This window comes from Photobacterium sp. Hal280 (assembly GCF_037162255.1).
Lineage (GTDB): Bacteria > Pseudomonadota > Gammaproteobacteria > Enterobacterales > Vibrionaceae > Photobacterium.
Genome location: NZ_JARLUO010000005.1, coordinates 1,420,981 through 1,651,666, shown reverse-complemented (window position 1 = coordinate 1,651,666; position 230,686 = coordinate 1,420,981). Strand labels below are relative to the sequence as shown.

Annotated in this window: 172 protein-coding genes and 12 pseudogenes (1 of these 184 cut by a window edge); 85 read left to right on the top strand and 99 right to left on the bottom strand. The window is 49.6% G+C overall.

Annotation, left to right across the window (positions count from 1 at the left end; genetic code table 11):
* Positions 1-368 carry the start of an oligosaccharide flippase family protein gene (locus P4S53_RS16950; protein WP_337113591.1) on the bottom strand. Its footprint begins 940 nt before the window's first position, so only the first 368 of its 1,308 coding nucleotides appear in the window; its start codon is at positions 366-368; the stop codon falls past the left edge of the window.
* 596 nt (positions 369-964) lie between these two features.
* Here P4S53_RS16950 and P4S53_RS16945 point away from each other — a divergent pair.
* The 4 genes and pseudogenes from P4S53_RS16945 to P4S53_RS16930 all read left to right on the top strand — a co-directional run bounded on the left by P4S53_RS16945 (position 965) and on the right by P4S53_RS16930 (position 5,283).
* Positions 965-2,014 carry an amino acid ABC transporter substrate-binding protein gene (locus tag P4S53_RS16945; RefSeq protein WP_337113590.1) on the top strand — a complete coding sequence of 350 codons (1,050 nt, stop codon included), beginning with the start codon at positions 965-967 and terminating at the stop codon, positions 2,012-2,014.
* 231 nt (positions 2,015-2,245) lie between these two features.
* Positions 2,246-3,386: pseudogene (locus P4S53_RS16940) on the top strand (amino acid ABC transporter permease).
* 14 nt (positions 3,387-3,400) lie between these two features.
* Entirely contained in the window at positions 3,401-4,492 is a 1,092-nt protein-coding gene (locus P4S53_RS16935; protein WP_337113589.1) for an amino acid ABC transporter permease, read from the top strand.
* Positions 4,493-4,518: 26 nt separating this feature from the next.
* Positions 4,519-5,283 carry an amino acid ABC transporter ATP-binding protein gene (locus P4S53_RS16930; protein ID WP_337114517.1) on the top strand — a complete coding sequence of 255 codons (765 nt, stop codon included), beginning with the start codon at positions 4,519-4,521 and terminating at the stop codon, positions 5,281-5,283.
* Between the two features lie 102 nt (positions 5,284-5,385).
* On the opposite strand, the gene phnR is transcribed toward P4S53_RS16930, so the two are convergent.
* The 4 genes from phnR to P4S53_RS16910 all read right to left on the bottom strand — a co-directional run bounded on the left by phnR (position 5,386) and on the right by P4S53_RS16910 (position 10,154).
* Positions 5,386-6,084 carry a phosphonate utilization transcriptional regulator PhnR gene (gene phnR, locus P4S53_RS16925; protein ID WP_337113588.1) on the bottom strand — a complete coding sequence of 233 codons (699 nt, stop codon included), beginning with the start codon at positions 6,082-6,084 and terminating at the stop codon, positions 5,386-5,388.
* A gap of 69 nt (positions 6,085-6,153) precedes the next feature.
* Positions 6,154-7,884 (bottom strand): putative 2-aminoethylphosphonate ABC transporter permease subunit, encoded by a 1,731-nt coding sequence (locus P4S53_RS16920; RefSeq protein ID WP_337113587.1) that lies wholly within the window; start codon positions 7,882-7,884, stop codon positions 6,154-6,156.
* A gap of 13 nt (positions 7,885-7,897) precedes the next feature.
* A complete protein-coding gene (locus tag P4S53_RS16915; RefSeq protein WP_337113586.1) occupies positions 7,898-8,974 on the bottom strand; it encodes a putative 2-aminoethylphosphonate ABC transporter ATP-binding protein in 1,077 nt (358 codons plus the stop codon).
* A 166-nt stretch (positions 8,975-9,140) separates the two neighbouring features.
* Positions 9,141-10,154 carry a putative 2-aminoethylphosphonate ABC transporter substrate-binding protein gene (locus P4S53_RS16910; RefSeq protein ID WP_337113585.1) on the bottom strand — a complete coding sequence of 338 codons (1,014 nt, stop codon included), beginning with the start codon at positions 10,152-10,154 and terminating at the stop codon, positions 9,141-9,143.
* Positions 10,155-10,421: 267 nt separating this feature from the next.
* Here P4S53_RS16910 and phnW point away from each other — a divergent pair, with 267 nt between their 5' ends.
* The 4 genes from phnW (at position 10,422) to P4S53_RS16890 (ending at position 14,865) form a co-directional block, all read left to right on the top strand.
* Positions 10,422-11,558, top strand: a complete 1,137-nt coding sequence (gene phnW / locus P4S53_RS16905; RefSeq protein ID WP_337113584.1) for a 2-aminoethylphosphonate--pyruvate transaminase — start codon at positions 10,422-10,424, stop codon at positions 11,556-11,558.
* Complete coding sequence (locus P4S53_RS16900; RefSeq protein WP_337113583.1) at positions 11,555-12,961, top strand: aspartate aminotransferase family protein; 1,407 nt, start codon at positions 11,555-11,557, stop codon at positions 12,959-12,961. Before phnW ends, P4S53_RS16900 begins: the two co-directional genes overlap by 4 nt.
* Positions 12,962-12,990: 29 nt before the next feature.
* Entirely contained in the window at positions 12,991-13,803 is an 813-nt protein-coding gene (gene phnX, locus P4S53_RS16895; protein ID WP_337113582.1) for a phosphonoacetaldehyde hydrolase, read from the top strand.
* Between the two features lie 657 nt (positions 13,804-14,460).
* Positions 14,461-14,865 carry a hypothetical protein gene (locus P4S53_RS16890; protein ID WP_337113581.1) on the top strand — a complete coding sequence of 135 codons (405 nt, stop codon included), beginning with the start codon at positions 14,461-14,463 and terminating at the stop codon, positions 14,863-14,865.
* Between the two features lie 139 nt (positions 14,866-15,004).
* On the opposite strand, the gene P4S53_RS16885 is transcribed toward P4S53_RS16890, so the two are convergent.
* On the bottom strand, positions 15,005-15,475 hold the full coding sequence (locus P4S53_RS16885) for a SulA-like leucine-rich domain-containing protein (protein WP_337113580.1): 471 nt from the start codon (positions 15,473-15,475) through the stop codon (positions 15,005-15,007).
* A gap of 334 nt (positions 15,476-15,809) precedes the next feature.
* On the opposite strand from P4S53_RS16885, the gene P4S53_RS16880 reads away from it, so the two are divergent.
* The 5 genes from P4S53_RS16880 to P4S53_RS16860 all read left to right on the top strand — a co-directional run bounded on the left by P4S53_RS16880 (position 15,810) and on the right by P4S53_RS16860 (position 20,934).
* Positions 15,810-16,196 carry a spore gernimation protein gene (locus tag P4S53_RS16880; RefSeq protein WP_337113579.1) on the top strand — a complete coding sequence of 129 codons (387 nt, stop codon included), beginning with the start codon at positions 15,810-15,812 and terminating at the stop codon, positions 16,194-16,196.
* Positions 16,197-16,401: 205 nt separating this feature from the next.
* Positions 16,402-16,695: a hypothetical protein gene (locus tag P4S53_RS16875; protein WP_027252174.1), complete on the top strand. Its 294-nt coding sequence runs from the start codon at positions 16,402-16,404 to the stop codon at positions 16,693-16,695.
* Between the two features lie 210 nt (positions 16,696-16,905).
* Positions 16,906-17,553, top strand: a complete 648-nt coding sequence (locus P4S53_RS16870) for a thiopurine S-methyltransferase (RefSeq protein ID WP_337113578.1) — start codon at positions 16,906-16,908, stop codon at positions 17,551-17,553.
* Between the two features lie 115 nt (positions 17,554-17,668).
* Complete coding sequence (gene acnA / locus P4S53_RS16865; protein WP_337113577.1) at positions 17,669-20,356, top strand: aconitate hydratase AcnA; 2,688 nt, start codon at positions 17,669-17,671, stop codon at positions 20,354-20,356.
* A 176-nt stretch (positions 20,357-20,532) separates the two neighbouring features.
* Positions 20,533-20,934 carry a hypothetical protein gene (locus P4S53_RS16860; RefSeq protein WP_337113576.1) on the top strand — a complete coding sequence of 134 codons (402 nt, stop codon included), beginning with the start codon at positions 20,533-20,535 and terminating at the stop codon, positions 20,932-20,934.
* 57 nt (positions 20,935-20,991) lie between these two features.
* Here P4S53_RS16860 and P4S53_RS16855 read toward each other — a convergent pair whose 3' ends face one another.
* From P4S53_RS16855 to cspE (P4S53_RS16810), 10 genes are all read right to left on the bottom strand, one after another.
* Positions 20,992-21,900 (bottom strand): DMT family transporter, encoded by a 909-nt coding sequence (locus P4S53_RS16855; protein ID WP_337113575.1) that lies wholly within the window; start codon positions 21,898-21,900, stop codon positions 20,992-20,994.
* A gap of 126 nt (positions 21,901-22,026) precedes the next feature.
* Positions 22,027-22,914, bottom strand: coding sequence for a cytidine deaminase (gene cdd, locus P4S53_RS16850; protein ID WP_337113574.1), 888 nt, complete (start codon positions 22,912-22,914; stop codon positions 22,027-22,029).
* 236 nt (positions 22,915-23,150) lie between these two features.
* Positions 23,151-23,828 carry a CidB/LrgB family autolysis modulator gene (locus tag P4S53_RS16845; protein WP_337113573.1) on the bottom strand — a complete coding sequence of 226 codons (678 nt, stop codon included), beginning with the start codon at positions 23,826-23,828 and terminating at the stop codon, positions 23,151-23,153.
* Positions 23,828-24,169, bottom strand: a complete 342-nt coding sequence (locus P4S53_RS16840; protein ID WP_337113572.1) for a CidA/LrgA family protein — start codon at positions 24,167-24,169, stop codon at positions 23,828-23,830. The genes P4S53_RS16845 and P4S53_RS16840 overlap by 1 nt, the downstream gene beginning before the upstream one ends.
* A 177-nt stretch (positions 24,170-24,346) precedes the next feature.
* Positions 24,347-24,808, bottom strand: a complete 462-nt coding sequence (locus P4S53_RS16835) for a hypothetical protein (RefSeq protein WP_337113571.1) — start codon at positions 24,806-24,808, stop codon at positions 24,347-24,349.
* Positions 24,809-25,094: 286 nt separating this feature from the next.
* A complete protein-coding gene (sbcB, locus tag P4S53_RS16830) occupies positions 25,095-26,519 on the bottom strand; it encodes an exodeoxyribonuclease I (protein ID WP_337113570.1) in 1,425 nt (474 codons plus the stop codon).
* Positions 26,520-26,707: 188 nt separating this feature from the next.
* Complete coding sequence (locus P4S53_RS16825; protein ID WP_337113569.1) at positions 26,708-27,022, bottom strand: hypothetical protein; 315 nt, start codon at positions 27,020-27,022, stop codon at positions 26,708-26,710.
* A 59-nt stretch (positions 27,023-27,081) separates the two neighbouring features.
* Entirely contained in the window at positions 27,082-28,497 is a 1,416-nt protein-coding gene (locus tag P4S53_RS16820) for a tyrosinase family protein (protein WP_337113568.1), read from the bottom strand.
* A 294-nt stretch (positions 28,498-28,791) separates the two neighbouring features.
* Positions 28,792-29,001 (bottom strand): transcription antiterminator/RNA stability regulator CspE, encoded by a 210-nt coding sequence (gene cspE / locus P4S53_RS16815; RefSeq protein WP_027252186.1) that lies wholly within the window; start codon positions 28,999-29,001, stop codon positions 28,792-28,794.
* 380 nt (positions 29,002-29,381) lie between these two features.
* The gene (gene cspE / locus P4S53_RS16810; protein ID WP_027252187.1) at positions 29,382-29,591 is read right to left on the bottom strand and encodes a transcription antiterminator/RNA stability regulator CspE; all 210 of its coding nucleotides are present in this window, start codon (positions 29,589-29,591) and stop codon (positions 29,382-29,384) included.
* 464 nt (positions 29,592-30,055) lie between these two features.
* On the opposite strand from cspE (P4S53_RS16810), the gene P4S53_RS16805 reads away from it, so the two are divergent.
* Complete coding sequence (locus tag P4S53_RS16805; protein WP_192017070.1) at positions 30,056-30,370, top strand: DUF496 family protein; 315 nt, start codon at positions 30,056-30,058, stop codon at positions 30,368-30,370.
* Between the two features lie 92 nt (positions 30,371-30,462).
* Here the strand turns inward: P4S53_RS16805 and P4S53_RS16800 are convergent, their stop codons facing one another.
* The 5 genes and pseudogenes from P4S53_RS16800 to P4S53_RS16780 all read right to left on the bottom strand — a co-directional run bounded on the left by P4S53_RS16800 (position 30,463) and on the right by P4S53_RS16780 (position 38,698).
* Positions 30,463-31,056: an FMN-dependent NADH-azoreductase gene (locus P4S53_RS16800; protein ID WP_337113567.1), complete on the bottom strand. Its 594-nt coding sequence runs from the start codon at positions 31,054-31,056 to the stop codon at positions 30,463-30,465.
* Between the two features lie 364 nt (positions 31,057-31,420).
* Positions 31,421-32,857 carry a 16S rRNA (cytosine(1407)-C(5))-methyltransferase RsmF gene (gene rsmF / locus P4S53_RS16795; RefSeq protein WP_337113566.1) on the bottom strand — a complete coding sequence of 479 codons (1,437 nt, stop codon included), beginning with the start codon at positions 32,855-32,857 and terminating at the stop codon, positions 31,421-31,423.
* A 118-nt stretch (positions 32,858-32,975) separates the two neighbouring features.
* Positions 32,976-35,638, bottom strand: a pseudogene (locus tag P4S53_RS16790) (MlaD family protein).
* Positions 35,625-36,815, bottom strand: coding sequence for a paraquat-inducible protein A (locus tag P4S53_RS16785; protein ID WP_337113565.1), 1,191 nt, complete (start codon positions 36,813-36,815; stop codon positions 35,625-35,627). Before P4S53_RS16785 ends, P4S53_RS16790 begins: the two are co-directional and overlap by 14 nt.
* A gap of 51 nt (positions 36,816-36,866) precedes the next feature.
* A pseudogene (locus P4S53_RS16780) lies at positions 36,867-38,698 on the bottom strand (ABC transporter ATP-binding protein).
* An 84-nt stretch (positions 38,699-38,782) separates the two neighbouring features.
* Between P4S53_RS16780 and P4S53_RS16775 the strand changes: the two are divergent.
* The 4 genes from P4S53_RS16775 to P4S53_RS16760 all read left to right on the top strand — a co-directional run bounded on the left by P4S53_RS16775 (position 38,783) and on the right by P4S53_RS16760 (position 42,905).
* The gene (locus P4S53_RS16775) at positions 38,783-39,241 is read left to right on the top strand and encodes a GAF domain-containing protein (RefSeq protein ID WP_337113564.1); all 459 of its coding nucleotides are present in this window, start codon (positions 38,783-38,785) and stop codon (positions 39,239-39,241) included.
* A gap of 110 nt (positions 39,242-39,351) precedes the next feature.
* Complete coding sequence (gene proQ, locus P4S53_RS16770) at positions 39,352-39,990, top strand: RNA chaperone ProQ (RefSeq protein ID WP_192017077.1); 639 nt, start codon at positions 39,352-39,354, stop codon at positions 39,988-39,990.
* A 17-nt stretch (positions 39,991-40,007) separates the two neighbouring features.
* Positions 40,008-42,011 carry a carboxy terminal-processing peptidase gene (prc, locus tag P4S53_RS16765; RefSeq protein ID WP_337113563.1) on the top strand — a complete coding sequence of 668 codons (2,004 nt, stop codon included), beginning with the start codon at positions 40,008-40,010 and terminating at the stop codon, positions 42,009-42,011.
* Between the two features lie 228 nt (positions 42,012-42,239).
* Entirely contained in the window at positions 42,240-42,905 is a 666-nt protein-coding gene (locus tag P4S53_RS16760) for a lipocalin family protein (protein ID WP_337113562.1), read from the top strand.
* Between the two features lie 100 nt (positions 42,906-43,005).
* Here the strand turns inward: P4S53_RS16760 and pncB are convergent, their stop codons facing one another.
* Complete coding sequence (gene pncB, locus P4S53_RS16755; RefSeq protein WP_337113561.1) at positions 43,006-44,202, bottom strand: nicotinate phosphoribosyltransferase; 1,197 nt, start codon at positions 44,200-44,202, stop codon at positions 43,006-43,008.
* Positions 44,203-44,623: 421 nt separating this feature from the next.
* Here pncB and pepN point away from each other — a divergent pair, with 421 nt between their 5' ends.
* The 5 genes and pseudogenes from pepN (at position 44,624) to P4S53_RS16730 (ending at position 54,663) form a co-directional block, all read left to right on the top strand.
* Positions 44,624-47,248 carry an aminopeptidase N gene (pepN, locus tag P4S53_RS16750; protein ID WP_337113560.1) on the top strand — a complete coding sequence of 875 codons (2,625 nt, stop codon included), beginning with the start codon at positions 44,624-44,626 and terminating at the stop codon, positions 47,246-47,248.
* An 87-nt stretch (positions 47,249-47,335) separates the two neighbouring features.
* Positions 47,336-47,557, top strand: coding sequence for a DUF2835 domain-containing protein (locus P4S53_RS16745; protein WP_337113559.1), 222 nt, complete (start codon positions 47,336-47,338; stop codon positions 47,555-47,557).
* A 420-nt stretch (positions 47,558-47,977) separates the two neighbouring features.
* Positions 47,978-52,810 (top strand): NAD-glutamate dehydrogenase, encoded by a 4,833-nt coding sequence (locus P4S53_RS16740; protein WP_337113558.1) that lies wholly within the window; start codon positions 47,978-47,980, stop codon positions 52,808-52,810.
* Between the two features lie 45 nt (positions 52,811-52,855).
* Positions 52,856-53,875 carry a quinone-dependent dihydroorotate dehydrogenase gene (gene pyrD, locus P4S53_RS16735; RefSeq protein WP_337113557.1) on the top strand — a complete coding sequence of 340 codons (1,020 nt, stop codon included), beginning with the start codon at positions 52,856-52,858 and terminating at the stop codon, positions 53,873-53,875.
* 246 nt (positions 53,876-54,121) lie between these two features.
* Positions 54,122-54,663: pseudogene (locus P4S53_RS16730) on the top strand (cell division protein ZapC).
* 229 nt (positions 54,664-54,892) lie between these two features.
* Here the strand turns inward: P4S53_RS16730 and P4S53_RS16725 are convergent.
* Positions 54,893-55,066 (bottom strand): hypothetical protein, encoded by a 174-nt coding sequence (locus P4S53_RS16725; RefSeq protein ID WP_337113556.1) that lies wholly within the window; start codon positions 55,064-55,066, stop codon positions 54,893-54,895.
* 745 nt (positions 55,067-55,811) lie between these two features.
* Between P4S53_RS16725 and rlmKL the strand changes: the two are divergent.
* The 5 genes and pseudogenes from rlmKL to rmf all read left to right on the top strand — a co-directional run bounded on the left by rlmKL (position 55,812) and on the right by rmf (position 62,504).
* Positions 55,812-57,954 (top strand): annotated as a pseudogene (gene rlmKL, locus P4S53_RS16720) (bifunctional 23S rRNA (guanine(2069)-N(7))-methyltransferase RlmK/23S rRNA (guanine(2445)-N(2))-methyltransferase RlmL).
* 32 nt (positions 57,955-57,986) lie between these two features.
* The gene (locus P4S53_RS16715; RefSeq protein ID WP_027252204.1) at positions 57,987-58,235 is read left to right on the top strand and encodes a glutaredoxin family protein; all 249 of its coding nucleotides are present in this window, start codon (positions 57,987-57,989) and stop codon (positions 58,233-58,235) included.
* Positions 58,222-60,150 (top strand): ABC transporter ATP-binding protein, encoded by a 1,929-nt coding sequence (locus P4S53_RS16710; protein WP_337113555.1) that lies wholly within the window; start codon positions 58,222-58,224, stop codon positions 60,148-60,150. Before P4S53_RS16715 ends, P4S53_RS16710 begins: the two co-directional genes overlap by 14 nt.
* Positions 60,150-62,165, top strand: coding sequence for a DUF3466 family protein (locus tag P4S53_RS16705; protein WP_337113554.1), 2,016 nt, complete (start codon positions 60,150-60,152; stop codon positions 62,163-62,165). The genes P4S53_RS16710 and P4S53_RS16705 overlap by 1 nt, the downstream gene beginning before the upstream one ends.
* Before the next feature lie 165 nt (positions 62,166-62,330).
* Positions 62,331-62,504 (top strand): ribosome modulation factor, encoded by a 174-nt coding sequence (rmf, locus tag P4S53_RS16700; RefSeq protein ID WP_027252207.1) that lies wholly within the window; start codon positions 62,331-62,333, stop codon positions 62,502-62,504.
* A 127-nt stretch (positions 62,505-62,631) separates the two neighbouring features.
* On the opposite strand, the pseudogene fabA reads toward rmf, so the two are convergent.
* Together fabA and P4S53_RS16690 are read right to left on the bottom strand one after the other, a co-directional pair.
* Positions 62,632-63,146, bottom strand: a pseudogene (fabA, locus tag P4S53_RS16695) (bifunctional 3-hydroxydecanoyl-ACP dehydratase/trans-2-decenoyl-ACP isomerase).
* A 68-nt stretch (positions 63,147-63,214) separates the two neighbouring features.
* Positions 63,215-64,926 (bottom strand): annotated as a pseudogene (locus P4S53_RS16690) (AAA family ATPase).
* 236 nt (positions 64,927-65,162) lie between these two features.
* On the opposite strand from P4S53_RS16690, the gene matP reads away from it, so the two are divergent.
* Together matP and P4S53_RS16680 are read left to right on the top strand one after the other, a co-directional pair.
* On the top strand, positions 65,163-65,615 hold the full coding sequence (matP, locus tag P4S53_RS16685; protein ID WP_337113553.1) for a macrodomain Ter protein MatP: 453 nt from the start codon (positions 65,163-65,165) through the stop codon (positions 65,613-65,615).
* Positions 65,616-65,661: 46 nt separating this feature from the next.
* Complete coding sequence (locus tag P4S53_RS16680) at positions 65,662-65,970, top strand: DUF3634 family protein (RefSeq protein ID WP_027252211.1); 309 nt, start codon at positions 65,662-65,664, stop codon at positions 65,968-65,970.
* Between the two features lie 94 nt (positions 65,971-66,064).
* On the opposite strand, the gene P4S53_RS16675 is transcribed toward P4S53_RS16680, so the two are convergent.
* From P4S53_RS16675 to P4S53_RS16665, 3 genes are all read right to left on the bottom strand, one after another.
* Positions 66,065-66,466 (bottom strand): response regulator, encoded by a 402-nt coding sequence (locus P4S53_RS16675; RefSeq protein WP_337113551.1) that lies wholly within the window; start codon positions 66,464-66,466, stop codon positions 66,065-66,067.
* 343 nt (positions 66,467-66,809) lie between these two features.
* Positions 66,810-67,106, bottom strand: coding sequence for a hypothetical protein (locus P4S53_RS16670; protein WP_337113550.1), 297 nt, complete (start codon positions 67,104-67,106; stop codon positions 66,810-66,812).
* 370 nt (positions 67,107-67,476) lie between these two features.
* Complete coding sequence (locus tag P4S53_RS16665; protein ID WP_337113549.1) at positions 67,477-67,671, bottom strand: helix-turn-helix domain-containing protein; 195 nt, start codon at positions 67,669-67,671, stop codon at positions 67,477-67,479.
* Between the two features lie 279 nt (positions 67,672-67,950).
* Between P4S53_RS16665 and P4S53_RS16660 the strand changes: the two genes are divergently transcribed.
* The gene (locus tag P4S53_RS16660) at positions 67,951-68,496 is read left to right on the top strand and encodes a hypothetical protein (RefSeq protein WP_337113548.1); all 546 of its coding nucleotides are present in this window, start codon (positions 67,951-67,953) and stop codon (positions 68,494-68,496) included.
* A gap of 524 nt (positions 68,497-69,020) precedes the next feature.
* Here P4S53_RS16660 and P4S53_RS16655 read toward each other — a convergent pair.
* The 4 genes from P4S53_RS16655 to P4S53_RS16640 all read right to left on the bottom strand — a co-directional run bounded on the left by P4S53_RS16655 (position 69,021) and on the right by P4S53_RS16640 (position 72,281).
* Positions 69,021-69,761, bottom strand: coding sequence for a response regulator (locus P4S53_RS16655; RefSeq protein ID WP_337113547.1), 741 nt, complete (start codon positions 69,759-69,761; stop codon positions 69,021-69,023).
* 65 nt (positions 69,762-69,826) lie between these two features.
* Positions 69,827-71,104: a histidine kinase dimerization/phospho-acceptor domain-containing protein gene (locus P4S53_RS16650; RefSeq protein WP_337113546.1), complete on the bottom strand. Its 1,278-nt coding sequence runs from the start codon at positions 71,102-71,104 to the stop codon at positions 69,827-69,829.
* A 5-nt stretch (positions 71,105-71,109) separates the two neighbouring features.
* Complete coding sequence (locus P4S53_RS16645; RefSeq protein ID WP_337113545.1) at positions 71,110-71,862, bottom strand: FIST signal transduction protein; 753 nt, start codon at positions 71,860-71,862, stop codon at positions 71,110-71,112.
* Entirely contained in the window at positions 71,859-72,281 is a 423-nt protein-coding gene (locus tag P4S53_RS16640) for an FIST N-terminal domain-containing protein (RefSeq protein ID WP_337113544.1), read from the bottom strand. Before P4S53_RS16640 ends, P4S53_RS16645 begins: the two co-directional genes overlap by 4 nt.
* Positions 72,282-72,433: 152 nt before the next feature.
* Here P4S53_RS16640 and P4S53_RS16635 point away from each other — a divergent pair, with 152 nt between their 5' ends.
* From P4S53_RS16635 to P4S53_RS16575, 13 genes and pseudogenes are all read left to right on the top strand, one after another.
* Complete coding sequence (locus P4S53_RS16635; protein WP_337113543.1) at positions 72,434-73,123, top strand: SDR family oxidoreductase; 690 nt, start codon at positions 72,434-72,436, stop codon at positions 73,121-73,123.
* A gap of 779 nt (positions 73,124-73,902) precedes the next feature.
* Complete coding sequence (ccoN, locus tag P4S53_RS16630; protein WP_046221916.1) at positions 73,903-75,330, top strand: cytochrome-c oxidase, cbb3-type subunit I; 1,428 nt, start codon at positions 73,903-73,905, stop codon at positions 75,328-75,330.
* A 12-nt stretch (positions 75,331-75,342) separates the two neighbouring features.
* Positions 75,343-75,951 (top strand): cytochrome-c oxidase, cbb3-type subunit II, encoded by a 609-nt coding sequence (ccoO, locus tag P4S53_RS16625; protein ID WP_337113542.1) that lies wholly within the window; start codon positions 75,343-75,345, stop codon positions 75,949-75,951.
* 9 nt (positions 75,952-75,960) lie between these two features.
* Positions 75,961-76,137 (top strand): cbb3-type cytochrome oxidase subunit 3, encoded by a 177-nt coding sequence (locus P4S53_RS16620; protein ID WP_027252218.1) that lies wholly within the window; start codon positions 75,961-75,963, stop codon positions 76,135-76,137.
* Between the two features lie 2 nt (positions 76,138-76,139).
* Positions 76,140-77,117, top strand: coding sequence for a cytochrome-c oxidase, cbb3-type subunit III (gene ccoP, locus P4S53_RS16615; protein WP_337113541.1), 978 nt, complete (start codon positions 76,140-76,142; stop codon positions 77,115-77,117).
* Between the two features lie 120 nt (positions 77,118-77,237).
* The gene (locus tag P4S53_RS16610) at positions 77,238-77,729 is read left to right on the top strand and encodes a FixH family protein (protein ID WP_337113540.1); all 492 of its coding nucleotides are present in this window, start codon (positions 77,238-77,240) and stop codon (positions 77,727-77,729) included.
* Positions 77,726-80,104, top strand: a complete 2,379-nt coding sequence (locus P4S53_RS16605; protein ID WP_337113539.1) for a heavy metal translocating P-type ATPase — start codon at positions 77,726-77,728, stop codon at positions 80,102-80,104. Before P4S53_RS16610 ends, P4S53_RS16605 begins: the two co-directional genes overlap by 4 nt.
* Positions 80,097-80,294 carry a cbb3-type cytochrome oxidase assembly protein CcoS gene (gene ccoS, locus P4S53_RS16600; RefSeq protein ID WP_337113538.1) on the top strand — a complete coding sequence of 66 codons (198 nt, stop codon included), beginning with the start codon at positions 80,097-80,099 and terminating at the stop codon, positions 80,292-80,294. Before P4S53_RS16605 ends, ccoS begins: the two co-directional genes overlap by 8 nt.
* Positions 80,291-80,967: pseudogene (locus P4S53_RS16595) on the top strand (sulfite exporter TauE/SafE family protein). The gene ccoS and the pseudogene P4S53_RS16595 overlap by 4 nt, the downstream one beginning before the upstream one ends.
* 75 nt (positions 80,968-81,042) lie before the next feature.
* Positions 81,043-81,792 carry an FNR family transcription factor gene (locus tag P4S53_RS16590; protein WP_337113537.1) on the top strand — a complete coding sequence of 250 codons (750 nt, stop codon included), beginning with the start codon at positions 81,043-81,045 and terminating at the stop codon, positions 81,790-81,792.
* 164 nt (positions 81,793-81,956) lie between these two features.
* A complete protein-coding gene (gene uspE, locus P4S53_RS16585; protein WP_337113535.1) occupies positions 81,957-82,895 on the top strand; it encodes a universal stress protein UspE in 939 nt (312 codons plus the stop codon).
* Between the two features lie 287 nt (positions 82,896-83,182).
* Positions 83,183-84,112, top strand: coding sequence for a tRNA 2-thiocytidine(32) synthetase TtcA (gene ttcA, locus P4S53_RS16580; protein ID WP_337113534.1), 930 nt, complete (start codon positions 83,183-83,185; stop codon positions 84,110-84,112).
* Positions 84,113-84,593: 481 nt separating this feature from the next.
* The gene (locus tag P4S53_RS16575) at positions 84,594-86,081 is read left to right on the top strand and encodes a carboxypeptidase M32 (protein WP_337113533.1); all 1,488 of its coding nucleotides are present in this window, start codon (positions 84,594-84,596) and stop codon (positions 86,079-86,081) included.
* A gap of 55 nt (positions 86,082-86,136) precedes the next feature.
* Here the strand turns inward: P4S53_RS16575 and P4S53_RS16570 are convergent, their stop codons facing one another.
* The 5 genes from P4S53_RS16570 to P4S53_RS16550 all read right to left on the bottom strand — a co-directional run bounded on the left by P4S53_RS16570 (position 86,137) and on the right by P4S53_RS16550 (position 89,624).
* Positions 86,137-86,823: an RES family NAD+ phosphorylase gene (locus P4S53_RS16570; RefSeq protein ID WP_337113532.1), complete on the bottom strand. Its 687-nt coding sequence runs from the start codon at positions 86,821-86,823 to the stop codon at positions 86,137-86,139.
* A gap of 1 nt (position 86,824) precedes the next feature.
* On the bottom strand, positions 86,825-87,229 hold the full coding sequence (locus P4S53_RS16565; RefSeq protein WP_337113531.1) for an MbcA/ParS/Xre antitoxin family protein: 405 nt from the start codon (positions 87,227-87,229) through the stop codon (positions 86,825-86,827).
* Positions 87,230-87,381: 152 nt separating this feature from the next.
* Positions 87,382-88,047, bottom strand: a complete 666-nt coding sequence (locus P4S53_RS16560) for a DUF2987 domain-containing protein (RefSeq protein WP_337113530.1) — start codon at positions 88,045-88,047, stop codon at positions 87,382-87,384.
* A 6-nt stretch (positions 88,048-88,053) separates the two neighbouring features.
* Positions 88,054-88,740, bottom strand: a complete 687-nt coding sequence (locus P4S53_RS16555; RefSeq protein ID WP_337113529.1) for a glucosaminidase domain-containing protein — start codon at positions 88,738-88,740, stop codon at positions 88,054-88,056.
* Between the two features lie 77 nt (positions 88,741-88,817).
* On the bottom strand, positions 88,818-89,624 hold the full coding sequence (locus P4S53_RS16550) for a hypothetical protein (protein ID WP_337113528.1): 807 nt from the start codon (positions 89,622-89,624) through the stop codon (positions 88,818-88,820).
* 385 nt (positions 89,625-90,009) lie between these two features.
* Between P4S53_RS16550 and potA the strand changes: the two genes are divergently transcribed.
* From potA to P4S53_RS16525, 5 genes are all read left to right on the top strand, one after another.
* On the top strand, positions 90,010-91,128 hold the full coding sequence (gene potA, locus P4S53_RS16545; RefSeq protein WP_120511871.1) for a spermidine/putrescine ABC transporter ATP-binding protein PotA: 1,119 nt from the start codon (positions 90,010-90,012) through the stop codon (positions 91,126-91,128).
* Positions 91,112-91,969, top strand: a complete 858-nt coding sequence (potB, locus tag P4S53_RS16540; protein WP_337113527.1) for a spermidine/putrescine ABC transporter permease PotB — start codon at positions 91,112-91,114, stop codon at positions 91,967-91,969. The genes potA and potB overlap by 17 nt, the downstream gene beginning before the upstream one ends.
* A gap of 2 nt (positions 91,970-91,971) precedes the next feature.
* A complete protein-coding gene (gene potC / locus P4S53_RS16535) occupies positions 91,972-92,742 on the top strand; it encodes a spermidine/putrescine ABC transporter permease PotC (RefSeq protein WP_027252235.1) in 771 nt (256 codons plus the stop codon).
* A gap of 136 nt (positions 92,743-92,878) precedes the next feature.
* Positions 92,879-93,910, top strand: coding sequence for an extracellular solute-binding protein (locus P4S53_RS16530; protein WP_337113526.1), 1,032 nt, complete (start codon positions 92,879-92,881; stop codon positions 93,908-93,910).
* Between the two features lie 245 nt (positions 93,911-94,155).
* The gene (locus P4S53_RS16525) at positions 94,156-95,178 is read left to right on the top strand and encodes an extracellular solute-binding protein (RefSeq protein WP_337114516.1); all 1,023 of its coding nucleotides are present in this window, start codon (positions 94,156-94,158) and stop codon (positions 95,176-95,178) included.
* A 77-nt stretch (positions 95,179-95,255) separates the two neighbouring features.
* Here the strand turns inward: P4S53_RS16525 and cobB are convergent, their stop codons facing one another.
* Positions 95,256-95,975 carry a Sir2 family NAD+-dependent deacetylase gene (gene cobB / locus P4S53_RS16520; RefSeq protein ID WP_337113525.1) on the bottom strand — a complete coding sequence of 240 codons (720 nt, stop codon included), beginning with the start codon at positions 95,973-95,975 and terminating at the stop codon, positions 95,256-95,258.
* 382 nt (positions 95,976-96,357) lie between these two features.
* On the opposite strand from cobB, the gene P4S53_RS16515 reads away from it, so the two are divergent.
* Entirely contained in the window at positions 96,358-96,894 is a 537-nt protein-coding gene (locus P4S53_RS16515; protein ID WP_337113524.1) for an outer membrane beta-barrel protein, read from the top strand.
* Between the two features lie 326 nt (positions 96,895-97,220).
* Positions 97,221-98,360, top strand: a complete 1,140-nt coding sequence (locus P4S53_RS16510) for a transglycosylase SLT domain-containing protein (RefSeq protein WP_337113523.1) — start codon at positions 97,221-97,223, stop codon at positions 98,358-98,360.
* A 3-nt stretch (positions 98,361-98,363) separates the two neighbouring features.
* On the opposite strand, the gene P4S53_RS16505 is transcribed toward P4S53_RS16510, so the two are convergent.
* Positions 98,364-98,681: a hypothetical protein gene (locus P4S53_RS16505; protein WP_337113522.1), complete on the bottom strand. Its 318-nt coding sequence runs from the start codon at positions 98,679-98,681 to the stop codon at positions 98,364-98,366.
* A gap of 738 nt (positions 98,682-99,419) precedes the next feature.
* On the opposite strand from P4S53_RS16505, the gene P4S53_RS16500 reads away from it, so the two are divergent.
* Together P4S53_RS16500 and rsgA are read left to right on the top strand one after the other, a co-directional pair.
* Positions 99,420-100,130: a DUF3581 domain-containing protein gene (locus P4S53_RS16500; protein WP_337113521.1), complete on the top strand. Its 711-nt coding sequence runs from the start codon at positions 99,420-99,422 to the stop codon at positions 100,128-100,130.
* Between the two features lie 297 nt (positions 100,131-100,427).
* Positions 100,428-101,486, top strand: coding sequence for a ribosome small subunit-dependent GTPase A (rsgA, locus tag P4S53_RS16495; RefSeq protein WP_337113520.1), 1,059 nt, complete (start codon positions 100,428-100,430; stop codon positions 101,484-101,486).
* Between the two features lie 59 nt (positions 101,487-101,545).
* Here rsgA and P4S53_RS16490 read toward each other — a convergent pair whose 3' ends face one another.
* From P4S53_RS16490 to P4S53_RS16475, 4 genes are all read right to left on the bottom strand, one after another.
* On the bottom strand, positions 101,546-103,096 hold the full coding sequence (locus tag P4S53_RS16490; protein ID WP_337113519.1) for a BCCT family transporter: 1,551 nt from the start codon (positions 103,094-103,096) through the stop codon (positions 101,546-101,548).
* Positions 103,097-103,329: 233 nt separating this feature from the next.
* Positions 103,330-104,250: a Gfo/Idh/MocA family protein gene (locus P4S53_RS16485; RefSeq protein WP_337113518.1), complete on the bottom strand. Its 921-nt coding sequence runs from the start codon at positions 104,248-104,250 to the stop codon at positions 103,330-103,332.
* Between the two features lie 96 nt (positions 104,251-104,346).
* On the bottom strand, positions 104,347-104,703 hold the full coding sequence (locus P4S53_RS16480; protein ID WP_027252244.1) for a helix-turn-helix domain-containing protein: 357 nt from the start codon (positions 104,701-104,703) through the stop codon (positions 104,347-104,349).
* A 269-nt stretch (positions 104,704-104,972) separates the two neighbouring features.
* Positions 104,973-105,146, bottom strand: coding sequence for a hypothetical protein (locus P4S53_RS16475; protein ID WP_337113517.1), 174 nt, complete (start codon positions 105,144-105,146; stop codon positions 104,973-104,975).
* 330 nt (positions 105,147-105,476) lie between these two features.
* Here P4S53_RS16475 and P4S53_RS16470 point away from each other — a divergent pair, with 330 nt between their 5' ends.
* Complete coding sequence (locus P4S53_RS16470; protein WP_337113516.1) at positions 105,477-105,938, top strand: DUF411 domain-containing protein; 462 nt, start codon at positions 105,477-105,479, stop codon at positions 105,936-105,938.
* Positions 105,939-106,003: 65 nt separating this feature from the next.
* Here P4S53_RS16470 and P4S53_RS16465 read toward each other — a convergent pair whose 3' ends face one another.
* Positions 106,004-106,966, bottom strand: a complete 963-nt coding sequence (locus P4S53_RS16465) for a hypothetical protein (protein WP_337113515.1) — start codon at positions 106,964-106,966, stop codon at positions 106,004-106,006.
* A 177-nt stretch (positions 106,967-107,143) separates the two neighbouring features.
* Here P4S53_RS16465 and P4S53_RS16460 point away from each other — a divergent pair, with 177 nt between their 5' ends.
* A complete protein-coding gene (locus tag P4S53_RS16460; RefSeq protein WP_337113514.1) occupies positions 107,144-107,842 on the top strand; it encodes a DUF2786 domain-containing protein in 699 nt (232 codons plus the stop codon).
* A 106-nt stretch (positions 107,843-107,948) separates the two neighbouring features.
* On the opposite strand, the gene P4S53_RS16455 is transcribed toward P4S53_RS16460, so the two are convergent.
* The 3 genes from P4S53_RS16455 to hrpA form a co-directional block, all read right to left on the bottom strand.
* Entirely contained in the window at positions 107,949-115,007 is a 7,059-nt protein-coding gene (locus P4S53_RS16455) for an amino acid adenylation domain-containing protein (RefSeq protein ID WP_337113513.1), read from the bottom strand.
* Positions 115,008-115,036: 29 nt separating this feature from the next.
* Entirely contained in the window at positions 115,037-125,824 is a 10,788-nt protein-coding gene (locus tag P4S53_RS16450; RefSeq protein ID WP_337113512.1) for an amino acid adenylation domain-containing protein, read from the bottom strand.
* A 493-nt stretch (positions 125,825-126,317) separates the two neighbouring features.
* Entirely contained in the window at positions 126,318-130,241 is a 3,924-nt protein-coding gene (gene hrpA, locus P4S53_RS16445) for an ATP-dependent RNA helicase HrpA (RefSeq protein WP_442958669.1), read from the bottom strand.
* A gap of 196 nt (positions 130,242-130,437) precedes the next feature.
* On the opposite strand from hrpA, the gene P4S53_RS16440 reads away from it, so the two are divergent.
* The 3 genes from P4S53_RS16440 (at position 130,438) to P4S53_RS16430 (ending at position 133,819) form a co-directional block, all read left to right on the top strand.
* Positions 130,438-130,899, top strand: a complete 462-nt coding sequence (locus P4S53_RS16440) for a tellurite resistance TerB family protein (RefSeq protein ID WP_337113510.1) — start codon at positions 130,438-130,440, stop codon at positions 130,897-130,899.
* 333 nt (positions 130,900-131,232) lie between these two features.
* Complete coding sequence (locus P4S53_RS16435; RefSeq protein WP_337113509.1) at positions 131,233-132,921, top strand: NAD-dependent malic enzyme; 1,689 nt, start codon at positions 131,233-131,235, stop codon at positions 132,919-132,921.
* A gap of 169 nt (positions 132,922-133,090) precedes the next feature.
* A complete protein-coding gene (locus tag P4S53_RS16430; RefSeq protein ID WP_442958668.1) occupies positions 133,091-133,819 on the top strand; it encodes a SanA/YdcF family protein in 729 nt (242 codons plus the stop codon).
* 57 nt (positions 133,820-133,876) lie between these two features.
* Here P4S53_RS16430 and P4S53_RS16425 read toward each other — a convergent pair whose 3' ends face one another.
* From P4S53_RS16425 to P4S53_RS16415, 3 genes and pseudogenes are all read right to left on the bottom strand, one after another.
* A complete protein-coding gene (locus tag P4S53_RS16425; protein WP_337113507.1) occupies positions 133,877-134,524 on the bottom strand; it encodes a glutathione S-transferase family protein in 648 nt (215 codons plus the stop codon).
* Positions 134,525-134,538: 14 nt separating this feature from the next.
* Positions 134,539-135,740: pseudogene (locus P4S53_RS16420) on the bottom strand (YbfB/YjiJ family MFS transporter).
* Between the two features lie 350 nt (positions 135,741-136,090).
* Complete coding sequence (locus tag P4S53_RS16415; RefSeq protein WP_337113506.1) at positions 136,091-136,216, bottom strand: hypothetical protein; 126 nt, start codon at positions 136,214-136,216, stop codon at positions 136,091-136,093.
* Positions 136,217-136,646: 430 nt separating this feature from the next.
* On the opposite strand from P4S53_RS16415, the gene P4S53_RS16410 reads away from it, so the two are divergent.
* Complete coding sequence (locus P4S53_RS16410; protein ID WP_337113505.1) at positions 136,647-138,017, top strand: SLC13 family permease; 1,371 nt, start codon at positions 136,647-136,649, stop codon at positions 138,015-138,017.
* Between the two features lie 94 nt (positions 138,018-138,111).
* Here P4S53_RS16410 and P4S53_RS16405 read toward each other — a convergent pair whose 3' ends face one another.
* The gene (locus P4S53_RS16405; protein ID WP_337113504.1) at positions 138,112-139,089 is read right to left on the bottom strand and encodes a Gfo/Idh/MocA family protein; all 978 of its coding nucleotides are present in this window, start codon (positions 139,087-139,089) and stop codon (positions 138,112-138,114) included.
* A 255-nt stretch (positions 139,090-139,344) separates the two neighbouring features.
* On the opposite strand from P4S53_RS16405, the gene P4S53_RS16400 reads away from it, so the two are divergent.
* Together P4S53_RS16400 and P4S53_RS16395 are read left to right on the top strand one after the other, a co-directional pair.
* Positions 139,345-140,421 (top strand): ketoacyl-ACP synthase III, encoded by a 1,077-nt coding sequence (locus tag P4S53_RS16400; RefSeq protein WP_337113503.1) that lies wholly within the window; start codon positions 139,345-139,347, stop codon positions 140,419-140,421.
* Between the two features lie 98 nt (positions 140,422-140,519).
* Positions 140,520-141,754 (top strand): IS3 family transposase gene (locus P4S53_RS16395; RefSeq protein ID WP_337111999.1). Its coding sequence is split into 2 segments (ribosomal slippage): positions 140,520-140,865 and positions 140,865-141,754, totalling 1,236 coding nucleotides; the frame shifts between segments, so codons are not numbered across the junction.
* A gap of 72 nt (positions 141,755-141,826) precedes the next feature.
* Here P4S53_RS16395 and P4S53_RS16390 read toward each other — a convergent pair.
* The 5 genes from P4S53_RS16390 to P4S53_RS16370 form a co-directional block, all read right to left on the bottom strand.
* Positions 141,827-143,089: a DEAD/DEAH box helicase gene (locus tag P4S53_RS16390; RefSeq protein WP_337113502.1), complete on the bottom strand. Its 1,263-nt coding sequence runs from the start codon at positions 143,087-143,089 to the stop codon at positions 141,827-141,829.
* Between the two features lie 105 nt (positions 143,090-143,194).
* Positions 143,195-144,109 (bottom strand): N-acetylglucosamine kinase, encoded by a 915-nt coding sequence (gene nagK / locus P4S53_RS16385; RefSeq protein WP_337113501.1) that lies wholly within the window; start codon positions 144,107-144,109, stop codon positions 143,195-143,197.
* A gap of 142 nt (positions 144,110-144,251) precedes the next feature.
* Positions 144,252-144,980 carry a tRNA-uridine aminocarboxypropyltransferase gene (locus P4S53_RS16380; RefSeq protein ID WP_337113500.1) on the bottom strand — a complete coding sequence of 243 codons (729 nt, stop codon included), beginning with the start codon at positions 144,978-144,980 and terminating at the stop codon, positions 144,252-144,254.
* 80 nt (positions 144,981-145,060) lie between these two features.
* Positions 145,061-147,109 carry a methyl-accepting chemotaxis protein gene (locus P4S53_RS16375; RefSeq protein WP_337113499.1) on the bottom strand — a complete coding sequence of 683 codons (2,049 nt, stop codon included), beginning with the start codon at positions 147,107-147,109 and terminating at the stop codon, positions 145,061-145,063.
* A 245-nt stretch (positions 147,110-147,354) separates the two neighbouring features.
* A complete protein-coding gene (locus P4S53_RS16370) occupies positions 147,355-147,708 on the bottom strand; it encodes a DUF3802 family protein (RefSeq protein WP_337113498.1) in 354 nt (117 codons plus the stop codon).
* A gap of 291 nt (positions 147,709-147,999) precedes the next feature.
* Between P4S53_RS16370 and P4S53_RS16365 the strand changes: the two genes are divergently transcribed.
* Both P4S53_RS16365 and P4S53_RS16360 read left to right on the top strand, forming a co-directional pair.
* Complete coding sequence (locus P4S53_RS16365; protein WP_337113497.1) at positions 148,000-148,359, top strand: glutaredoxin family protein; 360 nt, start codon at positions 148,000-148,002, stop codon at positions 148,357-148,359.
* A gap of 169 nt (positions 148,360-148,528) precedes the next feature.
* A complete protein-coding gene (locus tag P4S53_RS16360) occupies positions 148,529-149,668 on the top strand; it encodes a ParB/Srx family N-terminal domain-containing protein (protein WP_337113496.1) in 1,140 nt (379 codons plus the stop codon).
* Positions 149,669-149,710: 42 nt separating this feature from the next.
* Here the strand turns inward: P4S53_RS16360 and P4S53_RS16355 are convergent, their stop codons facing one another.
* From P4S53_RS16355 to P4S53_RS16325, 7 genes are all read right to left on the bottom strand, one after another.
* Positions 149,711-150,088, bottom strand: coding sequence for a TonB-dependent receptor (locus P4S53_RS16355; RefSeq protein WP_337113495.1), 378 nt, complete (start codon positions 150,086-150,088; stop codon positions 149,711-149,713).
* A 261-nt stretch (positions 150,089-150,349) separates the two neighbouring features.
* Entirely contained in the window at positions 150,350-151,042 is a 693-nt protein-coding gene (locus tag P4S53_RS16350; protein ID WP_337113494.1) for an N-acetyltransferase, read from the bottom strand.
* A 55-nt stretch (positions 151,043-151,097) separates the two neighbouring features.
* Positions 151,098-151,721 carry an HAD family hydrolase gene (locus P4S53_RS16345; protein WP_337114514.1) on the bottom strand — a complete coding sequence of 208 codons (624 nt, stop codon included), beginning with the start codon at positions 151,719-151,721 and terminating at the stop codon, positions 151,098-151,100.
* 56 nt (positions 151,722-151,777) lie between these two features.
* Positions 151,778-152,158 (bottom strand): STAS/SEC14 domain-containing protein, encoded by a 381-nt coding sequence (locus P4S53_RS16340; protein ID WP_337113493.1) that lies wholly within the window; start codon positions 152,156-152,158, stop codon positions 151,778-151,780.
* A 100-nt stretch (positions 152,159-152,258) separates the two neighbouring features.
* Positions 152,259-152,804, bottom strand: coding sequence for a GNAT family N-acetyltransferase (locus P4S53_RS16335; RefSeq protein WP_337113492.1), 546 nt, complete (start codon positions 152,802-152,804; stop codon positions 152,259-152,261).
* 288 nt (positions 152,805-153,092) lie between these two features.
* Positions 153,093-153,542, bottom strand: coding sequence for a YaiI/YqxD family protein (locus P4S53_RS16330; RefSeq protein WP_120510775.1), 450 nt, complete (start codon positions 153,540-153,542; stop codon positions 153,093-153,095).
* Between the two features lie 102 nt (positions 153,543-153,644).
* On the bottom strand, positions 153,645-155,240 hold the full coding sequence (locus P4S53_RS16325; protein ID WP_161458692.1) for an ABC-F family ATPase: 1,596 nt from the start codon (positions 155,238-155,240) through the stop codon (positions 153,645-153,647).
* A gap of 27 nt (positions 155,241-155,267) precedes the next feature.
* On the opposite strand from P4S53_RS16325, the gene P4S53_RS16320 reads away from it, so the two are divergent.
* Both P4S53_RS16320 and P4S53_RS16315 read left to right on the top strand, forming a co-directional pair.
* A complete protein-coding gene (locus P4S53_RS16320; RefSeq protein ID WP_337113490.1) occupies positions 155,268-155,639 on the top strand; it encodes a hypothetical protein in 372 nt (123 codons plus the stop codon).
* Between the two features lie 212 nt (positions 155,640-155,851).
* On the top strand, positions 155,852-157,291 hold the full coding sequence (locus tag P4S53_RS16315; RefSeq protein ID WP_337113489.1) for a glyceraldehyde-3-phosphate dehydrogenase: 1,440 nt from the start codon (positions 155,852-155,854) through the stop codon (positions 157,289-157,291).
* A 111-nt stretch (positions 157,292-157,402) separates the two neighbouring features.
* Here P4S53_RS16315 and P4S53_RS16310 read toward each other — a convergent pair whose 3' ends face one another.
* From P4S53_RS16310 to P4S53_RS16270, 9 genes are all read right to left on the bottom strand, one after another.
* A complete protein-coding gene (locus P4S53_RS16310; protein WP_337113488.1) occupies positions 157,403-158,197 on the bottom strand; it encodes a hypothetical protein in 795 nt (264 codons plus the stop codon).
* A 249-nt stretch (positions 158,198-158,446) separates the two neighbouring features.
* Positions 158,447-160,636 (bottom strand): TonB-dependent receptor, encoded by a 2,190-nt coding sequence (locus P4S53_RS16305; RefSeq protein WP_337113487.1) that lies wholly within the window; start codon positions 160,634-160,636, stop codon positions 158,447-158,449.
* 160 nt (positions 160,637-160,796) lie between these two features.
* Complete coding sequence (locus tag P4S53_RS16300) at positions 160,797-162,113, bottom strand: lysine N(6)-hydroxylase/L-ornithine N(5)-oxygenase family protein (RefSeq protein ID WP_337113486.1); 1,317 nt, start codon at positions 162,111-162,113, stop codon at positions 160,797-160,799.
* A 16-nt stretch (positions 162,114-162,129) separates the two neighbouring features.
* Positions 162,130-163,878 carry an IucA/IucC family protein gene (locus P4S53_RS16295; RefSeq protein WP_046220760.1) on the bottom strand — a complete coding sequence of 583 codons (1,749 nt, stop codon included), beginning with the start codon at positions 163,876-163,878 and terminating at the stop codon, positions 162,130-162,132.
* Positions 163,878-164,801, bottom strand: a complete 924-nt coding sequence (locus P4S53_RS16290) for a GNAT family N-acetyltransferase (protein ID WP_337113485.1) — start codon at positions 164,799-164,801, stop codon at positions 163,878-163,880. Before P4S53_RS16290 ends, P4S53_RS16295 begins: the two co-directional genes overlap by 1 nt.
* On the bottom strand, positions 164,794-166,572 hold the full coding sequence (locus P4S53_RS16285; RefSeq protein WP_337113484.1) for an IucA/IucC family protein: 1,779 nt from the start codon (positions 166,570-166,572) through the stop codon (positions 164,794-164,796). The genes P4S53_RS16290 and P4S53_RS16285 overlap by 8 nt, the downstream gene beginning before the upstream one ends.
* 228 nt (positions 166,573-166,800) lie before the next feature.
* Complete coding sequence (fhuB, locus tag P4S53_RS16280; protein WP_337113483.1) at positions 166,801-168,783, bottom strand: Fe(3+)-hydroxamate ABC transporter permease FhuB; 1,983 nt, start codon at positions 168,781-168,783, stop codon at positions 166,801-166,803.
* 20 nt (positions 168,784-168,803) lie between these two features.
* Positions 168,804-169,697: an iron-siderophore ABC transporter substrate-binding protein gene (locus P4S53_RS16275; RefSeq protein ID WP_337113482.1), complete on the bottom strand. Its 894-nt coding sequence runs from the start codon at positions 169,695-169,697 to the stop codon at positions 168,804-168,806.
* Between the two features lie 21 nt (positions 169,698-169,718).
* Positions 169,719-170,486, bottom strand: coding sequence for an ABC transporter ATP-binding protein (locus tag P4S53_RS16270; protein WP_337114513.1), 768 nt, complete (start codon positions 170,484-170,486; stop codon positions 169,719-169,721).
* A 188-nt stretch (positions 170,487-170,674) separates the two neighbouring features.
* Here P4S53_RS16270 and P4S53_RS16265 point away from each other — a divergent pair, with 188 nt between their 5' ends.
* The gene (locus P4S53_RS16265; protein ID WP_337113481.1) at positions 170,675-171,898 is read left to right on the top strand and encodes an MFS transporter; all 1,224 of its coding nucleotides are present in this window, start codon (positions 170,675-170,677) and stop codon (positions 171,896-171,898) included.
* 240 nt (positions 171,899-172,138) lie between these two features.
* On the opposite strand, the gene ppsA (P4S53_RS16260) is transcribed toward P4S53_RS16265, so the two are convergent.
* A complete protein-coding gene (ppsA, locus tag P4S53_RS16260) occupies positions 172,139-174,502 on the bottom strand; it encodes a phosphoenolpyruvate synthase (RefSeq protein WP_337113480.1) in 2,364 nt (787 codons plus the stop codon).
* Positions 174,503-174,720: 218 nt separating this feature from the next.
* On the opposite strand from ppsA (P4S53_RS16260), the gene ppsR reads away from it, so the two are divergent.
* Positions 174,721-175,554 (top strand): posphoenolpyruvate synthetase regulatory kinase/phosphorylase PpsR, encoded by an 834-nt coding sequence (gene ppsR, locus P4S53_RS16255; RefSeq protein WP_337113479.1) that lies wholly within the window; start codon positions 174,721-174,723, stop codon positions 175,552-175,554.
* Between the two features lie 293 nt (positions 175,555-175,847).
* Positions 175,848-176,603: a hypothetical protein gene (locus P4S53_RS16250; protein WP_337113478.1), complete on the top strand. Its 756-nt coding sequence runs from the start codon at positions 175,848-175,850 to the stop codon at positions 176,601-176,603.
* A gap of 274 nt (positions 176,604-176,877) precedes the next feature.
* Here the strand turns inward: P4S53_RS16250 and fruA are convergent, their stop codons facing one another.
* From fruA to fruB, 3 genes are read right to left on the bottom strand one after another with little or no spacing between them, the layout of a single operon-like run.
* A complete protein-coding gene (gene fruA, locus P4S53_RS16245; protein ID WP_337113477.1) occupies positions 176,878-178,611 on the bottom strand; it encodes a PTS fructose transporter subunit IIBC in 1,734 nt (577 codons plus the stop codon).
* A 44-nt stretch (positions 178,612-178,655) separates the two neighbouring features.
* A complete protein-coding gene (gene pfkB / locus P4S53_RS16240; protein WP_337113476.1) occupies positions 178,656-179,618 on the bottom strand; it encodes a 1-phosphofructokinase in 963 nt (320 codons plus the stop codon).
* Positions 179,619-180,749, bottom strand: coding sequence for a fused PTS fructose transporter subunit IIA/HPr protein (gene fruB, locus P4S53_RS16235; protein ID WP_337113475.1), 1,131 nt, complete (start codon positions 180,747-180,749; stop codon positions 179,619-179,621). It abuts the gene before it with no gap.
* Positions 180,750-181,051: 302 nt separating this feature from the next.
* Between fruB and cra the strand changes: the two genes are divergently transcribed.
* Positions 181,052-182,035 carry a catabolite repressor/activator gene (cra, locus tag P4S53_RS16230; RefSeq protein WP_337113474.1) on the top strand — a complete coding sequence of 328 codons (984 nt, stop codon included), beginning with the start codon at positions 181,052-181,054 and terminating at the stop codon, positions 182,033-182,035.
* A gap of 128 nt (positions 182,036-182,163) precedes the next feature.
* Here cra and P4S53_RS16225 read toward each other — a convergent pair whose 3' ends face one another.
* The 6 genes and pseudogenes from P4S53_RS16225 to P4S53_RS16200 all read right to left on the bottom strand — a co-directional run bounded on the left by P4S53_RS16225 (position 182,164) and on the right by P4S53_RS16200 (position 189,019).
* The gene (locus P4S53_RS16225; protein ID WP_161459512.1) at positions 182,164-182,409 is read right to left on the bottom strand and encodes a DUF7683 domain-containing protein; all 246 of its coding nucleotides are present in this window, start codon (positions 182,407-182,409) and stop codon (positions 182,164-182,166) included.
* Positions 182,409-184,613 (bottom strand): colicin E3/pyocin S6 family cytotoxin, encoded by a 2,205-nt coding sequence (locus P4S53_RS16220; protein ID WP_337113473.1) that lies wholly within the window; start codon positions 184,611-184,613, stop codon positions 182,409-182,411. Before P4S53_RS16220 ends, P4S53_RS16225 begins: the two co-directional genes overlap by 1 nt.
* Positions 184,614-184,791: 178 nt before the next feature.
* The gene (locus P4S53_RS16215; RefSeq protein WP_337113472.1) at positions 184,792-185,955 is read right to left on the bottom strand and encodes a lipocalin-like domain-containing protein; all 1,164 of its coding nucleotides are present in this window, start codon (positions 185,953-185,955) and stop codon (positions 184,792-184,794) included.
* Positions 185,904-187,778: an ABC transporter permease gene (locus tag P4S53_RS16210; protein ID WP_337113471.1), complete on the bottom strand. Its 1,875-nt coding sequence runs from the start codon at positions 187,776-187,778 to the stop codon at positions 185,904-185,906. Before P4S53_RS16210 ends, P4S53_RS16215 begins: the two co-directional genes overlap by 52 nt.
* Positions 187,760-188,368, bottom strand: coding sequence for a hypothetical protein (locus P4S53_RS16205; RefSeq protein ID WP_337113470.1), 609 nt, complete (start codon positions 188,366-188,368; stop codon positions 187,760-187,762). Before P4S53_RS16205 ends, P4S53_RS16210 begins: the two co-directional genes overlap by 19 nt.
* A pseudogene (locus P4S53_RS16200) lies at positions 188,349-189,019 on the bottom strand (ABC transporter ATP-binding protein). Before P4S53_RS16200 ends, P4S53_RS16205 begins: the two are co-directional and overlap by 20 nt.
* A 263-nt stretch (positions 189,020-189,282) precedes the next feature.
* On the opposite strand from P4S53_RS16200, the gene acsA reads away from it, so the two are divergent.
* From acsA to P4S53_RS16170, 6 genes and pseudogenes are all read left to right on the top strand, one after another.
* On the top strand, positions 189,283-191,040 hold the full coding sequence (acsA, locus tag P4S53_RS16195; RefSeq protein ID WP_337113469.1) for an acetate--CoA ligase: 1,758 nt from the start codon (positions 189,283-189,285) through the stop codon (positions 191,038-191,040).
* Positions 191,037-191,393: pseudogene (locus P4S53_RS16190) on the top strand (thiamine pyrophosphate-dependent enzyme); the annotation flags it as partial. The gene acsA and the pseudogene P4S53_RS16190, both read left to right, overlap by 4 nt.
* Before the next feature lie 74 nt (positions 191,394-191,467).
* Positions 191,468-192,025 (top strand): thiamine pyrophosphate-dependent enzyme, encoded by a 558-nt coding sequence (locus tag P4S53_RS16185; protein ID WP_337114512.1) that lies wholly within the window; start codon positions 191,468-191,470, stop codon positions 192,023-192,025.
* Between the two features lie 22 nt (positions 192,026-192,047).
* A complete protein-coding gene (locus P4S53_RS16180) occupies positions 192,048-193,031 on the top strand; it encodes an alpha-ketoacid dehydrogenase subunit beta (protein WP_337113467.1) in 984 nt (327 codons plus the stop codon).
* Positions 193,028-194,281 carry a dihydrolipoamide acetyltransferase family protein gene (locus P4S53_RS16175; RefSeq protein ID WP_337113466.1) on the top strand — a complete coding sequence of 418 codons (1,254 nt, stop codon included), beginning with the start codon at positions 193,028-193,030 and terminating at the stop codon, positions 194,279-194,281. Before P4S53_RS16180 ends, P4S53_RS16175 begins: the two co-directional genes overlap by 4 nt.
* Entirely contained in the window at positions 194,278-194,523 is a 246-nt protein-coding gene (locus P4S53_RS16170) for an acyl carrier protein (protein ID WP_337113465.1), read from the top strand. The genes P4S53_RS16175 and P4S53_RS16170 overlap by 4 nt, the downstream gene beginning before the upstream one ends.
* Positions 194,524-194,556: 33 nt before the next feature.
* Here the strand turns inward: P4S53_RS16170 and P4S53_RS16165 are convergent, their stop codons facing one another.
* Positions 194,557-197,232 carry a cation-transporting P-type ATPase gene (locus tag P4S53_RS16165; RefSeq protein ID WP_337113464.1) on the bottom strand — a complete coding sequence of 892 codons (2,676 nt, stop codon included), beginning with the start codon at positions 197,230-197,232 and terminating at the stop codon, positions 194,557-194,559.
* A 264-nt stretch (positions 197,233-197,496) separates the two neighbouring features.
* On the opposite strand from P4S53_RS16165, the gene ppsA (P4S53_RS16160) reads away from it, so the two are divergent.
* Complete coding sequence (ppsA, locus tag P4S53_RS16160) at positions 197,497-199,929, top strand: phosphoenolpyruvate synthase (protein ID WP_337113463.1); 2,433 nt, start codon at positions 197,497-197,499, stop codon at positions 199,927-199,929.
* Positions 199,930-199,965: 36 nt separating this feature from the next.
* On the opposite strand, the gene P4S53_RS16155 is transcribed toward ppsA (P4S53_RS16160), so the two are convergent.
* From P4S53_RS16155 to rsuA, 9 genes are all read right to left on the bottom strand, one after another.
* The gene (locus P4S53_RS16155) at positions 199,966-200,814 is read right to left on the bottom strand and encodes an iron-sulfur cluster-binding protein (protein ID WP_337113462.1); all 849 of its coding nucleotides are present in this window, start codon (positions 200,812-200,814) and stop codon (positions 199,966-199,968) included.
* The gene (locus tag P4S53_RS16150) at positions 200,807-201,736 is read right to left on the bottom strand and encodes a 4Fe-4S dicluster domain-containing protein (RefSeq protein ID WP_337113461.1); all 930 of its coding nucleotides are present in this window, start codon (positions 201,734-201,736) and stop codon (positions 200,807-200,809) included. The genes P4S53_RS16155 and P4S53_RS16150 overlap by 8 nt, the downstream gene beginning before the upstream one ends.
* A 99-nt stretch (positions 201,737-201,835) precedes the next feature.
* Positions 201,836-203,926, bottom strand: coding sequence for a formate dehydrogenase subunit alpha (gene fdhF, locus P4S53_RS16145; protein ID WP_337113460.1), 2,091 nt, complete (start codon positions 203,924-203,926; stop codon positions 201,836-201,838).
* A 97-nt stretch (positions 203,927-204,023) separates the two neighbouring features.
* A complete protein-coding gene (locus P4S53_RS16140) occupies positions 204,024-204,860 on the bottom strand; it encodes a formate/nitrite transporter family protein (protein WP_337113459.1) in 837 nt (278 codons plus the stop codon).
* Between the two features lie 300 nt (positions 204,861-205,160).
* Positions 205,161-206,909 (bottom strand): GMC oxidoreductase, encoded by a 1,749-nt coding sequence (locus P4S53_RS16135; RefSeq protein WP_337113458.1) that lies wholly within the window; start codon positions 206,907-206,909, stop codon positions 205,161-205,163.
* A gap of 330 nt (positions 206,910-207,239) precedes the next feature.
* A complete protein-coding gene (locus P4S53_RS16130) occupies positions 207,240-208,610 on the bottom strand; it encodes an MATE family efflux transporter (RefSeq protein WP_337113457.1) in 1,371 nt (456 codons plus the stop codon).
* Positions 208,611-208,808: 198 nt separating this feature from the next.
* Positions 208,809-209,465, bottom strand: coding sequence for a DUF2913 family protein (locus P4S53_RS16125; RefSeq protein ID WP_337113456.1), 657 nt, complete (start codon positions 209,463-209,465; stop codon positions 208,809-208,811).
* Between the two features lie 39 nt (positions 209,466-209,504).
* The gene (locus P4S53_RS16120; RefSeq protein ID WP_337113455.1) at positions 209,505-210,695 is read right to left on the bottom strand and encodes a Bcr/CflA family multidrug efflux MFS transporter; all 1,191 of its coding nucleotides are present in this window, start codon (positions 210,693-210,695) and stop codon (positions 209,505-209,507) included.
* 341 nt (positions 210,696-211,036) lie between these two features.
* On the bottom strand, positions 211,037-211,726 hold the full coding sequence (gene rsuA, locus P4S53_RS16115; RefSeq protein ID WP_337113454.1) for a 16S rRNA pseudouridine(516) synthase RsuA: 690 nt from the start codon (positions 211,724-211,726) through the stop codon (positions 211,037-211,039).
* A gap of 280 nt (positions 211,727-212,006) precedes the next feature.
* On the opposite strand from rsuA, the gene P4S53_RS16110 reads away from it, so the two are divergent.
* Together P4S53_RS16110 and P4S53_RS16105 are read left to right on the top strand one after the other, a co-directional pair.
* On the top strand, positions 212,007-212,501 hold the full coding sequence (locus P4S53_RS16110; protein WP_337113453.1) for a GNAT family N-acetyltransferase: 495 nt from the start codon (positions 212,007-212,009) through the stop codon (positions 212,499-212,501).
* A gap of 122 nt (positions 212,502-212,623) precedes the next feature.
* Positions 212,624-214,366 carry a DEAD/DEAH box helicase gene (locus tag P4S53_RS16105; RefSeq protein ID WP_337113452.1) on the top strand — a complete coding sequence of 581 codons (1,743 nt, stop codon included), beginning with the start codon at positions 212,624-212,626 and terminating at the stop codon, positions 214,364-214,366.
* Positions 214,367-214,438: 72 nt separating this feature from the next.
* Here the strand turns inward: P4S53_RS16105 and P4S53_RS16100 are convergent, their stop codons facing one another.
* Positions 214,439-216,535, bottom strand: coding sequence for a TonB-dependent hemoglobin/transferrin/lactoferrin family receptor (locus P4S53_RS16100; protein ID WP_337114511.1), 2,097 nt, complete (start codon positions 216,533-216,535; stop codon positions 214,439-214,441).
* A gap of 405 nt (positions 216,536-216,940) precedes the next feature.
* Here P4S53_RS16100 and rplY point away from each other — a divergent pair, with 405 nt between their 5' ends.
* On the top strand, positions 216,941-217,219 hold the full coding sequence (gene rplY, locus P4S53_RS16095) for a 50S ribosomal protein L25 (protein WP_027252308.1): 279 nt from the start codon (positions 216,941-216,943) through the stop codon (positions 217,217-217,219).
* Positions 217,220-217,302: 83 nt separating this feature from the next.
* On the opposite strand, the gene P4S53_RS16090 is transcribed toward rplY, so the two are convergent.
* Positions 217,303-217,554, bottom strand: coding sequence for a DUF1289 domain-containing protein (locus P4S53_RS16090; protein WP_337113451.1), 252 nt, complete (start codon positions 217,552-217,554; stop codon positions 217,303-217,305).
* 449 nt (positions 217,555-218,003) lie between these two features.
* Between P4S53_RS16090 and P4S53_RS16085 the strand changes: the two genes are divergently transcribed.
* From P4S53_RS16085 to P4S53_RS16065, 5 genes are all read left to right on the top strand, one after another.
* Positions 218,004-219,095 carry a TRAP transporter substrate-binding protein gene (locus tag P4S53_RS16085; protein ID WP_337113450.1) on the top strand — a complete coding sequence of 364 codons (1,092 nt, stop codon included), beginning with the start codon at positions 218,004-218,006 and terminating at the stop codon, positions 219,093-219,095.
* 76 nt (positions 219,096-219,171) lie between these two features.
* Positions 219,172-219,696 (top strand): TRAP transporter small permease subunit, encoded by a 525-nt coding sequence (locus P4S53_RS16080; protein ID WP_337113449.1) that lies wholly within the window; start codon positions 219,172-219,174, stop codon positions 219,694-219,696.
* Positions 219,697-219,706: 10 nt separating this feature from the next.
* Entirely contained in the window at positions 219,707-220,990 is a 1,284-nt protein-coding gene (locus tag P4S53_RS16075) for a TRAP transporter large permease (protein ID WP_337113448.1), read from the top strand.
* Between the two features lie 139 nt (positions 220,991-221,129).
* The gene (locus P4S53_RS16070) at positions 221,130-222,524 is read left to right on the top strand and encodes a cache domain-containing protein (RefSeq protein WP_337114510.1); all 1,395 of its coding nucleotides are present in this window, start codon (positions 221,130-221,132) and stop codon (positions 222,522-222,524) included.
* Positions 222,493-223,134 carry a response regulator transcription factor gene (locus P4S53_RS16065; RefSeq protein ID WP_337113447.1) on the top strand — a complete coding sequence of 214 codons (642 nt, stop codon included), beginning with the start codon at positions 222,493-222,495 and terminating at the stop codon, positions 223,132-223,134. The genes P4S53_RS16070 and P4S53_RS16065 overlap by 32 nt, the downstream gene beginning before the upstream one ends.
* Here the strand turns inward: P4S53_RS16065 and P4S53_RS16060 are convergent.
* Entirely contained in the window at positions 223,131-225,509 is a 2,379-nt protein-coding gene (locus P4S53_RS16060) for a DNA polymerase II (protein WP_337114509.1), read from the bottom strand. The genes P4S53_RS16065 and P4S53_RS16060 overlap by 4 nt on opposite strands.
* A 40-nt stretch (positions 225,510-225,549) precedes the next feature.
* Entirely contained in the window at positions 225,550-226,323 is a 774-nt protein-coding gene (locus tag P4S53_RS16055; RefSeq protein WP_337113446.1) for a nucleotidyltransferase domain-containing protein, read from the bottom strand.
* 208 nt (positions 226,324-226,531) lie between these two features.
* Here P4S53_RS16055 and P4S53_RS16050 point away from each other — a divergent pair, with 208 nt between their 5' ends.
* Positions 226,532-226,858, top strand: a complete 327-nt coding sequence (locus P4S53_RS16050; RefSeq protein WP_027252317.1) for an HI1450 family dsDNA-mimic protein — start codon at positions 226,532-226,534, stop codon at positions 226,856-226,858.
* A gap of 60 nt (positions 226,859-226,918) precedes the next feature.
* On the opposite strand, the gene emrD is transcribed toward P4S53_RS16050, so the two are convergent.
* The 3 genes and pseudogenes from emrD to P4S53_RS16035 form a co-directional block, all read right to left on the bottom strand.
* Positions 226,919-228,127, bottom strand: a complete 1,209-nt coding sequence (emrD, locus tag P4S53_RS16045) for a multidrug efflux MFS transporter EmrD (RefSeq protein WP_337113445.1) — start codon at positions 228,125-228,127, stop codon at positions 226,919-226,921.
* A gap of 297 nt (positions 228,128-228,424) precedes the next feature.
* Positions 228,425-229,024 (bottom strand): GTP cyclohydrolase II, encoded by a 600-nt coding sequence (locus tag P4S53_RS16040; protein WP_337113444.1) that lies wholly within the window; start codon positions 229,022-229,024, stop codon positions 228,425-228,427.
* A 272-nt stretch (positions 229,025-229,296) separates the two neighbouring features.
* Positions 229,297-230,591: pseudogene (locus tag P4S53_RS16035) on the bottom strand (alpha/beta fold hydrolase).
* Positions 230,592-230,686 lie beyond the last annotated feature (95 nt).

Sequence of the window (230,686 nt, the reverse complement as noted above, 5' to 3'; positions counted from 1 at the left end):
ACGTCCGTTTTCCCCAAATGCAGTACCCCGCCTAAATAAGTGACCAGTATGACCAAGGCTGCAAGCAGCATGGCAATGCCGCCATAGAAAAGAAGAAAAGAGACGATATAGTGTCGGTCTTTATTCTCAATGGCACCGGACAGCACCCGTGGGGCAACCCGATCACCGCCTAATAAGATGATCACACTGGTTAAAGTCGCAAAGGCATAAGCGACTTTGTAATCGCCGTATTCATGGCTGGAAAGCGCCTGACTGAGTGTCAGGTTAAACAGATAGTCTGCGATGAAGCCAAGACCCAGGCTAAAGAGTAAAATTAAGCTGCCTGACTTTAAATAATCTGAGTGAGCATGAACCGGCGATGAACGCATTGATCAGGTATCCGTCAAAATAAATACACAATGAATTATGCCTGTGTTTGACGATGCAAAGAACCCGACCAGTTCAGTTTCACCTGTGACATTACGCTGAATGATTGCTGTAATGAAAATTTGAAAAAGGGAATGATGTGAATGCATGAACATATTTGGTGAAATATCAGTAGAGGATGCCCCGTTATTGTGCAAGTCAAAATCCTTGTTTATACGCAAAATGTGCAGTCTATGCACAATTAAAGTGCACTTTGAAAATATCAAATTTATTAATATTTTTATCATCTTTTCTTTTGTTACTTTTGCGGTTTTTTATCCTGCCTTTTAAATAAATGTTCAGATAATAACCCCAAATGAAGTTGAATGAGATCTTGTCGGTGTTTTGGCATGTCAAATGCTATAAGAATGTTAAATAAGGATGCGATGGATTACCTATCGCATGAAAATGCTGAGTTAGTGCGGTTATTTATGCATAACACAGCATAAAGAATGGGAACGCCATCATATGCAACTGCAACACATGAAGGCGATTTACAAATATTAAAACAGCACAAATAACCATTCAGGTTAGTCAACACAACAGACAGGAAGTCTTTATGAAAAACAAAAGAAACCTTTTTTCAGCTTCTTTAATTGCTTCATCTCTGATGCTGGCAGGTATTTCTGCAAGCGCTCATGCCGACATGGCTTCAGGCTCTGAAACATTAGATAAAGTCAAACAAGCCGGTGTGCTGAAGTGCGGTGTCAGCACTGGGCTGCCAGGTTTTTCAAATACCGACGCCAAAGGGAACTGGGAAGGTATTGATGTTGAATTCTGTCGTGCTGTGGCATCGGCAGTTTTGAAAGATGCCAGCAAAGTGCAATATATTCCGCTGACGGCTAAAGAGCGCTTTACTGCGCTGCAATCAGGCGAAGTGGATGTGCTGTCCCGGAATACGACCTGGACACTGCAACGAGACACGGCTCTGGGTCTGAATTTTGTCGGCGTGAACTATTACGACGGCCAGGGCTTTATGGTCAGTAAAGATTTAGGCGTGAAGTCTGCGAAAGAGCTGGATGGCGCGTCAGTCTGCATCCAGTCTGGTACCACAACAGAGCTGAACCTGGCCGATTACTTCCGCACCAACGACATGAGCTTTAAGCCCGTTGTTTTTGATACGTCAGATCAGACGGTAAAAGGATTCGAAGCCGGGCGCTGTGATGTGCTGACTTCAGATCAGTCTCAGCTGTATTCACTGCGGATTAAACTGGCCAACCCATCGTCAGCGGTTGTGTTGCCTGAAGTGATTTCAAAAGAACCTTTGGGTCCGGTTGTACGTCAGGGTGATGACAAGTGGTTCAACATCGTGAAGTGGACACTGAGCGTGATGGTGAACGCCGAAGAGTACGGGATTAATCAGAGCAATGTTGATGCCAAACTGAAATCGACCGATCCAAATGTACGCCGCATTTTAGGTCTGGATGGCCCGAAAGGTGCCGGTCTGAGCCTTGCTGACGATTGGTCTTATCAGGTGATCAAGCAAGTGGGTAACTATGGCGACAGCTTTGAGCGAAATGTAGGTGCAGGCTCGCCACTGAAAATTGCCCGTGGACTGAATGCCCTCTGGAAAGACGGCGGGATCATGTACGCGCCACCTGTGCGTTAATTACCGGTTAACATTCAATACGTGGCGGGGATATTTCCCCGCCTGATTGGAACAGCTTTTCATTGAAATGAATCATGAAAAGATGAGAATCCATTGGCTTAACAGGGTAGTTGTATGGCACTGAGTGAAGTTGAATTCGATGCTGTCACCGAAAAAGACAAAAAGAATGGAACGACGGGCGAAAAAAGCGCCGCCGTTTCTGAAACACCTTCCTTGAACCTCCGTTCTTTCATTTATCATCCGGGCGCTCGCGCCGTTTTTTTCCAGTCGCTGCTGATTCTGGCCGTCGGGTTATTTTTATATACCGTTGTCAGCAATGCACTGGATAATTTAGCGCAAAGGGGAATCGCAACCGGTTTTGATTTTTGGATCAAACCGCTGGCTTCGGCATTGGCATGTCGCTCATTGACTATGATGAGACCTATAGCTATGGCCGGACTTTTATTGTTGGATTATTGAATACGGCTTTGGTCGGTATGCTTGGCATCCTGCTGGCAACAACGCTGGGTTTTGTGATTGGCATCGCTCGCTTATCAAAAAACTGGTTGTTAAGCCGCCTGGCTGCTGTGTATATCGAAGTATTCCGAAATGTGCCGCTATTGCTGCAAATTCTTTTCTGGTATTTCGTTGTTTTGCGCGCTTTACCTTCGCCAAGACAATCATTGTCATTGGGTGAAGCCGTGTTCCTGAATGTGCGTGGCCTGTATGTGCCTGCACCCGTTTATGAGCAAGGCGCCTGGATGGTACTTGCTGCTGTTGTAATCAGTGTGATCGCTGGGGTGGCAGTGCATGTCCGGGCCAGCCGGCATCAACAGGCCACGGGGAGCAGCGTCCGACCTGGCGCTATTCGCTTGGCATGCTGCTGATCTTGCCTGTGCTGACGTATTTTGTGTCGGGTCAGCCGGTGTCACTGGCATATCCCGAGCTGAAAGGATTCAACTTTCGTGGCGGTATTTCCGTCATGCCTGAGCTGTTTGCTTTACTGGTGGCACTGAGCATTTATACCGCTTCTTTTATCGCTGAAATTGTTCGTTCAGGGATCATGGCTGTCAGTCATGGTCAGACGGAAGCCGCGCACTCTCTGGGGCTGAAAAATTCGCACACGCTCAGATTGATTGTGATTCCGCAGGCATTGCGTGTCATCGTGCCGCCGCTGACCAGTCAGTACCTGAATCTGGTCAAAAACTCTTCGCTGGCCATGGCGATCGGCTATCCGGATCTGGTGTCTGTGTTTGCCGGCACGACGCTAAACCAGACAGGGCAGGCCATTGAGATTATTGCGATGACAATGGCAGTGTATCTGGCGCTGAGTTTGCTGACGTCACTGATGATGAATATGTATAACCGCAAAATTGCGCTGGTGGAAAGGTAGTCAGAGGTAGCATGATGAAAACATTTGATTTTACGCCCTCAGAAGCACCGCCGGCCAAGTTAACGGGTGTGAGCGGCTGGTTACGCAAAAACCTGTTTGCCGGTCCGGTCAATACATTGGTCACACTGGTGTTGCTCTGGCTGGTGGTAACCTGGGCTGAACAGATTCTCCAGTGGGCCGTACTGGATGCGGATTTCATTGGCTCAACCCGCGATGCCTGTACCCGGGAAGGCGCGTGCTGGGTCTTTATTCAGGCACGGTTCGAACAGTTTATGTTTGGCTTTTACCCGGAATCGGAGATCTGGCGTCCCATGGTGTTTTTTGCAGCCACAGCAGGGTTAATCCTGTGGTTGCTGGTGGATCGTATTCCCTATAAAAAATGGGCGTTGCTGATCACCCTGATCCCATTTCCAGTGTTGTCAGCCATGTTGCTGCACGGCGGTACAGTTGGTTTGGAAACGGTGGAAACACACCAGTGGGGCGGGCTGATGGTCACTTTGATCATCGCGCTGACAGGCATCCTCGCTTCTCTGCCTTTCGGTGTTCTGCTGGCGCTCGGGCGTCGCTCAAACATGCCGGTTATCCGCAGCATCAGTACTGTGTATATCGAGTTCTGGCGCGGTGTTCCCTTAATTACTGTGCTTTTCATGGCATCTGTCATGCTGCCTCTGTTTCTCTCTGGCGGAACGGAAATCGACAAATTACTGCGTGCCCTGATTGGTGTGGTGCTCTTTAACTCGGCCTACATGGCAGAAGCGATCAGGGGCGGTTTACAGTCGATATCGAAAGGGCAGTACGAAGCGGCAGAGGCGCTGGGTTTGGGCTACTGGAAAATGATGCGTTTAGTCATTTTACCTCAGGCGCTGAAAGTCAGTATTCCGTCTATCGTTAATACCTTTATTGCCTTGCTCAAAGATACCAGCCTGGTGCTGATTATCGGTATGTTCGATGTGCTGGGGATTGCTCAGTCGGCCAACAGTGATCCGGCCTGGCTCGGATTCTCAACAGAAAGTTATTTATTTGCAGCCTTCATTTTCTGGGTGATGTGCTTTGGCATGTCGCGCTACAGCCTTTATCTGGAAAACAAACTCCATACCGGGCATTGATCAATTACAAGGAAGTTAGGATGTCTATGATTGAAAAAGTGAACCAGTGTTCAGACAAAGAACCTGTCATCCGTCTGAAAGATGTCAACAAATGGTATGGCGAATTCCATGTGTTGAAAAACATTAACCTGGAAGTGAAAAAGGGCGAAAAAATTGTGATCTGCGGGCCTTCCGGCTCGGGTAAATCAACCATGATTCGCTGTATTAACCATTTGGAAGAACATCAGCGTGGTGACATTGTTGTCGCAGGGACAGAGCTGAAAGACGATCTGAAAAATATCGAACTGGTGCGCCGCGAAGTGGGGATGTGCTTCCAGCACTTCAATTTGTTTCCCCATCTGAGCGTACTGGAAAACTGCACCCTGGCGCAGATGTGGGTGAAGAAAAAATCGCAGAAAGAAGCCGAAGCCCTGGCCATGAAGTACCTGGAGCGGGTACGGATTGCAGAACAGGCCCATAAGTTTCCGGGCCAGTTGTCCGGTGGTCAGCAGCAGCGTGTCGCGATTGCCCGTTCCCTGTGTATGGAGCCGCAAATCATGTTGTTCGATGAGCCGACCTCTGCGCTTGATCCGGAAATGGTGCGCGAGGTATTGGATGTCATGGTTGAGTTAGCACAAGATGGTATGACCATGCTGTGCGTGACGCATGAGATGGGCTTTGCCCGCGAAGTGGCGGACAGGGTGATCTTTATGGATGCCGGTGAAATTATTGAGCAGAATGAACCGGAGGCGTTTTTCAGCAATCCGCAGTTTGACCGGACACAAAATTTCCTGCAGCAGATCATTCACTGATTTATTGTTCTCGCGATTGTCTGCAAAATCAAAACGGCGCCTTTGCAGGCGCCGTTTTTTCAGTGAAGAACTCTGCGCTGTAGCGGGCAGCCGGGCAGGGTGTTAAATCGTCGCCGTTGATTCAATTAAAATCGCATCGTGGCGCCAGTATTCTAAATCGCAGTCAATCAGGTTGCCGCTCTGGTCGTAGTTTACCCGTTCGACAAACATGGCGGGTGTGCCGGACGTTGCTCTGAGGTGATGGGCGGTTTCTGCCATCAGTGAGGTTGAGCGAACCCGGAACCGGGTTTTGGAATATAACACGCCGTATTGCTCACGGTATGTCGTCGTGAGCGAGTCGATAATATTGTGATCGAACAAATCAGGGAAATGCGCAGGCGAGATAAAATTCGTGACCACCACGACCGGACGATTGTCGAGAAATCGCAGCCGGTCGATACGGTACACTTCGGTCAGGGGTTTGACTTTCAGCAAAGAAGCGGCCCGACGGCCGGCAGGAACCCGCTTGGCCGACAGCAGTTCAGAGCGTGCTTCGCGGCCCTGCGCTTTGGCCATGGCCGGAAAGTCCGTGGTGTAGGTCGGATCGTACAAGAGGGGGACCGGTGAAACAAACCAGCCGCGGCGATCTTCCCGATACAGCTTACCTTCGGCTTCGAGCAAGGCCAGCGACTCACGCAGCGTGACCCGCGTGGTGTTGAAAGACTCCGCCAGCTTACGTTCCGCAGGCAGTTTATGTCCGCCCGCCAGAAGCCCGGCATCAATCTGTTCATTGATGGCTTCCATGATTCTTAAATATTGCACGTTTATCCTTCCCGTTGCCGACCAGGGTTCAATTGGTTAGCTATTATAAAGTCTGTTTTCACAGAGTCATCAGCGGTTACGCCAGGCTTGGGTGTATTGATCACTCAAACGGTTGGCACCCAGATGCATGAGTTTCACTGCAGCTGCTGTCAGCAGGATCATGACCGCCATTGCGGCAGCAGGTCCGGTCTGACCGGCATCATCCATATTCAGGACAGACACGGAAGCTGGCATGGTGTCTGAGGCATACAGAAAAACGATCGCCGAAGTGGTGGTCATCGCATTCACAAACAAGTAGGTCGCAATGTCTAAAATGGCTGGGGTGCACACAGGGACAGTGACTTTAAAGAATGTCTTGAACTGAGGAATGTTGAGCGAGGCAGAGATCGCTTCGATTTCGCCCGGCAACTGCTTCAGCGCGGTCACTGCCGTCATATGGCCGACTGTGTAGTAGTGAGTCACCGTATTGACCACCAGTATGGTCAGTGTGCCGTACATCCAGGACAGCGGATTGTCGCTGTGGTTGAAGAAAAAGATATACCCCAGCCCTAATACCATGCCCGGCACCGCCATCGGCAAAATCGCCAGCATTTGCAGCAGGTGACGCAAAGGGGCGAAACTTTGTCCTTTTTCAATGCAGTAGGCGCAGGTAAAAATCACCAGGGTTCCTGCCAGTGCGACCATGGCAGCCAGTTTGAGAGAACTGAAATACGGAGCCCAGCCATAGGTGCTGACTTCGGCAAAGTTGTAGTTGTTCAGGCTCAATGCGGTGTTCCAGGGCCAGAATGTGACTAAAGAGCCGTATATCGCCATGACAATAACACTCAGAATCGCCAGTGAGATCAGTGAGCAGAACAGCAAACACACACCGTCGCGAAGGCGGTTGGGCTCTGGCTGGTAAGCGACAGAGCGTGCATCGAACAGGTTCTGCTGTTTTTTCTGCACCCAGCGGTCGCCGGCAAAAGCCAGCAGAGCCGGCAGTAACAGCATGACGGACGTGACTGCACCCATGGCGAAGTTTTGCTGCCCGACCACTTGTTTGAAAATGTCCGTCGCTAAGACATTGTATTGGCCGCCAATGACTTTAGGGACACCAAAGTCGCAGACAACCAGGGTAAAGACCACAATCAAGGCGCTGATCAAACCGTATTTGGCTCCCGGCAAAGTGACCAGAAAGAAAGTGCGCATACTGGATGTATTGAGCGCTTTGGCGGCTTCGTAGAGCCTGGCATCGGATGTTTTCAGTGATGTGCTGATGATCATCAAAGCGTGAGGAAAAGTCCACAACACCAGGCCAATCGCAATGCCAATGGGGCCGTAGATACTGTGGCCGAACAGCATCTCTTTGGCGATGCCCTGATTGCCAAACAGGTAGATCAGACTGATGGCAGGGAGCAGCGATGGCGCCAGAATGGGGGCAGAGCCGATGACGGTAAAAAATCCTTTGAATGGCATACAGCTGCGAGTTAAAGCAAAGGCAAAACCAAATGCCAGCAGGCCGACAATGACAGTGACCACCACACCGATGACCACGGTATTTTGTAATGACTGCCACAGGGCTGGCGATGCAAAGTAGGTGGCGAAATTGGCCAGACCCACAAAGTCGCCTTCCGAGTTGTGCACGCTTTTTTGCAGCATGGCAAGCAGCGGCGCGACGATAAAAGCTGCCATCAGTGCGCTAAAGACCACTAAGAGTGCTGCCAGGGTGACGTTGTCACGGCCAAAGTGATGGCGCAGACGAGCGATGGATTGTAAGAGACCAGGCTTTGACGTAGGAAGCGGTCGGGTCAGTTGGGTCATGGTGACGTCCTGTTTATCGGCTTTGGCGGTAGATATGGGTATGCTTATCGGCAATGTGCAGTTGCAGATAATGGCCGCGGCTCAGGCCAAGGTTGCGTGTCTCCCGGATAGGGACATCCACCTTGATCGTCGGCAACTGATGTGCGCCCTGGAGCTGGCAGTCGGCCCGCATGAAAGTGCCCTGAAATTCCAGATCGTCGATGCGCACCAGCACGCTGCTGTCACTTTTTTCACCGGCGGGCAGGAAATGCAGATCTTCCGGTCTGAGTCCCAGCTCGACCTGCTCGCCGCGCTTGAATTGCGCGGCCGGAAGCGGCAGCAGGCTTTCACCGATTCGCATTTGCTGCTCACTGACGATTGAGGCCGGTAAGAAATTCATCTGACCGACAAACTCAGCGACAAAACGAGAGCTCGGGTTCTGATAGATTTCCTGTGGCGTGCCGACCTGTTCGATACAGCCGTGATTCATGACTACGATACGGTCGGCCATCGCAAGCGCTTCTTCCTGATCGTGGGTCACCATAATGGTGGTGATACCCAGCTTGCGTTGTAAGCGGCGGATCTCTTCGCGCAGGTGAGATCGCACTTTGGCATCCAGGGCCGAAAGTGGTTCATCAAGCAGTAACAATCCTGGTGATAATGATAAAGCACGGGCCAGCGCCACCCGCTGTTGCTGTCCGCCGGATAACTGGCTTGGGTACTTGTTGCCAGCTGTCGGCAGGGCAATGGTGTCCAGCCACTGGCTGACGATACTGTCGGTGTCTGCAACGGATTTTCCCTGATTGCGCAAGCCAAGGCTCAGGTTTTCATACACAGTCAGGTTGGGAAACAGGGCGTAGGACTGGAAAACAATTCCAAAATCCCGTTTTTCAGGTGGCAGGCAGGTGATGTCACGTCCTGCCTGTTCAATCGTGCCTGAGCTGGCCAGATCCAGCCCAGCGATGGCGCGCAGCAAGGTGGTTTTTCCACACCCTGAAGGGCCAAGAAAACAGATAAATTCGCCTTTGTTGATATCCAGCGAGATGTTGTTCAGCGCAGTAAACTGACCAAACTGTTTACCGACGTGTGAGATTTTCAGGTAAGTTTCCATAGCAAAGTCATTTCTCTATTTGGTATATACCAAATGTAGGCCTCATCAGTGACACTTCGATGACAGAAGCTTGACGATAAGAAGACAGCCGGTTCTGCCCGATCAATGAAAAAGGCAACCTGAGCGGTTGCCTTGAGATTGGCTTGGAAATATCTGTGGGATGCGGTTAAGAACGCGGTTCAGATTTCGCGTCGAATTTATCCGACCAGGTTTTCAGTACATCTTCACGGCTGACCGCCATTTTCGAGAAGTCCATTTTCACCATGGCCTGCTGAACATTCGGGTAGTTCTTCACAGGTTTGTTCACGTCTTTATGACCCACAACCGGGTAGAACTCGTTATACAGCTGGTTGGCATCTTTCGACAGTGACCAGTCAACCAGACGCTTTGCGGCATCGGACCGGGTGTTGACCAGACCAACGGCTTCCGTTTCCCAGCCCACGCCGCCTTCAGGCAGGATAATGTCAATCGGGGCACCCTGAGATTTCAGCTTGGCACCACGAATGGCCATCGAGATACCAATGGCAACTTCACCCATACCGGCCTGAACGCAAGGCTTGGAACCTGAGTGCGTGTAATGGGCAATGTTCTGATCCAGTTTGGTCATATAATCCCAGCCTTTTTGCTCACCCATAGATTGCAGCCAGGCAGAGACCTGCATATAACCTGTGCCGGAAGAGGCGGGGTTGGGCATGGCAATATGGCCTTTGTATTCTGGTTTGAGCAGGTCATTCCAGGTAGCCGGCTTGCTCAGACCCAGTTGCTCGGCCACTTTTTCATTGAAACAGACCGCATTAAAGAAGGCATCGTTGCCAAACCAGGCCGGGTTGGCTTGCGGGTCGATCAGATTGCTGTGGATTTTGCCCAGTTCTTTTGGCTGATAAGGTTTCAGCACACCTTCTTCTTTCAGCAGTGCCATCGAAGAGCCGGCCAGACCCCAGACCACATCCGCTCGTGGGTTGCTTTTTTCGGCCAGCAGTTTGGCGGTCATGATACCGGTAGAATCCCGGACCCATTTGATCTTGATGTCCGGGTTGGCTTTTTCAAATCCGGTTTTGAATTTCGCCAGCATGTCCGTTTCGAACGCTGTGTAGACCGTCAATTCCTGCGAGGCGAAAGCCTGAGTGCTGCTCAGTGCCATGAATGCCGTCAGTGGTGCAACAAGCCATGTCTTTTTCATATGTCCTTCCTAAAAAAGTAAATGTGGTATGTACCAGATTGGTTCGACACGGAAGATGCTAGGTGCCATTTATGACAGTTCGATGATTGCCAGATGTCAGTTTCATGAGGACTGTGTGATCGTGATTCAGCGCAAACTTGTGCTGAAAATCGGCGAATGATGCCATTATTAAACTTTTATGAAGACTGCTTCAGTCGCATTTACAGCATTGGTTCGCCATCGCTATAGTGATTTCGAAATCTGGTATAGTCCAAAAGAGATCAACAAATGGCAAACTCCGACAATCAATATCTGCTTCTTACGCCAGGTCCGCTGACGACAACCCAAAGCGTGCGGGAAGCCATGCTGAAAGACTGGTGCACCTGGGATGATGACTACAATGTGGGCGTGGTGCAGCACATTCGCCAGCAGCTGGTTGCTCTGGCCACCACCCACGACGGCTACACCAGCGTGCTGATGCAGGGCAGCGGGACTGCTTCTGTGGAAGCCACCTTAGGCTCTGTGATTCCGGCAGAGGGTAAGTTACTGGTGATTAACAATGGTGCTTACGGTGCCCGCATTGCGCAAATTGCCCGTTGCCTGAATATCCCGCACCTGAACTGGTCTTTAGGGGAAATGACCCAGCCTGACGTGAACGAACTGGCCCGTTTGCTGGACGAAGATCCCAGCATCACCCATGTGGCTATGGTGCACTGTGAAACAACCACAGGCATGCTGAATCCGCTGCAAGTCGTGTGTGAAACAGTAAAAGCGGCCGGCAAAGTGATGATCCTGGATGCCATGTCGAGTTTCGGCGGCATGCCGATGGATATGGGAGCGTTGGGCATCGATTTTCTGATCAGCTCAGCGAACAAGTGCATTCAGGGCGTGCCAGGATTTGGTTTTGTAATTGCGCGCCGTTCCTTGTTAGAAGCCTGCCACGGACGTGCGCGTTCAGTGTCGCTGGACCTCTGCGATCAATGGCAATGCATGGAAAACAACCATGGCAAATGGCGCTTTACATCACCAACGCACACCGTACGGGCATTTGCCCAGGCCTTGACAGAACTGGAACAGGAAGGCGGTATTGAAGCGCGTTTTCAGCGCTACCGTACGAATCAACAAACCCTGGTCGCAGGCATGGAAAAACTGGGCTTTCAATGCCTGCTGAGCAAGACATTCCATTCGCCCATTATTACCTCTTTCTATTCACCCGCTTCACCGGCATACGAATTCAAGGCTTTTTATGACAGTCTGAAAACGAAAGGTTTTGTGATCTATCCGGGCAAAGTATCCGATGCGGATTGTTTCCGGATTGGCAATATCGGTGATATTTATCCGGGTGACATTCAGCGCCTGCTGGAGGCCATTCAGGCGTCTATGTTCTGGGCCAGTGAAACGGAAACGGCCGGAGAGCAGGCATGACGTCCCGCCACACTGACCTCGGCCAGCGTGCGCTGGCATGTGAGGGAGATATCAATACATCTTCTGCGCGTGCCCGGTGGGTAAACAGCATTTCTGACCGGCAAACCCAGGTACTGCTGGAGGCTGACAGTCAGTACTTTTTACATCAGGCCATGTCGACCCCTTGTCTGGATGCCCTGGAAAGTGCTGAGGGGATCTATCTGACCGATGTGGCCGGTAAATGCTACATGGATTTTCATGGCAACAATGTCCATCAGCTGGGTTACGGCCACCCGGAGATACTGGCGGCGATTCAGGCACAGTTAGCCAAATTACCGTTTTCACCCCGCAGGTTTACCCATCAAACGGCTGTCGATTGTGCCCGCGAGCTGACCCGCATTGCCGGCGGTGAGCTGAGCCGGGTGTTGTTCGCACCGGGAGGCACATCCGTGGTGGGCATGGCACTCAAGCTGGCTCGCTATATCACGGGTAATTCCAAAGTGGTTTCACTCTGGGATGCGTTTCACGGTGCATCGCTGGATGCGATTTCTGTCGGTGGGGAAGCCTGCTTTCGCGAAGGCATGGGGCCGCTGATGGCCGGGGTTGAACGTATCCCACCGCCGGTTCGCTATCGGGGCGCTTTCCCGCGTGACGACGACTCAGATGTGCATTATGCCGATTACCTGGAATATGTGATTGAAAAAGAGGGCGGGATCGGGGCATTCATTGCAGAAGGGGTGCGAAATACCGATGTTCAGGTGCCCAGCCAAGCCTATTGGCAGCGCGTCCGGGACATTTGTGATCGCCATAATGTATTGCTGATTATCGATGACATTCCCAATGGGATGGGCCGCAGCGGTCACTGGTTCACCCATCAGGCATTCGGGATTGAACCGGACATCCTGTGTATCGGCAAAGGGCTGGGCGGTGGTGTGGTGCCAATGGCAGCCATGTTGACTCAAGACAAGTACAACACGGCGTCTCAGATTTCGCTGGGCCATTATACCCACGAGAAGAGCCCGATAGGCTGCGCGGCCGCGTTAGCGACCATCCGGGTCATCGAACAGCAGCAATTGCTGCAGAAGGTTCGCCATGATGCGGTGTATATGGCTGAGCGGCTGGCGGTCATGAAGGCACGGTTGCCCATCATTGGTGATATTCGCGGGATTGGCCTGCTGTGGGGCATTGAGCTGGTTGAAGACAGGGACACAAAAGCACGTGCCTTCGACGCGGCAGAGCAGGTGATGTACCGCTGCCTGGCGCGCGGGCTGAGCTTTAAAGTTTCTCAGGGAAATGTATTACAACTCAGCCCGCCTTTGATTATTGCCAGAGAAGAGCTGGCACTGGCCATGGACTGGTTGGAAGAAGCGATTGAATCTGTGTGCAGGCATGTTGATTCACCATTGAGACAGCGCCTGAAGTGACGGGCAACACAACAAACGAGAAACGGACGATGAATACACAAGTAGAAGCGGTAATTTTTGACTGGGCGGGTACGGTTGTTGACTTCGGATCCTTCGCGCCTACCACCATTTTTGTTGAAGCGTTCAAACGTGAATACGATTTTGATATCTCACTGGCAGAAGCCCGCGTACCCATGGGGTTAGGGAAGTGGGATCATATTAAGGCGGTGGGTGAACTGCCCGATGTTGCCGCCCGCTGGGAGAGCCGGTTTGGCCGGGCGATGACCAGAGAAGACATTGACACGATTTACCAGACGTTTATGCCGTTACAGGTAGCAAAAGTTGCGGAGCATGCCGATTTAATTCCAGGCACCACAGAGGTCGTTGCACAGCTCCGTGAGCAGGGCATCAAGCTGGGCTCATGCTCGGGTTATCCACGGGTTGTGATGAACGAGCTGTTACCCGCGGCGGCTGAAAAAGGGTTTGCGCCTGATTATGTGGTCGCCACCGATGATCTTGCCGCAGGTGGTCGTCCTGGTCCGTTTATGGCACTGCAAAATGTGATCGCACTGGGGATTGGGAGCGTGGCTGCTTGCGTCAAAATAGATGACTCAGTACCGGGCATCGAAGAAGGCCACAATGCAGGTATGTGGACTGTCGCGTTATTACTGTCGGGGAATGAAGCGGGACTGACCGAAAAAGAATACTTGTCCGCGTCAGAACATGAACTGGCTGTTGCGAGAGAAAAAGCACGTCAAGCCTTTGATGGTTGTCATGCACACTATCAGATAGATACGGTTGCTGACTTGCCTGATGTCATTGCTGATATTAATCGAAGACTGGCGGCAGGTGAGCGTCCTTAAATCTGTTTCTTATCGTTAATTCGCTAAAAAGCCAGGTTCTTTTGCCATTATTTTGATAATACTGAGCAGAACACCCTGGCTTTATTCGTGTCGTTGCACTTAATTCGTTTATTGAATTTATGCCTGAATATGAGGCGGATTGGTGCAAGTGCCCGATTTTAATACACATCTCAACTTTCCTCTTATCACCGCCCATCAGTACACTATTTCCGGTTTTGTTTTAACTTGTTGTATTTATTGAATTATCACCTATTGGTATTATGGGTTGATTCACAGATCAACTGTGTTGGCTTAGTAATTGCTTTATTTGAATCATGAGCTAATTTGGATTAAGCGAGGGGTTAATCTGGCAGAAGGTTTAAATAAAGTGTTTAATTTGTTGCTTTTGAGTTAAAAAATGCACTGAATTAGCAAAAACCGAAAAATTACAAAGCATGAAGAGTTGTTTAAAATGCGTTCAAATGATGTTAATTAAGTGTTTTTCCGATATTTTTTAATTGATGCGAAGCAAGAAAAAACACGATCATGCGCAAAAAAATGAAGAGATAAAAAAGTAAGTGATTGGCGAAGCCTTTATAGTGTCTCGCTAAATATAGCATTCGTCCAATTTACTTTAGCTTGCACATTAATGCTGTTGAATTCTTGTGAAGGAAAGTTATGAAATCTTCAGTTGAAGCCCAACAAGCGAAAGAGATTGTGTTTGATTACACCTCATTTCTGTCTGTGTTGTGTCATCACAGACCAACCTTGTGGGATGCGTTTAAAGTGGTGCTGCCAGCATTGGAATTTTCCTGGGGCAGGTCGTCTGGTTCTGGTGCCAGCAAGACGGAGCGCTTACGTAACCAGGCGCTGAAAGTCTTGTCTACCCATACCAGCGATGTGAATAACCTGGTGAGATTGTTGCGTCTGGCTCGTATGGAACAGATTTTTGAGCTGGACATCCGCCTGCCATATTCGTTGGATCAGGATCAACTGGATCTGATTACAGAAAAAGCAGACTGTGAGATCCAGGAAATTGGCAACAATGGCGAACAATTGCACATTCGTTTAATGGTGCCCTGAACCTAAGCTGCCCTTGTGTCTGTCTGCGCCAGGATAACGACATAGGTCATGGAAAAACAAGTATAGAAAAATGCCAGTTGAATGTATTCGATTCCTGGCATTTTTCATTTCAGTCGCAAGCAATCGTTTCCGTGGCTTTTCAATGCAACAGTGTATTGGCTTGCTGAGTCCGATTGATAATAAACGCCATTGAATTGCCATGAATCGCCGCATCATGAATGGTTTGGTTGCAATACTCCTTCACATTCCCGCTGGCGATGACTGCACTACAATTTCCCATGTGTAACGCTTTTGCCATCAGCACCTGGGTGGATTGCCTGTTCTTCTCTTTTAACACCAGCACTTTATTGATATCGACTCCGGCATTGCTGAGCAGCTGGCGATCCAGCAGCGCATCGGCACCGATAAACATAATCCAGCGGTTCTGCTCACTGGCCTGTTTGAGCAGTCTCAGCAGATAAGCAAGCTGGGCTTGTTCATGATCGCAGAAACTGACTTCGATTGGATACTGAACCGGGTTGGAACTCAGGGAAGAAGAATGAGACAGAAAAGTGGATTTGTACACCTGAGAAGCGGTCACTGATTGGATGCTGTCTAATTGTGCTGTCATGAGAGTTCCATCCTCTGCTAGAGTCGATAGTATTGTTTATTTGTACATGCTGTATTTCTATACAGTAGTTTTGAACATAAAGGGATGCAAGTGTTTTTTGGGGCTGATTCACAAGAATCTGAGCTGTCTGGCTTTTTCTTACATTGCTGTATCTTTTTAAACAATTGATTTTGTTTTATTTTTTCTGTTTTTGTAATGGCGTTGCTTTGCGTGGGTTTTAAACAGATTTTTGATGTTCGTCTTGTGGGGTGTGTATTTATACAGTATGTATGGATAGTCTCTTATACAGTAATCTTTCCATGATAGAGATCAGTAAACCTCGTTGGAGTGAACCATGGGAAAAAGAATCTGCCTGAGTGGCTGGGCAAAATGTTTGATTCTACTGTTGCCGGGCTGGCTGGTTTTGTCGGGCTGTAGTGAGGCGCTGTCTGTCTCAGCGACACCAGCAAAGGGCGTGGACCGTATTCAGCGACAAGATACATCGCTGGATGTGTACTGCTCGTCGGGAATATGCAGCTTTGAGCTCGAAAGCAACCAGAAAGTGATGCTGTCGGTCAGTATGTTTTATGGCGAGGAGCAACCCTTTACGAAAATTGAAGGAGTGAGTGTGACGGGAGAGTCCGGCGCAACGTTAAATATGGCGGGGCAGTACCAGTTTACGCTTGAAATCGCCCCTCAAAATACACCTGTTACTGTGCAGGTGGTGGACTACTATCGATAGCACTGACAGGTAAATGAAAACACATAAAAGTAAAGCAATGGTTATAGAAACTTAGGCATTTAATCGCTTCTATTAACTGAAATTCTGTGAACTTGCTCAGATGGCATGGATTTGTGTTAGCAATCGCCAAAATCATGGCCTCATGGCTTGATTTAAACACTATTCATCAGTAGTATCCGCACCTCTTTTTTATGTGGTGGTGTATATGAGCAGATTTGATTGCCTTGAGAGAATTGTCGAAGAATACCGCAAGAAGGTTCGTGACGCAGAATTCAATAAACACAACGACAGTGAAGTTGCGAAAGTCCTGGTTTTACTTGTAGGAAACTCAATGTTCAACCTGGCAGATGAATTTGCAGATTGGGTAAACCGTGGTGGTGATCGTAGCTACGGCGGTAAGTTTTTTGTGTCTAAGCAACTGATGACGTTACTGGAACCTGTGACTTTCCGTGGGGTTACCGTGCGTCGTGATTCAATCAAGTTATTCCGCATTGGTTGATACTGGTGCGTTACCTTGTCACTAAGCTCGCATAAAGAAATTGAGAATTGACCGCAGGCCTTTGTTTTGTCGAAGGTAAGAAAAAGGATGCTCAGGCATCCTTTTTTCGTTTCTGCAAGTGCTGAAGCGCAGGCAGGGCTGGCTGGATCTCAATACAGAAATGTGGTCTGATACCGCCCTGAAGTCAGTCAAGTACAGAGAGAGCAGTCGATGGATGCAGAATTTTGGCATAGCCGCTGGGCAGAAAACCGAATCGGATTTCATTTAAACGACACAAACCCGGTATTACCTTACTATTGGCCAAAATTAGGGCTGCAACGCGAAGATACTGTGTTTGTGCCTATGTGTGGTAAATCTCTGGATTTGACCTGGCTGGCAGAAAAGCACCATCAGGTGACGGGTGTTGAGTTAAGTGAAATCGCTGTCCGTGCTTATTTTGCCGAGCATTTGTACTTACCGACTGTGACGTCATTAGGTAACGGGCATACGCTGTATGAGTTTGATGAGGTCCGTATTTATTGCGGTGATTATTTTACTGCGCCGGTTCAGCCCGTAGATGCTGTGTACGACCGCGCGGCGTTGATTGCGATGCCGGAGCACATGCGGCAAAGCTATGTGCAGCGCTTGTTATCTTTAGTGAAGCCCGGTGGAAAGATCATGCTGGTGACACTTGATTATATTCAGGAAGAAATGGCAGGACCGCCGTTCAGCGTCAGAGCTGATGAAGTGCAATCACTTTTTAAAGGCTGTGAAGTCACTCATATCGCGCGGCAGGACGCCGATGAATCACACCCGCGACGTCAGCAGGGCTTAAGTCGTTTTGCTGAAGAAGTCTGGTTTATTCAAACGCCAGCCTGACACTCCTTTTTCGTGTGACTGTGCTTTCAGTCACACTTGTTTGTCCTGATGATTATCCATTTTTATCATTAGCTTGATCCCGTCTATAGTCAAAATGACCAGACGGAGGTGAGCAATGAATGCACGAATTTCGAAGGACAGTTTTCACAGTAAAAAAACCTTGGAGACTGGCGGTCAGCGCTTTGATTATTTTGACCTGACCGCACTGCGTCATTTGGGGGAGGTTGACCGCCTGCCTTTTTCCCTGAAAGTGCTTTTGGAAAACCTGCTCAGGTTTGAGGATGGTGACACTGTCACTGATTCCGATATCCAATCCGTGATTGACTGGCTTGATACCCGCCGTTCAGACAAAGAAATTCAATACCGTCCAGCCCGTGTCCTGATGCAGGATTTTACCGGTGTGCCGGCTGTCGTCGATCTGGCTGCGATGCGGGATGCTATGACCCGGGCCGGTAAAAACCCCGACAGCATCAACCCTCAGTCGGCCGTTGATCTGGTGATTGATCATTCCGTGATGGTGGACGTTTACGCCTCTGAACAGGCTTTTGCCCGAAACGTTGAACTTGAAATGCAGCGTAATATCGAACGCTATCAGTTTTTGCGCTGGGGGCAGCAAGCCTTTACCAATTTTCGTGTCGTCCCGCCGGGAACAGGAATATGCCACCAGGTGAATCTCGAATACCTGGGGCAATCAGTATGGCAGGACAGTGGTGTTCTGTATCCGGATACTCTGGTTGGAACCGACTCGCATACCACGATGATCAATGCCTTGGGTGTACTTGGCTGGGGGGTTGGCGGCATTGAGGCTGAAGCCGCGATGCTTGGTCAGCCCATCTCTATGTTAATCCCGGAAGTGATTGGTTTTCACCTCAGTGGCAAATTACATCCGGGCGTGACGGCAACTGATCTTGTCTTAACTGTCACTGAGATGCTGCGAAAAAAAGGGGTCGTCGGTAAATTCGTGGAATTTTACGGCCCCGGTTTAGATGCCTTGCCTTTGGCTGATCGGGCGACAATTGCCAATATGGCACCAGAATACGGTGCAACCTGCGGCTTCTTTCCGATTGATCAGGAAACGTTGCGCTATATGCGTCTTTCAGGGCGCAGTGAGTCTCTGATTGCCCGTGTTGAAGCCTATGCCAAGGCCAATGCCATGTGGCGGGATTCCAGCCAGCCTGAGCCATTTTATACAGAGACACTGGCATTGGCACTGGACGAGGTTGTCCCGAGCCTGGCCGGCCCTAAGCGCCCGCAGGACAGAGTTCCGTTGCCTGACATTAAAACTGCGACGGAAGATTTGCTGGCATTGAGCGGTCTGGAACCCGAGCAGAAAATCCAGGTTGATTTGGGCGAGTCTGGCAAGGATACCGAAGGTAAGACGTTTTCACTGACTCACGGTGATGTTGTGATTGCCGCCATCACATCCTGCACCAACACTTCTAATCCCAGCGTGATGTTAGCCGCGGGTTTACTGGCCAAAAATGCGGTGGAAAAAGGCCTGCAGACGAAGCCCTGGGTGAAAAGCTCTCTGGCGCCAGGCTCGAAAGTGGTGACCCGGTATTTTGAGGCATCTGGCCTGCAGGTGTATCTCAACAAGCTGGGATTCAACTTAGTGGGGTACGGCTGTACGACCTGTATCGGGAATTCCGGACCCTTACTTGCGCCAATCGAAAAAGCCATCAATGACGCCAACCTGACTGTTTCCTCGGTGCTGTCAGGTAACCGGAACTTTGAAGGTCGTGTACATCCGCTGGTGAAAGCCAACTGGCTGGCCTCTCCGCCGCTGGTGGTTGCCTTTGCTTTGGCTGGCACAACACGTATTGATCTGACCCAAGCGCCGCTGGGCCATGACAGCGATGGCCAGCCGGTGTACCTGAACGATGTCTGGCCTTCTCAGGAAGACATTGCGCAAGCGATGAGGGAAGTGAAGAACAGCCTGTTCGAGCAGGAATATGCGGACATTTTTGCCGGCGATGATATCTGGCAGCAGATCACCATCAATAAAGGGAATACGTACCAGTGGCGGCCAGATTCTACTTATGTTCGCCTTCCGCCCTATTTTGACGAGATAACGCAGCCGCTAAAACCACTGAAAGATATTGAAAATGCAGCCATTCTGGCAATATTTGGTGACTCAATAACGACCGACCATATCTCACCTGCAGGTAACATCAAGGCAGACAGCCCGGCAGGACACTACTTGCAGGAGCAGGGGATTGAACCGGCAGATTTTAATTCCTACGGTTCACGGCGCGGCAATCACGAAGTCATGATGCGCGGCACTTTTGCCAATATTCGCATTAAGAACCTGATGCTCAAGGGTAAAGAGGGTGGGTACACCATTTACCAGCCGACAGGTGAAGAAGTATCAATATATGATGCTGCGATGAGGTATCAGGACCAGAACATACCTCTGGTGATTTTTGCCGGGAAAGAATACGGCACAGGATCCAGCCGGGACTGGGCCGCGAAAGGGACTAACTTACTGGGTGTGAAAGCGGTACTGGCTGAAAGTTTCGAGCGAATTCACCGTTCAAACCTGGTGGGTATGGGGGTGATTCCTGTTGAGCTCCCTGAAGGTTTACTGGCTTCATTGTCGTTAACCGGCAAGGAAAAAATACAACTGAAAGGCATTGATACCTTGTCGCCGGGGGGAATGCTGACGCTGAAAATCACCAACGAACAGGGACAAGAGTCACAATATAGCGTAAAAGCCCGGGTCGATACCCGAACTGAAATGGCGTATCTCAAGGCGGGCGGAATTTTACATTATGTTTTAAGAACAATGATTTCTACCGAATGACCATGCGTTTATCTGTATTTATTTGACAGGTGGAATGTCAAATAATTGTCATTTGTATGGTTATCAGTTCGTATTGCCGCGATATTGCAGTTACAGTAGAGTGACAAGCTTAAAATGAGCTCTATCAGTATAATCTAAGGTTTTTAGAGCGCAATTCAGGGAAAACGGACAGTAACATGAAGAAGTCGTTGATTGGTATTTTGTTGTGCGGTTTGTCTACGTCTGCTTTGGCGTCGCAATCGGCAGGTATTTTTCTTGGTTCGCCAATGAGTGGTGTGCAGTACAAACACAATGACCTGCGCTTTTCGCTGGGTTTAGATGAATTTGGTTTTGCCGTGGATAAAACATTTAACCTGGGCACGTTGACCCGGGACCCGCAGCTTAACATGGGCTATACCTTTGTTGGCGCTCAGTACGTTGATAACCGTTATGACAAATTGGGTATCCGCTCAGGTATTGGCCTGGAAGTGCCTGTGAATCAGTTTGAGCTGTATGGTGAAGTTGGGCCGACACTGTATATGGTGGAAGATGTTGATGTCGAACTGGAAGCGGCTATGGGTGTAAGAGTGCGCTTCTGATTCAGAGTGAATCGAAAAAGCTGGCGAATTGCCAGCTTTTTTGTATCTGTCGTCAGGTCAGGCAGCTTCATTGATTGTTGCCGCCTGCAGCATCGGTTTTCTTCGCTCCCACTGCGTAATGAAAGCGACCGAGGCAATAATAATGGCAGCCCCCAGCCAGAGCCGTCCAGGTGGTACCCATCCGAAGACGATAAATCCGGCCAGTACGTTCAATGGCAGTTTGGCATGGTCGAAAGGTTGCACGAAAGAGGCGTCAGCAATGGCGTAGGCTTTCGCAATGGCCCAGTTAGCCAGTGCGGTGAACAACCCGGCACCGACCAGAAGAATCCAGGTGTGCTGGCCAACAGGTAAGGTGAAATCAGGCGCAGCAAGAAAAAGGTTAAAAGGCGTGATCAGCACCAGCAGGTAGACAACCATAGTCGTCGGGGAGTCGTGGTGCGACATCTTTTTCACCATCAAAGAATAACTCGCCCAGAAGAAAGCGGCGCCAATGGGCAGCAATGAGGCCAGATTGAAATTGTCGGCCCATGGCTCAAGGATAATCATCGCACCAGCGAAGCCGGCCAGGGTTGCCATCCAGCGTACAAAGCCGACTTTTTCTTTCAGCAGCAAACCTGATCCTACGGTGGCAAACAACGGCGATGTCATCAGCAGTGCGATGCCTTGCCAGATTGGCACAGGGTACGCCAGGGCCCAAAGCCATAACTGAATACCGATCACGGACAGAAACACGCGGAAGCAATGCATACCAAAGTGTTGTGTTTTCAGAGCCTGGCGAAGGCCAATACTGCGCAGCCAGGGAAGCATGACAAGGAGAGCAATAAAATATTGAATCAAACCGACCGTGGTAGATGGCAAATGGAAGGTCACACTCAGGTATTGCGCCATGCTGTTAACCACGGCAAACGCCATTCCGGCTGTCAGCATCCAGCAAGCGCCCTGAATCGGGTTGTGTTGATGAGCCATAAGATATCTTTCAGAAAAATAATCTGGAATCATACTCTGATGGATGCATAGAAGAAATTGTTAATTGATAAAAAAAGCCGACAAAACAGGATGCTTTGTCGGCTGCAAGGAATTTTTAGTTTGTTCTCAGATGGCGGCGTAAGAGAGTGGCAGATCAGGATTGAAGGTTTCCAGCGTATTCTGTGTATCAGCCAGCAAACTGATCGCTGAATCTTTCTGCTCAACCAAAGCGGCTTCAACGATATCTGACAGTGGATAGCCCGTCATATTCATGTGAATCAGTGCCACTTGCAGTGGCGGCAGGCTCGGGTTAAATGCTGCGTTCTCGGCATACATACCTGAGAAAATCCGGCCATCTTTCGCTTTCAGCGCAACTCCCGCATAGTTTTTACTATAGGGCGCGTGGGATTTATCTGCCGCTTTACAGGCTTCTTGCAGCAGCACGTCATCGGTTTCGAGCTTCAGCTTATGTGAGCTGTCTGATAATAAGAGCTCGGTGATGCCCAGATCAGACGGACCAAAGGACTCTGGCAGGTATTCCTGCAGTGCTTTGGGTGAGCGCTCTGGCAGTTGCACCATGATGCTTTGTGCTGTTGTCAGTTCATTCATGAACTGCCGGCAATGTCCGCAGGGCGAGTAGTTGACGGTAATGTCGCCAATACCCGTTTCGCCTTTCAACCAGGCATGGCTGATTGCAGACTGCTCTGCGTGAACCGTTTGAGACATAGAGGTGGCACTGAATTCCATGTTCGCACCGAAATACAGGCGACCTGAGTTTCCGCGGGCAATGGCACCCACATGGAAGTTGGAGAGAGAGGCAATCGAGTATGCCGCAGCCACTTTCAGTAACTGAATACGCAGATCTGCATCGGTCAGTTGGCTGTCTTTCATTAATTGTTCGAATTCTTCTTTGCTCAGTGTGGCATCAAAACCCGGTGCGGTAATGATAGGCTTAAGCGCCTGTGACAATGTGTGTGGCAGGTGCTCTAAAGCGTCCATTACTTCGGTGCGCATACTGATTCTCCTTAATGTATTCACTTACGCATTGTAGTGCGTCAATGAATAGATATAGTGATCATTGTCACTATTTAAGGTTGTTCATTTCATTCTATTTGCAAAATAGTGAGTGGTTTCACATGACTGATGAGATAAGTGTATGTATTTAAATACTCAGTAAAGCGATCTGGCTGTCCTGGTGTTGCAAGGGCGTTGCACAGCCAGACCGCTAAAGAAGCAATGGATAGCAGTTGTCAGTGGAAGACAGACAACAGCAGCGGATAGATTATCGGGGCGAGTATGGCGGTAATGACACCACAAAGAACTAACGCCAGTGAGCTGAACGCACCATCTTTGTAATTCTCCTCAGCCGCTTTGGCTGTGCCTAACGCATGTGCCACAGTCCCCATACTTAAGCCTTTGGCCATCGGATGGGTGATGTTGACGAGCTTAAACAACGGATAACCCAATACGGCGCCAAAGACGCCAGCGATCAGAACCATGACGGCGGCCAGTGACGGCACACCGCCAATTTGTTCAGCAACCGCCATAGCGATGGGGGTGGTCACGGATTTAGGCAGAATGCTTGCTGTCAGCTGTAAATCAGCGCCAAGCGCAAGGGCAATGGCTGTGCCGGTAATCATTGAGAGTATGCTGCCAAACAAACTGGCTGTGACGATGACCTTCCAGCGGCTGCGAATTTGCGGCAATTGCTCATAAAGAGGAAAAGCAAGGGCAACGACGGCGGGCTCCAGCAGGTAATGGATCCATTTGTTATCATCGAAATACACTTCATAAGGTACATTAAGCACCAAAAGCAGCGGAATGATCACCACCAGACAGAGAAGTAACGGATTAAGAATGGGGTGCTGGAAGCGCTTGGACAATTTACGGGCAAGGATAAAAACAATCAGCGTAACGGCTAACCACATCAGTCAGACTCCTTGCGCTGTACATACCAGCCAACAAATAACAGAACCACTAAACTGCTGCCTATGGTGCTGACCAGAACAGGCAAAGCATTGACTCTGAGCAGATCCAGATAATTGACCAGCCCGACACCCACAGGCACAAACAAAATAGCCATATGGCGAATCAACAGATGACAGCCGGGTTTAGCCCAGTTAGGTGGCAGCAGGCCTGCAGACAGAGCCGTGAAGAGAAATAACATGCCGAGAATGCTGCCGGGGATGGGGATCTGAGTAAGAGACTGAAATCCTTTCCCGACCATCAGAAAAATGGCAATGATTGCAAATGAACGCAGATAGCTCATATACGTCAGGATGATGATGAATGGTGTCGCAATGATACAAAATGGATGAGATCTACACCACATTTCTTTGTGGCTGTATTGATCCTGGTCAGCTTGTTCACAGGTTTGAAACGATGACGATTGCAATGCCGGCGGCAGCAAGCAACAAGACAGACAGTTTATGCATCAGACTGTGTTTTACGATGTGTTCTGTTGCGGAACTATGCGGCCGGCCGGTTTTAACCGTTGTGACTGCCGGCTGTGGCGATGGTTTGGACGGCAGCGTCTCGGGTTGTCTGAAGCGATGGATATGGCGGCAGGTCTCTTTCGGCAGAGGGACGCGAAAGCCAAAATGGGGAGCACCTCGATTGGAATAGCCATCACACCGTTAACAGTCAGCTTGCGGCGAAGTGAGTTGAATATCGAAGCCAGGTCGATTTTTTGTATGTGCGACATGGAATCCTGCGGCAGAAATGTTTTATCAGACAATGATTTATGACTAATCACCTCACCGGCAAAGTAGCACAGCGCTTCAAGCAGACGTGACTCATGCAGCGTCAGGGCAGTCTCTGATTTATCAGGCCAGACGAGCAGCCGCAGATCGGGTTCAAAATCCACCCTGGCAAATCGATAACACCGGGTGAGAGACTCAGTTGCCATAATAATCACTTTTCCAATTTACTGTCGGCATGCTGTCCCTGTGGCATCTGGCAGTAAAACATCATTGGCTTGATGGTGGCTTATGTCGCCAAGCGCCTCCATGACGCATGACACAAAGCGGATACTTATTAATTGTTATTGGCCTTGCGTTGAAGTTCAAACTACCGGGGCAGGAAAAGTGTCTGAAAAAAGAAACCCTGACCGTTCTGAAGGTCAGGGTTGCAAAATTACTGAGCAAGATCAGCGCTCTGTAACGATTTATCTTTCTGGCATCCTGGCTGTGTAATTACACCAGCTTGCCTACGTAATCGTACACGGCCTTCAGGATTTTCATTTTTCTCTCATCGCTTTGGTGTTCCATCGCGATAGATTCGAGATTTTGCATGTAAGCCGGCAGTTTGGTTTCGAAGTAATCCTGACAATGATACTTCCACTGCTGCTGTTCCTGATGGCTTAGCGTGAACGGGAAATTACGGGCGCGGTAACGAAACAGCAATGGCTTGATGCGTTTGTCATCCACATTCAGCTCGAGTTTGCCCAGCTCTTCAGGCGCGGATCCGCGAATGATGTCCATCGCCGATTTGTCTGCAGCAGAAAAAAAGCCGTTATACAGTTGTGTATCAACATCATCGCTTGGCTCAAACTCTCTGTCCTGACCAAATACAGCCAGCAGTTTTTCACGGATCTGCGGTTTTTCTTTCAGTGCGCTCAGATTGGCCAGACATTGAGCCCGGTCGATCCCTAGTCGCTCCGCATCTTCGGCCGTCAGTGTTTTCGCCGGTGCCAGCACTGGGCACTTATTAATATGAACCAGCTTGAGCGGGACAGGCAGCTCACCGGGATTGAGATCAGCCCGCTTGGTGTACAGCCGCTCACGCAGACTGTCAGCATCCAGCTCGAACAGCGGGGCAGGATCCATCGCCAGATTGACGCAAATGACCGCATTTTTGTTATCCGGATGCCAGGCCATGGGAACGATCCAACTGGTATTGCCGCACTCAGAACCAAACATACCTGAAACATGCACCAGGGGCGTCATTTCAGCGATGTCGATCAACGCCTGCAATTTACTTTTATGACGTAAGTTAAACAGGTAGTTAAAGAGTTTGGGTTGGCTGGCTTTGACTTTTCTGGCCAGCTCAATGGTGGCGTATACATCGGCCATTGCATCGTGTGCGTTGCTGTGTTCGATCCCGTTTTCAACCGATAAATGCTCAAGCTTAAAGCTCGGAAATCCGTCTTCGTTTGTTGGCCAGTTCAGTCCATCTGGGCGTAACGCATAGCAAGTACGCATGATATCAAGCATATCCCAGCGTGAATTGCCGCTTTGCCAGCTCCAGGCATAAGGATCGTAAAAATTGCGGTACAGGGTATATCGGGTGACTTCGTCATCAAAGCGCACGTTGTTATAGCCGATGACGCAGGTATTGGGTTTGGAGAGCTCCGCATGAATGCGCGCAATAAATTCATGTTCCGGCAGGCCTTTTTCCATCGCTTCTTGCGGTGTAATCCCTGTGATCAGGCAGGCTTCGGGTGACGGCAGGTAATCGCTGGGCGGCTGGCAGTAAATCACCAATGGCTCACCAATCACATTGAAATCCATGTCGGTTCTCACCCCGGCAAACTGGCAAGGTCGATCAACCGAAGGGTTTGCACCAAATGTCTCATAGTCCAGCCAAAACAGGGTTGGCTGGTTATCGTTATTACTCATTCTTACCTTTGCTGGCATAAACGTGTTTTCTGAGGTCATTCTACCAAAGAATTGCACTGGCTGCGGGGGATTTTGGTATGGATGACGTGCTGTACCTTTGAAAGAACGGATTATTTTAAGATGACGAACAAGTGCATACTGGCAGCGCTTAGGCATAAGGACTGTTTTTCTGAATGGATCTTGGGTTGTTATGTAACTTCAATGACATCGAGTTGAACGTCTTCGTAGGCGTCAGCCGCTGTCTTGCGCCTTTTAAGGACAAGCACTTCGCCAGACTGAAAGGGCTTGCCACCCGGGCCGATAGGGAATTGCAGCATGACCTTTTCAGAGGCGGATGAGCCTTCGCCGCGGCCGTAGATATGGGCCTGGCTGATAGGGTGATCATCAGTGGCATTCGGGCCGGTTCGAAAGGCATAAATGATCCGGCTGTCGACAGGGATCCGTTGAAGCCAGACACGGAGAATGCCGTTTCTTGCGGCGGTAGGGGGAACGGTAATTTTCATGGCAATTTGATTATAGCTAAACCCTGTGGCTGTAAGAGGCACATACCACAGGGCAATCGCTATTTCTTCGCAAAAGTGCGAAGGGAACAACCGTCATATTTGAGGGTTTCCGGTGGAACGGCTTTGCCTTTCGCATCAATCACAAGCAGGTAGATTTTCAAATCATCGACGGATTTCTTCCGGCCGATAAAGCGACGCAATCCGCGAGTGAGATCAATCGAATAACGTGTGTGCTCGTAGCGCAATGGATGCTTTGTACGGATATCGTAATCGTCACGTACGGCCAAGGTCGGATTACAATGCCCTGATGCGCCGTGACAAGTACCATGACCAAACAGGACGAGACGTCCAGAGTAGCTTTCATCGTCATAACCGGTTGAAGCGTTACAGGCGGGATTATTGATATAAGCGCGAATCTCGTAACTCGATTTGGGGGGATGTAAACGAAGGAAATCAAGCTGCGCCCGGACAAAGCCGCCTTCGACCAGTCCCATTGAGAGCTCTTTAGCCAGGCTCGCTGCGGCAGAGAGTGTTTTGGCCGGCAGGGTATTGGTGGTACCTGTGGCTGCGATGGCGGATTCCACTGAATTGTCAGAATAGATGTATTTTAGCGAATTCTCTGCGTCAATCAGATCACGGCCGATACGCCCGTCATAGACAACTTTCTGTTGAACAAATGTCGGAATATTTGCATCAGGGTGCAGTGTTTGCCAGTCAAACCAGACTTTATCGACCATGGAATGGTGAAGCCAGAAAAGGGGATCATAGGCTGCAGAAATGACTGAGCTCATGTCACCTGACCCTTGTGGTAAAGGGGAGTTACCTGCACCACCGACATATACATGCACAGCACCATGGGCGCCAAAATCGAAATCTTCCTGGAAACGCATAAAGTTGGGGTTGTCCATATAACGCTCAATATCGTTTTTTAGCTGACTGATGATGCTTTTAAAAGCGCTGGGGAAGCGTTGTGTATACTGCTCATCACCTTCCAGGCCCTGCGACGTGATGCGATACAGGCTTTTTGCTCGGTTGAGGGGATTATCCAGCTGGACGCCTTCTGCATTTTTATACCGAGGGTCATTGAGCACTTTGGGCAGGCCGTTTGCTGCATGAGTCGATTGACTGAACTGTGTCCAGTCCCAATAAGGCAATGTGAGTTCGAGTTCTTTATCTTTACGTTTCCACTGTAAGGCCGTATTCAGGGCCTTTTCAAATGAGTAGATATATGAGCGGTGCCAGGTCAGAAATACCCGGTTATCATCATGACAAAGATCCTGGTCATAACCGTGCCCTCTGGCCAGCGAAAAATAGCCGCGGCGATCGCCAACCGCAATGTCTGAAATTTCATACATTGCGGCATAGGCGTCTCGTAAATCGTTCATGTCTTGAGGATTCAGACGTAACAGGTTGAAACGGATCAGGGGTAAGCCCGCCAGTTTTCTGCGGTAATTGAGTTTCGCTATGGTTGTCATCTCTCGCTCCTCATTCCTGACTTCTGTCATTTAAAAAGCGGAAGGCAATAAGGAGACGGCTGAACTCGGGGATGTATTGCCTGCTTTTCTATACATTGATGTGTTCACTATAGTGCGTTTAGGTGCTTATGGTGGCTAAAATTGAAAAGTGTGAACCAAGGTGTATGCATGAGCCAAGGAGGCAGGTTGTGTACCTGATGTGGGGTTAACTGAGTGGATTGCAGTGGATGATCAGAGGAAATAAAAAGAGCGCCCTCAGGCGCTCTTTTTCGTGTTCATGTGCTTGAAGAGGGCTTATGCGCGCTCAACGTTAGCAGCTTGAGGACCTTTTTGGCCTTGCTCGATATCGAACTTCACTTTCTGACCTTCAGCCAGAGATTTGAAGCCTTCACCAGTGATAGCACGGAAGTGTACGAATACGTCTGCACCGCCGTTGTCTTGAGTGATGAAACCGAAGCCTTTCTCGTCGTTAAACCACTTCACAGTACCAGTTGCTTTAGACATAGGATGTCTCCTGAAAATATAGGAATAAATACGCCCTTGGGCGTGCTTCATGCCAACATAATGGATTACTTATGGACAAGGATGTAGCTCTTCAGGACAACGGCGCTTAGGTGAAGCGGGTGTATCGAAGTATACTTTTCACTTTGTTGCATAAATAGCGTTGCATTATAGGCAGAGTTATTAGGCCACAATGCAAGGCAGACGGCAAGCAAATAGTGAGTCATACCCAAAAAATCCTGAAAAATTGTGAAGATAACTGCAAATGTGAGGAATTGTGAAATGGATTCAGAGCTTTACCTGAAAGGAGGAATAGGAACTGGTCGGATTTCAGCGACAAAAAAAGGGCTTCGCAGCCCCTTTTACGCTAATGTGATGTTAGCTTATAGTCTTTCTACGTTGGCCGCTTGCAAGCCTTTTTGACCTTGCTCAACCTCGTACTGTACTTTTTGACCTTCTTGCAGCGTCTTGAATCCATCACCGGCGATTGCGCGGAAGTGAACAAATACGTCGGCACCACCGTTATCCTGAGTGATAAAACCGAAACCCTTTTCCTCGTTAAACCACTTAACGGTACCTGTTGCTTTGGACATGTTGTCTCCTGAATCTCTTACTCTTTACGTAGCTAACCAATAAGGCTTAACGAAACACCAAAGAATTGCTAACTCTACATCAACAGTCATCCGAAAGAGTCCTGACGAGAAGTGTCGCACGCTATCGCATTCAGCTAAATCAATACTGGTATTAAGAAAGAGTAGGCTCTTGTATTCCAAAAGCAAATAATTCCGCAGTATATTGTGAGTCACATAACAAGAAACAGTGTGCATATTTGTTTTTCATTGCTTGTCGCATGAATGAAAAGCATTTGTCATCGGAATAATGAAAATCAACAGTATAATGAATCGGTTAAAAATCGATCTTGATTTAGGATGCGCTGAGCAAGATCAATGAAATGCAGGGTGTCGTGAATTAAGAGTGATCTTACTTGTGAAGAAAGACAAGTTTCTGTTATAACCCAAGTAATGCAGGTTTTCTAGTTTCAAAGTAAGGACAAAACATGAGCAATATCCTGGAATTGGTGCGTCTTGCAAGACGCAAAAATAAACTTAAGCGTGAAATTCTTGATAATGACCGCAAGATCAGAGACAACCGCAAACGCGTCGAGTTGCTGGAAAACCTGATTGATTACATTCAGCCGAATATGACACATGAAGAGATTGTCAGCATTATTGAAAACATGAAGGCGGATTATGAAGACCGTGTTGATGACCATATCATCATCACGGCTGAGCTATCAAAAGAGCGCCGTGAAGCCAGTAAGCAATTGAAAGAACATAAGCGTACTGAGCTGGCGAACCGCCCGGCGAAATAAACGGATAAGCAACAATAACCGCTTGTCTCTGATAATAAAAAAGCCGCGTAAGCGGCTTTTTCGTCACAAATGTCTGCAGCGATGAGGCGCTGTTAGATTGCCAGCTCTTCAATCTGTGCTTTCGCTTCTACGCGGCCTTTATCGGCCATCTCATCACCCATGTTTAATGCTTCTGCGTACACAAACTCAACTTCAGTCATGCCGACAAAGCCAAGGATAGTGGTCAGGTAAGGCACCATAGTGTCAGTGGCGTTCCCTTTATGCATACCGCCACGAGAAGAAACAACAATCACTTTTTTACCTGTCAGCAGACCAACAGGTCCATTTTCAGTGTAAGAGAAAGTCACACCTGCACGGGCAATCAGGTCAAACCAGTTTTTCAGTTGAGTCGGAATACTGAAGTTATACATAGGTGCGCCAATGATAATCGTGTCACTGGTTTTGATTTCGTTGATCAGCTGATCGGACAGCGCAATTGTTTCTTTCTGACGCTGAGTCAGATTGTCACCGCCACGTAAACCACCGGCCAGTTCACCGTCTAATACAGGGAGCGGATGAGCAACCAGGTCACGCTCAATAATGGTGGAGATGCTATCTGCTTTCACGTTGACAAGATGATCAATCAGGGCGTTTGATTGAGAGTAATCGCCAAGAATGCTGGATTTCAGAACAAGAACTTTAGACATAATGCTGTCCCTTCTATAGTGATTCTTTAATGAACTTGGGCTAACTATAAATGCCGGACTACAACACTAAAAGCTGAAAAACTTGTGTAAGTTGTTCGAGTATTTTGAATGAAGCAAGATTTGGTTCGGAAAAATCCGAGCAGTCTGAGGGCGGAAGGGATTGAAAAAAGGATAAAAAATAGCCCGAAACGACTCCTGTTTCGGGCTTAGGGGAATGGCTCGTGAGAGCCTTGCGCTAACTGGTTTATAAATGGAGATCAATTACAATATCAAGCTTAGTTCAAGCAGCATTTTTTGCCAGTTTTAGCCCTGAGACAGTCAAGGCTACTGCAATCATCAGCACCAATAACCATCTACTCCAAATTCAAAGTGTTTTTCCAGATAAACCTGTATCTCTCACTAATTCCCTTGGCAGGCCATTTTTGATGCGATTGCCAACCCATTTTCCTATTCCCAGAGGAAAATCCTGATAGGTAACAATCACTTCACCTTTCCCAGTCAGGTTGTGCGGACGTATGTCTCTGCCCATGACCCACTCATTGGCTTCATCAGTAGTTAGAGAAACACAACTTGGCTCTTTGCCTGTAGCCAGTGTCATGACTGCTTCATGTTGCCAGCGATACCCTTTTTTATGCTTTTCTGCCAGTTTAATGCCAATACGCTGGAAACGGATGTTTTCTAGCAGCGGACGAAGTCGGGCAGGGAACAACCAGACTTCCTGATCCCGAAGCCAAACCTCCCGCTCTGGCGGTAGTGTCAGGCTGAGATCTGTGTACAGCTGCTGGTGGATTTGCTCACTGTCTTTGCGCGAGGCCAAAGAGAAGGGAAAACTGGCTTTTCGCTTTCTAGCCGGCTCACTTTCAACGGCCGCAAGCTTGCGAATGCGGGCGACAAAAAAACCTTCACTATCATAGACCTGTGGGAATACGTGTAGAAAGCCTTCCTCGGTGCAGGTTTTTTCTGCACCGTCAAATAAGTCAGCCAGAGTTTCAAATTGCACTGCATCGCCAAAGGTTTCTTTGAGAAAGAAACACACCGCTTGATTTTCAGTATGATTCAGCGTGCAGGTGGAATACACCATTACACCGCCGGGTTTCAGCGCCTGAAAAGCACTGACAATCAGCCCGCGTTGAATGTCTGCAATGTCTTGGACGTGCTTGAGGCTCCAGTTTGCCATGGCGTCTTCGTCTTTACGGATTGCCCCCTCGCCTGAACAGGGAGCATCGAGAAGAATGCTGTCAAACGCCTCAGGGGTCCAGCTACCGAAAATTTGACCATCAAAATGTGTAATTGCGGCATTAGACACGCCGCATCGCTGCAGGTTGGCGTGTAATACCTTGATGCGGCTGGCTGACAGTTCGTTCGCAACCAGTGCACCTTGATGTTGCATTGAGGCCGCGATTTGCGTTGTTTTTGAACCGGGGGCGGCTGCCATATCCAGCACACAACCGATTTGCTCGTTGTTTGTGAGTAAAGCGGTGACTGGCAGCATGGAGCTGGCCTCCTGTATATAAAACAGTCCTGCCAGGTGTTCTGCGGTATTGCCTAAAGATTCAGTGACTGACTCATCGTACTCTATCCAGAATCCTTCTTCACACCAGGGAACCGGTGTGAGTGTCCAGTCTTTGTCACTGACTTTTGCCAAAAAATCGGCGACGGAAATTTTCAGTGTATTGACCCGGATGCTGCGGCGTAGCGGGGTACGGCAACTGGCGAGGAAACTGTCCATATCCAGAGTGTCTGGCAGAATTTGGCGAATGAGGTTAATGAAATCGTCTGGAATGTAGATGGACTGATGCACTTGCTTTATCTCGGTTGGAATGCAGTCGGCAAGTCTATAACAAACTGGCGTCAGGATAAAATAACAAGGCAAGCCTGATAGCTTGCCTTGATGATGCCGACCTGGTTGATGCCGGGTGCTATTCCGCCGGAATAGCGGTCCGCCATTGTTTCCATTCAGGACTGGCCTTTTCGTGAAGCAGAAAGTGCGTTCCGCTTTGAGCCGGCGCGGAAAGAGGCTGGCCTTCAGGTGTCGCGAGTGCAATGCCGCCACGAATCAGGCTGTCTACCGTGCCAGCCTGAATGCTGGCTCCTGTCAGACCGACACTGACATCCAGCCCCGATGTGTTCCAGAATACGGTATCTGAACGAACCAGATGCCGGAACCCTGGCTCAATGTGCGCCTCTATCATCACTCTGTCAGCCAGCTCACCCAGTGTGACCTTGCTGACCTGACCCACTTGCATGTCTCTGAACAGCAGGGGCGTACCTGAACGTATTGAAGCGCGGGTGACACTTTCCAGAATAACGGTCAGGCCATCGAACCTTGCTTTTGCCTGCTCAGATAGCGCGAATGTTTGCCGATAATTTCCTTCACCCGGTTCTACTTCTATGTAGCTGCTAAAAAGACTGTCGAGATTTTTGACACCAGTGAGATCGACTTTCGGTGTGACCAGCCAGAAGTGCGTTTTATCTTTTGTCAGAGCCTCAGCAAACCGGGGAAAAAGGCGCGCATCAATCTGAACCAGACCGGTTTTAAAATCCGGTATCAGCGACAGCACTTTACCTACGGTTACCCCTTGATACTTGATATCAGTACCCACAGAAATGCCTTTGGCATGCTCTGCCGTCAGGCTGATTAGCGTGCCAAATTCCTTCGCGCTTTTCAGGCTGCTGAACAGCTTGAATTGTTTGCCGACACGGTTGGGAATACCGTTCATGTTATCGAAAGCTATACCGCCTTTGAGTAATGAAGTGACAGGGCTGGCTTTTATATTGACCCCAGACAGGCCAGCTTCGATTTCAACACCGGATTGATCCCAGAAAACGCTGTCGGCTGTTACCAGATAGCGGTACTTGTTCTGAATTGATAATTTTATTGTGACACCGTCACGCGTTAGGGCATAACCACTGACTTTGCCGACGGGAAGGTTACGGTACAGCACCGGGCTGCCTTCGCTCACCGAGGGAAGGGTCTCGGCAAAAAGTTGTACCGTGGTACTGCCGGATTGCTGGCTGCTGGCCAGTTTAGCGAGTGCCCGACTTTCAAACAGCGGATATTGGCGACGCATTTTCCCTGTGCCTTCAGAGGTAAAAGCAATGCTGCTACTGATTAACTGCTCTGCTGGCGGTACTGAGACATTGATACCGTCTGCACTGATGTCGGCCTGAATTCCGCCATCAATAAAGAAGCGGCTTTGGCTTCGTACCAGAGCAGTGAATTCGGGTTTGATAATGATATCAAAACGAACTTTTTCTTTCTCCAGGCTGACTTTTTTGACGCTTCCCACAGCCATACCACGGTGCGTCACCTGAGTATTTCTGCTGATACCAATATTCTTATCGGCGTACAGATGAATGACGGCAGCGCCGGGACGTTTCTCTTCAAGCTGTTCCTGGGTGAATGCCTGGAAGTGCCGGGCAGGCTCACCTTCGCCAGGAATCAACGTCAGATAATTACCTTTGATCAGATTACCGAGATTACTCACCCCTTGTAAGGAGAGGTTGGCTTCTTCCAGCAACAGGCTGGTGCCGGATGTCAGTAAATCACTCATGCTGGGTTCAATGGCTGCATGGGCGATTACACGCTTGCGTTGATGATCTAAACGCAAATCAGAGATCTGACCAATCTGCAGACCGCGATACACGATCGGAGCGCCGCCAGCACTGATGTGATTGTCATCAGGTAATTCAACGGTAATGGCGATGCCGCGTCCTGCTGTATTCAGATCGGGATACAGGCGGAATAAATGGTTCGGCTGGATAGGAAGACCTTCGTCCGGAGAGTCGAAAGCAATCGCCCCGGCAATCAATGCAGAGAGGCTTTCAAACTGAACATCAACACCATTAAATCCGATATTGGCACTGACACCACTCACGTTCCAGAAGCGGCTTTTATTGGTCACCAGGTTGGCGTACTGAGGCTGGATCAGAACGTCGATCAACACGCGTTTTTTATTGTTGCTGAGGGTGTAGTTATAGACTTCACCAACAGGGATTTTTTTATAGTAAACCTGCGCCCCGATAGAGACAGAACCCAGATCGGGCGCCTGAAGCTGAATGGTTAGCCCTTCGCCAGCGGGGTTTCTGAGGGTTGACTGGCTAAAGCGTCAAACTCCTGGGCCGGTTCGCCCTCGCCAGGGAGCAGTGCTATGTAGTTACCGGATACCAGTGCATCGAGGCCGCTGATGCCGGTAATCGAGGCTTTGGGTTTAACAAGCCAGAACCGCGTGCCTTTGCGTAAAACCTGTACCGCTTCGGGGTAGATATCAGCGGTCACATAGATACTTTGCAGGTCATCTGAAAGTTTTACGTCCCGGACGACGCCGACTTCCAGGCCCTGATAACGAATCATAGTTCTGCCGGCAACCAGGCCGGCCGCATCGTCAAAATGGATAGTGATTCGCTGGCCAGCTTCGCTGACAGCCTGAACCACCAGCCATGCCGCCAGTCCCAAAGCAAGAACAGGTAAAATCCACAGCGGCGATATCTGTCTGTCCCTTTTGACATTGACCGGTTGAGGTTGTTGTGGCCCGACAGGAGGGCCAAAAGGGGGCTGTGGCGGGTACTTATTGTTTGTCATAATTATCCCAAATCAGGCGAGAGTCCAGGCTTTCTGCTGCCAGCATGGTGAGCACGACAACGATCGCAAAGGCAATGGCTCCCGGGCCAGGGGTAAAATCCAGAATCTGGCCGCGATCAATGAGCGTGACCATTAAAGCAATGACGAACAAGTCCATCATTGACCATTTTCCGATCCACTGAATGATACGGTAAAGCCTCATTCTGTGTAAGTGATTGATCTTTCTTTTACCGTGGATGCACAGAAGAATAAATGCAAGTCCGAGTATTTTGGCAACGGGTACAACGATACTGGCAAAGAAAATCAGAATGGCGATGCCTTCCATACCTGTATTGATGAGAGACGCGACACCAGAGAGAATCGTGTCTTCAATCCGCTTACCGTTGTTCAGAAATATAGATATCGGGTAGGTGTTAGCCGGGATGATGAAAATAGTCGCTGTGATCAGGTAAGCCCAGGTTTTCTGTATTGAAAACGGTTTACGGTAGTGGGTCGGGCTATGGCAACGGTGGCATATGTCAGTCTCTTCCTGGCTCAGATGGCAATTGCCACAGTGTAACTTCAATGCCGGGCCTTTATGATCGGTTTCAGGTTGCCAGGCTTCCCAGTACCGTTTGACATTGAATCGCGTGAGCATGATGACCATGAGTATTTCCATCATGACCAGGCAAAACAGACCGGGGCCGACATAGATATCGGCATAGTCTTTTACTTTGAAGCAGGCAATGCCTAAGCTGACCAGAAAAACATCAAACATCGCCCAATTCTTCAGGTGGTCTATGCACCACATCGAGTACTTAAAGAGGCTGAGATGGCGTTTCGCCAAACCCAGTTGAGCGCTGGCTACCGACAGAAAAACCAGTAAAGGTGCGACTGTGCTGCAGAACAGGATTAACAGCGCGACCGCGGGATAATCGGCTGACAATGTCAGTGCGCCAGAGGGTATGGTCGCCGGTATCATGACGCCGAACAGGCGAATGGTAATTAACGGGTAGAGATGCGCCGGTATGATTAATATCAAACCGGCGACAGCAAGGGCCAGATCGCCACGTATCGATGGCATGCCGCCACGGTACATGCGTGATTCACAGCGGGGACAAAAAGCGCTTTGTCCCCTGGCGGTTACTTTAGGTGTCAAAAGTAAATCACAACTAGGGCAGAGTCTTACCGTTGACATTGTTGTCCATCCTATTTGGAACCGTTAACCAGTTGAACTGGCATCACTATATTATTTTGAATTGAACCTGGCTACTGTCAGATTCTGATCATTAATGTGATGTTCAGCATCGCTGGATTGTGCAGTACCGTACAGGGTCTGATACAGGCCGGTTGTGTTCACCAGCTCAGAGTGTGTGCCCGTCTGGCTTACCTGACCGTCTTCCAGCACATAAATGATATCAGCCTGTTTTACCGCAGAGAGCCTGTGAGCCACAATAAGGGTCGTGCGGTCTGCCAGAAAGTGGTTCAACGCAGTATGCAGAGCGGCTTCAGTGGCAGTATCCAGTGCAGATGTTGCCTCATCCAGAATGACGAAATCCGGGTTAGTCAGAATCATTCTGGCGATAGCGAGCCGCTGACGCTGCCCCCTGAAAGGCGAATTCCCTGACGGCCAATTTGAGTATCCAGTCCGTCACTCAGTCGCTGTGTTACATCTGAAAGTTGTGCGATTTCAATCGCTTGCCAGAGCTGTTCGTCGCTATACTCAGCGCCCAATGACAGATTATGGCGAAGGGTGTCATTGAACAGTACCGGTTGTTGCAACACAACGGCCATTTTTTCACGAAGTGCCTCATAGCTAACGTCTTCAACAGGATGGCCATTGATCAGGATATCGCCACTGTCTTTTTGATAGATGCCAAGAAGTAATTGGATCAATGTGGATTTTCCGCCGCCTGACGCGCCCACTAATGCGACGCGTTTTCCTGCCGGCAATGAAAGATTCAATCCGTTCAGGACTTTCTTGTCTTCGTCATAGGAAAAGTCCAGATGATTGATATCAATGGCAATCTGTTTATGGCCGGAGAAGGGATCTACTTTGGCCTGAGGACGAACCTCTTCTTCCAGTGCAATCAGCTGGTTCAGACGCTGCATAGCGGCCGAAGCACCGTACCAGGCAAATTGAATACCCAACAGTTCCTGAACCGGGCCCAGCATAAACCACAGATAGCCAAATACCGCGAACATCTGGCCAATGGTCAAATCGCTGAACAGCACCATGAGCATGGCCCCCGCGCGGAAGAGCTCGAATCCAATCAAAAACAGCAGGAAGGATATCCGACCGGCGGCTTCTGACTGCCAGGCGTACTTATCGGCATTATCACGGATACCATCAGCATGCTCTTTCAGGTTTTTCAGGAAGTCGCGTTCACGGTTTGCCGCTCTGAGCTGATAAATACCATCCAGCGTTTCAACCAGTCGCTGCTGAAATTTCTCGAAGGCTTGGTTTTCTTTCCGCTTTAAGTGCTTAACTCTGTTTCCCATTTTTCGTGATGCATAAATCACGACGGGATTGACCAGAAGAATGAACAGTCCCAGCTCCCAGTTCAGCCACAGCAGCACCACGGCTGTCCCGAGTACAGTTAGTGTACCAATCAGAAAGCGGCTTAACGTGTCACCGACAAATTTATCGATGGTTTCAACATCCGTAACCAGGTGGGAGGTGATCCCGCCGCTGCCGCGCTCTTCATACTGACGCATGCTGATCCGGCCCAGTTTATCAATCAGGTGCTTGCGCATCTGATAGGTGATGTTTTTGGCGACTAAGGTGAACTGGCGGCTTTGCAGAATATTCAAAGCTTGGCTGGCAGCACGCATAACGACGACCATCAGGAGCACCAGAATGATATAGGCAGCCGGTTGTTGCCAGGCTAACGGCAGGAAATGGTTTAATAAGGCAATTCCTTTTCCCGGCTGGTCAAGCAGAATTTCGTCTACCATCAGCGGCATCAGCAGTGGGATAGGGACGCTGATAAGCGTGGCAATCAGGGCGATGATATTGGCAGCAATCAGCCTCTTTTTGTGATGTTTTGCTTGCTTTATCAACCATGACCAGTTAATCATTTGATTCGTTGAGCCTTTCACAGTGATAACGATTCCTATTACGATGCAAAGGTGCCATTTTAACGGCTATATATGGAGTAAGCCATGGAAAATAAATCTGCATTCTACCGTCGTTTAACCCAACAGGCTGTGGCAATCGTTGACGGTGAACCTGATGTAATTGCTAATATTTCTAATATTAGTGCGTTACTGAACATGGAGTTAGAAGATATTAACTGGGTCGGTTTTTATCTGCTGAAAGATGACCAGTTGGTGTTGGGTCCATTTCAGGGTAAACCTGCCTGTGTCCGCATACCTGTAGGCCGCGGTGTTTGTGGCACGGCAATCTCAGAAAACAAAGTTCAGCGAGTTGGTGACGTCCATCAATTTGAGGGGCACATTGCCTGTGATGCGGCCAGCAATTCTGAGATCGTGATTCCATTTTCTGTTAAAGGTGAATTGTACGGCGTATTGGATATTGATAGCCCAAGCCTGTCAAGATTTGACCAGGAAGATGAAGACGGACTGGTTGCATTCATTGAGGAACTACAAATTAAGCTCTAATTGTATGCTTTCGGTGGTTTTTCAACATCAGGTAATTATAATAGCCCGCACTTATTGGTTTTATTTAAAAGCACTAACAGCGAGGTACTCTCGCTTTGTCAGGAAAGTCCATGGAAAACTCTGAAAAGTTAACGAACAGTAAAGAAGTGATTGCCTATATTGCAGAGCAATTCCCGAATTGTTTTACTGTTGAAGGTGAAGCTAAACCATTAAAAATTGGTATCTTCCAAGACCTCGCTGAACGACTGAGTGATGATCCTAAAGTCAGTAAAACTCAGCTGCGAGCAGCACTTCGTCAGTACACTTCTTCTTGGCGTTATCTTCATGGTGTTAAAGCAGGCGCTAGCCGTATTGACCTTGATGGCAATGAGTGTGGTGTGTTAGAACAGGAACATGTCGATCACGCGCAAAAGGCGTTGGAAGAAAGTAAAGCGAAAGTTCGCGCCCGTCGTAAAGAGCAGGCAGCGGCTAAAGCGGCGGCTGAAGGTGATGCTAAGCCAAAGAAAGTTAGGGAAAAATCACCTAGACCTAGAAACGTTAAGCAAAAAACGTCTAAGCTAGATAAGAAGCCGGTAGAAACAACACGTGCTTTGTCTTCCGATGAAGTGACAGTGGGTAAGGATGTCAGTGTCAATATGGGCAATGGCAACATGCCGGCAACCATTGTAGAAATTAATAAGGACGATGTGCGTGTCCGTCTGACTAATGGCCTGACCATGGTTGTGAAAGCGGAGCACCTGCGTTCATAAAGGAGAATGCTCGACGTATGAAATGTCGATTCCGTTTCTCACTGATTGCTGCCGGTATTGTGCTGGCAGCATCAGCTCAGGCCTTGGAAGCCACACATACACAAAGTGAATTGCCTGTTTTGTCTCCAGAAAAACAGCATGCGACCGCCAGTAAGCGTGTAGCCTCACGGTTTACCCGATCTCACTATCGCCAGTTCTCACTTGATGATCAATTTTCTGCCAACATTTTCGATCGTTATCTGGAAATGCTGGACTTCAACAAAAGCTTCCTCACTCAATCTGATATCAGACAGTTCGAACAGTGGAAATATCAGCTTGATGACCAGTTAAAAAGAGGCGAAACAACAGCAGCTTACGATATCTTTAATACGGTATTGAAGCGTCGGTTTGATCGTTACCAATATGCGCTGACTCTGCTGGACAAACCTATGTCTTTCAATGTCAACGAAGACATAGTGGTTGATCGTTCAGAAATGCCATGGCCAAAGGACAGGGCAGAGCTGAATGAAATCTGGCGCGAACGTGTTAAATCGGATGAGCTGAATCTTAAGCTGGCAGGCAAAGAGTGGAAAGACATCCAGGAAACCTTGGGTAAACGTTACAACAATGCGTTGAAGCGCCTTACTCAAAGTCACAGCGAAGATGTGTTTCAGCTCTATATGAATGCGTTCGCGCGTGAAGTTGACCCTCATACCAGTTATCTCTCTCCTCGCAGCGCTGAGCAGTTCCAGTCAGAGATGAACCTGTCTCTGGAAGGGATTGGTGCTGTGCTTCAGGTGGATGATGAATTCACTGTAATTCGTTCTTTAGTTGCTGGTGGCCCGGCATCCAATTCTAAAAAACTGTCTGCAGGAGACCGTATTATCGGTGTCGCTCAGGACGGTAAAGAAATGGTCGATGTGGTGGGCTGGCGACTGGATGATGTGGTACAGCTGATCAAAGGGCCGAAGGGCAGCAAGGTTCGCCTGGAGATTCTTCCGGAGGGAGTCAATGCCAAAAGCTACAGTGTCACCATCGTCCGGGACAAGATCCGTCTTGAAGACAGGGCTGCCAAGTCATCGGTAGAAACTTATAAAGGGCGAAAAATTGGTGTCCTTGAGATCCCAAGTTTCTATGTCGGTCTGTCGGAAGATACCAAGAAAGAGCTGGCGAAATTAAACCAGCAACAGGTTGACGGTATTGTCATTGATTTACGTAATAACGGCGGCGGTGCGTTAACCGAAGCGACTGCATTAACCGGTCTGTTCATTAACAGTGGCCCGGTGGTTCAGGTGCGTGATAGTTACGGACGTGTGAAAGTGAATGGTGATTCTGATGATCGCGTTTACTTTGATAGCCCCTTAACTGTGCTGATCAACCGTTACAGTGCGTCTGCGTCTGAGATTTTTGCCGCGGCAATGCAAGATTACGGTCGTGCCGTTATTATCGGTGAACAGTCATTTGGTAAGGGCACAGTCCAGCAACACCGTTCTCTGAATCATATCTATGATCTGTTCGATAAACCGTTAGGTCACGTTCAGTACACGATTCAGAAGTTCTACCGCATTAATGGCGGCAGTACGCAGAATCTGGGGGTTGTACCGGATATCAGTTTCCCTACCGCCATTGACCCTGCGGATACGGGTGAAAGTGTAGAAGATAATGCTTTGCCGTGGGACAGTATCAAACCTGCGGGTTACCAGAAGCTGTATGACTTCTCTCCATTGTTGCCTTCGTTACGTGCCCAACATGAGCAACGTATTAAGAGCGACATGGAGTTTGGCTTTATTTTTGATGACATAGCCAAGTACAACGCAGAGAAAGATAAAAATGCCTTGTCTCTGAATGAGAGCAAGCGTCGGTCTGAGCAGGATCTGGATGAGAAAGAGCGTTTGGAGCGCTTGAATGCACGTCAGAAAGCTTTAGGGAAGAAGCCTTTCATTGCATTGAAAGATGTCCCTAAAGATTATGAGGCGCCTGATGCTTATCTGGATGAGGCTGTCGCAATCACGGCTGATTTAGTTCGGGAAGAACAAAGCTGAAGTGATTAAGATTTAATGACGATACGAAAAAACGGCGCATTCTGCGCCGTTTTTCTTTTATAACAGTGCCTTAGCTATATTCTGAACTAGGCTGATGTCCATGTCTGGTCATGTCTCATAGTTGAAACAAGCGGTTGAATACTTATGACAAGTATCACATTCGCGCGCGGGACCTTCCAATGAGGGCTAATTTGATAGAAGGGGCTGATACTTCTTAGGGGTACTATCATGCTGCGAGCCGTTCTTTTGTCATTTGTTCTCAGTGTTTTTACATGGAGCAATACTGCAGCAGCCGATGAGCTGACTGAATTTGATTATCCGCTGTTGCTTGGAGACTGGTACTGGTTCAGTACTACCGAGGAAGGGGTGGAGAGTGAGGGAATCAATTACCGTGCGATGAATATTAAGTTCAATTCGTCTTATCATTTTAAAGTGCGTCTGCTTCGTACCGACGGACTGATCGACGAGTGGGGCGGTAACTATGATATTGATGAAACGACGCTTACCATGAACTCCATCAATCAGCCTTCCCAGCAGCATGAATATGTGTTGAGTTATAACCAGTTTCTTTTAGACGGTGCCCGTTTTACTAAGCTGGCGCCTGAAAATTTACCGGGTCAATGGCGTTCTTCCGCGATAGGCGGTAAGGATGTAGATAACAGTGTAACTGAGCTGAAGCTATCGTTGCGTCCGGATTTCTTATTCTCCGCACAGGTCATTGGAAAAGACGGAAAGCGTAAAGAGCATAAGGGCATCTACTACCTGGAAGATGACAGGATTGTGCTGATTTACGAAGATGGCCAGCACGACAGTCATTTTAAGCTGGGCGGAGACAATACCTTAACCCTGACAAATAAACAGTTTGGTATGGAAGCTGTGATGCAGCGTCAATAACACCTTATCTATCTTTTAAATGTTACCTTGTAACGCAACGTTGTACCAAAAAGAGAGGCGAAAGCCTCTCTTTTTGTCTGTAGATTACTGTACATTGAACTCAGTCATTGGCCAGCTTGAAGGCTTCACGGAGTTGACCCAGGTACGCTTCATCCTGACAGATACTTTTCCCGGGTTCATCGGAAATTTTGGCAACTGGCCGGCCTTCACATTCGGTCAGTTTCAGCACAATGTTCAGGGTATCAACATCTGGCAAGTCGCATGTCATATTCGTCCCTATACCAAAACTGATTTGGACGCGCTGACAGAAGTGCTGATAGATCTCCAGTGCGCGCTCTAACGTCAGGCTGTCGGAAAACACCAGTGTTTTGCTTTTCGGATTAATACCCAGCGACTGATAATGCGCAATGGCTTTTTCGCCCCATGCAATCGGGTCACCGCTGTCATGACGAAGGCCACTGAAGCGTTTCGAAAGACGCAGATCGAAATCCCGCAAAAATGCATCCATGTTAATACAGTCGGTTAAGGCGATGCCTAATGAGTCCGGGTATTCCTGAAGCCAGCGGTTCAATGCTAACTGCTGAGAGTCAGCCAGTTCACCGGCCAGTTGTTGGTGAGCCTGGAACCATTCGTGTGCCTGAGTACCAAAAGGGGTGAGTTGGCGAGTTCGGGCCAGATGGTAGTTGGATGTACCGCCAAACTGAGGGAAATGTGCTGTCAGATAGTCGACAACGGCGTAGTGTACGTCTTTAGAAAAACGACGCCGGGTACCGAAATCGACCAGGGAAAATTCGCTGATGTCCGTATCTGCAGCCAGCGCATGAAAATGGGATAGTTTGTGTTTGAGTTGATCAATCGCATCTTCAGGTGAGGCGTCAGCATAGCGATGACGACAGCGAGTTTCGCAGATAATGGCAAGCAGGGGAACTTCCCACAAGATGATATCCAGCCATTTACCTTCGATACGAATCGTGAGCTGTTCATCGTTTTCATCGATGATGACCTGAGCGGGATCGAGGTGAAACTGGCTTAAATAGTCCAGATAGTCTTGCTGAAAAAATGGCAGTGTGGATAAGTAGTCAATTTCTTCTGTGGTAAAGCGAAGCTCGCCCAGGTGGGCGACTTGTCTTTTGATTTCAGCCAGGTAAGGCCTGAGATCTTCGCCACTGCGACAGCGAAACTCGGCGGCAGCACTCACATCCGGGTAGAGGTGAAAAATCGCTTGCTGCATGTGGAGTTTGTACGCATCGGTATCAAGCAGTGAATCAATGATCCAAGGTTGCATCGTGTGGTTCATATTGCAGAGTCATTCCTGTTAAAGAGGCTAAAATCAATGTATTCGGGTAAAGGAGGTTGTACGACCGTGTCATTGTTACGCGACGCGACACAGGTAACAATAGATAAAGATAAGATTTTCACCTCAAGTGCTATCTGCTAACATTTTGTCTTAACACAGTGTAAAGATTATTGGCGACCAATTATACGTATTCACATAAAGTATAGTTGATGCGATTTCAAGAATTCTTGTCTTACCTATAGCTGCGTGTATATGGCACATGCTGCTTGCTGACTTTACCTGCTCCATACCCGCTATCATAACCTGAAGTTGGGTATGCAAATTTTTCAGTTCCGCAAACAATGTTTCATCGATTGAAAAGATCGAATCTTGTTCGTTGTATTGTGGCAACTGCCCATATGGATGATGAAGGAAGGACTTTATGGCCGATCAACCGAATGCCGCTCAACCGACTGCGAAGTACCGTGCTGATTATACCGCACCCGATTTTACGATTACCGATATTGATCTGGTGTTTGATCTGCAGGATACGGCGACCCGCGTTGTTGCTGTCAGTCAAGTGAAGCAACAAACCGAAGGTGTGACGTCACTGGAATTAGATGGCGATGATTTGGTTCTGCGTCGGCTGGAAATCAATGGTGAAACCTGGCAGCACTATGAACAGACTGCAGATGGCCTGCTAATTCGTCAATTGCCTGAATCGTTTGAACTGACCATTGAAACCGAGATTAATCCGGAAGCAAACACCGCGCTTGAAGGCCTGTATAAATCTGGCGGTGGCTTTTGTACCCAGTGCGAGGCGGAAGGTTTTCGGCGCATTACGTTTTATCAGGATCGCCCGGATGTGCTTGCCCGCTTCACCACCAAAGTGATCGCAGATAAAGCCAACTTCCCGTATTTGCTGAGTAATGGTAACAAAGTGGCAAGCGGTGAGCTGGACAATGGCCGTCATTGGGTTCAGTGGCAGGATCCGTATCCAAAGCCTTGCTACCTGTTTGCCTTGGTTGCCGGTGACTTTGATGTGTTGCGTGACAATTATAAAACAGTCAGCGGCCGTGACGTTGCACTGGAGATCTTTGTCGATAAGGGCAATCTGGATCGCGCGGAACACGCCATGCAATCGCTCATTAATTCCATGAAGTGGGATGAAGAGCGCTTCGGCCTGGAATACGACCTGGATATTTATATGGTCGTTGCGGTTGATTTCTTCAACATGGGGGCGATGGAAAACAAAGGCCTGAATATCTTTAACTCCAAATATGTGCTGGCGAATCCGGCCACTGCCACGGACACGGATTATCTGGGGATTGAAGCGGTGATTGGTCATGAGTACTTCCACAATTGGACCGGTAACCGCATTACATGCCGGGACTGGTTCCAGCTCAGTCTGAAAGAAGGGTTGACGGTATTTCGGGATCAGGAGTTTTCATCGGATCTGGGCTCTCGTCCGGTTAACCGGATCAACAACGTCCGTGTGATGCGTGGGCCACAGTTTGCTGAAGACCGCGGTCCGATGTCGCATCCGATTCGCCCTGAAAAAGTCATTGAGATGAATAACTTCTACACCCTGACTGTTTATGAGAAGGGCAGTGAAGTGATCCGGATGATGCATACACTGCTGGGCGAAGCCGGTTTTCAGGCCGGCATGAAACTGTATGTTGAACGTCATGACGGAACAGCAGCGACATGCGACGATTTTGTGCTGGCAATGGAAGAGGCTTCTGGCGTTGACCTGAGCCAGTTCCGTTTATGGTACAGCCAGTCGGGTACACCGCTGGTAAAAGTCAGCACTGCATACGATGCAGATGCTAAACGTTACCTTGTCACGGTAAAACAACATACGGCACCCACAGCAGGACAAACAGAGAAACAGCCCCTGCATATTCCGTTTGATATTGAACTCTATGACAGCAAAGGTCAGGTGATTGAGTTACAGCGTAACGGTGAAAGGATTCATCATGTCCTGAATGTCACTGAGTCTGAGCAGACCTTTGAATTTGATCAGGTGAATGAGCAGCCTGTGATTTCCATGTTACGTGAATTCTCAGCACCGGTTGTCCTGGAGTACGATTACAGTGACCAGGAACTGGTCTTCCTGATGACCCATGCACGCAATGAGTTTGCGCGTTGGGATGCCGGTCAGATGCTGCTGGCGAAATACATTCGCAGTAATGTGGCCGCAGTACAAACAGGGGAAGAGGTGGTTTTCCCTGACAACGTGGTAGATGCATTCCGCGGGGCATTACTGGACGAGAAACTCGATCCTGCCTTTATTGCTGAAATGCTGACTCTGCCCAGCGAGAACGAAGTGGCTGGCTGGTATGACGTTGTTGATGTTGATGCCATCCATGCTGTGTTAGGGCAGCTTGAAAAGCTTCTGGCGACCGAGCTGGAAGATGAACTGACTGCCATTTATCACTCACTGAAACAAGCCAGTTATCGTATTGAGCATGACGCAATCGCCAAACGTGCATTGCGTAATCGCTGCCTTGCTTATCTGGCATTGACAGCGCAGGGTGAAAAACTGGTGTCGGCCCAGTATGAAACGGCTGACAATATGACAGACACTATGGCTGCTATGTCAGCGGCGAATGAAGCACAGCTGGCCTGCCGTGAATTGCAGATGGCAGATTTCAGCGACAAATGGACTCATGACGGACTGGTCATGGACAAATGGTTTATTCTTCAGGGCAAGAATCCGGCGGCAAACGCACTGGATAATGTGCGTGACACGATGCAACATCCAGCGTTTAGTCTGAAGAACCCGAATCGTACGCGTAGCCTGGTCGCAAGTTTTTGTGCCAATAACCCGGTTCGATTCCATGCGAAAGACGGCAGCGGCTATCGTTTCCTGACTGAGATACTGACCGCCCTGAATACGTCGAACCCGCAGCTGGCTTCACGCCTGATTGAGCCTTTCCTCAAGTACCGTCTGTATGATGAGGCACGTCAGGCATTGATGCGTGCCGAACTGGAGAAATTGGCCGGTTTGGACAATCTGGCGAGAGATTTGTTTGAGAAAGTGGAAAAAGCACTTGAACAATAAAGCAAGTCTGTTTTAATCAGAAGGCTCCTCCGGGAGCCTTTCTTTTTTTATTCGACCCATTTTATTCGATCAAGCAGGCTTGTTTGCATGAAGAGATACACCTTTTCAGTCAACATTCCCTATCACACCTACCTGAAGCATTACTCAGGTGCTGCCAGCTCAGTGCTGGTTCACACCGATGAGGGCCTCCGGCTGCAGCTCCCCGCCGTCAGACTTCGTCCTTTCCTCAGTCAGTTAGGTATAAAAGGGCGTTTTCGGGTTGTAGTCAGCGCGGAAAACCGCTTTGAAAAGTTGGAGAAAATCGCTTAAAACCTGTCTTTAGTCGGATATTAACAAATATCCTACATAATTATGCGAAACTGGTTTTTTTATCTGTTGCGAATAAAGTATTCCATATTCACTTACCTGGGATTTTGATTAGTTTCACGGCTAGAAAAAAGTTTATATTTTTAGATGGTTAGACCAAAAAGTGCGTGTAACAGCAAGTTATCGCATTGGAATTTTTGTCTGCTGGCAGGCCACCAGTCAAAACATCTACCTTAGTCACATATTCGATTTTTTCTTCAAAAACCAGAGTAATTAACGTAACCATTTAGCAACAAAACCCCCTACAATAGCTTTCGAGTCAACAATACCTCGCCAGAGAGAAGTTTTTTAGCGCTGAACTCGGGGCGTCGTTATAAAACCCTATACTAGATTGATAAAAGTAATAACGATGGAGCATCTGCTATGACCGCACCTGACACAATAGTGCCGGTACTGCTTGAAAAAGTGTATGGCTTAATCCAGGACAAGATAGAATCCCCTCAGCAGTCATTAGTCGAAGTGTTTGCTCAACGATTGTTAGGACAACTGGCAGATGATGATCTGCTTCAACGGAATGAATCTGATTTGTATGGTGCCGTACTTAGCCTCTGGCACCATCTGGTGCAAAACAAACCTGACCAAATTTCTGTTCGTGTTTATAACCCGACATTGAGTCGATATGGCTGGCAGTCAACCCACACGGTAGTGGAGATTGTGATGCCGGATCATCCTTTTCTGGTCGACTCAGTCCGCATGACATTAACCCGTCTGGGCATCACCAGTCATTTGATGTTCAATGGCCCGTATTTCTTCAAGCGTGATGATCAAGGGGTGATCATTGAAGCATGTGGAGAATCCGGAGATCTGCAAACCTTATTCCACATTGAAGTCGATCGGTTATCCAGCAAAGAAGAAATGGATGCTTTGAAAACCGAGCTTGAGCAAGTATTGCAAGATATCGAGCTGGTCGTGAATGACTGGCAGGCAATGCAGAGCAAAATGCTGGAGATTGCAGAAGAACTTAAATCATCAGTAAAATTGCCGGTAGATAAAAGCCACCGTGAAGAAGCGATTGAGTTTCTGGAGTGGGTCACCCGCCATAATTTTACCTTTATGGGTTACCATCAGTACGATCTGGTGCCTGTTGAAGGTGATTTTGAACTGCGTCCCTGTGACGAAAAAGGCCTGGGCCTCTTGAGCAAGCCGGGTAAAGCCCGTTCACTCATGCTGTCTGACCTGCCTGAATCAGCGCGAGTTGAAGCGAGAAAGCCAAATCTGCTGATTTTGACCAAGAGCAACGGTAAGTCGAAAATTCACCGTCCTGCCTATATTGATTACATCGGTATTAAACGTCTGGATAAAGACGGCAATGTCATCGGCGAGCACCGTTTTACCGGCCTGTATGCTGCAACGGCTTACCATCAGACAGCGATGAATATTCCGTTGATCCGCAATAAAGTGATTCGCATTCTTCAAAGCAGTGGTTATTCAGAAGATTCACACTCGTGGAAGGCGATGAATAACATTCTGGAAACGTATCCGCGCGATGAGCTGATTCAGGCCAGTGAAAAAGAAATGCAGGATGTGGCCAGCGGTGTTGTAAGAATGCAGGATCGTGATCTTCTGCGTCTGTTTGTTCGCCGTGATCCTTTCGGTCGCTTCTTCTCTTGCATGGTTTATGTCACCCGCGAGCGTTATAACACCGAACTGCGTATTAAGACTCAGAAAATTTTCCAAGAGTATTTTGGCTCTAAACAAAACGTGGATTTCACCACTTTCTTCTCAGAGAGCCCACTAGCGAGAACTCATTATATTGTGCGTGTAGATAACAACAACTTTGATGTAGATGTAAAAGCGATCGAACGTAATCTGGTTGAGGCTGCTGCTTCCTGGGAAGATCGTTTAATTGATTCACTGATCTCAAATTTCGGTGAAAATCAGGGAACGCCTCTGGCGAAAAACTATGCGCGCGCCTTCCCGCGCTCTTATAAAGAACAAATGCTGCCAGGTTCTGCGGTTGCAGATATTGAGCTGCTGGAAAGCCTGAGCGAAGACAAAAAGCTGGGCATGCTATTCTACCGTCCGCAGGAAGTGGCAACAGATTCACGTTTTGTGAAGCTGAAACTGTACCATCGTGATGAGCCAATCCATCTGTCAGATGTAATGCCAATGCTGGAAAACCTTGGCTTGCGCGTGATCGGAGAGTCGCCATACGAGATCGTTACGGCGAACGGCACTGTATTTTGGATCCTCGACTTTGCGATGCTGGTCAATGGTTGCAATGAGATTGATCTGAGCGATGCACGAGATCGTTTCCAGGAAGCGTTTGCTGCTATCTGGCACAGTGAACTGGAAAGTGACGGCTTTAACCGTCTTCTGTTTTGTGCAGAGCTGACTGGCCGGGAAATCACGATTGTCCGCAGCTATGCCCGTTATATGCGCCAGGTTGGTTTTCCATTCAGCCAGCAATACATCGAAGATACGCTGGCCAACCATGCTGATTTGGCGCGTGATCTGGTTGATCTGTTTGCCTTGCGTTTTGATCCGGCAACTAAGTTCAGTGCAAAAGCTGAAGAAGCACTGATCACTAAGATGAATGAAAAGCTGGAAGAAGTCGAAAGTCTGGATGACGACCGTATTATCCGTCGTTATATGGAAATGATTCTGGCGACCCAGCGTACTAACTACTACCAGACTGATGAACAAGGCCAGCCTAAGCCATGGCTGTCGCTGAAACTGCGTCCGTCTGAAATTTCGGAAATTCCGGCACCTGTACCTTTCTTTGAGATCTTCGTTTACGCGCCAGATATTGAAGGTGTTCACCTGCGTGGTGGCAAGGTTGCCCGTGGTGGCTTGCGTTGGTCAGACCGTCAGGAAGATTTCCGTACCGAAATCCTGGGTCTGGTTAAAGCACAACAGGTTAAGAACACCGTTATCGTACCTGTGGGTGCAAAAGGCGGATTCGTTTGTAAGCGTCAGCCGCAAATGACAACCCGTGAGGAAATCCTGGCTGAAGGTCAGCGTTGTTACAAGCGCTTCATTCGCGCACTGCTGGATGTGACTGATAACATCATTGAAGGCGAGGTTGTTTATCCAAGCAATGTTGTTCGTCATGATGAGGACGACCCATATCTGGTTGTTGCTGCCGATAAAGGCACCGCGACATTCTCTGATCTGGCTAACTCGGTATCAGCGGATTATAACTTCTGGCTGGGGGACGCATTTGCTTCTGGTGGCTCTAACGGTTATGACCACAAGCAAATGGGTATCACTGCCAAAGGTGGCTGGGAATCTGTTAAGCGTCATTTTCGTGAGCTGGGTATTGACTGCCAGACAACAGATTTCACCTGTGCTGGTGTCGGTGACATGGCCGGCGACGTATTCGGTAATGGTATGTTGCTGTCTAAGCATACGCGCTTGGTTGCTGCCTTTAACCACATGCATATCTTCCTGGATCCCAATCCGGATTCAGCCTCAAGCTGGGAAGAGCGTAACCGTCTGTTCAATCTCCCTCGCTCAAGCTGGGAAGATTATGATGCCAGCCTGATCTCTGAAGGGGGCGGTGTATTCTCGCGTCGCAGTAAGTCGATTAAGCTGTCGCCACAAATTCAGAAACTGCTAGGCACGCGCAAGCAAAGCCTGACGCCAAACGAAGTGATCAAACTGATCCTGACGATGGAAGTGGATCTGTTGTGGAACGGCGGTATCGGTACTTATGTGAAGGCTGCCAGTGAAACTCATGCCGATGTTGGTGACCGTGCTAACGATGGCCTGCGTGTCAATGGCGGTGAGTTGCGCGCCAAGATCGTTGGTGAAGGTGGTAACCTGGGTATGACTCAGCTGGGTCGTGTCGAGTTTGCGATCAATGGCGGACGCGTAAATACCGACTTTATTGACAACGTGGGCGGTGTAGACTGCTCTGATAACGAAGTGAACATTAAGATCCTGCTCAATGGTTTGGTGGCTGCAGGTGATCTGACATACAAGCAACGCAACCTTCTGCTTGAGCAGATGGAAGATGAAGTGGGCGATATCGTACTGGACGATGCGTACACCCAAAGTGAGTCTATTTCTGTGACTCAGCATCAAAGCGTACAGTTGCTGAAAGAGCAGATCCGCTTCATCCATCATCTGGAAAAAGAAGGCAAGCTGGATCGCGGTCTGGAATATCTTCCTGATGACGATACACTGGCAGAGCGCGAGAAAGACGGTATTGGTCTGACGCGTCCGGAGCTGGCTGTATTGGTTGCTTACGGCAAGATGGTCCTGAAAGAAGAGCTGGTTACTGAAGAGATCACTGAAGATCCTTATCATAACCGCCTGCTGCCGGCATACTTCCCGAAAGCACTGCAGGAAAAGTATCGTGCTCAGATGGAAAATCACCCTCTGAAAGGAGAGTTGATTGCCACATCGCTGGCCAACCAGATGTCTAACGAGATGGGTTGTAACTTTGTCACCCGTTTGCAGGAAGAGACGGGTTCGACAGTGGCGGAAATTTCGTCTGCATACTCTGTTGGCCGTGATGTGTTTGGCTTTGAGCAGTTCTTCGAGCAAATCCGCGAACTGGATAATAAAGTGCCTGCGCATATCCAGTACGAGATGATGTATCGTTGCCGTCGTATGCTGCGTCGCATCACTCGTTGGTTCCTGCGTAACCGCGACCGTAAGATGGGTATTGAAGAGCAAATTGCATTCTACCAGCCAACGCTGAACAATCTGCGTGATAACCTGGAGCAGTATCTGGTGGCTGAAGAAGTGCAGGAGCATGATGATCAGGCAAACAGCATGATCAATGAAGGCGTCCCGGCACAGCTTGCGCACAATATTGCCCGCCTCAGCAGCCTGTACTCTGCGATGGATATTGCGCAGAGTGCGAAAGAGCTGAACAAAGATGTTGGCTTTATCGCTCGTGTTTACTTTGTCCTTGGCGCACAGTTGTCACTGCACTGGTTCCTGCAACAGGTTCATAATCAGCCGGTTGAAAACCATTGGCAGGCACTGGCTCGTGCTTCTTTCCGTGAAGATCTGGATTGGCAGCAACGTCAGCTCACATCTGCAGTTATCGGAGCAGGCAAGGGCAGTGAAAAACCTGAAACGCTGATTGAGATGTGGATTGAGCATCATCACTCCGCCATTCAACGCTGGGAAAGCGTACTTGCTGAATTCAAGGTGGGTACAGCCCATGAATTTGCAAAATTCTCCGTTGCAATGCGTGAATTGGTGCTATTAAATTTGAATTGCAAACCAAATCAGTGAATAATCTAGCCCCGTTTATACGGGGCTTTTTTTTAAGGAGGTATAATGATTTACCGCCTCGCGCGTTCGGCCATGTTTCAGCTTGATCCTGAAAAAGCGCATGATTTGGCTATCAAGAACTTTTCTCGCTTCACCGGTACACCTCTCGATATTTTTTACCGTCAAAACCTCCCTGATCGTCCTGTTGAAGTCATGGGACTCAAGTTTAAAAACCCTGTTGGTCTGGCCGCTGGCCTGGATAAAAATGGCGAATGTATTGACGCCTTTGGTGCGATGGGCTTCGGATTCGTTGAAGTCGGCACTGTGACGCCTAAACCTCAGCCGGGAAATGACAAACCCAGACTTTTCCGGGTAAAACCTGCAGAAGGGATTATCAACCGGTTCGGTTTCAACAATAAAGGCGTTGATCAACTGGTAGAAAATGTAAAGAAAGCCACGTTTGACGGAATTATCGGTATCAACATCGGTAAAAACAAAGATACACCGTTGGAGAAAGGGGTAGACGACTATCTGATTTGTATGGATAAAGTCTACGAGCATGCTGGTTATATCGTTGTGAATATCTCATCACCGAATACACCAGGGCTACGTAATCTTCAGTACGGTGAGGCACTGGATGATTTGCTGACGCAATTGAAGAGCAGGCAAACATCGTTGGCTGAGAAGTTTGGCCGATATGTGCCGCTTACGCTGAAGATCGCGCCTGATCTTGAAGATCACGAGCTGATCCAGATTGCCGACTCATTGATCCGAAATGAGATAGACGGTGTGATAGGGACGAATACGACCCTGGATCGTACCCTGGTACAGGGAATGCCGCATTGTGATGAGGCCGGCGGCTTGAGTGGACGTCCGCTGCAGCACAGAAGCACGGAAGTCATCCGTATGCTTAATCATGAGCTAAAAGGGCAAATCCCTATCATTGGGGTAGGTGGCATTGATTCAGCCATTGCTGCAAGAGAGAAGCTGCTAGCCGGTGCCAGTTTGGTCCAGGTATATTCAGGCTTTATCTATCATGGCCCTAAACTGGTTAAAGATATCGTGCTCAATAGTGATTTACGATAATGAGTGACGCTGTCACTAAATGATCGCGCTTGTAAATCTGCCGTCCTACGAAAAACGCCCACTTTGATGTGGGCGTTTTTTTGTCCCAACATCGGTGATGAGCGGTATTTTGTCAAAATTACAAAGCTTAACACTATGATCTTACGAATTTTTTCCCCTTTTATTTTATCACTTACTTAGTACAATTCTTTTTACGTACTTAATTTGCTTGCTTTGATCACAGTTAAGACACTGACATTGGAGCCTATCGTGTTAAAACCAAATAATTCATGGACGTGGTATTACGACCAGAAGAATGACTCTTTAATGCTCGACCTGGGCGAAGAGATGGTTTTCCGCGTTTCAATTCCGAGCAAACATCTGATTGCTTGCGCCTTTAATCGATGTGAATTCACGGTTGACGATGCAAGTACCTATCAAACATACCTCGAAAGTATTTCTGTGCTGGATTTGTCTGCTCCGCGTAAGGTCGAACTGGCCTTAAATGCGGTCGCTGCCAGTCGTTTTCATAAACCCATGATGCCTAAAAGTTGGTTTTTTTCCCAACAAGAGGGGGTTATACGCCTCATAATGGCGAAATCATCGGGCTGGATACCGAATTCGGCGCTGCCCGTTACTTGGTGATTGAAAACAGCGGTTGTGCGAGTCTTTGCATGCTGGCAGATGTGGAACCTCATGTTCTGACTTCTGGGAAAGACATGGAATTCTGCGGCATTATCAAAGTAATGAACGACAGAATGCAGGCCGTTCATTTAGACACTGAACTGGGTTTAGCACTGGTCGGCTAATCCTTGCCATTTAAAGCTATATTTAACAATGGTTTAGCCTATTCGGCTTATAAATGTCATTTCTACAGAATCTCCAATAAGCTATTTTCCCAATGAGCGATCAGCCTCATAGATAAAATGCCTGATTAACCCGCTGCTATACATGTTCAGGTACAGGCGCTCTGCTCCCTGTTCGTGTCTCAGTGCAAGTTTCCATTCGATCTTCTTAGCTCAACACGCATGTGTTTCCTCATATCATTTCCCGCATCTTTAAACAGGCCTCTGGTTTATCAGGGGTTTCTTCCATCCCATAAAGAAACCATAAAGAAAGCCATTGATATGTGCCGAGACAGGCTTTCGCGATCGCAGCTTTTGTCTTTTGAGCGGCTTCAGAGACATCCATAGCCGTGGGGATAATCGTCATCAGCCCGACATTTGATGGATATCTATACGGGCATTGAGCGACTTAACGTCAACTTGATGCAAAAAATCAGTAAAAAGAAGGACTTTTTTATTGTCACTTGTCTTTTTTTGGACAAAAAAACACCACTATTTTCCGTTAAATAATCGTTTATCTGGGTAGATATTTCCCTGTTTTCCCCATTTGTGAAAGCCCATTACAAACTCGAATAAACACATTGAATCAAGTTTCCTGGTGGGAAAGAGTTGCGCCTGGAGTGATTGATGCGGTGAGAGGTTATTGTATATACATAGCCATGGGGATAGCGAATGCTTACATACATTGCTTGTGTTTGGCAGTGGTATCTTCAGAAATTTCGCTGTCGACATGATTGTTGCTTGTTTTTAAGTTATTGATTCTAATGTGTTTTAGTTGGTCGTTTCCTTGGGGAAACAGTTAATGGGCGTAGAGGTAAGCGCTTGTTTCATCCGTCTTATGGATTGTATTCAAGCAGTTAGCTCAGGTGCGTTTCCTGTGGGAAACGATCTATCTGGGGGAGATGTTCTGAAAAGTATGCGTTTATCTGTTTTGCTGGAATGGTGGGGTGTGGATTGCAAAGTAAAACCGTCTGTGAAGTGGCAAACTGCGATTGTTCGCTTGATTTATACTCGAACAGTGCAGAAAAAATGACTGCCCGGCATCGCTGATACAGGCGCATATCTGTGAATTCAGGTATAATCGCGGGCAACATTTGTTTGAAAAGAAACCCATGAATCAATATCTCGCTATTACTTCCCGTGGTCTGGAAAATCTTCTGGCCGATGAACTGACTCAACTCGGTGCTGCGCAAGTCAAAGTTGTGCATGCCGGCGTTCGCTTTTCCGCTGATCAGAATACGGCTTATCGTTGCTGTTTATGGACTCGTGTTGCATCACGTATCGTCCAGGTATTAAGCGAATTCAACGTCAGGAACGACCTGGATCTGTATCTCGGCGCGACAGCAATCAGCTGGGAGCAGTATTTCAGTTCCCGTACCCGTATTGTGGTCGACTTCAACGGTACTAACCGTGAAATCCGTAACAGCCAGTATGGCGCGATGAAAGTGAAGGATGCCATTGTTGACCGTTTTACCAAGGGAAATCAGCCTCGTCCGACAATTGACCGTGAACGGCCTGATTTACGTATTCACGTGCGTTTGTCGAACGATAAAGCCATTGTGGGTTTGGATATGGCGGGGAGTGGCCTTCACCAGCGCGGGTATCGTACTGAAGCGGGTAAAGCACCATTGCGCGAGACACACGCTGCAGCTTTGGTGATGAAAAGTGGCTGGACGCCAGAGAAACCATTGTTAGATCCAATGTGTGGCTCAGGCACATTATTGATTGAAGCGGCCATGATAGCAGCGGAAATTGCGCCGGGATTAAAGCGTAAGCGTTGGGGATTTGAAGCCTTAAATGATTTTGACCAGGATGCCTGGCAAGAGATTCATGCCGAAGCCTCTGTGAAAGCCCGTCGGGGTGTGGCTAACGTCACAACACCTTTCTTTGGCCGCGAAATGGACAGGCGTATCTTGACTGTGGCCAGAGATAACGCAGGCCGCGCCGGTGTGAGCGAGTTGATTGATTTCGAATACGGTGATGCCACCCAATTGGTTCGTCCTAACGGATTCGAGACCGGTGTGATTTTGTGTAACCCCCTTATGGTGAGCGCCTGGGCACCACCCCTGAGCTGATTGCGCTTTACACCGAGTTAGGAAATCGTCTCAAGCTGGCCTTTGCCGGTTCAGTGGCGTCGATCTTCTCATCGTCGAATGAATTGCTGAGCTGTATGCGTATGCGGGCCGATAAGCAGTTTAAGCTGCGCAACGGCGCATTAGATTGTGTTCTCAAGACCTATCAGATCACTGCCGGCGGTGTTAAGCAGGTAGAAGGTGAGAAAGAAGGGCAACTTGAAGAAACGCTGGTTGCACCGGATTTTGCGAATCGTCTGAAGAAAAACCTGTCGAAACTGGATAAATGGGCAAAGAAAGAAGCGTTGGATTGCTATCGTGTCTACGATGCCGATTTACCTGACTACAATGCCGCGATCGACAAGTATGCCGACTATGTGGTGATTCAGGAGTACGCAGCACCTAAATCCGTGCCTGAGGAAACGGCCCGCCGTCGATTGATGGATATTATGCGTGCCACCATTCAGGTAACTGGTGTCGACAGCGATAAAGTGGTGTTGAAGGTACGAGAGCGCCAGAAAGGCAAAAGCCAGTATCAGAAGCTGTCTAATGCATCGCGTTATATGACGGTCAACGAATACGGTGTAAAGCTGCAGGTGAACCTGTTTGATTATCTCGACACCGGGTTGTTTCTGGATCATAAAATTACCCGTCGTCGTCTTGGCGAAATGTCAAAAGGCAAAGATTTCCTCAACCTGTTTGCTTACACTGGTTCGGCAACAGTGCATGCTGCTTGTGGTGGCGCGAAATCCACAACCACGGTTGATATGTCAAATACCTACCTGCGCTGGGCACAGGAAAATATGACCTTGAACGGTCAGGTCGGCCGTCAGCATGAATATGTGCAGGCGGACTGCCTGCAATGGCTGCAGGAAGTGGATGACACCTTTGATTTGATCTTCATTGATCCGCCAACTTTCTCTAACTCTAAGCGCATGAAACAGAGTTTTGATGTACAGCGTGACCACATCATGCTGATGGAGAACCTGAAGCGAATGCTGCGCAAGGGGGAGAAATTGTGTTTTCAAACAATAAACGCCACTTCAAGATGGATGAAGCGGCATTAGCAGATTTGGGGCTGGTGGCGAAGAACATTTCTTCTGAAACACTGCCGATGGATTTTGCCCGTAATAAGCAAATTCATAACTGCTGGATTATTACCCATAAGGAAGGCGATGTGTGAGTCGCTGAAGTCGATAAACTAAGGATTGTTACTTGTCTATCATCCTCTACAGTACGGAGGGATGCCACCTCTGTGAGCAGGCGTATGCACTGCTGACGGAGGCCGGCGTTTCAGAGCAGGTAGATGTCGTTGATATTGCGTTTGACGACAACCTGTTTTCCCGTTACGGCGTCACAATACCGGTCGTATCTTTTTACGATAATGAATCTGTTTCTGAGCTTGGCTGGCCTTTTGATGCCGCTGAGCTGGCACTTTGGTTAAAGAGTCATGGCATTAATTAAAATCAGTAACGCGCAGCTTGCTTATGGTGATCATCCATTATTGGATCATGCCGAATTTCTGCTGCAACCGAATGAGCGTGTTTGTTTGGTCGGCCGTAATGGTGCAGGCAAATCCACGTTAATGAAAGTCATCGCCGGTGAGGTCCTGCTGGATGATGGCAGTATCCAGCGTATGAGTGAATTAAAGGTTTCACGGTTGGAACAAGATCCACCTCGCAATGCCGAAGGCACTGTCTTTGATTTTGTTGCAGAAGGTTTATCTGAGGTGGGTGGATTGCTTCGCGAATATCATCACTTACTCGATAAAATCACCACGGATGCCAGTGAAATACACTTTGCGCAATTAGCAAAGGTACAGGAAAAACTGGATCATGCGAATGCCTGGCAGTTTGACAACAAAATCAGCTCTGTATTAGAACACCTCGAATTAGATGCCGGCACTTTGCTGGCGGACCTGTCTGGCGGCTGGCAGCGCAAAGCTGCGCTGGCTCGTGCTCTGGTAAGTGAGCCGGATATTCTCCTGCTCGATGAACCGACCAACCACCTGGATGTCGCCACAATTGAATGGCTGGAAGGTTTCTTAAAAGATTTCCGTGGCTCTATCATCTTCATTTCTCACGACCGGGCTTTTATTCGTTCAATGTCGACCCGAATTGTCGATTTGGATCGAGGCAGGCTGAACTCATTCCCTGGCGATTACGATAAGTATCTCGACGCGAAGGAAGAGTTATTGCGTATCGAAAGCGAGCAGAACGCTGAATTTGATAAAAAACTTGCGCAGGAAGAAACCTGGATACGTCAGGGCATCAAAGCGAGACGTACCCGTAATGAAGGGCGAGTAAGAGCGCTGAAGCAGCTTCGTGCCGAGCGCAGCGAGCGCCGGGAAGTGATGGGTAAAGCGGATATGCAGCTCCAGGATGCCCGTCGTTCAGGTAAGGTGGTCTTTGAAGCCGAGAATATCAGCTACCGTTACGACGACAAACCTATCATTAATGATTTCAGCTTTAACGTCATGCGCGGTGACCGTATCGCCCTGATTGGGCCAAACGGCTGCGGTAAGAGTACGCTGCTCAAGCTCATGCTGGGCCAGCTGCAGGCGACAGAAGGGCATTTTCATTGTGGTACCAAGCTGGAAGTGGCTTATTTTGATCAGTACCGTGAAATCCTTGATCCCGAAAAAACCGTGCTGGATAACCTCGCAGAAGGTAAACAGGAAGTCACAGTCAACGGCCGCAGCCGCCATGCGTTAGGTTATCTGCAGGACTTCTTGTTCCACCCGAAAAGAGCGCGCACGCCGGTGAAGGCGCTGTCTGGCGGTGAGAAAAACCGCTTGTTGCTGGCCAAGTTATTTCTGAAACCCAATAATTTATTGGTTCTTGATGAACCAACGAACGATTTGGATATCGAAACTCTGGAACTTTTGGAAGATATTCTTGCCAATTATCAGGGCACTTTGCTCTTAGTGAGCCACGATCGTCAGTTTGTTGATAATACTGTGACCACAAGCTGGATTTTTGAAGGTCAGGGTGTCGTCAATGAATACGTGGGTGGCTACCATGATGCGCAAGCCCAGCGAGCCAACTCAGCTGCACAACGTGCCAAAGCACAGGCAGAAGAGCAAGCCGCCGAGAATAAAAAAGATGAAAGCCAACAGCGGCAGCAAGTGAACCGGGATAAGCCGGGTAAGAAGTTGTCTTATAAGCTTCAGAAAGAACTTGAAGAATTGCCGTCTCGTTTGGAAGATTTGGAAAATGAGATTGCCCAGTTGCAGGAAAAAATCAATGATCCTGCATTTTTCCAAAGCTCAACTGATGACACTCAGGTGACCCTGTCACGCCTGACAGAGGCAGAGCAGGCACTGGAAGTCGCCTTTGAACGTTGGGAAGAACTAGAAGCAATGCAGAAGGAATCCTAATGCGACATAAGATGTTCAAGTTTTCAACGCTGGCAATTGTTGTTGCCAGCGTCACGCAGGCACAAGCGGCGGTTTATGACGTTGTTGAAGTGAGCGGTGATGCCAGTGGTGTAGATGCACTGCAATATTACGATAAAAACAACAGTGATTTGGCCAGCCAGGTGCAGTTTTACGGCCAGGGGATCAGCCAGTCGACAGGCACTGAAAACTGCTTTGAAACCAGCTGTTCATCAACCAGTTATAAAGTCTTCGGTGAAAGCCGCTTTGGCAGTGACGGTATTGATATCCGCGATGAGATTCCATATCAGCTGGATAACTTCCAGCAGATCAATGATGAGTGGTCACTGGAAAGACACTGCAATTCTGCATACGGATTCAACACTTGCGATACCTGGGCTGAGACTCGGTTTTTTGGTGTCGGCTATAACTCAGACAATCCGGAAGATGGTTCGGGCTATGGCGGCCTGCGCAGAGAGCAATTTGCCTGGCAGGACAACTATTATGCGAACACACTGCCACTGCTAGATAACGGCGCTGACGCTTTTGAGCGTGTCACTACATTTGCCAATGATGCGGCCGGGTATGATTCAAGCGTGACACCGTCACTCGGTACGCTGGTGGATGGCGGCGATCATGTCTCCGCCAATGGTGCGGTCAGTGCAGTAGGTACCTCGACGATAGGTGACTATACGTTGGGTGTGACCAGCTCGGCTTACTTCGCCAATAACAACCATTATGCCCGCCAGTTCAATAAGCGCGGCTTTGTGAACCTTGATGCGACTAAGGTTTCATTACTGCCGATCGCCGGGAATGACCTGGTTAAAAACATGGGGCAGACATTAGCCTGGGATGCTGTTGAATACCCAGCTGGCAATTTGCTGGTGGTTGGCAGTGCGGCGTTTGCCCCTTCAAACCTCAATGACAACATCAAACTGCCTGATGACGTGCCGATCAACCGTGGTGACCTGAATAACTGTGTCACAAATGGCGCGACGCCAGGCACGATATTTAATTCATGGGCATGCCAGTTTACTGTCTTCGCCAATGAGGCGGCATTCTGGAATGTTGATGGTTCAGCCACTTCAGAAGCTCAGTTAATTGCCGCCCGTGCATCGAATCGCCCTGCATTGGACCCAGATGACAACAATCGTTCTTTCCAGGCATCAGCCCGGGCGGTTTCTCTGGTCGACGGTAAACCTGTGATGGTGGGATACACCACCGATTCAGTGGATAACGATTATTATGCGGTGCGCGCAGCTATCTTTAAGCTGAAAGATGGTGTGACTGGCACTCCAACCGCAGAGAGCTGGACGGTTTCTTACATTCCGAACCTGAATATCGAACAGGGGAACGACCGTATTTACCGCTATACCATGGCGACAGATATCAATGACCAGAACAAAGTGATTGGTGTTGCTAAGCGAGCCAAGTCGACAGAGCGTTCGTACGCAGAAATGATGTACTTGTACGATGCGACGTCGAATTCGTTCAAATGGCTGGACTCATCTGTCAGCAGCATTTTCTTTGCCGGCGCAAATGGTTACCCAAGCGCGATCAACAATAGTGATCAGATTGTCGGTTGGGTGGATGCAGAAACTGTGAATCAGGTAAATGGTCGTCAGCGTCGTCAACGCGCTTTCACTTATCTGGCGGGTAGTGACGCTGTCACAGATGCATTGCCGGCGAAGTCGACCTGGATGCTGGATGACCTCACCAATGACGATAATGTGAACGGAAATGCGAACCGGTTCCGTATCGCTCAGGCAACAGGTATTAATGATGCGGGTGTGATCTCTGCGACAGCACTGAAGTGCGATGCGGGGTATAAGTCGACCAGCAAGAATGCAGAGTGCGATGGCGATGAACGTTTAGTGGCTGTTAAGCTGATTCCTCGCGTCGATGCTCAAGTGCAGCCAAGAAGCGATGATGAAAGTAGTATCAGCCGGAAAGGTGGCTCCATTGGTATAGTGACGCTGTCACTTATGGTGCTGCTGGGCTTACGCCGCAGAAAGTAATTTGTCAAAATTGTTTAATTTTTAATCAGGCTCACAAGTTGTGAGCCTGATTTTTTATGAAGGTTGATCTCTTCAGCTAAATATCCAATCCTTAAGGTGGAGTCACAAAAACTCCATCATTATGTAACGGTAATGATTAATATGAATAAGGATGAGGATCGAACTATGAAGAGACAAAAGCGGGATCGTATGGAACGCGCACAATCTCGAGGCTATCAAGCTGGCATTAATGGTCGTTCCAGTGACGCATGTCCATATCAAACTGTGGACGCCCGTATGAACTGGCTAGGTGGCTGGCGAGACGCGAGAGAAGAATTGCAATCTGGCCGCGCAAAATAAAACCTTCACCCTCATATCCCTAACCATACAGAGCCCCTTTGGAGAGGGGCTTTACTTTATCTGCCGCAGACACGCAAAAAAGGCCGCGTGTGCGACCTTTCTGTCATTACTATAGCGCTAACCTGAATTAGAAATTCGACGTGTCTTGAAACAAGCCAACTTTCAGATCTTTAGCAACATAAATTTCCTTGCCGTCAACCAGCACTCGGCCGTCAGCAACACCCATAATCAGCTTGCGGTTAATCACGCGCTTCATTTGGATCTCGTAAGTGACTTTTTGGCCGTAGGCAGGATTTGCCCCGTGAATTTCACTTCACCCACGCCCAGAGCGCGGCCTTTACCTTCACCGCCAATCCAACCAAGGAAGAAGCCAACAAGCTGCCACATTGCATCCAGACCCAGGCAGCCAGGCATGACGGGATCACCAGGGAAGTGGCAGTCAAAAAACCAAAGATCAGGTTTGATATCCAGTTCAGCAATGATGAAGCCTTTATTAAACTCACCGCCTTCATCAGTGATTTCAGCAATACGATCCATCATCAGCATATTAGGTGCTGGTAATTGAGGACGGCCAGGACCAAACAATTGGCCTTGGCTGGAAGCGAGGAGATCGTCACGGTTGTAAGAATTGCATTTCTTCATTGGATGCTATTTTCTCTTTGAAATTATTGGGGCAATTTAGCTTACACCTGTACGCCTAACAACTCGGATCAGTGGTGGACCAACCAGTTTTTCATTTTAGTCAACCAACCTGAGCCTTCATCATTATGACCGCTATGGAAGTGCGCTATGCGTATCGCGATGACATCTAAGAGTGTATCTTCATCGCTTTCTTGATTACTTTCGTCTCGACGGAAAGATTTACCTGTCAGTAAAGGTAGCGCATCATCCACACTATTTACGGCCCAGATATGAAATTTACCGTCTTTAACAGCATTCAGGACTTCATCACAAAGACACAGGTTACTCAAGTTTGTTTTCGGCAAGATGACACCTTGGTGGCCGGTTAGCCCTCGATAGGCACAAACTTTGTAGAATCCCTCGATTTTTTCGTTAATGCCACCGACAGCCTGCACACGGCCAAATTGATCGACAGCCCCTGTCACGGCGATTTGCTGATTGATGGGCTGTTGAGAAAGGGCGGACACCAAAGCACATAATTCTGCTAAAGACGCGCTGTCGCCATCCACTTCGCTGTAAGACTGCTCAAAAACGATAGATGCCGAATACGGGAGCGGTTGGTCAAGGTCAAGGGCGGTACTGACAAAGGCCTGCATGATCATCATGCCTTTCGCATGAATATTGCCTGCCAGTTCAGCCTTGCGTTCGACATCTGAAATATCGCCATCACCAAAGTGAACCACGCAGGATATTCGTGCAGGTTCGCCGTAAGCGACAGGGTGGCCAGGCATTTCAACAACAGTTAAACCATTCACCTGACCGATTTCATTGCCCTGGCAGTTAATAATAACCTGGCCGTGATGGATATCTTCGATGGCTCTCTCTGGCAAGTATGAACTGCGGTATTCTCTGGCTTTCAGTGACTGTTGCAAGTGTTCGGCTGTTATCGGTTTACCCTGGGACTCTATTGCTGCTTCACATAGCAGACTTAAATGCCAGATAGGGCAAAGCGGTAAACGGTTTTGATCTTCTTCATGGCGAGCACCGGTACGCATCAACAGTTTCAATGCATCGTTGTCTGCCATGTCGGGTATCCCGGCTTTTTCAATCAGAGACTTCAGATAGGCTAAATAGTTTGGCAGACTGTCTTGGGTGAGGCGCATATCCTGTTCAAACTCACCATACATGCTAAAACCAGAAGCGATGTCGGGCTCAGCATTTTCCAGTTCTGCCATTAAGAATCTGTCACCAACCACGACTAATTTTACATTCAGTGCTTCTGCCGGTGGCAAGGGGTAAAATTTCTTCTGAGTAACGGGTTGCCACTCCAGTTCGCCATTCATCAGTACCGCTTTGAGCCTTGGCCATAAGCTTGGATTGGCAAGAATACTGGCAACAGACAAGACTAAGTAACCATTGTTGGCTTGGTGAAGCAGGCCATGCTTAACCTGAGGTTTTGTTAATTTGCCATCCTCTAAAGGCGGATACACAGCCCCAAACAGATTGATGTCTGTGACATTGTCACCAGCTATTACAATCGGAGACTCATCAGACGGGCTTTTACCTGCTGAATCCCAATGCGTCAGCAGATCAATGATATAGTCGCGATAAACTTTGTTGTCTGGTGCAGTAATTCTTAATAATCTGGGCTGGATATCAACTGCTGTGAATCGGCGTACGGCATCGCTCAGGCGATCTTGTAAAATGCCTGTCGGTGCAGGGGGAGTTGTGCATACTGGTCCAGAATTGGCTCATACTGAGTGTAATCTGGGAGCATGGTACGCCAGGATTCTTCTTGCATAGGCTTGATATAATTTCCGTTACTGTGAAAAAGACAGCAGTATAAAGGAATCGTTGTCCGCATAATAGAACAGGCATGGATTATCCTGCGATTCGGATGAGAATCAGCCAAAAGGCGTTCCTTTAAAGAGGGGGACATGCTTCTAAATCAATGTGCTATTGTGCTTCAATGTCGATCTAGTTACACTGTCACTCTCTATTCATTGTAGACTTTACATACCCAAATAAGCGTCGATTATGAAATATCAGCAATTAGAAAACCTTGAGGCTGGCTGGAAGTGGGGCTACCTGGTAAAGAAGTACAAGGAAGGGGAAGCCGTTACGCGTCATATTGATACCAGTGAGGCCGAGGCCGCCGTGGCATCATTATTTGAGATAGAGCACGAACCAACCAAAGTACTGGATTGGATCGGCCAGCACATGTCTCCCGGGCTCGAAAATAAAATGAAGCAGGCGATACGTGCGAAGCGAAAACGCCACTTCAATGCTGAGCAGATCCACACACGCAAAAAATCTATTGATCTGGATTATCGAGTCTGGGAGAAGCTGGCAGAGAAGTCGAAAGAGCTGGACTGTACCTTATCTGACACTATCGAGTATTTGTTGAGTGAAAGCACCAAGTCCCTGGAAGCCAATAAAAAGGTACAGGACATAAAACAAGACTTAAGTAAATTGCTTCAACTCGACTGATTCGCTATACCTAATATCATGCGCTGTTTGTTTGAGGAATAAGACAATGGAATATGTTCTTTTGCTGGCAGTTGCTGTACTGATCCTGGTTTTTAAGGACCGTCCAGTAATGATGTTAAAATTTGAGCACGGTGAGCTGAAACAGACGAAGGGAAATGTCCCCAGTGGGTTCTTACATGGGTGTAAAGACATAGCCCATCGAGAGCCATTCAGTGGGCAAATCAAAGTCTATAAGAATCGATTTACGACAAAGCTGGTTTTCTCGAAAGATGTTCCGGCAAAAGTGAAGCAAAAGATTCACAACGTGTTTCCGTTTTCTTCCAACAATAAGAAATCAGGCCGGCGACAAGCCTAGGTTCAGGTCTGCTAATGCGAGGAGAGGAGATACTGGTGCCTTCTTAGTGCACCATAACTTACTGAGAGGCGATTAAAACAAAAATCGCTCATATTTACTTTTCAACATTAAGCTGAAAATTTGAGACCTTGGCTAAACATTGATTGAGCTTTTGCATCGAAAGGGGTTTCACAATGTAGCCATCAGGCTTATGCGAGATAACTTTTTTCACCGTTTCCATTTCATTTTCTGCAGTCACAACGATAACAGGTAAGTCTGGCTGCTCCTGTTTTATTTGGCTGAGCAACGACAGGCCATCCAAAGGCAGGCTGAGGTTTAAGTCTAAGAAGACACAATCCAATGCATGGCCTACGAGTCTGGATTTCATGAATATGGCCTCAGCCTGGCTAATGGAGCTGGCATGAAGCAATGTTTTGGGTTGTATGCTGTTTCTTAGCAGTTGCGCTAAAATTTGTGCCATCACTTTGTTGTCTTCAATGATCAGAATACTTTTCATGTTCCGGCATCCATCTAATTATTATGTGTTTTTGTCCTCATTGATATTAGATAAGAATTTACTGACATACCAGCAAAAGAGTTCAAGAACATATGCTATAACGCACTATAACTTATTTATTGATTTCAAATTTCAAACTAGCTTGTGAAATTAAAACAATTTAAGGGACAACTTAATCAAGCTAATCAGATTGAATGTCGGGATTTGGATTGGGTGACGTTGTCACTTCGTTCATTAGCTATTATTTCGTTTTATTTGCAGAGGTCAGTGTCTGCGCATTTCATGCCAGGTAAAGTTACCATTTGGAGCAGTTTTTGGGGTAAAGGGTGCTGACCCAGTTAAATTAAGCGAGCGGCTCCAAAACACGGTATGACAGCTTGCACAATTCCTGCCTGGTAAAGATATCATTCAGTTCGTCGGTGGATTGCCGCAGCGGTCGGTGCATGTCTTTCGGAAACCGTGCTAACTTGGCGAAGCGGCGGTTAAAATTGGTGATGAAGCCGGGGAGCCAGACATTGACTGCTCGATAGTCTTCTTTATTGCCTTGCAGCCGCATTTCTTTGATTAAGTGATCCTGTAACGTTTTGTTCGCGCGCTCAACGCGGCCTTTAGCTTGCGAACAGCTCGATTTTGAGATCATTCAGTACACGACCAAATTGGATTAAATGTGCAGTCTAGATATCGTGTTTACTGACATGAAACACGGCATGGCGGTCGCTATAGAACGCGATCGGTTTGCCGTGTTGTTCAAGGTAACCACGGGTAGGCGCCATATCATCGAATCACCCGGGCAATCACGACGATGTCGTGGTTGATAAACCCGTGGTTTACGCTTGGCATGGGGAACCCAGAAGCCATCGGCAATCATCCATTGGCGCAGGGTCTCAACTGAAACATGGATGTTATGAAGATCGGAGAGTTTTTCATGGGCCAATGTCGGGCCGAAATCTTCGTAGTGCTGATGGAGCAAAGCCAATGTCTGTAATTTTGATTTATCATCATGCCGGTGATTACCAAGCTGGCCACGCTTTAAATAAACCAATTAAAGAAACCAAGCCGGCAGCGCCTAATTCGGCAAAGCGTTTAATCAGTCGGTAAACTTGCCGGGGACTCAGTTTGAGTAAGCGGGCAACTTCGACGCCGGTGATCCGTTTGTCAGAGATATCTTGGATAAGTTTGATTCTCAGTAATTCAGTCAATAGCATCCACAGGCTCCAAACAACCTAGAACAACCTGACATTTCGAAATAGATCTTACACCTTAAGTACGCATTATGTGGTGCGTCATTATGTTGAGTGGTTTGTCGTCAGTAGCATTGCGTTAGAACTGGCTACCTCGAAGCAGCAAAAGGTGGGCGAGTAGATGTGAAATCCGGTCTTCGGGCCGTGATGACATCGTGTGAGAATCGTTTTGCAATGAGAGCCCGTAACATAATGTCGTATAATATGTACTCAAAGGCATAATCATTCTTGGAGAGAAACATTTTGTCTGATAAGAAATCAAATAAGTACCTGAAATTAATAGGGTTAGCTATCTTTTTGTCGGCGATTGTGGCCCACTATATTAATAAATCCAGCTCATCCAGAAGTTTTGGAAATGTAAGCGAAGTCTGTAACTTTCTCAGTTCACAAGGAATTGATACTCATATGAGTAAAAATCCTGATGTGACTAGATCGATCTGTTTTTCGAATTACGTTGAGCTCGATTCATCGGATAGTGACGCATTAGCTAATAACATTGCTTATTATGTTATGGGAAAGGGAAGTCAGATTGAGAAGCTAAAAGTTGTCGTAAATTTTAATCAACCCCCATCGTCTTATACTGAAGATACTGCATTAAAAGCATTTCAGACACTTATCTCCAAATCTCTTGGCGTAGATTCACTTCCACAACTTGAGGATGCAATAAAAAACCGTAAGTCAATGAACTGGTCAGCAACCACACCTGATCAGAAAAAAGTTGCTGATATCAAGCTTGTATATGATAAATGGCCCACTACAGGCTATGAGTTCAGATTTATCATCGAATGAATGGCTGTTGAAAGGAAGGGGCCCGCAGCGCGGGAAGGTACCTTTTAACAGCCATGGATCTACCGAGAAAATGTTGGTGTGCCTGTAACACCCCAACTAAGTGCGGAATTCCGCACACACACCGAACTGAATCAGATCACCGATTCAGTGATTGCTCAGTCGCAATCACTTCAAGCTCTACAAGCGCAGCGCGTCAGCCAGTCAGCATGTCAAAGTTGCAGCGCTGCAACTCACTGAAAGTCCCCGGGAATCCGGAACCCTTAAGTACGCATTATGTACATTATGTTAAATGATGGGTATGGGAGGTATAAGAACCGATGCATTAAAGTTCTTCTGCTCCCTTCTCTCTGCCTATCTGGCTGGCTAAGACGCGTCATTTAACCATAACGCTGATTTACCATAAAATAGGTAATTCACACTTATATTTAAGTCCTGCTGCAAATGTTCAGTTTGCCTGGTCCTTCAATGTCAGGTGAAATTACCTAAGGTCGACGAACGCCAATGCGTTCGTCGGTAAATGTGAATTATGCCAGCGAGACTAACTCGGCGTATTCACTCAGCAGTTTATCCAATTCAGTGACACGTATCGGCTTTGCTAAAAAGCCGTTCATGCCCGCTTTTTGATATTCAAGCTGATCTGAATGCATGGCATTTGCCGTCAGCGCTACTATGGGTAAATCAACATGTTCTTCCCGGAGCTTTCTGGTTGCTTCCATACCGTCCATAACCGGCATCGAGATGTCCATTAATACCAAATCAAATTGTTCGGGTGACGCTTTGATCATATCCAGTGCCATTTGCCCATTGTCGGCCACTTGAACATGATGTCCTCGTTTTTCCAGCATGAGTTTTGCGACCATCTGGTTTGTCTTGCTGTCTTCAGCCAACAAAATAGATAATGCTCGGCGCGGAACTTTTCTTTGCGGCAGCTTTTCTTCTTCAATTTCAGCGGCAGCTTCAACAATCGGTAAAAACACAGAAAAACAGCTACCTTGGCCTAACTGGCTGACCAGTGATATACGGCCTTGCATTTTTCCGACAAGATGGCGACTGATGGCCAGGCCTAATCCGGTACCGCCATATTTTCTTGTAATACTGCCGTCTGCCTGCACAAACGGATTAAAGAGGTTTTTCTGTGCTTCATCTGAGATGCCGATTCCGGTATCAATCACTTTAATCACAATCTCATTATCTGCTGTCGTCACAACAACATTCACAGAGCCACTATTGGTAAATTTGATAGCATTGCCAATCAAATTAAACATGACCTGAGTGACCCGGTTCTTGTCACCTTGCGTTCTTGCAGGAACCACTTCATCAACCCGGATATTCAAATCGATATTTTTTTCTGAGCCTGATCTCTCAACTGCTCAACGACCAGCGTGGCGCAATCTGCGACAGACATAGGTTCCATGTATAAATCAAACTTGCCTGATTCTATACGGGAGAGATCCAAAATATCGTTAATGATTGTCAGAAGCAGTTGAGCAGACTGCTCCATTTGATTGACCCACTTAAGCTGTTCAATATTCAGTCCTGAATCCGCTAAAGTATCCATCAAACCAAGAACGGCGTTCAAAGGCGTGCGAATTTCATGGCTCATCATGGCCAGAAACTGAGATTTAGCAGCATTTGCAGATTCCGCTTGTTGTCGCGCTTGCTGTAATTCGACTAAACGCTGTTTCTTGCTGGTGATATCTTTCGCTGTTCCCCGATATCCCCGGAGTTCTCCGTGTTTGCTAAAGTACGGGCTACCGCTGAAGCTAATCCATGCCCCACCCTCATTACCGGGCAACTGCCACTCCAGGTCTTCAAAATCTTCATTACTGAGCAGTTTATTACGCAGCTTGGTTTGGAAATCGGCATCATCATCAAAGAGATCTAACAAACTTTTCTTATCAATCACGTGATTAGATAAGTCTGGCGCAGAGATATACGTGAACCTGTATTCGGTATCTATCTCCCAAAACCAGTCACCAACGGTATTTGCAAAGTCTTTAAATCGTTGCTGGTTGTGTAATAACTCTTGCGTTCTCACCGTCACCAGAGTTTGTAATCTTTCCCTGTAGTCAATATCGATGATTGCGCGCTCAAGTAACGGGCGAAATCGTGCCAGTACTCTTTTACATGAAGCACCAAACTGGCCGGGTTGAGAATGCAAAAATAGCAATAACGCGTCACCTGAGCTGACTTTCACTCCCGTCATCAACACTGATCGACAAAGTCCTGTCTGATCCTTGGGTAAATAGCGAAATTCGGCAACTTGCAGCGGGTCAAACAGTGCAATACTTTCACCATTGATAGCACGTATAAAGGTTTGATTGACTTCCCAGGAGCAAGATTCAAAATTTGTACAGGTGGTGACAAGCTCTTCTAGATGTGACGTTTCATCTTCACGAGTCAGCACCAGAGCGTGTTCGAAACCAATATATTTGCGCAGAACAGCGAGCAAGCTATTGAATACTTGCCGCTTGCTATTGGCGCCAGCCATCGCTGACATGCCCGCTAGAATAGCAGAGTACTCATCTCTGAGCTGTTTTTCCCTTTCCTGGCTTCTGAGTAAGGCAAGCAAGGTTTCCTGTAGGGTTTCTGTTTCTCTGCTTGGCATGCTCATCATTCCCGGTAAAACAAAACGTTAGAAATCATTAAATTACCATGCTCATTTTCACCACCAAGAAACTGACCTTGTTCTCCAAATGTGAACGGACAAATAAACGGCGCGTTGAGCATAGATTGCTGCATTTTCTCTGCAACTATGTTCATCCTTGATTTCACCTGGAGCATACAGCCGGCACAATAAATACTTATCCCGCCAATAGCCTCGATCTGCTGATGGCTGCCATGAAGCAATCCATCCACTGTGCGGCTGGTCCGGTTGACCAGATTATCTTCTGTCCCCGTCATCAGGTAGAGCTTCTCTCCTTCCTTTATAGAAGCAAATAATGTGATTCCACCACGCGCAGTAACAGAATTGGGATGAGCGAGCTTAAAATAGGGTAAGTCATGTAAGGTGCCCGCAATACGGCCAATTGGATGTAAAGCAGAGAGAGACATGATACTTTGACCATACTCTAACGGTTGTTTAATCCACTCTTCATAGACCTCTTTTGCCGGCCGGTGATCGAGTTCTATGAGCTCCCTTCCCTCAACCTTAGTCGCCACTGCGTACTGATCAGTTTTTGCGTAACCAGAGTGAAAAGAGAAGCTTAAGTCGCATGATGGATAAAAGACACTCACAGCAACACCTTCAGAAGCTGAATGATCTTGGGTGAAAAGCTGCCATTCCCCCAAAACCCCTGCATCCGCGGCGCTCCCACCAATAATGGGCACTGGTGTGCCAAACTCTTGAGATATCGCCTGTATCACCTCTTCTTCTGCGCCAGGACTAGCGTGCAGCAAAACGAGTGAAGGCAATTCCCCGAGCGTCCGGTATTTTGAATGGCCTTCAGTAATGCTTGTTTTGCCATTTGTTGAGGAAGCTGATGGGTAGACACCAAAGCAGAGCCATACGCGCCATTAAAATCAAAAACAGCCCATAAACCGATTACCCGATCAGGGAAATAGCCATCTTCTGTCAGGATACCCTGGCACGATGAACAGCCTAAAATTTGGGTATCGGGGAATTCAGCGACAAGTTGCTCTCGGATAACTTGCGCATTGTCATGCCCTGAAAAATACACCAACAGCAAGCTGGGCCGTACTAATCTGGCTTTGAGTTGACTGACAGCTTCATCTATTGCTGCCGCTGTGGTTTCTATCGTTGAGTAACTGGTAACAATTTCCATGCGGTGTTCACGGCTGAGTGTGTATCTTCCCCATAATAGACAGTTTCAATTTGAGGATCAGCAGAGTATTGAATTTTTATAAAAAAAACTCTTAAGTCTGTGTGCGATTTACCGTTATTAGTATTTAACTATTCGACAAAGCAGATTTGGGTATGACAAAGCAACCAGTAATCATTGTCACAGAAGGAACGACAGAGTTAGGCAAGCGTATCTGTAAAGAGCTTGCTGCGACTCAGTCTATTGTCATGTCACTGAGCAATGACGAAAATGCGGGCTACGATTTGGTTGCAGAGGACCCACGAGTCAGGTTTCGCAATACAGACTGCAGTAAAGAATCAGACATTGCCACAGCCGTCCGGGAGATTGAATCTCAATTCGGTCGGCTTGATGCACTTGTTATTAACCCACCGGTCTCACTTCCCGATGTGGGTATCCCCTTCACTGAAATGGATTTATTTGATTGGAACCAGGCACTTCACCACCAGTTAACAGCAACCTTGTTCACCGCCAGGCAATGCCTGCCTCTTCTGAAAGCAACAAAAGGAACCATTGTTCATGTTGTCCCTACCCCGCATGAATCTGCCATTCACAGTGAATTACTCGCCGTATGCAGCCAGGGCCTGGTTGGATTGACTGAAGCATTGGCCAATAGCTTATCACCGGATGTTACTGTCCATGCTGCCCGATACATTCTTAACCGGACAAATGCGATAAAAAATGATGTAAATCAATTCAAAGACGTGGCAGCTATGGTACGTTTTTTAGTGAGTAACGAAGCTTCGCACATCAACGGACAGGTTTTCAACGTTTCGAACCGAGTTTTGGATAAAAAATCGTCATAATGGCACGGAAAAAGATTCAAACTGGTGAATGGATGAGATTTTAACTTTATATTATTGTTTTTAATCAACTTTAATTAATTTCAAATGAAAAATAATGTTCTGATTTCTGAACGAGTACTTGCATGTTTGCCTTATCAGAGCAACATTGCGTTAAATCACTAAAATGTTAAATATTTCAATGAGTTGAGTGCTAAAACAGACTTCTTGATACTGATTCATCAAATCGTCCCCTTGCTCTGCCACACTTGGCGCCTTTAAATACAAAGGGATCGACTACTGGTACCCGTTTCTTACCTTATTCCAGCCTGGCAAACCTCAGTGTTTTCAGCTTCTATTTCGCTTCATTCTCAGTACATTTCTCTACCGAATTCTCACAAGGCCTTGGGGCTTCTTCTGCCTTATTGTCAGATGTATATGTAATTGTTCTCCATACGAATGCCGTAATCAGAACAGCAAGTAGGAGCAGAATTTGGATCAACCGAGCTTTCGTTAGTTTCTGTGCGGCCATGATTGTATACATTTCCCATGTTACATAGTTCAAACTTTTTGCATAAAAATAGTGAGCCGCGACATGAGCCCACCCTTCACACTGTCAATCATTTCTTATCTCAAGTATTATGCGTGCTGAAAATGCCACTTTTACAACAAAATAGCAATTTCCGTGTCGAATTGTTTATAAAAACAACACAGGATTTGTCTAAGCTTTGGGTGGCATTGCGAAATGGTTGTTCGCAAAGAAACAAGAGTGTAGTTGAAATTTTTTAGTGGAAGCATGCAACATGAGCCAAGAAAAGCAGCTTGATCAAAACTACAACTATACGGTCGTTCGGCAATTCACCCTAGCTACCATACTGTGGGGTATTGTTGGAATGAGCGTTGGTGTATTTATTGCCGCTCAGCTGGTTTGGCCGGCACTTAACTTTGACACCCCTTGGTTGACATACAGCCGTCTGCGTCCGCTGCATACTAATGCAGTGATCTTCGCTTTCGGTACCAGTGCACTGTTCGCGACATCTTATTATGTCGTTCAGCGTACCTGTCAAACCACGTTGTTTGGTGGCAAGTTAGCGTCGTTCACCTTCTGGGGCTGGCAAGCCGTGATCCTATCAGCAGTCATTACGCTGCCTATGGGATATACAACCAGCAAAGAATACGCTGAACTGGAATGGCCAATCGATATACTGATTGCCGTGGTCTGGGTCTCCTATGCTGTCGTGTTCTTCGGAACGATGATTAAACGAAAGACCTCCCACATTTATGTGGCAAACTGGTTCTTCGGTGCATTCATCCTGACGGTAGCCGTTCTTCACATTGTTAACAGTATGGCGATTCCGGTCTCAATGACGAAGTCGTATTCTGTCTACTCTGGTGCAGTCGATGCCATGGTTCAGTGGTGGTACGGACACAACGCCGTAGGTTTCCTTCTTACTGCTGGCTTCCTGGGTATGATGTACTACTTCGTCCCGAAACAAGCCGGTCGTCCTGTTTATTCCTACCGTTTGTCTATCGTGCACTTCTGGGCACTGATTTCTCTGTACATCTGGGCTGGCCCGCACCACCTGCACTACACCGCATTGCCTGACTGGACTCAGTCACTGGGCATGGTGATGTCTCTGGTACTGTTTGCGCCATCCTGGGGTGGCATGATCAACGGTATCATGACGCTGTCTGGTGCCTGGCATAAACTGCGTTATGACCCGATTCTGCGCTTCCTGGTAGTGTCACTGTCGTTCTACGGCATGTCTACTTTCGAAGGTCCGATGATGGCGATTAAGACAGTCAATGCTCTGTCCCACTATACCGACTGGACAATCGGCCACGTTCACTCAGGTGCGTTAGGCTGGGTTGCCATGGTTTCTATCGGTTCGGTCTATCACCTGATTCCAAAACTGTTCGGTCAAGAGCGTATGTACTCCATCAAACTGGTGAACGTGCATTTCTGGCTGGCCACTATTGGTACGGTTCTGTACATCGTCGCTATGTGGATTTCTGGTGTGATGCAAGGTCTGATGTGGCGCGCGGTGAATACCGACGGTACCCTGACCTACAGCTTTGTTGAAGCACTGCAAGCGTCTTATCCGTTCTACTTCGTGCGTTTCTGTGGCGGTCTGATCTTCGTAACCGGCATGTTCCTGATGGCTTACAACGCTTACAGAACTATTGCCGCACCGAAAGACAGCTTAAAAGCCATAGAGCAACCAGCATAAGGAGTAAAACTGATGAGCTTTCGTCACGAACTTGTTGAAAAAAATGTTGGTTTGCTGGCCATCCTGATTGTGATTGCAATCAGTTTGGGGGCGCTGGTAGAAATCACGCCGTTGATTTATCAGGATCAAACAACTGAGCCAGTAGAAAACCTCCGCCCTTACACTGCCCTGGAAATGGAAGGCCGTGACATTTATATCCGTGAAGGATGTAACGTTTGTCACAGCCAGATGATTCGCCCATTCCGTTCAGAGACTGAACGTTACGGCCATTATTCTGTTGCCGGTGAAAGTGTTTGGGAGCATCCATTCCTGTGGGGCTCTAAGCGTACAGGTCCGGACCTTGCTCGTGTAGGCGGTCGTTATTCCGATGAATGGCACCGTGTACACTTGCGCAACCCTCGCGATGTCGTACCAGAATCTAACATGCCCGGTTTCCCTTGGCTGGAAGAGAATGTACTGGATGGCGAAATAACCTCTAAAAAGCTTGCCTTATTCCGCGATAAGTTCGGTGTACCTTACACTGATGAACAAATTGCGAAAGCAGGTGGTGATGTGAAAGGCAAGACTGAAATGGACGCACTTATTGCTTACCTTCAGTCTCTAGGTCACGCGATGAAATAAGGAGGCACCATGGATATCGGAACCATTCATAGTATCTGGACTGTAATTCTGTTCGGTAGCTTTATTGGTATTGTCCTTTGGGCCTACAGTAAACGCCGTAAATCCCAATTCGACGAAGCTGCTAATTTGATTTTTGCAGACGAGGAGAAGGATGTGGCCACGCGTGAAAAAGACAGGAGCAAATAAGAATGTCGACGTTTTGGAGTGTATGGATCATCGTCATCACGCTTGGCACCCTGGCTGCAGTTGCTGCCGTCCTTACTTGGTGTAGCAAGGACAAAATGGGTGTTGAAGAAGGTGAGGACATGGGCCACGAATACGATGGTATTCGCGAGATCAATAACCCACTGCCGAAGTGGTGGTCTTACATGTTCTGGGGAACCATCGTTTTTTCTTTGGTATACCTGGCGCTATACCCTGGCCTGGGCAATTTTAAGGGTCTTTTGGGTTGGCAGAGTTCAGATCAGACTGTTCGTACAGTGGCTGAGTCAAAAGCCTCTATTGCTAACTCCCAGCAAACGAAAGAGCTTGATCAGTATGCCAAAGAGTTAGGTGATGCAGAACAAGCTTATGGCGAGCTGTTTAAAGCCCTTGCCTATGACGAGTCTGGTAACAACCTTCGTCCAATCGAAGAAATTGCAGCCGATCAAGATGCTCGCCGTGTCGGCCAACGCTTGTTCCTGCAAAACTGTGCTCAGTGCCACGGCTCTGATGCACGTGGTCAGCAGGGCTTCCCTAACCTGACCGATAACGATTGGTTGTATGGCGGTGAACCTGAAACCATCAAAACCACCCTGATGCATGGCCGTAAAGGCGCGATGCCAGCATGGATTGACACCCTGGGCGAAGACGGTGTACAAGAAGTCACAAGCTACGCTCTGAGCCTGTCTGGCCGTAAAGTGAATGCCAAAGAGGCCGCAGCGGGTAAACAACGCTTTGTGGTATGTGCCGCCTGTCATGGTACGGATGGTAAAGGTAACCCTGCATTTGGTGCGCCTGACCTGACGGATAATATCTGGTTATATGGTGGCTCACGTCGTGCGGTCGTTGATACGATTACTCACGGTCGTCAGGGCGTCATGCCCGCTTGGGATAACATTCTGGGCGAAGAAAAAATTCAGCTGATCTCTGCTTATGTATGGGGCCTGAGCAACAACGGGCAGTAATCCTGATTTCTGTTACGAATCAGTTAATTGTTGACGTTTGCTGACAATTTCACTGAAGCTAAGTCATAGGGCCCCTGCTAAAATCAGGGGCTCTTTTTATAGATACTAAAAGGATTCACAATGCAAAAGCCATGGTATAAGCAGTTTTGGCCCTGGTTCATAATTGCGATTCCAGCCTTATCCATTACATACAGCATGACTGCGCTGTATATATTCTCTCAGAACAAAGTGGATCTGGTTGCTGAAGACTATTACAAGAAAGGGAAAGGCATCAATCAGGACTTTTCGCGACTGCGTGTCGCCGACGCTCTGAAAATCAAGGCCGATATCCAGGTGAACCAGCAAGATATCACTCTGTCTCTGGATAAAGGTGAATTAGCTGATTTTCCGACCCTGCGAGTGCTCTTTACTCACCGCACCTTAGCGGAAAAAGACTTTACCCAAATGATCAGCCCGGACCAAAAAGGCCGCTACCGATTTACAGCCCCAGAGTCGATTGATGGCCCATGGTTTGTCGAAGTCGAGCCGTTTCAGGGCGAATGGAAGCTGAATGGCCGTTTGAACCTGCCCTCATCCGATCCGATCAAGCTGTATGGACAAAACAAAGGATGACAACCTCTTGCTACCACTGTGGTGATCCTGTCCCACACGATACCCATTTAACGGTCGACATCCTGGGAACAGCACGCAGTATGTGCTGCCCGGGCTGCCACGCTGTGGCAAGTACCATAGTCGACAGTGGTTTGACATCCTATTACGAGTACCGGACCGCAACAGCAGATAAAGCCGATCTGGTCCCTCAGCAATTACAGTCCCTTGCCCTTTATGACAACGAAGAGATTCAGCAGGACTTTGTCAGGACTCGCGATAACACACATGAAGTGACATTGTCACTCGAAGGCGTGTCGTGTGCCGCCTGCGCATGGTTAATTGAGCGACAACTCAAACGCGAAACAGGCTTAGTTAACATTCGCGTCAATACCACCACGCACCGCGCTCTGCTCAGCTGGAACCCCGAGCAGACTAAACTCAGCACTCTTTTGTCCGCCATTCACCGTTTAGGCTACAAAGCGGCCCCTTTTGAGGCGGATAACCAAGAGCAGCATTACCACAATACGATGAAGAGTTACCTGTACCGTTTAGGTATCGCCGGCTTAGCCAGCATGCAGGTGATGATGCTGGCGGTTGCACTGTACTTCGAGGTATTTGGTGATCTGGATGAGAGCTTCCGAAACTATTTCCGCTGGGTCAGCCTTCTGTTCGCCACCCCTGTGCTTCTCTACTCGGCATTACCATTCTACTTAAATGCCTGGCGGAACCTCAAAGCACGCACATTAGGTATGGATGTCCCTGTTTCTATTGCACTAATCTTTGCTTACGTGGCCAGCTTTTATGCCACTGTCACAGCAAAGGGCGAAGTGTTCTTCGAATCCATTTCGATGTTTACCTTCTTTTTATTGATCGGCCGCTATCTTGAGATGCGGGCGCGCCGTAAAGCAGCTGCAGCCAGTGCCAATCTGCTTAAATTGATTCCGGCTATGGCAAATTTGGTGGATGGTCGCCAGATTGCAGCCAAAAGCCTGAAGGCAGGTGACGTTGTCACAGTTTTACCCGGAGAAAGCTTGCCAGCCGATGGGATGATTGTGTCTGGGAACAGTGTGGTCGACGAGTCAATGCTGACGGGGGAACCGTTGCCCGTGAGAAGAGGCAAGGATGATACTGTGTATGCTGGCACCATTAACGGTGACGGTAACCTGACCGTGAAAGTCACTCAGGACCGCCAGCACTCTCTTATTTCGAACATCATTCGTCTTCAGGATGAAGCGCAGGCAACGAAGCCAAAAATTGCCGAAATTGCCGACGTGGTCGCGCGCTATTTTGTCGCTGTGATTCTTATCATTGCAGCGGGGACCTGGCTTTACTGGCATCAGGCAAAACCCGATGATGCACTATGGATTACATTAGCAGTACTGGTCGCTACCTGCCCTTGTGCCCTGTCGCTGGCGACACCAACTGCGCTGACTTGCGCGACATCGCGGCTGGGTCGTTTAGGCATTCTGCTCCGGCGCGGACACGTTCTGGAAACACTCTGCAATGTAAACCAACTGGTGATTGATAAAACCGGTACCTTAACCGAAGGCAATGTCAGAGTTATCCAAACAGTATGCTTCGACAATTACGATGAAACAGAGGTCCTGAGCATCGCTGCCGAACTGGAACGTTTTGCAAACCATCCTATCGCCCGCGCTTTTTCAGGTTATCGTAATAACACGTTCTCTTTCGATGAGGTTGAGAACGAGATCGGCTTTGGCCTCAAAGGCATGAGAGAAGGAAAAGAATGGCGAATCGGAAAGCAGAGTTTTGCGTTCAACGGCGAAAACGCACCTTCTCCAGACCAGGACTTCCAGGTTTGGCTGACCTGTAATGGCAAAGCCATCGCCGCTTTCCTGCTGGATGATCCTATCCGGCACGACAGTCAATCGCTGGTCAGCGCCTTTCAGGCTGAAGGGATTCAGGTCACCATGCTCACAGGTGATAACTCCGACAACGCTGCTCGCGTGGCGAATACGCTTGCTGTCGACAAACTGATCAGCGGCGCGACCCCACAAGGCAAACTCGACTACCTCAACAGTCTTGCTAAAGATCAGATAGCCCTGATGATTGGGGACGGTGTGAATGATGCCCCCGTACTGGCTGGCGCTCATCTGTCACTCGCGATGGGCGGTGGTACGGATGTTGCTAAATCGTCAGCAGATATGGTTTTACTTGGCGATCATTTAAGCCGAGTACTGGAAGCACGACGTCTGGCGATGAGAACCAAGAAGATCATTCGGGAAAATCTGTCGTGGGCATTAGGGTATAACCTTGTTATTCTGCCTCTGGCTGTTGCCGGACTGGTTGCCCCTTATATTGCCGTATTAGGCATGTCTGCCAGCTCCATCATTGTTGTCTCTAATTCACTGAGGTTATTGAAAGAAGATGGCTAGCCTGTATTTACTCATCCCGATTGCAATCATCTTCGTCTGCATTGCCGTTGCCATTTTTATCTGGGCCGTCAAATCAGAACAGTTTGAAGACCTCGAAAGACAAGGATATGACATCCTGTTTGATGAGAATGAAGAGAAGCAACCCACGCAACAAACGGATGATGAGCAGACAGGCAAGGAAAAACAGTGACCACAGATTTCTTCGCTGCTTTTATGATTGGCCTGCTGGGTGCCGGCCATTGTCTGGGGATGTGTGGCGGTATCGCTGCCGCCATTACTTTAGGTATGCCAGGCCAACAGCAAAGCCGCCGTTTTCCATACTTGCTCTGCTATAACGCCGGACGCCTGATCTCTTACGCAGCAGCCGGGGCTGTAATTGGTGGCACAGTGGCAGGTATGGCAACGTTGAGCGGATTAAGCTCTGCGCTCCTTTTCCTGCGAATTTTCGCCGCAGCGATGATGATTCTTCTCGCCCTGTATATTGGCCAGTGGTGGCAAGGGGTCACCAAAATTGAAGCGCTCGGCCAATCACTTTGGCGTTTAATCTCACCTTTAGCCAAGTCGATGTTACCGCTCAAGTCTCCCCTGGCGGCCTTTCCGTTTGGACTGGTATGGGGCTGGTTACCCTGCGGGTTAGTCTACTCGATGTTAAGTTGGGCCGCTGTGGCTGGCAATGCAGGCTCCGGTGCCGGTGTCATGCTGGCCTTTGGTCTGGGAACGCTGCCTGCCATGCTGTTAGTCGGCAGCTTTGCAGAAACGCTTAAACAATGGCTTTCCAATCAGATAGTAAAAAAACCAGTGCATTACTGTTATTGGCATACGGCATCCACACAGGTTATGTCGCAATCACACAATTTTCCTAATGTTTTATACTCGTCATTATGAATAAGAATGTGATAGAGTGACCCGAGTATCCGAACTTGGTCAGGCCACAGTTTATGAATTCAGATAAAATCGCCACAAAACGCATTCAATCCGGTGGATGTGCCATCCATTGTCAGGATTGCAGTATCAGTCAGTTATGTATCCCTTTTACGCTCAATGACGCAGAGTTAGATCAGCTGGACAGCATTATTGAGCGTAAAAAACCTATCCATAAGGGCCAGGAGTTATTTAAAGCCGGGGACGAGCTGAAAGCGCTGTACGCGATTCGTTCAGGCACAGTGAAAACCTATACCATCACCGAGCAAGGCGACGAACAAATTACCGCTTTTCATCTAGCTGGCGACTTGGTGGGTTTCGACGCGATTAACGACCATAAACACCAAAGTTTTGCCCAGTCGCTCGAAACCTCTATGGTATGCGAGATTCCGTTTGAAACATTGGACGATCTTGCCGGTAAGATGCCTAAGCTCAGACAGCAAATTATGCGTCTGATGAGCAGTGAAATTAAAAGCGATCAGAATATGATCCTGCTGCTTTCTAAGAAAAATGCCGAAGAGCGTCTGGCTGCGTTTCTCTATGATTTGTCATGCCGTTTCTCAGAGCGTGGTTTTTCAGCCCGTGAATTCCGGCTGACCATGACCCGTGGCGATATTGGTAATTACCTGGGGCTGACAGTTGAAACAATCAGTCGTCTTTTAGGGCGTTTTCAAAAATCTGAAATCATCGGCGTCAAAGGCAAGTACATCACGGTTCTCGATCGTGAGCAGCTCGCTCAGCTTGCAGGTGCGACTAACTGTAAATAGATTTATTAAAATTGATGGGCTTGATGCCCATCAATTTTTACTGTAATTCCTCTTCAAAGTTCTCCATTTCCTCGCAGCAATCCGTTACAGTGAATATACTAATCTGAATACAAACAGTTTTTCAGATCTGGTCGATTGCGAATCCGTTGAGACAGGGGGCAGTAATGAACTCATACAAAAACATCCTCGTAGTGGCCGATCCACTGCAAGACAACCAACCGGCTTTGTCACGCGCAGTACATCTCGCTGAAAAAAGTGAGAATGTTCACATCACTGTATTCCTTGCCATTTACGATTTTTCTTACGAAATGACATCCATGCTTTCGTCGGATGAGCGCCAGGCCATGCGGCGCGGCGTAATCCAACAGCGCGAAGAATGGTTAAAAGACATTATCCGCCCTCATGTCAGTGCCGGTGTTGATATCGACATCCTTGTTGTGTGGCACAATCGGCCCTATGAAGCCGTTATCGCCGAGGTGTACAGCCATCATCATGACCTACTGATAAAAGCCACTCATAAACACGACAAAATCGGCTCTGTTATTTTTACCCCTACCGACTGGCATTTATTGCGCAAATGTCCATGTCCTGTGCTTTTAGTTAAAGAGCACAGCTGGCCCGAAAACGGTAAGGTACTGGCTTGTGTCAACTTAGCAGCCGAAAGTGATACGCACGAAACACTGAACGATAAAATCATCAGCGAAGCGAAGAACATGGCAGAAGTACTGGTTGCCGAAGTCAATCTGGTCAACGCCTACCCTGCCACCCCGGTTAACATTACGATTGAATTACCTGAATTTGACCCTGCAACCTACACAGATGCGGTTCGAGGCCACCATCTGACCTCAATGAAGGCACTGAGGCAAAAACACGGTATTGATGCAGAAAAAACCCATGTCGTCGAAGGATTGCCTGAAGACGTCATTCCAAAAGTGGCAGAAGAGTTAGATGCAGAACTCGTTATACTGGGCACCACAGGCCGGACCGGGCTTTCTGCAGTCTTTATTGGTAATACTGCTGAGCACACCATTGACAGCCTTAACTGCGACTTACTGGCCCTCAAGCCAGATGGCTACATCAGTCCTCTGGATCCAAACCAATAAACATGCTCTGAAAGGCGCGCCTGCAACCTTCAGGCGTGCTTTTCACCTGCAACAATCGTTTAAACTGCCATTCACCCGCTTAATTATCAATTAAGATCAAAATCACGCTGGAATCCGACGCTGGAATCCGTATCATACCCGCCATGAAATTTGCCAGTGAGAACAAGTCGCGAACCTTGCTCACGGTAACCTTTACCGATGATATTTCATGACTGCATCTATCATCGTGCTCAATGCATTTACCGTTGGTTGACAGCGTGATTCAATCGACGCGAAAGAGAGAAGCAATGACTCAGAATCAAGAGCTTACAAAGGCACAGAAATACAACTTCGATAAACTGCAAAAGAAACTGCGCCGGAATACGGGTCAGGCGATTGCTGATTTTAATATGATCGAAGATGGTGATCGCATTATGGTTTGCCTGTCTGGTGGTAAAGACAGCTATACCATGCTGGAAATGTTGAGCAGCCTGCAGCGCAGTGCCCCTGTCAGCTTTGAACTGATTGCAGTGAACCTTGATCAGAAACAGCCTGGTTTCCCTGAACATATCTTGCCCGAATATCTTGAATCGCTTGGTGTTCCGTACAAGATTGTGAATGAAGATACGTATTCAATCGTCAAAGAGAAAGTGCCGGAAGGTAAAACGACCTGCTCTCTCTGCTCCCGTCTGCGTCGGGGTATTTTGTACCGCACGGCAAAAGAGCTGGGCGCGACCAAGATTGCGCTGGGGCACCACCGTGATGACATGCTGGAAACGCTTTTCCTGAACATGTTCTACGGCGGCAAAATGAAAGGTATGCCGCCTAAGCTGGTCTCAGATAACGGTGAGCACGTGGTAATTCGCCCGCTTGCCTATTGCCGCGAAAAAGATATTGAACGCTATACCGAAATGAAAGCGTTCCCGATTATCCCATGCAACCTGTGTGGCTCGCAGCCAAACCTTCAGCGTCAGGTGATCAAAGAAATGTTGCGAGACTGGGATAAACGCTATCCGGGCCGGATTGAGACAATGTTTACTGCAATGCAAAACGTCGTCCCCTCACACCTGGCAGACTTTGACCTGTTTGACTTCAAGTCAATCGACAGGGAATCAGGTGCAATTAACGGTGGTGATATCGCTTTCGATAAAGAAGACTTACCAAGCTCACCTGTCGCTGCCGAAAGTACCGGTGAATTTGATCCGGGCGAAAAATTGGATATCTTGCAGGTTAATTAACTTATCCGCCTATGAAAGCCGCAAACATTGCGGCTTTTTTAATGTGTTCATTATTTTTATCGGCAGAAATACCTGCCAGACATATTGCATATCGAATACGGCATTCAGAACATATGCAGCCAAAAACACTAAAAACCAGCCCAAAAACATCACAACATATAAAGATTTGTTAACAAAAAACCAAAAAAATTGCTAAGAACAGTCTGGTATATGGCAGTTTTATCCGTATCATACTATAGATACCTATACGTTCAGGTACTCGCAGAGATACGCAACGTTATTCTGCTCAGTAATACGTTGCACAATATGATTCTCGCTCATAGCCAGCTATTCCTACGAATGATTTCTATCGGTTACCGAGCAGTTTCATGTTGAGTGACATCTCCACGCTCTGACTTTACAAGCGAGCCTGAAACTGAGTGAGGTCCAATCAAGTCTGTAGCCGTCCTGCACGCTACTAAGTCAATATAAAGGATTAAAAATGACTTACTATCAGAAACTGGAACAACACGCTAAAAAGCTTTCCAAGATTTCTCATTTATCCGCTATCTGCAGCTGGGATCAGGCTGCGAAAATGCCAGAAGGCGGAAATGCCGCGCGCTCCGAAGCAATGGCTGAACTGGCACTTATCCATCATGAACTCGCAACAGCCCCTTCTCTGACTGAATGGTTCGCCAAAGCCGAAACCGAATCTTTATCTAAAGAGCAAAAGATCAGTCTGCAAGAGATGAAGCGTTCCTGGCAAATGGACAATATTCTGCCGGCTGATCTGGTGGAGAAAAAATCGCTCGCCGGTTCAAAGTGCGAGCATGCCTGGCGAACGCAACGCAAAGAAAATAATTGGCATGAGTTCAGCCAGAACCTTGAAGCCGTTGTTCAACTGGCAAGAGAAGAAGCGCAGATTCGAGCTGAAGCAACGGGGTTAAGCCGTTACGACGCGATGATGGATCTGTATGAACCTGGCATGACGTGCGAGAAAATCGATTCTATATTTGGTCAGGTGAAGACATGGCTGCCCGCATTGATTCAACAAGTCAGAGCAAAACAAGCCAGTGATCAAGTGATTACCCCTAAAGGTCCCTTCCCGATAGCTCAACAGAAAGCATTGAGTCTGGATATCATGGGCAAATTGGGATTTGATTTCAGACACGGCCGGTTGGACGTGAGTACGCACCCGTTTTGTGGCGGCGTGCCGACTGATGTCCGCATTACGACCCGGTATGATGAAGCTGACTTTACCAGCGCACTCATGGGGGTTATCCACGAAACTGGCCATGCCCGTTACGAGCAAGGACTTCCTGAGCAGTGGCATGGTTTACCTGTGGGTCAGGCGCGCTCAATGGGCGTTCATGAGTCACAAAGCCTGTTTTTTGAAATGCAGCTTTCGCGCAGTAAGCCTTTTATTGAAATCCTCGCCCCGTTAGCTCGCGAAGCATTTGACCGCAATAACGACAAAGCGCTGAGCACCGAAAATTTATCCTTGTTCAGTACCCGGGTCGAACCTGGCTATATCCGAGTCGATGCCGATGAAGTGACCTACCCTGCACACATCATTTTACGTTACGAAATTGAACGCGATTTGATTGAAGGCAACATCGAAGTGGCGGATATCCCCGAGCTGTGGGACAAGAAGATGACCGAGTATCTGGGGTTATCGACCAAAGGTAATTTTACTGACGGCTGTATGCAGGATATCCACTGGACAGACGGCAGCTTTGGCTATTTCCCGTCTTACACTCTGGGTGCGATGTATGCGGCTCAGTTCATGGCGGCCATCCGTCGTGAAATGAATGTGGAAAACCTCATTCGTGAGCGCAACCTTCAGCCCATCTTCAACTGGTTAGACAGACATGTCTGGAAGAAAGCCAGCTTCCTTTCAACAGATCACCTGCTGAAAGAAGCGACCGGCGAGACGCTGAATCCGGAGCACTTCAAAGCACACCTTGAAAGTCGCTACCTCGAGAACTAACGACCTGAAAGATAAGGGCAAAGTTGTCAACGAAAAAGGGCCTGACGGCCCTTTTTTACACCATGCTGATCTCCAGTACAGTATTGATAGCACTGCCATTCCATTTGTAAACATAATGATTAGACTGACAGACCTTGCTGACCAGGTTGGGCTTGTACAAGGCAAAACAATCATGGCCCTGATGCCGTACTGAGTGATACAAGACGCCGTCTTGTTTCTCTTCCTTCATCGCGATCGCCTCAGCCTGAGAGTGCGCATAATTTGTGGGGTGGTAAAGCGCAGAATCCAGATACGACTGCTCTGTAAAATCCACCAAAGCGCCAGAAAACCAAGCCTGTATACTTCTCATCTGGATATCTTGCGACGGCTCCTGGGTATAGCCCAGTATCCGCTCCATGTGATAACTCGTTTCCTTGATCGCAGTATTAATGTCTCTTGTAGCATAATACGCGCCAAAGTCTGCCGTATTAAAACGGCCCCCATCCGGGTTAACATGGGTAAATGCGGCCATTACGTAGCTACAGTGAGGGATACCGACCAGCCTTTCCTCAACCGGTATACGAGCAAACTGCCCTGTTTCTTCAGCCAGACGAGGATTGGTCAGGGCTTCAACGGCAAAGACAGCTTCCAGTTGATCGGGCTCTGCGACATCTTCATACAGGTTGATTGGCGGATATTTTGAGGGAATTAACCGGTAGCAAGACTGCTCCCTGAAGTGCTTGTGCGGATAAGTCTTTGACATCTCAGGATCGTCCCCCGCGCCAGGCGTTCAGACGCGTAGCCACTTCGTACAAATCGGCAACCTTCCCCTGACCCATCACTTCCATCGCACTTCGCCCGGCAAAAAACGGGTGTGAATTAGGCTTCTGCACCCACTGATAAACACTGTCTTCACGGGTAAATAAAATGCGCAGGCATTTATGGATATTCAGTATGTAGCTCATTCGCTCCAGCAAGTCTTTGGACACTTTGGCCGACTCCGGGCTGGTGCGGTATTTGTTCAGTGTTGAGCGACTTGATAAACCAAGCAGCGCCATCTGCTGATTCTGACTGCAATGCCATTTATCCAGAATATTGAAAACGACTGGCAGTACCTGATTGCCTGCATGCTCAATGGGCTGATTCGCCGCCACGGTATGCGTGTTCATGATCATCGTCTCATCTTGTTCATTTATGGACTTAGTTTAGCATCAAGTCTATAAATGAACAAAAGTGACAAGCCGAAGATCGTAAACACGTCTTCAACGGAAGAGAAGGCAGGACTGAACAACGTAGTGATCAGTCCTGAATATCGGAGCCGTTAATCTGAGGAGGGTTCAAGCCAGGGCGTAATACGAATCGCGGGAGATGGTAAGGTCAACACAGCATTTTCAGGGAGTTGATTGACTTTCACAATCGCTTTGCCTGCTGCGATGGGAATGACGGTGTCGTTAGAAACGGTGATAACACCCGTCTGCTCGGCAGCAAAATGCATCACAACACCGCTGACCTCTGGCATAAACCAAGATGAGAACATTCCACCCAGATCATTTAGGAGTATGTCCATTTGTGGCAGCAGATGATCCAACTCTTGTTTGTTGATAGATTGCCCTAAATGCTTGCTGACGATCACCTGCATAGACACATCGCAGGTGATCCCGTCATCTATCACAAAAGTGACATCCGGATTCGCCTGCCTTAAGTTATTGTCGATTGGTACCACCAGAGCATTATCCGCTGGAATAACGAGCTCTTCGTAATGCTCCTCTTTTTGCATCCAGCCCTTACGGACTGCACATGTTTCACCGGTTTGCTGATTGATCAGATACAAGGCAATACTCACATCAGGGTGAGACTCAGCGACGTTGTGCTTGAGTTTGCCGAAAAGATTGCTGTAACGCATCTCAATATTCTGTGCCCAAACATGACCGGAAATCGTCAGCAAGCCGGAAGTAAGAAGAAGGGTTTTGATCAAAGAAGTGCTCATCAACGGTTAGCCCTGTTGCCAAAATTGTTTGTTATGACGGATCATACCCTGAATTTCATCCACGTAGTCTTGTCCACGTTCAGAGTATCGGTGCAATCCTTCCGCAAGCTTTAACCCGGTAACGGGCTGACCTGTCGCACGCTCATTAGCCCTGATATCCCGGAGCTCCGCATAAGCGCGATTGCGGTTCACATTCATAAAATAAGCGTGAACCGACTGAGCCGCATCAGAGAAAACGGCAACTTCATGTTTCGCACCTTCTCCTCTGGCACTGGGAACCAGGCCACAGCCTTGGGTGTAGCACCACTGTCCAAAATAATTATGTCCTTCGACGGCAAACCGTGACGTCCCCCATCCCGACTCATTGGCCGCCTGGCTCAATACCAGCTCTTCAGGGATCAGATCCACACGAATCAGCATGTTATTCAACCAGGATTCAGTGACAGCGTCATCTGTAAGTTCCAGATTATAAGCATCACCAAGCTGGCGGGCTTCATCGAGGTCATTGGTACTGAGAGCTTGTCCGACTTTCAACTGGGTTTGAATAGCCAGTAAAAAAGAACGCTCCTCGCTGATCCTGGCATTCTCTTGCTGCACGAACGGACGTAAGAACGTGAAAAATGATTGCTTCTTAAGGTTCACGTCTTCCATAACGTTAAAATCTGGCCGGGTGGCTTCATCTTGGGTATTCACTGCTTGCTTTTCAGGCTCAGCGCAACCTACAAAGAACAATGTGCATCCGGCAAGCGCAAAATGTCTGACATGTTTTATCACGCGTTAAATACCTTGCTTTCTTCTTCTGTTTTATTGCCTTGATCGTCCCCGTCACCGCCTTTACCGGCGGTTGTGACCTGCAGGGTAATACCGAACAAATTACGATAGACAATTGCTTTCACATTAAAGAAGAAAGGAATTGTCCAAATCAGCCCGATGCCAGCGGTCGCAAAAGAGATAAAGAACAAAACCAGTACCGCCAGGAAAATAGCAGATAGCGGTAATATTTTACGGAACGTGGCCACGACAGAGTACTGAATCGCTTTTAACGGGCTAACACGCTTTTCACAAACCAGTGTGATCGTCATGCTGAAAGCCATGGTTAAAAACAACCCAATTAATGGGAACAACGCATTCCCTATGCCCTGCAGCGAGGATGTCAGCAGCATAGTGACTACAGACACGACGGCAAAGGGAAAGCCCTTAACCAAATAACGCGGTTTGGTTGGCAGGCCAACCGCATGGTTCAGCGCCATCAGGCTGACACCGGCATACAAAGGGGCGCTTAATACATCCGACCAGAAATTGGCCATAAAACCCGCTTCAACGATCTCGGGAGTGATCCCTTCACCACTGACAATGGCATCAAAGAATATAGCTGGATTACCCAGCTGAACTTGCAACGCTAGCAACAAGAGGGCAAGCTGCGCTAAAAACAGCCCTGCAATTGCTGGAAAAAAGGTCAGAAAATGCTTTGCTGTCACCTTCCAGGCTTCTTGAAGTACCGCGACAGACTGTAAGTCTGCTTTGCCTGACAGCGCCTTTTCGATTGAGCCGCCAACCTGAAGACTTTTATTACTCATGCAGATAGTTGATTCACATTCAATTAGAACAATGGGCCCGATTGTACGCTACCGCTTGCGCTAAACAAATCGCGTCATGGTTAAAAAATGCTTCAATGCCTCAAAATGGTGGAAATTTATCGTTCAATTTAGGGTTTTGTTCAGATTTCATCTAAGCTCAGTAGTCAATTTGCAATCTAAATACTGCATTATTAGCCTTGAAAATCCTCAGATAATGCAATGAACTCCGTTGAAATCATTTGCAAAACGGATAAGCGAAAAAGTCGCCTGTACAACATAAAAAATACTTTGAATTATACCTATGGGGGTCTATCATCCGGCTCCTGAAATTGACCAAGAAAATGCAGGCAGATATTTGCAGGCACGATGTGGAGACCAGGTAGAGTTGAACACAAACATCACATCCAAAGAACCGGTTATTCAGCTCAAAGGGCTGAGCAAGAGCTTTGACGGTAAACAGATTATCGCCGGGTTAGATCTCAACGTGAATGACGGTGAGTTTTTAACCATTTTAGGCCCCTCCGGCTGTGGTAAAACCACTGTCCTTCGCCTTATCGCTGGTTTTGAAGATGCTGACCAGGGGCAGATTATTATTGCCGGTCAGGACGTGACTGCCGTTCATGCAGAACAGCGGCATGTGAATACTGTATTCCAGAGTTATGCCTTATTCCCGCACATGACGGTGTTTGAAAATGTTGCCTTTGGTCTGCGCATGCAAAAAGTGCCAGAGCAAGAGATCAAGCCACGTGTGATGGAAGCTTTGCAGATGGTTCAGCTGGAGCAGTTTGCTCCTCGTCAGCCACATCAGTTATCCGGTGGTCAGCAGCAACGTGTTGCCATAGCGCGAGCTGTGGTGAACAAGCCGAAAGTACTGCTGTTGGATGAATCGCTTTCTGCGCTGGATTACAAGCTCCGTAAGCAGATGCAGCTGGAGCTGAAACAGCTGCAGCGTCGTCTGGGCATTACTTTCATCTTCGTCACACATGATCAGGAAGAAGCGCTGTCAATGTCAGATCGTATTATCGTTATGCGTGATGGACGTATTGAACAAGACGGCACACCGCGTGAAATTTATGAGGAGCCAAGCAACCTGTTTGTCGCCCGCTTCATCGGTGAAATTAATGTGTTCGATGCCACTGTGATTGAACGTATTGACGAAAAACGTATTAAAGCCATTGTCGAAGGCCGTGAGGCAGTGATCCATTGTGATCTTGATGTGCAGCAACACGCACCACTTAAAGTGCTGCTTCGCCCTGAAGATATCCGTCTGGAAGAAATCAACGAAAACGAAGAAAGCTGGGGCCTGATGGGCCATGTGCGTGAGCGTACCTATAAAGGGATGACGCTGGATTCAGTTGTTGAGATCGAAACGGGCAAATCTGTCATGGTGAGTGAATTCTTTAACGAAGATGATCCGGATGTAGACCACTCCCTGGATCAAAAAGTAGCTATCACCTGGGTTGAAAGTTGGGAAGTGGTACTGGCTGATGACGAAGAAGCTTAATCTGCAAAATATCATCATTTCGGTGATTGTAGGATGGTTACTGGTTTTTGTATTCATCCCGAACCTGATGATTATTGGCACAAGTTTTCTGACTCGTGATGATGCGAATCTGATTGATTTAACCTTCACGCTGGAAAACTACGCGCGCTTGTTTGACCCTTTGTATGGTCAGGTCATGCTGCATTCGTTCTACATGGCAGGCATGGCAACGATCTTATGCCTGCTGGTGGGCTATCCGTTTGCCTACAGTATTGCCAAAATGCCGGCAAAGTGGCGTCCGTTCATGCTGTTTCTGGTGATCGTACCGTTCTGGACCAATTCACTGATCCGGACTTACGGCCTGAAAATCATGCTGGGTACCCAGGGCGTATTCAACAGCAGCCTGATGGCCATCGGGGTTATTGATAAGCCCCTGCGCATTATGTACACAGAGTATGCGGTAATGATTGGCCTGGTTTATATCCTGTTGCCATTCATGGTGCTGCCCTTGTATTCCGCTATTGAAAAGCTGGATAACACTTATATTGAAGCTGCGCGGGATTTGGGCGCGAACAAGGTTCAGACGTTTATTCGTGTTATCGCACCCTTAACTATGCCAGGCGTGATTGCGGGCTGCCTGCTGGTGTTTTTGCCGGCAATGGGTATGTTCTACATTTCCGACCTGCTCGGCGGTGCCAAAAACCTGCTCATCGGTAACGTCATTAAGAGTCAGGTACTGAACGCCCGTGACTGGCCTTTTGGTGCTGCAACAAGCATCGCACTGACAATTTCAATGGCAATTCTGCTGTATGCCTATTACCGGGCTGGCAAGCTGCTCAACCGTAAAGTGGAGTTGGACTAACTGTGGGACGTTTTTTCAAAGTCAGTCTGATGTCGGTAGTGTACGCATTCCTGTACATTCCCATCATTATTCTTATTGTTAACTCATTCAACGCCAGTAAATTTGGCATGAAATGGGGCGGCTTTACCACCAAGTGGTATGAGCAACTGGTGAACAATGACAGCTTGATGCAAGCCGCCTGGCACTCACTGAACATTGCCGTTTACTCTGCAACAGCCGCTGCCATCATCGGCAGCCTGACTGCCGTTGCCCTGTTCCGTTACCAGTTCAAGGGAAAAAGCTTTGTTAACGGCATGCTGTTTGTGGTCATGATGTCACCAGATATCGTGATGGCTATTTCGCTGCTTGCGCTTTTCATTCTGATGGGAGCCAAACTGGGATTCCTGACCCTGCTGTTATCTCATATCACCTTCTGTCTCCCATTCGTTGTGGTGACCGTGTATAGCCGTTTAAAAGGCTTTGATGTGAAAATGCTGGAAGCTGCCCGTGATTTAGGCGCCAGCGAGTGGGTCATATTGAAACAGATCATTCTGCCCTTAGCGAAACCCGCGGTTTTTGCGGGTTGGTTGCTCAGTTTTACCTTGTCACTGGATGATGTGATTGTCAGTTCTTTCGTGACAGGACCGACGTATGAAATCCTGCCGCTGAAAATTTACTCTATGGTAAAAGTGGGTATTTCACCGGAAGTTAACGCGCTGGCAACTGTGATGTTAATCGTGTCACTGACGCTGGTTGTGTTGTCGCAAATCATTGTGCGAGACAAGACGAAATAAGTTGCGTTTAATTTTATCTGCATGATAATCGTACCGAAACACGGCCGGGTTTACACCCGGCCGTTTACGCAGGAGACAAAGGTTTGACTCCTGTTATATTAACCATCCCAGCAGGGATTTTGGAGTTATCACATCAATGAAAAAATGGTCCTCGTTTCTGGCCAGCGCCGCATGCGCCGCTACTCTGGTATCTGGTAGTGTCAATGCAGCCGATGAAGAATTAGTCTTTATGAACTGGGGCCCGTACATTTCTACGGAGCTACGTGAACAGTTCACTAAAGAAACGGGCATTAAAGTCATTTATTCGACTTACGAGTCGAACGAAACCATGTATGCCAAGCTGAAAGCACACCCGGAAGGTTACGATCTGGTTGTTCCTTCAACCTACTTCGTTGCCAAAATGCGCGATGAAGGCATGCTGCAGAAAATCGACAAGTCGAAACTGAGCAACTTCAAAAACCTTGATCCGAATTATCTGAATAAGCCGTTCGATCCGAACAACGAATACTCTATCCCTCACGTTTTGGGTATCACTGGCCTTGCCGTGAACACCGAAATGTATGATCCGGCTGACTTTGACAGCTGGGAAGATCTGTGGGATCCGAAATATCGTGGCCAGCTAATGCTGATGGATGATACTCGTGAAGTTCACCATATCGCCCTGAAGATTCTGGGTTACTCAGGTAACACCACAGATCCAAAACAAATCGCTGAAGCTTATGAAAAGCTGAAAGAGCTGATGCCGAATGTACTGGTTTTCAACTCGGATAATCCAGCGGCACCTTATATGGCTGGCGAAGTCGGCTTAGGTATGCTGTGGAATGGCTCAGCGGCTGCTGCACAGCGTGAAGGTCTGCCAATTGAACTGGTTTGGCCAAAAGAAGGCGGCATTTACTGGGTGGATAACCTGTCAATCACCAGCAATGCGAAAAATATTGAAGCCGCTCATAAGATGATCGACTTCCTGCTGCGCCCGGATGTTGCCGCGAAAATTTCAGAAGAAACCGGTTATCTGACAGGTGTTGAAGCATCAAATGCGAAGTATAAAGACAACCCGACTCTGTTCCCACCGAAAGAGGAATTGGAACGCGGTGAGTTCCAGAATGCTGTTGGTGACGCCAACATTCTGTATGAAGAAAACTTCCTCAAGCTGAAAGCTGGTCAATAAGCGCTTTCTTTAGGCAACCAAAATGATTTGGTTGCCTTTTTTCTTATCCCCTCTGCTATACTCTCCCACTGATTCTTTAATGAATTCCATACGTTAGTAATGGGTTAATATCTCATTCTGACATGTTTTGTCATCTGAAATGACACACCCTGTCCGCAAGAGAGGTGGGCATTGCTATAGCTACCAGAATGCTATGTAGGGCTTCTGAAGTTAGGAGTAACTCAATGAAAAAATGGTCTTCAATCATGGCCGGCGGCCTGTTTGCCTTGTCGCTGACATCACATTCAGCGCTGGCTGCAGACGAAGAGCTGTATTTCTACAACTGGTCTGAGTATATCCCAGCCAGTGTGCTGGAAGCGTTCACCAAAGAAACCGGTATCAAAGTCATCTATTCGACGTATGAGTCGAATGAGACGATGTACGCTAAATTGAAGACCTACGGTTCAGGTTACGATCTGGTCGTGCCTTCTACATATTACGTAGCTAAGATGCGTGACGAGAATATGCTGAAGAAAATCGATAAATCTAAGCTGTCGCATTTTAAAGACCTCGACCCTAACTTTTTAAATAAGCCTTTCGACCCAAGCAATGACTACTCGATTCCATACATTTGGGGCGCGACAGGCATTGGCGTGAATACAGATCTGGTTAATGCCAAAGAGATCACTGGCTGGAGTGACTTCTGGGACAGCAAATGGCAAGGCCAACTGATGATGATGGACGATGCGCGTGAGTTCTTCCACATCGCATTACGTAAGCTGGGTTACTCAGCTAACACTGAAAATCCTGACGAAATTAAAGCCGCTTATGAAGAACTGAAAAAGCTGATGCCTAACGTGCTGGTCTTTAACTCAGACTACCCTGCGAACCCTTACATGGCCGGAGAAACTTCCTTGGGCATGTTATGGAACGGTTCTGCCTACATGGCACGCCAGGAAGGTGCCTCTATTGATATTGTCTGGCCTAAAGAAGGTGCCATTTTCTGGATGGACAGCCTGGCAATTCCAGCCGGCGCTAAAAACGTTGAGGCCGCACATAAGATGATCGACTTTTTGCTCAAACCAGAGAACGCAGCAAAAGTTGCACTGGAAATTGGTTATCCAACCCCTGTTGCAACAGCCAAAGATAAACTGCCAAAAGCGTTTGTGGATGATCCGAGCATCTACCCGCCACAAGCCGTCATGGATGCGGGTGAATGGCAAAACAGTGTCGGTGATGCAGTATCACTGTATGAAGAGTATTACCAAAAGCTAAAAGCCGGCCAGTAAATACTTAAATAAGGCGTCCAACAGACGCCTTATGATTACCGACTTCAGCGACACTGAACTGAATAACAGACATTGTGCTAATCTGCAGGCGTTAACAACTCTTCAACCAGCTCAGGAACAATTTTTGACGCAGGCCCATAGCGTTTTTCGTCAAATTCGCTCTCTACGATACTGGGTTCTAAGTTGAGCTCTAAGGTGTGTGCTCCGTGCATTGCAGCCTCATGAACAAAGCCCGCCGCCGGATAAACTGAACCAGATGTACCGATAGCAATGAAAAGATCGGCTTCAACCAGCGCAGAATAAATCTTATCCATTGACTGTGGCATTTCTCCGAACCAGACAACATTTGGCCTTAGTGGCGCTGGAATCTGGCAGCAATGGCAACTGTCATCCAGTGAAATATCACCAGTCCACTCAATCGTCTGACCACTTTGACTGCACTGCGCTTTCAGTAACTCACCATGCATATGAATCACATGATGACTACCCGCTTTCTCATGTAAATTGTCTATGTTCTGTGTGATGACTGTCACCGTACCGTCGAGTTCATTTTCCAAACGTGACAACGCATAATGCGCAGCATTGGGGTGAACAGTCCCGCTTTCTAACTGCTGACGGCGCTGATTGTAGAAGGATTGCACCAGTTCAGGATCTCTTTTAAACCCTTCAGGTGTTGCTACATCCTCAATACGGTGGTTTTCCCACAGTCCATCCTGGTCACGAAAGGTTTTGATCCCCGACTCGGCTGATATCCCGGCCCCAGTGAGTATCACTATATTTCGATAGGGAAAATGCATCTTTCCTTGCCCTTGTTAACGTTTACCACAGTTATACCATCGACCGGACAGCAATATAACTCTTACCTTGTCAGACAATAGTCTTAAGTGGATTTCGTACGAGCATCCGGTGAAGTGCGATTGATATAAACTCTACCGCATAAAAAGTTATAGTGCATTAAGCAAGGCCATTAATCTCGCAAATAAGAATATGAAGGATGATTCTCCTTGTACGACATGTTGTTTTGTCTTTAAGCCATTTTCTGAATTTTATTATCAGAACCAATAATAAAATAGTTTATGTATCTTAGTGAAACACGATGAAAACTTTGAAGTATTTAGGCAACTTTGAATAGTCTCGTCTATGCTTCTCCTGTATCACAAAAACAATGGAGTGATGGAAATGAAGCAAAAAGCATTGGCATTATTAGTAACAACACTGTTGGCTAGCCCGGCTGCACTTGCCGTAACTCTGGAAGAAGGTACGCAAGAATTCGGCTTACAAGGTAGTATGGATTTTGACTATGTTGATGATTATTTATTCCTTTTGAATACCACCTACGGTTATTTTGTGAAAGATGACTGGGAAATCGGCGGTATTTTGGATGTAAACATGAGTGACAGTACCAAAACCTTCCAGCTTGGTATGTTTACAGAATACAACTTCACAAACGACAGTAACTGGGTGCCTTACCTTGGTGCTGCTGCTCAGCTGGCTAACCTGTCGGCAAATGAAGACGAAGACATTGATTTTGATATTGAAGATGTCACTGCTTTGAATATTAAAATCGCAGGTGGCGTGAAATACTTCATCAACCCACATGTTGCCATCAGTGCTGAAGTGAACTACAACATCGCAACCGACGATATCAGCGTCACAAAAGACGGTGTTGAGGACAGCTTTACCCGATTCATTTTTGGTACAAGATTCTACTTCTAACAGCTCAAACCCATACAACGCCGCAGCAATGTGGCGTTGTCGTTTCTATACGTTATACCCCTTTCGCATTATGACCCGCTTCAGCTTCACATCTCACCTTATTTGTTTTATACCGCAATCCAATATCTTCAAAAAATCACCACAAAATTTTTCAGGCGCTGTATCAAAAACCAGACAAGTTCAGCAAACCAGTCTTGCTATACCTTAAAAAAACACAATAAAAATGTATTGCTGGGTTCGATCAAACTAAGGTTAGCAGGCCGATTATGAGAAACGCTTACCCGTTGTTGGTTTTATCATTCCAGTTACTGACAGGCTGTGGATCCATGTCTGTTACCAATGACACGCACAATGAAGCCTTCCAAAAAACATTGCTGTTGGTTGCGAGTAAAAGCCAGCGATGCCCTATTCCGGAAGATGTCATTGATGGTCGCTATCTGGCAACAGGCTTACCTTCTGATTATTCACCTCCTCCCTTAACAGAGTTATCAATGATCAAAGAAGAGAGTCTCTGGCAAATTCTCGCAAAAGAAAGTGATCTTCCGGTACCAAACAACGCAAGAGTGCGGAACTATAAACAGTGGTATCTGAGCCGTCCATTGCATCTCAAGACAGTATCAAAGCGTGCTCAACCCTTTCTTTATTATATCTACCAAAACGCCCAATCTCGTGATCTGCCTATTGAACTTGTTTTATTGCCTTTCATCGAAAGTGCATTTGATCCCTATGCCTATTCACAGCAAGGTGCAGCCGGGCTTTGGCAAATCACGAAACCAACAGGTAAATCATTCGGACTGCAATTTCGGCCTGGGTATGACGGCAGGCTTGATATTATTGCATCGACTCAGGCTGCACTTGATTTACTGGAATATCTTCATCATAAATTCAATGGTAACTGGCTCCATGCGATTGCTGCTTATAATTCCGGTGAAAGCAGAGTTCGCAAAGCTATCAAAGCCAACAAAGCGCTGGGTAAACCAACTGACTTCTGGTCGTTGGCATTGCCGCGGGAAACAGAGCACTATGTCCCTAAACTGCTGGCATTAAGCCAGATAATCAAAGAAGAAAGCCATAGTACGCTTCCTTTGGTATACATACCCAACAGCCCAGTATTGACGTCAGTGACGATAACACAGCAAGTGCCCCTTGCTCAGATTGCCAATGATGCAGGACTGACTGGAAAAGCACTGTATCTGCTAAACCCGGGATACTCCTCCGGGCTAACATTAAGACAGGAACAGAGTCAGTTACTCATACCTAAAAAACAGCTCAACCACTTTTATCAGCAGCCTGAAACATTACACTATGTCAAAAATAAATACAGTGTCCGGTATATTGAGCCTGGCGATTCCCTATATAAGCTTGCCACATTAAACAACACATCGATCAGTGATATAAAACAAGCCAATCAGTTAGTGAATAATAAAATACATGCGGGTCAGCTTTTGCTTATTCCAGTCAAATAATATTTATTCCGGCCCCCTGCCATTGACAAACTGCCAGGCTTGATTAATTTCCCAATCAGGCTGGATGGCTAATTTCATCACTTCACCCATATTGATTAACAACTTTACATCTGACTGATTATGCGACAGTGCCAGGCCGACGATCACCCCGGCGAGTAAACATGCTGGAGCAATCAGAGAGCGGATCGCCATCAGGCTTGTCAGTGCCAGCACCATCAGGATAGTTGCTATATACAAATGCCCTGGTAATTGGGTAAAAAACGCAACATAAATTGCAACGGCCTGAATGATTGCACCCACAACTAAAAATACGATTGTCATTAATTCACCACAATAAATATTTTTATCTTATTTTTTATGAGTATAGACACATAATTCGTCATAGTATGAAATTCTGATCATCATTTTTTTATGTGAATTTTTTTTCGACTTATACTGCAATTCTCAGCCTAATTGTTAAAACGAACTATACTGAAAATAAAGAAAGTGCCTTTCGTGCAATAACGAAAGGACCATAACAATAGTGAGAAGTCACCTGGAGGGAGTATTCATGCATCATGACGAAATGATCGTACCAAGCGCCTTTGGCCTCATCGGTCGGACAGCAAGTGTGGCCGGTTTTATTTTAGCAGCAGGACTGATGTTGATGATCTTTTAAACTCTACTCACTGGCGCAACCAACTGAGCGTCGGCAGCCTGAGCACGAGGCTGGCGTTCGGGCTCGAATGCATTGATCGCTGAAGACTGCAACTGGCATCACCACACGAAATAAAATTTGGGTACTCAGCCAGCAATACTGACAGAGTACCCATTAGCATGCAGTTTCCCTACCGCTTATAATATCTGGCTCTTCTACACGCACAGATGGGTGATTCAGCAGAGCTGTTTACAGCTCAAAGGTCTCGGATAATACCCTAGTATGTGATTTGTTGCATCACTTTTGTTTTCACCTCTGAATCAAATCAGTGTTCTGCCACATTTTCAGCTGGCTAGACCATTTACTCTGTTGATATCAGGTAAACTATCAGGATTACGATGATCTAAGGTAGTTCCAACTCAATGTTTTTAGATTCTTACTTCGCCGAGCAAAATGGTGCTTATACATTTACCCGCGAACAAGCCAGCCATTTTGCCAAAAAAGTCGCTGGCGATTTCAATCCAATCCACGATGCCGATAGCAAACGCTTTTGCGTTCCGGGTGATCTCCTCTTTTCTGTCATGCTGGCAAAAACAGGATTGAGCCAGAAAATGCGTGTGGAATTTGCAGGTATGATCACCGATGGCGTAGCCCTGGCTATCAACACAAAATCATCCAACGATCTGTCACTCGTCGATGAAAAAGGCAAAGAGTACCTTCACGTCCTTCGCGAAGGTGAAATCACCCACAATGCCAGCCTTATCGAAACAGTGACCAAGAATTATGTGCAATTTTCCGGAAAGAATTTCCCGCACATCATGGTGCCTTTAATGGAATCCAAGCAGGTGATGATTAACCCTGCCCGCCCATTGGTTATCTATGAAAGCATGGAACTGGAGTTCAGCCGGCTGGACCTTGAAGCGCCAACCGTTGAGCTGACTGACTCGATTCTCGAATCCGACGGTAAGCGTGGCAGCGTAACACTGGCATTCAGCTTTACAGAGCACGGTGAAGTCGTGGGTGAAGGCCGCAAGCGTATGCTGATGAGTGGCCTCAAGCCCTATTGCCAGAACGACATTGACGACCTGGTCGCCCGTTTTAACGCCAGAAAAGAAGCGTATCAGGCTGCATAATCTGACAAATGTGTCTGGAAACCTTAAACCGCTTCTAGACACATCTTACTCCGCCTGCTACATTTCATGCACTTAACACCCATATATTACTTTGGAGGACACAAGATGATTGTATTAACGACTCACTGGGCACAGAAACAGGCAAAGAGCCAGTAAGCGAAAGAGATAACAGGACACCCTCCCCGCTTCTGCCCTTCCCTCTTCGATTGCCCGGTTCTGAATAACCGGGGACATATTGCCCCTGAATTTTACCGTTTCAGTTAATGACGCCTGTGCTGCGTCAGGGGTAAACACATCATGACAACAACGATTTCTACACCAACATATTCTTTGCAAGAACTTGGTTGGAAACCTTATTTTCAACAGCAGCTGTCTCTCGACGAATGGGATCAAGTGAAACCAGCCCGGGTATCTGCTTTGCACAGAAACCGACTGGACGTTTTCTCAGAGCACGGCCACTTGTCGCTCCCTGTACTACCGAATATGCCTGAACTCGCTGTCGGAGACTGGGTATTATTGTCTGACGAAGACCATTTTGTCCGTCTGCTGGAGCGCTTTTCCCGCTTCTGGCGAAAAGCCGCAGGTAGTAAAATTGAAGAACAGCTCATCGCCAGCAATGTCGATACCGTTTTTATCGTCTGCTCACTGAATCAGGATTTTAACCTCAGTCGTATCGAGCGATATCTGGCGCTTGCGCACCAGTCTGGTGTTGAGCCGGTTATTGTTCTGTCTAAGGCCGATTGTGTTGACGATCCCACCCTTTTCGTCGAACAGGTACGTCACATCGACAACATGTTGTTGGTTGAGTACGTCAATGGATTAGACAGTGACAGTGTCGCCAAACTGGCGCCTTGGTGCAGAACAGGAAAAACGGTTGCTTTCCTGGGCTCATCGGGTGCGGGAAAATCCACCCTGGTCAATACCCTGCTTGCCACAGAAGCACAGCAAACAGCCAGTATCAGAGAAGATGACAGTAAAGGCAGACATACCACGACCGCAAGATCTCTGCACCTGATGCAAGGCGGAGGTCTGCTGCTGGACACCCCAGGCATGCGTGAACTCCAGCTGGCCGACTGCAGTGAAGGACTGGCAACCACCTTCGCGGATATTGAAACGCTGGCAGAACAATGCCGGTTTGGCGACTGTGCTCATCAGTACGAGCCGGGCTGCGCCGTGCAGGCGGCCATTGAATCCGGCGCGCTTGAAGAGCGCAGATTGCGCAATTATCTCAAGCTGAACCGCGAAGTAACCTTCAATACTGCCAGCATTGCAGAGAAACGTGCCAAGTCGAAACAGCTGGGCCGCATGTATCGTACGATACAGAGCACTAACCGAAAGCATAAAAACCGGGAGTAACTCGCGACGAAAACAACAACGCCCTCCGAAATGAGGGCGTTGTATCAGGCTGAAACCGTTTACTGCTCTGAAATCAGCGAGCTTTCAGGTGAGGCAACATCTGTTTCCCGGCGCAGCCTGATGGCGGCCAGCGGACCGGTCAGTAGTGTGAAGACCATCAGCAATGAAACAGGTACAGCCGTAATCACAATGAATGACTGCAGGGCATTCAATCCCCCATCACCGGCCAGCAGTAATACTGCGGCCACGGCCCCCATTGCGATCGCCCAGAACAGGCGATGCCCTCTGGCCGGCTCATTCTTACCTGAGGTCACCATAGCAATAGCATAAGCCATAGAGTCCCCGGTTGTGACAACAAACGTTGTCGTCAGCACGAGAAATGCCGGAATAAGCCACTCACTGAAAGGCAACTGAGACAAGGTTGCCAACAACACCGCAGGCAAGCCCCCTTCACTTAAGGGTTCAGAAATAACACCAGGTTGAGTCAGTTCAAAGTAAATGCCTGATCCGCCCAGCACTGTAAACCAGAAGTGGGTCACCAGAGGCGCACCAATTGCCACTGTCATAACCAGCTCCCGAATACTACGGCCAACCGTGATCCGTGCGATAAAGATTGCCATCATCGGCGCGAAGCCGATGAACCAACCCCAGAAAAACCATGTCCACCATGCATTCCAATCCGGAGCGCTATTTGTCAGGCTCATCGCGGGAAAATGCTGAAGATACACAGTCATCGCTTCGGCAAACTTGTCAAAAATGAAACCCGTTGGTCCCAGCAATAGCATCACCACCAGCAGTAAAACGGCAACAATGACATTAAAGCGGCTCAGCCACTGCAGTCCTTTATCCATCCCTGTCGCAGCCGACAAGGAATAAATCGTGACCACGACCACCAGCAAGCCAATCTGAGTCAGTACCGAGTTATCGAGTCCGGCGACAACATGCAGGCTGTAACCCAGCTGTGAGGCTAAAAAGCCTATCGGACCAATTGTGCCCGCGGCGACGGCAAGGATTGAGCTTGCATCAATTACCGAACCCAGCCAGTGATTTTCCAGTCGGTCACCCACCAGCGGATATAACAAAGCTCGCGGTCTGAGCTTGATCCCTTTCTGATGATGCGCATACATCAGCACAATTGTTGCGAGTGTACCCAGCACCGCCCAGGCCAGAAATCCCCAGTGCAAAAAGCTTTGGCTCAGCGCAGGCGCAACCGTTTCTGGCTGACGCGCCGCCAGGCCATCAAAGGCTGGCGGCGTGGTCACGAAGTGGTAAATAGGCTCAGCGGCAGACCAGAATACGCCGCCACCAGCAAGCAGAGTACACATGATCATGGCGGTCCAGCGAAACTGACCGATTTCAGGCCGCTGTGTATTACCGAGCTTTAATTTGCCCAAAGGCGACAGCGCCAGACACAGCGCAAGGATAAAGTTCAGTACCATCAACCATTGCCAGAAATAACCGAAGTGAGCGGTTGAAAGCGCAAAAAGGGATTGGATGGAAGAGGATACCCATGACAGGTCTACCAGCGCAGCAATCAGGAACAGACTGAGGAAACCAATGGTTAGAGCTGAAACCATTTTATCAGCACTATTTCGTTCGGAGGTTTGCATAAAATTCTCACCAGTTGTGTGAGGGGACGCACATTACCAGCTTGGAAACAGTAAATCTAACGCAATTGCTCAAATTAACCACAAAAAACAGCCAAAGAGGCGCAAGTGGTGAATTAACGAACAGTCAAAAATCCCTGCATCGAATTTCCTTGCATTCTGAAAAAAGTTTGAACTCGAATTAATTTCCCATAACCAGACCGTCAGGTCTGGTTATCATCAAGGGGTCTCTGAGGTTAGGGTGTCACTTGTTGGCAAATGACTTCAGCGAGATAGTGAGTATTCAAGTTTCGCGTCACCAGAGAGGTTTCCATTTTTCCGCTCGCCACCACATCCAGCCAATGGCGAATCATGGCGGTAAACCCTTTACTATCGAGCATAGGGGTCCAGTCTGGCAGCGCCAGCGTCTGTTCACGACCCTCATTCCATTGCTTACCCGTTGCCAGAGAATCAAAATGACAGGTCAGGTTCTCATAATTGATCGTCACCTGTTCTGCAGTTACACCATTGAGCCGGTTCATTGATGCCTGAAAAATCGCTCCATCAAGCTGCCACTCAACGTCCAATCGCGCCAGTTTTCCCTGGTGAGACTGAGTCACAACATGCAGGTCATTGTCACGCACCTGCCCGGAGAGATTCACGCTGTCCAGCGCATGGATAAAATCATCAAATACAAAGGTTCGGATATCACCAGGCAGATTCAGTCGGTGTTTCTGCCATTTCAAACCCAGTAGTTTCTTACCCTCAGTCACTGATGCGTCACTCAGATAAGGCTTTATCAGCGGTAAATATCGGCGATTAAAACCAAGGAACAATGGACATTGTTTTTCTTCGGCCATTTCATAAAGCGTCTCACACTGCTGATAATTATCGGTCAGCGGCTTATCAACGAAAACGGCAATGCCTTGATTGAGAAAAAAGCGCGCAATCTCAAAATGCGAAGAGGTCGCACTGTGGAGCATGACACCATCTACGCCCAGCGCCACCAGCCCGCGATAATCCGTCACCGCCTCCTGAATTCTGTGTGTTCGGGCAAGTTGCTGCAATGTGTCTGCATTGCGGGTACAGAATACCAGCTCAAGATCCGGCCATTGAGTGAGTACGGGCAAATACGCTTTGCGCGCTATGTCCCCTAAGCCAATAACGCCAATCTTCATCATTTCTCCTTGTTAAAGCCCAAATAGCCGATACAAAAAAGCCCTCGTCTGTGACAAGGGCCTGATTTGTTGATTTGCAAACAACACGTGAACTGATCAGTGCGTTGTCACGCTGTGCTCATATTCAACAACGATTTGATTGCCACTATATCGCACATTTTTGATATTGCCATCAACTATATATGTATTTGTTAATGTGACTGTATTAGGCAGACTGCTGCCAATCTGCTCCCTCAGGGAAGGAATGGTAAGTACAGGATCAACACCCATATACTGACAGAACTGACTGACAAAACGATGTTCAAGCGGTAAGTTACCACGCAGAATATCAGAGAAAAACAGCTGGCTTACCCCAAGCTTCTTGGCCATTTCAATCTGAGTCACCCGCATTTTTGCCTTGTAGCTCATCCATGTTTCATAAAGTACTTTTCTGTCTTCTTCTGTGTATTGCATACCTGTTCCTAGCGCAAAAAAATGTCAATTCACCGCAATTAAAGCCTAAACCCTGTCAGGAAATGTCAGAAAAACGTTAGGCTTGTTCCAAATGCGACCCTCGCAAACCCGCATAGAATCTGGGTGCCAGGCAGTTCTCTATCTTTCAGCAAGTTAGAAAACTGACCGTTTCTTGATTTTGGTTATGAATCCGATTTGCACCGGGGTTATAATCTACAGCATTGATCATTCAGGAAGACATTCGCTGACAGCATGTTGACTCAGTTGCTTCACCAGCCGCATCGTTCAATGAACAGGATAATCATGGTTATCTTGTGCCTGCTGTTGCTGCCGATCAATAACGCCAGTGCAGCGTTGTTCCCGACAGACTTGTCAGACGGGTGTCCGCCGGTCATGACAAACACAGGCTGTTGTGCCGATACAATGTCCTCGCATGCAAACAAAGCAACCCACACTTCCTGCCAGGAAGATATTCAGCATTCGGGTTGTTTACTGCATTGCCAGTCTTCCTGCCATACCACATTGATCCTTCCCGCTACTTTAGCAGCTCCGGTTTTAATGGCCTCGAGCCAAAGTGACCATCCCTATTTATCAGGGTACTGGGACGAGCCGGTTTCAACGCTGTTACGGCCTCCTATTCATCTGTAACGCAAGACAATCTTATGTCCAGCCTGGGTAACGCTTTCGATGAGTGCTGCTTTTCGATTGACGCGGCTCAATAAAAACTGCTGAGCCTGTATGCCCAGCATCACAGATGAATAAAAGGTTCAATAATGAAAAAATCACAATATCTCCTGACTGCCGCACTGTTGCTGGCGGCTTGCCCCTCGATGGCTGCCGATACGATCAAGGGAAAAAATTACCAGTCTCCGTCCTGCGGTTGTTGCAAGGATTGGGTAAAACACATGAACAGTCATGGTTTTGAGATTGAAATGAACATGGCAAATAATCTCCATCCAATCAAACAAGCCAATGGGATACAACCTGAGTACGCATCCTGTCATACCGCTGTTATTCAGGGATACGTCTTTGAAGGCCATGTGCCTGCGCAAGATGTGCAACGGTTTCTGAAGGAAAAGCCCGCCAACCTGAAAGGTCTTGCCGTGGCAGGTATGCCGATGGGCTCACCGGGCATGGAGTATAACGACCAGAAAATGCCGTATGACGTCGTCGCGTTCGATGACGAAGGCAATACAGTCATCTGGGCCAGTCATAACCAGGCCCAGACTCAATAAAGGTACAAATTAAGGCCAGATAAACTGGCCTTTTTCTATTATCTATCTGAGGTTTTGATTAAGGCTTATTTCTTTAGCAACTTTGCGAACCATTGCCTGTTGGGATCCTGAGTGAGCGCCCAGTGGGTATCCTCTTCTCTCTTCTCCAGATAAACCTGCAAGCCTGTGAAATAACGAAAGGCGGTCAGTTCAGAATCCTGACTGAAATGCGCCAGAAAAGCATCTTCCAGTTCGGCCAGCTGCGCCAAGGTTGTCACTCCATTTTGCAAAGCCCATTGCACCGCATACGGGGAGACTTCGGTGCGAAAGAGTATCTGGGGTTCAATATACTTGATGCCAACCTCAATGCCCTGACTGAGCGAGACTGTCTGTTCAGATTCAGCCTCTTCCTGCAGTCTTTCTCGCAGACTGGCCAGACTAACAGCACGCTGAGTTTCTGAATAACCATGAGTGGTTTTACAAAAGCGGATGGCAAACCCTAACTGGTGACGTCCCACCAGCTCTAAGGTTTGTTCAAGGTATTCCTGCGGAATCACGTAACTTTTGGCCAGCTGCTCAACTGCCTGCGAAATATTGGGGTAAACAATACCGTTATATTCAACCTGAAAAGCATGGCTTAGCTGCCCCACCGGCTGACCATCAATCGCCAGCGGCCAGCCCGGATAATTGACTCTGTCCCGTGCAATTTCAAACATCATCCAGGCGCTGTGTTTAAAGCCTTCAAATGCCTTGCCTTCCAATTCAGAGTCTTTCAGCTCTTCCCTGGTCCATTGTGCGCCTATCTGTAAATGCTTCTGATACTGCTGGTGCAAGCGCCCTTTTACTCTGTCACGTAATATGTCCAGCCCACTGGCTTTGGTGCGGGAACAAAAGCCATAGCATTCTTCGCAGCAAGGTACTTTGACCGGCGGATCATTATCGTAGTTAGGCTCAGGGCGGAACACATGGCATTCATAGTAAGGCTCACCGCAAAACCAGCAGGTATGGCGAAATTCAAATGGCACATCGATAGACTGGACAATCGTCATGACTTAGCTCGGTTTGATTGGTAAAAAGTGCGGCTCATTATGCGGTTCAACCACCATCAGTACAAGGCAAGCGCTTCATTTCCCGCTTATGGCAAAAGAATACCAACAGAGAACTTTGCCTTCCTGATAGCGAACACGCTAAAATACGTGACCGTTTTTTGAATGTGAGTGGTGTGGATGTCTGAACAAAAGCGAAAGGCACTGAAAAAAATAGCGAAATGCCTTGAGTTAGGTAACTCGGCCAACGTCAATGAAGCAGCGCAAGCCATCAAAATGGCACACCGCCTGATGCTCAAGTACGGCCTGGAGCAAGATGACATTGAATTCATCCAAATGGGCAAAACAAAATCAGCCACCCTGTTACCGTCAGACATCAGTGCACACATATTAAAAATCATTCGTGGGATTAACCGCCGCTTTGGTGTCGAATGTGTGCTGACCAATTACAAAGGACTCAAACAGGCTGAGTTTATTGGCGTGGCCGAGCGTGCCATTTTCGCCGCTTTTGCCTTTGATGTCGTGTACCGAGAAATGAACCAGCAAACCGGCCAGTTCCGTAACAGCTTTGCCGGCACCGGTGCCAGTACAACCGAAGTCACCCGCCGTGTTTCCTCTTTCCTAGCCGGCTGGATAGAAGGCGCGCTGGAAAAACTGCCGATGCTGAACACCGACGATGACCATGACAAACGCATGAGTAATTTCATCGACCGTGAATTTGAAAACCTGGATCGTGAAACCTTCAAAAAACAGTTGCAGGAAGCCATGAAGGCGATGACAGATGATTATGAGAAAGGCATGAAAAAGGGCCGCTCAATCTCGGTGAACCGGCCGGTCGGCGGCACACGCAAAGAAGCCACCAAGCTGCTGGAGCAGTAACTGCACGGCGCGCAGCATAATTAAAAAACAGCATAAAAAAACAAAATAGTTAAAAAATCCGGTGCCTGCCAGAGCACCGGATTTTGAGTCTTTCTGAGTGATTCAGTTACCGCGGATGTTCTGTCTCCATCGAGCGGTTCACTAAAGTATCAGCCGATATTTCCAGCAACAACGCATCAATACACTCCCCTAACCGACGGCGGTTCTCGGCATCCGACATCATAGTGACATGGTCGCCATCCACTTTTTTCACAATCAGCGAATGTGCCGGCAAATGGTGTTCCCATCCAAGTGCCGAGTTATCCGTGCGGTTAAAGCCCTGAGGTTTGATAGTTTCCCAATACCGAATCAGATCGTCACTGCGCATGGGAGGCATGTCTTCTTTTGCTTTAAATAAATGCACTGTCAGTTCCGATGGCGAGAGAGTTGTTGCGCCAACCAAAGTCGCATAGTGATAACGCTGGTTCCACAACAACAACTCTGCCTGATGATCGTCCATCTGTGTACTGATCCCCCTTTCTTTCAACGTCCTGAGCACATCCTGAAGTGGCATCTCACGAAGTTGTGCCAGCAAGACCAGATCAAGCTCTGCATGTTCCACTTCGAGCCAGCTCAGGAAAAGGGCTGTTACGCTGCTCATCGCCTGTTGTGGCCGCATGGTATCAAACAGTCCCAACAGAGCCACTTCTTCCCCTTCCCTTTGCAATTGCAGTGCAATCTGGTAAGCAAGAATACCGCCAGACGAATATCCGAACAGATGGTACGGCCCACGCGGCTGTATTTTACGAATCAGCGCTATGCTGGCTGCTGCCATGCCGTCCATGGTGTCAGGCAACGGCTGAGCCCTATCCGGCCAGGGTACGGCATAAACAGGATGATCCGGATTAATGACTTTCGCTATCTCATACACGTAAGAATGATCGCCAAAGCCTGTCGGCAGAAAGAACAGGGGTGAACGTATGCCACTGCGGCGAGCCGGTAACGCGCTTCGCAGGCGTCGCTCACCGAACTGGTTATCGATCTGCTCAGCCAGGTCGGCCAGTACCGGATGATCGAATATGGCCTGTACCGGAAAACTCAGGCCAAGCGGCTGTGCCATGCTCACCTGACGCACCGCGAGCAGAGAGTGACCTCCCAATTCAAAGAAATGATCGTAACGGCCTACTCGATCCACTCCCAGCAATTCTTGCCACAGTTGAGCCAGCATCACTTCAGTGTCTCCCTGAGGCGACGCATAATCTGCGTCCGCAACACCCTGGCCTTGCGGTGCAGGTAACGCACATCTGTCCACCTTACCATTCGGTGTCAGCGGCAGGTGCTCGAGCCAGATGTAAGCCGCAGGCAGCATATAAGCCGGCAGAGACTCCGCCAGATACTTGCGCAGTGCCTGTGTGTCCGGGGCTGATGCACCGTCATTGAGTGTCAGCCAGGCAACCAGATACCTGTCTTCACCCTGAGGATATAGATCGACCACCACATCACGAACCGCATCATGTGCCCGAAGATATTGCTCGATTTCGCCCATTTCGATCCGGAAGCCGCGAATTTTCACCTGCCGGTCGTTACGTCCCTGATACTCCAGGCTACCATCCGGCAGATAACGCACCAGATCACCGGTCCGGTACATGTTAGCTCCCGCGTTGAACGGATCAGGCAGGAACCGCTCTGCACTCATTTCCGGGCGATTCAGATACCCCAGAGCCACGCCGACACCACCAATGTAAAGCTCACCCACAGCGCCACGAGGAACGACCCGCCCCCGCGTATCCAGTACATAAGCACGCGTGTTACCTATCGGCTTACCTATAGGTAAACGATCGCGGCCATGACAGTGCTCGATATGCGCCGTAGTCGCAAAAGTCGTTGTTTCGGTTGGCCCGTAGGCGTGGATCAGTTTCACCGGCCCCTGGTATTGCAACAGCGTCGCGAAAGCGGCCGGATCTTCCTTCTCGCCGCCGCAAATCAAATACCTGAGCTGAGACAAAGTACTGCCAAGGGTATGAACATATTGATTAAACAAAGCAGTTGTCAAAAATAAGGTCGTGATCTGCTGCCTTTGCAATACCTCCGCAAAGGCTTTGGCATCCAGGACAGTTTGCGGGGAGATGACCACCAACTGACCGCCATTGAGCAAGGCTGACCACACTTCCATCGTTGACGCATCAAAGGCCGGATTCGCTGCAAACGCGACAATGTCTGTCTCGTCGAAGCCCGCATAACCGTTGTTAATCACAAGCCGGCTGATCCCCTGATGCGGTGTCATCACACCTTTCGGCTGCCCGGTCGACCCTGAGGTATACATAATATATGCCGTTGCTGTACTTGACCGCGGCCGGTCAGGATTGTCAGTGTGCTGACTGCGCTCATCGGCTAAGACATAAGACAATGCATCATCACCCGGCTGTTCTGTAATCATGATACATGCACCGCAATCATAGATGATCCATGCCTGCCGGGATTCCGGTAGTTTGGGATCAATAGGCACGTATACCGCGCCGGCCTTGAGTACAGCCAACTGTGCCACAACCAAATCCAGACTGCGCCCCAGCCTGACCGCCACAAGTTCACCGGCTTGGAGACCCCGCTCAATCAGGACATGGGCCAGTTGGTTAGCCCGTATATTCAACTCGCCATAACTGACAGATCGCAGACCATCAGTAACGGCAATCGCATCAGGATTAGCGCGTACCTGCTGTTCAAACACAGTATGCACACAGCAGTCTGCCGGATAAGCCGTGGTCGTCTGATTCCAGGTTTCCAGCTGCAAGCGATACTCAGCATCGGTGACTATGTCCAGCGTATTGACAGGTAAATCAGGCGTTGTGTCCAGAGCATGGGACAGTGAAATCAGCGCCTGCAACATATAATCACACACCCTGACTGCCTCAGTTGGCTGACTGATCTGCGCCGTCAGACCGAGTGAGTCGCCGCCATCTTCGATTGACATGACGAAGGGATAATTGGTTCGTTCCTCAGCACTGAGCAGTTCAATGCCTGGCGGTAAGATTAACTCGTCACCCTGGTTATGGCGGTAGTTCAGTAACGCACTGAACAACGGCGATCCTGCCGGCAGACCACTGCAGCGCTGAGCCAGCGCCAGAGGCGCATGTTCATGCTCAAGCAAACCACTTAAATTCTGGTGTGCCTGCTGCACCGCACTCACTACATCCTTATCATGAATGTCCAGACGAAGCGGCAGAGTATTAATGAACAGCCCCATCGCTTGCTCTGCACCTTCACCGGCCTGCATCCGGCCAAGCAATACAGTGCCGAATACCACAGTATCCCGGCCCGTAACGCGAGAGAGCACCTGTGCCCAGGCCAGATGACAGAGACTGGCCAGACTGACCCCCAGCTTGCGAGCCTGCTCTCGCAAAGCACGATTAAGATCGCCGGGGACAGACAGCTGAGAGGTCACAACACGCTCGCCGTCTCCCCGTACATCGCTCAGCCCGAATGGCAGCACAGGTTCGTCGATATCAGCCAGCATCTGGCGGAAATACACCTCATGTTGTGCCTGACTCATCCCCAGCCGACTTTGTGCAATGACGTTTCGGTATGGTGGCGCGGTCGCCAGCTCACTGGCTCTGCCAGCCAGAATAGTGGCAATCTCACTTTCAATCAGTGCAGACGTTGAATGATCGCCAATCAGATGGTGCCATTGCTGCAGCATGAGCCAGCGACCTTCTTCGTCCTGACTTACCACCATATTGAGCAGTGGCGCCTTCGTCAGATCCAGACGGGAGCAACGGGAGTCATAGCGAGCCAGCAACTGCTCTGCCACTGGCCCGTCGGCCGGATTCAGCGCGATCTCACTAACAGGTAAGGTGGCTTGGCGCCAGACCACCTGCACAGATTCAGACAGGCCATGGCTGAGAAAAGCGGAACGCAAAATATCATGACGATCAACTACTTGCTGCATAGCCGACAACCAATTGTCGAGCCGCTGGCGACTGTCAAAGCGCAATAAAGCGGACAGCAGGTAGGTATCACCCTGTTCATTCAGTAAATGGTGGAAGTAAATCCCTTCCTGCAATGACGACAAGCCATAGATATCCTGCACATTACCCACACCGCCCGGCACCGTCGCGACTACCTGATCTATCTCCTGCTGATTCAGATGTGCCAGTGGGACTAACTCAGGTGTAATACTTGTGGTGTCGACAGTGATCCGGTTCTCCGGAATCCGGATTTCCTGCTGTGAACCCATTGCTGAAGCCAGTGAGGCCAGCGTGGGGGCAGAAAACAGGGTTTTGACATCAACGGCAAGCCCATAGCGACGGAGTTCAGCCATCAGTTTCACCACAAGCAAAGAATGACCTCCCAGCTCGAAGAAATTGTCATTCCGGCCAATGTATTCGCGTTCCAGTATTGTTGCCCAGATCTGAGCCAGCAATATTTCCGTTTCGCCTTGTGGTGCCGTATAAGCACGGCCAGCCTCAGCTTCCGGCAAAGGTAGCGATCGGCGATCCAGTTTGCCGTTAGGAGATACCGGCAGCGCTGCCATATATACAAAAGCGGATGGGATCATGTGTTCAGGCAGACGCGCGCTCAGGAACAGGCGTAATTGTTCAGTCAGCACAGCTCTATCCTTGTCTGTCTCAACCACCGCATCAGGAACAACCCAGGCGATTAAGCGTTTATCGCCGCAGGTGCCTGCCGGCGCATCAACAACCGCATCCTTTAACGCGGGATGAGCACCAAGCTGAGTTTCGATTTCGCCCAGCTCAATACGGAAACCACGGATTTTCACCTGATGATCATTACGTCCGAGAAACGCCAGACTGCCGTCAGCAAGATAACGGGCCAGATCGCCGGTGCGGTACATACGTCCCGGCGGATGGAAAGGATCGTCAAGGAAACGCTCAGCCGTTAACGCTGGCTGATTCAGATAACCACGAGCCACCTGCACCCCGCCGATATACAACTCGCCAACAGCTCCTTTGGGTACAGGATTCCCGTAGTCATCCAGCAGATAGACGCGGGTATTACTCACCGGGCGGCCAATTGAGGGAGCCGTGGCATTGAGATCCAACGGCATCGAAGTTGCCACCACAGTCGTTTCGGTCGGCCCGTAGTTATTGACGACTGTGAGTCCCGGCGGGACATTCAGCGGCCAGCGGCGGACACTGTCTCCGCCAATCAGCAACTGACGTAACGACTGAGGTACCATTTCGTTTGCCAGTGCGACTTCAGCAAGCGGTGTCACCATAAAAGACACCTGCGCGCCGCTGTTCTGCCACCAACGCAACAAAGCATCGCTGTCGCCTTTTACCTGTAACGGCGGCAGCAGCAGCGTTCCGCCCAGCGACAAAGCAGGCCAGATCTCCCAGACACAAGCATCAAAACCCAGTCCCGCCATACAAGTGCTCTTCTCCCGGGTCTGCAGCCCGGTTGCTTCAGCATGCCAGCCAATCAGATTCATTAGCTGAGCATGTTCAACCATCACCCCTTTCGGGTGCCCGGTAGAGCCTGACGTATAAACCACATAGGCCAGATGTTCAGGACGAACCACTGTCTCTGGCGCACCAACAGACACCGGTGTTGCCAGCGGCTCATCCAAAGCCAGAACAGGCACCTGTACATCACCCAGCGGCTTACGGCCAGCCGAGTCGGCCAGCAAAAGCACCGGGGCACTGTCTTTCAGAATATAGTGAAGCCGTTCAGCCGGATAATCCGGATCCAGCGGCACATACGCTCCTCCCGCCTTTAACACGGCCAGCAGCGCAACGATCATGTCTGGCTTCCGGGCAGCGCAGACTGCCACTCTTGTTTCGGTGCCGACACCACGGGCAATCAGTCCATGGGCTAACCGGTTTGCCCGGTTGTCCAGCTGGCTGTAGCTGAGAACTTCATCACCACATACCAGGGCAACAGCCTGAGGAGATCGGCTGGCCTGCTCTTCAATCAATTGATGCACACTGTCGAAACCGGGATAGACACGCTCAGTCTGATTCAGCTCATGAAGCAACAGCTTGCGTTCTCTGTCAGACAAAATATCAACCTGCGACACCGGCTGGCTGACATCGGCCGCCATCGCTGTCAGCACCGCCAGCAGATAATCACCAAAGCGATGTACTGTCCCGGCCTCAAACAATGCCGTGGCAAAATTCAGCATACCGGTGATCTGCTCACCGCTCTCTTCCAGTGCCAGGGTTAAATCAAATTTGGCGATATCGTAGCCGAGTGCGGCCTCGGCCACCTCCAGCCCCGGCAGCGTGATGTCGCGAACCGTGCCATCCTGCCAGGACATCATCACCTGAAACAGCGGTGTTCTGTCGAGCTGGCGAGGCGGATTGAGCGCCTCCACCACCTGCTCAAAAGGTAAGTCGCTGTTTTCACGCGCCGCAAGCACGGCCTGTCTGACCCTTGTCAGCAAGGCATCCAGAGAGGGATCGTCACGCAGGTCGATATGCAGGGCCAGGGTACTGACAAAGAAACCGACAACAGGCTCTACCTCCAGCCGTCCGCGGTTGGCATCGGGCATGCCTATCACAACCTGCTGCTGTCCCGACAGCCGCGACAACACGATCCCCCAGGCCGCCAGTACTGTCATAAAGAGCGAGGTTCCGTGTTGTTTGCTGAGATGGCGCAATGACTGGGTCAGCGCCTCATCAATTTCAAGCGGCACCTCTGCGCCGGCAAAAGACTGAACCGGAGGGCGTGGTTTGTCCGTCGGCAACGTCAGTTGCGTCGGTGCATCGCCCAGCGAGTCACGCCAGAACTGTACCTGCCTGTCCAGCTTATCCTGACTGAGAGACTTTCGCTGCCAGTGGGCATAGTCAGCATACTGCAGCCTGAGCGGCGACAAAGGGTTTTGCCGGTTGTGACTAAACGCCTGGTATAGCTCACCCAGCTCTTTCAGCAGGATTTTGGTTGACCAGCCATCTGAGACGATGTGATGGCAAACCAACAGAAACAGAGTGTGATTGTCCGTGATCTGCCAGACATGGGCGCGGACCAGTGGCCCGCAGTTCAGATCAAAGGGTGCGGCCATCTCGCGACGAGCCAGCGCCAGCGCCTGACGCCGGGCGTCCGCGGCCGGTTCGGCCCGCAGATCATGCCATGACAGAGGCATAGCCTGCTCAGGCAGGAAACGCACCTGAGGTTGGTCTCCCTGCGTTGGAACAATACTGCGCAGGCTTTCATGACGTGAATACAGCACATCCAGACTTTGGCTGAAAGCGGCTTTATCTATCCCCCCGTTAATGTCAGCGCTACCGGGATATGATAGGTTTCACTGGTGCCTTCGATCTGACTCAGAAACCACAACCTTTGCTGGGCAAACGATAAAGGCACAGACTCCTGCCGGGAAACAGGGGTAACAGGGCGCTGCCGGCTATCTCCCTCACCCTGCAACTGTTCGGCCAGCGCATGCAGTACAGGCGTTGAGAACAGAGATGGCAGCGACAGTGTCCAGCCAGCCTGTTCAATCCGGTTGGCCAGTTGTACCGCCAGCAATGAATGCCCGCCCAGGTCGAAGAAATTATCATTGCGGCCCACAGATTCAACACCCAGCAAAGAGGCCCACAAGGCAGCCAGCAAGCACTCTTTTTCGCCTTTCGGTGGCTCATAGACTTCGCGGTTCCCTGCCAGCTTTTCCGGTGCCGGCAGAGCACGTTTATCCAGCTTGCCATTGGTTGTCAGCGGCATTTCGTCCAGACAGACGAATGATACGGGTACCATATAGTCCGGCAGACGTTTTGACAGGAACTGACGCCATTGTCCGGCCCCTGTTTCCCTGCCAGTCTGATCCTTGGCGACAACCCAGGCCACCAGCCGTTTATCGCCATCGGCAGCCTGCCAGGCATCGACGGCCACATTGGTCACCTTCGGATGGGCAAGCAGTGCTGCTTCCACTTCACCGCATTCAATACGGAAACCACGAATTTTGACCTGCTGATCGTTACGTCCTAAATACTCCAGCTCACCGTTCGGCAGATAGCGAGCCAAATCGCCTGATCGGTACAAACGCCCACCGTCATGAAACGGATCGTCAAGGAAACGTTCTGCATTTAACGCCGGCTGGTTCAGATAACCGCGTGCGACGCCGTCACCGCCCACATACAATTCACCGACTGCGCCGTACGGCACCGGCTGACCATGCGGATCCAGCAGATACAGACGAAGATCAGACAGACGATGCCCGATCGGACTGCCGCTGGCATGAATATCCGCTGGTGACATGGCCCGATAAGTCACATGGACTGTTGTTTCGGTAATCCCGTACATATTCACCAGCAGCGGCGCATCGGCACTGTGGCGGTCGTACCAGGGCGTCAGATCGGCCGGGTTGAGCATTTCACCGCCGAAGATGATGTATCTGAGCTGGTGCGGTGTCTCATCTTGTGCCTGAATAAAGGCTTTGAACGCGCTCGGGGTCTGGTTCAGCACAGTCACACCGTTCTGGCAGACAAGGCGGTAAAAGTCCTTTGCAGAACGGGCTGTTGCCTGTGGCACCATCACTAAGCGGCCACCGTGTCTCAGCGCCCCCCAGATCTCCCATACAGAAAAATCAAACGCAAAGGAGTGGAACAGACACCAGACATCCTCAGCATTGAAACCGAAATCGGCATCTGTGGCAGTCAACAGACGGTCAACCTGTCGGTGCTCAACCATCACTCCCTTGGGCTGACCTGTTGAGCCGGAGGTGTAGATGACATAGGCCAGATTGGCCGGTGATAAGCCCGCAACCTGCGGATCACGGCTATCCCCTGCCAAAGGCTTATCCAGCGACAGCAGCGGTATCGCTTGTGCTCCGAGAGCAGAACGACCCGCTTCATCGGCCAGTAACAACACAGGATCAGCATCCTGAACAATGTATTGCAGACGTTCGCCGGAATAAGCCGGATCTAACGGCACATAGGCCCCTCCTGCTTTGAGAATGGCGAGAATAGCAACAACTGTGCCGATCCCCCGCTCCGTACACAGTGCAACCAGAGTATCTGGCCCGACACCACGCGCGATCAGTTCATGAGCGAGCTGATTGGCCTGCTGGTTCAGAGACTGATAACTCAGATGCAGATCACCAGACACCAGAGCGATGGCATCCGGTGTTTTCGCTGCCATGGCTTCAAATCTGTGGTGGAGACAACACTGTTCTGTCATTTGATTTTCAGACTGATTACTGCCATCTAATAACCACTGACGTTCAGCATCCGGGAGAAGGTTCATGCGGTTCACCGGCTCTGACACACCTTTTGCCATTGCGATCAAAACCTGACGCAGATACGCAACATAACGCTCAGCAGTAGCCCGTTCGAACAAGGCGGTTGCGAAATACAATGCCCCTGCGACTTCCTGCCCATGATCGGTGAGATCCAGTGTCAAATCATACTTTGCGGCCGCGTAGCCCAGTGCCAGGGGTTCCGCATCCAGTCCCGCTAAGCAAATGTCATGAGCAGTATTCTCCTGCCAGGTCAGCATCACCTGAAACAGTGGCGTATAAGCACGTTGTCGTGGCGGATTAACCTGCTCAACCACTTGTTCAAACGGCAAGTCGCCATTTTCCTGCGCCAGAAGCAATGTCTCGCGAACTTGCTGTAACAGTGCCGGCCACTCAATGTCGCCGGACAGATCCAGTCGCAACGCCAATGTGCTGACAAAGAAACCCATCATGGGCTCGGTATCTAATTGCCTGCGATTGGCATCCGGCGTACCAATAACGACATCCGGCTGCCCCGAGAGTCGGGACAGCACAATGCCCCAGGCGGCCAGTACAGTCATAAACAAGGTGGTACCATTGCGCTGGCTGAGCTGGCGTAATGCCTGGGCCAGTTCGGCCTCAAGGCGTATCGCAACCTGATCCCCGGTAAACGACTGCACGGCCGGACGAGGACGGTCTGTCGGCAATGTCAGTAAGACGGGCGCATCGCTCAGCTGTTGTTGCCAGTAATCTGCCTGGCTCGACAATCGCTCTGGCGTCAGCCACTGACGTTGCCAGCTGGCATAATCCGCGTACTGCACGGGTAACGGGCGTAACGGATTCTGTTCACCTTGAGTAAAAGCCTGATACAAGGCTGCCAGTTCACGCAACAAGATACCGTTAGACCAGCCATCGGACACCAGGTGATGGCAGGTGAAGGTAAAGATCTGCTCGTCATCACTGAGCCGGATAAGGCTGACACGCAGCAAGGGACCACTCAATAAGTCAAACGGTCTGGCCGCTTCACTCGCGGCGATCTGGAGCGCCTGCGCTTCTGCCTTGTCTGTATCGGATAGTTGATCTGCACCGGATAGTTGACGCAAATCATACACAGTTAGCGGCAGTTCAGTCGCAGGCAGGATCTGTGCACAGGGCTTGCCGTCCTGACTGCTAAACACAGTGCGCAACGCTTCATGGCGCGCATAAATGGTATCCAGGCTGCGTTGCCAGCACGGAATATCAAGCGACCCCCGCAGGCGCACCGCCAGTGGCATGTGATAGATTTCACTCATGCCATCCAGCTGTGTCAGGAACCATAAGCGTTGCTGGGCAAATGACAATGGCAGGTGTTCACCGCGCACAACGGGCGCAATAGGCGGTAATACTTCTGTCTTGTCTGTCGTCAACTGACGGGCCAGTTGATGCAGCACAGGATTGGTAAACAACACCGACAGAGCCAGCGGCTGGCCTAGCTGCTGCATCCGGTTAGCCAGACGTACGGCCAGCAACGAATGGCCTCCCAACGCGAAGAAGTTATCATCCCGGCCTACCCGCTCCACCCCAAGCAAGGCTTCCCACAAAGTTGCCAGCCGTTGCTCAGTTTCATTTTCGGGTGGTATATAGTCAGCACGTGACTGGCTCGATTCCTGAGGATCCGGTAAAGCACGGCGATCCAACTTGCCATTCGGCGATAACGGCATTGTGTCAATCGGCATAAAGGCCACAGGTATCATGTAATCCGGCAGCAGACCGGTCAGATAGTCCCGCAATCCGGCTCCGTCCGGCACACAACCCTCAGCGGCCACAAACCAGGCAATCAGGCGCTTGTCACCATGACTGTCACAGAGGGGGCTGTCACTGCGGGCGTCCACAACGGCATCGTGCACCTGCGGGTGTGTCAGCAATACCGCTTCAATTTCACCACATTCAATACGGAAACCGCGGATTTTTACCTGCTGATCATTACGGCCCAGGTATTCAATGTTGCCATCCGGCAAGTAGCGAGCCAGATCACCGGTCCGGTACATACGTCCGCCATGTTCGGCATTGAACGGATCACTGAGAAACCGTTCAGCGGTCAGTTCAGGACGATTCAGATACCCGCGTGCGACCTGTATCCCTCCGATATACATTTCACCCACCGCTCCTAAAGGCACTGGCTGGCCATATTTGTCTAACAGATAAATACGGGTATTCGCAACCGGACGACCAATCGGTACGGTCACCAGATTTGTCTCGCGCGAACAATGCCAGGCGGTAACATCAATCGCGGCCTCGGTCGGCCCGTAAAGGTTGTGCAATTGTGCGTGCGGCAACTGACGGTAACACGCCTTCACTAAAGAGGCAGGCAGCGCCTCGCCACTGCAGATAACCCGCACGACAGGCTGACAGCGTTCTGCCGCGCGGCTGTAGGCCAGAAAGCTTTGCAGCATGGAGGGCACGAAATGCAGGGTTGTTACCCCATAACGGGCAATAGTACGGCTGAGATAGTCCGGATCTTTATGTCCTTCAGGACGTGCCATCACCAGTCTGGTCCCATACATCAGCGGCCAGAAAAACTCCCAGACCGACACATCAAAACCAAACGGTGTTTTCTGAAGGACCGTATCCTCTGCGGTCAACCCATATTCTTCCTGCATCCAGATCAAGCGGTTCACTATGCCCCTGTGCTCATTCATCGCGCCTTTCGGTCTCCCTGTTGAACCCGAGGTATAGATGACATAAGCCAGATTGTCCGGCTGGGACTGTGGTGTTGGATTCTCACGGCTCACATCAGATGGCAGGTTGCCATTTAACGGCAGTTCAGGAATGGCTTGCTTGCCGAGCGCATTGCGTCCGGCTTCATCAGTCAGTAGCAGGACGGGATCAGCATCTTGCAGAATGTACTGTAACCGCTCGCCGGGATAAGCCGGATCCAGGGGAACATAAGCGCCACCGGCTTTCAGAATGCCAAGCAGACCGATCACCATGGCCAGACTTCGCTCAGCGCAGACAGCCACCCTGCTGTCCGGCCCGACGCCAAGTGCTATCAGGGTGTGTGCCAGTTGGTTTGCTTGCTCATTGAGCTGGGTATAGCTCAATGTCTGATCGTCACAAGCCTGATCTTCACAAGCTTTATCTTCACAGACCAGGGCAACGGCATCTGGTGTGCGTGCCACCTGCGCTTCGAACAAGGTCTGCAGGCATGCAAACTGAGGATAATCCCTGGCAGTGCTATTCCAGCCATTAACGAGCATGGCATACTCATTGTCCGGCACAATCGGCAGTTCACAAACCGGCAGATCCGGCGTATAAGCCAGTGCATTGGTCAACTCACTCAGCGCCTGTTGCATATAGCCACATACCCGCTCAGCCTCTATCGGCGCAATGACCTGAGCCGTAACAGACAGCATATCGATACCGTCATCCACCGACAGCATAAAGGGGTAATTGGTTCTTTCTTCTGCAGAAATCAGACTCACCCCTTCAGGCAGAGGCAGGCTGTCACCTTCGTTGTGGCGATAATTCAGCAAAGCGCTGAATAATGGCGTTCCTGCCGGTAAACCACTGCAACGCTGCGCCAGTGCCAGCGGGGCATGTTCATGAGCCAGCAGAGCACTCAGGCTTTGATGAGTCTGGCGAACGGCCTCTTCTGTACTGCGGCTATCGATTTCCAGCCGCACAGGTAAGGTGTTGATAAAGAGACCCAACGCACTTTCAGCCCCTTCACCGGATTGCATGCGACCCAGCAACACAGTGCCGAAAACAACACTGTCCTGACCGCTGGTTCTCGCCAGTACCTGCCCCCACGCCAGGTGACAGAGGCTGGCAAGGCTGACCCCCAGTCGTTTTGCATGTCCCCGCAACGCCCGATTCAATTCAGCAGACAGCGTCAGGCTCGCTTCATTGGTTTGCAAGCCATCACCATAAACATTACTCAAACCAAAAGGCAGCACAGGTTCAGATCTATCAGCCAACATGTGACGGAAAAACGTTTCATGCTCGCTGTCACTGACGCCCAGCCGGGCCTGTGCCACCGCATTGCGAAAAGGTTGTGCCGGTTTCAGTGCCGCTTCTTTACCTGCCATGATTTCGCTGATCTCTTCGACCATCAAGGCCAGCGTCGTATGATCACCAATAAGATGATGCCATTGCTGTAACGCGCCCCAGCTGCCGTCCTGCTCTTGCGCAATCACAACATGCAGTAACGGCGCCTGAGTCAGATCCAGCCGGGTATGCCGGGGATCATAACGTGATGCCAATTGCTGACTGATCTGCCCCTGCGCCGAGTCCAACACCAGCTCTGTGACATTGAAAGTAGCCTGTCGCCACACGACCTGGACCGGAGACGCCGTTCCAGATGCAACAAAGGCGGTGCGCAAAATGTCATGCCGAGTGATAACCTGCTGCATGGCAGCCAGCCAATGATCCAGACGTGACCGGCTGTCAAACTGTAAGGTGGCGGACAGCAGGTAGGGATCGCCTTTTTCTGCGAACTGATGATGAAAATAGATCCCCTCCTGTAACGGGGAAAGTGCATAGATATCCTGCACATTGCCGACGCCGCCCGGCACACTGTCAATGATCGCACTAATCTCTTCCTGAACAAGTTCAGCAAGCGGCAACATGTCTGGCGTAATTGTTTGACTGCCAGCCCGAATCCTGTTTTCAGGTACGATCACATCGGCCTTAGGGGCCAGCGTCTGAGCCAGTACCGACAAAGTCGGGGCAGAAAACAATGCCTGCAAATCTGTCGTCAAACCGGCCTTACGCAGTTGAGCCAGCAATTTGACCACGAGCAATGAGTGGCCACCCAGTTCAAAAAAGTTATCATCGCGGCCTACACGTTCGACACCCAGCAGATCCTGCCAGATACGCGCCAGCAACGATTCTGTTTTCCCCTCGGGAGCGACGTAGAACGTTCTTCCGGCTGCGGTCAAATCCGGCGCAGGCAGGGCGCGGCGGTCCAGTTTGCCGTTCGGCGACAAAGGCAAAGCTTTCAGGCAGACAAACGCAGTAGGAATCATATAGTCAGGCAGGCGTCCCGCCAGAAACGCTGGCATCTCGGAATTCAGCTCTCCCCACCCGCGCTCTTCTGCGGCTACCAGCCAGGCAACCAGCCGTTTCTCTCCTGTGCTGTCTGTCAGTGCATCGACAACCGCATCACACACGGCAGGGTGCGACACCAGCTGCGCTTCAATTTCGCTGGGCTCGATCCGGAAACCCCGTATTTTCACCTGATGGTCATTCCTGCCCAGGTATTCAAGGCTGCCATCAGGCAAGTATCTGGCCCGATCACCGGTCCGGTACATTCGCCCTCCCGGCTGAAAAGGATCGTCAAGAAATCGCTCAGCAGTCAGCTCAGGCTGATTCAGGTAGCCGCGGGCAACCTGCTCACCCCCAAGATACAATTCGCCAATCGCCCCTAAGGGTACGGGCTGCGCCAACTCATCCAGCAAATAGACACGCGTATTAGCGATCGGGCGGCCAATTGATGGTACTGCGGCACTTGTGTGCGGATTGCCCGATGTGGCGACAACTGTGGTTTCTGTCGGGCCGTAGTTATTCAATAATGTCAGGCTAGGCGGAATGTCCAGCGGCCAGCGGCGAATACTGTCGCCACCAATCAGCAAAGTTCTCAGCGCCACAGGAAGATGACCGGCTGCAAGGGCAACTTCAGCCAAAGGCGTCACCATGAAAGATATCTGAGCGTCACTGTTACCCCACCAACGCAACAGCGCATCGCTATCACCGGAGACCTCTCTTGGCGGCATCAGCACTGTGGCGCCCAATGCCAGAGCCGGCCATATTTCCCACACACAGGCATCAAAACCCAGACCCGCCATACAGCTAGCACGCTCTCCGGCTTTCAGTCCTGTCGCTTTGGCATGCCAGTGAATCAGATTGAGCAACTGGCCGTGTTCGACCATCACCCCTTTAGGTTTACCCGTTGACCCTGAGGTGTATACCACATAGACCAAATGACGGGGCTGTACGTACCTCGCCAGGTTTTCAGATGAAATCGTCGCAGGTAAACTGGCTTCCAGCTCCAGCACAGGAACATGATGGGCACTTAACGCCGAACGGCCGACAGCATCGGCGAGCAACAACACAGGACGGCAATCATTCAGAATGTACGCCAGCCGCTCACCAGGATAACCGGGATCTAATGGAACATAAGCTCCTCCTGCTTTGAGTACTGCCAGCATGGCCACAATCAGTTCCGGACTGCGCGAGGCACAGATTGCTACCCGGGTTTCTGCCCCCACGCCATAAACCAGCAGTTCATGCGCGAGGCGGTTTGCCCGCACGTTGATCTCCGCATAACTGAATTCGGTATCTCCGCAACGCAGTGCAATGGCATCAGGCGTTTTCTCTGCCTGCTCCTCAAACATGGCATGCACGCAACTCACCGGCGGGAAGTCAGCCGCTGTTGCATTCATCTCCTCCAGCAAATAATGACGTTCGTTCGCATTCAGCAAACTCAGCTCACCTACTGGGATATCAGGTTCATTACCCGCTTGTTCAAGGACAAAAAGCAGGTGTGTACTGAGCCTGTCCACCTGCTCATTGCCAAGTGCTGCCTCGTCATACAGCCAACGGAATCTGTGCCCGGTTTTATCGATTTGCAGTAGTGCGCCGGCATCAATCGGGCAGTCAGTCGCGGCAGAAATATCAGAAATTAATTCAACCACCATTGGCCAGCGGGCGGTTGGCGACAGTAAAGCATGGAACTCAGGATGGAAAGGCAGATGCGCCAGCACACGGTCACATTCCGTTTTCAAGAATTGCCGGACAGCTGAAAAGTGCTGCGTCAGATCCAGAGAAACGTGCACCGGCAACACAGCATCGGCTAACAGACTGTTGACCTGCCTCTGTAACCAGCCAATCTGGAAATCGGTTTGATCCCCCATTCGGGCCAGATAAACAGCGACAGCGCTCAGAAAAGTCGGCAGATCGGTCTTATTGCCCACTGGCTGCCAGGCCGTCGTTTGCCAGCTTGTCGCTGACGAGACGATGTGATGGGCCGGAAAGGCCGAAGGTATAGGTTGCTCCAGACGGGATTGCCAAAAAGAAACAAAGTCTTTCCCTTCGGCAAACAGCGCGGTCAGGCGGGCAGCCTGCTCTTCACTCAGTACAGGCAGACGGTGCCCCGGCTCCAGCTTACACTGCTGTGCAAGCTGTCTCCCTGATTGCACTTTTCCGGATGCGTTAAACCAACCACCAATGCGAACGATTCCCCGTGCTGTCGCAATGTCCCATCCCTGATCGTCAATATGCAGTATCGTGCCTGGTAAGGCCGTGGTCTGGCCTTCGCACACACCCACAGTATCGATGCCGATCAAACCGTCCTTGAGTGCCAGTTTAACCGGACAAGCTTGCGAAGGATGACCGATGGCATACGACAGCCGCTCCAATGCCTCAGCGGGTTGTTCCCAGCACAGCACCCCACCCGCAACAGGCTGAAGGCGGGATACATAAAAATTATCCTGCAAATCCGCCGCATCCACTTTGGCAGCAAGGCGCACGACATATTCAAGCTGGCTGTCAGGTTTATGGCAAAGTGACTGAAGAATGAACTGAAAGCGGCGCTGTAGGTTGTCAAGCTGCGCCAGAGAATGGATATGCGGCGCATCAACAAACATGACATCCAGTTCCTGTGCCTGCCTGTCTTCAAAAAACAGAATCTGCATATCGCTGACCGAGATATTCCCGCCATAATGCCAGCGTGTTTTACATTGCCAAAAGCTATCCCCGTTATCAAAAGTGACAATATTAATCGCAGGACCAAACCAGGATACATCAGCAGCGTTCCTGTCCCGCCGGATATCCTCGCCCCGGTAGAGTTGGCGCCGAACCGTTTTCCCCATCTCTGCCGTCACCTGCCGGGCCAGATGCTCTAGCGTGTCATCAGGGGTTAAGCGCAAAATCAGCGGAACCACATTCGCGGTCATCCCTATGCCATTTCTCTCCCGGGTGCCCGCTACCGGCAGGCTGAAATTCAACTCGGTGTGACCTGTAACACTATAAAAACAAGCCGCCACTGCCGTTGCCAGCAAGTGTGCACGGTGAACACCAATTTGTGTCGCACATTGATCAATCTGATCCAAATCTGCCTTGTCGAGCACATATTTACTGATGTTCATTGCTGAATAAGGGACGTGTTTTTCTTTGCGGGTCAGCGTGTGAACGGAAGACGCGGTATACTGCTTCCAAAACTGACTATCCTTGCCAAGCCGCGATGAGCCCAGATATTTTTTATCGTTCTCATAGAGCTGGGTAAAGCCACAGCTTTCAAACTCAGGAATGGGATGCTGGCCCGCCAGCGCATTGTATGTCAGCACAATCCGGCGGCTGAATTCTTCCCCGCTTCTGCCATCAATCAGCATGTGATGTATGCGGCGGTAAAAAATGCACTTATCTGGTGCCAGACTCAGTACAGCAAAATGATACAATTCGTGCTCAAGGACAGACACGACCCGGTTAGCGTCATTGCGCATCCATGCCATGGCAGCGTCCAATGGATTATGACTGGAAGAGAAATCATACCAATACAGAGGCTCAGTCGTCGGCTTGGCGCGGTACTGATAAAGTTCGCCTTCCTTTTCAACAAATCGCGCCTGAAGAGCGGGTATATCGTGAATTATTATCTCAACGGCCTGGCGCAACAGCGCAACATTCAATGGCCCTTCTATCACGCCATAACCCCAGAAATTAAAGGGCTGCGTTTGCGACATGGTTTCGCTCAGCCAAAGCTCATGCTGGGCCGTGGTAATCCCATGCAAAGTATGTTGCTCTGCACCGACAAAATAAAAAGACTGTAGGCTATTATCATTTAACTGAGCCTGTTTATTCATAATATTCCCTATCTTATTGTCAATACGCAATGAAACTCACTGTACGGCCAGCATAAAAAGGCGCCGACTGACAGTACGAGCGGTAATAAAAAGTGAGGGAACAGATTTGCCCCAACATGACTAATGAGTGATATCAGCTATTACTTTCAGGTATTTACCGGACTATTCACAGCGTAAAGAAGTGTAGGAAAGAGAATTTAACTTGTCTAAACCGCATTCAACAGCAGGAGAGATTTTTGCGTGTTGCAAGTATAAGTGATGAAATTTTCTGTAACTGAGAAGATGAACAGTTTATAAAAAACAAAGACTTTATATTTCCGAAAATAAATTGACTGATAGAACAATAGCCCAGCCGTCCTGCCAGAATTTTATTTTCATCTGATATTTACAATAACGAAACTCAGAAAATACAATCAAAAAAATTGGCGAGTTATTAACTCGCCAATTGTTTATTTATCATGATTTTTAAATGACGTTTAAATGAATCTCTTCATTAACAGGCAGCAATTGCATTTCTGACCCGTTTATCCGAGACAGGGTACGGTGTCCCTAATTGCTGAGCGAAATAACTCACCCGTAATTCCTCGATCATCCAGCGGATCTCTTTTACCTGTTCAGGTATCGGCTGACCTTTGGGGATCTTATTGAGTAATTCTTTATACTCATTGGCAACGGACTCAACTTTCAATATGTGTACTCGGTCTTTATTCGGATCAATCGGCAGTTTTTCCATTCTGCGCTCAATCGCCTTCATGTAACGCAGAATGTCCGGCAGACGTCGCCAGCCGCACTCGGTGGCAAACCCTTTAAAGATCAACCCTTCGATTTGCGCCTTAATATCAGACAGTGCGAAAGCCATACTCAGGTCAACTTTCCCTTTCAATTTTTTGTTGATATTGAAAGCCGTGGTCAAAATCGCTTCTACCTGTTTGGCAATATCGACCACTGTGTCGCCCAGCTCGGCCCGCACATGCTCTTTTAACGCTTCAAACCCATCAGCATCCCAAACCAGGCCGCCCTTTTCTTCAATCAGTTTATCCACACCACAGGCAATACAGTCGTCAATCAGATCCATGACCCGACCATACGGGTTAAAGTACAGACCCAGCTTTGACTTGTTCGGCAAATTCGCATGCAGATACTTGATCGGCGACGGCACGTTCAGCAATATCAGACGTCGCTGACCCTGCTGCATGGCTGTGCGCTGCTCTTCTTCGGTCTCAAACAACTTGATGCCGACCGAATCTTTATTATCAATAATGGCCGGATAGGCTTTGACTTCAAACCCGCCACGTTTCTGCTGATAGCGCTCAGGCAACGCGCCAAAGCTCCAGGTCTTCAGGCCGTCCTGCTCGATATCATCATCGGCAACCTTAGACAGGGTTTCCTGAACTTTCTCTTTCAGGCTGTCTTTCAGCGCGTACAAGTCTTTATTTTCCCGAAGTTTCCGGTTGCGGTGATCCACAGCACGGAATGTGATCTTCAGGTGTTCAGGCACTTGATCCAGATTCCAGTCATCGCGCAGTACCGTCACACCTGTCATCCGCTTAAGTTCTTTCTCCAGCGCATCCAGCAAAGGCATCGACAGTGCCTGCACCCGGGCCAGAAACGCATCGGCATAGTTCGGTGCCGGCACAAAGTTACGTCGTAACGATTTGGGCAATGACTTGATCAAAGCCACTACCAGCTCATGGCGCAAACCTGGGATCTGCCAGTCGAAACCGTCCGGCTCCACCTGATTCAATACAGGCAGCGGAAGATGAACCGTCACACCATCTGTGTCTTCACCCGGTTCGAACTGGTAACTCAGCTTGAGCTTTAAGCCGCCCTGATGCCAGAAGTTGGGATAATCCAGCTCAGTCACATGACTCGCATCACCTCTGAGCAGCATCTCGCGTTCAAAATTCAGCAGCTCTTTGTCTTTCCGGGACGCCTCTTTCCACCAGGCGTCAAAATGTCGTCCGGAAACCACAGTATGCTCAACCCGCTGATCGTAGAACTCATACAACGCATCGTCATCGATCAGAATGTCACGGCGACGGGACTTATGCTCCAGCTCTTCCACTTCCCGCAATAACTGCCGGTTTTGATGGAAGAACTTGTGTTTTGTGTCCCAGTCCCCTTCGACCAGTGCCGAACGGATAAAAATCTCGCGGCTGAGCACGGGATCAATCTTGCCGTAATTCACCTTGCGTTTAGGCACAATCGGAATGCCGTACAGGGTGACTTTCTCAAAGGCCTGCACAGACGCCTGCTTTTTCTCCCAGTGCGGTTCACTGTAGCTGCGTTTGATCAGATGCGGTGCCAGCGGTTCGATCCATTCCGGCTGAATCTTGGCGGCAATACGCCCCCACAGCTTGGAGGTTTCCACCAGCTCGGCCACCATGACCCACTTGGGCTGCTTCTTGAAAATACCTGAACCGGGGAAGATGTTAAATCTGGCGTTGCGCGCGCCCTGATAGTCGTTCTTCTCCTGATCTTTCTGGCCAATATGCGACAGTAACCCGGCCAGCAACGACGTATGTACTGCCTGATAATCGGCAGGTTCCTCGTTATGGCGCAGCTTCAGCTCACGCACAACCTGATGCACCTGAAAATAAATATCCTGCCACTCCCGCACGCGCAGATAATTCAGGTAGTCTGCTTTACACTGCTTACGGAACTGGTTCGCGGACAGCGTTTTTTGCTGTTCCTTCACGTACTCCCAGAGATTCACAAAGGTCTGGAAATCCGATTCTTTGTCATAGAAACGACGGTGTTTCTCATCCGAAACCTGTTGTTTTTCCGTCGGACGCTCCCGCGGGTCCTGGATCGACAAGGCCGAGGCAATAATCATGACCTCTTGCAGCGCACCGTGTTTCGGCGCTTCCAGCACCATACGGGCTAAACGCGGGTCAATCGGCAACTTCGCCAGCTGGCGGCCGACCTCAGTCAGGCGCTTACGCGGGTCAGTCGCGTTGGCGTTCATCGCGCCCAGCTCTTCAAGCAGGCGCACACCGTCCTGAATGTTCCGGCTGTCGGGCGGCTCGACAAACGGGAAAGCCTGGATATCACCCAGACCAATTGCCGTCATCTGCAAAATCACCGAGGCTAAGTTCGTGCGCAGAATCTCCGGATCGGTAAATTCCGGGCGCGACAGAAAATCTTCTTCCGAATACAGCCGAATACAGATACCTGCCGCTACACGACCACAACGACCTTTACGCTGATTGGCGCTGGCCTGCGATACCGGCTCTATCGGTAAGCGCTGCACCTTGGTGCGATAGCTGTAGCGGCTGATACGGGCTGTACCCGGGTCAATCACATACTTGATACCCGGAACTGTCAGTGAGGTTTCAGCCACGTTGGTCGACAGCACAATGCGCCGGCCGCTGTGCGACTGGAACACCCGGTTCTGCTCACTGGCGGACAGACGGGCGTACAAAGGCACAATTTCAGTGTGCTTGATATTGCGTTTATTCAACGCATCAGCGGTATCGCGGATCTCCCGCTCACCGTTCATGAAGATCAGGATATCGCCCATGCCTTCATCGCACAGCTCATCGACCGCATCGAAAATGGCCTGGAGCTGATCACGATCGTTATCGTCGCTGTCATCCATGATCGGCCGGTAACGGACTTCAACCGGATAAGTACGGCCAGATACTTCAATAATCGGCGCATTGTTGAAGTGTTTTGAAAAGCGTTCCGGATCGATAGTCGCTGAGGTGATGATCACCTTCAGATCCGGGCGTTTCGGCAACAGATTCTTCAGGTAGCCCAGAATAAAATCGATATTCAGGCTTCGCTCGTGGGCCTCATCGATAATGATGGTGTCATACTGGCTCAGGTATTTATCGTTCTGAATTTCAGCCAGCAAAATACCGTCGGTCATCAGCTTCACTTGCGTTTTGTCTGATACCTGATCGTTAAAACGAACTTTGTAACCGACGGTTGAGCCCATCTCGCAGCCCAGCTCTTCCGCGATACGGTTCGCCACTGAGCGCGCCGCCAGCCGTCGGGGCTGAGTGTGACCTATGGTTCCCGTGGTGCCCAGCCCAAGCTCGAGACAAATTTTAGGCAACTGAGTGGTTTTACCTGAGCCGGTTTCACCGGCGACAATCACGACCTGGTGCTCGCTGATCGCTTTGGCAATATCGTCTTTCTTCTGACTGACTGGCAGCTGTTCGGGATAGGTAATCTGAGGACAACTGCTGCGTCGGATTTCAACAGACTGCATTGAACGAGCAATGTCCATGGCGATTTCATCGAATACCGCATGGCGAGCCTGTTCATTCTTTATCTTCGCGGCGCCCTGCACTCTTTTCTGCAGACGGAAACGATCGCGGATCAGGCAATCTTTCAGCGCGGCTTTTAATGTTTTTTCATTATTGCGAACCTCGGTCCGCTCAGATGGAGACGTTGTAGACTGAGTCAAGGGATTTCCTGCTTGTATCAGTTGGCCGTTCAGGCTGAATACAAAATACAAATGGCCTGAACAACACATCATAAAACTGCCGCGATTCTAACACATAGTTTATCTTTCATCAGGCAGGCTAAAACTATCCCTTGCATTTTTTCTGCGAGCACTGCAAAGATAAAAGTATGACTGAGGCTGTTGAAAGGAAATGATGATGTTCCAGCAATTACGTGTACTCTTTCGCCAGGTGATGAATGAAGGCGGTGATAACGGAGCAGCGGTTGATACGCCCTCCCTTCACCTGGCAATGGCTTCACTGCTCTGTGAAGTCGCAGATGCCGATCACAGCCGGGATCCCAGCGAGGAAAGTGCAAAAGTCCACTTGTTAGTCAAATTGCTTGAAGTGAATGACGCACAAGCCAGAGCCCTGTTGCACGAAGCGCAAACCCGCAGCGAGCAGTCTGTGTCGGTTTTTGAATTCACCAACAAGCTGCGCTCACTGTCTGCAGAAGCGCGTTACCGCTTGATCGAAGCTATGTGGCAAGTCGCTTTTGCTGACGGCATTTTAGACCCGGTGGAAGAAGCCGTTATCCGTCAGGTTGCAGAGCTGATCTATGTTGACCATGCCACTTTCATCAAGGCAAAACTGTCCGCTCAGGCAGGCGCTTCCGAGTGATTCCCTCTTGGAATGCCTAATACAGAAGACGGATAATGTAAATCGGGTGATTTTGGGGTAAATTTCTGATAATCACCCGCCCATCCAGTTAAGTAATCTACAAAAACGCAATAAATCAGTTCGGTTGAGTCACAAACAGCCAAGCTCGCCTGATAATGCCTTACTTTATCTCGCATTTTCCTTCAGAAAGCAGACATTCAACAAAAGTTGAAAATGTTGATCATTTTAACAAAATTTTTGAACTTTCTCTTTGAATATAAGGTGTGATAGGTCTACGATGTGGCCTCAATAAGAAGAAATGCCAAAATTTCAGCCAAAAACAGAGTCTATTGCATGAAAGACGATAAAAGACCCCTATATATCCCCTACGCCGGACCGGCCCTGCTAGAAACTCCTCTACTGAACAAAGGAAGTGCATTTTCTGTCGAAGAACGAATGTTCTTCAACCTCGAAGGTTTGTTACCTGAAGCGATTGAAACCATTGAGGAACAGGCAGAGCGTGCTTATCAGCAGTACCTGAAATTTGACAATGATATGGATAAGCATATCTATCTTCGCAACATTCAGGATACCAACGAGACACTGTTTTACCGACTGGTTGAAAGCCATATCACTGAGATGATGCCAATCATCTATACCCCGACTGTCGGTGCAGCATGTGAGAACTTCTCCAACATTTACCGCCGTGGTCGTGGTTTGTTCATCTCTTATCCGAACCGTGACCGCATCGAAGACATGCTCAACAATGCTTCCCGTCATAATGTCAAAGTCATCGTCGTGACTGACGGCGAGCGCATTCTTGGTCTGGGTGATCAGGGCATCGGCGGCATGGGTATTCCAATTGGTAAGTTGTCACTCTATACCGCCTGTGGTGGTATCAGCCCGGCTTATACCTTGCCAGTGGTACTGGACGTGGGTACCAATAACCCGCAGCGCCTGTCAGACCCGATGTACATGGGCTGGCGCCATACCCGAATTACCGGCAAAGAATACGAAGACTTCGTCGATAACTTCATTCAGGCGGTTAAGCAGCGCTGGCCAGATGCATTGATCCAGTTCGAAGACTTTGCACAGAAAAATGCCATGCCTTTGCTGGATCGCTACAAAGATAAAGTCTGCTGTTTCAACGATGATATTCAGGGTACCGCTGCGGTAACGGTTGGCTCCCTTCTGGCAGCCTGTAAAGCGGCCGGCAGCAAACTGTCTCAGCAACGTGTTGCCTTCTTAGGTGCAGGTTCTGCAGGGTGCGGTATTGCCGAAGCGATTATTGCGCAAATGGTTTCTGAAGGTATTTCTGATGCACAGGCACGCGGCCAGGTCTTCATGGTCGACCGCTGGGGTCTGCTGCTGGACGATATGCCTAATCTGGTGAACTTCCAGAAAAAACTGGTGCAAACACGTAAGAGCATCAGTGAGTGGGAAACTGACGACAGCAATATTTCCCTGCTGGATGTGATGCGTAACGGTAAGCCGAATATCCTGATCGGGGTGTCCGGTGTGCCGGGTCTGTTCAGTGAAGAAGTGATCCGTGAAATGCACAAGCATTGTGAGCGTCCGATCATCTTCCCGCTATCCAACCCGACCAGCCGTGTTGAAGCCATGCCTGCTGATATCATCCGCTGGACAGACGGTCAGGCTTTGGTTGCCACAGGCTCGCCGTTTGAACCTGTTGTTTATAACGGTAAAACCTACCCGATTGCCCAGTGTAACAACAGTTATATCTTCCCTGGCATTGGTCTGGGCGTGCTGGCTGTTGGTGCCCGCCGCGTAACTGATGAAATGCTGATGGAAAGCAGCCGGGCACTGGCGGAATGTTCGCCATTAGCCATAAACGGCCGCGGCGCTTTGCTGCCGCCGCTGGAAGATATCCAGAATGTGTCTCGCTACATCGCCCTGGCTGTGGCTAAGAAAGCGGTTGAGCAACGTAAAGCACCGAAAAACACCGAAGAACGCATTAAAGAGAAAATCGATGCGAACTTCTGGGAACCGGGCTACCGCCGATATAAGCGGACATCGTTCTAATGATTCGCTTTTTTGATGAAAAAACCCGCCATTGGCGGGTTTTTCTTTTTCCAGCCTGTCATGCTGATGATTTTCACGACAAGTATGACCTGATTTTTACACAACATTATCAACGGATTAAGGTACACTTAAGGCGTTAAGCAACCGTTATTTTGCGTTTTGGGCCTCTATGAAGCTACCTACATTTCTGCGGTATACCGTCATGCTGATGATTGTACTGTTCGGATTCTTTCTGATACTCGACAGATGGGTAGCAGCGAGCACGGCTGATCGTATTTATACCCAGATAGATCTCATCCCTGCCCGTACCGTTGGTCTGGTGCTGGGAACGAGTAAATACATCGCCCATAATCTCAATCCTTATTACAACTACCGGATGGATGCCGCGGTTAAATTATACCGGCAGAAAAAGGTCCAGATCTTCCTCTTAAGTGGTGATAACGCGCACCGTTCCTACAACGAACCCTGGACAATGAAACGTGATTTGCTTAAAGCCGAGATCCCTGACGAAGTGATTGTGCTCGACTATGCGGGTTTCCGGACGTTAGATTCGGTCATCCGGGCGAAGAATGTGTTTGAAGCCAACAGCCTGGTGATTATTACCCAGCAATTCCATTGTGAACGTGCGCTGTTTATTGCCAACCACAAGAACCTGAATGCCATCTGCCTTGCAGTGCCGGAACCGCGCGGGTTCGCCGGATTCAAAATTCGGTTAAGGGAAGTGTTTGCGAGAGTAAAAGCCATACTGGATCTGTACATTCTCAATGAGCAACCCCGTTTTCCCGGCCCCAAAGAGCCCATCTTTACCAGGCCGCCGCTGCGACAAATACAGCCTGAGCAACCTGAACAACCGACTTACTCAGCGCCCTTATCCCCGCTTCTGATCAATACACTCTGAAGTTCAGACACACTGCCGGAGCAGTGCGTCTGTTTCTGGATGTTCAGTCGCCTTGTGCTAAACGCCCGCTGAGATGAGCGTTTTAAAATCGGGCTTGGTGGACAACCGTTCCAAACTCACGGTCTGCAGCTCTTGTCTGAAGGGAGAGTGTTCAAGGAAGTGCATGATATTGTCACCCGCTGCGTCATGATAAATCTCACGATGACGAAATTGTACATACTCAAGCGCAACATGAAGATAAAGCGTCGCCAGATGAGGTTGAAGCAACACTTCTTTACCCGCACTTCCTGCCTCTGCTTCCAGCTTGTGCAATGCATTCGCCAGTCCGGCTTTTCCGCGCCTGCCGAGTTCATTGTCCCCTTCAACAAAACGCCCCAGCGCCACGGTTCTGAACGCTGTCTCCATCATGGTTTTTGCCAATCCCATCACAGAGACTTCAAGCACATTTTGATTATCCACAGCCCGCAAGCCCTCAGGCTGATACGTGGCAATCAAATACTGGCAAATACACAGGCTTTCGCTGAGCGAGACACCGTCATTCAGCGCCAGAGCGGGAATCATGCAAAAAGGATTAACCTGCTCTAATTCTGATGGTGATTGCCAGGGATCGACCCACACCATTTGCAAAGCATCGCACCGGGACAGCAATGCTGTTGCAGTCACAACCCTCGAAAACGGTGAGGTTTCATTCAAATAAAGTTTCATCGTCATTCCCTTGATTAAGATACTGATTGAGAGACAGGTTCGCTTCCCTGTTGCGGCCGCGTGAAAAAGATACATGCAATGGATACAACTAACGCACTGGCACTGACGGCAAATAAAACAGAGTACGAGGCAAGATGGGCGGCATAGTATGCCATCATGAATCCCACCACCCCTTGTGAGATAGCAAAAGACAAGGTCATTGCGCTCCAGGCTTTGGTATGCAGTTCATAACCCACAGATTCCAGTGTATAAGTCGAGACCAAAGTGACCGTGCCCGGTGTGAAAATACCCACCAGCAGGGAAGAGAAAAACAGTGCAAACGGATGAGTGCTGATTAAGGGAAGCGAAACACCCAGTGCTTTTAAAGAAAATGCAATCAATAGCGAGCGTCTGACCCCGGCATGATCACCAAGAAAACCCGTTAAAACAGGACCGATCGCCGCTCCAATCCCGAACGTTGCCCAGTAGAGCCCGCCACTGACAAATGTCATCCCCAGCTCACGCACGATGTAATCCACCCAAAAGAGCGTATGCGGCAGGTAGCCGATGGCATCAAAGGTATAAGCCAACAGGATAAACAACACGGTCATCCCCTGAGATCGGGACATATTCCGGAAGGTTGCCGGGGCGGAACGACTTCCGGATAGCGGCTCTGTTGCCCCCAGGCATTCCAGGTCAGCACAGTCGTCACTAAAGCCACAATCCCCATGCCTATCCATGCAGAAACCACACTGTGATAGATAAGGAGCGGAATCAGTGTTCCGGAGAGCATGGCACCCAGGCCAATACCGGAAAACACCACGCCGCTGATACGCGTTTTGACCTTGGCACTGTGCATTCTCACAATAACGGGCGGGGCGAGTACCATCAGCATGGCGCCTGCAACGCCTGCCAGAGTGCGCAGTACGTAAAACCACACCAGAGGCGCATCCTGAAACGCACAACCCAGATAACTGAGGCTGCTGACCAGCATGGCGACTCGAATAACCTGGCCAACGGTAAAGTGCCTGATCAGAAAATTGGCAGCTGGCGCGCCAAAGATGTAGCCGATTAACGTTGCCGCTCCCAGATAAGTGGCATCTTCTACCCGGAACCAACCGGCTTGGATCAGCGCTGGCATCAGCGCGATATAAGCAAAACGTCCAATGCCATTACCAATCAGTGTTGCCCCAAGACCTGCGAAACTGTACCGGTTAAATATCGAATTACTCTGCACAGGAAAGTGCTCTTCGATTTTCAGCCATCAATGCAGAGAATACATTCACCTTCACACCAATCACCTCAACATTATATACAGACAATTCATTATCCTCTACCAACCATTATGCATCAGAATTTATATCAGCACTATCAGCCTGATGTTATCAAGATGTCAAGTAATTACTCTAATTGGCTGGCTTTGAAGTATCAGGAAGACAGCGAAGGTGAAGATTGCTGCTGCAAACCGTCGCCAGCACCATAGACAGTCATTCGGGATGACAATAAAAAACCCAGCCAACTGGCTGGGTTGTTGTGCATTTCGCTACAATGAAACAATGCTGTTATTTCATTGATAAAACCGACTTTTTATTCCTTACGCTGCCCCTTGTCAGGCAGTGAATACTGTCCCAGCACCTTCATACGTACGCGGCTCATATGCTGCTGGGCTTCTTCCTGAATCCGTTTTTTCAACGCTTTTTTTGTTGATGACATTGTTCGTTAACCTAGCTTATTTATTGTTTTATAACCTGCCGACTGAAAGTTTGTGGCCATAGGCTGATTCAAGCACCCAGACCAGACACAAGAAGATAATGGACCAAAACCGCTATCGCAAGTCAGACATAAGCAAATTTTTACCTGTGTTATCTCATGCCTGATTATTGATACATTTCAGTAAAGTAAAGACAACATGACCTGTATTTGCCCGCCGGCTCTGCCAGATAAGCCGAAACATAATGGGTAGATTCCCACACATTCAAAAATCATGACCTCACAAAAGCCATGACAACTCAGCCCACACCTCACATTCGCGTTAACAAAGTATAAAAAAATGCAACATTTCAGTTCGACAGCACAACAGAAGCGAAAAACGCCTCGTGCCCAACCTACACCATAATTACAGTCAATCTGAAGGAACCTAATTATGACAGCCTTAGCACTGACACTGAAACAGTGGCTGTTTGACCGGAACAGCCTGATATTGCTTGCAGATATCGCCCTATTTTTCGTCCTGCTAAATACATTACCCGTTGAAAAGGAAGTGGCGACGGGTCTGAGTATTCTTGCTTTCGTCGCCGTACTCTGGCTGACAGAAGCCATCCATGTCAGCATCACAGCACTGCTCGTCCCCTTACTGGCGGTCGGTTTTGGTGTCTTTAAAACCAACCAGGCGCTGGGGAATTTTGCCGATCCCATCATTTTTCTGTTCCTGGGTGGTTTTGCGCTGGCTGCTGCTTTGCGCAGTCAGGAACTGGACCAGGCCATCGCGGATAAAGTGCTGGTGATGGCAAAAGGAAAAATGTCCGTCGCTGTTTTCATGCTTTTCGGGGTGACTGCCGGCCTGTCGATGTGGATCAGTAACACAGCAACGGCAGCCATGATGTTACCGCTGGTTTTAGGTGTACTGGCTAAAGTGGATGCCAAAAATCAGCGCAATACCTATGTCTTCGTCCTGTTGGGTGTTGCTTATTGTGCCAGCATCGGTGGGATTGCCACTGTTGTGGGCAGCCCGCCCAATGCCATTGCTGCCGCCGAAGCCGGCCTGAGCTTTACTGACTGGATGGCCTTCGGCTTGCCTATCACACTGGTACTTTTACCTTTGGCCGTTGGCGTACTCTACTTCCTGCTTAAACCAAACCTGAACCACACGTTCGAGATGAACCACAAACCGGTGGAATGGACCAACGGGAAGAAGATCACCCTTGCCATCTTTGCGATCACCGTAGTGCTGTGGATTTTCAGTAAACCCATCAATGGTATGCTGGGCGGGCTGAGCAAGTTTGATACGCTGGTCGCGCTGTTTGCAATCGCGCTGCTGGGTGCATCACGCGTCGTAGACTGGAAAAAAATCGAAAAAACAACCGACTGGGGTGTGCTGCTTCTGTTCGGGGGTGGTATCTGTTTGAGTAATGTTCTGAAAGAAACCGGGACCAGTGTCTTCCTGGCGAACAGCCTGAGCGGCTTCCTGGATCAGGCTGGCCTGTTGTTCACTATCCTGGCTGTCGCGGCTTTCGTGGTCTTTCTGACCGAGTTTGCCAGTAACACCGCCAGTGCGGCCTTGCTTGTCCCTGTTTTTGCCTCGGTAGCAGATGCCATGGGTGTATCACCCGTGATTCTTTCCGTGCTCATTGGTGTTGCCGCCTCGTGCGCCTTCATGCTCCCGGTCGCCACACCACCGAACGCTATTGTGTTTGGCTCAGGCCATATCAAGCAAAGTGAGATGATGCGCGCCGGAGTTTACCTGAACATGGTTGCGATCGCTTTCCTGACCATGGTGGCTTATCTGTTCTGGTAAGTAACATAACGTCCCTGATAACCCTGACAACAATAACAATCGCAAAGCCAATCTCTTTTTTCCGGTGGCCAATTGGCCACCTTTTTTCGATGATTCAGGAATCAGCCGGATACCGAATCCCGATAATCTCTCTGGCAACCGTCATGATGGTGTGTACGATTCGGCTACGCGCCAAACCTGAGTGATCATAATCTTTCCCCTCAATCAAGCGTGCAAACTCGGCAGCTTCATACTGCATGGTATTTTTCGCCTGAAATCGTGACAGCGTCACATCTGGTTCTTCTCGGCGATGAATCACAATGTTGCGGCATTCGGCGATGGTATCGATCACTAAAGTCCCCATTTCCCCTTGCAACTCGCAGGGGATCTTGCTGTCACTCACCTTCGAGTGCGTAATCACGGCATCAAAATCACCGTAATGTAGTACCAGCGTGCCATGACCATCCACTCCGGAATCCAGTAACGCACCTTGCGCAGTAAAGCTGCTTGGCTCACCAAACAAAGCAATCGCCACACTCAAGGGGTAGATTCCTATATCCATTAAGGACCCGTTGGCAAACTCAGGGTTAAAGGTATTCGGGTTTTCGCCTTTGAGATATTTATCGTACCGGGATGAATACTGACAAAAACTGAAATGCGCTTTGCGTAACCGTCCGATTTTACTCAGGCTGTTGCGCAGCACGGCAAAGTTGGGGTTGTATGTGGTCTTCAGTGCCTCGAACAGCACCACATGATTCGCCTGAGCCAGTGCAATTAAAGACTCAACTTCCTGAATATTGGATGCCATTGGTTTCTCAACCATCACATGCTTTCCGGCACGGATAAAAACTTCAGCCTGCGAGGCATGTAAAGCATTAGGACTGGCAATATACACAGCATCTATGTCATCACGGTTTGCCATGGCTTCGAGGTCATCAAAACAATGTTTTATATGATGCTTGCGTGCAAAGTGTTCAGCACTGTCCATTGTTCTGGAATAAACAGCGACAGGGTTGATTTTCCCTGTTTGCTGGGCTGCCTCTATAAAACTGTCAGTGATCCAATTTGTACCGACTGTTGCCACTCTTAACATTTCACCAAACCCTTACCGATAATTTTATTAATTTCATTATCCACACAGGGAAGTTCGGGTAAACGTCAAGGGTTTGATGATGAGCACAAATCCCTGCTTCGATCCCTTGGAGTCCGTTAGAGCTTGAAGTAAGATAACAGGCTGACTCAATGGATTTTCACCGATGTTCCTGCATTTTCCCGCAGAGAAAGCAACCAAATTCATATTTTCGCAATATTAATTTGCCGAAAACGATAACCAGAACAGAGAATCGCTATGTACCACGCCGAAATCACGGGTTGGGGCAAGTGCCTGCCGCCAGCTATTCTGACCAATGATGAACTCAGCCAGTTTGTCGAAACCAATGATGAGTGGATCCAGTCCCGTACCGGGATTCAGGAACGCCGCATCAGCCATGTTGACACCTCAAAGCTGGCAGAAGTCGCCGGTGCCCGTGCGCTGGCAGCTGCCGGGTTAACCGCCAGTGATCTGGACTTAATCATCATCGCTTCCTGTTCACCTGACACCCTGATGCCGAACATTGCGTCCAAAGTCGCGCTGGAACTGGGTGCCAAACGTGCTGCGGCTTTCGATCTGAACGCCGCTTGTACCGGTTTCATTTACAGCCTGGAAACCGCCACTCGCCTGATTCAGGCCGGTAATTACCGTCATGCGCTGGTGATTGGCGCAGAGCGTTTATCCTGGTTGATCGACTGGAGTAAACGCGACACCGCCGTATTGTTCGGCGATGGTGCAGGCGCTGTGATCATCAGCCGCACCGAAGAAAAGCTTGGCCTGCAGGAAGCGCAGCTTGGCTGTGATGCTGAAGGCCGTGATGTGCTGGCGATTCCTGACTTCGGAACCTCGATGGATCGCTTCAATCCGGATCCGGGTCATTTTACCTTTAACTTTGTTGGCCGCGAGATTTTCCGGCGTGCCGTAAGGGGCATGGGGTCAGCGGCCAGTACGGTTCTGGAACGTGCTCAGCTCAGCAAAGAAGAGATTGATGTAGTCATTCCCCATCAGGCGAACAAGCGCATTATTGAAGCCCTGTGCGATCATACAGGTATTCCACTGGATAAAGCGTTCGTTAACATTCATCGCTACGGTAATACTTCAGCTGCGACTGTGCCAATTGCACTCTGTGAGGCCGTTGAAGAAGGTTTCATCAAACCAGGTAATACCATACTGTCGGCGGCATTTGGTGCCGGCCTGACCTGGGGCGCCTGTCTGATCAAGTGGGGACAACGGGTCACCCCTGTTTCAACATCAGATGCCGAGCTGCCGCCTTGTGAGAAAACCGCACGCGAGATTATGCAAAACGCGATTGATCACTGTACCGGCGTGAAGTAAGTACAGCCCGAATGAAAAAGCCACTTAATCGATAAGTGGCTTTTTTGTCTCAATGGGTGTCCCGTCCTGAGATAAGTTGACACATTGGAGACTTATCAATGAACTCATCAAGCAAATCAAAGATAAAACGAACACAGCGTGATTACACATTAGGCTTTAAACTCGCTGTTGTTGCTCAGGTTGAAAAAGGCGAGATGACCTACAAACAAGCCCAAGCACACTTTGGCATTCAGGGACGAAGCACTGTTCTTGTATGGCTAAGAAAGCATGGTAAGTTAGATTGGTCGAAGCCAGTTGAACACTTCCCTACTATGCCTAAATCAAAAGAATCGCCAGCACAGAAGATTAAGCGCCTAGAAAAAGCCCTTGCCGACGCTGAATTAAAGAACATGATTTACAGCGATATGGTGGAAATCCTTAAAAAAGAACACGGAATAGACTTGGAAAAAAAGTACTTAGCCGAGCGCTCTGGCTTGCCAAAGAGCAAGGAAAAGTAAAGCTCGCAACTGCATGTAGGCAGTTCAATTTATCCCGGCAAGCTGTGCATCAATGGAAGCAGCGCCTCGAAGTGCGTGCTGAGGAACTCTTGCCTGTAAAAGAGATGGTAAGGTACTGGCGGCAACTTATGCCTCGGGTTGGTACTCGTAAGCTATACCAGTTGATTAAGCCCCAGCTAGAGAAACAAGGAATAAAGTTGGGACGAGATGGGTTATTCAAGTACTTAAAAAACGAGAACCTGCTGGTCAAGCCAAGGAAGAACTACACCAAGACGACGAACAGCAAACATTGGCTCAGGAAGCACCCAAACCTTTTGAAAGATAAAGTTGTTCATCATGTAGAGCAAGTGGTTGTGAGCGATATTACCTATGTCAAAACAGATGAAGGGACACACTATCTCTCACTAGTTACAGACGCTTACTCCCGGAAAATATTAGGCTATGAATTGAGTAACGAAATGAAGGCTAGCGACGTGGTAAAAGCGCTGGATATGACCATAACCAACCGCCAAACAGATGCAGCAACAATTCACCACTCAGATCGAGGGTTACAATACTGCTCATCAGAGTACCAGGAAAAGTTAAGCGCCAATAGCATGATACCTTCAATGACTGATGGTTATGACTGTTATCAGAATGCGCTGGCTGAGCGGGTTAATGGCATACTAAAGAGTGAGTTCCTACTCTACCAGTGCAATACCCTAAAAGAGCTTATGGTGTTAGTGAAAGAGTCGATATCGACATATAACGACTTGAGACCGCATACGAGCTTGGGGATGAGAACCCCGAGTGAAGTGCATGAAAAAGCCAGTAGGGAATACCTACTGGCTACATAAAAAGCGTCAACCTATTTTAGGACTAGACAGGGCAAATGCTAACGCTTGGCAAATACTAGCGCCTTGATCATATTAGCGCCTCGATGATTGACGCTTCCCCCTGCCCTGATGCACTTTAAGCTGTTTTTTCAAACGGCGCTTATCTGCTGAACGGCCTTTCGGGGCATGTTCAGGCGGCGCAATATTCGGGTTAGGTTCATAACCGGCCAGCCATTCCTGCGGCAAACGCGTATCCAGCAGATCTTCAATCGCCTTTAACGCCCATTCTTCATCCAGACTCATCAGCGACACCGCCAGACCTTCACTGCCGGCACGGCCGGTGCGTCCGATACGGTGAACATAATCTTCGGCTTTAAAGGGCATATCGAAGTTCACGACATACGAAAGTTGTTCTATATCCAGCCCTCTGGCTGCCACGTCAGTTGCAATCAAGGCCCGCACTTTTCCGGATTTAAAATCATCTAATGCGCGCTGTCTTGCCCCCTGGCTTTTATCACCATTAATAGACGCAGCTTTAATGCCATCCAGCTGTAATTCATTCACCAGCGCATCGGATCCCTGTTTGGTTTTGGTAAATACCAGTACCTGTTTCCAGTTGCGTGAGCCAATCAGGTAAGCCAGCAGTTCGGCTTTACGATGTTTATCAACCGGGTAGACAATCTGCTGCACGGTTTCTGCAGTGGTATTGGCAGGGGTGACTTCAATGACAGAAGGGTCCTGCATCATTTTGTACGCCAGGTTCTTGACCGCTTTCGAGAAGGTCGCAGAAAACAGTAAGGTTTGCCGCGGCGATTTCATTCGCCTTAAAATACGCTGGATTTCATCCTGAAAGCCCATATCCAGCATGCGATCGGCTTCATCCAGCACCAGATATTCAACCTGACTGAGATCGATATTACCGACATGGGCGTGATCCAATAAACGTCCCGGCGTGGCAACGACGATTTCGGGGCGATCTCTGAGGGCTTTGGTCTGCATAGTCATGCTGGTACCGCCATACACAGCCACAGAGCTCAGAGGCAAGGCAGAACAAAAGGCGTCCATGTTGTCCTGTACCTGCTGCGCCAGTTCTCTGGTCGGCGTCAGAATCAAGGCTCTGACTGGTGCGCCCTTCCCCTGTTCCTGATTCTTTGCGGTTTGACTGAGCATCCGATCCAGCATCGGTAATCCGTAAGCAGCGGTTTTACCGGTTCCTGTCTGCGCCGCAGCCAGCACATCCTTTCCTGCCAGCACGGCCGGGATCGCCAGTTGCTGTACCGGAGTCGGTTCTGTAAAGCCTTGCGTATTGATCGCTGAGAGAATATCAGCCTGTAGCCCTAATTTGGAAAACGCCATACCGCTGCCCTGATTACGAAAAAGCAGGGATTCTATCCCCTGTTGCCGTGAGTTACCAATAAAAAAGCACCCTTACGGGTGCCTTCAGTCGAATCAGAACAGGGTTCAGACCGTTTCTATATTCAGGAATGCCGCGCCACGGACACCGCCCGCATCGCCATGTTTCGCTTTGATGATTTTCGGTACGCGTGCCACTGACAGCAAGTGCTTAGGCAAACGCTTTGGCAACTCATCATACAAGAGTTCGAAATTGGACAAACCACCGCCCAGTACCACCACATGCGGATCCAGACCGGTCAGCAAATTACCCAGACAAATAGCCAGCAGCTCAACAAAACGTTCAACATGCTCAACGGCTTTGGCTTCGCCTTGGTTGTACTGCTGAATGATCTCAACGGCCGGGACTTTCTCGCCAAAATAATGCGCATAAAGCTGTTCAAAACCGCGCCCGGACAGATAGTTATCAATACAGCCTTTGTTGTCACAGCCACATTGGAACAAAGGGGCTTTGTCGCCCAAGTGAAACCAGGCATCAATGGGCAGACGCGTATGGCCCAGCTCACCGGCGACATGGTTTTTACCGGAAAACACTTTGCCGTTGAACACTAAACCACCACCAAAGCCTGTGCCCAGGATCAAACCCAGTACAGACGGCTCATCACGTAAGGCTTCGTCCCACGCTTCAGACAATGCAAAGCAATTTGCATCGTTATCTATGCTGACCGTACGGCCAAGACGGTTTTCAAGATCCCGACGCAGATGACGGCCTTTTGCAGCCGGGATATTGGATGTCAGTACAGTGCCGTGCTCTGCGTCTTCCATACCGGGGATCCCGATACCAATTTTTCCGGTACAGTCAAAACGTTCATCTGCTTTTTGAATAAGAGCCACCAGCGTCTCAATCAACGCCTCATAATCATCACCCGGCGTCGGCACACGCTCAGTGGCCACACGCTCAAGTTGTTCGTTGAACGCACCAAATTCAATTTTAGTGCCTCCCACATCGAAGCCGTAATACATCGTTGTCTCCATTATTTTACGCTGCAAAAATTATCCATTTATCAGCATATACAGACTGTGACGCAATCCATATTTAGCGGTGCATCCATCAGCGCAAGCGCACATTTATATGAAGTAAGCAATGCAAAGCTGAAAAACACAGTTAAACAAGCGCTTCGGACAGCCCAGCCTGTTTTAAGCGTGCCAAGGCTGAATCCTCAGGCAAAGACCGGTTTAACTTTCCGGCCATATAATTTTCTCGGAATACATCAAACCAGAGATCCAGGATACGGGCATTTTCCTGCTCACCGAAATCGGCCACGATCCGGGCCGCCACTTCTGCCGTGCCCAGCTGATTGTCCTTCGTCGCTTCCCGCACCTGATAACGCGAACGTGACTCAGGCGTGATTGACAGCATAGGGAAATCGTTCAGATACGGGCTTTTACGAAACATTTTTTTCGCTTCAGACCAGCTTCCGTCAAGCAAAATAAACAATGGCCGTTTGCCAGGCGCAGGCACAACCTCGCTGGCAACACGCTCTGGTGTTCCGTACTCCGCCGGGAAAATCACATAAGGTTGCCATTGGGGATCAGTCAGCACCGCAAGCATGGCGGGATCCGGCTCAGTACGAGACCAGATAAATGCAAAGGTATCGGTAAAAAGATCGGCAATCAGCCTGCCGGTATTACTGGGTTTCAGGACTTCATCATCATACATAATCAGCATGAAGGCGGCGTCCGACTCAATCTGTGGTTTATGACTGCAGATACACAGATGTGCTCTGAGCATACAGAACTGACAACGCTCAACTTTTCCACCCCGGGCCAGAAATGGCCGTGTTGAACGGGCAAGACGCATTTCATACAGATTATGAACAGCGTGGATACGCATAGCTAGACTACCAGGGAAAGAAAAAACGCCAGCATTCTACTGGCGTTGGTGACCTGGTGACAAGTCCGTGCCTGCGGTTTCTAAGCGGTCGGGTCCAGAATTTTATACCGGGTCAGCATCTGGCTCTGCTCCCGCGCAATATCAGATACCGTTCTGGCTTCCTCAACCAGCGTTGATAACTGATGATTGTTCACACTGGCCTGGCTGGCGACTTCCTCCACACTTCGGCCCACTTCCATGGAGGCATTTTCCTGCTGTTGAGTGGCGGCAGAAATCGTAATCACTTTATCGGTAATACGCTCGATAGCCCCCTGAATACTCTGAATCGCCGATTCAACCTCGCCACTCAGATGAATGGAGGCTGTCATCTCGCAGCGGCTTTCCTGCATTGCCGCATTGGCGTCTTCAGCCGCCCGGTGCAACTCGGCGATCGTCCGGCGGATCGACTCGGTTTGCTGGTTGGTCTCACTGGCCAGTTTTCTGACTTCATCGGCGACCACGGCAAAACCGCGGCCCTGCTCACCAGCTCTTGCCGCTTCGATTGCCGCATTCAGGGCCAGGAGATTGGTATTATTGGCAATCGAACTGATCAGTTCGACGACTTCTGTAATTTTGCTGACATGCGCATCGAGCGACATCATACAGGTCTCGTTGCGCGCAAACTGAGCATCCAGCGACTGCAAGCGTGCAGTGCTGCGCGCAATGATTTCAGCCCCTTCTTTGGCCAGCGTATTGGCCGCTTCGGCTTCCGTTTCCGACTCAGTGGTGCTTTGCGCGATTTCTTTGATCGAAGCTTCCAGCTCAGTGATGGCAGCAGCAATTGTGCTCAGCTGATCACTCTGCTGACTGAGTGCACGGCGAGACTGCGCCGAAGCGGTCTGACTGCGCTCAGCCGCCTGAGTCAAGGTATGGCCATTTTCACTGAGTTGCGCCATGGCGTGGCTGTTCGTCCGGTTCGACTGATTCAGCAAACGGGCCAGTTCCGCAAACTCTTTCGGTGCATTTTCGTCAGCGATAACGGTCAGATCACCCATGCTGTTTGCCTTGATCACCTCATCCAGCCGTTGCAAAGAGAGGCGAACCGTTTTGCTGACCCAGGCACCGGCGAATAGTGCCAACAGCAAACCGGCGACACTCAGCGCAATAAAGATCATTTTGGCATTGTCGCTGGCAGCCAACACCCCTTGCTCGCTGTCATGGATCATACGCTGCGAACCCGTTTCCATCTCTCCCAGCTTGAGCATGATTTTTTCCACCTGCACTTTTGCCTGATCGGCTTTTTCAGCCTGCGTCTGGATCAGGCGAAGCGTATCAAGCTTGAGCGCGACCATTCCCTGCTCACTAAACAGGCCTTTCACCATCTCAAAAGGGACAGATAAACTTGAGAATTCCGCCAGTTCAGGATTAAGTCGATTCAACTCTTTCCATGCGTATAGCATGCCTGACAAGTTTGTCCGGTTCAGGTCTTTCGCATACGCTTCGGCTTTTTGCAGATCGCTCTCAAACAGCAACGCCACCATGTTGTTGCCCATTTCCTGAGAATGGTTAATGAAGTTGGTGACATGACCCATCGCAGCAGCGTCACCTGCGTACAGGCCGATACTGATCCTGCTCATTTCAGAACGCACAGAGGAAACCGCATAATTCATCGTGGCTTTGTCAGATTCCAGCTTGGCCTGATTGGTCAGAATTTGCTGCTGTGTTTGTTGAATGGACGAAACGAGCTGATTAAATGTGGTGAGATCGCTTTCAAACGCACTGACATCATTTTCAAGCCAGCTAATGCCGTGTTCAGTAGCCAGCTGTTGCAATTTTGCCACAGCATCTTCGACGTGCTGCTCATGACTTTTCAGCGTGTTCAGCGCTGTTTCCAGGCTTTCCATTGTGCCGCTGTTGATCACTTCAGTCAGACTCTGAGCGGAAGCCAGTGATCCCTTAACCATTTCGGCATTGAGTGTAGCGACGGGTAAAGCCAGCTGACTCAGCGAGGCAAACTGAGTCGATACACGGTTAAGCCCTTGATTACCAAAAAATGACAGTAATCCACCGATCACCACAAGAAGCAGAAAGACGGACTGTATCAGAACCACAACTGACAGCCTTGTCCGTTGAGTGCGTTTTTTTGTCATAGTGAACCTTTGTCAATGCCACAATTTCTGCCCCAGCAAAACCAGTTCCAACACATGACAGGGCAATAATTGTGATCTTATTCTCATTTAATTCGCCGATAACATACGACTCAAATATGACAATAAAATGTCAAAGGTAAAAAATGTGTAACGAAAGCTGACAGTTAGCTCAATGTCAGGCACAAAAAAAGCAGCCTCAGCTGCTTCTGCGTTGCTCTCCGGATGCCGTTCTCCGGACATTGTGCTCAGGCGTGAGACGTTTGTTGACTTATCACACTGTCAAACAGATTTTTGACCAGGCTGATATAATCTTCCAGGAAAGTAATTTGCTCAATGCCCGGATTTTTCTGCCATAAGCCGCCTAACATTTCCGCCATATCGTCCAATACAGCATCAGCTTCCTGCATCAGCTTAAATCGAAACTCCGGTTCAAGATCCGGGTTCTGGCCAAAGACTGCCATCAGGTTTGTAGCGATCAGATCCGTGACAACATTTTCTACGGTTTCCTCACTCGCATCAGTACCACTTGCGGCAAACACACTCAGGTGCTCCGTAAAGTACTCGATCAGCGCGTGATAACCATCAGATTCAACAACCATATCTTTTGCTTATTCCACCCAACACTACAGCAAATGATAGAGTGTCCAATTTGTTTTTCAAGCTCTGTGACACCAACTGTGCTCAGGTTAACTATTTTATTTATCAATAAGAATCAGCTAATTTAGCCAGGTACTCACATGCCTTCTGCCAGTCATTATCTCCGAACAGTTAAACAGGCAGATTTTCGCTCTCTGCCGGTACATACTGCCGCTGGAACACTGGTGACGTCAGGAGGGCTTTTAAGTTACAATCCTGCCACTAAAATCTGAACTATAGAGATAGACACCCCAATGAAATTTGTTCGATGGTTCCTTGGCCGGATTATTTTACTGCTTAACGCCGTATTTACTCCAAAATCAATGAAACGCTCTACCCTTGAGCAAAGCGAAATCAATGTGGCTGCAGAAAAGCTGAGACTTTATCAATTTGATGCCTGCCCTTTCTGCGTCAAAGTTCGCCGCAGTGCCAAACGACTGGCCCTTCCGCTGAAGACTCTGGATGCAAAGAAACCCGCGTTTGAGCAGGAACTGATCAGCGGTGGTGGAAAACGAAAGGTACCGTGCCTGCGTATTGAAAAAGAAGATGGCCAAGTTGAATGGATGTATGAATCTGGAGACATTATTCAATATCTCGAGAAACGATTTGCCTGATTTTCATACACACCCGAGAAACCCGACTCCAGTCGGGTTTTTTCAATACGACAGTTTTTTGACAGCCTTCTGATACTTCCACTGCCCGAATTCAGTATTATTTCTTATACAACGCGACCTTAGCTATTTGCTAAACTCAATTTGCTACCCTTATCAATGAGGAGCTCTCATGCGATTCCATCGTACTGCCTGCTTAGTTTTTGCCTCCATATTAGGTGCTGTTGTCACAGGTTCTGCACTCGCAAATCAGGAAGAAAAAGCAGCCACAGAAGCATCCAGTCAGGCTGAAAGCGATGACAGCAAAAAAAACAGCGAGGATAATACGATTCAAGTGGGTGACGTGCTGACGGTTAAACTGGATGCACTGTTACCGACACAATCCGTTCTTGCTTTTGACCGGGTGTTTGCCAGCCTGGGGCGTTATGAAGCACGCCCGGCCCAAATGTTTGATGATCTTTGCCTGACCAATGGCGGCAAGGGTGTGAAAACATGGGATGAGCAGTCTAAGCCAACCGACCTGGACAGCTATACCTGCCAGGAACCCCTGGGTAGCAACCAGGATGCCCTGCCGACCGTGCTGCTGGCACCGGATGGTAAAACCCTTTACCTGCTCTCCGGCCATCATATTCTGACGACATTCTGGGATATGCCTAACGGTGGAACCAGTGTCCCTGTGAAAGTGAAAGTCACTCAAAGCCTGGCTGGCGATGATATTGATGAAGTCTGGAATGCAATGAAAGAAGCAGGACAGATCTGGCTTTTCGATACCCGCGGCGAAAAAATGAAACCCTCTGAATTACCCGAATATCTGGGTATGAAACAGTTAAAACATGACAAGTACCTGTCACTGGTCTTTTTCCTGCGCAATATCGCTTACAGCGATCCTGATAAAGGTAAAACGGTGAATCCGCTGATCCGTCCGATGTCGATTCCTTATATGCAATATTACTGGGCTCAGTATTTGCGTAAAAAAATGAAGGTGTCGAGTTACGACCTGAACGACCCCGATGAGTACGCCGCTGCGCTTAAAGAAGCAGCAAGCCTGATTGTGGCGGCAGCAGATGATGAAAATATTGCCTCATCAGGCAAAACCGCGAAAGAGTTGGGTCAGTTTGATGAAATCAATACCAAAGCACTGGATTCATTACTCACCCGGCCGACCTCAAGCTGGAGCTACGCATTAGCCTATCGTCAGCGGGAAAAAGAAGAATCCACACCCAAACGCATTCTTGAAGAGCAAAAAGCGAAAAAAGAAAGCGCTAAAAAAGTAGAGACACCCGCTGTCGACGCCGAAAAGACAGAGAACTAAAGACAGTACGATGCAATCAGGGCGAAACGCACCTCGCCCTGATTATCGACTTTTACCTGAAGTCATAAACAAAACTGTCATCAAAATCATGCCCACCAGTACAGCGACCGATGCCAATGCCAGAACCGGGTCCAGCACGTCCGGGGCAACAATATTGCCATACAATAGAAATAGCCCGACCACCAACACCAAAATGCCAGCCTGGTGGACATAAAACTGAACCTGAGATAAAGCACTTGAGCCGTTTGTCAGCCATAGGCGATGGCACAAACCATAGATGAAAGACACAACAAAGGCAGCCAGCATGATGTGAGCATGCGTCACCATTTGACCATGGTTGTGAGAAGCCGCCATGTAAATACCTAACAACAGCCCGAGAATAGCGTAGATAAAGCTGGTGATGACATATTTCCGATCCATATGACCTCCTAACGAGTACAGGTCAGGCTGAATAGCAGGTGCAGTCAGATATCCGTTCAGATCAGAATAGATAAAGCCAATGGCGATGGCTGGATAATTTGCGCCTTTTTATTTCGGCTTTCGGCCTGTCTGCAATCAAGCGCTGCAAACAGGCCGAAACAAGGTGACAGGCAGGTACTGCCTGTCAGCCATTGGCCTCGAGAAAGTATGGTGTTGTTTCAGCGATAAACCGAAAGCCATGCTTTTCCACAATTGGCCGGCTCATGGCAGATGCGTCAATGGTGAGGTAGCGAACTCCCCGCTGTTTGGCATCATTAATCCTCTGGTGCAGTAACGCGGTGTAATAGCCTTTGCACCGGTATTCAGACAATGTGCTTCCCCCCAAATGCCGGCAAACGGGCTGTCGGCACTGTATAAAATCCAGGCCGACGAAACGGGAATATGATTATCATAGATAACATAGACAGCGACATCCTCGGGGGAAGCCTGCTTTATCTGATGTAAATGTAAGGCATGACTTGTATGATCTGTACCCCATACTTTTTCCTGCACAGACATGGCTTCACGAATACCATCCAGATCATCAACTTCTGTTATGTCTGCAGTCACAGGCAAAGTACCTTGAATACTATCCAGTTCCAGCACCATAAAGGACTCAGAACCCTCCCGGGTAAAACCTTGTTCAATCAGATGTTTGCCTATATTCGCGGGTGAATCAGTGGAATAGATTTTCCACTCAAAAGATTTCTTCTGTTCTGAAAAGAAGTGAATTTCCTTTTGGATTGCCGAAATGACCTGTACTTCATCCAAATGGAAATACGTAATATAGCTGCCCTGACACTCGGGTGAGACGAATCTGACAACCGACCCATTCACTTGTTTTTCATAGCCGGGCACTGTCTGCCCAATACGCTCAAACTGATTGTATAAAGCCATAATTTCCTTGTTATCCATGTCGCTTCCCTGTTGTGCCGGCCCAATGCAGGCAGCTTGATATTCGTGTGACGCCCTACTGATGAATAATGTAGTGAAGCGCCTCGTCACTGTGATAGTCATGAATCGTCTGACAGTGACTGACTTTATTTCCGACGATCACCAGATTTACACCCAGCTCCTGACATGCTCGAACGTCCCACTCGGCATCACCGAAATAGGTCAGTTGTAAATCCGTATCGCCCGCTCTTTCCCGGGCGAGCTCCATAATGCGAGCGCGGGAATAATGATCGTTTGATGACGCCATACTGACATCTTCAATCTGAAAGCCCGCAGAGATCAGCTTCATTCTTGCTGTTTCCCGCCAGCCACCGGTTGCCAGAGACACAATAAAACGCTCATCAGCCAGTAAACGGTGAAAGAATGCTTTGGCTCCGCTGACCTCTAGTGCAGGACGATGGCGCAAACGCTCCCTGATATTCTGAATAAAAACCGCTTTGACCCGTCTCTCAAGATCAGCAAGTTCTTCATCCGGCGCCTGAATTTCAATAAAAGTGCGAAGGATCCCTCTGTCGGTAGCATGCGGATAATCACTCCAGCTTTGATAGAGATCCAGACCAGTTACCAACTTCACCGCCCTAACAAAACAATTTTCATCAAATTGACTGGACTGAATTAACGTATCGTCTACATCAAACATTACATGATACATAAGATTAATTTGTTCCTGCAGTTGGTATCCGGCTTCACAGACTCTCACGAGTCAGTACCGAACCCTTCCAGCCACGCCTCGGCTTGATCACGCTGATCGCGGTTAAAGGATTTGATATTCAAGCCTGGAATCAGGAAACCTTCCGCTTCGCTGACTTTCTTGACCCAGTTTGTATCGGATAACACAGCAGCGCGGTCAAATTTACGGATAAACCTCATCATTGACGGAAAGCGTGACAATTCAACACCAATCGCCCCCATGGACGGCAGATGGTATTCCACGATATCAAACAGCATTTTGCCATTCTGAATATCTGATGATTTATCAAGCAGTTCATCCAGCGCCGATCTCATCTCCTCTGAATCCAGCTTACCGCTCATTTCAATGTCGAGCCTGTCATTACCCACTTTTTCAACATTAAACATATCGCCTCCAACGTGCCAGTGTGCAACGTATACCTTGTAAGTATTGCTCAAAAAAGCCTTTACACGAATAATCTGTAGCGTCAGTCAGCAATAAGCATTCTTACTGGCCGCTTTGACTCCACTGGCTGGCAAGCAGACCATAAATCGCTGAATCTGACATTTTACCGTCAACAATCCACCTTTCAGGCAAATACCCTTCCTGTGAGAAACCCAGTTTCGCCAATACTTTTGCCGAGCCTATGTTATCCGGGTCAATTTCTGCCTCGATCCTGTTGAGTTGCATTTCCTGAAAAGCAAACTGAATCAGGGCAAAGGCGACTTCATGGACAATACCTCTGCCCCAGTGAGCTTTGGCAATACCAAAACCCAATTCAGCTCTGCGCGAATATTGATCAATATTAAAAAGCATACACTTGCCTAACAATCGCTGTCCGGGCTGTTCATAAATCCCCAATACCAGCTTTTCCGGCTCATCCAGTGACGGTTTTGATGCCTGAATATAATCATTTGCCTCTTCGATGGATTGCCATGGGCAGCTATCCCAATATTTCATCACGTCCGGATCAGAGAAAATATCAAACAAAACCCCGGCATCACTCAGGGTCAGTGGGCGTAGTACGCATCTTTGGGTGGTCAGTTCCAGCACAGCTCATTCCTTATTCTTTATATCCAACTCATCGGCATGAATTTTATTCATCACAATGCAGATGAAACAAGTTGTTTATTAGAAATAAGAGTCTGAGCGCATGATTTTTATCCTTGTCCCGCCAGTAAAGACATCAGGCACAGAGATCAAACATAAAGAGTAGGCATGAAAAGCAGGCACGCAGAGCAAGCCTGGCATAAAGAGCAAAAAATTAAAGTCATGCCGTAGAAGAAAAGAAAGATAAATGGCAGGCCCCAATCAGCATAACAGGAGCCTGTATGGCGTTGCTTATCGGCGGGCTTTTGCGAGGAAAACATCCAGTTTATTGGCAAATTGCTGCCTGTCAGCCTGACTGATAGGTGCTGGGCCACCGGTTTGGATACCGCTGCTGCGCATGGTTTCCATAAAATCCCGCATTTGCAGGCGCTGTTTAATCGTATCTTTGCTGTACATTTCGCCACGTGGATTGAGCGCATGACCGCCTTTGGTAATGACCTCGTCCGCAAGCGGGATATCGGCAGTAATCACCAAATCACCTGGCTCAAGCTGCTGAACGATATGATTATCAGCGACATCAAAGCCAGCCATCACTTGCACCGCCCGGATATGCGGTGACGGCGGAACACGGATGGCATGATTCGCAACCAATGTCGTGCATACACCTACCCGATGAGCGGCACGAAAAATGATTTCTTTGATCACATTCGGGCAAGCATCAGCATCAACCCAGATATTCATGATGGTTTCCTTAACTCTGGTTCAGGGCGCATTGGCCAATTCGCTTCCTATTTTGCATAAAAAAAGCCGCCCGAAAAGGCGGCTGTCTTTAAAAGTACCGAATTAGCACTCAATGCCTTGCTTGTGCAGGTACTCGTCATAAGTACCGTGGAAGTCATTTACACCGTCTTTGGTGATTTCAATAATACGGGTAGCCACCGAGGAGACAAACTGACGGTCGTGAGAGACAAACATCAATGTCCCTTTGTAGTTTTCCAGCGCCAGGTTCAGAGACTCAATAGACTCCATATCCATGTGGTTGGTTGGCTCATCCATTAACAGGATGTTTGGCTTTTGCATGATCAGTTTACCGAACAGCATACGGCCTTGCTCACCACCGGAAATCACACGAACTGATTTCTTGATGTCATTTTGCGAGAACAGCATACGGCCCAGAATACCGCGAACAACCTGCTCGTCATCGCCTTCATTCTTCCACTGGCCCATCCAGTCCAGCAGATTCATGTCGGTGTCGAAATCCGCGGAATGATCCTGAGCGTAGAAGCCGATATTGGCATTCTCAGACCACTTAATCATACCGCTCATCGGCGTCATCGCGCCTGCCAGCGTATTGAGGAAGGTCGACTTACCGATACCATTTTCACCAATGATGGCAATACGCTCACCGACTTCTACCATCAGGTTCACGCCATTGATCAGGATGTTTTCACCATAACCCTGCTTCAGGCCTTCCACTTCCAGTGCGTTACGGAACAGCTCTTTTTCCTGTTCGAAGCGGATGAACGGGTTTTGACGGCTGGAGGCTTTCACTTCATCCAGCTGAATTTTATCAATCTGCTTCTGGCGAGAAGTGGCCTGTTTCGCTTTCGAGGCGTTAGCAGAGAAACGGCTGACGAAGGTATTCAGTTCAGCAATTTGCGCTTTCTTCTTCGCATTATCAGCCAGCAGGCGTTCACGGGCTTGCGTCGCTGCCACCATATATTCATCATAATTACCCGGGAACAGGCGCAGTGCACCGTAGTCCAGATCCGCCATATGAGTACAAACAGTGTTCAGGAAGTGGCGGTCGTGCGAAATAATGATCATCGTGCAGTTACGCTGCATCAGCACCTGCTCTAACCAGCGGATCGTATTGATATCCAGGTTGTTCGTCGGTTCGTCCAGCAGCATGATTTCAGGATCGGCAAACAGGACCTGAGCCAGCAGTACCCGTACTTTCAGACCCGGTGCCACCTCGCTCATCAGGCCGAAGTGCAGGTGCTCAGGAATCCCCAGACCGAGCAGCAATTCACCGGCGCGGGCTTCAGCAGAATAACCGTCCATTTCAGCAAAGTCGGTTTCCAGATCGGCAACACGCATCCCGTCTTCTTCAGACATTTCCGGCAGCGAGTAGATACGGTCGCGTTCTGCTTTGATTTCCCACAATTCTTTGTGGCCCATAATCACGGTGTCAACAACAGTGAACTCTTCAAAAGCAAACTGATCCTGACCTAACTTCGCCATACGCTCGTTAGGATCTTTACTGACCACACCAGCAGAAGGCTCCAGTTCCCCACTCAGGATTTTCATGAACGTCGACTTACCGCAACCATTAGCGCCGATCAGGCCGTAACGGTTTCCTTCGCCGAATTTAACGGAGATGTTTTCAAACAGAGGCTTATCGCCAAACTGCATGGTGATGTTCGCTGTTGTGATCAAAATAGGTTCCTACAACAATAATCAGACATGAAAAAAGCTGCCCTGATAGCATTGGCAGCTTTTCATCGGAAATTGGCGGGTATATTAACAGATGACGTGAGTTTTATCACGCTTTGTCTGTTCACTGAACAAAAGTGTCCGACAGTGCTCAGAGACGGCAAACGTGGCATTCTGCCTGAGCGTTACCCATTGCAATGCAGTTTACTGACTAAAATATCACCGGATACTGAGAGAAAACTTACCAGCACGCTGATGACAGCGATTTCTGCAGGGCTTGACACCGTTTTAGCGGCCTCTTCCGATTTTTTTGTAAAAATACCAACTTTATCGAGGAGTTGTTCCCTGATAGCTATTTTTTCTTGTTTTATTACAATCATCCTATTATTTCTCAAAAAATAAGTTATTTTTCACCTCACACTTATTCCAGCATATCACTCTGACCAAACGACCAAGATCACAAGTTACAAAAGATCTGGATCACAAATACAAGTGATTAATTTTACTAGGATAATAACCTGCTCACCGTTATAATCCCTGCCCATAAAAACGATAACAGTTCACAGGATAAATGCCTGTTTTTCTTCCCTATATGTGAAAGGTCCTAAGTAAAGATGAGTCCGGAAAATTACCTCCTAGACTGGCAAACAAGTCAAACTAATGCTGAATCCATCTCACCAATTCTTGGCCAGCTATATCGACAAAAAGGCGTCGAAGTGCTGTTGTTCGGTCGTCAGGTAGTCAATGCCTCTGTTATCGACCTGATTAAAGCCCACCGTGTTGGTCGCCGTTATACCGGCACTGATATTTCTCCTTCCCTGACCCTGCCCTTGGTCGAAAAGCTGAACGACATGGACCTGTCGCCTTGCCGTATCGATATCGGTCAGCTGGCACATGCCTACTGGAAAGATCACAACGATGAGAGCAATCTGGATGACTTCCTGGCAACGGCGCTGGCTGACTCGCTGAGCAGCACGCAAACGCTGCAATCACGTGATGTTGTCCTTTATGGTTTCGGACGCATCGGCCGCCTGCTGGCTCGTCTGCTGATTGAAAAAAGCGGCCCGGGTTACCCGCTGCGCCTGAAAGCGATTGTGGTTCGCGGTGGCAAGCATGGCGATCTGGAAAAGCGTGCCAGCCTGCTGCGTCGTGACTCAGTACACGGCCAGTTCAACGGCAGCATTACTGTTGATGAAGAGCGCAAAGCCATCATTGTGAACGGTAACTACATTCAGGTTATTTATGCGAACAGCCCGGCAGATGTTGATTACACCACTTACGGTATCAACAATGCGCTGGTCGTCGACAACACTGGTATCTGGCGTGACGCTGACGGCCTGAGCCAGCACCTGAAGTGCCCTGGTGCAGCGAAAGTGTTGCTGACCGCGCCGGGTAAAGGTGAAATCAAGAACATCGTATTTGGTGTGAATGAAACAGACATTCTGAGCGAAGATACCATTATCTCGGCGGCAAGCTGTACCACCAACGCCATCACACCAGTACTGAAAGCTGTTCACGATAAGTACGGTGTACTGAACGGACACATTGAAACTGTTCACTCTTACACCAACGATCAGAACCTGATTGACAACTTCCATTCCGGCGAACGCCGTGGACGCTCTGCATCACTGAACATGGTTCTGACCTCGACCGGTGCTGCGAAAGCGGTTGCCAAAGCACTGCCTGCGCTGGCGGGTAAACTGACAGGTAACGCGATTCGTGTCCCGACTCCGAATGTGTCCATGGCGGTGGCAAACCTGAATCTGGGTACGGATGTCTCTGCGGAAGAACTGAACACCTACCTGAGAAACGTCGCCTTGAATTCGGCTTTGTCTGGTCAGATTGATTACACTCAATCGACTGAAATCGTCTCCAGCGACATCGTTGGCTCTCGCCATGCAGGTGTTGTCGATGGTGCGGCGACTATCGCACAAGACAAACGCTGCGTACTGTATATCTGGTATGACAACGAATTTGGCTACAGCTGCCAGGTCGTTCACTGTATGGAACAGATGATGGGCGTTCGCTATCAGACCTTCCCTGCACTGAAATAAACCCTACACAATAATAACTATATTCTCTTGCTGAACATTCGCCGCCTGGTCTAACTCACACAGGCGGCATTTTTATTTTCGCGGTACCGGAATCAGAAGCGTCAGTAACAATTATTCCGCAAAACCAACAGAGACTTTTTCAATATCCGCTTCGCCGCTCACGCCTGTATAATCAGACAGATTATCTTCGATACTTGTATTACTGCCCTGGAAGTAAGCCCCGCCATCTGGTACTTGGTCAAAACTCACAGATGTTGCGGGTGTCGTACTTTGGTCGGCTAAACCCACACTCGCATTCACAGGTGTCGACGCACTGATTTGCGACAATGCCAATTCAAATGCACTGTAGACGGCGTCTGAACCATTGAGATCACCGCTCAGGCTACGCTGAGGATTTTTAATTAAATCAAAACGAAGGGCTGTTTTACCTGCATTATCCGTCTGCGTTATTGTGCCAACAGATTTAACACCCAAACTTGTAATTCTTCCGCTTTCAGACTTAAAGTTCGGAGATTCATCAAACACAACAGTATGTCCGCCGTCCTGAACAAAAATGTAATACAGGTTGGAGGTTGTATCTGTCCAACCCGTCCCAATACGCTTCATTCGGACCTGAATGTCGCCTTCATCGATATTGCCTGAATTGTTTAAATCAAAATTAACCGCTACCTCAAATAGCTGATCATCAGGTATGGTCGCTGGCAACTGACTGGCCAGATCGACCTGAATACTCATGGGTTCCGGCGTAAAAAGCGCATCATTCACCTCTGTGGTCACTGTGGAGCCTAGAGAGTCTTGCTGAGTTGTCTGACTGGAACTGGATGAATCACCACCACAACCCGTTAATCCCATTGCCGCTAACAATAATAAAGATACTGTTGATTTTCTCATTACTTTTCCTTTCATTATCACATTCACCTTTTTCTTGATAAACAAGGGTGATCAATACAAGCACTTTTTTGAAGCGACGACTTTTCGAGATGTATTCAATAGGATTCATTCAGAGTTGATGCGCATCACATCAGTAACCCGCAGTTAAACAAACAGCAAACATTTGAAATCGCGAATAGATAGATGATGTTCTGATAAAGAAATAAAAAAAACCGCCCGGATTAGAGGGCGGTTTAAAGGCAGGATAATTGTGTTTTGAATGAATCAGAACTTCACTTGGTAGTTCAGGGTGTAAGTGCGACCACGGCCACGGTAGTCATATGCAGCCGCATCGTAGTGCGCAGAATACAGAATTTGCGCACGTTGTCCCCAAAGCGTCGTATAGTCTTCATCGAACAAGTTATTGATACCAAAGCCTAAGCTGCCGACGGGTAACTGATAGGTACCAACCAAATCAAACAGCGTATAGCCATCAATCTTGTTATTCTCTGGCTGTTTCGCATTCTTCGTTTCATCTTCATAATCAAACAGAGTCTGAGAATGAAGCTTCACAGCTAAATCAGCGTCATACCAGCCAATCCATGCGTCGGCTTTAGAAATACTTGCTTCACCGGCAGAAACATCTTTCCATTGACCGTCATCTTCCAGCTCTGAGACAACGTAATGACCTGAAGTGCCGACCTGAATATTGTCAGTTGCCCAATAAGTCAACAGCGCTTCAGCACCGTAAACACGCTTCTTGTCATCAACACTCTCAATCAGCAGCGTGTTTTTATTGTAGCTGACTGATTTATCAGATTGTGAATAATAAGCGGCCGTCTGAACGCTGACGTCAGCTAGCTCAGTACGGAAACCAAGCTCATAACTGTTGGTTTTAATCCCAGACATTTTAGAATCATTCACATTGATGCTATCGTTCAATGCGTAATGACCATTGGCATCAACGGCCGAATATGTCCCCTGGCCGTAAAATTTCGCAGGATCCGCTAAGTCGAAGCCTTGTGAGAAGTTTGCCCAGACTTGAGTTTCCGGAGAAAACTTGTAGATGGTCCCTAAGTTAAACAGACCGATGTTGTAGTCCGTCGAACCACCCGGTACAGCGTCAGCAGAGACACCTTTTCCGGCAGCAATGTTCTTTTGGACACTGTAAGCGACAAAATCATCGATTTCGTTATCGATATATTGGAAACGATAACCACCCTGAACAGACCACTGATCGGTAATGTCGTAACCCGCCTGGATAAAGGCAGCAATAGAGCTGACATCGACACCTGGATATCGACCCACTTTCGCATAGGTCTCGTTCACCAGGTTACCTGAATTATTTGCAACAGTCGGATCAAACAGCGCCTGATTGCTGTCAAATGAATCAATATAGCCGTCCAGACCATAAACCAGATTCAGATTTCCGAACTGCTTTGCCAGCGCCAATTGTAAAGACAATACATCTGTTTTTTGCTGGGAGGATGCTTGATAGTACGGCGTATATGTCTGGTCTTCTGTTCGATATGACAGCTCGGCAATCAGTTGATGACTCAGGAAGTCGCTGTTGCTGTATGCCGCATTCAGCAAAATACGCTCGGTACCATGCTGACGATCCGATTCAAACCCTTTGCGAACATCAACAAATTGATTGTTCACTATGTACAGACCATAGGGTGAATCCTGCTGGCTGTCATAGTACTGCGCCAGTAAGTCCAGTGACTGTGTATTAGTCAAAGCAATGGTTGAGTGAATCTGAGTATCAATCGTTTCGTTATACTGCAAAGAGCCTTGTGAAATGTCTGGCGTGACAATGTCACCATTTGCATCGTAAAACCCCTGCGTCTTGGTATACACCGCAGCAGCACGCGTTTTCACACGCTCAGTACCACCTGAAATAGATTGCGCCAGCTTATAATCAAAATCATCGCTGCTGTTGAAGCCAGATGTTGTACTGACATAGCTTTCAAACTGAAGCTCTTCACTTTCCGCTTTTTTGGTGATGATGTTAATCACACCACCGGTTGCCCCTGCACCGTAGATAGAAGTGGCACCTGACAGCACTTCAATACGTTCAATGTTAAACGGGTCGATGGAATCAAGATGACGGCTGATTGGGCGAGAAGACTGAAGGGATACACCGTCAATCATCACCAGCATGGCGCGGCCACGCAGGTTTTGACCATAGTTTGTACGGGCACCGCTACTCACATCCAGCGACGGGATTGAGTCTGCCAGAATCTCTCCTAATGTTTTACCACCACGGTATTCTTGCTCGATTTGAGCATTGTCGATGTACCAGACCGTACCCGGAATATCACTGATTGCTTTCGGCGTGCGGCTGGAGACCACCACCATCTTTTCTTCCGTTGTCTTATATTCTTGAGCGAAAGCTGCGCTGGAGACAAAAGTAGTGGCGGCCACTGCAGCTGCCACTGTCGTCAATTGAAACATCCCTTTTTTCACGGACATGATTACCACTTCTTGTTTTAAGTTAACTATCAATACAGAGTTTGATAATCATACTCATTTGCCACTTTATTTCTATATCCAAGGTAAAAAAAGTTCAAATTTTATTTATTTTTTTAAGGCCTTATATTTCATAAGGATATCTATAAGGCCTGATTGCCGCTTAAGATGCCTTGGCATACTCAGTGACCAAGCGCTCTGTCACCCACTCGATCATGCCCTTATCACTTTCAATATCGAAGACAGATTTTTGACAAAGCTGATTGATAATCCGGGCACTGCGCCATGCCATCAGGCTCAACTGGGGTTCCGCTATACCATGGCTGTGCATACCTGCATTCACTGCGAAAATTTTATTGTCAGCGCTGCCTTTCCATTTCAATTCGAAGTTAGGCATCATACCGTATCGGCCTTTCTCATCCAGTTCCAGTAACGGCAAAATGGATTTCAGGCACTGCGGATAAGGTGAACTGAAACCGGTAGCCAGGATAATGATATCGGCTTCATGCGCTTCCACCTGCTGGCTCAGTGCATTGAGTGACTGAATGGAAAAACCGCCAGGCTGATTGTCAACGGCACTCACCGTTCGATGCGGCAGCAGGCGTACCCACTTGTCTTCTTTCAGAACATCAAACCGATAGTAAAGCTCGCGATAAATCGCTAATAAAGCTGCCTGGGTCACGCCATCTGAAGTCAGCTTCTGGGCATCAATTTCAGACTGTTTGACTGACGGGTCCAAATCCAGGAATGTTTCAACATATTCAGGCGTAAAGAATTCATTGGTGAATGCCGCTTCGTCAAGTGGCTGGAAGTTCGAACGACGGGATAACCAATCCAGGCTTTTCGCTTTGCCCCATTTGCCATTCAGCACATTCAGGAAAATATCAGCACCACTCTGACCACCACCGACCACCATAACGCGCTTACCGGTAAAATCACGATCACGCAGGCCCATTTCAGCTGCATGAAACACCTTGTCACTGATATGCGGCTTGGCACAATCAGGAATGAACGGCACCTTACCTGTACCAATACAAAGATTTTTCGCTAAGTAGGAACCATTATTGGTCTCAATTTCAAACGCTTCTCCCGTGTACTCAATATTCTCTACACGACTTGAAAACATTACGTTTGATAATTGATGTGCTGTCCAGGCCAGATAATCGGAAAATTCATGACGGCTGATGCAACTCAGCTCTGCAGACAAAAAGCGATAAAACTTTTTCTGATCAACCAGGTATGAAAGAAATGAGTAAGGATTTTGCGGATCAACCGCCGTCACCAGATCTTTCAGAAACATGGTCTGCATATTGGTGTTATCCAGCAGCAACCCCGGATGCCAGGAAAAAGATTCGCGACCTTCAAAAAAGCAGGCATTCAGCTCTGTTTTACTGTCAATAAGTGCCGCCACACTCAGATTGAACGGCCCTACACCCACACCCGCCAAGTCCAGACATTGTTTATGATTATTCATTTCCATTTCTATTTCCTTATTGTTATCGGGCCAAAACCAATGGGTTATCCAGCATGTCGTCCATGTCCGGCAACATTCGGGACGCACTGCTATCAGTGCTATGTCTGAACTTCGCCAGATTTAATCCAATACGCAAAATTCGGGGTTTAAACAGATCCAGCCGCTGATATCGCTCTTCCAGCTCAGGATGCTGGGAAATATGCTCGTTGATTCGATCGCCAAGCAAGCGATAGAACTGCTGCTCGGTGAAGCCCAGTTTTTCAGTTAACGGGGAGATAAAACGCAGTACTGTGACGAAATGACCCGTTTGCAAATCATGGATGATCAGCTCTTCAGGTAAGCGTACCGTCACGGCTTTGACCATAGGATCAAGCGAGTCCTGCTCGGGCAAATCACGCTCAACCAGACGCATATCACCTTGGAAATCTTTCAGCAGAATGCGTTTGGGTGCGAAATTTTCCATCACGATAGTAATATTCTGACCGTGAGCAATCAGCGACACGCCATATTTAGTCAGCAAGTGATAAAACGGTATCACGACAGCATCAAAGAGCTTGGTCAGCCATGCTTCGACAGACAACCCCGACGCTGCAATGTATTCGCCGATCAGAGGATTGCCCTGAGAATCAGACTCCATCAGGGCAGCCATCAGAATAGCGGATTCATTAGCTCTCAGCTTAGAGGCCAGAGATTCACGCCAGATAACACCCAGCAGTTCGTGATATCGGTATGGCGCTTTTTCCAGCAGCTTGTAATCCGCTTGCGCTGCATAAGCCGAAGCCGGTTCCTGCAACACTTCAGCCTCTTTACCCAGCAAGAGCGGATCGGTTTTAAAAACCTGATCGATCCAGTCTGATGCCAGCGGCCCCGCCAAAATATAACGACCAGGAATACCCCGATAACAGGAAGTATTCATGATTGTCAGTGGTAACTTGATATCATAGCCCTGTGGCCGGGACACATTACTCAGGGTACGGATAGACAGTTGCGGCAAAAAGTAGTCGCCAAACTCACCAAGATACAGCAAAGATTTGTCGGCCATTTCTCGGACAAACAACAGTGATAATTTTTGAGACCACTGCCAGGGATGCACAGGTACCAGAGTATAATCCTGCTGCTTTACCTCACATTGAGCTAATACACGCCCTAGCTTCGCCTGTTCGGCTTCAGAGACCGCCGAGTCAACCAGCTCCTGCCAATCGGTACGTGTGTTGGTTGATTTCTGCAAGATTGACTGATGGACGGCAACCCAACCTAACTGGAATGCACGTTGCGATTCCGGAGCGTAGAGCTCCAGATCATCCGTCCCCCACCCTCTGCGGCCTTTATTAAAAGCAAACTTCGGATGGCCGTCGAAATAGGTCTGCTGCAATTCACAGCTCAAACTGGCCAGATCTTTCACTGTCATGGCCTGTTTTTTCACTGCCAGCTTACAGTCACCCAGCAAGGTGGCATTTAAATCTTCAAAGTGCTCGGCTAATGCTTCATCCGGTATGTTGAGCAGACTTTGAATATCCATCATAAACTGAGTGGCTAGCAATAACCCGGTATCCGGTGTGCGCGTGACAGTTTGCGGGTCAATCACCACTTGCCCCCAGATATTTGCTTTTCCTTCAAACTGGTAGCTGACACCATGATCCAGATTCAGAATAAACCCGCCTTCTGACACCTGAAACTGAAAGGCCTGCTCATAGGCAAACTCGCTGATCATCTTGGCCACAATGGCACGATTCGCCTGAGGCCAGTACTTTTGTAATGCCTGTTGAATCATCACCATTGCTCCTCAAAGAATGCACCGCGCTCCAACATCAGCAGCGCTGAACGTTTATGCGGAAAATTAAATTCAAACAGTTTCTGATAACCCACTTCTTTAATCCGGTTAAACAGGCGCTTATTATCTGAACGGGGTTCAAGAACAATGCGAGTCGTGCGCACATCATCAATAAACAAGTAATGACTGATCGCGCGCATCCAACAGTTGAAATACCGCGGCCCGCGGAACTGATCTTCACCCACTAATAAGTGAATACCGCGATCATAAGACTGCACGTCATAATACGGGCTGAGTCTGTCTTCACTCACCCAGTAAGCCTCAACATAGCCAAATGCTTCGCCGTTGAACTCTCCAATCAGCGGAATGATATGTGGGTCATTCAACCGAGACTGAGCAAACTCAGCCAGATCATCTTTACTCCAGGCCTGCTCCCAGAAATGCGCGACACGAGGATCATTCATCCAACGAACAAATCGATCCAGATCCCGCTCCATATCGAAGACACGAAAAGAGACTTCCAGATCGGCCTGATGATCAAAGCGCTGGTAGACAGTACCGGTTGGCATAGCAGGACGCAGCGGATGATGGCGGTACTGGTTGTTTGACTGTACTTCAATCAGCGGAAACCGGCTCGATACCGTGTGGCGGTGCCATTGCGCCGGCATCTGGTAAAACAGCGCTTTATATAAAACCGCCCCTTCACATAGCGGTAGCCATTTTGCCAGCTCGGCCAGAATCAATTCAGAAGCTTCCAGCTGAAAACATTGACAGTCAAACTGTTGGCTGAATTCGCCATCCAGATCAGCAATCAGCTGTTCTATCACCTGAGGGTTGATTAGATCGCTTTCCGATAGCGTCAGCTGCACGCGAAGTGGGTTTTCGCTTCCTTCGACCACTTGAAACGTCTTTGCATTAAGCATTCATGGCTTCCTTTACATTGATGAGTGGATTGGGCAGATCAAAGTAGATCACGGCTGGATCAGGAATGGAGTTTTCATTGAAATTCTGCAGGTAACAGAAGAAGTTTCCTTTGCAGCACAGGCCTTCGTCATTGAGCACATAGTCGAGACAGGCGGAGTCGCTGACGCCTTTGCTTTTCAGTGCTTCAAGCTGTTCACGGAGAATGGCAATCAGCGCCATTTCTTCAACATCGGCGCCAGCACAAATAGAACCGATGACGTTAAACGTAGAGTTAATGATCAGGTAGTAAGCAAAGTAACGACGTACTTTTTCCTGGCTCCAGTAATTTTCGACATCCTGCCTGGTGTCGCTCAAGGCATTTGAAAATCGCTCGAAAGCCAGATCGGTATATCCCGTTCCCTGACAATCCCGGTAATACATGCCGACCGGGAAGCCCTCTTGCAATTGCATGACGATATTTTGCTGGTGAGCCAGAAATACCACGCCATAGTTGGCCTGAAGATTAAACAGAGGAATAACACAATGCTCACAATACGCCTGGAACCAGGCTTTCGCAGCTTGCTCTGAGCTGATTTTCTGACTGGCGGCATAATCGGCAACCCGTGTTGCTAAGAGGCTTTTGCCACCAAATGGATTTTGCTGTGCCAGGGTTGCCAGCACGACCGCTTCTTCATTTTCCTTGTCAGCTAACGGGTTGTCCCGAAACGCCACCAGAGATTCATCAATGGCTTTCCCGTTTTTATCAATCAGTCCCAGATAAGCAGGTTCTTGCATCAGCTGAAACCCTTTTCCGTTACCCAGTACGCGCTGAATATCCGTATCTGAAAAAAGCTGATTCAAACGAGTACCGCGAACCACTTCTTTGACAGACAGGTTACGAATTGAGTTCGTCAGTTTCACGCTCAACGAGAATTTCAGCATGTATGGCAGAGAAGGCGCATACAATGAACGCGTCGACGAGGTTGGATACCAGTCGCATCCTGACTCCCCTAAGTCTTTAATCAACCCCTTCTCGCAGTATTCGATTACATCCGGATACTGGCCAAATACTTGCCACTGCCAGGGATGCACAGGAAGCAGAACCTGACTATCAGTGAGCTGTTCTAACAGTGCCTGATTAAACCTTGCGTCAGAGCGAATCAGTTCGGACATACGCTCTGTGACGGATTGATTCGCCGAGCTGCCAGACACAGTGATAGATGAATCAACAGCCAGCCAGCGAAGGGGGAAATGGCTGCCAAACTCAGGAGAAAATCGCTTCGCATCGTCAGCGCTGAACTGTTCGCGACTCTTGGGTGCCGGATGGAAAGAGTGACCAATCAGCAGCCCCTGCTCTGCCTGCTGAAAATTCAGTGCCTGATTAAACAACGCTTCACCATAGGGACTTTGGCTAGTAGCGCTGTAGGTATTGTGGTGACTTTCCATAACACGTTTGGTGAAAATGTGTTTCTGTTCATCTGTCACCAAGCCAACCAGCGAGGGCTCTTCCAGGATCAGAGCAACCAGCTCAGGATAACTGATTTCACTGGGTGTACCCGCATCCAGCAAGGCCGGAAACTGATATTCATGAGCACCCAGCGGAGAGTAATAACGAAGTGGAATGCGAATTTGCTGCTGATTCGCTAAAGGAATCAGATAATTCGTACCTTCCCGCCCAGATTCAAACTGAACTGACGAGCATTCTCTGGCAAGCGCATTTAAGAAACAGGCAGCGGCAACATCATGCTGACCATTTGTTGAATTAGCACTGGATTTGTTATGTATTTTCATAATGAACTCATTGCATTAACAATTTCGTCAAATGCTAATGATTATCAAAAACATAATCAATACTTTTTATGTTAATTCTATTTTAATTTTTTATATGACTCGTTCTCATATAAATATTTCCTATCCATCAGATCTAAAAAGAAAAAGCCAGCAATCATTGCTGGCTCTCGAAAAATATGGTGCTTTTTACCGAAGTAACCTCAGTTAATTAAACATTGACTGAAAAAGTTACTTTCGCATCAAATACAAAAAGTAGCCGCCGCCTATCACTGAAGCGAGCAGACCGGCGGGGAATTGCCAGGGGAACCATAGGTTTCGCCCGATCCAATCGGCGATCATCATCAGACAGCCACCCAGTAAACAGGCAACAACTAATTGTCGGCTTGCCGTGTACTGGTTGAGAGTGCGAGCCATGTGCGGGGCGAGTAACCCGACGAAACTCAATGGACCAATCACAATCGTGCAAAGCGTTGTCAAACCCGCAACCAGTAACAGTAAAAACTGCCTGACTCGCCGGCAATCCAGGCCAACACTTGTTGCACTGACTTCACCCAGACCGATCAGGTCGATCCAGCGACTCAGCGACAAAGTGACGATCAGCAGCCCGCCGACACCGATAGCCAGTAAAGTGACATCCTGAGCTGAAACCAAATAGGTGGATCCGGAAAGCCAGGTCAGCAAAGCTCGGACATTATCCTGCCCCGATGACATTACAATGCGCAGGAAAGCATCCAGACCGGCACTTAATGCAATACCTGTCAGCAAAGTCTGAGTCGGTGCAAACTGATGCTTCTTGCCCATCAGCCAGATCACTGCGGTGACCAGTAACGCCCCCGCCGTCCCCAGCATGACTTGTTCATGACGTTCAACCGAAATACCAAGCAATGCACCAATAACCAGTGCCAGAGCGGCTCCTGAACTGATTCCCAGAACTTCAGGACTTGCCATTGGATTGGTTGTCACGCGTTGAATCATGGTGCCGGCCAGTGCCAGACCAATACCCGCAAGCAGAGCCACTGCCACCCGTGGGAAACGGTACTCCCAGACAGCGCCCGTAAAAGTCACGGACCAGCCTTGCTGACCCTGGCCCACGGTGATCGCCAGGATCAAACATAAAGTTGCAAACACAGATAAAATCAGCACGGTCTTCTCAAAATCACGCTGATGGTAGTGAGTGGTACTTTCATCTCTGGCTCTGAGCTCGGACTGTAAGGTTTTTCGCCTCAGCAGCCAAAGTAAAAACGGTGACCCCAGCAAGGCGGTCATGGCACCCGTTGGCAGCATCTCGCCGCCGACACCAGAGAACGGCTGAATAATGAGATCTGCCAGCAGCAGCATCAGCGAACCCATCACCCCACTGAGCAGAATATTCTGATGCAACTTCCGGCTACCCAGCATACGGGCGATGGCTGGTGCAACAATACCGACAAAGCCGATCAACCCGACTTCGCTGACCACGCTTGCCGTCATAAAAATGGCCAGCCCCAAACACAGCACTTTAATCTGTTTAACGTTTATGCCCAGCGAGCGAGCAACGCCATCGCCCAGTTGCAAAGACGCTAACGGGCGCTGCAATAACATCAAGGCAGCCAGCGGTAAGAGCGTCATTGGCAGCAAAGTTGTGACTTTACCCCACCCGTTTTGATTCAGTGTACCCGCACCCCAGACAAAGACAGACGATAAAGTCTGCTCATGAAGCAGCAACAGCATGGTATTGACAGAGCCAAAAAACAGGCTGATCACCATGCCCGCCAACACCATATGAACAGGCGCGAACCCCCGTTTAGCTGACAGCAGAAAAACCAGAGCCGTAGCCAGAGAGCCGCCCAGAAACGCGGGAAAAAATGAAGGTGTTGCTAAAGATGCCGGCAATAACAGGATACCCAGTACCATACCCAGCTCGGCACCCGAGGCCACACCCAGGGTCGTTGGCGATGCAATTGGGTTGCGTAACACAAACTGCATGACCGCCCCCGCAACGGCCAGTGAAAAACCGCATAACACGGCCACCACCAGGCGAGGCAAATACGTCAGGTGAACAATAATGTGCTGGTAATTGGTGGGATCGTAATTGAGCAGCGTTTCCCAGAGTAACGGCAGCCCTTGCGAATAAGGCACGGTAAGATTAAGCAGATAGCCAATAACGACTATCAGGCCCGGTATAATCAACAGCAGCCGGGCTTGTTGAACCGGGCGCAGCAATGAATCCATCAAAGTAACCTGGGACGGCATTAGTTCTGTGTCAGTTTTTGAGTAATGAAATCGCTGAAGCGCTGCGCTGAGACTAAACCACCAAAGGTCCAGATCGCGGGCAGTTCATAAACGGAGTCAGAACGGGTAAACGCCATCACCTGCCAGAGTGGTGATTGGGTCAGCTTCCTTCGCTCATCTGCTTTCAACGGGCCGAAAATCATCACATTCGTGTTTTGATGTTCAGCCATTTTTTCGATACCGGCTGTGGTAAATCCCCACAGATTGGTCTGCTCTTGCCAGTCGTTTTTCAGGCCCATTGCCGTAATGGTGTCCTGAGTCAGAGAACCTTCACTGTGAATACGCAGGGTTTTATCATTGATAAACCGGATAAACATCAAAGGCTTTTGCCCTGCATCCGAAGCAAGGACTTTGTCACCGTTTTGCTTGAGACGAGCCGATACAGTTTCAATCACAGATTGCGCTTTTTGTTCTTTACCCAGCACTTTCCCTAATTGCTGAGTCACCTTGACGGCATTGGCAAGCGGTGTTTTCGAATCGCTGTAAATGGTATACACCAGTGTTGGTGCAATGGCATTTAACTGCTGATAAACAGGACTCATGTGATTGCTGACCAGAATGACATCCGGCTTCATCTCTGCCAGCAACTCCAGATTTGGTTCACGCCGTGAGCCGACATTCATCGCTGAATCGGCCAATGCCGGTTCGCCTACCCAGGTAAGGTAACCGTCTTTATCCGCGACACCTGCGGGTGTCACCCCCAAACTCAGCACGGTTTCTGTCAGTGCCCAGTCCAGTGCCACCACTTTTTCCGGCGGCTCAGCAAATTCTGTTTCGCCTAACTCGTGCTTTATCGTCATCGCCTGACTCTGAAAAGTCAGTACGGTAAAAAGCAATGCGATAGTCTTTCTCACAGTCTTTCCCTGTTATTATTGCTATGGAATGTAACTGATTGGCTGGCCGGTTTGCGGATGTGCAAACAGCGCCAGCTCCATGCCATATATCTTCTTGAGAACATCAGTGGTCATCATCTCTTCTGGCGCCCCTTGTGCGATCACTTTGCCTGAATGCAAAGCGATTAAATGGTCGCTGAACTTGGCTGCCATATTGACATCATGCAGTACCATAATGACGGTCAGGCCTAAGCTGAGGTTCAACTCTCTGATTAAATGCAGTAATTCATATTGATGGGCAACATCCAGCGCAGAAGTCGGTTCATCCAGCAAAATGCACTTGCTCTGTTGTGCCAGCAACATGGCGACCCAGGCCCGCTGTCTTTCACCGCCGGATAAAGTGGCAACAAATCGATCAGCGAAGCGAGTCAGCCCCACTTTCTCAATCGCTTCATCGACCAACTGATAATCATTCTGACTGTAACGACCGAATGCGCCTTTCCACGGATACCGGCCAAAACACACCAGCTCGCGCACTGTTACACCATCAGTGATCGGCGGATGCTGAGGCAGATAAGCCACATTAAGCGCAAAAGTCTTGCTGTCAAATTGCTGAACAGGTTGTTCCTTGAGCAGAACTTGCCCGGCAGCAGGTACGTTTTGCCGGCTGAGCAGTTTCATCAAAGTGGATTTGCCACAGCCATTATGGCCAAGCAAAGTCGTGACTTTTCCGGGTTCAAAGGCCAGTGACGTAGGATGAAGAATCCGTTTCCCGTCCACATCAAAGGCAGCGTCAATGAGTTGATACATGAATGCGGTAATGTGTTGCACAACAGAGTGCACGAACTTTATCACAGCCTACTGTTAATGATAATAGTTTTCACAACCATTAATTAGATGTAGGATACCCATCACTAATCTCAAGTGAGAACGAGAACACTTCTCCTTTATTTTTATATCACCTGATTTTCATACTCATTTCCAGTCAGGACGGAAACATGACGCACGATGCCAGCCGAACTCAACATCGCCTTCACCTTACTCTTATCGGGCTTATCGCTGCCTTAATGGGTATCGGACAGAACGGTTTACTCGTATCACTGCCCTTTCTTGTTGAACACTCCGCATTTGGCTTACCCACCTGGTCGATTGTGATTGCGATTGGCAGCTTTCTGTTCCTGCCTTCAGCACCGTTCTGGGGCAGTTACAGTGACAGGAATGGTCCCAAAGTTGTCGTGCTGCAAGCATTGGCAGGCATGGCGTTAAGCTTCCTGCTGCTGCTTACCTTCACTGCCCTGAGTCATGAATTCATCGAACAAACATACCTGTGGCTGGCCGGGCTTGTATTGGCGCGTATCATTTACGGCTGTACTGTGGCAGGTATGGTGCCGGCCAGTCAGCACTGGGCAATATTACTGTGCGGTGCAGGAAACCGCCTGCAAGCCATCACGTCCGTCAGCATCGGGCTGAGCACAGGGCGGTTGATTGGTCCTTTGCTAGCAATGGGAGCTTTACAACTGCACACCTATGCACCACTGATGCTGATGACCGCATTTCCAGTGATTGCTTTGCTGGGCGCCTGCTGGCTGCCCAAACCGACTTTTATGCCGAAAGCGGATTCAGAAAAAACATCGCCGCCAGGCAAGTCACCTAAACTGCCGGAAATGACGCTGCTGCCGTTCTTACTGACAGGTTTATTGCTTTGCACGGTTGTTGCTTTGCTGCAATACAGCCTGTCACCTCTGATTAGCGCCATTACAGCATGGTCGACCGATGAGATTAGTCAAGCCATTGGCTTGCTGCTGACTCTGAGCGCCGCGTTTACCCTGTTGACCCAGGTGCTGGTGATCAAAAAGAAGAAACTGGACATCGACACCATGTACCGGCTGGGCGGCTTTGCCCTGCTGGCTGGTTTCGTGCTTTTCCTCAACTCGGCTTTCTGGGTATTCACAATTGCCATGGTCGTGGTTTCCGTAGGCGCTGCACTTTTAGTTCCGGCATATACATCAATGGCAACACAAATCAACCAGGAAAAACCCGGAAAGATCGCCGGTTTGATTTCGATGGCACACACCCTGGGTTATGGTCTGGCCTCTCTGCTGGCGAGTACGGCTGTCATTTTCCCGCAATTACCGGTTTGGGTCTGTATTGGCTTTGCGGTTTTAGTGGCCGGGATTGCCTTTACCCGCCGGAAGGAAAAAGAGGCGGTGAGTGTGGTTTAAGGGTGGTCGCTAAGTGATCACAAATGTAGCGTTTGTGCGTTGCCCCCTCCTAGCCTCCCCCTTAAATGGTGTCCGGGTTTATTAAACCACTACAAACCGGACCGAATTCATTGTGAGCTCGGCAATTCCCTCCCCTTGGCAAGGGAGGGTCAGGGTGGGGTTCGTGAGGCGAGCACGGATATAAAAAACCCGCGACATGCGCGGGCTTTGATTCTTTATTTCAGCTTCGCTGACTTATGCTTATTTCTTACCCAGGTGCAGCCAGGTTTCCACCACGGTATCCGGGTTCAGGGATACGGAATCGATGCCCTGCTCCATCAGCCAGTCGGCCAGATCGTCATGGTCAGATGGACCCTGACCACAGATGCCAACATATTTCCCGGCTTTACGGGCTGCTTTGATCGCCATCGACAGCATGGCTTTCACCGCTTCATTACGCTCATCAAACATGTGGGCGATTTCACCGGAATCACGGTCCAGACCCAGCGTCAGCTGTGTCATGTCGTTGGAGCCGATGGAGAAGCCGTCGAAGTACTTCAGGAACTCTTCGGCCAGAATCGCGTTCGATGGCAGTTCACACATCATGATGACTTTCAGGCCGTTCTCGCCGCGGCGCAGGTCGAATTTCGCCAGCAGATCAATCACAGAAGCCGCTTCACTCACGGTACGTACGAATGGGATCATGATTTCAACGTTACGCAGACCCATGGTATTGCGAACACGTTTAATGGCTTCGCATTCCAGGGCAAAACAATCCTGGAACTTAGGCGACACGTAACGCGATGCGCCACGGAAACCAATCATCGGGTTTTCTTCAACTGGTTCGAAGTTCACACCACCAACCAGGTTACGGTACTCGTTCGATTTGAAGTCAGACATACGAACGATCACGCGCTTCGGCCAGAAAGCGGCGGCCAGCGTTGAGATCCCTTCGGTCAGTTTCTGAATGTAGAACTCAACCGGGTCGGAGTAACCTGCGATGCGGCGATCGATTTCAGCTTTCAGCTCGTCCGATTGCGCGTCATAGTTCAGCAGCGCTTTCGGGTGAATGCCGATCATCTTGTTGATGATGAACTCCAGACGCGCCAGGCCCACACCTTCGTTGGGAATGCAGGCGAAGTCGAATGCACGATCCGGGTTACCCACGTTCATCATGACTTTCAGTGGCAGTTCAGGCAGATTGTCCACTTCTGAGCGGCGGATTTCGAAATCCAGTTCACCTTCGTAGATAAAGCCCGTTTCGCCCTGTGCACAGGAAACCGTCACAATCTGGCCGTCTTTGAGCAGCTCAGTGGCGTCACCACAACCGACAACAGCAGGAATACCCAGTTCACGGGCAATGATCGCCGCGTGACAAGTACGACCACCACGGTTAGTCACGATGGCAGCCGCTTTCTTCATGACGGGTTCCCAGTCCGGGTCAGTCATGTCAGCCACCAGCACATCGCCAGCCTGTACCTGATCCATCTGGTCAAGATGATTCACCACACGGACCACACCGGTACCGATACGCTGACCAATCGCACGACCTTCAACCAGGGATTTACCCTGACCGTTCAGGTGGAAACGCTCCATCACGTTGGCATCATCACGGGAGCGAACGGTTTCCGGACGCGCCTGAACAATCATCAGCTCACCGGTAATACCGTCTTTCGCCCACTCGATGTCCATCGGACGACCGTAGTGTTTTTCGATGATCATCGCTTGCTTGGCCAGCGCCTCGACTTCGTCATCAGTCAGGGAGAAACTGTTTTGCTCTGTCGCGTTTGTGTCCTGAATCACAACTTGAGTGCCCAGGGCTTTACCTTCACCGTAAATCATTTTCTGCAGCTTAGAGCCCAGTGTACGGCGAACGACGGCAGGATTACCGGCAACCAGAGTAGGTTTATGAACGTAAAATTCGTCTGGGTTAACCGCGCCCTGCACGACCATTTCACCCAGACCAACAGAAGATGTGATGAAGACGACCTGATCAAAGCCCGATTCAGTGTCCAGTGTAAACATCACGCCGGAAGAGGCTTTATCAGAGCGCACCATACGCTGAATACCGGCTGACAGTGCCACACCTTTATGGTCAAAGCCCTGGTGAACACGGTATGAAATAGCACGGTCGTTAAACAGAGAAGCAAATACATGTTTCACGGCTTCGAAAACTGAATCGATACCGCGAACGTTGAGGAAAGTTTCCTGCTGGCCTGCGAACGAGGCATCTGGCAGATCTTCAGCCGTTGCAGAAGAGCGCACAGCGACAGACAACATGTCATCGCCTTCACCCAGTTCCTTGTAGCACTGACGGATGTCCTGCTCAAGGTCGGCTGGCAGCGGTGCTTCATACACCCATTTACGGATAGTATCACCAGCCTGCTTCAGCGCATTCACATCATCGACATCCAGCTTATCCAGCAGATCGTAAATCCGATCATTCAGGTGATTGGCTTCCAGAAACTGGTTGAATGCATAAGATGTTGTTGCGTAGCCGTTAGGTACTTTCACGCCAGCATTCGCAAGATTGGCGACCATTTCGCCCAGCGATGCGTTCTTACCACCAACTTTATCAACGTCGTTCATTGATAAAGCATCATACCAAACAACATTCTGTTGCACGGGAAGTCTCCTTGTATTGGATCAGCTGTATAGTGTGGGCAAACTCTCAACGGAAACGATTGCTTTAGCATTCAAAAAACTTGCTTCAGAATAGTCGCCGTTCAAGACAAACTGCTGGCAAAACCTTGCTCAGCAGAACACTTACCCTGTAGGGTTATAGTTATAAATTGTTTGTTGGCCTCAATCGTTACAGGATCATCTAAAGGACTCAACTTATTATGCGCCGCAAATCTGATTTTCGTGATGTGTTTTACGTTTCTGACGGTACAGCGATTACATCTGAAACACTTGGGCATGCCGTACTCGGTCAATTTAACCTTGAGATTCGCCAAACCACACTGCCTTTTGTTGAGTCAGTGGAGCGTGCTCAGCAAGTCAAAGAAAAAATTGATGAAGCGCATCGGGTATCCGGTGTCGAGCCGCTGGTTTTTTACTCCATCGTTCTGCCGGAAGTAAAAGCCGTGATTAATCAATGCCAGGCCAAATTGTATGATGTACTCGACGCGCTGGTGCAGCCTCTCAGTAAAGATCTGAACATGCAGCCCAATGCCATGCTGGGCCGCTCACACAGCATCAGCCGTGATGTGGCCAGCTATCAGGACCGAATCGCTGCCATCGAATACACCCTGGCGCATGACGATGGAATATCCCTGAGTAACCTGGATAAGGCCGATATTATCCTGCTGGGTGTGTCCAGGTGTGGCAAAACCCCAACCAGCCTGTATCTGGCGATGCAGTTTGGCATACGTGCAGTGAACTACCCCTTCATTGCAGACGACATGCACAGCCTCAGATTACCGAAGGGCATTGAACCTTACCGTTACAAAACATACGGGTTAACCATAGATACGGAGCGCCTTGTCACCATACGGAACGAGCGTTACGCCAACAGCCAGTATGCCAGTGAGGGGCAATGTGAAAGTGAGTTGTCAAAAGTCGAGGCCATGTTCCGCCGCGAGGCAATTCCTTACCTCAATACCACCTCCCTGTCGGTTGAAGAAATCTCAACCCGGTTGCTGGATATCAGCGGTCTGAAACGCAGAATGTGTTAATAAAATAGTATTGATAATGTTATAAAATTAACTAGACCATTCACTAAACCATCGTGTCAAACTATGGTTTAGTGGCTTTCCTTCCGTCACAGCTATCTCTCCACCCTGCTTTGCTGATCGCATACGATATCCCGCCGACGGGCGACATGTCTCAGCTTTGAGAGTGAAAAAACCTCGCAATTTGAACTAATTAATGAAAACTTTTCTGCGCCCCTCTTATTACTCAAAAAAGCTCCAATCGTTGCAATATGCTTACTGAGAAAGGAATAAATTAATCCAACTAGAGGTGGCAAATGAATCAGCCATTTTGGGGTTTTGCGCTGAATCTGGGAATCATTGTGACGCTGACTGCCTGTGGTGGTGGCGGCTCAGGCAGTGATTCCGGCGATGCGTCCGGTGGCAGCGGCCAGCTGGATCGCCAGGCCAGACTGACCTTCGTCAATACGGCCCGCGAGCAAGTGAATGTTTTTGTGCAGAACGGCTCCGATGCGAGTACCGCCAGCTTATTCACCACCGGTAATATGCAAGGCGGCCCGATCAGCGACAGCACGCACCGCGAATATATGCACCGCTGGGGCGGCAGCTCAGCCCAGCCTGTCTCCATTGGTATCTGGGACACCAAATACCAGTTGGAAGAAGAACCGGCGCAGACGAATACCCTGCTCAACAATGGTGAGGATTGGTGGACCATTGTCTGGCTGGACGGTGAAACCACCAACAGCTTCAAAGTGAGCTCCATCCGGCGCGATAACGACGATGATGTACCGGACGATCAGTACGGGTTCAGAGTTTTTACCAATACAGACATCAAAATTGATTACCAGTCAGCCACAGCCACGGGCTCAACCAATGTCGCCGCCGGTAAAGTTTCGTCAACCATATTCATGGCGAGTTGTGGTGATAAGTTTGAAATTTCAGCGACCAAAGGTCAGAACGGCGAGGTGGTGGATCCGCAGCAACTGGATCTTTGTTTACCTGACCTGGAACCCGGGGATACCTATCTGCTGATTACCAGTGATGACGAGATTCTATACACAGTCGAAGAATAATCGCAGTTCATGCGACGGCAGTCATAACAACATCAATGCATCCACGATGACATTGGGCAAACAACAATAATAATTGGGAAACATGCGCATTCGCCAATACGGCAGTTTTACTCGCAAGGAGAGCCTACATACAAAAAAGCGGTCGGTGTTCTCAGTCACTCTGAACGTGCGCTTTTTGGGGAAAGCAGAGTGCATCACGAGGATAAGCACCCACAGATTCAGTAGGCAGCGGTGGCAACGCCCCAGACATTTTGTATGTCTGGGGCTTTTTTCATTATGCGGTTACCAGCTCCGCCTGTTCGGCACGTTTCAGAAAGGCATAAGTGGCCCCCGTCAGAATCGTACCCGCCGCAATCGCCACCAGATACATCAGCACAGGTGTAATGGCGTTCGGGATAAACAGCACAAACAGACCACCATGGGGTGCCATCAGTTTTGCCCCGAACAGCATAGACAATGCGCCGGTTAACGCACCGCCAGCCATGCAGCTTGGAATCACACGCATAGGATCACGGGCGGCAAATGGAATCGCCCCTTCTGAGATAAAACACAGTCCCAGTACAAAGGAGGCCTTGCCGGCTTCCTGCTCAGGCTGCGAAAATTTACGCTTAGCCAGGAAAGTGGCCAGCCCCATGCCCAGTGCCGGCACCATACCGGCAGCCATCACGGCCGCCATCGGACCATAGGTTTGTGATGCCAGCAGACCAACACCAAAGGTATAGGCCGCTTTGTTGACCGGACCACCTAAGTCAAAGCACATCATACAGCCCAGCAGAATGCCCAGCAGCACAGCGTTAGCCGAACCCATGTTGTTCAAAAACTCAGTCAGTCCGTTCATGGCCGCAGATACCGGACCGCCAACGATGTAGATCATCACCAGTCCGGTGATCAGGCTGGCGAGCAGCGGAATGATCAGAATGGGTTTCAGTGCTTCCATCGAAGCGGGTAAACGCACATTTTCGGCAATCAGCTTGGCACTGTAACCGGCCAGGAAACCGGCAACGATCCCCCCCAGGAATCCGGCCCCGGTTGAACTGGCCAGCATGCCGCCAATTAAACCCGGCGCCAGACCCGGACGATCCGCAATCGAGTAAGCAATATAGCCCGCCAGCACAGGCACCATCAGCGCAAAGGCCGAGCCGCCACCGATCTGCATTAATGCCGCAGCTAAGGTGCCCTCTTCTTTGAACGCTTCGATACCAAACACAAACGACAGGGCAATCGCCAGACCACCAGCCACCACCAAGGGCAGCATGTGCGACACACCTGTCATCAGGTGCTTGTAAGGGCCGGTTTTCTCTTCTTTGGCTGACGCCGTGGCCGCACCGGATGCTTTGCCATGAAACACGGAAGCAGAAGCAAAAGCAGTGTCGATTTCCTGTCGGGTTTTCTTCAATGCCGCGCCGGTACTGGTTTTATACAGTCGCTTTCCTTCGAAACGAGACAGATCCACTTCGATATCAGCAGCAATGATCACCAAATCAGCCGCTGAAATATCTTCCGCCGTCAGCTGGTTCTTGGCTCCCACCGAGCCACGGGTTTCGACTTTGATGCTGTAACCCTGGCGCTTTGCTTCTTCTTCCAGCGCTTCTGCAGCCATAAAAGTGTGTGCGACCCCTGTCGGGCATGCCGTAATGGCAACAATGTGCTGTGCCGCAGAAGCTGATGCGGACTCTTCAACAATCGGTTCTGCCTTTGCCAGCACTGTAGCCTGCGATACCGCCGATTGCAGGAAGGCATCAGGATCAGCCAGACAATCGGCCATGCCGCCGCGATACAGTTTCTTACCAACAAAACGGCTCAGATCCACCGGACAGTCGGCAATCACGACCACAGCATCGGCCTGATCAATGGCAGCCTGTGACAGCGGGGTCACCGGCATAATACTGGACTGGGCTTCAATTTCCGCCTGCCAGTTCAGCGCTTTCGCCGCCTGTTCCATTAAACCGGCCGCGATGACCGTATTTGCGATTCCGCTCGGGCAAGCGGTCAGTATTGCTATCTTCATGTCGTCACCTTTGTCATTCAACAATTCACGTTTGGGCCAACAGGCTACTGGTTACTGATCTGAACACTTTCCAGCGTTTGGTGAAGCAGCCCGGCATCAGGGACACCAACCCCGACCTGAGTCACAGCCAGTGCCGACAACGCCGTCGAAAACGCCAGTGTTTCTTGTTTATTCCATTGATTGAGGTATCCCCAGCATAAGCCAGCCACCAGGGTATCCCCGGCGCCAACGGTGCTGACGACCTCCATAACCGGCGGCTGCGAGTGCAACCAGCCAGATTCATCCAGCCACATCACGCCTTTCGCGCCCAGCGATACCACAACATTGGCGATATCCTGGCGATAGAGCGTTTCCGCGGCGCTTTTCAGTTCCGCCGGTGTTTCCAATGGCTTGCCGCACCAGGCAGACAGCTCTTCGTCATTGGGCTTCACCAGCCAGGGCGCGGCGGTCAGGCCGGCTTTCAGGGCCTGATTACTGCTGTCAAACAGCACCTTTTTGCCCTGTGCTTTCAGTCTTTTAATCCATTCCGCACAGGTTTGCGGACTCAGTCCCGTTGGCAGGCTGCCTGCAATCACAAACACTTCATGCTGTTCGGCCAGCTCAAACAGTTTGCTTTCCATCGCGGCCACATCGTCCTGGCTGACAGTCACACCGGGAAAGTTGATATCGCTGACACGGCCACTGGCTTCGACCAGTTTGACATTAATCCGGCTGGCGCCCTGTACGCGGACAAAGGCATCTTCAATCCCGTACTGGCTGAAGAGTTCACAAAACGGGTCCTGATTTTCAGTGCCCAGCAGTCCGGTCACAGTCACAGCGGCGCCCAGTTCGGCCAGCACACGGGCGACATTGACTCCTTTTCCAGCCGGGTGCAGCGTCCCGCGTTCGACCAGATTGACCGTACCGGCTTCCAGCACGGATAAACTGCCGGTCAGATCCAGCGCAGGGTTAAGGTTCACCGCCACCACTTTGGGTTGGGTCTCATGTCGGGTTGCCTGAGTACTCATCTATCTGCCCTCACCCAGTCCGGCAGCAATCGCATCACCGATGGCCGACAGGGCTTCAGGGGCATCCGAGCCGTCAGCCATAAATTCCAGTTCATGACCATGCTTGACACCCAGCGCAATCACTTTCATCAGGCTCTTGGCATTGACAGATTTACCGTCGCCCTGCAGATTTTTCACTTGAATCGCCGATTCGAATTTCTTCGCCACACTCACCAGCATGGCGCCGGGACGGGCATGCAGGCCGTGCGCATTGCGGATCTTAAACACGGCGGTGTTAGCCGCATCGCTCGCCGCGGGCTGAGCGTCTGTAAACACTGCCGGGAGTTGTGCCGCATCGGCTTCAAACAGGGTGTGCAGCTGGTTCTGGTACATCTTTTGCGCCAGCAGGTTCAGCGGTTTATGACAGGCCGCGTTACAGGCAGCCAGCATGAGCAAGCCTTTCACCGGTTGTTCCTGATGGAGAATTTCTTGTGACGGCGTCACAAAAGATAAGGCAGTACGGCTTACCCCTTTGCTGCTTTTGGCCAGCCAGAGTCCCTGCCCCAGATACGAAGCGCTTTCGGCGATCACATCAGCCACAAATGCATTATCCGCTGCCTGCTTATTTTTAATCAGACCAGCCGCCACCGCGGTCAGCTGAAGTAAATCGGTTGCAGGAAAGTGCAATGAAATCAGTGATTCATCAAAATCAGCTTCCAGCTGAGTATCGCCATTCAGCAGTGAGATTAAAGCATCAGCAGTGTTGCACTGCCGGATCTGCTCGGCCACACCGTCTGCCGACAGCACTTTGGTCAGTTGTTTCAGTATCCCGAGGTGTTCATCCGATTTCGCAGCAATGCCAATCGCCAGATACACAGTATTGCCGTCACCCCAGTCGACCCCCTGCGGGTAATGATGAATTTTCACGCCGGTTTGCTGAACAAGATCCCGGGTATCGGTTGTCCCGTGAGGAATCGCAATCCCGCTGCCGAGAAAGGTCGAATTTTGCGCTTCGCGGGCCAGCATGCCTTTGACATAACCGTCAGACACCAAGCCTTGTTGGGTCAGTTCACCGGCAAGGGCCGATATGGCAGCGGTTTTATCTCTGGCTGATTGATTCAGCATTATGTCTTGTTGCGTCAGTGACAACATCTGTTTCACTCCCCTGTTTGTGCTCACCGGCTCTGGAGGCCGGATATACTGAGTGTTTTGTCTGATATTCGATTCAGCTTTAACTATATCTAAAACCAAAGCTGAAACGATTCAGCACCGAGGTAAATAAAAAGTTTCAGCGTTGTATCAGAGAGTATAGAATATCTGAGAAGACAGTGCTGAAACCTTTCAGCTATGATGCTGGATCGATTCAGCAAGAATTGCAAACAATGGACATTGGATCCGTTTTCAATCTATGATCCACCACACACTTTGCCTGATTTTCGAGTGAATGAGACACGATGAAGCTAGATGAAATTGCCAGACTGGCGGGCGTTTCCCGCACGACGGCCAGCTATGTGATTAACGGCAAAGCCAGCCAGTACCGGATCAGTGAAAAGACCCAGCAAAAAGTCATGGCCGTGGTCGATGAACACAACTTCAAACCCGACCATGCGGCCAGCGCGTTGCGGGCAGGCAGCTCACGTTCGCTGGGCCTGATCATCCCGGATCTGGAAAACTCCAGTTACGCAAAATTGGCCAAGCTTCTTGAACGTGACGCACGCAAAGCCGGCTACCAGGTGATTATCAGCTGCTCTGACGATGAGCCAGAGACAGAAATGAAAGTGGCGCAGACGCTGGTCGGACGCCGTATCGATGCCCTGATTGTGGCGAGCAGCTTGCCTGCTGACAATGTTTTTTATCGCCAGATTCAGGATGCCGGTGTCCCGGTGATCGCCATTGACCGTGGCCTGGATGATGAGTTTTTTGCCTGTGTGATCAGTGAAGATCACGACGGTGCTTATGCGCTGACCGAGCAGCTCATAAAAGCGGACACGGCTACTATTGGCCTGATTGGCGCCGTGCCGGATCTGGGGATTTCACAACAGCGAGAAATGGGATTCCATGCCGCCATCCGTGATCACCGGCCCGACATAGCGGTGAAGACACTGTATGGCACTCACTTCAGCCCTGAAGAAGGCCAGCGTTTGCTGCAGATTTGGATTGACGACGATCAGGTGCCGGACTGCATACTCATCACCTCCTACGCCTTATTTGAAGGCATGCTGGACTGTTTTCTGTCCCACCCTGAGCTGATGGCCGCCACCCAACTGGCGACCTTTGGTGATCACAGATTGCTGGATTTTCTGCCGATGCGTATTCACTCTCTGCCACAGCAATTTGAAGAGATTGCAGACAGCGCACTGGAACTGGCGCTCAATGCCACCGCAGGACGATACCGCCCCGGCGTCGAAGTGATTCCGCGGCAATTAAAAATTCGCTGAGGGTTAAATACACGCCACAATCAATGGAATTCACCAATTGTGGCGTGCAGTGCGATGATTATTCAGATTTGAAGCAGGGTAAACCAAACCCATATCGATTTAGAACATTCAATTGTAAGGAAAATAGATCATGCACCGGTTCCAAGCTGAAAATCACAGTCGAGTCTATAAATGGCTTTACTTGTGGCCATTTCTATCTCCTTTACTTGATCGGCCGACAGATCAAACCCACCAGCGCCACTAAGTAAAAAATTCATATCATCTTCAGTCAAGCCAGCTATCTGCTTTATCTTATCTAAATGTGACTTTTCAATTTCAATCTCAAAAACCAACAATTCAGACTCTTTATCAAATGCTTCCACGACAACTTTCATTACTTTTCAACCTCTCTAGATGGGTCAGCCACTTTAGTCTGCTCACCAGTGATATGGTCAAATTCACCCAAATGCTTACCATTTTTAGTGTAAACTTCAACCTTACCATGCTGCGAGTCCCATTCATAAATCCGCCCTTTTTTATCCTTCCAGCGCTCACGAAGTTTTCCTCCACCTTTGACTGCCGTTTTCTTTTTGGCTTTGACTGCATCAGGAAAAGCAGGTAGAGGCGGACTACCCTTTGGTGCTGGAATATATTTTAAATCACCCGAGGGTTTATTGAATACCAGATAAATCGGCGCAATCCCTGAACCGTCAGGAAACACCAGAATCGCATCACGCCAGTGTGCTTCTTCTGTGGCCGGAAAGGTTTCAACGGTCGGGGTTGGCATATCTGAGATGGGTGTGGTGTGAATATCATCCACCTCAAAACCATCATCATGATCCGGGGTCAGTTGCCACGCTGGCTTGCCCGCTTCATTTGGTATCCAGGTAATATGCGGGCCGTTTTCCTCCAGCGTAACTGAGTAGTGGTTGTTCTTTTGATCCAGCCCGACATAGCGCACCGAAATGCGGGTGTCATCCATGTGATACGCGCGAACCTGCGGGTAAGACTCGCCCGGGGCCGGATCGGTCAGGTGGATGCGGATCCGGCTTTGCACGCTTTCCAGGTTGTGCAGTTCTTCTTCGGTATGCTGGGTGTCGTCATCGTGCCAGATTTTTTGCTGCATCATCAGCACTGAGGTAATCCCGCCTGAGGTCATCAAACGGTAGTCGTCCAGTACACTGCCAAGCTTACCGGTCAGCCTGGTGAGAGCGTTAGCGGCATCCTTATTAGCCGAACTGAGTGCCTTGTTGCCAACCGCGCCGCCTGCACTGCTCGCAAGTGCCGTCTGGGTGGCTTGCTGCGCCTGAATCACTGCGATTGGATTGGCATGAGCCGAGCTGAAAAACCACGAGAACGGCCCGAAATTGGTGATCGGCTCTGGCGATGTACCTGCGTCTGTGCACCCTTGCGGGACGTCACAGGACTTGGCAAACACCGGCGCTACTAACGACTTGATGCGCACCACAGGAATATCTGCCGCCAGCCCGCTGGAGGACATCGGGACAACGCTGGTGTCTTCAATACACAAACCGTCATAGTGATAGCAAGCGTTAAGTGGCTGATTAACATCTGACGGCGGCACCGGCGGACGCTCTCTGACCGGCTCAGAGACAGCCACAGCATCCGGTGATTGCACTGTCAGAATGTGCCCCGCCTCCAGCAACAAGGGGTTTTCTTCGTAACCTGGATTCAAATCCAGCAATTCGCGGGAGGTGAGGCCGTATTGCTGTGCAATCTCAGACCATGACTCCCGCTGTCCGGTGGCCGGATCACGCTGTACCGTATGAGAGTTTGTTGACTCAGCCTGATGCAGCTCATTGCTCTTGTTCTCCCGCTTAACGACAGGCTCTTTGATGGCATCCAGCAACGCACCGAGGTCGATTTTCACGCCGTTTTGTACCAGCCAGTCTTCACTCAGATTATCCAGGTGCAGACGAGTGATCCGCTCACGGCGATAGACCAGATACTGATTGTCTGCCTTCTGATCGCCTCGCTTCCACGGCAGCAAAATCGCACTCTGTACGCCCTGATAAAGCGCATCACTGAGCTGTTCATGAGAGGCATGCGTTGCCTGAAATGCCCAGCGCTGATGACCAAGAATCTGGTATTCCTGCACCAGCTTGCCGTCACAGAAATGGTAGAAGTAACCCTGTGTGGGGTGGCCCAGGCGCCCGTCAATTTCTACCGCAGGCATCACAGCGACGAAAGCATCCTGGGCCTGACCGGCTCCTTTGGGATGAACGGTCACCGGCTCAACCGGGGTGACGCCCAGCAATGAACCGGCGCGGATCACGTACAAATGCTTCGGCTCTTCAACCCTGACTGTCGTGGTATGGCGATAGCCCTGTTCAACCGGTTTGATTTGCCAGTTTGCCCGCCAGTCTTCTGCTTCGGTGTTGCCTAACGCAAATTCGCAAGTGCTGTGCTGGTGCAATGACTCAGTCGAACAGGACAGATCAAAACTGTACTCAAACTGTGCCACTGGCTCCGGGTCTTCCCGTACCGGCGGCGGAGGCGTAAGGGTGGCGTCATCCTCAAGGGGCGCATAAGACGCCTTTGGATACCGTCGCTTCACTGAATCGTCATCCGCACTCACAATGCCTCCTGAAAAAAAGCAGGTCTATCAAAGATTTTGTGCAAGATTTTACCACCGGGAAGCGGTTGCGGTGTGACGGTTTTTGCGGGGGTTTGTCAGTGGAAATAACAGTTTTCAGGTTGCGAATTGCCGGTTTGGGGTGCGGGAATGAAGGGTGGCTGTTTAAGGCGTTATCTTATCAATACCCGGTCAGTTCCATGAAACCTTGTCCTTGATGGCTGCCGGACGCGGTTACCGGGCCTTCCCAGTACGGGAAAAGAAACGGCAGTAATTGATCTTCCCTTTGCGCCTGTACATCGAGATCGATCTGCTGTGCAGGAACTTGCAAATGCCAGCGGGTCGGAAATTCCCTGCCGGAGAGTGTCGTGGTCGCTATCGGTGTCAACGAAGCCTGATCAGAAGACAGGGCGATTGAACGGCCATCCGGCCAGCTCAGGCTGCCGAAGACAAAAGGATCATGCTGCGTACTGCGGAGCTGATAAAGCATGAGTGCGCGGCCGTCATCCAGATGGAGAGAAAACCAGTCCCAGCCGGTTTGATGCTCAGACATCGCCTGACTGCTCCATTCGCGATCAAACCAGCCCTCACCTTTCACCACCATCGGCACGCCGTCGAGTGTCACAACCCCGTCCAGCAGCAAAAACGGCATGCTGTAATAGTAAGACGCCAGCCGCGGATCCGTGGGATCTTTCTGGCTGTAACCCGCCTCACCCTGCCTGACCAGATTGCCATAGCTCCGGATATTGAGCGTTGCGGCCATATTCGCATCTGTACTGGCATCTGCAAACGTCAGAGTACCGGGAAACGGTGATGAGTCCAGCCCCTGCCAGCGCCAGTTGTCCAGCCAAAGTCGATATGGTTTGTCTTCCACACCGGCCTGACCAATGCCGCCGCGGGCAAAGCGCTCAGCCTGCCAGCGTTTTTCTGCCGTGGCCACCACCGCATGTGCCATAAACCGCTGTGTATCTTGCCAGCCTGTGGCGTTTTCAGCCCCTGAAAACGGCTGAGCGGCAATGCGAAATAACGTCCATTGCACCGCAATCCACTGACCTTGCTCGGTTTCCAGATTGGCCGTCAGATACCACCATTCGGTGCGAAACCCCGGATGACTCAGGTGATCTCTCGGAAACACCAGAGGCTGACCGGGCAAGACTTGTTCAAAACCCGTCTGGCTCTGCTGCGACAGAATGTCCGCAGTCCGGTTTTCAGGCCCGATCGGTTCGCACCCTGTTATCCCTGACAAGAGGTACAGAACACAGAGAAGTCGTTGAAACAACGTATCAGCCCCCATCAGAATGCCTCCCTGAGCGACAGCATGGCGGAACGCTTGACCAGACGCCACACCGGCCAGGCACCGGCCAGCAGCAATGCGGTCAGCGCCGTCCCGAGTGTCAGCAGGTACTGAAGCGGGAAAAACTTCACGGGCATGGTCCAGCCAAAGGAATACTTAAGCACTACATCGATCAACAACTGTGCCAGCAGCAAGCCAAGAGGGAGTGCAATCATTGCCGTCAGCACACCAATCGCTGCTAACTGCCCGCCGCCGAGTAAGGCCAGCTCTTTCCCTGTCATACCCATACAACGTAATAGCGCAAACTGCCTCTGGCGCGAGAGCTCACCCGCGATTGTCGCAATGAACAGGCCACCGATGGACACCAGCAGTGTGAGTTTACCCAGGGTGGCTGTGACGACGAAGGTACGGTCAAACACTGCCAGTGCCTGGGTCATAATCTGCGCGTTATCGCGAACCTGATTGGGCTTCAGGCCGAATGTTTCCTGCAACTGGCCCTGAAACGCGGATGTGCGATCTTTGTTGTCCAGGTGGACGGCAAGACTGACTTTGCCATCTTGATGAAACAGCCGGTGCCATTGCTCATCAGACACAAAAATCTGGCTGTATGGGTTGCCGTAATCATAATAAATCCCGGCCATCAGCCAGTTCTCTCCCAGCCTTAACGGTAAATCAACGCGCTGGCCGGGCTGCCATCCCCTTTTCAGTGCCAGAGATTCACTGGCCAGAAAAACTTTCTCTGTGCCGTTGGTCTGCAGCGCAGACCAGTAGCCGTCTATATGTTGCTTCATGGGCAGCGATTGTTTTTCACCCTCGGAGCGGCCAACACTGAGCACCTGCAAGGTGTGCTCTTTCAGCTCGGCGGGGACTTCCTGCCGCCACCGCCACCATACCGCGGTCACTTCAGGCTGTTCCGCGGCCCAGTTTGCGATGCCTGCGGCCTGAGCTGTGGCAGGCTGCACATAGATATCGGCAGCCAGCCTCTGGCCCAGCCAGGTCTGAGTGGCCTGCCGAAAGCTGCCCACCATGGTATCCATGCCGATTGTTGCTGCCAGCGCCAGCATAAACGCCATCGCCGCTACACCCCGGTAACTCAGACTGGCGGCTGCATCACTGAAAAACCAGCGCAGCCGGGGCGACTTCAGCCATCTGGCAATGGCTTTGAATGCTGCCCACAACAGAAATGGCATGATCAAACCCGCCGCCGCTAGCAGACAGCCAATCAGCACAAAGCCGGCAAACTGACTGTGATCGGCAAAATAAACAAGGACAGCAGCCATAATAAAGACGCCGGACATACCAGCCTGCCAGATAAACTCTCGCCAGCTGCCCCGAACCATCGTCATCTGCGCCGTCAGCCTGATCGGTGGGGTACGAATCAACCTCATTAACGGCCAGCCGCAGGCCAGCAGAGTGCCCAGAACCGCGATCACCAGACTCAGCGCGCCCCATTGCCAGTGCCATTCTGTTGTCAGCGCAATATTCGCCTGATAGAGATCACTCAGTGTCACGGCGACAGAAGGCAATAACTGACGGGCCAGAAACAATCCCAGCAGGTTACCGCCCGCGACGCCTATCATCAGCCAGATGACCACTTCAACGCACAAGGCGCTCGCCAGCTGCCTGCCCGTCACGCCGGCCTGACAGAGCAAACCAACCAGAAACTGGCGCTGGGTGAACGACAATGACATGGCTTGGTAGAAGATAAATAGCCCGACAACAAAAGCCAGCATCCCCATGGCAAACAAATTCAGGTGAAATGCCCGGGTAAGCGGCTCCAGCTGCGCACTGTCATTTTCAGTCAGGATCAAACCACCAGGCAGCAGGGTGTTGATGTCCTGTTGCTCCTGAGCGCTCAATGCACCGCACAGCACGGCGGTAAACCCAGATCGGGGAATAACTGCCTGACCAGCCCCATGTCCGCCAGCAAGCGGGAGCCCTGAATCCGGTTGTTTCCCACCAGCACCAGGCGTCCGACTGCAGCGCCAGAATCCAGCGTCAGTAGCTGACCTGCCTTCAGTCCTTTAATCACGGCCAGTTCGCGATTTATCCATATCGGATACGGCTTTTGTGTCAGGGACAGTGTGCCTGTCACCTGACCATTGGACTGAGTGAACGGCAGCATCACAAACGGGTCGATACCAGCCAGCGTCAGCTCACCGGCTTCGGCCGTCTGAATCCTGTGGGTGTCGAGAGGGATACATTGCTGATACCCCAGCCGTCTCAGCTGAATATAAAAGCCCTGGGGCACAGTCATGCCTGCCTGATGATGCCGGATGGCATACTGAAACGGATTATCGAATAACATCTCGCCAGCCCTGTAACTCGCCTTGGCCTGCTGATTGACCGCCAGCACACCCACGAGCAATGCCACCCCCATCATCAACCCGAGCAGCAAGAGCACTATCTGCAGCGGGTGGCGCCGGTAATGTCCCCACAACGCATTAAAGACGGGACTGCGCATTCAGTACGCCCCCTTTGAGCACGATGCTGCCGTTCATATGGGAAGCAACCTGCTTGCTGTGAGTCACCAGCAGTAAAGAACAATTGAGTTGCTCACAAAGTCCGGTCAGCAAGCCCATGACGGCCCGGGCATTGCGCTCATCCAGGCTGCCTGTCGGTTCATCAGCCAGCAGGATGTCGGGTTCCATGTATAAGGCCCGTGCAATGGCCGCCCGTTGCTGCTGCCCCCCGACATTTCCTCAGGATACCGTTTCAGCAAAGGTTTTAAATCCAGTGCAGAGACAATCGTTCGCCACAATTCAGGCTTTTCCGGCCAGCCTTTTAACTGACGGCAGAACTCAATATTGTCTTGCGTTGTTAAGGTAGGAAGCAGATTAAACTGCTGAAAGATAAGACCAATATGATGACGGCGAAAAGCAGTGCGCTCACGTTCGGTGACGGCATGAATCGGGGTCTCTGCCAGCCAGATTTCCCCTTGGTCAGCCTTATCCAGCCCGGCAATCAGGTTGAGCAATGTACTTTTCCCTGACCCGCTTTCCCCCATCAATGCAACCTGTTCACCCCGCTGCAGTGTCAGTTCGGCGCCCTGAAGCACAGAATGAAACTCATTGCCATCCTGATACCCTTTGCAGAGCTCGACAAGTCGCAGCATTCCTCCCTCCGCGGACACAATGCAGACCTCCATTGTAAAGTAAACCGCTGCTTATCAGCCTGAAATCAATCTGTTTTCAAAGAATGGATTCAGGAGCTAAGTGTAGTACAAGGCTTGATAATCCGATTGGTGTTTAAAAGTGCTGACTTGTCTCATTCGGGTCACCATCCCCTCACAACGAAACAAACTATCCTTAAACAGCAACATCGATGTTCAGCGTGAAGTGGCATCAGCTCTGCCGGACTGATACAGGGGTAACAGAAATGGCAAATCCACTCATCAGGAAATCAGCAACGGCTGCGTGTGCCAATCTGGCAAATTACCGGCAGTGTTATGATGAATTTGATCGTGCTTGCCCTAGCGGGCCTCAACTGGCCGGGTTACCTGGCGGTGGTCTGAATATATGCTTTGAAGCGCTGGACCGCCACCTCAACAGCCCTGTCGCTGACAAACTCGCCATACGCTGGATCAGTAAAAATGATCAGGTCACCGACTTCAGTTATCGCGCTCTGTGCCAGCTCACCAGCTGTTTTGCCAGCATACTCCCAGTCTTAGGATTACCAACAGGTGCGCGTGTTTTCAGTCTGCTCGGACGCCAGCCAGAACTCTACATTGCAGCGCTTGGCACCTTAAAAGCCGGTTGTGTTTTTACGCCACTATTTTCTGCTTTCGGTCCTGAACCCATTCGTTCCCGTATGGAAATCGGTGAAGCCCAGTTACTACTGACGACCCTTAGCTTGTATCGCAAAAAAGTGAAACCGTGGCGAAACACCCTGCCAAGTCTGAAAGCTGTCATTGTCATTGACGGCGACCCTGAATCCGAACCCGGCTGTTACTGTCTGGCAGAGCTCATGCAAAAAGCCAATCCCGACTTTCCTTGCGTCGCCACGCAACCCGAAGACATGGCGCTGCTGCACTTTACCAGCGGGACGACCGGCAAGCCGAAAGGTGTCATCCATGTGCATCAGGCCGTTGAGTACCACCAGTTATCGGCTTACTGGGCGCTGGATTTGAAACCCTCAGATATTTACTGGTGCACGGCCGATCCGGGCTGGGTCACCGGCACGTCCTACGGCATCATCGCCCCATTGTGCTTAGGTGTAACAATGATCATCGACGAGGCCGAGTTTGACACAGAGCGCTGGTATCACCTGCTCCAGCAACAACAGGTGACTGTCTGGTATACCGCGCCAACCGCTATCCGGATGCTGATGAAAGCTGGCACCGATATTCGAAATCAGTATGACCTTTCTGCCCTGCGTTTTATTGCCAGTGTCGGTGAACCGCTCAATCCTGAAGCCGTCATTTGGGGCCAGACCGTCTTTTCTATCCCTTTTCATGACAACTGGTGGCAGACAGAAACCGGCGGCATCATGATTGCCAACTTCGCCAGTCAGGACATCAAACCCGGGTCTATGGGCCGTCCGCTTCCCGGTATCGAGGCGGCGATACTCAGCCAGAATGATAACGGATCGAGCGAAGTGATCACCACGCCAATGCAAGTTGGCGAACTTGCTCTCAGGCCCGGCTGGCCATCCATGTTTCGAGGCTATCTGCATCAGGAAGAAAAATACCAGCGCAGCTTTGCTCACGGCTGGTACCTCAGCGGCGATCTGGCGATGCAGGATGAAGACGGCTATTTCTGGTTCGTCGGACGCAAAGATGATCTCATCAAGTCCTCCGGACATCTGATCGGTCCATTTGAGGTTGAAAGCGCTCTGATGGAACATGAAGCCGTGGCGGAAGTCGGTGTTATCGGTAAACCGGATCCCGTCGCGGGTGAAATCGTCAAAGCCTTTGTGACACTCAAACCCGGCTTTACACCCGATGAAGCACTGCAAAAAACCTTATTGGGTTTTGCCCGCCAGCGCCTGGGGGCTGCCGTGGCGCCTAAAGACATTGTTTTTCGCCGCAACCTGCCGAAGACCCGCAGCGGAAAAATCATGCGCCGGCTGCTGAAAGCCCGTGAACTCGGGCTGCCTGAAGGCGATATCTCAACTCTGGAGAGTGATGAGCAATGATCAGCAAACTCCATATCAACCGTGCTCACTTGCTGCAGCAACTCAAACAAATGCTCAGGATCCGCCGTTTTGAAGAAAAATGTGCCGAACTTTATGCACTCGAGAAAATTCGGGGCTTTTTGCATCTCTATATCGGTGAAGAAGCCGTGGCAGTTGGTGTCATGAGCGCACTGACCGCCGATGACCAGGTGGTTGCCACTTACCGGGAACATGGCCATGCACTGGCCCGCGGGGTAAGCATGGGCAGCATCCTGGCTGAAATGTACGGCCGGACCACAGGATGCAGTCGCGGACGCGGCGGGTCGATGCACCTGTTCGACCGGGCCACGCATTTTTATGGCGGCAATGCCATTGTCGGTGGCGGGCTCCCTCTGGCAACGGGGTTGGCGCTGGCCAATAAAAAAATGCAGCGCCTGATGCTGACGGCCTGTTTTTTGGTGAAGGCGCCGTTGCTGAAGGTGAATTTCATGAGAGCCTCAATCTTGCGGCTTTATGGCAGTTACCTGTGTTATTTATCTGTGAAAACAACAACTATGCCATGGGCACCGCCCTGACCCTGTCTGAGTCAGAAACCAATATCGCCAGAAAAGCCGATAGTTACGGGATTGCCGCCGCACAGGTGGACGGCATGAATGTGGTCGATGTGGAGGCTGCCACCCTTGAAGCGACGGAGTTCATTCACAAGCATCAAAAACCCTACCTGCTCGAATGCAAAACGTATCGTTTTCGTGGTCACTCCAGCTTCGACAGTCAGCTCTACCGTGAAAAAGAAGAAATTGCTCTGTGGGAAGAAAAAGGGCCAGTCAGGCAACTGGTGCAATGGATGAGAAACAACAGCCATTTACTGGACAGCGAACTGGATGAAATAGAAAAAGACGTTGAAAAGGAAATTCAGGCTGCCGTCCGTTTTGCTGAAGCCGGGGAGTGGGAACTGGTTGAAGATTTGTATCGGGATGTCTATAGCCCCCGGCAGACAAACAGTTAATCGACTTGCGGGGATAGCCAAGATGGTTTCAGAAACGATGAGCTACCGGGAAGCATTACGCGCCGGTCTGGAAGAAGCACTGATTCAGGATCCCCGAGTCTTCCTGATGGGTGAAGATGTCGGGCGTTACGGCGGCTGCTACGCCGTCAGTAAAGGACTGCTGGCCCAGTTCGGGGCTGAACGCATTATCGACACGCCACTGTGCGAGTCCGGCTTTGTCGGTGTCGGCATTGGCGCGGCGCTTGGTGGCATGCGCCCGATTGTTGAAATCATGACGGTGAACTTCAGCCTGCTGGCGATGGATCAAATTGTCAATACGGCTGCGACCCTGCGTCATATGTCGGGTGGTCAGTTCAACGTCCCTTTGGTGATCCGCATGGCTTGCGGCGCTGGCAGGCAACTGGCCGCCCAACACTCACACAGCTGGGAAAATTTTTATGCCCATATCCCCGGCCTCAAAGTGCTGAGCCCGGCCACTCACAGTGATGCCAGATACATGCTGGGACAAGCGCTGGCTGATCCGGATCCTGTCCTGATTTTTGAGCACGTCATGCTGCTCAATGAACCCGGTTCAGTGCCTGAAAACCCTGATGCACCAATGGACAAGGCGCTGATTCGCCGCCTGGGAACCGATATCAGTCTAATGACATATGGGGGCAACCTCCCGAAAGCGCTGACTGCCGCTGAACAACTGCAACAAGACGGGATCTCTGCGGAAGTGGTCGATCTGCGCTGTCTGCGCCCACTGGACAAAGTCACATTGCTGGAGAGCGTCAGCAAAACTCATCGCGCCGTCATTATTGATGAAGGCTGGCACACCGGCAGTCTGGCCGGTGAAATCAGTGCCATCATCATGGAAGAGGGATTCTGGCATCTGGATGCGCCGGTCAAACGGGTCTGTAGTGCGGAAGTGCCGATTCCCTATCCCCGGCATCTGGAGCAGGCTGCCCTGCCTCAGGTTGCGCAGATTGTCGCGACGGCCAAAGCCGTGATGGAAGGTCGATGATGACTCGCCAAACCTTCGACATTGTGATGCCTTCACTGGGTGCCGACATGCGTGACGGCATGCTTACTGAATGGCTGGTTGCAGAGGGCGATCATGTCAACAAAGGTGACTCAATCGCCGTGATTGAAACCAATAAAGGCGCCATTGAGATGGAAAGCTACCACACCGGCACCATCAGCCGGCTATTGGTACAGCCAATGACGACCCTGCCTGTCGGGGCCATTCTGGCCAACATCGACCCCGACGCTGAAACAGACATAGGCACAAGTGACGAGACACCGGCACCTGAACAGCTATCGCCCCAGAGACAAGATAAACCTCAGGCAACTCCCGTCCCTGCACCCGATCAAGCCAAAGCTGCCTCCGCACGCTCCGAGACGAGCGTTCCCCTAGCCTCGCCTGTTGTCCGGACAATGGCGCGACAACAACAGCTGGATCTGCAAGGTATCACAGGCTCTGGTCCATCCGGCGCCATTTTATTGCGGGATCTGAACAAGGCGCATCAGGCCCAGCAAAGCAGTGACGCAGCACCGCGAGCGAGATCATCGACAGCCGTGACGACAGACACTGACGCCAACCGCCGCAATCAAGCCGCCATGCGGGCAGCGATTGGCGCTGCGATGGAAAAATCCAAACGGGAAATTCCTCACTACTATCTGAGCCATGACATCGATCTCAGCACGGCACAGCAATGGCTGAACGATCAGAATGCCGGCCGGGACCCTGAAGATCGCCTGCTGTTACCGGCTCTGCTCATCAGGGCCGTCGCTACGCTTCTGCCTCACTTTCCGTCACTGAACGGGTTCTACCAAAATGGGGGCTTTGATCAGGCACAGGCTGTTCATATCGGTACAGTGATCAGCCTGCGGGAAGGTGGTCTGATGGTGCCTGCCATTCATCACGCTGACCAGCTTTCGCTCAATGACACCATGCTGGCACTCAGGGATATCAGTCTCCGCAGCCGGACCGGCCGGCTTCGCAGCTCTGAGCTGACCGATGCCACCATCACGATGACCAGTATCGGCGAACGGGGTTGTGATGGGGTGTTTGGCGTCATCTACCCGCCGCAGGTCGCGATCCTGGGTTTTGGCCGCTTGCGTCAGTCACCGCAGGTGAAAAACAATCAGATTGAAATCTGCGATACCCTGACAGTCACGCTCAGTGCTGACCACAGGGTCAGCGACGGCATCCAAGGCGCCAAGTTTCTTCATGCGCTGTCTCAGCAATTACAACAACCGGATCAATTATGAACAACGACGACATCAGGACCCTGATTCTGGAAGCCATACAGAGTGTCGCGCCGGAAATCACCGAAGCGGACATTGCCCCGGATGAAGATCTGCGCGACACATGCGATCTCGACTCAATGGATTTTCTTAACCTGTTGGCTGCACTGAAGAAAAGCTGCGGGGTAAACATTCCGGAAGTGGATTATCAACGCGTCAGAACGTTTACGGCCATGGTTGACTATCTGAATGACCACTTGGCTTAGTGCTGCCAGGCAGACAGGTCTTTTTCATTACACTTACTGTTCTGTGCGAATGTCATGTAAGTGCAGGCGGATCTGCTTCTCGATCTCGAGAATCGCAAAAAATACACAGCCGACGACGACAATGATCACCCCATCCCAGAACGAAATCGCCACTGTGCCGAAAAGCACCTGCAGCGGTGACAGATAGGTTATCGCAACCTGTGACACTGTCACACAAATCACAGTCAGCCAGACAACCCTGGTGCCGGCGATCAGATCCCATTTCAACGATGTTCCATAAATATTTCTGATGAAAAACAGGTGGAATATTTCCATGACAACTAATGTATTGAGTGCCATTGTGCGCGCGAGTTCTAAAGAATACATCTGCTCAACAGCGTAAGCATACATGCCGAACACGCCCCCAAGCAGCAGGACAGAGACAAAAACGATACGCCATGCCAATTCTCCGTTCAGTAATGGTTCATTTCGCGGACGCGGTGGCCTGCTCATGGTGTTGGTTTCCGTTGGCTCGAAAGCCAGGGCTATCCCAAGAGTAATCGCGGTGATCAGGTTGACCCATAAAATCTGGATGGGCGTTATCGGCATTGTCATCCCAAAGAGCAATGCCACCATGATAGTCAAAGCCTCTCCGGCATTAGTCGGCAGTGTCCAACTGATGACCTTTTTGATATTGTCGTAAACCGTTCGTCCTTCACGAACCGCAGCGACAATAGACGCAAAATTATCATCAACCAGCACGAGTTCGGCGGCTTCTTTCGCCGCTTCACTACCTTTGAGCCCCATGGCTATCCCTGCATCGGCACGCTTGAGTGCAGGCGCATCATTGACGCCGTCACCTGTCATCGCAATGGTCATCCCATGAGATTGCAGTGCCATCACAAGCCGCAGTTTATCCTCCGGGCTGGTGCGGGCAAATATGTCCGTCTCAATCACAGCCGCCGCCAGCGCATCATCATCCATGTCACTCAAGTCAGCACCCGTCAACACCTTGTCAGGATTTTGCAAATGAAGTTTTTTCGCGATCGCGGCGGCTGTGCCCTTGTGATCACCGGTAATCATTTTTACCCGGATACCGGCAGTCCGGCATTCTGCAATCGCGTCAATGGCTTCAGGACGCGGCGGGTCAATCAAGCCAACAATACCAATCAATGTCAGGCCCTGCTCAACATCGGTGAATTCAAGAACGGTATGATCCGGCGGCACGGATTTAACAGCAAAGGCCAATACACGCTGTCCTTGAGCGGCAATGTCTTCCGCTTGCTGATGCCAGTAACTGGCATTAAAGGCTTCGCGTTTTCCAGCTGCTGTGCGCTGCTGAGCACACATCAAAAAGATTTGCTCCGGTGCACCCTTTACCGCAATAAACGCATGGTTTTCATGGTCATGATTGAGTGTAGCCATGAAGCGGTGCTTAGCATCAAAGGGAATGGCATCGGTCCGCATCCAGTCACCGAGTTCCGCCTGAATATCAATGCCCATTTTACCGGTCAGGGCAAGCAAAGCGCCCTCCATCGGGTCGCCAACGACACCCCATGACCCGTTGTGATGATGTAAAGAGGCGTCATTACACAATACGGCGACATGCCCAAGTTCATTCAGGATGACATGTTCATTCGCACGGACTGCCACTGCATCTAACCAGATTTCACCTTTCGGCTCGTACCCCATCCCTCCAAGTGAAAAAACATCAGCTTCGGTCACGACAGAAACAGCCATCATCTCGTTACAAGTCAGTGTGCCCGTCTTATCCGTACAAATGACCGATACCGCCCCAAGCGTTTCAATGGCCGGCAACCGCCTGACAATGACATTACGGCGTGCCATGTTCTGCACGCCAACGGCCAGCGTGATGGTCAGCACCGCCGGAAGCCCCTCTGGGATAGCAGCGACTGAAAGCCCCACGACAGCCATCAGCATTTCTGAGAAGGAATAATTGCCAACAAAATACCCGTAGGCCAGAACCACGGCGGCGATTAACAAAATCAGGGCGGTTAACCATCGCGCGAACACATCCATCTGCCTGAGCAAGGGCGTGGTTAAGGTTTCAATAGTTGAAAGCATGCCACTGATACGGCCAATTTCCGTGTCCGCCCCGGTAGCAACCACAATCCCCCACCCCAGTCCGCTGGTCACAAGCGTACCGCTGTATGCCATACAGACTCTGTCTCCAAGAGCGGTATTCATTGCAACCGCGCGTGTGTCTTTCTTCACGGGAACAGACTCGCCAGTCAGTATTGCTTCCTGAATCTGAAGGCTATTCACCTGCAAAAGCCGAAGATCGGCGGGCACCTTATCTCCGGCTTCAAGCAGTACGATGTCTCCGGGCACGAGCTTTTCGCCTTCGACCGTATGGCGCATCCCTTCTCGCAGCACTGATGCTCTCAATGCCAGCATATGACGAATGGCATCCATCGCCTGTTCGGCCTTCCCCTCCTGGATGAAACCAATGACCGCATTCACAATGACGACAGCAAGGATCACAAACGTGTCTGCCACATGCCCGAGCATAGCCGTCATGGCAGCAGAGCCCAGAAGGACGTAGATAAGAATGTTATGGAACTGCATCAAAAAACGATGCAGAGGGTGTGGCTTCGGGGGCTCTGGCAAACGGTTCGGGCCATAAATGGACAGACGTTTTGCCGCTTCTTCAGAAGAGAGGCCATTATTATACGAGCTCATGGCCTCAATGGCGTCTGCTGATGCCATTTCATGCCATTCCCTCTTTGTTCGGCTTGCTGCTATACGTTGCATTGTCTGATGAGCGTCTCCTGAAAAACCGGCAAAAGCTAATGGGTGATATCTCAACCTCTCCCCATTAATGGCAGGCTCTGATGAGGAATCAAGGCTGATAACAAGAAATCGATTATTCCAGCATCACTTGACTCATCTTTTGAGTGTGAACTCCTAAAATAAAATGAGTCTTGGCTCTGAGTGCATCGACAACATCAGAGGGTCCAAAAGGAGATCAGTATGACTTCCGACCACCACAACACTGCCAGTCCGATCATTTACTGGTACCACCAGTTACGCGTTACCGACATTCCTTTCGTTGGCGGTAAAAATGCCAGTCTGGGTGAAATGATTAGCCAGTTGAAAGAAACAGGCATAAAAGTGCCGATAGGGTTTGCCAGCAGCGCCCAGCTCTTTCGCGATTTTTTGAGTCAGAACCAGCTTGATGCACCCATTGCCCAACTGCTGGCAGATATGACTGCCGGCATCATTACGCTGACAGACACAGGCGAAAAAATCAGAGCGCTGATCACCCAGGGCACTTTCACCACGCAGCAAGAAGAAGCGATTACCCGTGCTTATCAGGAACTTTGTGACCAACTGCAGACCGCCAATGTCAGTGTTGCGGTCAGAAGCTCCGCCACGGCTGAAGATCTGCCAGATGCCAGCTTTGCCGGTCAGCAGGAAAGTTATCTCAATGTTCGCGGTTGTGAACAGGTACTGCAGGCCTGCCTGCAATGCTTTGCCTCACTCTATACGGACAGGGCGATTGTCTATCGCGAGGAAAAAGGCTTTGCTCATCAGAAAGTTGCCTTATCTGTTGGCGTTCAGCAAATGGTGGAATCTGAAGCCGCCGGGGTAATGTTCAGTTTAGACACAGAAAATGGGTTTCCCGATGTCGTAATCATCAATGGTGCGTGGGGGCTTGGGGAAACCATCGTCAAGGGTAGCGTCACACCTGATCGTTTCATGGTTTACAAGCCACTTTTGGAGAAGCCTGGCAAGCGCCCTATCATCGAAAAGCAACCCGGCAGTAAACAACTGAAGATGATGTATGCATCCCGACATCACAAAGATAATCCAAGCAACGGCCAGACTGTCGTGCTTGCGACAACCGAGCAAGAGCGCAGTGCATTGGTTCTGTCGGATGATGAAATTTTACAACTGGCTCGCTGGGCGGTGATCGTTGAGCGCCATTACGGTTGTGCTATGGATATGGAATGGACGAAAGACAACCAGGGACTTTATCTGGTCCAGGCCCGACCTGAAACCGTGGAATCACAGAAAAAACAAGCCGTGCTGGTGAACTACAGGCTGAAAGAAAAATCGATCCTGTTACTGGAAGGCGCCAGCGTCGGTAGCGCGATCGCTACCGGCCAGGTTTTTCTGATCAACGATCCGCACCAGACCGATCAATTTCCCCAAGGTGCCATTCTGGTCACTGAGAAGACCGATCCAGACTGGGTGCCATTAATGCGAAAAGCCGCAGGAATCATCACTGATACCGGCGGCCCAACCAGCCATGCGGCTATCGTCAGCCGTGAATTGAAAGTGCCGGCCATTGTCGGTACTGAGCATGCAACCCGAAGCCTGACCGACGGGCAAGCCGTCACATTAAGCTGTGCCGGTGGCACTGTCGGGCAAGTGTACGAAGGCATCTTACGTTATGACACCCAGCAGGTGAACCTGGATGACATTCCGCGTACGAAGACAGCTGTCATGATTAACGCCGCCATGCCAGATGGCGTGTTTCGCTGGTGGCAGTTACCGGTTGACGGGATCGGTCTGACCCGAATCGAATTTATGATTTCAAGCCAGATCAGGGTCCATCCCATGGCACTGCTCCACCCCGAAAAAGTCACGGATCCAGCGGTTCAACAGACGATCCACCAGCTGACTCAAGGCTATGCATACCCGCCGGATTACTTCATCCATCATCTGGCGATGGGTGTGGGAAAAGTTGCAGCCTCGCAATTCCCTAAACCAGTGATTGTCAGAATGTCAGACTTTAAATCCAATGAGTACAGAGGCCTGCTGGGCGGTGAATTTTTCGAACTCCACGAAGAAAATCCAATGCTGGGTCTGCGCGGGGCTTCACGCTATTACCATCCGCTGTATCGTGAAGCGTTTAAACTGGAATGCCAGGCCATCGTAAAAGCTCGCCAGGAGATGGGCTTTGATAACATCATCGTCATGATCCCGTTCTGCCGCACAACCGGTGAAGCCGATAAAGTGCTGAATGTCATGGCTGAAGCAGGGCTGAAACGCGGTGAAAATGGTCTGCAGGTGTATGTGATGTGCGAGATCCCTTCGAACGTTATTCTGGCAGACCGGTTTGCGCAACGCTTTGACGGTTTCTCAATCGGCAGTAACGATCTCACCCAGTTAGTTCTGGGAATCGATCGTGATTCAGCCGAACTGAAACCATTATTTGATGCGAGGGACGATGCAGTCAAAGAAATGATCGCCCAGGTGATCACTGTCGCGCACCAGTATGGTTGTAAGGTTGGGATCTGTGGCCAAGCGCCTTCAGATTATCCGGATTTTGCCGAGTTTTTGGTCAATTGCGGGATTGACTCGATCTCTCTGAACCCCGACTCTTTCGCCAAAGGGTGCCAGCAAATCGCGCTTGCAGAACGCAAATCCCAAATGAAAGCTGCCGGTCACGAATAACCTGCAACAGGTCAAGAAGCAGAGTTTGTACGATCTTTAAGGACCCGCTGGGATGAACTGTTTCAGGTCATCCCAGCGAAACGTGGGACCATCGGAACACACATACTTGTCCTTCAGGTAACAGTGCCCACAGGTTCGGACCCCGCAGTGCATGCGACGCTCAATCGACAGATAAATCGCCTGTTCAGGCACCCCGCTGGCGACCAGATATTTAGCCACCGCAAACATCATGGCTTGCGGACCAGCCACCAGCACCACGTCCGGGCTTTGAGCAAACTGACCGAGCACAGTGGGCAGAATATCGACCGGGGTACCGCCGGATTCATTTTCGCCCGGCTCAGTATCACCGTCCTCAATCATATTGAAAACCGGGATGTGACGCTGCCAGTCACGGCGTTCCGGCGTCAACATCTTCGCCTGACGGTTTCGTGCCCCGTATACCACCATCAGCTGGGTGTAATTTTGTTGTTCAATGAGCTGATTCACCACTCCGACCAAAGGCGCCAGGCCGCAGCCGCCGCCGACAACAAGCACCCGCTTATTGCACACTTTATCCATCGGCCAGCCTTTACCATAGGGCCCTTTGGCCCCCAGGATCTGCCCGGCTTCGAGCTCAAACAAGGCTGAAGTCACACTGCCTGTTTTTCGGACCAGCGCCCGAAAATTCCCATTTTGATCAGGAGGTTGTGTAAAAGTGAACGGCGCTTCACCCACTGAAGGCAGACATAGCATAAAGAACTGTCCTGTCTTTGCCTGCATCCAGCCACCCTGTGACTTCGTGGCCTGAGATGCCGTATTTAGCAGACGAAAGGTAAAATGGCGGGCATGCTCACCATCATCATAAAAGTCGATCAAACGAACGGCTGTTGGCGTGAGACTATGCATCTTTCACTATCCTTTTCATGACAGAATGCACCCCGATGACACCCGGGCAAGTCTGCTCACAGCGCCCGCAGCCGACACAGCCATACCGCCCAAATTCTGGCAAAAAATCATCACTGAATTTGTGGTACCAAAAGCGTTTCACCCGCTCACCGGCCTGCCCTGCAGGATTATGCAAACTGGCCTCACGCTGAAACCCTTCGTACAAACAAGAATCCCAGAAGCGTACCTGTTTGGCCTGCGATGACAGCTTATCAGGGGCGTCTTGCGACACCGCCTGATTCTGTGTGCCGTAACAAGAGCAGGTCGGACACAAGGTGGTGCAGCCGGAACACGCAATGCACTGAATCGCGAGTTGCTGCCAGAACGCATCCGATGTCTGGCCACGGTTCAGTTTTTCTATACCCTCCAGAATATAAGAATGATCGTCGAACGCATGCTCGCACTGGGTCAGGTGGTCAGAGCGCATATTTTTTGCATGACTCGTCGCAGGCGTCAGTGCCAGCCCTTGCAGTGCGGCACGGCCTGGTTCAGTCACCACAATCAATAACCATTGATCATCGGCAAGTGGGTGCAGAATCAGATCGGCCGTGGTATCTCTGACCCCCGGCCCGGCATCGACCAGGTAGCAAAAACCATTTTGACAAGGATGAACACAATCCACGCCGACCAGTAAGGCTTGCTGTCGCCGGGCCTGATAATAAGGATCCTGTTCAAAAAAGATATCCTGATAGTGGATTGCCATCAGATCGCAGCTCTGAACCCCGAACAAAACAAAAGGTTCTGGTTTCGGGATGGTTTCACGAAAAAACTGACCATCGAAGACATATATGGTCTCCTGTTCAGCAAAGAAAAAGCGTTTGGCTGAACTCAACGGCCGCTGCTGACTCAGTGCCGGAAAGGGGGTTGCGCTTGATGCTGCCAATGCGCGTCACCATCATTATCAACTATCTGGTACAACTGGCGGCTCTGGGATAAGTGCACTTGCAGTTGCTGAAGTGAGTGAAGCACATACTGCTGCATGTTACTGGCCCTCCAATAAGTGCTCAATATCCTTAGGCTCCTGACCCGCTGGTAATGGCACCACAGACACAGCACAAGCTTTCAGCTCAGGCATTTTCGTGATTGGATCCTGCGCGGTATTCGTCAGTTGGTTCGACGGGGCTTCTTTGAAATGATATGGCATTGACACCAGGCCCGGAGGGACATCATCGGTGATCATGGCGCGAGTCTCCACATAGCCCCGGCGAGATCGGATCCCTACCGGCGAGTAACGCTGAATATTCAGTACCCTCGCATCTTCCGGATTGATGAAGAGTAGTCCCGCAGGCGTTTCCCGTTCCAGCAAAGGAGATTTTCGGGTCATAGACCCGCAGCCATAGTGACAAGAGAGCCGGTTCGTGGTCAGGATAAGCGGGTATTGTTCGTCGGTCTTTTCATCAATATCAATCTGGTGTACCGGGATCAATCTTGCCTTGCCGATAGGAAAAACCGTTTGATGTAAGATTGCCGTTCCTTGTGGTGCATCCTGGTTGCAGGGCCACTGTAAACCATGAGCCAGCTCAATCCCTGAATAGGTCATGCCCTGATAAGACGGCGTCAGCGAGGCCATCTCATCGAACACAGCCTCGCTGTTGGTCCAGCTGAGTGCATGGCTGCCCAGTGCTTCAGCCAATGCCTTCAACCACTGCCAGTCGTCCATCGCTAAACCCGGTGGCTGCACAGCCTGATTAATATGCTGTACCCGTCGCTCGCAGTTGGTAAAAGAGCCTTCTTTCTCGGCAAAAGATGCCGCTGGCAAAATGTAATCGGCCAGCTTGGCTGTCTCCGTCATGGTCAATTCAGCAACCACCAGCAGATCCATTTTCTTCATGGCTGCACGAACATGATTCTGATCCGGATCGGTCACCACGGGATCTTCGCCGAATAAAATCAGACAGTGAAAATCACCGGCGAGCGCTGCCTTGGTCATACCCAGCGACGTCAGCCCTGGCCGGGTAGCGACCGGCTCTCCCCAGGCTTGCGCAAACTTGTCTTGCGCAAGGTTATCCTCAACCGCCTGATAACCCGGATACACATTCGGCAGGCAGCCCATATCGCATGCGCCCTGCACATTATTTTGTCCGCGTAACGGGTTGATACCTGTCCCGGGACGGCCAATCTGACCACAAACCAAAGCCAGATTAGACAGCGCAATCACATTCGAAGTCCCGCTGACATACTGTGTGATTCCCATGCCGTACAAAATCATGGCACTTTTCGCCCGGCCATAGAGCTCCGCAACTCGTCGAATCTGAGCCGCGGCAATGCCTGTGCCCGATTCAGCCAGCTCAGGGGTGATCGTCTCCACACTGCGTGCCAGGGCATCAAACCCCTCACAGCGCTGACTGATGAAAGATGCGTCATACAGCTTTTGCTTGATGATAACGTGCAAGATCGCATTGATGAGCGCGATGTTGCTGCCCGGTTTCAGCTGGAGATGTACATCCGCTATTTTAGCCAGCCGGGTCACTCTGGGATCAATAACCACCAATTTCGCCCCTCGCAGCCGGGCTTCAATCATCTGTCCGCCGAAAACGCTGTGATTTTCTGTCGGATCCGCACCGATCACGACAATCAGTTCGGTGTCGAAAATATCTTTGGTGCTATTGGTCATTGCACCGGAACCTAAGGTTTGTTTCAGCCCGGCAACCGTGGGACTGTGACAAATACGGGCACAGTGATCGATATTGTTCGTCTTCAGGACGGCTCTGGCAAATTTCTGAGCGGCATAGTTGTCTTCATTGGTTGCGCGTGCGCTGCTGATAACGCCTACAGCATCAGGACCGTGTTCAGCCTGAATATCCCTTATCGCTTCACTGATCTCACTCAGTGCCTCATCCCAACTGATGGGATAAAAGCGATCATGAATCCGTTTCAGCGGCTCAGTGACCCGGTTGTCAGGACGAATGGCATAGGCTGTGCTCCAGCCTTTTTCACACAGCTTTCCGCGACTCACGGGGTGAGTTCGCTGAGGTTCAACCCCGGTCAGCTTGCCGTGTTCATCAATTTTCAGATTGATCCCGCAGCCGACACCACAAAAAGGGCAGACTGTTTTCACTATTGAAGAAGCCATGACCATCCACAATCAATCGGCGGGTTCTGGCATTGAGTATAGCAAGCCAGCACAGAGCAGATTCATGCCGCCACAATCTTTGTCTCATGAAAACAAATTAAGGTCTATCCGGGCCAGATGTCGGCTTTCTGAGGTAAATTACGTAATACACCAAACCAACCAGGACGCTTCCGCCAAGCAAATTTCCCAGAATGACAGGGATCAGATTACTGATGAGGCCCAGCCACCCCACAGAACCGGCCACTGCGCCCGTATCTGAAAATGCCTGAATGAACATGGCCAATGGAATAAAGAACATATTCGCAATACTGTGTTCAAAACCCGCCGCGACAAAAGCAGAGATCGGAAAAACAATCGCGACCGCTTTATCAATAACACTTCGCCCGGCCATTGCCATCCAGATCGCCATACAAACCAGGATGTTACACAACACTCCGCGAAAAAATGCGCTCCAGAACGGTAAGCTGCATTTGGCTTCAGCGATCTGCAGATAACGCTCTGCAATAACCCCGTGATTCATTTCTGTATGCCCAGAGGCATACACCAAGACGGCCAGTCCCGCCGCGCCGATAAAGTTTGAACCACAGACCACCAACCAGTTCTTCAGCAGTTCAGCCGTTGAAATCTTTTTATCAGCCCAGGCCATCGCCAGTAAGTTATTTCCGGTAAACAACTCAGCCCCGGCGATCACGACCAGCAACAGCCCCAGTGAAAATGCAATCCCTCCTAACAGTTGACTGGTGCCAAACCCCAGACTCGCGTCAGACTTGATTATCACAAAGTACAAGGCCCCCAAGCCAATAAAGGCACCCGCCAGAATGCCCAGCATGACCATAGACAGCAACGGCAGGCGGGCTTTGATCACGCCTATACTGTCCACTCTTTCAGCGATTTGTTTCGGTGAAAAGGCATCAAACCCAAAAAGATCAGCCATGGTTCACTCCGGTCAAAGATGCACGGTCAAACAAGCTAAGCGGAAGCAGAAGACGTCGAATATGCCACTTATCCACCTGAAACTGAGGATTTTTCAGGCGAATTTGTCATGGCTAAGTGTAGTACAGATGGGAAATATGACGTTAAGCGAAGCCGGACTCAAATGGCGCCAGAGTCACAAGTCAGCCTCTATCATTTTGTGTATCGCCTGACGCCAGAAAAAGCGCAGCTTACATTAATCCTGAAAAAGCGCCTTCTTTCTTCAGAAGGCGCTGTTATTCCATCGGCAAACTTTCAGGCGCTATTTCACGGACAGCTTATCCGCCAGATCCTGCGCCAGTGCAACCATGGTCAACGTCGGGTTCCAGGAGCCACCCTGTGGCCAGAGTGCACCGCCGGTAACATACACATTGTTGGCGCCTTTAAACCGGTAGTCTAAATCAACCGGGGCGTCCGGCTGAGCGCCGATATGCAGGGTTGAACTTTCATGCACTGGTGCATCCACCCGAATGGCTGCGGCATCCGGACGGGCCGCTGCCCACTCGCCCTGATCCGGGCTGCCATGCCAGTACTGCACAGCCGATTTTCCTTTCGGCGACAACACGGTTTCCAAAATACCGAAAGTGGCTTCGTCCATGGCCGTCCAGGTTTGTTTGTCTCTGCCGTTTTCTTCGATCTGCAGCAGAGAGTTGGTTGTTAAATTCGAATCATCGCTGTTTTGCAGGAACCAGCTGCCCGGGTTGGTGTAATCCAGCTCTCCCAGCACAGCACAGACGAAAACAACATAATCTTTCGAGGTCAGCAGTTGCGCCATAGAAGCTGTCGCCACGACATCAGGCATATAACGCAATGCTGTGGGCGAATTCACGACCGGGTTCTCATCCCACAAAGCAGACAGCTGGATATGGAATTGCTGCTCATAACTGTTATTCGCAATACCGGCCACATAGCAGGCCCCCAGCTCCAAACGACCCAGATCGGCAGCCGGATCCAAGTCTGCCTTTGGCACGCGCGCAACAATCGAGCTGATAAAGTGCGCGGAAAAGCGCTGCCCCAGGCCCGGATATTCAGGAAATGAATTTCGCAATAACGTGGTCGGTGGCAAGGTTCCCATGGCCAGAACCAGCTTGGCAGAACCCAGGGGCAGGACGCCTCTTGATGTCTGCAGCGCTGTCGCTTGCGGTGTGCCATCCACCTCTTGCTGGATGATTTTCTCAACCACACATTCAGTGACGATATCGAGTTTCGCCCCTTTCCCTGCTTTAAACAGTGCGGCCTGTGTTTCTGCCAGTTGCAGAATATCGCCTGGGGTAGAGAATTTCTGAAAATCGATCCCGTTAACATTTTCTGACGCAGAGGCCAGCGGCGCGGCTTCAGTGCGGTAAACACCCTGAACAGAAGTGCCGGATTCTTCCAGCAGGTGCTGAACCTTTCGCTGTAATTCCCCGTAAACCGGGCGATTACCCGACACAAAGGCTCTCTCCTGCTTACTGAGCCCGCTGTCTATCTGATCAGCACTCTGAACCCTGAGCAACCGTTCTGCAGACTCGAAGTTTTTTTCAGCCGCGGCAATGGTTTCTTCCGGCCAACCAGAAAACTCATTTTGATTGGGTCTGGGACACCAGGCACTCCACAATGTGGAGCGTCCGCCAAAGAAAGGCACCATCCCATGTTGCCAGTGGATCGTTCCTGCCAGACCCAGCTGATTTTTGGCCGACATGGTCCAGGGAAAGGTTTCCGACAAGCCGCCCAGGGTATCCTTAAATGGCAGAGGCAAATTCTGAAAATGCTCTGGCAGGAAAAAGGGCCCCCGCTCAACCATTAAAATCCTTGCGAAAGGATTGGTTTTCAACGTTCGCTCTGCAAACGCCAAGGCGCAAAACCCGGTGCCGATCACCACGAAATCATAGTCATTCTCTTCCCTGGCTTGCTTCCATTGGGCGTTCGACAGGAAAAAAACATGATCCATCACTTTCTGACCATCCGGATTCTGTGGTCCGGGGGTTGGATATCCATGTTGCAGTTTATTACTTGAAGCCGCTGTTCCCATCAGACATTCCTTTTCTAGGTGAAGTGAAACGGCACGGCTGTGCCATGCCCTATTCTGCTCAGCATGATGCTGTGACAAACAGTGCATAACGAATAGGAAAGCATGGTTGGAAATGACAATTTATTTTTTACCCAGGAAGACGTTTATATCTAAATTTCAACCCATGTTGGAACGGCAGAGAGAATGAGATGCGTCAGTTACATGCCAGTGTGATGCGCAGCGACAAGAAAAGTCATCACGGCAATCGCCAGCCAGTGATTTCACACACTGGCTATCGCGAGGAAGGTCGCTGAGATAACTGCGGCAGAAAGTAAAAAATACCAACGCTTTTTAGCCGGCGACCAGGTTATTCATCCAGGCTTTTGAACGTATCCGTAGGCTGGAACCGATGATTTTCACCACTTCTTCCAACACCAGCATGGCGTACACCCATTCCAGCGGAAGTTTCAGCACAAAGGCACAAAATGCGGTCAGTGGGATCCCTATCATCCATTGCGCCGCAATATCCTGATAAAAGCAGAAACGAATATCACCACCTGCCCGTAACACCCCCACGATCATGGTCATCGGCAGGCTTTTCACGATCATACCGACGCAAAAAATCATGAAGAAATGTTCGGTCAGCTCCCGGGTTTCCGGCGTCATGGCAGCAAACAAGTCCAGCACCGGATCGCGGATCAGGAACATGAGCCCTGCCGTCACCACAGCAAAGCCAAAATTGATCACTGTGACGGCCCAGGCCTGCCGGTAAGCCTGCTCCATGTTGCTACCGCCCAACTGATTGCCAATCAGCACGGCTGACGCATTGGAAATACCAATCAGCATCGCCAGCGCCAGTGACTCGATAGGCGTCATGACGGACAAGGCCACCAAACCATCAACACCAGCCTGTCCGATAATGACGTGATACATGAAGATCCCGCCCGCCCAGGCAAGATGGTTCAAGGTCGTCGGCAGCGACAGTTTCAGAAAGCGGTTGATCATCTGAGCATTCAGGACTTCCGGAAACAGCGACCAGCGCAGCGCAATCGGGTGAGCCTTGAGATGCAGATAACCAAATAACAGCGCGATTTCAACCAGACCGCTGATGGCCGTTGCCCATGCGGCACCGGCAATGCCATAAGCCGGCATCCCCAGATGACCGAAAATCAGGACCCAGTTCAGGAACAGGTTCAGCGCAATGCCTACGGCACTGAACAGCGTGCTGATCGCCGGCTGATGCATCGCCCGTAACCCCACAGAGACACTGCTGCCCCACGACACAGCGTACAAACTCACGGCGGTAATTTGCAGGTACTCAGCGCCCCGCGCAATCACCTCAGGGTTATTCGTTGCTAACCCGATCACCTGCTCAGGCAGCACCAGAAATACCAGGGCCGCCAGTGTGGCGACCAGGGTTGTCATGGTCAGCGTCAGCGCAACACTTTGCTTCATGCCATGCTGATTGCCCGCGCCCCAGTACTGGGCCGCCAGCAGTGCCCCGCCCGTCGTCACACCAAACAGCATAATGGTGACAACAAACAGTGCCCGGCCAGCAATACCAATGGCCGCCACATCCAGTTCATTGAGCTGGCCCAGCATCAGAATATCGACCAGACTACGGCTGGAAAACAGCATCACCTGTAAGGCGATCGGAAAAGCAATCGCCAGCAGGCGACGGACAAACACCCCTTCAAATAAAGGAGAAGCAGATGGCGACATAGATATTCCTGAAAAATAGGAGAGCACAAGAAAAGCAACTGGCCGGTTTTGATACTGGCCCTTTCAAATCACAAGCTGAAATCACGAGTGAATGACAACCAGAACCGACCTGTTATTTATGCGATCTGACAGGCTACAAACTGTGATAAACCTAAAAAATATAAAAAGTGCAGCGATCTCGCTGCACTTTAATATCTCTTACTCAACCGCTCGCGTGGGGAGTTCAGGAATATAGTCACCTGCATTATCGGGATAAAGAATATATTCACCGTGGTATTTCACCAGCGATTTATAGTCAGTAACTTTGTACAGCAGTAATCCTTGCTGATAGGCCAAGTCAATACATTGCTGGATATTACCACGAACATAAACAGACAATGGCTTAGCCAGTTTTCCTGCCTCGTCAAAGGCTTCTTTGAACTGCTTCGCACACACCACCAATGACGCCTGACCATCGGTGTGGTGGGTCACTTTCCGGTTCACTTCGTATTCTGTCGCCACCACCCAATCGAGCTGCTGCAGCGCACTGTACAAGGCATCCAGTTGCTCAGCCTTCACTGCACTGGTGGTGCCCTCCTGGTTCAGCACGCCCGATAATGCCCAGCCAAGATGTTCAAACTTCAGCTTCAGCTGTGCCTGCTTACCCATACTGCGAGCCATCTGCTGCCAGCCCAGCAAGGTTTTCGCCACACAATGGTCATAGCGTTGCTGCTTAATCACTTTGGTGATCCAGGCACTCATGAAGTGCGTTTCGCTGACCGGATTATTGGGGGTTTTGCCTGCTGTAACAGAAGACTGCAACTCAGCCAGACCTTCATTCACCAGTTTGTTCAGCTCTTGATAAAACACAGCCATAATAGTTACTTTCAAATACTCTTATTCAATCACAGGTAATCAGGCGTCTTTCGCCAATCCCCAATAAAACAAGCAGGCTAAGACTGCGCAAGCGGCCATCGTTCCTGCCAGCGGCCAGGCTGTGGTATCGGGCATCGCTGCTACAATACCCCCCACCACAGTCCCTGTGCCGAAGCGCATTGTACCAGCCAATGACGACGCCGTACCCGCCATATGCGGATACTTGGCTAACAAACAAGCCATTGAATTACTGGCAACAGTAGAAATCGCGCCCACAAACAGCATTACCGGTACCACGACACCCCACAGGCCGAGTTCAAGCACTTGTCCTGCAATCAGCCCCGCCCCGGCAATCAATTGAATGATCAGACCCAAACGCAGCATAAAGTGCGAGCCCATTTTGCGGACCAGCTTGCCGTTCAGTGTGGTCATGACAATCAGGCAGATCACATTCAGGCCGAACAACAGGCCAAAGTTTTCCGTACTGACATGATAAAGATCGATGTACACAAAAGAGCCGACGGTCAGAAACACGAACATGCCTGCAAACGAAAAACCGCTGCTCACCACCAGACCGAGCGCGGGGGCGGATGTCAGCATCCGTGCATAGTTCCGGAGTGTAGAACCTAGATGAAACGGCAGTCGTTTCTCAGCCGGCAGGGTTTCGGGGATCATTTTCAGCACGGCCAGAATCACAATCACTGAAACCAGTGCCAGAAACCAGAAGATGGAGCGCCAGCCGAACCAGACGGACAGGTACCCACCTATCATTGGCGCGGCCAATGGCGCAATTGTCATCACCAAGGTGACAAAAGACATGGTGCGGGCGAACTCTTCCCGTTCAAACATATCCCGCACCAGCGCCTGAATGATGACGGCGGCAGAGGCACCGGCAAAGCCTTGTGCGGCACGGATCCAGGTCAGTTCATTAATGTTATGGCTCATTGCACTGACCACTGCCGCCAGTGCAAACAACATGACACCGATGATCAGGACCGGACGCCGGCCGTAGCTGTCTGAAAGCGGGCCATGAATCAGCTGTCCAACGGCAAAGCCTGCGGTATACGCTGTCAGGGTTACCTGCACCAGGCTGGGGCTCACGCCCAGATCTTTTGCGATTGTTGGCATCGCAGGCAGGTACATATCAATTGCCAGCGGGGTGAGTGCGGCAATTGCCCCCAGAATGAGGATCAGCGAAAAGCTCAGGCCAGGACTGTCAGATTTATTCATAAACCACTTATTAGCATATTGAAAAGGAAAGGGAGTGATTGTACGACAATTTCCGCTACTTATATCTTTCCCGACAGGAAATGATAAGTTTCTTTTTCTGGTGTACTAGCGAAAAATTGTGATGAGCGTTATCACAAAGATCAATTATTGACCAAAAATCTCACCTATGTTGCCTGACAGCGAATTTTCGCTGTTTTTTCTCTGGCAACCTGAACTGAACGAATATCAGGTACTAAAAAGGCGTCGGTAGCTTTACAACAGGCCCGACGCCTTCTCGCTTTAGCGCTCAGTCGTTTTACCACTAAGTCGCGACAGCACTCAGTAGCTAAACCACTCACAGATTAAAAGCTGGCGATTTCTTCTTCGGTCAGGGGGCGATATTCACCAGGTTCCAGGTTCTCATCCAGCACGACAGCGCCGACCTGCTCGCGGTGTAACGCCACCACTTTATTGCCGATTGCCGCAAACATGCGCTTCACCTGATGGTATTTCCCTTCAGAGATAGTGATCAGTGCCGCGCACTCCTCAAGAATCTCCAGTTTTGCCGGCCGGGTCAGATCTTTCTCGCCGCGCAGCTGTACCCCTTCTGCGAACTCGTTGATTGCAGAGGCCGGAATCGGATCGGCCGTTTCCACGTAGTACACTTTCTCGCAGACGTGTCGCGGCGAGGTGATGCGGTGTGACCACTGGCCGTCATCCGTCAGCAGTACCAACCCTGTGGTATCGGCGTCCAGTCTGCCCGCCACATGCAGCTTTTCCGGGCTGACTTCATCGAGTAACACAAAGACGGTCGGATTAAAGTCATCCACATGCGAACACACGTAACCCTGAGGCTTGTTCAGCATAAAATATTTCGGGCCCGTCATGTGCAGCGTACTGCCATCAAACTCAACGTCACAGTCATCCGTGATTTTCAGCGCACCGTTTTTGACGATGTCGCCATTCACTTCTATTCTTTTTTCTTTGAGTAATTTACCGGCTTCCTTGCGAGTAATTCCCAGGGCGGTACATAAAAATTTATCAAGCCGCATTGCAGGCTCCGAGTGGTGCAAAAGCGCCATTATAAAAACCTGGACTGCGTGATGCACGAGAAATCTCAAACCTGAGCCGGCTGAAGCAATATCACTAATTGCAACCCCTGATCACAAATTTTTACATCGCATTGCCTGAACTGCCACTAAGCTCAAAAAGTAGAACATTTCTCCATTTTCACGGTCTTCACTTATAGACAGAGGGCATGAGTTATCCGTATAAACACCTTGAACAACTCACCACTGTGCCATGAAAACACCGAACAACTAAGGTTGACTTATGAACATCTCACTTGTAGCGCCTAGCCTGTCTTCTGTGGACATGCTGCTTACACTAGTTGGGGAACTCTTTGAATATGAAGTCCTGCCACAAAAGCGCGAGCAAACCACACAGGCAGTGCACCAGATGTTGAACAACCCTGAATTGGGTCAGGTTTGGTTTATAGAAATTGAACATGAAGGCAATACTATGATTGCCGGTCATATTATCCTGAGTTACAGCTTCAGCCTTGAGCATGGCGGACGAATCGCCCTGATTGATCAGTTCTACCTGAAATCCGAATGGCGCCAGCAAGGTATAGGCACTGAGCTGATGCCTCAGATTGAACATCACTGCGCAGAAGCCGGTGTGCATGCCCTGACTCTTGAAGTGAATATTGGTAACAAAGGCGCCCGCAGCTTCTATGAGAAGCACGATTTTATACCGCGCCGCCAGTTCTGCATGATGACCAAAACCATCAAACCGTCAAAGTTGCCACTGAATATGGCTTCCTGAATCTGACATGAAAACAGGGCTCTGCACAACGAGCCCTGTTCACACCCACCACACCAAGACTTGTCTCCCGCAGTTCAAAGCCGTTACACTCCTGTTCGCTGTTCATCAATCAAGCCAAATCCATGTATACCCTGCGTCCTTATCAGCAAGACTGTGTGAAAGCCACAGTGCACTACTTTCGTAAACACAGCACACCAGCGGTGCTGGCACTGCCGACCGGTGCCGGGAAAAGCCTGGTGATTGCTGAGCTGGCCCGAATTGCCCGTGGCCGGGTACTGGTGCTGACGCACGTGAAAGAACTGGTCGAGCAAAATCATGCCAAGTATGAAAGCTACGGCTTAAAGGCATCGATTTTTTCTGCCGGATTAGGGCGAAAAGAAACGGATCAGCAGGTGGTGTTTGCCTCGGTACAATCCATGGTGAACAGTCTGGATCAGTTTGATGCGGAATTCTCCTTGTTGGTCATCGATGAATGTCACCGGGTACCGGATGATGAAAACAGTGCCTATCAGCGGGTTATCCAGCATCTTCAGCGTATCAACACTGGTATCAAAATTCTTGGCCTGACCGCAACCCCCTACCGGCTGGGTATGGGCTGGATCTACAAATACCACACGCGAGGACAGGTGCGAACAGAGCAGGATCGCTTCTTCCGTGACTGTATTTTCGAGCTGCCTATTCGCTATCTGCTGGATGAAGGCTTCCTGACCGAACCTAAAATCATGGATATGGCAGTGATTGGGTATGATTTTTCCAGTTTGAAGCCAGCCAATCATGGCCATTACCGCGAAGCGGATCTGGACGCTGTGATTGCCAAATCCGCACGCGCGACGCCCATGATTATTGAGCAGGTCATTGATTATGCTAAAGACCGCAAAGGCGTGATGATCTTCGCTTCTACGGTCAATCACGCCAAAGAGATCATGGGGTATCTGGCCGGTGAATCTGCCGCGCTGGTGGTCGGCGATACCCCGCTTGAAGAGCGGGACCGGATCATCACAGATTTCAAGAACCAGCAGATCAAATTTCTGGTCAATGTCTCTGTACTCACCACAGGCTTTGATGCCCCGCATGTGGATCTGATTGCCATCCTGCGCCCGACAGAATCCATCAGCCTGTACCAGCAGATTGTTGGTCGCGGTTTACGGCTGGCCGAAGGAAAAACAGACTGCCTGGTGCTTGAATATGCCGGGAACTGCTATGACTTGTACCAGCCGGAAGTCGGCGATCCCAAACCGGACAGTAGCAGTGAAGTCATTATGGTGCCCTGCCCGGCTTGCGGCTTTAAAAACAGTTTCTGGGGCAAACTCGATCCGGCCGGGTTTCTGATAGAACACTATGGCCGTCGTTGTCAGGGCTATTTTGAAGATGATGACACCGGTGAGCGGGAAGAGTGTGGCTACCGTTTCCGCGCCAAATACTGTGAAGCATGCGGTGCAGACAACGACATCGCCGCCCGGCGCTGTCATCAGTGCGATGCGGTGATGGTCGACCCGGACAAAAAACTACGTGACGCGCTGAAACTCAAAGATGCGATGATCATGAAGTGTACCGACATGCAGCTTGAGCCAGGTAAAAACCAGTACGGCAAGCCTCAGCTGAAAGTGACCTATTTCAGTGAAGAGGACGGCCAGATCAGTGAAATCTGGCAGTTGACGAACAAAACCCAGAAATCCGAATTCCTGAAGAAATTCATCAATCCGCATCTGGTCGATCGCCATCGGCCCTTTACCGAGACCGCTCCCACCAAAGTGGCCAGCAACGAGCACCGGCTGCGCCCGCCGGAAATCATTATCGCCCGCAAAAGCGGCCGCTTTTGGGCAATCCGGGATAAGTTGTTCGATTTGGATCAATACAAGCAGTAAGTCTGATGTTCCAGAAAGAAAAAAGCCGCACAGTAATGTGCGGCTCAATTCAGGCAGTTTTTTCTTCAACAATCAGAATGCGTAATCCAGATTCACACCCCAGTTACGGCCTGGCTGTGTATGGCGGTCTAAGCCTTCTTCAGTCGACTTATAGCCTTCAACATCCTGATAACGCCAGTATTTTTTATCGAATGCGTTAAACAGACCTGCACGCACCATCAGATTTTCAGTCGGCGTATAATACGCAGTCAGATCAACCACAGTGTAGCTTGATGCATCAACATTGGTGTCACTCGACCAGTCTGAGCCAGATTTCGATGCAACATAAACCGCGTTGATTTCACTGCCCCAGTCACCACTTGGCGCGTCATAGCCAAGCCCCACAACTGATGTAAATGGCGAAACAGAATCTAAGGCCTCACCCGTCTTCTTGTCTTCGCCTTCCTGATAAGCCAGAGAGACTTTTGCGTAAGTACCGCTTGGCGCGTTCAGTGCTTCGTCCAGCCAGAGTTCAGACGCGAATTCCGCACCATAAATCTTGGCTGCATCTAAGTTTTCATTGCTGATAATTTGAATACCGCTGACCACCTCAGTTTGGGAAGCAATGAAATCTTTATAGTCGGTGTAAAAAGCCGCGATACTCATTGAACCGATGCGCCCCTGTGATCTTGCACCGATTTCGTAAGCAAGGCTTTTTTCTGGTTTCAGATTCGGGTTAGCAACAATTTTGTAGCCATGTGCCCTGTTATCTTTATCTTCATACATTTCACCAAGGGTTGGTGAACGGAAGCCCTGACTGATCTGAGCGTAAGTATTGAAACTTTCCGTCCAGTGATATACCGCCCCCAGACGCCCCGTCACTGCATCACTATCATGATCAGGCAGACCTGAAGAATTGGCAGGTTCAGCCTGATAGTTGTCGTAACGGAGACCACCGGTCACGACCAGTTGATCCTGCATTAAATACAGTTGATCCTGCAAGAAAATACCGTATTTCACGGATTTTGCATTGGGCACTTCTACCGGGCCAGGTTTCACGGTCCCTGAATCCAGGAAGTAGTCTCTATAATCCAGCTCGAACTCATTTTGTACAACACTCAAACCATAAGTCAGCTCATGACGAGTATCGGAGAATGCAACAGCTTTATTAAACTGCGTATCAAACTGAATGCTGGAGTCTTCACCGCTACGGTAGCGATTCCGATGACCATATCTATCCGTATGATCGTAGTTATCATGTTTACTCTCACTACGCTGCCAGTTCAACGCCCAGTTTACGGCATCCGCAACGGCAAGATTCGCCTGCCATTCGTGGGTCAACCCCAATCGGATCCGATCATCTTCATCATGACCACGCACATTGGTGTACACAAAACCCGGCATGAAAACACCGCCAGCATCGTAATTTTCCTGGCTCAGGATCTGGGCATCTGTATCACGTGTATAATATTCAGCAACCAAGCCGACCCGGTTGGTGTCGTTCACCTGAACATACACTTTGCCAAGCACGTTATGTGATGCAAAAGTCAGCGGGTTCGCCTGCCCACGACTGTTGCCTTCAATATCAGCCCCATCGCCATGCGCTTCTGTTTCATGGCCATCCCGATAGGTATAAATCAGCAAACTTTCCACAGCACCGGTACGATTCGCCGCTTCAACGGTTGCTTTGTATTGCTCACTGTCGCTCGCATAACCAGTTTTGACAGCCAGATGATTGTTCTCTCCAGTCTGTAATACATCTTCAGGATTTTTCGTTCTCAGCAAGACTGTCCCCCCCATGGCATCACTTCCGTACAGACTTGAGCCAGGGCCTTTACTGACTTCAATCGCTGTCAGCGTGTCAATTTCAATGCCGTTAGAGAATTTTCGCATCTGGTCGGCACCCGGATTATAACCCGCCGGTTGCTCCACATTATCAACCATCACTTTCACGCGATTTCCGGAAACACCGCGTACAGTGAAATCAGAAATACCAAAACGGCCATTGCCATTCACCTGAACACCTGGCTCGTATTTCAGGGCATCTTGCAGATCATTGGCCAGATTCTTTTCCATATCTTCAGCGGTGATCTTTGATACGGAGCCCGGGATATCTTTAATGCTTTGTTCAGTTCGTGTGGCTGTGACCACAATTTCATCTGTGTACGCTTTTTTTCCTGAGCATGCAATGAAGGAGAAAGGGCCAGCAATACAGAGCTGGCAATCAGTGAGAGTTGTTTGTGATTCATAATCCCTGCTATCAATTTTTTATCAATGAGATTCGTTATTGGCAGCGATTATACAAAAACAAATGATAATTACTATCAATCTCAATGTTATTTAGATCACAATCAAGCGATTTTATTGGAACTAAGTCCAATTTATGAAACTTGTTGGGTGTTTTTTATTGCAAGTAGAATTGAGCTATGCGAAGGAAGGATCTGATGATTTTTTCGTTGTTTAAAGGGCTTGTCAGGATTTTTTCTTGTCAGTGACATGAGGGAGTGTTAGTATCCGCGCTCAATTTGACGGTACTCAGTAAGGTCGCATTACTGAAATACCTTCTTCTTATCCACTCACTTAAGAGTAGTTATCATGAAATTTGAAGCACAAGTACGTTCAGACCTGGGTAAAGGTGCGAGCCGCCGCCTGCGTCACACTAACAAATTCCCAGCGATCATCTACGGTGGCACTGAAGCTCCAGTTGCAATCGAACTGAAACACGATGACGTGATCAACCAGATGGACAAAGAAGGCTTCTACGATGCCATCACTCTGGTAATCGACGGTAAAGAAGTGAACGTTAAGCCACAAGACATCCAGCGTCACCCGTTCAAGCCAAAAGTTCAGCACATGGACTTCATCCGCATCTAATTGCGGTTGGTGTGAAAACGCTGAAGAAAAAAGCGCCTCAGGGCGCTTTTTTTGTGTCTGGTGTTTATTCATGGGATGACACGCTAAAACAAACTTTGCTGCGGATTGTCTGGCGCATTCGCGGCCTGCATTTCCAGCTCTCGCCTGCGCTTAAGTAAACGCAGATAACGTTGCCGGCATAATTTGATCACATGCCGCTTCTGATCGTTGCTCATCACCTGCCAGTGAAATCGCTCTTCGCGGCTTCTCAGGCAGCCTTTGCAATACCCTCTGTTATTCACCTGGCAGACACCAATACACGGGCTGGGAATGGTAAAAAGTTCTAACTGCTCCATATCCCCTTCTCTGCTATCAGCGTGCTATACGGTGAAAGGTTCATAACGACGGCGAACTGCTTAAATTGCATACAAACTGATAGTAACGACTTTATGCTGATAACGCCAGTCGGCCATGGGTGCCCTCGGGAAAGTGATGCCAGTCTGTCATCAGTGAGCCACTTCACACCCATCACAAATAGTTAACATAATTACTGATGTCTTTTCTGCGTAGTTTACGCAACTCACCCAAACACTTACCGTGATAAATATTTATTATTTATCAAAAAGTTAAGTTAACTTGCAAAAGCGATATACGTATTAATACGTAATACCTTAGTCGCTATTTATCACGATCTTATTTGACAGCCACTCAGTGTTATTGCGCTTGTTCGGGCCTATAGTTTGTTCAATGCTTTGATTGCAATAGGGATTATCCCGCTATCACAATAACAATGAGGACGTGAACCATGAGTCTGGTAAAACGCACTGTACGCAATGCTCTGGTGGCAGCCAGCGCGGTTGCGGTTTTACTTTCCAGTACCGCCGCTTATTCCGCAGAAAAAGTCTATCGCCTGAAACTGGCAGAAACCTGGGGCGCAAACTTTCCTATTTTTGGTGACACCACCAAAGCCATGGCCGAAATGGCAGAGAAAATGTCCAATGGCCGTTTGCAGATCCGCATTGATTCTGCCAACAAACACAAAGCGCCGCTGGGTGTGTTTGATATGGTCAAAGCCGGCCAGTATGACATGGGCCACTCGGCGTCTTATTACTGGAAAGGCAAAGTACCGAATACCCTTTATTTCTCCACGATGCCCTTCGGTATGGTCGCGGCTGAACAGTATGCCTGGTTCTATCACGGTGGCGGCATGGAGCTGATGGAAAAAGTCTATGGCCCGCATAACCTGCTGTCTTTCCCCGGTGGTAACACGGGCGTTCAGATGGGCGGCTGGTTTCAGAAAGAAATCAAAACCGTTGATGATCTCAAAGGCCTGAAAATCCGTATTCCGGGCTTTGCCGGTGAAGTTCTGGCTAAGTTAGGCGCCAGCCCGACCAATATTGCACCGGGCGAGCTCTACACAGCACTTGAGCGCCGCACCATTGATGCGCTGGAATGGGTGGGACCGGGTCTGGATCTGAGAATGGGTTTCCACAAAATCGCGCCTTACTACTATACCGGCTGGCATGAGCCTGCAACTGAACTGCAGTTTCTGGTCAACAAGCAATCCTGGGAACGCCTGCCAGCTGATCTGCAGGAAATTCTGCGTGTTGCCATGCGCCTCTCGGCCTATGACATGTATATCTTAAATACCCACGCCAGTGCCGAGAACTGGTCAACCATGAAGGAAGAATATCCGAACATCAAAGTGATGAATTTCCCGGATGAGGTCATGGCAGCCATTCGCCAGGCCAACGATGAATTGCTTGACGAGCAGGCCAAGAATGATCCGCTGGCAAAAGAAATCCTGGATTCACAAGCGGCCTATCTGAAAAAAGCCCGTGAATGGACGCTGATTGCCGATAAAGCCTACCTCGACAGTCAGGCTGAACAGAAATAACACGCAAGTCATGCACCGGTTTGTCCGGTGCATGCTCCTTTATCAGTCTGGAATGTTGCCTCGCGACGGAGTCATTATGCGAAGCTTGTTAGCCTTCGAAAAAATCATCAACCGGTTTTCTGATTTGCTTGGCTGGATAGCCAGCACTCTTTTTATCATACTGATGTTCAACGTTTTTTATGATGTTGTGATGCGGTATGCCTTTAACCGTGTTTCTATTGCCATGCAGGAGATGGAATGGCACCTGTTCTCAGCCGTTTTCCTGCTTGGCGTTCCTTATGCACTGAAGGCCGGAGGCCATGTGCGGGTCGATGTTTTCTACGAACGTTTCACTCTCAAAACCCGCGCCATGATCGACCTGCTGGGGACGCTCTTTTTTCTTCTGCCATTCTGTATCCTGGTGTTCTGGTATGGCATTGATTATATGAAAGAGTCCTACGCGCTTGGTGAGTCCAGCGGCGACCCGGGCGGTTTACCTTATCGCTGGCTGATTAAAGGGCTGATCCCGCTTTCTTTCCTGTTTATGGCCATTTCAGGGATCGGAATGCTGCTGCACAACATTAACCGGCTGGTCAACCCAGGCCTGTTCCACGAAAAATAAGGAATATTCCGTGGTTGGTATCATCATGTTTATCGTTGCCCTGTTTGCTCTGTTACTCGGGTTTCCAGTGGCATTTACCTTCGGCGGTATCGCACTGCTGTTCGGCGTCTGGGCAGAAGGACCGGAAATCTTTGCCTTCATGCCGTTTCGCATCATGAGCATTATGCAGAACACTGTGCTCATGGCCGTCCCACTTTTCGTCTTCATGGGTTTAGTACTGCAAAAAACCCGTCTGGCAGAGCAGTTGCTGGAATCCATGGGAAAACTTTTTGGCAGTGTCCGTGGTGGTCTGGCTATCTCAACGGTATTAGTGGGATCACTGCTGGCCGCGTCAACCGGTGTCGTCGGGGCTTCTGTAGTCGCAATGGGCCTGATATCCCTGCCTGTAATGATGAAATACCAGTACAGCAAAGGCCTGGCAACCGGCACAATTTGCGCCTCTGGTACGCTGGGTCAGATCATTCCGCCGTCCATCGTATTGATCTTGTTAGGAGACGTACTGGGAATTCCGGTTGGCGATCTGTTTCAGGCTGCGATCTGGCCCGGCCTCGCACTGGTACTGGCTTATATCGTTTACATCGTCATATACAGCTGGTTGAATCCAGAAGCCACACAACCGATGGAGCGGGATCCCGACCAGTCTCGTCAGCAAGAAATCATCACGGCACTGAAAGCCGTATTGCCGCCTCTGGCACTGATTATCGTCGTGTTGGGGTCAATTTTTGCGGGTATCGCCACCCCTACCGAGTCAGCGGCTTTGGGCGGCATGGGCGCGGTTCTGCTGTCGGTTGTTTACCGGCAGTTTTCCTGGCGTATGCTGTATGACAGTGCATTCGAAACCGTCAAAGTCACCGCCATGGTATTTGGGATCCTGCTGGGTGCGACGGCTTTCTCTATGGCATTCACCTACACAGGCGGTGATTATCTGGTCGAAGAATGGATGCTTGCATTGCCTGGAGAAGAATGGAGCTTTCTGATCCTGACCATGCTCATCATTCTGATCCTGGGATTCTTCATCGATTTCGTTGAAATCTGCTTTATCGTGGTACCGATTCTGGCCCCGATTGCGGATGCTATGGGGATCAATATGCTCTGGTTTGCCATTCTGATTGCCATGAATCTGCAAACCTCCTTCCTGACGCCGCCCTTTGGTTTCAGCCTGTTTTACCTGAAAGGCGTCGCGCCTGACGGTATTAGCACCCGCGATATTTATAAAGGCGTTATGCCCTTCATTACCATTCAGGTTCTCATCCTGGCCTCTGTCTTAGTATTCCCTGGCTTCTACGGACTGTAGCCTGGCAATAAAACTCCGCAAATCTAGAGCTAGTCGGCACTTTTTCGATAAAGTGCCGCTATTTTGCTTTGATCTTCCCAACAAATTGTTAACATTCAAGGCAACTATGCAATCGCTCAAAAGCCCTACGTTTGCAACGATGCCCCTGAAAGTGAAGCTGATTTTACTGACACTGCTCCCATTACTACTGATCAGCGCTGCGATCAGCTGGATTGCTATCTATCAGGCAACCTCGCTGGGGCAAAAAGAAATTGCTACCTTTCGTGCCAGCCTGATTGCGTCTAAAGAGCAAGCGCTGAAAGATACAGTCGATCTTGCCCTCGACAGTATCAATCACATCTATCAAAACGCCGCCGTCGATGATGATAAAGCCAAAGCGGAAGTAAAACGTATTCTGAACGACCTGAGATACGGAAATGACGGCTATTTTTTTGTGTACCACGAAGATGGCACCAACCTGGCCCACCCTGTTTTACCCGAGCTGGTCGGGAAAAATTTATTGCATTTACAAGACAATAATGGCGATTACCTGATTCAGGCGCTGATAAAAACAGCAAAATCGGGCGGCGGATTTCATCAGTACCTCTGGCATAAACCGTCGAGTGATTTAATCGTGACAAAACTCAGTTATGCGGCATGGCTTCCGAAATGGCGCTGGATGATAGGCACCGGCCTGTACATTGAAGATGTCGCCCGCCAGATGGCGAAGGTAGAACAAGGGGTGCAGGCCAACATACGCACAACCTTCATTTCTGTCATTGTGCTGGTTGCCATCACCACCCTGGTTATTCTGACGACCACGCTGGCAATCAATCTTCATGAGCACAGGTTAGCAGACAGCCGTTTAAAAGAACTGGCGCATAAAACGGTCATGTTTCAGGAAGAAGAGAAAAAGCATGTTGCCAGAGAGCTCCACGACGGGGTGAACCAATTACTGGTTTCCTGCAAATGCCATCTGGAATTGCTTCAGGATAAAATGGCCAAATCAGACATCGAACAGGCCATACGCCACCGGGGCCTGAGTGAATATTCCCTGCTGCAGGCCATTGCCGAACTGAGGCGTATCTCGCACAGCCTGCGTCCCAGCTCCTTGGATGACATCGGACTGATTGCGGCACTGGATAACCTGTTCAGTGATTTTTCCGCTTCGACCGGCATACGTGTCAATCGTTCTCTGACACTGGGTCATGCCAGCCTCTCTTCAGATATGATGACGACGCTATACCGGGTGGCTCAGGAGTCACTGGTGAACATCAGCAAGCATGCTCAGTCTGATGTTATTGAGACCGAACTGTCAGTGATACAGGAAAACCTGCAGTTTATGATTCGCGATCATGGGACGGGCTTTAACGTACAACATGCCATGAATGGCAAAGGGATCGGCCTTCGCAACATGCGCGAACGGCTGGAATTTCTGGGTGGCGAGCTGGATATCAGCAGTGAACCAGGGCAAGGAACGGAAATCCTGGTCAACCTCCCTCTGAAACAAGGACTGGACATTTATGGCAAAAATTCAAGTGCTGTTAGTGGATGACCATCAGGTCGTCATGGAAGGTTTCAAAGCCCGGCTCGACAACGAAGCCAACATCGAGGTGATTGCAACAGCAAGTAATGGCGCTGAAGCGCTGAGAAAAGCCGAACAATATCAACCCGATGTCGTGCTGATGGATATCAGTATGCCGGAAATGAATGGTATTGAAGCCACTCGCCATTTCAGTCACCGCTTTCCGCAGATCAAAGTGCTGATCCTGACCATGCATGACAATCGCGAATACATTCTTCAGGTGATGCAGGCAGGCGCCAGTGGCTATATTCTCAAAGAAGTTTCCGCGCAGGAAATGGTGCAAGCCATAGAAGCCGTTCATCAGGGCGGACGTTATTTTTGCCGGCTGGTCGCCGATACCTTATTCGCCGCCCCCATTAAGCAGGTTCAGCCCGCGGAGGTGATACTGACACCATTAAGCCGGCGGGAAGAAACCATACTGTGTCAGGTGGCACTGGGTAAAAGCAGCAAAAATATTGCCCAAGAGCTGGGGATCAGCACCCGAACGGTGGAAACCCACCGTCAGAATATCAAGCATAAACTGAATATGAACTCCACGGCTGAGCTCACCGCTTATGCCGTGAAAGAAAATCTGATTTAGAACAGCCCCAGTTGCGGTGCAATAATGTCGTCAAAATGCCGTCCGATAAACGGCAGAATCCCATCTGCGATGGGCTTTAACTGTTTATCAATGTAGTGGTCGTAATCGATCTGGCTTTGTCTGGCTTCCACCGGTTCCGGGCCATGGGTGGTGATGACATACTCAATCCAGCCGCCAGTCTGATACTGCAAGGGACGCCCCAACTGCTGATTCACTTCATCGGCCCGACGGGCGGCCCGGACATGGGGCGGCACATTTTTCTGGTACTCAGACAGGTGACGGCGTAACCTTTTGCGATAGATCAGTTTGTCGTCATAAGCGCCCTGCCCGGTCATTTCGACGTATGAACGCACATACTCTTCCACGTCTTCGTCATGAAATACTTTACGGTAAAGGGTCTGCTGGAACTCTTGTGCCAAGGGGGTCCAGTCGGTACGGACCGTCTCCAGCCCTTTAAACACCATTTCCTCAACACCGTTTCGAATCACCAGACCGGCATAACGCTTTTTACTGCCGGTTTCCTGCCCTCGGATCGTCGGCATCAGAAATTTGTGATAATGGGTTTCGTATTCCAGCTCAAGGGCGGAAGCGAGGTTGTACTGTTCTTGCAGATGCCGGGCCCACCACGCATTGATCTCCGCCACCAGCCGGGCACCGATGGCATCCGCATCCTCACCACTGTGGGCCTTTTTCAGCGACACAAACGTCGAGTCCGTATCGCCGTATATCACCTCATACCCCTGCTCTTCAATGCGCTCGCGGGTCAGCTTCATAATTTCATGACCACGCATAGTGATCGAAGAGGCCAGGCGATGATCAAAAAAACGACAGCCGGAGGAGCCCAATACACCATAGAAAGAGTTCATGATGATTTTTATCGCCTGGGAAAACGCTTTTTCTCCGTCTCTTTTTGCCTGGTCACGTGCGGCCCACAATGCTTCGATCATTTCGGGCAAAAAATGCTTTCGCCGGTGAAAACGGCCGCCCCGAAAGCCAGCGATAGCCTGGTGTTCAGATTTACCTTCCTCCAGAAGTAAACCTTCAACCAGCCCCATGGGATCGATACAGAATGTGCGGATAATCGACGGGTACAGCGATTTGAAATCCAGCACCAGCACCGAGTCATACAAACCCGGTTTCGAGTCCATCACATAACCGCCGGGGCTGGCGATCCAGTTTTCGCTTTCGAGATTAGGAGCAACATAACCGGCGCGATGCAACTGAGGTAGATACAGGTTGGTGAATGCAGCAACCGATCCGCCGACTCTGTCCAGCTCGACGCCCGTCAGTCGGCTGCGTTCCAGCGCAAAATCCAGCAAGTGTGTTTTTTCGAAGATCCGGGTAACCAGTTTACAGTCCTGCAGGTTATAGCGCGCCAGTGACACTTTATCTTCGCGGAACATCTGATTAATTTCAGCCATGCGATCGTACACATTGTGAATGGCTTTGCCCTCGCCGAGCAGTTCTTGTGCGACCGACTCCAGTGACCAGGAGCGAAAGTTATAGGTGGCGGTTTTTAGCGTATCAATACCGTCCATCACCACCCGGCCCGGAATGGTAATGAAACCGGCATTCGGGTTCTGACTGGACTGGCGCCAGTGCGGCGTCTGCCTGCCACGGCCAAGCCGCAAAGGCAATTTGTGCCACTCGGCACGCCGCAGTAACAAGCGCCAGTCAAAATCCACCACGTTCCAGCCGATCACGACATCAGGATCATAGCGGATAAACCATTCTTGCATGGCAATCAGCAGGGCTTTTTCATCCCGGACCCATTCAATCCATGTCAGATTTTTCTGCTCAGCATTGAGAGGCTCACCAACCATGATCACCCGGCTGTCAGCCTCGCTGTGCAGACCGACAGAATACAAAATGCCCTTCTCTGAACATTCAATATCCAGTGAGACAACAGACAAGGAAGGCAGATAATCCGCCGATTTGGTTTTCACCTGACGAAATTCGGTATACCCGTCTCTGATAACAGCATTCCCTGCGAAGGCGATGCCACCACGGATGAAACGCTCCATCAGATAACGGTCAGCAAGTCGGATATCATCTTCAAACACTTTCATGCCTTCCGCTGACAACAAGGCGCCAATCCGAAGGCTGGCGCTGATGGTCGCGCTATAACAGGCCGACATGGTCTGATGCTGGAAGTCTTTCATGTCCAGCGTGCGCCAGTTGACGGGCAGGCCGTGTTGGGTAAGCACAGCGTCTGCCCTTGCCTGCTCGCTGGCCGGAATAAAACACACCGGATGCTCACCGTCGATCACCAACTGGCAAGGCCCTTGATCCGTTTTTACCCAGAGAACAATCTGAGTCTGCCCTTGCCTGTCGCGGCTTTGCCGGGTGAGCACAAACCCTTCAGCTTGCTGCAATGAAGATTGTGTGTTTTGCCCGGGTGAGACGTGGGGATGCTTAGCCGATTCTGCGTTCAATTTTCTTCCACTCATCAACCAGCCACTGGCCAAAGCCCTGCATCAAAAACAAGGAGGCCTTTTTAGGTACTTGTGTCCGGCTCATCAGAATATACGCACGCTCGATGTCGACAGCTTTATCAGGATAATTTTTCAAAAACAGATCTGTGGCTTCTCTGACTGACAGGGCCAGTACTTTTTCCCGGTGAAACACGAGCGTGTATGCCGTCCACAGCATTTTCTTCCCTATATACTCACAATAGTCAAGGTAATGCTCAGGTACCCGTGTTTTCAGGATTTTCTCCCGGTATTCAATGAGGATGGGCTCAAAAGGGCCATTTAATGATTTTGCCGCGTCCCAGCTGGGTTCGAATGCACCAAAGCGGCCGGACAAATCATCGCCCTTGAGGCACACGCAGCAATGTCTGAGCCAGAAGCCCCACTGAAAAATGCCGTCCAGTGACAAGACATCACGCGTAATGGCATGCCTGATATCCAGCCGTTTCACGGCCCTGTGACGCCTGGCTATATGGGTGCTCAGGCTGTGTAACCGGCTTTTTTCCTGCTCGTTCAAAGGCCGCTCAAACACCAGAGTCAGATTGAGATCTGACTGCCCGGGCACAGCGTCACGACGCGCAACGCTACCTGCAAGGTATACGCTGTGAAGTGTTTCTTTGAACAGGACACCGAGGTGTTGCAAAGTTTCATGAATACAGGGTTGAAACACCGGTTGAAAAGGCCGGTTGTTATCAATGACGGGAAGAAGAGTTGGCAATATCTGTTTCCTGGAGCACCGCACTGTCTGCCTGCATCATAGCATGAAAGTGACAGCCATAAAGTTGGCGGCAGGTTTAAACGCTGCAATCTCAACCAACTAAGGCCTGACCGCGCCGGCTACAGCACAATCGTCTGTATCATAGCCATCGGCAGGTGGCCTTGGTATACTCCCGGTTCTATTCAATAAAACTGATATTGACCCAAACATGGATAACTTAGACCTGATTTCATACGACGACGTGATTGAAGCTGCCTACGATATTTTTCTGGAAATGGCACAAGACAGTCTGGAACCTGCCGATGTCTTGCTGTTCACGGCTCAGTTTGATGACCGTGGTGCTGCTGAGGTTGTAGAAACCGGAGAAGACTGGCCAGGCCATGTTGGCTTCGCTGTTGATGGCGAAGAATATGCAGAAGTGCGGATCGGGCTGGTGAACGAAGCCAACGATGAATTGGATGACGTCTTTGCCCGCATGCTGATCAGCCGTAACCCGGACAATAAATTCTGCCACATCTTGTGGAAACGCGACTAATCCGGTGATGAAGCCAGATACAACAAAAAACGGTGCTGATATCAGCACCGTTTTTTTAGATCATACCAAGACAGGCGCTTCTTCCTGCTGACAACGTCTGACCCAGAGCAGGCTGGCAATCGCCATCAGCACCATGCATGTCATGATCGCACCCAGGCTGAACTGGTCTTTTGCACTCAGCATAGACGCCACCAAAGCCGCAACACCCGCACCTAAGTTTTGCAAACCACCCAGCACCGCCCCCGCCGTACCGGCATGGAAAGGAAAAGGTTCTACCGCAGCTGTGGTGGCCACCGGAAAAACAATCCCGGAGCCAATGAAATACAGAAATGCGCCGCCAATGAGTGAACTGACAGTGACCAGTCCCGCCATTCCGGGCAGCAAAATGGTTAACGCACCGAAGCCAAGTGCTGCCAGTCCGACATACAATACCCGCTGCTGTCCCATATGCTTGAGCAACAGAGTCGACATCCAGGAGCCCAGCAGATATCCCGGCAATGGCATCACAAATAGCCAGCTCACTGTCGTCGGATCCAGTTTCAGTACATTACCCAGCAAGACACCAGCGGCAGCTTCAAATACGGCAAGCCCTGAAAAGGTTGCCACTAAGCACATGACATACCCCTGAAATTTGCGATTACTCAGCACATATTTGTAGCTGACAGCCACACGCTCTACCCTGCGCTTCTCAGCAGGCAGAGTTTCAGTGAATCGGGATAAAATAATCAAGGTGACGGCAGCACCCAAAGCCAGTAAAAACACATAACTTGCCGACCAGCCAAATGCCTCGGACAGGTATCCGCCCAGTACCGGCGCGACCAGTGGCGAGAAAATAATACCCATGCTGACCAGACTGTTTACTTTGTGCAGTTCTGCACCTTCGTAACAGTCCCGGGTAATGGTTCTGCACATTGCGCCGCCGCACCCGGTTCCCATGCCCTGAATAAAACTGGCGACCAAAAAGACTTCAAACGAAGGCGCAAACAGCGCCAGTATTGTGCCGAGTATGAAAATACTCATACCGGCCAACATCACAGGCTTACGTCCAATCCGATCCGATAAAGGACCGTAGACGAACTGTGACAGACCGTATGGAATGAGATACGCGGCCATCACTGCCTGCAAGAAAGCGGGCTTGACGCTGAATGTCGCTGCCATTTGTGGGATCGCTGGCACGTACATGGTTTGGGTCATTTGCCCGACGGCGGCCAGAATAATAATCAGAAACAGAATTTTTGCCACACTGGCAGAATAAGATTGCCTTTGCACAACCTCACTCCTTACAACAATACAAAGAAAAAGATAAGTTCAAGTCATCATAAGACAATGCGGAAAATGAACCTTGAGAAATAGCTGCAGAATCGACCATTTGCATCAAGTATCCTTATGACGAGCTTTCGAGCGGGATAGTAATGGCAGGCAAGGCGAACAACAAGTAAATCCTAACCGAATCTGCACGATACTTTATTATGATTCGGATTATAAAAACTAATCTTAAAACTGCGGTTTCCCGGGCAAAAAAAAGCGAGCATTTCAGCTCGCTTTTCAATCGGTTTTTATCCGGTTTCAGTCAAAATGAAAACGGTGTTTACCGCGACTGGCTTTGGCACGAAGGTAATTTTCATTACCCTCTTTCAAGTGTGCTTTTGTACCCACGACTTCTTCAATCGAAATGCCTAAAGCTTCCAGGTCCTGAATTTTTTTCGGGTTATTCGTGATCAACCTGATGCTTTCAACACCTAGTGCTTTGAGCATTTGTGCCGCTTCGGAAAAATCCCGAAGATCATCACCAAATCCCAGATGATTATTCGCTTCATAGGTGTTCATCCCCTGACTCTGCAGCAGGTAGGCATCGATTTTGTTATACAAACCAATCCCACGACCTTCCTGGCGCAGATACAAAATAATGCCACCTTCTTCGGCCATCCGCTCTATGGTTTCATCTAACTGCTCACCACAGTCACAACGTGATGAATGAAACACATCCCCGGTCAGGCATTCAGAATGCATCCGGACCAAAGGGGGGATCTGTTGTTTATCTGCATCACGGAAAATAAGCGCAACATGCTCTTTTCCTGAAACGAGGCCATCAAAAGAGAGAATATCGGCAGGGATATGGCTTTTCGTACCGACTTTAAAGGGGACTCTGGCCCTTACATTTACCATTTTGTTTTATTACCTCTCATACAACCACAGTCTGACGACCCTTGATTGCTATGTTATCTACCGACACAGTTCATTAGACCGCTGACTTCAATGCGCTGTTGGTATGCATGTGGCGCTGATGATATCTAAAATTATGACACTAAAACAGCCATCACCGTTGACTTATACGCCAGTGACACCCATCAAAAGTGTTATAACATAACAATTAAGGCATGGGCAATCATGACTGTTGTCAGAGATAAAGGACTCTGTTTACCTCAGAGCCCCCTGCGCTAGTCCTGAAACTGGTCATGAATTTCCTGACTAAAGCGCAGTAAGGTATCCAGGATACGCTCACCATCGGCCCGCAGCCCGTTGTGCTCGAACTCATTCGTCATCCAGGCTTTACTGTTTGGGATACCGGCCAGGGTGTCACGGCTGTAATCAAATTCCACGTACATGTCTTCGACATAAACCGCGGCAGCCAGCGGGACCTGGTTAACAGCCAGCTGGCTGGCATCATATAACGCTGGCCAATCTGCTTTTTCGGCCAGAATAGCGGCCGCTTCACGTAATGGTTTCAGGGTATCCAGTTGCTCAAACATCCACGGATAAACCATTTCACCGGTAAAACAAAAATCTTTGCCGGCCTGATAATGACATTGAGGGTACTCATCGCGCACCCGATGCGCAGACCAGCGGGAGGCCTGGTGCTGACAATAAATCGACTCGTGCAGAATCGCATAAATCGGGTTGGTCTGGTAAGACTGCTCCGCCAGCATGGCATTCAGGAAGCTGTAGCTGAGTTCCGGCTGCCCATTGACCTCGACAAATGCACTCTCCAGCTGATAATAGAGCGCCAGATCCCCGCCACTTCTGCCAAGATTGATACCAATTAACTGAAACTGTTCAACGGTAAACCGCTGCCCGTTCGGCAGAAATACATCATGGTTCAATAAATGATCCGCAATGCGATTACACAGCGCCTGAGCGGCAGGAAAACGCTTAAAGAAAGCCGCATTTTTATCCAGTACCCGGCGATAGGTTGCCCGGTACACCTCATCCGCATGGCCAGCGATTGGCGGAATGCCACCAGTCACACAGGCGCTGGCCAGGCTGTCCGGGTAAAAGAAAGATAATGCAACGCGCAAAATCCACCGAAGCTCTGCCCCAGCAGTGACCATTGTTGAATCCCTAACGCTTCCCGAATGGCTTCCGCGTCACGCACAATATTATCCGCCCGGAAATGGCACAGGTAATCGGCTTGCTGTTGCGCTGTTCGTCCAGTCAGCGTCTGCGCATGGACCGGCTCACTCTGTCCTGTGCCCCGCTGATCGAGAAGCAAGACTTTGTACTCTTTCAGTGCCCGTTTCAGCCAGCCACTTTCGGCCTCGGGCCTTGGTGACGGGAAACCCGGCCCGCCCTGCAAGTACACTAACCAGGGTAACTCGCTGTTTTCCTGACCTCTTGCCACCATTTCACGGGCAAAAACACGAATCTTTTGGCCTTCGGGGTTTTGATAATCCAAAGGCAGCTGAAAAAAGTGCGGCTGACAGAACATGTCACCAATATAAAAACCTGATTGCATCATTTTCTCCATGGTTCAACGGCGTTCTTTCCGTCTTTACCTGATCTTTTTCTTTTCAATAGGCTCACTGACACCGTCTGGGCCATGATGTGACC

What these genes read in the sequence shown, in the direction of transcription:
- P4S53_RS16175 (WP_337113466.1), top strand. Translation starts at nt 193,028, where the DNA reads ATGATGACTCGCCAAACCTTCGACATTGTGATGCCTTCACTGGGTGCC.
- P4S53_RS16315 (WP_337113489.1), top strand. Translation starts at nt 155,852, where the DNA reads ATGAGTCCGGAAAATTACCTCCTAGACTGGCAAACAAGTCAAACTAAT.
- P4S53_RS16880 (WP_337113579.1), top strand. Translation starts at nt 15,810, where the DNA reads ATGGGAAAAAGAATCTGCCTGAGTGGCTGGGCAAAATGTTTGATTCTA.
- P4S53_RS16290 (WP_337113485.1), bottom strand. Translation starts at nt 164,801, where the DNA reads ATGCTTAATGCAAAGACGTTTCAAGTGGTCGAAGGAAGCGAAAACCCA.
- P4S53_RS16400 (WP_337113503.1), top strand. Translation starts at nt 139,345, where the DNA reads ATGTACCACGCCGAAATCACGGGTTGGGGCAAGTGCCTGCCGCCAGCT.
- P4S53_RS16490 (WP_337113519.1), bottom strand. Translation starts at nt 103,096, where the DNA reads ATGCAAACCTCCGAACGAAATAGTGCTGATAAAATGGTTTCAGCTCTA.
- P4S53_RS16680 (WP_027252211.1), top strand. Translation starts at nt 65,662, where the DNA reads ATGGAATATGTTCTTTTGCTGGCAGTTGCTGTACTGATCCTGGTTTTT.
- P4S53_RS16340 (WP_337113493.1), bottom strand. Translation starts at nt 152,158, where the DNA reads ATGTTTAATGTTGAAAAAGTGGGTAATGACAGGCTCGACATTGAAATG.
- P4S53_RS16835 (WP_337113571.1), bottom strand. Translation starts at nt 24,808, where the DNA reads ATGGCAACTGAGTCTCTCACCCGGTGTTATCGATTTGCCAGGGTGGAT.
- P4S53_RS16530 (WP_337113526.1), top strand. Translation starts at nt 92,879, where the DNA reads ATGAAAAAATGGTCCTCGTTTCTGGCCAGCGCCGCATGCGCCGCTACT.
- P4S53_RS16300 (WP_337113486.1), bottom strand. Translation starts at nt 162,113, where the DNA reads ATGGAAATGAATAATCATAAACAATGTCTGGACTTGGCGGGTGTGGGT.
- uspE (WP_337113535.1), top strand. Translation starts at nt 81,957, where the DNA reads ATGAACTCATACAAAAACATCCTCGTAGTGGCCGATCCACTGCAAGAC.
- P4S53_RS16515 (WP_337113524.1), top strand. Translation starts at nt 96,358, where the DNA reads ATGAAGCAAAAAGCATTGGCATTATTAGTAACAACACTGTTGGCTAGC.
- P4S53_RS16430 (WP_442958668.1), top strand. Translation starts at nt 133,091, where the DNA reads ATGAAGCTACCTACATTTCTGCGGTATACCGTCATGCTGATGATTGTA.
- P4S53_RS16130 (WP_337113457.1), bottom strand. Translation starts at nt 208,610, where the DNA reads ATGTCGCCATCTGCTTCTCCTTTATTTGAAGGGGTGTTTGTCCGTCGC.
- fhuB (WP_337113483.1), bottom strand. Translation starts at nt 168,783, where the DNA reads ATGGATTCATTGCTGCGCCCGGTTCAACAAGCCCGGCTGCTGTTGATT.
- P4S53_RS16440 (WP_337113510.1), top strand. Translation starts at nt 130,438, where the DNA reads ATGTTCCAGCAATTACGTGTACTCTTTCGCCAGGTGATGAATGAAGGC.
- fdhF (WP_337113460.1), bottom strand. Translation starts at nt 203,926, where the DNA reads ATGGCTTCTTCAATAGTGAAAACAGTCTGCCCTTTTTGTGGTGTCGGC.
- P4S53_RS16845 (WP_337113573.1), bottom strand. Translation starts at nt 23,828, where the DNA reads ATGTGGTTAGCCGTTACGCTGATTGTTTTTATCCTTGCCCGTAAATTG.
- P4S53_RS16435 (WP_337113509.1), top strand. Translation starts at nt 131,233, where the DNA reads ATGAAAGACGATAAAAGACCCCTATATATCCCCTACGCCGGACCGGCC.
- P4S53_RS16825 (WP_337113569.1), bottom strand. Translation starts at nt 27,022, where the DNA reads ATGAAAATTACCGTTCCCCCTACCGCCGCAAGAAACGGCATTCTCCGT.
- P4S53_RS16605 (WP_337113539.1), top strand. Translation starts at nt 77,726, where the DNA reads ATGACAACCTCTTGCTACCACTGTGGTGATCCTGTCCCACACGATACC.
- P4S53_RS16910 (WP_337113585.1), bottom strand. Translation starts at nt 10,154, where the DNA reads ATGAAAAAGACATGGCTTGTTGCACCACTGACGGCATTCATGGCACTG.
- P4S53_RS16610 (WP_337113540.1), top strand. Translation starts at nt 77,238, where the DNA reads ATGCAAAAGCCATGGTATAAGCAGTTTTGGCCCTGGTTCATAATTGCG.
- cdd (WP_337113574.1), bottom strand. Translation starts at nt 22,914, where the DNA reads ATGCGCACCGAAGTAATGGACGCTTTAGAGCACCTGCCACACACATTG.
- P4S53_RS16370 (WP_337113498.1), bottom strand. Translation starts at nt 147,708, where the DNA reads ATGGTTGTTGAATCTGATGGTTATCACGCGCTGATCGAGTACTTTACG.
- phnX (WP_337113582.1), top strand. Translation starts at nt 12,991, where the DNA reads ATGAATACACAAGTAGAAGCGGTAATTTTTGACTGGGCGGGTACGGTT.
- P4S53_RS16135 (WP_337113458.1), bottom strand. Translation starts at nt 206,909, where the DNA reads ATGGGAACAGCGGCTTCAAGTAATAAACTGCAACATGGATATCCAACC.
- P4S53_RS16180 (WP_337113467.1), top strand. Translation starts at nt 192,048, where the DNA reads ATGGTTTCAGAAACGATGAGCTACCGGGAAGCATTACGCGCCGGTCTG.
- P4S53_RS16590 (WP_337113537.1), top strand. Translation starts at nt 81,043, where the DNA reads ATGAATTCAGATAAAATCGCCACAAAACGCATTCAATCCGGTGGATGT.
- P4S53_RS16450 (WP_337113512.1), bottom strand. Translation starts at nt 125,824, where the DNA reads ATGAATAAACAGGCTCAGTTAAATGATAATAGCCTACAGTCTTTTTAT.
- pfkB (WP_337113476.1), bottom strand. Translation starts at nt 179,618, where the DNA reads ATGAGTACTCAGGCAACCCGACATGAGACCCAACCCAAAGTGGTGGCG.
- acnA (WP_337113577.1), top strand. Translation starts at nt 17,669, where the DNA reads ATGAATGCACGAATTTCGAAGGACAGTTTTCACAGTAAAAAAACCTTG.
- P4S53_RS16295 (WP_046220760.1), bottom strand. Translation starts at nt 163,878, where the DNA reads ATGATTCAACAGGCATTACAAAAGTACTGGCCTCAGGCGAATCGTGCC.
- fruA (WP_337113477.1), bottom strand. Translation starts at nt 178,611, where the DNA reads ATGAAGATAGCAATACTGACCGCTTGCCCGAGCGGAATCGCAAATACG.
- P4S53_RS16355 (WP_337113495.1), bottom strand. Translation starts at nt 150,088, where the DNA reads ATGGATCGGAAATATGTCATCACCAGCTTTATCTACGCTATTCTCGGG.
- sbcB (WP_337113570.1), bottom strand. Translation starts at nt 26,519, where the DNA reads ATGAGTAATAACGATAACCAGCCAACCCTGTTTTGGCTGGACTATGAG.
- P4S53_RS16465 (WP_337113515.1), bottom strand. Translation starts at nt 106,966, where the DNA reads ATGACGATTGTCCAGTCTATCGATGTGCCATTTGAATTTCGCCATACC.
- P4S53_RS16890 (WP_337113581.1), top strand. Translation starts at nt 14,461, where the DNA reads ATGAAATCTTCAGTTGAAGCCCAACAAGCGAAAGAGATTGTGTTTGAT.
- P4S53_RS16570 (WP_337113532.1), bottom strand. Translation starts at nt 86,823, where the DNA reads ATGTCAAAGACTTATCCGCACAAGCACTTCAGGGAGCAGTCTTGCTAC.
- nagK (WP_337113501.1), bottom strand. Translation starts at nt 144,109, where the DNA reads ATGTATTACGGCTTCGATGTGGGAGGCACTAAAATTGAATTTGGTGCG.
- P4S53_RS16640 (WP_337113544.1), bottom strand. Translation starts at nt 72,281, where the DNA reads ATGGAAATTGTTACCAGTTACTCAACGATAGAAACCACAGCGGCAGCA.
- proQ (WP_192017077.1), top strand. Translation starts at nt 39,352, where the DNA reads ATGGAAAACTCTGAAAAGTTAACGAACAGTAAAGAAGTGATTGCCTAT.
- P4S53_RS16270 (WP_337114513.1), bottom strand. Translation starts at nt 170,486, where the DNA reads ATGTATCAACTCATTGACGCTGCCTTTGATGTGGACGGGAAACGGATT.
- P4S53_RS16225 (WP_161459512.1), bottom strand. Translation starts at nt 182,409, where the DNA reads ATGAAAGTTGTCGTGGAAGCATTTGATAAAGAGTCTGAATTGTTGGTT.
- P4S53_RS16725 (WP_337113556.1), bottom strand. Translation starts at nt 55,066, where the DNA reads ATGACGATTATCCCCACGGCTATGGATGTCTCTGAAGCCGCTCAAAAG.
- P4S53_RS16505 (WP_337113522.1), bottom strand. Translation starts at nt 98,681, where the DNA reads ATGACAATCGTATTTTTAGTTGTGGGTGCAATCATTCAGGCCGTTGCA.
- P4S53_RS16855 (WP_337113575.1), bottom strand. Translation starts at nt 21,900, where the DNA reads ATGGCTCATCAACACAACCCGATTCAGGGCGCTTGCTGGATGCTGACA.
- P4S53_RS16655 (WP_337113547.1), bottom strand. Translation starts at nt 69,761, where the DNA reads ATGTTTAATTTGATTGGCAATGCTATCAAATTTACCAATAGTGGCTCT.
- P4S53_RS16930 (WP_337114517.1), top strand. Translation starts at nt 4,519, where the DNA reads ATGATTGAAAAAGTGAACCAGTGTTCAGACAAAGAACCTGTCATCCGT.
- fruB (WP_337113475.1), bottom strand. Translation starts at nt 180,749, where the DNA reads ATGTTGTCACTGACGCAACAAGACATAATGCTGAATCAATCAGCCAGA.
- matP (WP_337113553.1), top strand. Translation starts at nt 65,163, where the DNA reads ATGAAATATCAGCAATTAGAAAACCTTGAGGCTGGCTGGAAGTGGGGC.
- P4S53_RS16915 (WP_337113586.1), bottom strand. Translation starts at nt 8,974, where the DNA reads ATGGAAACTTACCTGAAAATCTCACACGTCGGTAAACAGTTTGGTCAG.
- P4S53_RS16705 (WP_337113554.1), top strand. Translation starts at nt 60,150, where the DNA reads ATGCGACATAAGATGTTCAAGTTTTCAACGCTGGCAATTGTTGTTGCC.
- P4S53_RS16350 (WP_337113494.1), bottom strand. Translation starts at nt 151,042, where the DNA reads ATGGATAACAAGGAAATTATGGCTTTATACAATCAGTTTGAGCGTATT.
- P4S53_RS16565 (WP_337113531.1), bottom strand. Translation starts at nt 87,229, where the DNA reads ATGAACACGCATACCGTGGCGGCGAATCAGCCCATTGAGCATGCAGGC.
- P4S53_RS16365 (WP_337113497.1), top strand. Translation starts at nt 148,000, where the DNA reads ATGAAATTTGTTCGATGGTTCCTTGGCCGGATTATTTTACTGCTTAAC.
- P4S53_RS16920 (WP_337113587.1), bottom strand. Translation starts at nt 7,884, where the DNA reads ATGACCCAACTGACCCGACCGCTTCCTACGTCAAAGCCTGGTCTCTTA.
- pncB (WP_337113561.1), bottom strand. Translation starts at nt 44,202, where the DNA reads ATGAACCACACGATGCAACCTTGGATCATTGATTCACTGCTTGATACC.
- P4S53_RS16840 (WP_337113572.1), bottom strand. Translation starts at nt 24,169, where the DNA reads ATGAGCTATCTGCGTTCATTTGCAATCATTGCCATTTTTCTGATGGTC.
- pepN (WP_337113560.1), top strand. Translation starts at nt 44,624, where the DNA reads ATGGCCGATCAACCGAATGCCGCTCAACCGACTGCGAAGTACCGTGCT.
- ppsR (WP_337113479.1), top strand. Translation starts at nt 174,721, where the DNA reads ATGCGCCGCAAATCTGATTTTCGTGATGTGTTTTACGTTTCTGACGGT.
- P4S53_RS16165 (WP_337113464.1), bottom strand. Translation starts at nt 197,232, where the DNA reads ATGGCATCAGCAGACGCCATTGAGGCCATGAGCTCGTATAATAATGGC.
- P4S53_RS16170 (WP_337113465.1), top strand. Translation starts at nt 194,278, where the DNA reads ATGAACAACGACGACATCAGGACCCTGATTCTGGAAGCCATACAGAGT.
- P4S53_RS16805 (WP_192017070.1), top strand. Translation starts at nt 30,056, where the DNA reads ATGAGCAATATCCTGGAATTGGTGCGTCTTGCAAGACGCAAAAATAAA.
- ccoN (WP_046221916.1), top strand. Translation starts at nt 73,903, where the DNA reads ATGAGCCAAGAAAAGCAGCTTGATCAAAACTACAACTATACGGTCGTT.
- P4S53_RS16470 (WP_337113516.1), top strand. Translation starts at nt 105,477, where the DNA reads ATGAAAAAATCACAATATCTCCTGACTGCCGCACTGTTGCTGGCGGCT.
- P4S53_RS16575 (WP_337113533.1), top strand. Translation starts at nt 84,594, where the DNA reads ATGACTTACTATCAGAAACTGGAACAACACGCTAAAAAGCTTTCCAAG.
- P4S53_RS16310 (WP_337113488.1), bottom strand. Translation starts at nt 158,197, where the DNA reads ATGAAAGGAAAAGTAATGAGAAAATCAACAGTATCTTTATTATTGTTA.
- P4S53_RS16360 (WP_337113496.1), top strand. Translation starts at nt 148,529, where the DNA reads ATGCGATTCCATCGTACTGCCTGCTTAGTTTTTGCCTCCATATTAGGT.
- P4S53_RS16800 (WP_337113567.1), bottom strand. Translation starts at nt 31,056, where the DNA reads ATGTCTAAAGTTCTTGTTCTGAAATCCAGCATTCTTGGCGATTACTCT.
- P4S53_RS16525 (WP_337114516.1), top strand. Translation starts at nt 94,156, where the DNA reads ATGGCCGGCGGCCTGTTTGCCTTGTCGCTGACATCACATTCAGCGCTG.
- P4S53_RS16500 (WP_337113521.1), top strand. Translation starts at nt 99,420, where the DNA reads ATGTTTTTAGATTCTTACTTCGCCGAGCAAAATGGTGCTTATACATTT.
- P4S53_RS16140 (WP_337113459.1), bottom strand. Translation starts at nt 204,860, where the DNA reads ATGGCTGATCTTTTTGGGTTTGATGCCTTTTCACCGAAACAAATCGCT.
- rplY (WP_027252308.1), top strand. Translation starts at nt 216,941, where the DNA reads ATGAAATTTGAAGCACAAGTACGTTCAGACCTGGGTAAAGGTGCGAGC.
- P4S53_RS16760 (WP_337113562.1), top strand. Translation starts at nt 42,240, where the DNA reads ATGCTGCGAGCCGTTCTTTTGTCATTTGTTCTCAGTGTTTTTACATGG.
- rmf (WP_027252207.1), top strand. Translation starts at nt 62,331, where the DNA reads ATGAAGAGACAAAAGCGGGATCGTATGGAACGCGCACAATCTCGAGGC.
- prc (WP_337113563.1), top strand. Translation starts at nt 40,008, where the DNA reads ATGAAATGTCGATTCCGTTTCTCACTGATTGCTGCCGGTATTGTGCTG.
- P4S53_RS16775 (WP_337113564.1), top strand. Translation starts at nt 38,783, where the DNA reads ATGGAAAATAAATCTGCATTCTACCGTCGTTTAACCCAACAGGCTGTG.
- cspE (WP_027252187.1), bottom strand. Translation starts at nt 29,591, where the DNA reads ATGTCCAAAGCAACAGGTACCGTTAAGTGGTTTAACGAGGAAAAGGGT.
- P4S53_RS16460 (WP_337113514.1), top strand. Translation starts at nt 107,144, where the DNA reads ATGTCTGAACAAAAGCGAAAGGCACTGAAAAAAATAGCGAAATGCCTT.
- ppsA (WP_337113463.1), top strand. Translation starts at nt 197,497, where the DNA reads ATGACTTCCGACCACCACAACACTGCCAGTCCGATCATTTACTGGTAC.
- P4S53_RS16785 (WP_337113565.1), bottom strand. Translation starts at nt 36,815, where the DNA reads ATGTCAACGGTAAGACTCTGCCCTAGTTGTGATTTACTTTTGACACCT.
- cspE (WP_027252186.1), bottom strand. Translation starts at nt 29,001, where the DNA reads ATGTCTAAAGCAACTGGTACTGTGAAGTGGTTTAACGACGAGAAAGGC.
- P4S53_RS16650 (WP_337113546.1), bottom strand. Translation starts at nt 71,104, where the DNA reads ATGCCAAGCAGAGAAACAGAAACCCTACAGGAAACCTTGCTTGCCTTA.
- P4S53_RS16900 (WP_337113583.1), top strand. Translation starts at nt 11,555, where the DNA reads ATGACGTCCCGCCACACTGACCTCGGCCAGCGTGCGCTGGCATGTGAG.
- P4S53_RS16665 (WP_337113549.1), bottom strand. Translation starts at nt 67,671, where the DNA reads ATGCTATTGACTGAATTACTGAGAATCAAACTTATCCAAGATATCTCT.
- P4S53_RS16120 (WP_337113455.1), bottom strand. Translation starts at nt 210,695, where the DNA reads ATGAATAAATCTGACAGTCCTGGCCTGAGCTTTTCGCTGATCCTCATT.
- P4S53_RS16205 (WP_337113470.1), bottom strand. Translation starts at nt 188,368, where the DNA reads ATGCGCAGTCCCGTCTTTAATGCGTTGTGGGGACATTACCGGCGCCAC.
- P4S53_RS16090 (WP_337113451.1), bottom strand. Translation starts at nt 217,554, where the DNA reads ATGGAGCAGTTAGAACTTTTTACCATTCCCAGCCCGTGTATTGGTGTC.
- P4S53_RS16560 (WP_337113530.1), bottom strand. Translation starts at nt 88,047, where the DNA reads ATGAGCACTTCTTTGATCAAAACCCTTCTTCTTACTTCCGGCTTGCTG.
- P4S53_RS16110 (WP_337113453.1), top strand. Translation starts at nt 212,007, where the DNA reads ATGAACATCTCACTTGTAGCGCCTAGCCTGTCTTCTGTGGACATGCTG.
- P4S53_RS16740 (WP_337113558.1), top strand. Translation starts at nt 47,978, where the DNA reads ATGACCGCACCTGACACAATAGTGCCGGTACTGCTTGAAAAAGTGTAT.
- P4S53_RS16620 (WP_027252218.1), top strand. Translation starts at nt 75,961, where the DNA reads ATGGATATCGGAACCATTCATAGTATCTGGACTGTAATTCTGTTCGGT.
- P4S53_RS16105 (WP_337113452.1), top strand. Translation starts at nt 212,624, where the DNA reads ATGTATACCCTGCGTCCTTATCAGCAAGACTGTGTGAAAGCCACAGTG.
- P4S53_RS16885 (WP_337113580.1), bottom strand. Translation starts at nt 15,475, where the DNA reads ATGACAGCACAATTAGACAGCATCCAATCAGTGACCGCTTCTCAGGTG.
- acsA (WP_337113469.1), top strand. Translation starts at nt 189,283, where the DNA reads ATGGCAAATCCACTCATCAGGAAATCAGCAACGGCTGCGTGTGCCAAT.
- P4S53_RS16065 (WP_337113447.1), top strand. Translation starts at nt 222,493, where the DNA reads ATGGCAAAAATTCAAGTGCTGTTAGTGGATGACCATCAGGTCGTCATG.
- P4S53_RS16410 (WP_337113505.1), top strand. Translation starts at nt 136,647, where the DNA reads ATGACAGCCTTAGCACTGACACTGAAACAGTGGCTGTTTGACCGGAAC.
- P4S53_RS16510 (WP_337113523.1), top strand. Translation starts at nt 97,221, where the DNA reads ATGTCTGTTACCAATGACACGCACAATGAAGCCTTCCAAAAAACATTG.
- P4S53_RS16670 (WP_337113550.1), bottom strand. Translation starts at nt 67,106, where the DNA reads ATGATCTCAAAATCGAGCTGTTCGCAAGCTAAAGGCCGCGTTGAGCGC.
- ccoS (WP_337113538.1), top strand. Translation starts at nt 80,097, where the DNA reads ATGGCTAGCCTGTATTTACTCATCCCGATTGCAATCATCTTCGTCTGC.
- P4S53_RS16305 (WP_337113487.1), bottom strand. Translation starts at nt 160,636, where the DNA reads ATGTCCGTGAAAAAAGGGATGTTTCAATTGACGACAGTGGCAGCTGCA.
- P4S53_RS16945 (WP_337113590.1), top strand. Translation starts at nt 965, where the DNA reads ATGAAAAACAAAAGAAACCTTTTTTCAGCTTCTTTAATTGCTTCATCT.
- P4S53_RS16860 (WP_337113576.1), top strand. Translation starts at nt 20,533, where the DNA reads ATGAAGAAGTCGTTGATTGGTATTTTGTTGTGCGGTTTGTCTACGTCT.
- P4S53_RS16380 (WP_337113500.1), bottom strand. Translation starts at nt 144,980, where the DNA reads ATGCGTATCCACGCTGTTCATAATCTGTATGAAATGCGTCTTGCCCGT.
- P4S53_RS16485 (WP_337113518.1), bottom strand. Translation starts at nt 104,250, where the DNA reads ATGAAGATTGGCGTTATTGGCTTAGGGGACATAGCGCGCAAAGCGTAT.
- P4S53_RS16265 (WP_337113481.1), top strand. Translation starts at nt 170,675, where the DNA reads ATGACGCACGATGCCAGCCGAACTCAACATCGCCTTCACCTTACTCTT.
- P4S53_RS16250 (WP_337113478.1), top strand. Translation starts at nt 175,848, where the DNA reads ATGAATCAGCCATTTTGGGGTTTTGCGCTGAATCTGGGAATCATTGTG.
- P4S53_RS16405 (WP_337113504.1), bottom strand. Translation starts at nt 139,089, where the DNA reads ATGTTAAGAGTGGCAACAGTCGGTACAAATTGGATCACTGACAGTTTT.
- ccoO (WP_337113542.1), top strand. Translation starts at nt 75,343, where the DNA reads ATGAGCTTTCGTCACGAACTTGTTGAAAAAAATGTTGGTTTGCTGGCC.
- rsgA (WP_337113520.1), top strand. Translation starts at nt 100,428, where the DNA reads ATGACAACAACGATTTCTACACCAACATATTCTTTGCAAGAACTTGGT.
- P4S53_RS16425 (WP_337113507.1), bottom strand. Translation starts at nt 134,524, where the DNA reads ATGAAACTTTATTTGAATGAAACCTCACCGTTTTCGAGGGTTGTGACT.
- P4S53_RS16675 (WP_337113551.1), bottom strand. Translation starts at nt 66,466, where the DNA reads ATGAAAAGTATTCTGATCATTGAAGACAACAAAGTGATGGCACAAATT.
- P4S53_RS16870 (WP_337113578.1), top strand. Translation starts at nt 16,906, where the DNA reads ATGGATGCAGAATTTTGGCATAGCCGCTGGGCAGAAAACCGAATCGGA.
- P4S53_RS16080 (WP_337113449.1), top strand. Translation starts at nt 219,172, where the DNA reads ATGCGAAGCTTGTTAGCCTTCGAAAAAATCATCAACCGGTTTTCTGAT.
- rsuA (WP_337113454.1), bottom strand. Translation starts at nt 211,726, where the DNA reads ATGCGGCTTGATAAATTTTTATGTACCGCCCTGGGAATTACTCGCAAG.
- cobB (WP_337113525.1), bottom strand. Translation starts at nt 95,975, where the DNA reads ATGCATTTTCCCTATCGAAATATAGTGATACTCACTGGGGCCGGGATA.
- P4S53_RS16935 (WP_337113589.1), top strand. Translation starts at nt 3,401, where the DNA reads ATGAAAACATTTGATTTTACGCCCTCAGAAGCACCGCCGGCCAAGTTA.
- P4S53_RS16635 (WP_337113543.1), top strand. Translation starts at nt 72,434, where the DNA reads ATGACAAAGCAACCAGTAATCATTGTCACAGAAGGAACGACAGAGTTA.
- P4S53_RS16285 (WP_337113484.1), bottom strand. Translation starts at nt 166,572, where the DNA reads ATGAAAATACATAACAAATCCAGTGCTAATTCAACAAATGGTCAGCAT.
- P4S53_RS16070 (WP_337114510.1), top strand. Translation starts at nt 221,130, where the DNA reads ATGCCCCTGAAAGTGAAGCTGATTTTACTGACACTGCTCCCATTACTA.
- P4S53_RS16710 (WP_337113555.1), top strand. Translation starts at nt 58,222, where the DNA reads ATGGCATTAATTAAAATCAGTAACGCGCAGCTTGCTTATGGTGATCAT.
- P4S53_RS16375 (WP_337113499.1), bottom strand. Translation starts at nt 147,109, where the DNA reads ATGACAAAAAAACGCACTCAACGGACAAGGCTGTCAGTTGTGGTTCTG.
- pyrD (WP_337113557.1), top strand. Translation starts at nt 52,856, where the DNA reads ATGATTTACCGCCTCGCGCGTTCGGCCATGTTTCAGCTTGATCCTGAA.
- P4S53_RS16050 (WP_027252317.1), top strand. Translation starts at nt 226,532, where the DNA reads ATGGATAACTTAGACCTGATTTCATACGACGACGTGATTGAAGCTGCC.
- potB (WP_337113527.1), top strand. Translation starts at nt 91,112, where the DNA reads ATGACGAAGAAGCTTAATCTGCAAAATATCATCATTTCGGTGATTGTA.
- P4S53_RS16155 (WP_337113462.1), bottom strand. Translation starts at nt 200,814, where the DNA reads ATGCATAGTCTCACGCCAACAGCCGTTCGTTTGATCGACTTTTATGAT.
- P4S53_RS16040 (WP_337113444.1), bottom strand. Translation starts at nt 229,024, where the DNA reads ATGGTAAATGTAAGGGCCAGAGTCCCCTTTAAAGTCGGTACGAAAAGC.
- P4S53_RS16550 (WP_337113528.1), bottom strand. Translation starts at nt 89,624, where the DNA reads ATGAGTAATAAAAGTCTTCAGGTTGGCGGCTCAATCGAAAAGGCGCTG.
- P4S53_RS16480 (WP_027252244.1), bottom strand. Translation starts at nt 104,703, where the DNA reads ATGCAATACACAGAAGAAGACAGAAAAGTACTTTATGAAACATGGATG.
- P4S53_RS16125 (WP_337113456.1), bottom strand. Translation starts at nt 209,465, where the DNA reads ATGGCTGTGTTTTATCAAGAGCTGAACAAACTGGTGAATGAAGGTCTG.
- P4S53_RS16415 (WP_337113506.1), bottom strand. Translation starts at nt 136,216, where the DNA reads ATGTCATCAACAAAAAAAGCGTTGAAAAAACGGATTCAGGAAGAAGCC.
- ttcA (WP_337113534.1), top strand. Translation starts at nt 83,183, where the DNA reads ATGACTCAGAATCAAGAGCTTACAAAGGCACAGAAATACAACTTCGAT.
- P4S53_RS16875 (WP_027252174.1), top strand. Translation starts at nt 16,402, where the DNA reads ATGAGCAGATTTGATTGCCTTGAGAGAATTGTCGAAGAATACCGCAAG.
- P4S53_RS16745 (WP_337113559.1), top strand. Translation starts at nt 47,336, where the DNA reads ATGAAGAGATACACCTTTTCAGTCAACATTCCCTATCACACCTACCTG.
- phnW (WP_337113584.1), top strand. Translation starts at nt 10,422, where the DNA reads ATGGCAAACTCCGACAATCAATATCTGCTTCTTACGCCAGGTCCGCTG.
- P4S53_RS16390 (WP_337113502.1), bottom strand. Translation starts at nt 143,089, where the DNA reads ATGGCGTTTTCCAAATTAGGGCTACAGGCTGATATTCTCTCAGCGATC.
- P4S53_RS16320 (WP_337113490.1), top strand. Translation starts at nt 155,268, where the DNA reads ATGAAAAAAGCTGCCCTGATAGCATTGGCAGCTTTTCATCGGAAATTG.
- P4S53_RS16330 (WP_120510775.1), bottom strand. Translation starts at nt 153,542, where the DNA reads ATGAATATCTGGGTTGATGCTGATGCTTGCCCGAATGTGATCAAAGAA.
- cra (WP_337113474.1), top strand. Translation starts at nt 181,052, where the DNA reads ATGAAGCTAGATGAAATTGCCAGACTGGCGGGCGTTTCCCGCACGACG.
- P4S53_RS16820 (WP_337113568.1), bottom strand. Translation starts at nt 28,497, where the DNA reads ATGACAACCATAGCGAAACTCAATTACCGCAGAAAACTGGCGGGCTTA.
- ccoP (WP_337113541.1), top strand. Translation starts at nt 76,140, where the DNA reads ATGTCGACGTTTTGGAGTGTATGGATCATCGTCATCACGCTTGGCACC.
- P4S53_RS16085 (WP_337113450.1), top strand. Translation starts at nt 218,004, where the DNA reads ATGAGTCTGGTAAAACGCACTGTACGCAATGCTCTGGTGGCAGCCAGC.
- P4S53_RS16345 (WP_337114514.1), bottom strand. Translation starts at nt 151,721, where the DNA reads ATGTTTGATGTAGACGATACGTTAATTCAGTCCAGTCAATTTGATGAA.